The organism is Kosakonia beeri, assembly GCF_054165705.1.
On record NZ_CM135106.1, the window covers coordinates 4541366 to 4772051 of the forward strand.

General features: G+C 53.9%; 189 protein-coding genes, 15 tRNA genes, 9 rRNA genes and 3 riboswitches (2 of these 216 cut by a window edge). Of the genes, 61 read left to right on the plus strand and 152 right to left on the minus strand.

The features are described from left to right. The 4 genes in view from ACUY4S_RS21505 to ACUY4S_RS21520 are tightly spaced (at most 12 nt apart) and all read right to left on the minus strand, a layout consistent with a single transcriptional unit that may run on beyond the window. Nucleotides 1–1186, minus strand: partial view of an RHS repeat-associated core domain-containing protein gene (locus ACUY4S_RS21505; protein WP_458022785.1) — the start only. It extends 2885 nt beyond the left edge of the window; the window shows 1186 of its 4071 coding nt (coding positions 1–1186); it begins with the start codon at nt 1184–1186; its stop codon lies beyond the left edge, outside the window. 10 nt (nt 1187–1196) lie between these two features. Continuing rightward, nucleotides 1197–1325, minus strand: coding sequence for a hypothetical protein (locus ACUY4S_RS21510; RefSeq protein WP_312690386.1), 129 nt, complete (start codon nt 1323–1325; stop codon nt 1197–1199). Further along, nucleotides 1322–2875 carry a hypothetical protein gene (locus ACUY4S_RS21515; RefSeq protein WP_458022784.1) on the minus strand — a complete coding sequence of 518 codons (1554 nt, stop codon included), beginning with the start codon at nt 2873–2875 and terminating at the stop codon, nt 1322–1324. Before ACUY4S_RS21515 ends, ACUY4S_RS21510 begins: the two co-directional genes overlap by 4 nt. A 12-nt stretch (nt 2876–2887) precedes the next feature. Beyond that, a complete protein-coding gene (locus tag ACUY4S_RS21520) occupies nt 2888–5104 on the minus strand; it encodes a type VI secretion system Vgr family protein (protein WP_312690390.1) in 2217 nt (738 codons plus the stop codon). Nucleotides 5105–5783: 679 nt separating this feature from the next. Here ACUY4S_RS21520 and ACUY4S_RS21525 point away from each other — a divergent pair. Genes ACUY4S_RS21525 through ACUY4S_RS21535 form a run of 3 tightly spaced genes read left to right on the plus strand, consistent with a single transcriptional unit; the run spans nt 5784 to nt 8023 of the window. Further along, nucleotides 5784–6479: an amino acid ABC transporter permease gene (locus ACUY4S_RS21525; RefSeq protein ID WP_312690392.1), complete on the plus strand. Its 696-nt coding sequence runs from the start codon at nt 5784–5786 to the stop codon at nt 6477–6479. Continuing rightward, nucleotides 6457–7227: an amino acid ABC transporter ATP-binding protein gene (locus ACUY4S_RS21530; RefSeq protein ID WP_458022782.1), complete on the plus strand. Its 771-nt coding sequence runs from the start codon at nt 6457–6459 to the stop codon at nt 7225–7227. The genes ACUY4S_RS21525 and ACUY4S_RS21530 overlap by 23 nt, the downstream gene beginning before the upstream one ends. Nucleotides 7228–7249: 22 nt before the next feature. Continuing rightward, entirely contained in the window at nt 7250–8023 is a 774-nt protein-coding gene (locus ACUY4S_RS21535) for an amino acid ABC transporter substrate-binding protein (RefSeq protein ID WP_312690396.1), read from the plus strand. Between the two features lie 50 nt (nt 8024–8073). Here ACUY4S_RS21535 and ACUY4S_RS21540 read toward each other — a convergent pair whose 3' ends face one another. Beyond that, entirely contained in the window at nt 8074–8943 is an 870-nt protein-coding gene (locus tag ACUY4S_RS21540; protein WP_312690398.1) for a LysR substrate-binding domain-containing protein, read from the minus strand. A gap of 103 nt (nt 8944–9046) precedes the next feature. Between ACUY4S_RS21540 and ACUY4S_RS21545 the strand changes: the two genes are divergently transcribed. Next, nucleotides 9047–10231 (plus strand): MFS transporter, encoded by a 1185-nt coding sequence (locus ACUY4S_RS21545; RefSeq protein WP_458022780.1) that lies wholly within the window; start codon nt 9047–9049, stop codon nt 10229–10231. Nucleotides 10232–10314: 83 nt separating this feature from the next. Here the strand turns inward: ACUY4S_RS21545 and ssb1 are convergent, their stop codons facing one another. Then, nucleotides 10315–10839, minus strand: a complete 525-nt coding sequence (ssb1, locus tag ACUY4S_RS21550) for a single-stranded DNA-binding protein SSB1 (protein ID WP_017459456.1) — start codon at nt 10837–10839, stop codon at nt 10315–10317. A 257-nt stretch (nt 10840–11096) separates the two neighbouring features. Between ssb1 and uvrA the strand changes: the two genes are divergently transcribed. Beyond that, the gene (gene uvrA, locus ACUY4S_RS21555) at nt 11097–13922 is read left to right on the plus strand and encodes an excinuclease ABC subunit UvrA (RefSeq protein WP_312690406.1); all 2826 of its coding nucleotides are present in this window, start codon (nt 11097–11099) and stop codon (nt 13920–13922) included. On the opposite strand, the gene ACUY4S_RS21560 is transcribed toward uvrA, so the two are convergent. The 8 genes from ACUY4S_RS21560 to dnaB all read right to left on the minus strand — a co-directional run bounded on the left by ACUY4S_RS21560 (nt 13923) and on the right by dnaB (nt 21329). Continuing rightward, the gene (locus ACUY4S_RS21560) at nt 13923–14276 is read right to left on the minus strand and encodes an MmcQ/YjbR family DNA-binding protein (RefSeq protein ID WP_312690407.1); all 354 of its coding nucleotides are present in this window, start codon (nt 14274–14276) and stop codon (nt 13923–13925) included. It abuts the gene before it with no gap. A 226-nt stretch (nt 14277–14502) separates the two neighbouring features. Further along, on the minus strand, nt 14503–14919 hold the full coding sequence (locus ACUY4S_RS21565) for a secondary thiamine-phosphate synthase enzyme YjbQ (protein ID WP_458022779.1): 417 nt from the start codon (nt 14917–14919) through the stop codon (nt 14503–14505). Between the two features lie 68 nt (nt 14920–14987). Then, entirely contained in the window at nt 14988–15698 is a 711-nt protein-coding gene (gene aphA, locus ACUY4S_RS21570; RefSeq protein WP_458022777.1) for an acid phosphatase AphA, read from the minus strand. A 188-nt stretch (nt 15699–15886) separates the two neighbouring features. Then, nucleotides 15887–17080, minus strand: a complete 1194-nt coding sequence (gene tyrB / locus ACUY4S_RS21575; protein ID WP_312690413.1) for an aromatic amino acid transaminase — start codon at nt 17078–17080, stop codon at nt 15887–15889. Between the two features lie 100 nt (nt 17081–17180). After that, a complete protein-coding gene (locus tag ACUY4S_RS21580; RefSeq protein ID WP_312690415.1) occupies nt 17181–18185 on the minus strand; it encodes an AAA family ATPase in 1005 nt (334 codons plus the stop codon). Further along, nucleotides 18182–18739 carry a nicotinamide riboside transporter PnuC gene (gene pnuC, locus ACUY4S_RS21585; RefSeq protein WP_312690416.1) on the minus strand — a complete coding sequence of 186 codons (558 nt, stop codon included), beginning with the start codon at nt 18737–18739 and terminating at the stop codon, nt 18182–18184. The genes ACUY4S_RS21580 and pnuC overlap by 4 nt, the downstream gene beginning before the upstream one ends. Before the next feature lie 12 nt (nt 18740–18751). Beyond that, on the minus strand, nt 18752–19831 hold the full coding sequence (gene alr / locus ACUY4S_RS21590; RefSeq protein ID WP_312690418.1) for an alanine racemase: 1080 nt from the start codon (nt 19829–19831) through the stop codon (nt 18752–18754). Nucleotides 19832–19922: 91 nt separating this feature from the next. Next, on the minus strand, nt 19923–21329 hold the full coding sequence (dnaB, locus tag ACUY4S_RS21595; RefSeq protein ID WP_312690420.1) for a replicative DNA helicase: 1407 nt from the start codon (nt 21327–21329) through the stop codon (nt 19923–19925). Nucleotides 21330–21397: 68 nt separating this feature from the next. Here dnaB and ACUY4S_RS21600 point away from each other — a divergent pair, with 68 nt between their 5' ends. Then, the gene (locus ACUY4S_RS21600; protein WP_312690422.1) at nt 21398–22381 is read left to right on the plus strand and encodes a quinone oxidoreductase; all 984 of its coding nucleotides are present in this window, start codon (nt 21398–21400) and stop codon (nt 22379–22381) included. A 189-nt stretch (nt 22382–22570) separates the two neighbouring features. On the opposite strand, the gene pspG is transcribed toward ACUY4S_RS21600, so the two are convergent. From pspG to ACUY4S_RS21615, 3 genes are all read right to left on the minus strand, one after another. Further along, nucleotides 22571–22813, minus strand: a complete 243-nt coding sequence (gene pspG / locus ACUY4S_RS21605; RefSeq protein ID WP_312690423.1) for an envelope stress response protein PspG — start codon at nt 22811–22813, stop codon at nt 22571–22573. A 133-nt stretch (nt 22814–22946) separates the two neighbouring features. Then, on the minus strand, nt 22947–23945 hold the full coding sequence (dusA, locus tag ACUY4S_RS21610; protein ID WP_458022776.1) for a tRNA dihydrouridine(20/20a) synthase DusA: 999 nt from the start codon (nt 23943–23945) through the stop codon (nt 22947–22949). An 82-nt stretch (nt 23946–24027) separates the two neighbouring features. Next, nucleotides 24028–25344 carry a conjugal transfer protein TraF gene (locus ACUY4S_RS21615; protein WP_312690426.1) on the minus strand — a complete coding sequence of 439 codons (1317 nt, stop codon included), beginning with the start codon at nt 25342–25344 and terminating at the stop codon, nt 24028–24030. 285 nt (nt 25345–25629) lie between these two features. On the opposite strand from ACUY4S_RS21615, the gene zur reads away from it, so the two are divergent. Further along, entirely contained in the window at nt 25630–26145 is a 516-nt protein-coding gene (gene zur / locus ACUY4S_RS21620) for a zinc uptake transcriptional repressor Zur (protein WP_312690428.1), read from the plus strand. Nucleotides 26146–26275: 130 nt separating this feature from the next. Here zur and ACUY4S_RS21625 read toward each other — a convergent pair whose 3' ends face one another. From ACUY4S_RS21625 to ACUY4S_RS21640, 4 genes are all read right to left on the minus strand, one after another. Continuing rightward, nucleotides 26276–26485, minus strand: coding sequence for a CsbD family protein (locus ACUY4S_RS21625; RefSeq protein ID WP_312690516.1), 210 nt, complete (start codon nt 26483–26485; stop codon nt 26276–26278). A gap of 187 nt (nt 26486–26672) precedes the next feature. Beyond that, nucleotides 26673–28007 carry an MATE family efflux transporter DinF gene (gene dinF / locus ACUY4S_RS21630; protein ID WP_458022775.1) on the minus strand — a complete coding sequence of 445 codons (1335 nt, stop codon included), beginning with the start codon at nt 28005–28007 and terminating at the stop codon, nt 26673–26675. Between the two features lie 78 nt (nt 28008–28085). Continuing rightward, on the minus strand, nt 28086–28700 hold the full coding sequence (lexA, locus tag ACUY4S_RS21635; RefSeq protein ID WP_312690432.1) for a transcriptional repressor LexA: 615 nt from the start codon (nt 28698–28700) through the stop codon (nt 28086–28088). Between the two features lie 108 nt (nt 28701–28808). Further along, nucleotides 28809–29177, minus strand: coding sequence for a diacylglycerol kinase (locus ACUY4S_RS21640; protein WP_312690434.1), 369 nt, complete (start codon nt 29175–29177; stop codon nt 28809–28811). Between the two features lie 131 nt (nt 29178–29308). On the opposite strand from ACUY4S_RS21640, the gene plsB reads away from it, so the two are divergent. Continuing rightward, nucleotides 29309–31732: a glycerol-3-phosphate 1-O-acyltransferase PlsB gene (plsB, locus tag ACUY4S_RS21645; RefSeq protein WP_312690436.1), complete on the plus strand. Its 2424-nt coding sequence runs from the start codon at nt 29309–29311 to the stop codon at nt 31730–31732. Nucleotides 31733–31772: 40 nt separating this feature from the next. Here the strand turns inward: plsB and ubiA are convergent, their stop codons facing one another. From ubiA to malK, 5 genes are all read right to left on the minus strand, one after another. Then, nucleotides 31773–32642 carry a 4-hydroxybenzoate octaprenyltransferase gene (gene ubiA, locus ACUY4S_RS21650; protein ID WP_312690438.1) on the minus strand — a complete coding sequence of 290 codons (870 nt, stop codon included), beginning with the start codon at nt 32640–32642 and terminating at the stop codon, nt 31773–31775. A 13-nt stretch (nt 32643–32655) separates the two neighbouring features. Further along, nucleotides 32656–33153 (minus strand): chorismate lyase, encoded by a 498-nt coding sequence (gene ubiC / locus ACUY4S_RS21655; protein WP_312690440.1) that lies wholly within the window; start codon nt 33151–33153, stop codon nt 32656–32658. Between the two features lie 180 nt (nt 33154–33333). Continuing rightward, nucleotides 33334–34275: a maltose operon protein MalM gene (gene malM, locus ACUY4S_RS21660; protein ID WP_458022773.1), complete on the minus strand. Its 942-nt coding sequence runs from the start codon at nt 34273–34275 to the stop codon at nt 33334–33336. 105 nt (nt 34276–34380) lie between these two features. Then, nucleotides 34381–35727, minus strand: a complete 1347-nt coding sequence (locus ACUY4S_RS21665) for a maltoporin (RefSeq protein WP_312690444.1) — start codon at nt 35725–35727, stop codon at nt 34381–34383. A 110-nt stretch (nt 35728–35837) separates the two neighbouring features. Next, the gene (malK, locus tag ACUY4S_RS21670; protein WP_312690446.1) at nt 35838–36947 is read right to left on the minus strand and encodes a maltose/maltodextrin ABC transporter ATP-binding protein MalK; all 1110 of its coding nucleotides are present in this window, start codon (nt 36945–36947) and stop codon (nt 35838–35840) included. Between the two features lie 370 nt (nt 36948–37317). Here malK and malE point away from each other — a divergent pair, with 370 nt between their 5' ends. The 3 genes from malE to malG all read left to right on the plus strand — a co-directional run bounded on the left by malE (nt 37318) and on the right by malG (nt 41044). Then, a complete protein-coding gene (malE, locus tag ACUY4S_RS21675) occupies nt 37318–38508 on the plus strand; it encodes a maltose/maltodextrin ABC transporter substrate-binding protein MalE (protein WP_312690448.1) in 1191 nt (396 codons plus the stop codon). A gap of 86 nt (nt 38509–38594) precedes the next feature. Continuing rightward, a complete protein-coding gene (gene malF, locus ACUY4S_RS21680; protein ID WP_312690450.1) occupies nt 38595–40139 on the plus strand; it encodes a maltose ABC transporter permease MalF in 1545 nt (514 codons plus the stop codon). 14 nt (nt 40140–40153) lie between these two features. After that, nucleotides 40154–41044 carry a maltose ABC transporter permease MalG gene (gene malG / locus ACUY4S_RS21685; RefSeq protein WP_312690452.1) on the plus strand — a complete coding sequence of 297 codons (891 nt, stop codon included), beginning with the start codon at nt 40154–40156 and terminating at the stop codon, nt 41042–41044. A 213-nt stretch (nt 41045–41257) separates the two neighbouring features. Here the strand turns inward: malG and psiE are convergent, their stop codons facing one another. Then, nucleotides 41258–41668 (minus strand): phosphate-starvation-inducible protein PsiE, encoded by a 411-nt coding sequence (gene psiE / locus ACUY4S_RS21690; RefSeq protein WP_312690454.1) that lies wholly within the window; start codon nt 41666–41668, stop codon nt 41258–41260. A 136-nt stretch (nt 41669–41804) separates the two neighbouring features. On the opposite strand from psiE, the gene ACUY4S_RS21695 reads away from it, so the two are divergent. After that, a complete protein-coding gene (locus ACUY4S_RS21695; protein ID WP_312690456.1) occupies nt 41805–42314 on the plus strand; it encodes a GNAT family N-acetyltransferase in 510 nt (169 codons plus the stop codon). 9 nt (nt 42315–42323) lie between these two features. Continuing rightward, nucleotides 42324–42776: an acyltransferase gene (locus tag ACUY4S_RS21700; RefSeq protein WP_458022772.1), complete on the plus strand. Its 453-nt coding sequence runs from the start codon at nt 42324–42326 to the stop codon at nt 42774–42776. A 31-nt stretch (nt 42777–42807) separates the two neighbouring features. On the opposite strand, the gene ACUY4S_RS21705 is transcribed toward ACUY4S_RS21700, so the two are convergent. The 5 genes from ACUY4S_RS21705 to pgi all read right to left on the minus strand — a co-directional run bounded on the left by ACUY4S_RS21705 (nt 42808) and on the right by pgi (nt 48688). Next, nucleotides 42808–44904 carry a YjbH domain-containing protein gene (locus ACUY4S_RS21705; RefSeq protein ID WP_458022771.1) on the minus strand — a complete coding sequence of 699 codons (2097 nt, stop codon included), beginning with the start codon at nt 44902–44904 and terminating at the stop codon, nt 42808–42810. Between the two features lie 2 nt (nt 44905–44906). Next, nucleotides 44907–45644 carry a capsule biosynthesis GfcC family protein gene (locus tag ACUY4S_RS21710; protein ID WP_458022770.1) on the minus strand — a complete coding sequence of 246 codons (738 nt, stop codon included), beginning with the start codon at nt 45642–45644 and terminating at the stop codon, nt 44907–44909. After that, nucleotides 45644–46294 (minus strand): YjbF family lipoprotein, encoded by a 651-nt coding sequence (locus ACUY4S_RS21715; RefSeq protein WP_312690464.1) that lies wholly within the window; start codon nt 46292–46294, stop codon nt 45644–45646. The genes ACUY4S_RS21710 and ACUY4S_RS21715 overlap by 1 nt, the downstream gene beginning before the upstream one ends. A gap of 64 nt (nt 46295–46358) precedes the next feature. Next, entirely contained in the window at nt 46359–46601 is a 243-nt protein-coding gene (gene yjbE / locus ACUY4S_RS21720; protein ID WP_312690466.1) for an exopolysaccharide production protein YjbE, read from the minus strand. 437 nt (nt 46602–47038) lie between these two features. Continuing rightward, the gene (gene pgi, locus ACUY4S_RS21725) at nt 47039–48688 is read right to left on the minus strand and encodes a glucose-6-phosphate isomerase (protein ID WP_312690468.1); all 1650 of its coding nucleotides are present in this window, start codon (nt 48686–48688) and stop codon (nt 47039–47041) included. Nucleotides 48689–49355: 667 nt separating this feature from the next. Then, nucleotides 49356–49551: riboswitch (Lysine riboswitch) on the plus strand. Between the two features lie 92 nt (nt 49552–49643). Between pgi and lysC the strand changes: the two genes are divergently transcribed. Next, on the plus strand, nt 49644–50993 hold the full coding sequence (lysC, locus tag ACUY4S_RS21730; protein ID WP_312690469.1) for a lysine-sensitive aspartokinase 3: 1350 nt from the start codon (nt 49644–49646) through the stop codon (nt 50991–50993). Nucleotides 50994–51072: 79 nt separating this feature from the next. Here the strand turns inward: lysC and ACUY4S_RS21735 are convergent, their stop codons facing one another. Genes ACUY4S_RS21735 through ACUY4S_RS21745 form a run of 3 tightly spaced genes read right to left on the minus strand, consistent with a single transcriptional unit; the run spans nt 51073 to nt 54222 of the window. Next, on the minus strand, nt 51073–51858 hold the full coding sequence (locus tag ACUY4S_RS21735) for a nucleotidyltransferase domain-containing protein (protein WP_312690470.1): 786 nt from the start codon (nt 51856–51858) through the stop codon (nt 51073–51075). Nucleotides 51859–51863: 5 nt separating this feature from the next. Further along, nucleotides 51864–53090 carry an RtcB family protein gene (locus ACUY4S_RS21740; protein ID WP_312690518.1) on the minus strand — a complete coding sequence of 409 codons (1227 nt, stop codon included), beginning with the start codon at nt 53088–53090 and terminating at the stop codon, nt 51864–51866. Continuing rightward, entirely contained in the window at nt 53080–54222 is a 1143-nt protein-coding gene (locus tag ACUY4S_RS21745; RefSeq protein ID WP_312690472.1) for a slipin family protein, read from the minus strand. The genes ACUY4S_RS21740 and ACUY4S_RS21745 overlap by 11 nt, the downstream gene beginning before the upstream one ends. A gap of 472 nt (nt 54223–54694) precedes the next feature. Here ACUY4S_RS21745 and rtcR point away from each other — a divergent pair, with 472 nt between their 5' ends. The 6 genes from rtcR to ACUY4S_RS21775 all read left to right on the plus strand — a co-directional run bounded on the left by rtcR (nt 54695) and on the right by ACUY4S_RS21775 (nt 61525). Continuing rightward, nucleotides 54695–56284: an RNA repair transcriptional activator RtcR gene (rtcR, locus tag ACUY4S_RS21750; RefSeq protein WP_458023563.1), complete on the plus strand. Its 1590-nt coding sequence runs from the start codon at nt 54695–54697 to the stop codon at nt 56282–56284. 122 nt (nt 56285–56406) lie between these two features. Beyond that, nucleotides 56407–57348, plus strand: a complete 942-nt coding sequence (gene panS, locus ACUY4S_RS21755) for a ketopantoate/pantoate/pantothenate transporter PanS (protein ID WP_458023560.1) — start codon at nt 56407–56409, stop codon at nt 57346–57348. A gap of 156 nt (nt 57349–57504) precedes the next feature. Next, on the plus strand, nt 57505–58284 hold the full coding sequence (locus ACUY4S_RS21760) for a BPL-N domain-containing protein (RefSeq protein WP_458023559.1): 780 nt from the start codon (nt 57505–57507) through the stop codon (nt 58282–58284). A gap of 214 nt (nt 58285–58498) precedes the next feature. Further along, nucleotides 58499–59803 carry a methyl-accepting chemotaxis protein gene (locus ACUY4S_RS21765; protein WP_409429818.1) on the plus strand — a complete coding sequence of 435 codons (1305 nt, stop codon included), beginning with the start codon at nt 58499–58501 and terminating at the stop codon, nt 59801–59803. A 403-nt stretch (nt 59804–60206) separates the two neighbouring features. After that, entirely contained in the window at nt 60207–61106 is a 900-nt protein-coding gene (locus ACUY4S_RS21770) for a GNAT family N-acetyltransferase (RefSeq protein ID WP_312690480.1), read from the plus strand. Between the two features lie 146 nt (nt 61107–61252). After that, nucleotides 61253–61525, plus strand: coding sequence for a YjbD family protein (locus ACUY4S_RS21775; protein ID WP_458023558.1), 273 nt, complete (start codon nt 61253–61255; stop codon nt 61523–61525). Here the strand turns inward: ACUY4S_RS21775 and rluF are convergent, their stop codons facing one another. The 5 genes from rluF to metH all read right to left on the minus strand — a co-directional run bounded on the left by rluF (nt 61526) and on the right by metH (nt 69506). Then, the gene (gene rluF, locus ACUY4S_RS21780; RefSeq protein ID WP_312690483.1) at nt 61526–62392 is read right to left on the minus strand and encodes a 23S rRNA pseudouridine(2604) synthase RluF; all 867 of its coding nucleotides are present in this window, start codon (nt 62390–62392) and stop codon (nt 61526–61528) included. A 135-nt stretch (nt 62393–62527) separates the two neighbouring features. Beyond that, nucleotides 62528–64159 carry a Na/Pi cotransporter family protein gene (locus ACUY4S_RS21785; RefSeq protein ID WP_312690485.1) on the minus strand — a complete coding sequence of 544 codons (1632 nt, stop codon included), beginning with the start codon at nt 64157–64159 and terminating at the stop codon, nt 62528–62530. Between the two features lie 171 nt (nt 64160–64330). Next, the gene (locus ACUY4S_RS21790) at nt 64331–64798 is read right to left on the minus strand and encodes a hypothetical protein (protein WP_312690487.1); all 468 of its coding nucleotides are present in this window, start codon (nt 64796–64798) and stop codon (nt 64331–64333) included. Continuing rightward, complete coding sequence (locus ACUY4S_RS21795) at nt 64782–65558, minus strand: DUF8093 domain-containing protein (RefSeq protein WP_312690489.1); 777 nt, start codon at nt 65556–65558, stop codon at nt 64782–64784. The genes ACUY4S_RS21790 and ACUY4S_RS21795 overlap by 17 nt, the downstream gene beginning before the upstream one ends. A gap of 261 nt (nt 65559–65819) precedes the next feature. Continuing rightward, nucleotides 65820–69506, minus strand: a complete 3687-nt coding sequence (gene metH, locus ACUY4S_RS21800) for a methionine synthase (RefSeq protein ID WP_458023557.1) — start codon at nt 69504–69506, stop codon at nt 65820–65822. 193 nt (nt 69507–69699) lie between these two features. Here metH and iclR point away from each other — a divergent pair, with 193 nt between their 5' ends. Beyond that, entirely contained in the window at nt 69700–70524 is an 825-nt protein-coding gene (iclR, locus tag ACUY4S_RS21805; protein ID WP_086873880.1) for a glyoxylate bypass operon transcriptional repressor IclR, read from the plus strand. 210 nt (nt 70525–70734) lie between these two features. Here iclR and aceK read toward each other — a convergent pair whose 3' ends face one another. From aceK to ACUY4S_RS21850, 9 genes are all read right to left on the minus strand, one after another. Next, a complete protein-coding gene (aceK, locus tag ACUY4S_RS21810) occupies nt 70735–72483 on the minus strand; it encodes a bifunctional isocitrate dehydrogenase kinase/phosphatase (RefSeq protein WP_312690494.1) in 1749 nt (582 codons plus the stop codon). 75 nt (nt 72484–72558) lie between these two features. Then, on the minus strand, nt 72559–73863 hold the full coding sequence (gene aceA, locus ACUY4S_RS21815) for an isocitrate lyase (protein ID WP_458023562.1): 1305 nt from the start codon (nt 73861–73863) through the stop codon (nt 72559–72561). Between the two features lie 156 nt (nt 73864–74019). Then, nucleotides 74020–75621, minus strand: a complete 1602-nt coding sequence (gene aceB / locus ACUY4S_RS21820; protein WP_458023556.1) for a malate synthase A — start codon at nt 75619–75621, stop codon at nt 74020–74022. A gap of 246 nt (nt 75622–75867) precedes the next feature. Further along, nucleotides 75868–76797 carry a homoserine O-acetyltransferase MetA gene (gene metA, locus ACUY4S_RS21825; RefSeq protein ID WP_312690498.1) on the minus strand — a complete coding sequence of 310 codons (930 nt, stop codon included), beginning with the start codon at nt 76795–76797 and terminating at the stop codon, nt 75868–75870. Between the two features lie 145 nt (nt 76798–76942). Beyond that, the gene (locus ACUY4S_RS21830) at nt 76943–77344 is read right to left on the minus strand and encodes a YjaA family stress response protein (RefSeq protein WP_312690500.1); all 402 of its coding nucleotides are present in this window, start codon (nt 77342–77344) and stop codon (nt 76943–76945) included. 92 nt (nt 77345–77436) lie between these two features. After that, nucleotides 77437–77552, minus strand: a 5S ribosomal RNA gene (gene rrf / locus ACUY4S_RS21835). A 92-nt stretch (nt 77553–77644) separates the two neighbouring features. Next, nucleotides 77645–80550 (minus strand): 23S ribosomal RNA (locus ACUY4S_RS21840). Nucleotides 80551–80741: 191 nt separating this feature from the next. Next, nucleotides 80742–80817 (minus strand) — tRNA-Glu (locus tag ACUY4S_RS21845). An 85-nt stretch (nt 80818–80902) separates the two neighbouring features. Then, a 16S ribosomal RNA gene (locus tag ACUY4S_RS21850) occupies nt 80903–82442 on the minus strand. Together the 16S, 23S and 5S rRNA genes with 1 tRNA gene alongside form the textbook arrangement of a ribosomal RNA operon. A 575-nt stretch (nt 82443–83017) precedes the next feature. Between ACUY4S_RS21850 and purH the strand changes: the two genes are divergently transcribed. Further along, on the plus strand, nt 83018–84607 hold the full coding sequence (gene purH / locus ACUY4S_RS21855; protein ID WP_312692811.1) for a bifunctional phosphoribosylaminoimidazolecarboxamide formyltransferase/IMP cyclohydrolase: 1590 nt from the start codon (nt 83018–83020) through the stop codon (nt 84605–84607). A 15-nt stretch (nt 84608–84622) separates the two neighbouring features. Continuing rightward, the gene (gene purD / locus ACUY4S_RS21860; RefSeq protein WP_312692812.1) at nt 84623–85915 is read left to right on the plus strand and encodes a phosphoribosylamine--glycine ligase; all 1293 of its coding nucleotides are present in this window, start codon (nt 84623–84625) and stop codon (nt 85913–85915) included. A gap of 87 nt (nt 85916–86002) precedes the next feature. Here the strand turns inward: purD and ACUY4S_RS21865 are convergent, their stop codons facing one another. The 6 genes from ACUY4S_RS21865 to nudC form a co-directional block, all read right to left on the minus strand. Beyond that, nucleotides 86003–86695 (minus strand): DUF1481 domain-containing protein, encoded by a 693-nt coding sequence (locus ACUY4S_RS21865; protein ID WP_312692859.1) that lies wholly within the window; start codon nt 86693–86695, stop codon nt 86003–86005. A 12-nt stretch (nt 86696–86707) separates the two neighbouring features. After that, on the minus strand, nt 86708–86980 hold the full coding sequence (hupA, locus tag ACUY4S_RS21870) for a nucleoid-associated protein HU-alpha (RefSeq protein ID WP_035890328.1): 273 nt from the start codon (nt 86978–86980) through the stop codon (nt 86708–86710). A 186-nt stretch (nt 86981–87166) separates the two neighbouring features. Further along, nucleotides 87167–87757, minus strand: coding sequence for a YjaG family protein (locus tag ACUY4S_RS21875; protein ID WP_312692816.1), 591 nt, complete (start codon nt 87755–87757; stop codon nt 87167–87169). Nucleotides 87758–87790: 33 nt separating this feature from the next. Then, a complete protein-coding gene (gene nfi / locus ACUY4S_RS21880) occupies nt 87791–88471 on the minus strand; it encodes a deoxyribonuclease V (RefSeq protein WP_312692818.1) in 681 nt (226 codons plus the stop codon). A gap of 10 nt (nt 88472–88481) precedes the next feature. Next, on the minus strand, nt 88482–89546 hold the full coding sequence (hemE, locus tag ACUY4S_RS21885; RefSeq protein WP_458023527.1) for a uroporphyrinogen decarboxylase: 1065 nt from the start codon (nt 89544–89546) through the stop codon (nt 88482–88484). 39 nt (nt 89547–89585) lie between these two features. After that, nucleotides 89586–90359 carry an NAD(+) diphosphatase gene (gene nudC, locus ACUY4S_RS21890; protein WP_312692822.1) on the minus strand — a complete coding sequence of 258 codons (774 nt, stop codon included), beginning with the start codon at nt 90357–90359 and terminating at the stop codon, nt 89586–89588. Between the two features lie 91 nt (nt 90360–90450). Between nudC and rsd the strand changes: the two genes are divergently transcribed. The 11 genes from rsd to ACUY4S_RS21945 all read left to right on the plus strand — a co-directional run bounded on the left by rsd (nt 90451) and on the right by ACUY4S_RS21945 (nt 100446). After that, on the plus strand, nt 90451–90954 hold the full coding sequence (rsd, locus tag ACUY4S_RS21895; RefSeq protein WP_312692824.1) for a sigma D regulator: 504 nt from the start codon (nt 90451–90453) through the stop codon (nt 90952–90954). Nucleotides 90955–91008: 54 nt separating this feature from the next. Further along, a riboswitch (TPP riboswitch) is annotated at nt 91009–91162 on the plus strand. 84 nt (nt 91163–91246) lie between these two features. Beyond that, nucleotides 91247–93139 (plus strand): phosphomethylpyrimidine synthase ThiC, encoded by a 1893-nt coding sequence (gene thiC, locus ACUY4S_RS21900; protein ID WP_312692826.1) that lies wholly within the window; start codon nt 91247–91249, stop codon nt 93137–93139. Next, complete coding sequence (thiE, locus tag ACUY4S_RS21905; RefSeq protein ID WP_458023526.1) at nt 93139–93774, plus strand: thiamine phosphate synthase; 636 nt, start codon at nt 93139–93141, stop codon at nt 93772–93774. Before thiC ends, thiE begins: the two co-directional genes overlap by 1 nt. Beyond that, complete coding sequence (locus tag ACUY4S_RS21910; protein ID WP_312692829.1) at nt 93767–94525, plus strand: HesA/MoeB/ThiF family protein; 759 nt, start codon at nt 93767–93769, stop codon at nt 94523–94525. The genes thiE and ACUY4S_RS21910 overlap by 8 nt, the downstream gene beginning before the upstream one ends. Then, a complete protein-coding gene (gene thiS / locus ACUY4S_RS21915; RefSeq protein ID WP_312692831.1) occupies nt 94506–94706 on the plus strand; it encodes a sulfur carrier protein ThiS in 201 nt (66 codons plus the stop codon). Before ACUY4S_RS21910 ends, thiS begins: the two co-directional genes overlap by 20 nt. A gap of 1 nt (nt 94707) precedes the next feature. Continuing rightward, nucleotides 94708–95478 (plus strand): thiazole synthase, encoded by a 771-nt coding sequence (gene thiG / locus ACUY4S_RS21920; protein WP_312692833.1) that lies wholly within the window; start codon nt 94708–94710, stop codon nt 95476–95478. Continuing rightward, on the plus strand, nt 95475–96629 hold the full coding sequence (gene thiH / locus ACUY4S_RS21925) for a 2-iminoacetate synthase ThiH (protein WP_312692835.1): 1155 nt from the start codon (nt 95475–95477) through the stop codon (nt 96627–96629). The genes thiG and thiH overlap by 4 nt, the downstream gene beginning before the upstream one ends. A 351-nt stretch (nt 96630–96980) precedes the next feature. Continuing rightward, nucleotides 96981–98519 carry a sensor domain-containing diguanylate cyclase gene (locus tag ACUY4S_RS21930; RefSeq protein ID WP_312692837.1) on the plus strand — a complete coding sequence of 513 codons (1539 nt, stop codon included), beginning with the start codon at nt 96981–96983 and terminating at the stop codon, nt 98517–98519. Between the two features lie 147 nt (nt 98520–98666). Next, nucleotides 98667–98972 (plus strand): PTS sugar transporter subunit IIB, encoded by a 306-nt coding sequence (locus ACUY4S_RS21935; protein ID WP_035890299.1) that lies wholly within the window; start codon nt 98667–98669, stop codon nt 98970–98972. Nucleotides 98973–98976: 4 nt separating this feature from the next. Further along, entirely contained in the window at nt 98977–99294 is a 318-nt protein-coding gene (locus ACUY4S_RS21940; protein WP_312692839.1) for a PTS lactose/cellobiose transporter subunit IIA, read from the plus strand. A 12-nt stretch (nt 99295–99306) separates the two neighbouring features. Further along, nucleotides 99307–100446, plus strand: a complete 1140-nt coding sequence (locus tag ACUY4S_RS21945) for a helix-turn-helix domain-containing protein (protein ID WP_458023525.1) — start codon at nt 99307–99309, stop codon at nt 100444–100446. Here the strand turns inward: ACUY4S_RS21945 and ACUY4S_RS21950 are convergent. From ACUY4S_RS21950 to ACUY4S_RS22015, 14 genes are all read right to left on the minus strand, one after another. Next, on the minus strand, nt 100385–101446 hold the full coding sequence (locus ACUY4S_RS21950; protein WP_458023524.1) for an alpha/beta hydrolase family protein: 1062 nt from the start codon (nt 101444–101446) through the stop codon (nt 100385–100387). The two genes, ACUY4S_RS21945 and ACUY4S_RS21950, sit on opposite strands and share 62 nt — an antisense overlap. A gap of 165 nt (nt 101447–101611) precedes the next feature. Continuing rightward, a complete protein-coding gene (rpoC, locus tag ACUY4S_RS21955; protein WP_312692844.1) occupies nt 101612–105835 on the minus strand; it encodes a DNA-directed RNA polymerase subunit beta' in 4224 nt (1407 codons plus the stop codon). Between the two features lie 76 nt (nt 105836–105911). Beyond that, nucleotides 105912–109940 carry a DNA-directed RNA polymerase subunit beta gene (rpoB, locus tag ACUY4S_RS21960; protein WP_312692846.1) on the minus strand — a complete coding sequence of 1343 codons (4029 nt, stop codon included), beginning with the start codon at nt 109938–109940 and terminating at the stop codon, nt 105912–105914. 321 nt (nt 109941–110261) lie between these two features. Continuing rightward, nucleotides 110262–110630: a 50S ribosomal protein L7/L12 gene (gene rplL, locus ACUY4S_RS21965; protein WP_035890291.1), complete on the minus strand. Its 369-nt coding sequence runs from the start codon at nt 110628–110630 to the stop codon at nt 110262–110264. Nucleotides 110631–110696: 66 nt separating this feature from the next. Then, entirely contained in the window at nt 110697–111194 is a 498-nt protein-coding gene (gene rplJ / locus ACUY4S_RS21970; RefSeq protein ID WP_002438625.1) for a 50S ribosomal protein L10, read from the minus strand. 301 nt (nt 111195–111495) lie between these two features. Beyond that, nucleotides 111496–112200 carry a 50S ribosomal protein L1 gene (gene rplA / locus ACUY4S_RS21975; protein WP_312692851.1) on the minus strand — a complete coding sequence of 235 codons (705 nt, stop codon included), beginning with the start codon at nt 112198–112200 and terminating at the stop codon, nt 111496–111498. Between the two features lie 3 nt (nt 112201–112203). Continuing rightward, nucleotides 112204–112632: a 50S ribosomal protein L11 gene (rplK, locus tag ACUY4S_RS21980; protein WP_002438627.1), complete on the minus strand. Its 429-nt coding sequence runs from the start codon at nt 112630–112632 to the stop codon at nt 112204–112206. Nucleotides 112633–112772: 140 nt separating this feature from the next. Further along, nucleotides 112773–113318, minus strand: a complete 546-nt coding sequence (gene nusG, locus ACUY4S_RS21985; protein ID WP_007665882.1) for a transcription termination/antitermination protein NusG — start codon at nt 113316–113318, stop codon at nt 112773–112775. 1 nt (nt 113319) lies between these two features. After that, nucleotides 113320–113703 carry a preprotein translocase subunit SecE gene (gene secE, locus ACUY4S_RS21990; protein WP_458023523.1) on the minus strand — a complete coding sequence of 128 codons (384 nt, stop codon included), beginning with the start codon at nt 113701–113703 and terminating at the stop codon, nt 113320–113322. A 228-nt stretch (nt 113704–113931) separates the two neighbouring features. Next, complete coding sequence (gene tuf / locus ACUY4S_RS21995; RefSeq protein ID WP_312689577.1) at nt 113932–115116, minus strand: elongation factor Tu; 1185 nt, start codon at nt 115114–115116, stop codon at nt 113932–113934. A 114-nt stretch (nt 115117–115230) separates the two neighbouring features. Further along, nucleotides 115231–115306: transfer RNA gene (locus ACUY4S_RS22000), tRNA-Thr, on the minus strand. A gap of 5 nt (nt 115307–115311) precedes the next feature. Beyond that, nucleotides 115312–115386 (minus strand) — tRNA-Gly (locus ACUY4S_RS22005). A gap of 114 nt (nt 115387–115500) precedes the next feature. After that, nucleotides 115501–115585 (minus strand) — tRNA-Tyr (locus ACUY4S_RS22010). 8 nt (nt 115586–115593) lie between these two features. Beyond that, a tRNA-Thr gene (locus ACUY4S_RS22015) sits at nt 115594–115669 on the minus strand. A 340-nt stretch (nt 115670–116009) separates the two neighbouring features. On the opposite strand from ACUY4S_RS22015, the gene ACUY4S_RS22020 reads away from it, so the two are divergent. Together ACUY4S_RS22020 and coaA are read left to right on the plus strand one after the other, a co-directional pair. Next, nucleotides 116010–116558, plus strand: coding sequence for a GNAT family N-acetyltransferase (locus ACUY4S_RS22020; protein ID WP_312692854.1), 549 nt, complete (start codon nt 116010–116012; stop codon nt 116556–116558). 202 nt (nt 116559–116760) lie between these two features. After that, nucleotides 116761–117711 carry a type I pantothenate kinase gene (coaA, locus tag ACUY4S_RS22025; RefSeq protein ID WP_312692863.1) on the plus strand — a complete coding sequence of 317 codons (951 nt, stop codon included), beginning with the start codon at nt 116761–116763 and terminating at the stop codon, nt 117709–117711. Between the two features lie 33 nt (nt 117712–117744). On the opposite strand, the gene birA is transcribed toward coaA, so the two are convergent. The 11 genes from birA to pepQ form a co-directional block, all read right to left on the minus strand. Continuing rightward, nucleotides 117745–118707: a bifunctional biotin--[acetyl-CoA-carboxylase] ligase/biotin operon repressor BirA gene (birA, locus tag ACUY4S_RS22030; protein ID WP_458023607.1), complete on the minus strand. Its 963-nt coding sequence runs from the start codon at nt 118705–118707 to the stop codon at nt 117745–117747. Beyond that, the gene (gene murB, locus ACUY4S_RS22035; RefSeq protein ID WP_458023606.1) at nt 118704–119732 is read right to left on the minus strand and encodes a UDP-N-acetylmuramate dehydrogenase; all 1029 of its coding nucleotides are present in this window, start codon (nt 119730–119732) and stop codon (nt 118704–118706) included. Before murB ends, birA begins: the two co-directional genes overlap by 4 nt. 125 nt (nt 119733–119857) lie before the next feature. Further along, nucleotides 119858–119973, minus strand: a 5S ribosomal RNA gene (rrf, locus tag ACUY4S_RS22040). A gap of 93 nt (nt 119974–120066) precedes the next feature. Continuing rightward, nucleotides 120067–122972 (minus strand): 23S ribosomal RNA (locus tag ACUY4S_RS22045). Nucleotides 122973–123150: 178 nt separating this feature from the next. Next, nucleotides 123151–123226, minus strand: a tRNA-Ala gene (locus tag ACUY4S_RS22050). Between the two features lie 108 nt (nt 123227–123334). Continuing rightward, nucleotides 123335–123411, minus strand: a tRNA-Ile gene (locus ACUY4S_RS22055). A gap of 70 nt (nt 123412–123481) precedes the next feature. Next, nucleotides 123482–125021 (minus strand): 16S ribosomal RNA (locus tag ACUY4S_RS22060). 359 nt (nt 125022–125380) lie between these two features. After that, nucleotides 125381–125923, minus strand: a complete 543-nt coding sequence (hemG, locus tag ACUY4S_RS22065) for a menaquinone-dependent protoporphyrinogen IX dehydrogenase (protein ID WP_458023141.1) — start codon at nt 125921–125923, stop codon at nt 125381–125383. Between the two features lie 10 nt (nt 125924–125933). Then, entirely contained in the window at nt 125934–127385 is a 1452-nt protein-coding gene (trkH, locus tag ACUY4S_RS22070) for a Trk system potassium transporter TrkH (protein WP_458023142.1), read from the minus strand. Nucleotides 127386–127425: 40 nt separating this feature from the next. Then, a complete protein-coding gene (locus tag ACUY4S_RS22075; protein ID WP_458023143.1) occupies nt 127426–128040 on the minus strand; it encodes an IMPACT family protein in 615 nt (204 codons plus the stop codon). Next, the gene (gene pepQ, locus ACUY4S_RS22080) at nt 128040–129371 is read right to left on the minus strand and encodes a Xaa-Pro dipeptidase (protein ID WP_458023144.1); all 1332 of its coding nucleotides are present in this window, start codon (nt 129369–129371) and stop codon (nt 128040–128042) included. Before pepQ ends, ACUY4S_RS22075 begins: the two co-directional genes overlap by 1 nt. A 190-nt stretch (nt 129372–129561) precedes the next feature. Here pepQ and fadB point away from each other — a divergent pair, with 190 nt between their 5' ends. Together fadB and fadA are read left to right on the plus strand one after the other, a co-directional pair. Next, complete coding sequence (gene fadB, locus ACUY4S_RS22085) at nt 129562–131751, plus strand: fatty acid oxidation complex subunit alpha FadB (RefSeq protein WP_458023145.1); 2190 nt, start codon at nt 129562–129564, stop codon at nt 131749–131751. 9 nt (nt 131752–131760) lie between these two features. Further along, on the plus strand, nt 131761–132924 hold the full coding sequence (gene fadA / locus ACUY4S_RS22090; RefSeq protein WP_458023146.1) for an acetyl-CoA C-acyltransferase FadA: 1164 nt from the start codon (nt 131761–131763) through the stop codon (nt 132922–132924). 271 nt (nt 132925–133195) lie between these two features. Here the strand turns inward: fadA and fre are convergent, their stop codons facing one another. Together fre and ubiD are read right to left on the minus strand one after the other, a co-directional pair. Next, a complete protein-coding gene (gene fre, locus ACUY4S_RS22095; protein ID WP_458023147.1) occupies nt 133196–133897 on the minus strand; it encodes an NAD(P)H-flavin reductase in 702 nt (233 codons plus the stop codon). Nucleotides 133898–133994: 97 nt separating this feature from the next. Beyond that, nucleotides 133995–135479: a 4-hydroxy-3-polyprenylbenzoate decarboxylase gene (gene ubiD / locus ACUY4S_RS22100; protein ID WP_458023148.1), complete on the minus strand. Its 1485-nt coding sequence runs from the start codon at nt 135477–135479 to the stop codon at nt 133995–133997. Nucleotides 135480–135656: 177 nt separating this feature from the next. Here ubiD and rfaH point away from each other — a divergent pair, with 177 nt between their 5' ends. Next, nucleotides 135657–136145, plus strand: coding sequence for a transcription/translation regulatory transformer protein RfaH (gene rfaH / locus ACUY4S_RS22105; RefSeq protein WP_458023149.1), 489 nt, complete (start codon nt 135657–135659; stop codon nt 136143–136145). Nucleotides 136146–136153: 8 nt separating this feature from the next. On the opposite strand, the gene tatD is transcribed toward rfaH, so the two are convergent. The 9 genes from tatD to udp all read right to left on the minus strand — a co-directional run bounded on the left by tatD (nt 136154) and on the right by udp (nt 144058). Further along, the gene (gene tatD / locus ACUY4S_RS22110) at nt 136154–136936 is read right to left on the minus strand and encodes a 3'-5' ssDNA/RNA exonuclease TatD (protein WP_458023150.1); all 783 of its coding nucleotides are present in this window, start codon (nt 136934–136936) and stop codon (nt 136154–136156) included. 42 nt (nt 136937–136978) lie between these two features. Further along, a complete protein-coding gene (gene tatC, locus ACUY4S_RS22115; protein ID WP_458023151.1) occupies nt 136979–137737 on the minus strand; it encodes a Sec-independent protein translocase subunit TatC in 759 nt (252 codons plus the stop codon). A 2-nt stretch (nt 137738–137739) separates the two neighbouring features. Further along, a complete protein-coding gene (tatB, locus tag ACUY4S_RS22120) occupies nt 137740–138264 on the minus strand; it encodes a Sec-independent protein translocase protein TatB (RefSeq protein WP_458023152.1) in 525 nt (174 codons plus the stop codon). Between the two features lie 3 nt (nt 138265–138267). After that, the gene (tatA, locus tag ACUY4S_RS22125; protein ID WP_458023153.1) at nt 138268–138525 is read right to left on the minus strand and encodes a Sec-independent protein translocase subunit TatA; all 258 of its coding nucleotides are present in this window, start codon (nt 138523–138525) and stop codon (nt 138268–138270) included. A gap of 101 nt (nt 138526–138626) precedes the next feature. Beyond that, nucleotides 138627–140267, minus strand: coding sequence for a ubiquinone biosynthesis regulatory protein kinase UbiB (gene ubiB / locus ACUY4S_RS22130; RefSeq protein ID WP_458023154.1), 1641 nt, complete (start codon nt 140265–140267; stop codon nt 138627–138629). Next, nucleotides 140264–140869, minus strand: coding sequence for a ubiquinone biosynthesis protein UbiJ (gene ubiJ / locus ACUY4S_RS22135; protein ID WP_458023155.1), 606 nt, complete (start codon nt 140867–140869; stop codon nt 140264–140266). Before ubiJ ends, ubiB begins: the two co-directional genes overlap by 4 nt. A gap of 12 nt (nt 140870–140881) precedes the next feature. Further along, a complete protein-coding gene (gene ubiE / locus ACUY4S_RS22140; RefSeq protein ID WP_458023156.1) occupies nt 140882–141637 on the minus strand; it encodes a bifunctional demethylmenaquinone methyltransferase/2-methoxy-6-polyprenyl-1,4-benzoquinol methylase UbiE in 756 nt (251 codons plus the stop codon). Between the two features lie 66 nt (nt 141638–141703). Beyond that, nucleotides 141704–143161, minus strand: coding sequence for a DNA recombination protein RmuC (rmuC, locus tag ACUY4S_RS22145; RefSeq protein ID WP_458023157.1), 1458 nt, complete (start codon nt 143159–143161; stop codon nt 141704–141706). A 135-nt stretch (nt 143162–143296) separates the two neighbouring features. Continuing rightward, on the minus strand, nt 143297–144058 hold the full coding sequence (gene udp / locus ACUY4S_RS22150) for a uridine phosphorylase (protein ID WP_458023158.1): 762 nt from the start codon (nt 144056–144058) through the stop codon (nt 143297–143299). Between the two features lie 261 nt (nt 144059–144319). Here udp and ACUY4S_RS22155 point away from each other — a divergent pair, with 261 nt between their 5' ends. After that, entirely contained in the window at nt 144320–145126 is an 807-nt protein-coding gene (locus ACUY4S_RS22155; RefSeq protein WP_458023159.1) for a dienelactone hydrolase family protein, read from the plus strand. 71 nt (nt 145127–145197) lie between these two features. Here ACUY4S_RS22155 and ACUY4S_RS22160 read toward each other — a convergent pair whose 3' ends face one another. The 4 genes from ACUY4S_RS22160 to metE form a co-directional block, all read right to left on the minus strand. Then, on the minus strand, nt 145198–146217 hold the full coding sequence (locus ACUY4S_RS22160) for an ABC transporter ATP-binding protein (protein ID WP_458023160.1): 1020 nt from the start codon (nt 146215–146217) through the stop codon (nt 145198–145200). Then, nucleotides 146205–147914, minus strand: a complete 1710-nt coding sequence (locus ACUY4S_RS22165) for an ABC transporter permease (protein WP_458023161.1) — start codon at nt 147912–147914, stop codon at nt 146205–146207. The genes ACUY4S_RS22160 and ACUY4S_RS22165 overlap by 13 nt, the downstream gene beginning before the upstream one ends. A gap of 3 nt (nt 147915–147917) precedes the next feature. Further along, on the minus strand, nt 147918–148895 hold the full coding sequence (locus tag ACUY4S_RS22170) for an ABC transporter substrate-binding protein (protein WP_458023162.1): 978 nt from the start codon (nt 148893–148895) through the stop codon (nt 147918–147920). A gap of 130 nt (nt 148896–149025) precedes the next feature. Next, the gene (gene metE, locus ACUY4S_RS22175) at nt 149026–151287 is read right to left on the minus strand and encodes a 5-methyltetrahydropteroyltriglutamate--homocysteine S-methyltransferase (RefSeq protein ID WP_458023163.1); all 2262 of its coding nucleotides are present in this window, start codon (nt 151285–151287) and stop codon (nt 149026–149028) included. 233 nt (nt 151288–151520) lie between these two features. On the opposite strand from metE, the gene metR reads away from it, so the two are divergent. Further along, the gene (gene metR / locus ACUY4S_RS22180) at nt 151521–152474 is read left to right on the plus strand and encodes an HTH-type transcriptional regulator MetR (RefSeq protein WP_458023164.1); all 954 of its coding nucleotides are present in this window, start codon (nt 151521–151523) and stop codon (nt 152472–152474) included. Here the strand turns inward: metR and ACUY4S_RS22185 are convergent. The 3 genes from ACUY4S_RS22185 to pldB all read right to left on the minus strand — a co-directional run bounded on the left by ACUY4S_RS22185 (nt 152362) and on the right by pldB (nt 155184). Then, nucleotides 152362–153261: a carboxylate/amino acid/amine transporter gene (locus tag ACUY4S_RS22185; protein ID WP_458023165.1), complete on the minus strand. Its 900-nt coding sequence runs from the start codon at nt 153259–153261 to the stop codon at nt 152362–152364. The genes metR and ACUY4S_RS22185 overlap by 113 nt on opposite strands. A 104-nt stretch (nt 153262–153365) precedes the next feature. Next, nucleotides 153366–154166, minus strand: a complete 801-nt coding sequence (yigL, locus tag ACUY4S_RS22190) for a sugar/pyridoxal phosphate phosphatase YigL (RefSeq protein WP_458023166.1) — start codon at nt 154164–154166, stop codon at nt 153366–153368. A 25-nt stretch (nt 154167–154191) separates the two neighbouring features. Further along, nucleotides 154192–155184, minus strand: a complete 993-nt coding sequence (gene pldB, locus ACUY4S_RS22195) for a lysophospholipase L2 (protein ID WP_458023194.1) — start codon at nt 155182–155184, stop codon at nt 154192–154194. Between the two features lie 109 nt (nt 155185–155293). Between pldB and rhtB the strand changes: the two genes are divergently transcribed. Continuing rightward, complete coding sequence (gene rhtB / locus ACUY4S_RS22200) at nt 155294–155914, plus strand: homoserine/homoserine lactone efflux protein (RefSeq protein ID WP_458023167.1); 621 nt, start codon at nt 155294–155296, stop codon at nt 155912–155914. A 50-nt stretch (nt 155915–155964) separates the two neighbouring features. Here the strand turns inward: rhtB and rhtC are convergent, their stop codons facing one another. The 3 genes from rhtC to pldA form a co-directional block, all read right to left on the minus strand. Next, a complete protein-coding gene (rhtC, locus tag ACUY4S_RS22205; protein WP_458023168.1) occupies nt 155965–156585 on the minus strand; it encodes a threonine export protein RhtC in 621 nt (206 codons plus the stop codon). A gap of 60 nt (nt 156586–156645) precedes the next feature. Then, complete coding sequence (recQ, locus tag ACUY4S_RS22210; protein WP_458023169.1) at nt 156646–158472, minus strand: ATP-dependent DNA helicase RecQ; 1827 nt, start codon at nt 158470–158472, stop codon at nt 156646–156648. Nucleotides 158473–158540: 68 nt separating this feature from the next. Continuing rightward, nucleotides 158541–159410: a phospholipase A gene (gene pldA, locus ACUY4S_RS22215; RefSeq protein ID WP_458023170.1), complete on the minus strand. Its 870-nt coding sequence runs from the start codon at nt 159408–159410 to the stop codon at nt 158541–158543. A gap of 167 nt (nt 159411–159577) precedes the next feature. On the opposite strand from pldA, the gene yigI reads away from it, so the two are divergent. From yigI to ACUY4S_RS22235, 4 genes are all read left to right on the plus strand, one after another. After that, nucleotides 159578–160045, plus strand: a complete 468-nt coding sequence (gene yigI / locus ACUY4S_RS22220) for an acyl-CoA thioesterase YigI (RefSeq protein ID WP_458023171.1) — start codon at nt 159578–159580, stop codon at nt 160043–160045. A 55-nt stretch (nt 160046–160100) separates the two neighbouring features. After that, nucleotides 160101–160997, plus strand: coding sequence for an EamA family transporter RarD (gene rarD / locus ACUY4S_RS22225; protein ID WP_458023172.1), 897 nt, complete (start codon nt 160101–160103; stop codon nt 160995–160997). Between the two features lie 114 nt (nt 160998–161111). Beyond that, entirely contained in the window at nt 161112–161489 is a 378-nt protein-coding gene (locus tag ACUY4S_RS22230; protein ID WP_458023173.1) for a hypothetical protein, read from the plus strand. Nucleotides 161490–161524: 35 nt separating this feature from the next. After that, nucleotides 161525–161917 carry a DUF2628 domain-containing protein gene (locus ACUY4S_RS22235; RefSeq protein ID WP_458023174.1) on the plus strand — a complete coding sequence of 131 codons (393 nt, stop codon included), beginning with the start codon at nt 161525–161527 and terminating at the stop codon, nt 161915–161917. Between the two features lie 39 nt (nt 161918–161956). Here the strand turns inward: ACUY4S_RS22235 and corA are convergent, their stop codons facing one another. From corA to lptM, 8 genes are all read right to left on the minus strand, one after another. Next, nucleotides 161957–162907 carry a magnesium/cobalt transporter CorA gene (gene corA / locus ACUY4S_RS22240; protein WP_458023175.1) on the minus strand — a complete coding sequence of 317 codons (951 nt, stop codon included), beginning with the start codon at nt 162905–162907 and terminating at the stop codon, nt 161957–161959. Between the two features lie 150 nt (nt 162908–163057). Further along, nucleotides 163058–163114, minus strand: coding sequence for a YsgD/CorL family protein (gene ysgD, locus ACUY4S_RS22245; protein ID WP_369407361.1), 57 nt, complete (start codon nt 163112–163114; stop codon nt 163058–163060). 148 nt (nt 163115–163262) lie between these two features. Further along, the gene (gene uvrD / locus ACUY4S_RS22250; RefSeq protein ID WP_458023176.1) at nt 163263–165425 is read right to left on the minus strand and encodes a DNA helicase II; all 2163 of its coding nucleotides are present in this window, start codon (nt 165423–165425) and stop codon (nt 163263–163265) included. Nucleotides 165426–165473: 48 nt separating this feature from the next. Further along, nucleotides 165474–166190, minus strand: a complete 717-nt coding sequence (gene yigB / locus ACUY4S_RS22255) for a 5-amino-6-(5-phospho-D-ribitylamino)uracil phosphatase YigB (RefSeq protein ID WP_458023177.1) — start codon at nt 166188–166190, stop codon at nt 165474–165476. Next, nucleotides 166190–167092, minus strand: a complete 903-nt coding sequence (gene xerC / locus ACUY4S_RS22260) for a tyrosine recombinase XerC (RefSeq protein ID WP_458023178.1) — start codon at nt 167090–167092, stop codon at nt 166190–166192. The genes yigB and xerC overlap by 1 nt, the downstream gene beginning before the upstream one ends. Next, nucleotides 167089–167796, minus strand: coding sequence for a DUF484 domain-containing protein (locus ACUY4S_RS22265; RefSeq protein WP_458023179.1), 708 nt, complete (start codon nt 167794–167796; stop codon nt 167089–167091). The genes xerC and ACUY4S_RS22265 overlap by 4 nt, the downstream gene beginning before the upstream one ends. After that, nucleotides 167793–168617, minus strand: coding sequence for a diaminopimelate epimerase (gene dapF, locus ACUY4S_RS22270; RefSeq protein ID WP_458023195.1), 825 nt, complete (start codon nt 168615–168617; stop codon nt 167793–167795). Before dapF ends, ACUY4S_RS22265 begins: the two co-directional genes overlap by 4 nt. Nucleotides 168618–168653: 36 nt before the next feature. Then, nucleotides 168654–168857: an LPS translocon maturation chaperone LptM gene (lptM, locus tag ACUY4S_RS22275; RefSeq protein WP_458023180.1), complete on the minus strand. Its 204-nt coding sequence runs from the start codon at nt 168855–168857 to the stop codon at nt 168654–168656. Between the two features lie 137 nt (nt 168858–168994). Here lptM and cyaY point away from each other — a divergent pair, with 137 nt between their 5' ends. Next, nucleotides 168995–169315, plus strand: coding sequence for an iron donor protein CyaY (gene cyaY / locus ACUY4S_RS22280; RefSeq protein WP_458023181.1), 321 nt, complete (start codon nt 168995–168997; stop codon nt 169313–169315). Nucleotides 169316–169344: 29 nt separating this feature from the next. On the opposite strand, the gene cyaA is transcribed toward cyaY, so the two are convergent. Further along, nucleotides 169345–171888, minus strand: coding sequence for a class I adenylate cyclase (cyaA, locus tag ACUY4S_RS22285; RefSeq protein ID WP_458023182.1), 2544 nt, complete (start codon nt 171886–171888; stop codon nt 169345–169347). Between the two features lie 312 nt (nt 171889–172200). Here cyaA and hemC point away from each other — a divergent pair, with 312 nt between their 5' ends. From hemC to hemY, 4 genes are read left to right on the plus strand one after another with little or no spacing between them, the layout of a single operon-like run. After that, entirely contained in the window at nt 172201–173142 is a 942-nt protein-coding gene (hemC, locus tag ACUY4S_RS22290) for a hydroxymethylbilane synthase (RefSeq protein WP_458023183.1), read from the plus strand. Beyond that, the gene (gene hemD / locus ACUY4S_RS22295; protein WP_458023184.1) at nt 173139–173879 is read left to right on the plus strand and encodes a uroporphyrinogen-III synthase; all 741 of its coding nucleotides are present in this window, start codon (nt 173139–173141) and stop codon (nt 173877–173879) included. Before hemC ends, hemD begins: the two co-directional genes overlap by 4 nt. Before the next feature lie 21 nt (nt 173880–173900). Further along, nucleotides 173901–175061, plus strand: coding sequence for a uroporphyrinogen-III C-methyltransferase (gene hemX, locus ACUY4S_RS22300; RefSeq protein WP_458023196.1), 1161 nt, complete (start codon nt 173901–173903; stop codon nt 175059–175061). A 2-nt stretch (nt 175062–175063) separates the two neighbouring features. After that, complete coding sequence (hemY, locus tag ACUY4S_RS22305) at nt 175064–176260, plus strand: protoheme IX biogenesis protein HemY (RefSeq protein ID WP_458023185.1); 1197 nt, start codon at nt 175064–175066, stop codon at nt 176258–176260. A gap of 551 nt (nt 176261–176811) precedes the next feature. On the opposite strand, the gene ACUY4S_RS22310 is transcribed toward hemY, so the two are convergent. The 17 genes from ACUY4S_RS22310 to trxA form a co-directional block, all read right to left on the minus strand. Continuing rightward, nucleotides 176812–176888: transfer RNA gene (locus tag ACUY4S_RS22310), tRNA-Pro, on the minus strand. A gap of 38 nt (nt 176889–176926) precedes the next feature. Next, nucleotides 176927–177013, minus strand: a tRNA-Leu gene (locus ACUY4S_RS22315). A 28-nt stretch (nt 177014–177041) separates the two neighbouring features. Next, nucleotides 177042–177117: transfer RNA gene (locus tag ACUY4S_RS22320), tRNA-His, on the minus strand. A 69-nt stretch (nt 177118–177186) separates the two neighbouring features. Next, nucleotides 177187–177263: transfer RNA gene (locus ACUY4S_RS22325), tRNA-Arg, on the minus strand. A 102-nt stretch (nt 177264–177365) separates the two neighbouring features. Then, complete coding sequence (thrP, locus tag ACUY4S_RS22330) at nt 177366–178751, minus strand: bifunctional threonine/serine APC transporter ThrP (RefSeq protein WP_458023186.1); 1386 nt, start codon at nt 178749–178751, stop codon at nt 177366–177368. Nucleotides 178752–179008: 257 nt separating this feature from the next. Beyond that, nucleotides 179009–179749 carry a lipopolysaccharide N-acetylmannosaminouronosyltransferase gene (wecG, locus tag ACUY4S_RS22335; protein WP_312692936.1) on the minus strand — a complete coding sequence of 247 codons (741 nt, stop codon included), beginning with the start codon at nt 179747–179749 and terminating at the stop codon, nt 179009–179011. Nucleotides 179750–179758: 9 nt separating this feature from the next. Continuing rightward, on the minus strand, nt 179759–181111 hold the full coding sequence (gene wzyE / locus ACUY4S_RS22340) for an ECA oligosaccharide polymerase (protein WP_312692938.1): 1353 nt from the start codon (nt 181109–181111) through the stop codon (nt 179759–179761). Next, a complete protein-coding gene (locus ACUY4S_RS22345; RefSeq protein ID WP_458023187.1) occupies nt 181108–182187 on the minus strand; it encodes a TDP-N-acetylfucosamine:lipid II N-acetylfucosaminyltransferase in 1080 nt (359 codons plus the stop codon). The genes wzyE and ACUY4S_RS22345 overlap by 4 nt, the downstream gene beginning before the upstream one ends. Next, nucleotides 182184–183434, minus strand: coding sequence for a lipid III flippase WzxE (gene wzxE, locus ACUY4S_RS22350; RefSeq protein WP_458023188.1), 1251 nt, complete (start codon nt 183432–183434; stop codon nt 182184–182186). The genes ACUY4S_RS22345 and wzxE overlap by 4 nt, the downstream gene beginning before the upstream one ends. Nucleotide 183435: 1 nt before the next feature. Then, a complete protein-coding gene (rffA, locus tag ACUY4S_RS22355) occupies nt 183436–184566 on the minus strand; it encodes a dTDP-4-amino-4,6-dideoxygalactose transaminase (protein ID WP_312692944.1) in 1131 nt (376 codons plus the stop codon). A 4-nt stretch (nt 184567–184570) separates the two neighbouring features. Beyond that, nucleotides 184571–185248: a dTDP-4-amino-4,6-dideoxy-D-galactose acyltransferase gene (gene rffC / locus ACUY4S_RS22360; RefSeq protein ID WP_458023189.1), complete on the minus strand. Its 678-nt coding sequence runs from the start codon at nt 185246–185248 to the stop codon at nt 184571–184573. A gap of 17 nt (nt 185249–185265) precedes the next feature. Further along, on the minus strand, nt 185266–186528 hold the full coding sequence (gene wecC, locus ACUY4S_RS22365) for a UDP-N-acetyl-D-mannosamine dehydrogenase (RefSeq protein WP_312692948.1): 1263 nt from the start codon (nt 186526–186528) through the stop codon (nt 185266–185268). After that, the gene (gene wecB, locus ACUY4S_RS22370) at nt 186525–187655 is read right to left on the minus strand and encodes a non-hydrolyzing UDP-N-acetylglucosamine 2-epimerase (protein WP_312692950.1); all 1131 of its coding nucleotides are present in this window, start codon (nt 187653–187655) and stop codon (nt 186525–186527) included. Before wecB ends, wecC begins: the two co-directional genes overlap by 4 nt. Before the next feature lie 55 nt (nt 187656–187710). Continuing rightward, nucleotides 187711–188757, minus strand: coding sequence for an ECA polysaccharide chain length modulation protein (wzzE, locus tag ACUY4S_RS22375; RefSeq protein WP_458023190.1), 1047 nt, complete (start codon nt 188755–188757; stop codon nt 187711–187713). Nucleotides 188758–188770: 13 nt separating this feature from the next. Beyond that, nucleotides 188771–189874 (minus strand): UDP-N-acetylglucosamine--undecaprenyl-phosphate N-acetylglucosaminephosphotransferase, encoded by a 1104-nt coding sequence (gene wecA, locus ACUY4S_RS22380; RefSeq protein WP_312692954.1) that lies wholly within the window; start codon nt 189872–189874, stop codon nt 188771–188773. Nucleotides 189875–190118: 244 nt separating this feature from the next. Continuing rightward, entirely contained in the window at nt 190119–191378 is a 1260-nt protein-coding gene (gene rho / locus ACUY4S_RS22385; protein ID WP_004386383.1) for a transcription termination factor Rho, read from the minus strand. 341 nt (nt 191379–191719) lie between these two features. After that, nucleotides 191720–192049 carry a thioredoxin TrxA gene (gene trxA / locus ACUY4S_RS22390; RefSeq protein ID WP_312692957.1) on the minus strand — a complete coding sequence of 110 codons (330 nt, stop codon included), beginning with the start codon at nt 192047–192049 and terminating at the stop codon, nt 191720–191722. Between the two features lie 144 nt (nt 192050–192193). Between trxA and rhlB the strand changes: the two genes are divergently transcribed. Together rhlB and gppA are read left to right on the plus strand one after the other, a co-directional pair. Then, complete coding sequence (rhlB, locus tag ACUY4S_RS22395) at nt 192194–193462, plus strand: ATP-dependent RNA helicase RhlB (RefSeq protein ID WP_458023191.1); 1269 nt, start codon at nt 192194–192196, stop codon at nt 193460–193462. A 5-nt stretch (nt 193463–193467) separates the two neighbouring features. Then, nucleotides 193468–194952 (plus strand): guanosine-5'-triphosphate,3'-diphosphate diphosphatase, encoded by a 1485-nt coding sequence (gene gppA, locus ACUY4S_RS22400; protein WP_458023192.1) that lies wholly within the window; start codon nt 193468–193470, stop codon nt 194950–194952. Between the two features lie 30 nt (nt 194953–194982). On the opposite strand, the gene rep is transcribed toward gppA, so the two are convergent. Next, a complete protein-coding gene (gene rep / locus ACUY4S_RS22405) occupies nt 194983–197004 on the minus strand; it encodes a DNA helicase Rep (protein WP_312692963.1) in 2022 nt (673 codons plus the stop codon). A gap of 85 nt (nt 197005–197089) precedes the next feature. Between rep and ppiC the strand changes: the two genes are divergently transcribed. Next, on the plus strand, nt 197090–197371 hold the full coding sequence (gene ppiC / locus ACUY4S_RS22410; RefSeq protein ID WP_001140255.1) for a peptidylprolyl isomerase PpiC: 282 nt from the start codon (nt 197090–197092) through the stop codon (nt 197369–197371). A gap of 17 nt (nt 197372–197388) precedes the next feature. On the opposite strand, the gene ACUY4S_RS22415 is transcribed toward ppiC, so the two are convergent. Together ACUY4S_RS22415 and ilvC are read right to left on the minus strand one after the other, a co-directional pair. Beyond that, nucleotides 197389–197850, minus strand: a complete 462-nt coding sequence (locus ACUY4S_RS22415; RefSeq protein WP_312692965.1) for an Rrf2 family transcriptional regulator — start codon at nt 197848–197850, stop codon at nt 197389–197391. A 138-nt stretch (nt 197851–197988) separates the two neighbouring features. Further along, the gene (ilvC, locus tag ACUY4S_RS22420; RefSeq protein ID WP_312692967.1) at nt 197989–199464 is read right to left on the minus strand and encodes a ketol-acid reductoisomerase; all 1476 of its coding nucleotides are present in this window, start codon (nt 199462–199464) and stop codon (nt 197989–197991) included. A gap of 156 nt (nt 199465–199620) precedes the next feature. Between ilvC and ilvY the strand changes: the two genes are divergently transcribed. Then, entirely contained in the window at nt 199621–200511 is an 891-nt protein-coding gene (ilvY, locus tag ACUY4S_RS22425) for an HTH-type transcriptional activator IlvY (protein ID WP_312692969.1), read from the plus strand. Here the strand turns inward: ilvY and ilvA are convergent. The 6 genes from ilvA to ilvL all read right to left on the minus strand — a co-directional run bounded on the left by ilvA (nt 200508) and on the right by ilvL (nt 207176). Further along, nucleotides 200508–202052, minus strand: coding sequence for a threonine ammonia-lyase, biosynthetic (gene ilvA, locus ACUY4S_RS22430; protein WP_312692971.1), 1545 nt, complete (start codon nt 202050–202052; stop codon nt 200508–200510). The two genes, ilvY and ilvA, sit on opposite strands and share 4 nt — an antisense overlap. A 2-nt stretch (nt 202053–202054) precedes the next feature. Next, nucleotides 202055–203905 carry a dihydroxy-acid dehydratase gene (ilvD, locus tag ACUY4S_RS22435; RefSeq protein WP_458023193.1) on the minus strand — a complete coding sequence of 617 codons (1851 nt, stop codon included), beginning with the start codon at nt 203903–203905 and terminating at the stop codon, nt 202055–202057. Between the two features lie 173 nt (nt 203906–204078). Next, nucleotides 204079–205008, minus strand: coding sequence for a branched-chain-amino-acid transaminase (ilvE, locus tag ACUY4S_RS22440; RefSeq protein WP_312692975.1), 930 nt, complete (start codon nt 205006–205008; stop codon nt 204079–204081). A gap of 17 nt (nt 205009–205025) precedes the next feature. Beyond that, on the minus strand, nt 205026–205295 hold the full coding sequence (gene ilvM, locus ACUY4S_RS22445) for an acetolactate synthase 2 small subunit (protein ID WP_312692977.1): 270 nt from the start codon (nt 205293–205295) through the stop codon (nt 205026–205028). Further along, the gene (ilvG, locus tag ACUY4S_RS22450) at nt 205292–206938 is read right to left on the minus strand and encodes an acetolactate synthase 2 catalytic subunit (RefSeq protein WP_312692979.1); all 1647 of its coding nucleotides are present in this window, start codon (nt 206936–206938) and stop codon (nt 205292–205294) included. Before ilvG ends, ilvM begins: the two co-directional genes overlap by 4 nt. A 139-nt stretch (nt 206939–207077) precedes the next feature. Beyond that, nucleotides 207078–207176, minus strand: coding sequence for an ilv operon leader peptide (gene ilvL, locus ACUY4S_RS22455; protein ID WP_015966468.1), 99 nt, complete (start codon nt 207174–207176; stop codon nt 207078–207080). Nucleotides 207177–207515: 339 nt separating this feature from the next. On the opposite strand from ilvL, the gene ACUY4S_RS22460 reads away from it, so the two are divergent. Next, nucleotides 207516–209036, plus strand: a complete 1521-nt coding sequence (locus ACUY4S_RS22460; protein WP_312692984.1) for a YifB family Mg chelatase-like AAA ATPase — start codon at nt 207516–207518, stop codon at nt 209034–209036. 24 nt (nt 209037–209060) lie between these two features. Here ACUY4S_RS22460 and ACUY4S_RS22465 read toward each other — a convergent pair whose 3' ends face one another. Further along, nucleotides 209061–209399, minus strand: coding sequence for a MaoP family protein (locus ACUY4S_RS22465; protein ID WP_312692986.1), 339 nt, complete (start codon nt 209397–209399; stop codon nt 209061–209063). A 106-nt stretch (nt 209400–209505) separates the two neighbouring features. Between ACUY4S_RS22465 and hdfR the strand changes: the two genes are divergently transcribed. Next, a complete protein-coding gene (hdfR, locus tag ACUY4S_RS22470; RefSeq protein ID WP_312692988.1) occupies nt 209506–210339 on the plus strand; it encodes an HTH-type transcriptional regulator HdfR in 834 nt (277 codons plus the stop codon). Between the two features lie 95 nt (nt 210340–210434). On the opposite strand, the gene ACUY4S_RS22475 is transcribed toward hdfR, so the two are convergent. From ACUY4S_RS22475 to btuB, 9 genes are all read right to left on the minus strand, one after another. Continuing rightward, nucleotides 210435–210510 (minus strand) — tRNA-Trp (locus ACUY4S_RS22475). Between the two features lie 8 nt (nt 210511–210518). Beyond that, nucleotides 210519–210595: transfer RNA gene (locus ACUY4S_RS22480), tRNA-Asp, on the minus strand. A 55-nt stretch (nt 210596–210650) separates the two neighbouring features. Further along, nucleotides 210651–210766 (minus strand): 5S ribosomal RNA (gene rrf / locus ACUY4S_RS22485). A 93-nt stretch (nt 210767–210859) separates the two neighbouring features. Further along, nucleotides 210860–213765: ribosomal RNA gene (locus tag ACUY4S_RS22490) — 23S ribosomal RNA — on the minus strand. Between the two features lie 178 nt (nt 213766–213943). Further along, nucleotides 213944–214019 (minus strand) — tRNA-Ala (locus tag ACUY4S_RS22495). Nucleotides 214020–214127: 108 nt separating this feature from the next. Next, a tRNA-Ile gene (locus ACUY4S_RS22500) sits at nt 214128–214204 on the minus strand. A 70-nt stretch (nt 214205–214274) separates the two neighbouring features. Beyond that, nucleotides 214275–215814: ribosomal RNA gene (locus ACUY4S_RS22505) — 16S ribosomal RNA — on the minus strand. 358 nt (nt 215815–216172) lie between these two features. Next, nucleotides 216173–217024, minus strand: coding sequence for a glutamate racemase (murI, locus tag ACUY4S_RS22510; protein WP_312691564.1), 852 nt, complete (start codon nt 217022–217024; stop codon nt 216173–216175). Then, entirely contained in the window at nt 216969–218825 is a 1857-nt protein-coding gene (btuB, locus tag ACUY4S_RS22515; protein WP_458022963.1) for a TonB-dependent vitamin B12 receptor BtuB, read from the minus strand. Before btuB ends, murI begins: the two co-directional genes overlap by 56 nt. Nucleotides 218826–218890: 65 nt before the next feature. Further along, nucleotides 218891–219068: riboswitch (cobalamin riboswitch) on the minus strand. Nucleotides 219069–219185: 117 nt separating this feature from the next. On the opposite strand from btuB, the gene trmA reads away from it, so the two are divergent. Continuing rightward, nucleotides 219186–220286, plus strand: a complete 1101-nt coding sequence (gene trmA, locus ACUY4S_RS22520) for a tRNA (uridine(54)-C5)-methyltransferase TrmA (RefSeq protein ID WP_312691562.1) — start codon at nt 219186–219188, stop codon at nt 220284–220286. Between the two features lie 39 nt (nt 220287–220325). Here trmA and ACUY4S_RS22525 read toward each other — a convergent pair whose 3' ends face one another. Both ACUY4S_RS22525 and fabR read right to left on the minus strand, forming a co-directional pair. Further along, nucleotides 220326–220688, minus strand: a complete 363-nt coding sequence (locus ACUY4S_RS22525; protein WP_312691561.1) for a YijD family membrane protein — start codon at nt 220686–220688, stop codon at nt 220326–220328. A 10-nt stretch (nt 220689–220698) separates the two neighbouring features. Further along, nucleotides 220699–221337, minus strand: coding sequence for an HTH-type transcriptional repressor FabR (gene fabR / locus ACUY4S_RS22530; RefSeq protein ID WP_312691560.1), 639 nt, complete (start codon nt 221335–221337; stop codon nt 220699–220701). A gap of 196 nt (nt 221338–221533) precedes the next feature. Between fabR and sthA the strand changes: the two genes are divergently transcribed. Continuing rightward, the gene (gene sthA / locus ACUY4S_RS22535; protein ID WP_312691559.1) at nt 221534–222934 is read left to right on the plus strand and encodes a Si-specific NAD(P)(+) transhydrogenase; all 1401 of its coding nucleotides are present in this window, start codon (nt 221534–221536) and stop codon (nt 222932–222934) included. Here sthA and oxyR read toward each other — a convergent pair. The 4 genes from oxyR to argC all read right to left on the minus strand — a co-directional run bounded on the left by oxyR (nt 222917) and on the right by argC (nt 227363). Next, nucleotides 222917–223834: a DNA-binding transcriptional regulator OxyR gene (gene oxyR / locus ACUY4S_RS22540; RefSeq protein ID WP_312691558.1), complete on the minus strand. Its 918-nt coding sequence runs from the start codon at nt 223832–223834 to the stop codon at nt 222917–222919. The genes sthA and oxyR overlap by 18 nt on opposite strands. A 254-nt stretch (nt 223835–224088) precedes the next feature. Next, nucleotides 224089–225462 carry an argininosuccinate lyase gene (gene argH / locus ACUY4S_RS22545; protein ID WP_312691557.1) on the minus strand — a complete coding sequence of 458 codons (1374 nt, stop codon included), beginning with the start codon at nt 225460–225462 and terminating at the stop codon, nt 224089–224091. 106 nt (nt 225463–225568) lie between these two features. After that, nucleotides 225569–226345 carry an acetylglutamate kinase gene (gene argB / locus ACUY4S_RS22550; RefSeq protein ID WP_312691556.1) on the minus strand — a complete coding sequence of 259 codons (777 nt, stop codon included), beginning with the start codon at nt 226343–226345 and terminating at the stop codon, nt 225569–225571. Between the two features lie 13 nt (nt 226346–226358). Next, complete coding sequence (gene argC, locus ACUY4S_RS22555; protein ID WP_458022962.1) at nt 226359–227363, minus strand: N-acetyl-gamma-glutamyl-phosphate reductase; 1005 nt, start codon at nt 227361–227363, stop codon at nt 226359–226361. 169 nt (nt 227364–227532) lie between these two features. Here argC and argE point away from each other — a divergent pair, with 169 nt between their 5' ends. Then, on the plus strand, nt 227533–228684 hold the full coding sequence (gene argE, locus ACUY4S_RS22560) for an acetylornithine deacetylase (RefSeq protein WP_312691554.1): 1152 nt from the start codon (nt 227533–227535) through the stop codon (nt 228682–228684). Between the two features lie 261 nt (nt 228685–228945). Further along, nucleotides 228946–230686, plus strand: partial view of a phosphoenolpyruvate carboxylase gene (ppc, locus tag ACUY4S_RS22565; protein WP_458022961.1) — the 5' portion only. 911 nt of this gene lie beyond the right edge of the window; 1741 of the gene's 2652 nt are visible here — the first part of the coding sequence; the start codon lies at nt 228946–228948; its stop codon lies beyond the right edge, outside the window.

Sequence of the window (230686 nt, forward strand, 5' to 3'; positions counted from 1 at the left end):
CTTCACCCTCCAGCGCATTCCGCAGGCGCAGCGCGAGCAAGCGTTGGTTTTCCTGGGTAACGAGGATTTCACGGCCGGTCAATCCCTGGCAGGTAAATTCGCGAATTTGCAGCAGTTCGCTGCCGTTCCACTCAAAGCGCCAGCCATTACCGTTACGATCGACGAGTTGGCGGATCGGTAATGCCCCGTATTTGCCGCTAAACTGCAGTTGTGGGCCGCTCTCCTGTGCAACCTGCCACAGTACTTCACCATTGACGGTTTCCCGCCACAAACGGCTGCCGTCCGGCAGGCCGGAAATACCCTGCTCACGTCCGTCTGCCTGTGGCAGCCCGGCAAATAATGTTATGCCCTCCGGTTGCGTCAGTATGGCAATGCCATCCTCCGCCATTACCTGCAGACGGATATCCGCTGGCGTCGACCAGCCGTGGCCGCACATCCCCTCTTCGTGCAGGTCGGCTGAGGAGTAAGTGCGGGTCCATGCCAGTGGCAGGCGCCCCGGTAGCAAAAAGTCCTGTTGCTCCAGGCTGACACTGCCATCACGAATATCGACCGGTTCGGCGCGCAATACCCGGCATTTTAAGAAGCCGGGATCCATGTTGCGGAACAGTTTTTGGCGAAGTTTACGGAAACGGCGCATAAAGAGTCGCCATTGCGGCGTTTTCTTCAGCTTTTTAAAGCCCTTTCCCAGACCGCTTAACCCGGCGCGCAGCAGCAGCGCCATCAGGTTAATGGTTGGTGGCCCACCGACAATCACATTGTTGGGGATAGCCAGGTTAAAGGTCAGCGGCAATGTCAGGGAAAGCGGTTTCGGCCTGGCGGCGCGTTTCAGCCGAAACGGCGGGATCAGGCCGAGAATATTACAGCTCAGCACCGGCATGCCGATGCGGGAGAAAGGCTCACCGTCTACAGAAACGGTTTTACTGCCCATAAACAACTCATCTTCAATCTGCGGGCCGCCCGGCGCACGCAGCGGCGGGATCCACGCTCCCCCCACCGGAATATGCACCGCAATGCCACCGGTTCCCGCGCTGGCGCGTTTAATGCTATTGACATGCACCGTTGTACCCAGCAGCGGCAAATAATCGAACACGTCAAAAACAATGCCGATATGTGGCGTTGGCAGCGGCCACGGGTAGGTATGGATATCCAGCCCTAGCTGCGGATCGAAGTGAGCGCCGGAGTGCATCAGTCTCGCCTCAGAACATGGCACGCAACAAGGCGCGCAGGAAAGTGCGGATCTCGGTGGCGAGATCGCTATCGGAGATGCTCAAAAACAGCAGCGCGAGCAGCGTGACAACAACAATGATAATAATGCGGGTCTTCATAACGGGTTGCTTCCTGCATTTTCAGATAACGAGGTATCGGTGTCGCTCCACGCAGGCAGGCTTTGCCACTCACCTGGGGGCGCATCGAAGGGATGAGCGATATCCGGCAGACCATTCCAGTGCGGGTGCAATTTCTCCCGTGCCAGCCGGATAACGCGGCGAAAACTCTCATCTCCGCGGCGGATCAAGTTTTCACGCTCTTCGCGGATAACAGTAAAAGCAGCTTCAAGCTGCAATTGCAGGCGGCTCTCGACCTGTTTCACCTGCTCAATTCCAGGCCTCGGGGGCAAACATGCTTCCGCGTGTTGGACGAGGCGCTGTTTTTCGCTCTGCCAGCGCATGGCACAGGCTTCAATAGCCTCCGTGCGCCGTTTATCATGGATGCGCAACAAATCCTGCAACACCAGCGGTAAAGTCGTCTGCCCGCGTTCGGGGAGCGGCACTTTTTCCGCCGCCTTCACTGCGCGGGCGTACTCTTCCATCGCCGTGGGACGGTGGCCAGCCAGCCACAGGCAGAACCCGGACATGCGCCACCCTTCTGTCTCAAAGACCGGATGCGGGATCGCCTGCGCCTCCAGCGCCGCCTGACGATAGCTTTTTGCCGCCTGCAGATACGCTTTTTTCGCAAACCAGGCGCCGGCCTCGCCAAAGGTACTCTGCGTACGCAACTGCCCTTTCAGCACCGGGTCAGCTATCTCACCCGAGACGTTTTGCGCCTGCCGGTAGTGTTCTACCGCCTGCGCGTGGTCATGGCCTTTCAGCCAGCCGCCGGCGATCAGGTTATGCATCATCGCTTGCTGATCGGCCCAGCCGCGCCGCCGGGCCAGCGCCAGCGCCAGGCTTCCGCGCTCAGCCACCTGTGCAGCAGTGCCTTTTTCCAGCAGGAGCATGGCGTCTGCCAGGTAGCGGCGGAACAGTAAACGATCGCCATCCGGATCGGTTTGTTGCTGCGCGGTCTGGTGCATCACTTTCATGCCATCGATCTCATCGACAATCAGTTTCACCCGCTGCGGGTGCGCCTCGTATAAGGGCTGCCACACCGGTTGTTCAACGGTATCAATTAACAGCAGACGCGGCGCACTTTCTCCCTGCTCCAGCCAGCCGTTAAACCAGCGCATCAGGGCGCTTTCATCACTCACGCCGGAGGGTTTCAGCACCAGCACCAGATAGCGAAGATCATCGGCAAAGCTGTCGGTAAATCCTTGCAAAAGCTGGCTCAGTTGGCCGGGGGAATAACACGGCAGGTATGCGTCGGCATGCCAGGGCGCGGCACCTTCCGTCGCTTCGTAATGTTCGACAAATTCACGCCCCAGCGCCTCGCTGTAACCGAACCCCGTTTCGAAAGGCGTATGCAACCCGAGGAACAAATCCGGCAATGTGCGTCCTTGTGGATGCTGTTGCAGCGCGATAAAACCGTCCAGCAGGGACTCCCCCTGGGCCGGAACCCTCCAGATAAACAGCCGGGTTTGCGCCGCCTGCTCGCTGGCATCCAGCCAACTTAACTCCAGCTCTGCCATCACTTTTTCGGTTGGGTTTTTCGCTTTGCTCATCGGCATTCTCTGTCAGGCGTTAAGCTCAATTTTCTTGCCATTGACCATTACCCCGGCGGCATTGATCGTGATCGTCGATCCGCCTGCGGTGATTTCAACGCTGCCATTACCAATCAGAATGCCGCTTTCGCCCACATTAATGCGGAACGTATCGGTGGCGCTGTCCGCCACGCTGCCTTGGGTAAAACGGGTATCGCCGCCGGTAATACTCAGCGTACGCCCGGCACCAATGCTCACATCCTGCTTTTGCGTCACGGTGCGTACTTCGCTGCTGTGCACCGTTACATTGCGATTGCCGGTAACGTCAAGCGTCTGGTTACCCGTGACATTCACAGTCCGGTTCTGCTGAATGTTGACCGTTTCGTTCCCTTGCACGGTACGGGTACGATCCTGCACCACCGTTAACGTCTGGTTCCCCTGCACCGTGCCGGTATTGTTACTTTTCACCGTGGTGGTGTGATTACCGGTAATGGTTTCGTCGCGGTTTTGCTCCACGCTGAGAGTTTCATTGCCTTTCACGCTTTCGGTACGGTTTAACTGCACCGTGGTGGTTTCATTGCCATTAATGGTTTTGCTGCGATCCTGCCCCACGGTAACTGTCTCGTTGCCATCTACCGTGCGGGTGCGGTTCTGTTTGATATGGCTGGTTTCGTCTTTACCAACGGTTTTGGTGCGGTTGCTGCCCACATCATGCGTTTCGTCATTTTCGACTTCAGTGTCCATATTGCGCTCAGCGTGCAGCCACAATTGCTCTTCGCCGGGTTTATCTTCAAAACGCAGGGCGTTGGCATTATCCGGCGAGCCATCTTTCGAGCGGCTCATAAACCCCATTTGTGTAGCCGCGGCCGGTAGCGCCCAGGGCGGCATGCTGGCTTCGTTATATACCCGGCCAATAATGATTGGGCGGTCCGGCTCACCGTTAATAAAATCCACCACCACTTCATCACCCACACGTGGGATCTGCACCCCGCCATATCCCTGACCTGCCCACGCGCTGGAGACGCGTACCCAGCAAGAGCTATTCTCGTCCCCCTGGCTTTCGCGATCCCAGTGGAATTTCACCTTCACGCGACCGTATTTATCCGTCCAGATCGATTCCCCTTTCGGCCCGACAACCCGCGCCGTCTGCGGCCCATAAGTGCGTGGCCAGTCGGTGGACATTGCCGGGCGGAACGGCGTTGTCGCCGGGATCACGGTAAAATCGATACGGTGTTTCGCCGTGGCGGCATCGCCCGAGGCATACTGATTTTCTTCAAACTCATAGCGTGCGCCGACAACAAGCCACTTTGCGTTGTCGGCGGCGTTGGGAGACTGTGTCAACGTGAAGGTATGCCCTGGCGCAATCCCGGTGGCCGTCGCCGTTCCCTGCGTTTGCTGCTGCTCTGCCTGCCAGGACTGCTGGCGGATGCGTGCATACGATTCGCCGTCGCCATGTTCAACAAAGCGCCCTGGCCAGTCATAGACATCGATTTTCCCTGGTGTGGGGGAAACCGGGTTTTGTAGCGTTTGCAGCATCCAGGCATGGGGTTTGCGGAAGTCATAATCATCGGTGCTGTAAAGCCCCGGCGTCACGACATGCCGCGCCATCAACTGGCTGATGCCCTCTTCATTGACTGCGCCGCCGCTCGCTTGCGCATGCCAGGGAATCGTTTCATATCCGGGGAACGCTTCCGCCTGCGAGTAATCATCCATCAGCACCAGCGTGTGGCCGTCCTTACTGTGACGAAACACATAACTGATGCCTTCCAGTTCCAGCAGGCGGCTTATAAAGTGGAAACTGCTTTCCGCATACTGCACGCTGTAATCCCACTGCCGATAGCTGCGGGTGAGTTTGTCTTCAATCTTGACGTTGTACTCAGAAAACAGTTTCTTTGCGATATCCGGCACGCGCTGCTGCTGGAAGATACGAAAGTTACGGTCACGCATCATCGGCCAGAAATCCGGCTCGAGCGTCGTTTGATACACCGCGTAGCGTGTACCTTCCAGCGCTTCGGAACGCACTGAAACCGCCGTAATTTTGCCGGTGAGATAGCGTTCAGTGCCCAGCACACCGGGGATGACCACGGTCATGTCCTGGCCGAGCAACGCTTGCCGATCGAGGCTGAAGTCTTTGCTCAGCAAATCGACCTGAAAACGAAATGGCGTAGAGAGCTGCTCTTCTCCTTTAAACATCCAGAATAAGAGAGCATCACTCCCGGCGGATGACTGAACGGTTATCCGGTTAACCATACGAGTTCCTTTATAGCAGAGGCGAATAATCCGGGAGAAAACCAGTCTCCACACGTAAGCAGCGCAGGGTATTATGAAAAAGAAAAGTTAAATGCGGGGGTATTATTCCCGGGCGCTGATTTTTAAAAGTAATATTACCCGCATGGCATTGAAATCTGTACTTGATGATAGATGAGATTTATCTTATTTTCCTGGATAAATAATAACTTATTGCAAATCAAAGCGGTGATTATTACCACGCTCGTTTTATGGTTTCCAGGTTATTCGATTCAGCCGACATACTTTCAACGCATGATATATTCTGTGGTTTGTCGTTATATTTCGCCGAACAGTTAAATAATTACTCACGTTATTTTAGAAGCGATGAAGGGTTAGCATTATTTATTTGCCAAAAATAAACGTATATAAACAAGCGCAATGACTTGCCACTCCAACACTCATCCTCAGCGGTGGCCGGTGATATGCCGCTTTTCACCGCCCGGGTCATCACAACGTGTCGCTTGTAGCAAAAAAGTATTGCTTAGCGCATTTTAGTATATGGTTATTCAGATATATTCGTTTTCGCCCACGGTGCAGGGCATATAATCCGCACTAATGCGAGACCAGAATTATTAACTGGGCTTATAATGAACACTTTGCCAGCGACTTCTGGCAACACGCTCTGTTCGGAAGGTGTGCAGTGCCAACATGGTTACCCTTAGCGATTGATTCATTCTGGCCAATGCTTTCCGCTGGTCTGAAGTTCACCATTCCCCTCACCCTGATTTCGTTTGTCCTTGGCCTCACGCTCGGGTTTGTGGTGGCGCTGCTGCGCCTGTACGGGCCGGGTTTTTTAAAGCCGATCGTTCGGTTTTACGTTTGGCTGATCCGCGGTACGCCGCTGCTGGTGCAGTTGTTCCTGATTTTTTATGCCCTGCCCAGTGCCGGCATCACCATTGATGCTTTTCCGGCTGCGGTGATTGGTTTCACCGTCAACATCGGCGCTTATACCTCTGAAGTGATCAGGGCGACGCTGCTGGCCGTGCCTAAGGCGCAATGGGAAGCGGCGCACTCAATCAGCATGACCTGGGCACAATCTTTACGCCGTATCATCCTCCCGCAGGCCGCGCGTATTGCCGTTCCGCCACTCTCTAACACCTTTATCTCTTTGGTGAAAGATACCTCACTGGCATCCGTGATTACGGTACCGGAGATGTTCCTTTCCGCGCAGCAGATTGCCGCCGTCACCTATGAACCGTTGATCCTTTATAGCGAAGCCGCCGTCATCTATTTGTTCTTCAGTTCGGTGCTGTCTCATTTGCAAAACAAGCTTGAGCAGAAATTAGCGGGTACGACACCTAAAGGAGCCGTCAGTGATAACACTCTCCCACATTGAAAAAAGCTTTGACGGCCACCGTGTCCTGAAGGATATCAATTTGACCATTCAGGAAGGCACAGTGACCACGCTGATTGGGCCTTCCGGCAGCGGCAAAAGCACGCTTTTACGTTGCATTAATTTGCTGGAAATCCCGCAGTCTGGCGAGCTGACCATCGGTGCTGAACGCATCGCCTTTACGCCGAATGCGCGTATCAAAGGTCAGGATATTCGCCGTATCAGTCGTCAGACAGGTATGGTGTTTCAGAACTTCGCGCTGTTTCCGCATATGACCGTCCTCGACAATATTACGGAGGGGCTGATCACCGTGCACAAGTGGGAGCGAGAACGCGCGCGCCAGCGTGGCGAGGAGTTGCTGACCAAAGTGGATATGCTGCATAAACGTGACGCATTGCCCAATACCTTATCCGGCGGTCAACAACAACGCGTAGCCATCGCCCGCGCCCTTGCGCCTTCACCGGCGGTGCTGTTATGTGATGAACCCACCTCCGCGCTCGATCCGGAGTTATCCGGCGAAGTGGTGGCCGTTTTACGCCAGCTGGCGCAGGAAGGTACGACCATGATCATGGCGACCCACGATCTGCGCCTGGCGTCCAATATCGCCAGCCAAGTCGTGTTCCTGGAAGCCGGGGAAATTGTCGAATCCGGCACGGCCAACGATCTTTTTTCTCATGCGAAAAAGCCGCGTACCGCGGAATTTATCGCCTCTTTAAGCACAGCGCTCCCGGAAATCGGGGCCAACCAATAACAATCAATAGGGGTAGATTTAGATGAAAGCACTCGCAACACTCGTTATTGCCGGGGTTATGCAGCTTGGTTTTGCCCACGCGGCGCTGGCGCAGGACGATCTGGCAAAAATCCAGTCCGCCGGGGTTCTGAAAATAGGTACCGAAGGCACTTATCCTCCGTTCACCTTCCATAACGCGTCCGGCACGCTGGAAGGGTTTGACGTTGAAATCGGCCAGGAAGTGGCTAAGCGCCTGAAAGTGAAAGCCCAGTTTATTGAAGGCAAATGGGATGGACTGATTGCAGGTATTGACGCCAACCGTTATGACGCAGTGATTAACCAGGTCGGTATTACGGAAGCGCGCCAGAAAAAATATGACTTCTCCGAGCCGTACATTGCCTCCAAAGCCGTACTGATCGTCAACGACAAAAACAGCAGCATCAAGAGCTTTGACGATCTGAAAGGCAAAAAATCTGCCCATTCGCTGACCAGTAATTACGCGCAGATCGCCCGTAAATACGGCGCTGAAATTGTACCGACCGATGGTTTCAACCAGTCTATTGATCTGGTTGTCCAGGGGCGTGCTGACGCCACCATTAACGACAACCTCTCTTACCTGGACTTCAAAAAACACAAACCGTCAGCGCCAGTAAAAATCGTCGCGACGGAAGATAACGCGGAAAAATCCGGCGTGCTGATCCGTAAAAACAATCCGGAACTGAAAGCCGCTATCGATAAAGCGCTGGAAGAGATCAAGGCCGACGGCACCTACGAACGTATTTCTCAGAAATACTTCGGTGCGGATGTGTCGAAATAAACGCTGTGTCTTATCTTCTGCAAAACCCCGCCTGGCGGGGTTTTTTCGTTTTATTCGCCATAACAGGTCAGCCAGTCAATAAAGGTTCTGACCGTGTCATCGTCCCGCTCGCCGGGCAGCAGGAAATAATTGCCGGTTTTTATTTTTTGCTGCGGAAAAGGTGAAACCAGACGCCCTGCGGCAAGATGCCGGGCGCAAAACAGATGCGGGATCACGGCCAGGCCGAGGCCATCTTCCGCGGCCTGGATGGCAGCGAACGTTTGATCGAGCGTGATCGGCTGCACATCAGGATCGAGCCTTACCCGATGAGCGTCCAGCCAGTACTGCCACAAATCTTCCCGCGCCCGGATATGGATCATGGTATGCCCGCGAAGATCATCCGCTGCACGTACAGCGTGCTGTTGCAGATAAGCCTGGCTGCAAACCAGCACGCTGTGTTCCTGCAGAAAAGGGATCGCTTTCAGCCCGGTAAAATGAGCCGGATCGCGGCGGATCGCCACATCGAAAAGCGCGCTGCGGTTCACCGCGCCCATACCGGTTGTGACCTCCACCGAGATATCCGGATGTGCCTCATTAAACGCCGCCAGCCTGGGCATCAGCCAGTGCATGGCAAACGTTGGCAGGCTTTGCACTACCAGGATGTGCGAGCGGGCATGCGCTGTTACGGCCTGTTCCGCTGCCGCGAGCTCTTGCAAGAGACGCGACGCCACTCGGGAAAAGACCACGCCAGCTTGCGTCAACCGGACGTACCGGTGCCCGCGATAAAACAGCGCCACACCTAACTTCGCCTCCAGGCTACGAATGTGTCGGCTCACTGCGCCAGTGGTCAGGAACAGTTCTTCTGCCGCAGCACTGAAACTTTCCAGCCGCGCCGCCGCTTCGAATGACGGAAGATGGGGTAGAGAGAGTAATCTTTTCATTGGTTGATTTTAGCTCAACCAACCTTAAGAAAAATGATCGTTTGTCACGCCCCGGAAGCCGTTCTTACCATGTGCTATTCAGTGAGATCCGGTGTGGCCAAAAATGAAACCCTTTCACGCGTTATGTATCAGTCGAGTGGGTACCTGCCTTGGTACAATGGCTTTTGCCGGTGCATTGCCGGTTTTTAGCCGCGAGTGGCAACTGAATGCGACCGACGCCGGAAGCATACAGACAGTGTTCAGTCTTACTAACGCGGGCGCGTTATTGGTGACCTCCTGGTTGAGTGACACGCATGGCGCACGCAAAATTTACCTGCTTTTTTCATGGCTGGGCTGCATCGCATTATTGCTGTTTGCTCTTTTTGCCGACTCGTATGCCAGCGCCCTGTTGATGATGGCCTTTGTCGGCCTGACCCAGGGCGGTGCTTACACGCCCGCCATGCTGCTGGCAATAAAGATGAACCGCGCGCCAAAGCGCGGCTATGCGCTGGGCATGATCCTTGCCGCCGGGTCGCTGGGATACCTGCTTTCGGTGTTTCTCTCCGGCTGGAGCGCATTGCGCTGGGGAGCATCTGCAGTGTTTTACCTGTGCGCGGTAGGCGCATTTATCGGCGCGTTATCCGGCACGCTGGCGCTCGCCTCGTTCGATGCGCGAACCCCGGTTTTCGCACCATGTTATGTTCCAGCAAAAGGCTATGCACTCAAAGGTGGCGCATTTTTACTGCTCGTCGGTTACATCGCCCACTGCTGGGAATTACTGGGAAACTGGGCGTGGACGCCAGCCCTCCTAGTTCAGGTCTTACAACCTTTCTCTTTTTCGCCCCTCATCGCCGGGTTTATCGTGGCAGTGGTTGTGCATCTGGCGGGGATGTTTGCCACACTTATCGTTGGCACAATTTCAGACTATTTTGACCGTTCTATCATATTGATCTTTATCGGCGGGATCGGTGCAGTGTGCTCTTTGTTGCTGGGATGGTCAGTGAGTTGGGGGGTGGGCTGGACGCTGTGGCTGGCTTTTATAGCGAGCTTTTTTATTCTCGGCGATTCCGGCGTGCTCTCAGCGGCCATTGCCGACAATGTACCCGCTCCCGTGCTGGGGCGGATCATGGGGCTGCGTTCGTTGCTGGGGTTCGGTATTGGCTCGCTTGCCCCGCTCTCATTTGGCATGGCAATGGATGCCAGCCGCCGCTGGGATGTGGCATACAGTGTGCTGGCTGCCGGTGGCGCGACGGCGTTCATCTCTGCCCTGTTGCTACATTTTTATGGCCGGCAACGCACTGCATCGTGACAATCCATCCCTGCCTGTAAGGAATGTAGCAGCGACAATAAAAAACCCCGCATAGCGGGGTTTGTGTTGTCTGATGGATAAAATCAGAACGGAATGTCGTCGTCGAAATCCATCGGCGGTTCGTTAGACGGAGCCGGGGCAGATTGCTGCTGCGGGCGAGACTGCGCGCCGCCGCTGAACTGGTTGCCGCCCTGCGGCTGTTGAGGCTGGCCCCAGCCGCCCTGCTGCTGGCCGCCGCCTGCCGGTGCACCGCCGCCCTGGCGACCACCCAGCATTTGCATCGTACCGCCAACGTTAACCACCACTTCAGTGGTGTATTTTTCCTGACCGGATTGATCGGTCCATTTGCGGGTACGCAGCTGGCCTTCGATATATACCTGAGAACCTTTACGCAGGTATTCACCCGCGACTTCGGCCAGTTTGCCAAACAGCACAACACGGTGCCATTCAGTCTGCTCTTTGGTTTCACCGGTCTGCTTGTCACGCCAGGATTCGGAAGTAGCCAGCGTAATGTTGGCCACTGCGCCACCACTCGGCATATAGCGTACTTCCGGGTCCTGGCCCAGATTACCGACGAGAATCACCTTGTTTACGCCTCTGCTGGCCATGATCGTGTCTCCTGAAAACGTTTCTTAGTAGTGTAAACGCGCGAGTGTACCATTTCCATATGGCTTATTGATAGCTGCGAAGCTGGTTCCAGAGATCTCTCGCGGGGGGCATATTTTGACATACTTGCACGGAACATGCATGTGAATACTGTATATTCATTCAGGTTAAATTGTGTCATAATTAGCCGTTTCAGACCGCCGGTTGTCCTTCAAACACACCGGGCAAAAAGTGTTCCTCCGGGTAAAAGGTGAATGGATTGGATAAGATAGAAGTACGGGGCGCCCGCACCCATAATCTCAAAAACATCAACCTCGTCATCCCTCGCGACAAACTGATCGTTGTCACCGGGCTTTCGGGTTCTGGCAAGTCCTCGCTGGCTTTTGACACGCTTTATGCAGAAGGGCAGCGCCGTTATGTTGAGTCGCTTTCCGCATATGCACGCCAGTTTTTGTCGCTGATGGAAAAACCGGACGTCGACCACATTGAAGGCCTGTCGCCTGCTATCTCCATTGAGCAGAAGTCAACCTCGCATAACCCACGCTCGACCGTCGGTACCATTACAGAAATCCACGATTATCTGCGTCTGCTGTTCGCCCGTGTTGGTGAACCACGCTGCCCGGATCACGACGTGCCGCTGGCGGCGCAAACCGTCAGCCAGATGGTGGATAACGTCCTGTCACAACCGGAAGGCAAGCGCCTGATGCTGTTGGCGCCGGTGATCAAAGAACGTAAAGGCGAGCACACCAAAACGCTGGAAAACCTTGCCAGCCAGGGCTATATCCGCGCCCGTATCGACGGTGAAGTCTGCGATCTGTCCGATCCGCCGCAACTGGAACTGCAAAAGAAACACACTATCGAAGTAGTGATTGACCGCTTCAAGGTGCGTAGCGATCTGGCGCAGCGCCTGGCGGAATCGTTTGAAACTGCGCTGGAGCTTTCCGGCGGTACGGCCGTGGTTGCCGATATGGATGAGCCGACCGCAGAAGAATTGCTCTTTTCCGCCAACTTCGCCTGCCCGATTTGCGGCTACAGCATGCGTGAGCTTGAGCCGCGCCTGTTCTCATTTAATAACCCGGCGGGGGCATGCCCGACCTGTGATGGCCTGGGCGTACAGCAATATTTCGATCCTGACCGCGTTATCCAGAACCCGGAGTTATCCCTGGCTGGCGGTGCGATCCGCGGCTGGGATCGCCGCAACTTCTACTATTTCCAGATGCTCAAATCGCTCGCGGAGCACTACAAGTTCGACGTGGAAGCCTCGTGGGACAGCCTGAGCGCCAACGTACAGAAAGTTATACTGTTTGGTTCTGGTAAAGAGTCGATTGAATTCAAATACATGAACGATCGCGGGGACACCTCCGTGCGTCGACACCCGTTTGAAGGCGTGCTGCATAATATGGAGCGGCGCTATAAAGAGACGGAATCCAGTGCGGTGCGCGAAGAGCTGGCGAAGTTTATCAGCAACCGTCCATGCGCCTCGTGTGAAGGCACACGCCTGCGCCGCGAAGCACGCCATGTCTTTGTCGAAAATACCCCGCTGCCGGCCATCTCCGACATGAGTATTGGCCATGCGATGGACTTCTTCAACAACCTGAAACTTTCCGGCCAGCGGGCAAAAATCGCTGAAAAAGTACTGAAAGAGATTGGCGACCGTCTGAAGTTTCTTGTCAACGTCGGCCTGAATTACCTGACGCTGTCCCGCTCGGCGGAAACCCTTTCCGGCGGCGAGGCGCAGCGTATTCGTCTGGCGAGCCAGATTGGCGCAGGTCTGGTAGGAGTGATGTACGTGCTGGATGAGCCCTCCATCGGTCTGCACCAGCGCGATAATGAACGTCTGCTCGGCACGCTGGTTCACTTACGTAATCTCGGCAATACGGTCATCGTCGTTGAGCATGACGAAGACGCTATTCGCGCAGCGGATCATGTTATTGATATTGGGCCGGGCGCCGGTGTACATGGCGGCCAGGTTGTCGCAGAAGGCCCCCTGGACGCCATCATGGCCGTACCAGAATCGCTGACCGGCCAGTACATGAGCGGTAAGCGCAAAATTGAGGTGCCCAAACAGCGTGTGCCGGCCGATCCGGCAAAAGTCCTGAAACTGACCGGGGCGCGCGGCAATAACCTGAAAGACGTGACGCTGACGCTGCCTGTAGGCCTGTTTACCTGTATTACCGGGGTTTCTGGCTCCGGTAAATCAACGCTGATAAACGACACGCTGTTCCCCATCGCGCAGCGCCAGTTGAACGGCGCCACCATCGCCGAACCCGCGCCTTACCGCGATATTCAGGGGCTGGAACATTTCGACAAGGTAATCGATATTGACCAGAGCCCGATTGGTCGTACACCACGTTCCAACCCGGCAACCTACACGGGTGTGTTTACGCCCGTGCGCGAATTGTTTGCCGGTGTACCGGAGTCCCGTTCACGGGGTTATACACCGGGTCGCTTCAGCTTCAACGTCCGCGGGGGTCGCTGCGAAGCCTGCCAGGGTGATGGGGTCATCAAAGTGGAGATGCACTTCCTGCCGGATATCTACGTGCCGTGCGACCAGTGCAAAGGCAAACGCTATAACCGCGAAACGCTGGAGATCAAATACAAAGGCAAGACCATCCACGAAGTGCTGGATATGACCATCGAAGAAGCCCGTGAATTCTTCGATGCGGTTCCGGCTCTGGCGCGTAAACTGCAAACGTTGATGGATGTTGGCCTGACGTATATTCGTCTTGGGCAGTCCGCCACCACGCTTTCCGGCGGTGAAGCACAGCGCGTGAAACTGGCGCGCGAGTTATCGAAGCGCGGCACCGGGCAAACGCTCTATATCCTCGATGAACCGACAACCGGCCTGCACTTTGCCGACATTCAGCAATTGCTGGACGTGCTGCACCAGTTGCGGGATCAGGGCAACACCATTGTGGTGATTGAACATAACCTGGATGTAATCAAAACGGCGGACTGGATTGTCGATTTGGGGCCGGAAGGTGGTAGCGGCGGCGGAGAGATCCTTGTCTCAGGTACGCCGGAAACCGTCGCCGAATGCGAAGCCTCGCACACGGCGCGATTCCTCAAGCCGATGCTGAAGTAATCACACGGTATATTGCTGTCTGAGCGGTTCAGGCAGCAATTCCATCGCCTGCTGATAGGAAGCATCCACCAGATAGTAAATCTGCGAATCCGGTAACGATCCATCAAGATACACCGTGCTCCAGTGAGCCTTATTTAAATGGCGACTGGGGCGCACATCCGCATGCTGTTGGCGCAACAGTTCCGCTAATTCCGGGCTGGTTTTTAACGACACTGCCGGGCGACCTTCGATCTCCTTCACCATCGCGAAAAGCACATCAGCGACCTTGATCTGCGTCGCTTTCCAGTCACTGTGCACGCTCTGCTCAGCCCCGGCTTTCGCCATGCAATATTGGAGTAACTCCGAGATTGTCATCTTTTTTTCCTTGTCATGCCGCGGCCCGTTACCGCGAACGGCTGAAATGGTTATTTAAGCGTAGTGCATTGAAGAAAAAATCGACGATTGTTACAAATCCTGACACTCCGGGTGCCCTTACCGGACAGTAAACATAGCGGAACGGGCAAGAACAGCTGCATAAACGCGCTCGCGTTACGTTGCGATCGGGCAACAGAAGCGCGCCAGGAGAAAGTAAGACAGGTTTTTATTCCCCTTGCAGCGTCGCGATAATTTTCCGTGCCCCGCCGTGAATGCGATGCTCTCCCAGCCAAATCCCCTGCCATGTACCCAGTTGTACCTTCCCGTTTTGCACCGGCAACAACAGCGAGACGCCAAGCACCGAGGACTTAATATGCGATGGCATATCATCCGGCCCTTCGTAATCATGCTCGTAGTGCGCATTGTCCGGCACGGCTTTCAGGAAATGCTGTTCCATATCGTGGCGCACGGTGGGATCGCAGTTTTCATTAAGCGTGAGAGACGCCGACGTATGCTGAAGCAGCAGGTGTAATAAGCCAACGCGCACGTGGGAAACATCGCGGATTTGCCCCAGCACCTCCTCAGTGACCAGGTGAAAACCGCGCGACTTCGCACCAAGCGTAAGCGTTTGTTGGTACCACATAGGCAGTTCCTTAATCGACAGTGAAAACGCTTTAAGTGTGCAGCATCTCGCCAAAAGGTAAAGCCTGTTCAATAATCGGAATTAACGATCACCTCTTCACCCAGCGCACCGGCCTGCGGTAAAGGCCGATAAGTGGAGTTGGATGCGCGTAATACGCGGATTGGCCGGGCTTCGCTCTCGCGCGCAGCGGTGATGTCGCTGTCGGAATCGCCGTAGAAAATGCGGATCTGTTTGGCCTTCAGCCACTGGGTTTTATTGTTCTGCCCTGGCTGATCACCCGCAAAGATCACCGGGTTCATATTCGCTGCAGGAATGAGAAAATCATCCTGCAGTGTTTTTGTTACCGTTTCGGTTTTTGTCGCGCTGCGGCCGGTAATGAAATAAATGCTGTCGCCGCGCTTCACGTGCATGGCAATCAGTTGACGCGCGACCTCTTTCGGAATGCTGAATTCATCCCAGCCATTGTTCATCTTTTCCCAAAATGCCGGGTTATGTAGATATTCGTCGCTGTTGGGTGACCAGGTTTTTTTACCGCGCCAGAAGCCAGGACTGGAAAACAATACGGTGTCATCAATATCAAACCCGACCGCCATCGGCGGGCGCTCGACCAGCGAGCGTTCGATTTGGGCAACCGAGACCCAGTGAACAGGGGCTTGTTCAGCCAGTTTTGCGACAGTGGTGCCCTCGCTGGCAGGCGTTGGCGCTGAGGCATATGCCAGCGCGCCGCCGAAGCTAAACCACAGGCAGGCGGCGCTGAGAGCGAGTGTGAACTTTCGCATATTTATCCCTAATTTATCAGTTCGTTATATTTTATAAATGTTGCGAATGGTCAAAAGCCTTTCCGACCATAACCCCAGCGGCAGGTGAAACAAAGAATTTTCTGCGGATAAATACAGGAATGAGAGAGTACGGGAGGAAATTATCCCCTGCCGGGAGCAGGGGATCGGGCCTAAAAGTAAGTATTCACTTACATTACGGCGGCAAATGCCTGCGCAACGCGATGCACATTGCGGCCATTCAACCCGGCAACACAAATACGCCCGCTGGCGACCAGATAGACGCCAAACTCTTCGCGCAACCTTTCAACCTGGGCTGCGCTCAGGCCAGTGTAGCTGAACATACCGCGCTGCTTGAGCAGGTAGTCAAAATTGCCGCCCGGCACCGCCTCTTTCAGCACCTTCACCAGTTCCTGACGCATGGCCAGGATACGTGTACGCATGGCTTCCACTTCCGCCAGCCACGATGCTTTCAGACCGGCATCGCTCAGTACCATCGCCACCAGCTGCGCGCCAAAATTCGGCGGGCTGGAGTAGTTACGGCGCACCGTTGCTTTTAATTGACCAAGCACACGGTCCGCCGCCTCCGCGTCTTCGCAGACCACCGATAAACCGCCAACACGCTCGCCATAGAGAGAAAAAATCTTCGAGAAAGAGTTGCTCACCAGTGCAGGCAGCCCGGCACGGGCCATCGCGCGGATGGCATACGCATCGTCTTCCATGCCTGCGCCAAAACCCTGATAGGCAATATCGAGGAACGGGATCAGATTGCGCGCTTTTGCCACCGACACCACCTCATCCCATTGCGCGTGGGTCAAATCCGCGCCAGTAGGATTGTGGCAACAAGGGTGAAGCAGGACGATGCTTTGTTCCGGCAGCGTGTTCAGCTTTTCCAGGAACGCGTCGAAACGCACACCATTGGTGACTTCATCGTACCAAGGGTAAGTGCTCACTACGAACCCGGCGCCTTCAAAAATGGCGATGTGGTTCTCCCATGTTGGATCACTGACCCATACTGCGGAGTCCGGGAAGTAACGTTTCAGAAAATCTGCGCCCACTTTCAGTGCGCCGGAGCCTCCCAGCGTCTGCACGGTGGCGACGCGTTTTTGCGCCAGTACCGGATGATCCGCGCCGAACAGCAGCGGAGCGATAGCGTGGCGGTAGCTGTTCAGCCCTTCCATCGGCAGGTAAAGTGAAGCGCCATGCGGCTGTGCATTAAGGCGGGCTTCCGCTTCAGCCACGGCTTGTAAGCGCGGAATGATGCCATCTTCGTTGTAATACAGCCCGATGCTGAGGTTTACTTTGTCGCTACGCGGATCTTCTTTGAAACGCTCCATGAGCGAGAGGATCGGATCGCCAGCATAGGCGTCAACTTTCTGAAACACGCGTGTATTCTCCAGGTTTACAGTAGGCAGGAACCACCACAATAAACTGGAAGTTCAGCAAGGTCGAGAGGAGTGCTGGCGGCAACAAAAAATAAGCGCGTCAGCTGCCTGCCACGGCGAGAATTTGCGCTACGCGCTGGCTGACAGAACCCCGTACCCGCATAAAAGGTACGCCGCGCTGCGTCAGCTGTTCCACATACCAGGCCTGCTGGCGCTGGCGGAAGGTCTCATCCTGGCGCGTGCCATCCTGAACAAAGGGAAAATCATCCTCGCAAAGCACCACCAGATGATAGGACCGCTGCGCCAGCGTAAAGAGTGCATCAGGCGCTTTGCCGAACATCTCCAACGTATAAAATAACGTCGTCAGCGGCGAGGTATCGCACACCAGCCAGCGCACGGCATCGGCGTTGTCTTCACGGGCAACCTGGGTTTGCGCAATCGGCAGCATATCGTCATACGCCAGTTCACCGCCTTTTTCTTCCCAACGCTCACGTCCGTACTCCGCAACAAAAGCAGTGCCAAGCGCCTGGGCCAGTGCTGCGCTGAGCGTACTTTTACCGGTGGATTCCCCGCCAAGCAGGCAAATACGCTTTACAAAATCACGGTACACCACCGGCGACAACATCTGACGCCAGCGATGAACATCGCCGCGGATCAGCGTGCCGGACGGCGCGTGTGCGCCCTGCTCACGCTGCAAACGCACATGTGTTACAGGCTGTGCAAAACGCTCACTGAGTACCTGCGCAAACCCTTCACCATACGCTTCAGCCGTGAAGACTGCCTGCGGGCGGCAGCGCAGCACCTGCAAACAGAGATCGGCCATATAGTGCCGATGGAGGGAGTCTGGTGCGTCGTTATGCGGTAACGCGCCCAGTCCCCAGGACGTTACGCGCTCAGGCGTCAGCACGACAACCCCGCACTGCGGGAATCGCGCTTGCAGCCAGTGTTCGCGTTTGTCGGGTTCACAACCGGGCAGTTCTGGCTGCGAATAACTGATCAGCCAGACACGCTCACACTGCGCCAGCGCAGCATTGATTAGCCGCTCATGCCCACAATGCAAGGGCGCAAATTTACCGACCACCAGCCCGCTGGCGAAGCGCTTCATCGTGCCGCCAGCGCCTTACGCCACTGGTACAACCCATGCCAGGCATTACACCAGAACACAAGATACAACCCGGCGGTTAGCCACAAGTCGCGTGCGGCATAGAGCGGAACGGCGATAGTGTTGACCAGCAGCCAAAAGTACCAGCTCTCCAGCCGACGCCCCATCAGCATAAACTGCGCCAGTACGCTGAACACCATAATGGTGGAGTCCAGCCACGGCGACCACGCATTGGTAAAACGGTGCAACAACCAGGCATATCCTGCGGCCACCACCAGCGCACCAGCAAACATTGGCAACAGGTGACTGAAAGGCGTTTTGCGTACGGCCAGTTCATGGCCATGATTACCTTTCAGCCAGTTGATCCATCCGGCGATACTGCTGGCAATAAAGAACAGTTGCAGCGTGACGTCGGCATACAACTGCACGGAGTAAAACACCCAGCCATACAGCACACAACCGATGATCCCTGTCCACCAGGTGTGCATATTGTTGCGGGCGGCAAGCCATACAGAGAGGGCATACGCCAGGCAGGCGGCAATTTCCATCGGTGACACGCGGCGTTCCTTTTAATCGAGGTATTTCAGTGTCGCCCTGGTCGTCAGGCGAGTAATAAGTTCGTAAGCACTCACATTCGTGACGTCTGCGATGCGCTCAACGGGCAGCCCTTCTCCCCAGAGCATCACTTCATCCCCGGCGCGGTCCTGCGCCTGCGGCCCCAAATCAACGCAAATCATATCCATTGCCACACGCCCAACGATGGGCACTTCGCGACCATTTATCAGTACGGGCGTCCCCGAAGGTGCTGCCCGCGGGTAACCGTCGCCGTAACCCATGGCGACCACGCCCAGGCGGGTGTCTCGCGGGCTCTGCCACGTTCCCCCGTAGCCAACAGGATCGCCCGCTTTATGCTCGCGCACGGCAATCAGCTTTGACGTTAGCGTCATTACCGGCTGGAAACCAAAATCGGCCCCACGGGAGTGCCCCCCCAGCGGCGAAACACCGTAGAGGATAATGCCAGGACGAACCCAGTCGAAGTGCGATTGCGGAAACAGCAGCGTACCGCCGGAGGCCGCAATGCTGCGTAAACCGGGTTTACCGTCCGTAAAGGTCGTGAAGAGATCTAACTGGCGTTCTGTCGCACCACACTCCGGCTCATCAGCACGGGCAAAGTGGCTGGCAACATTCACCGGCAGGCGGACATTTTTGCATTGCGACAACCGGGTATAAAACGCGTCGGCTTCGTGGGGATGCACGCCCAGGCGATGCATGCCGGTATCAAGTTTCATCCATACCGTTACCGGTTCGCTGAGGGTGGCGCTTTCCAGTGCCGCCAGTTGTTCGACGCTGTGGATAATCGTCTGCAGGTGGTGGTCAGCCACCAGAGGCAAATCCTCCGCCGAGAAGAACCCCTCCAGCAATAGGATCGGCTGGGTGATCCCCCCCGCACGCAGTTCAAGGGCTTCTTCGAGACGGGAGACGCCAAAAGCGTCAGCATCAGGGAGCGTTCGCGCGGTCTCAACAAGACCGTGTCCATAGGCGTTCGCTTTCACGACCGCAACCAGTCGGCTGGCAGGAGCCAGTTCGCGTAGACGTTGCAGATTGTGTCGCAGAGCGCGGCGATTCACTACTACGGTTGCCGCTTGCATTTTTTTCCTTAATAACAGAATGTCCGGCAGCTATGAGGCCGGGGTGAGCTGGCGTAGTCAACGCCCCTGCGGCACAAAAGATGAAGAACCATTATTCGTCATCGTATTGCGGCCCCGCATAATTATCAAAACGCGACCATTGCCCGTTAAATGTCAGACGTACCGTCCCGATAGGGCCGTTACGCTGCTTACCAATAATGATTTCCGCAATGCCTTTTAAGTCACTGTTTTCGTGATAAACCTCATCACGGTAGATAAACATGATTAAGTCGGCATCCTGCTCAATGGAGCCGGATTCACGCAAGTCGGAGTTTACCGGTCGTTTGTCGGCGCGCTGTTCAAGTGAACGGTTAAGCTGCGACAGCGCAACGACGGGCACTTGCAACTCTTTCGCCAGCGCTTTCAACGATCGGGAGATTTCGGCGATTTCCAGTGTACGGTTGTCCGACAATGACGGAACGCGCATGAGCTGAAGGTAGTCGATCATAATAAGCCCAATGCCGCCATGTTCGCGGGCAATACGCCGCGCACGGGAGCGCACTTCCGTCGGCGTCAGGCCGGAGGAGTCATCAATATAGATATTGCGTTTTTCCAGCAGGATCCCCATGGTGCCGGAAATGCGCGCCCAGTCTTCATCATCCAGTTGGCCGGTACGAATACGCGTCTGATCGACACGCGACAGTGAAGCCAGAGAACGCATCATAATCTGTTCGGAGGGCATCTCAAGACTGAAGATCAGGACCGGTTTATCCTGCAACATGGCCGCGTTTTCGACGAGGTTCATGGCAAAGGTCGTTTTCCCCATCGATGGACGCGCGGCAACGATAATCAGATCCGACGGCTGCAAACCGGCTGTTTTTTTATTGAGATCATCGTACCCGGTGTTCACCCCGGTCACGCCATCGTGCGGTTGCTGAAAAAGTAGCTCAATACGCGCTACGGTCGCTTCCAGTACGTCAGCGATATTTTTCGGGCCTTCGTCTTTATTGGCGCGGCTTTCGGCGATTTTAAATACCCGAGACTCTGCCAGATCGAGCAAGTCTTCACTGGTACGCCCCTGCGGATCAAAGCCGGCGCTGGCGATTTCATTCGCCACAGCGATCATCTCACGGACAACCGCACGTTCGCGCACGATGTCAGCATAAGCGCTAATATTCGCTGCACTTGGCGTATTTTTGGACAGCTCCGCCAGGTAGGCAAAACCGCCCACAATGTCTAACTGCCCCTGTAGCTCCAAAGACTCCGCCAGGGTAATGAGGTCGATGGGTTTACCCATCTCCTGCAGGCGGTGCATCTCAGTAAAAATATGGCGGTGCGGGCGGGTATAAAAATCGTCGGCAACAACGCGCTCGGCGACATCGTCCCAACGTTCGTTGTCCAGCATTAAACCGCCCAACACCGACTGCTCCGCTTCGATGGAATGCGGAGGCACTTTCATCCCCTCGACCTGGAAATCACGGGGCTCAGTCTGTTTGTTGAAGGGTTTATTTCCTGCCATAGTGAATGGAGCTACCAAGGTAATGAATGGTTCGAAAGATTATCACAGCACTGAGTTCAGGAGGAAGCATGGCGACACGAATAGAATTTCACAAGCATGGCGGCCCCGATGTACTGAAAGCGGTAGAGTTTACCCCAGCGGATCCGGCGGAACACGAAATCCAGGTCGAAAACAAAGCCATTGGCATTAACTACATCGACACCTATATCCGTAGCGGTTTGTACCCGCCTCCGGCCTTACCGAGTGGCCTGGGCACCGAAGCGGCGGGCATTGTCAGCAAAGTGGGAAGTGCCGTCACACACATTAAAGCGGGCGATCGCGTGGTGTATGCGCAATCAGGGCTGGGTGCCTACAGTTCAGTGCACAACGTGGTTGCCGATAAAGCGGCAATCCTGCCTAATCCCATCTCGTTTGAGCAGGCTGCAGCCTCTTACCTGAAAGGATTAACGGTCTTTTATCTGTTGCGTAAAACCTGGGAAATCAAACCCGACGAAGTGTTTCTGTTCCATGCGGCGGCGGGCGGCGTCGGGCTTATCGCCTGCCAGTGGGCGAAAGCGCTGGGCGCAAAACTCATTGGTACCGTCGGCTCAGCGCATAAAGCGCAGCGCGCGTTGCAAGCTGGCGCCTGGCAGGTGATCAACTACAGCGAAGAAAATGTGGTAGAGCGCGTTAAGGAGATCACCGGCGGCAAAAAAGTGGGCGTGGTTTACGACTCCGTCGGCAAAGACACCTGGGAAACCTCCCTCGACTGCCTGCGCCGTCGTGGGCTGATGGTCAGTTTTGGCAATGCTTCCGGCCCGGTGACTGGCGTGAATATCGGTATTCTCAACCAGAAAGGCTCACTGTATGTGACCCGCCCGTCGTTGAATGGCTATATCACGACCCGCGAAGAGTTGCAGGAAGCCAGCAATGAGTTGTTTTCCCTGATTGCCAGCGGCGTGATTAAAGTGGATGTTGCAGAAAGCCAGAAGTTTGCGCTGGAGCATGCGCAGCGCGCACATGAGGTGCTGGAGAGCCGTGCAACTCAAGGTTCCAGCCTGTTGATCCCCTGAGCTATGTAGCAGAAAGAATTAGGGCTTCCCGCGGGAAGCCCTTTCTTTTTTTAGTTCGGCTGTAGTGTAGGGTACAGCGCGATGAATTCGTTAACGTCGCGATAGTGACAGATTTGATAAGTAAATCCTATGCGGTTCTAAGCGATGCGCCTGTAAATGTTTCAGGGATGTGACGCACCACTCAATACTTTAGTAACGCCAACGGTTATTGCGTTGATAACGTGGGAGCTTCGGCTCTTTAATCGCGCGGATCACCCAGACAACCGCAATCGCCAGCAACAACCATGGCAACATTTTGATCATCAGCGCAAAAAGCCCACCGAGAAACATCACTGCCGTCGCCACCAACAGCGCGACGATGATGCCCAGCAGCGAAACGCCGGTCACCAGTAACATGACAAAAAAGCCGATAATAAATAACAGTTCCAACATGGCGCTCTCCTGGAAATAGATCGTTTGCTTTGCTATTTCAAGAAACATGCCAAAACGAGTTAGTTGATTAATAAACAAAAAATCCCGCACAGCGGCGCGGGATGTGGTGAATTTGACGAGAATGTAGTGAATTTTATCGCTTTGAGGCGACCAGATTCAGTGCGTGCTCAACAACAGTAATGTCTGCTCCAGCTTTATGGGCGTTTTCACTCAGATAGCGTCGCCACTGGCGAGCACCCGGGATCCCCTGGAATAGCCCCAACATATGACGCGTGATATGACCGAGGTATGCCCCCTGGCTCAGTTCACGCTCAATATAAGGATACATAGCACGCACGACGGCAACCGGATCGGCATCGATCACGTCTGCACCGAAAATCTCGCGATCAACCGACGCCAGTATCCCCGGGTTTTGGTAGGCTTCGCGCCCTACCATTACCCCATCCATGTGTTGCAGATGCGTTTTAGCCTCTGCCAGAGATTTAATACCGCCGTTGATCGACATTGTCAGATGCGGAAAATCTCGCTTCAACTGGTATACGCGTGGGTAATCCAGCGGCGGAATTTCGCGGTTCTCCTTCGGACTCAGTCCGGAAAGCCAGGCTTTGCGCGCATGGATAATAAAGGAGGAGCACTCGCCTTTACCGGCAACCGTACCGATAAAGTCGCAGAGGAAGGCATAGCTGTCTTGATCGTCAATACCAATGCGTGTTTTTACGGTAACGGGAATAGACACCACGTCACGCATGGCTTTAATGCAGTCTGCCACCAGCTGCGCTTCGCCCATTAAGCAGGCACCAAAGCGCCCGTTTTGCACACGATCAGACGGGCAGCCAACGTTAAGGTTAACCTCATCATAGCCGCGCGCTTCAGCAAGTTTTGCACAATGCGCCAGCTGCGCCGGATCACTGCCGCCAAGCTGCAGGGCTACCGGATGCTCTTCTTCGCTGTACGCCAGATAGTCGCCTTTGCCATGAATTATCGCCCCGGTAGTCACCATTTCGGTGTACAGCAACGTCTGGCGCGACAGCAAACGCAGAAAGTAACGGCAATGTCTGTCCGTCCAGTCGAGCATCGGCGCAATAGAGAAGCGATGAGCAGGGAAAGTAGCGGACTGTTTTTCTGGCAACATGGCGAATAATTAAGCATCGAAGGAAAAAGGGGCGCTACTATAGCACAAGCAAAACCGGAGGCGCAGCGCCTCCGGTTATTCATCAGAATGTCAGGCTCAGCTGTGCGCCCGCACCCCAGGTTTTATCTTCGCCCACCAGCCCCATCAGATCGACATGGACACGGTTAAACGGAGCAAAGCCAACACCGCCAGTGAAGACGTTTTTGTCATCGCCTTTCACATCAGCACGATAACCGGCGCGTACTGCCAGCCAGCTCAGCGGGCGAACTTCACCACCTACGCCGACATACTGAGAGTCTTTCTCGCTCTTAAAGCCTTTGGTTTCGGTTAAGTCACCATCCGCACTCAGGGTCACGAGATCGTTATGCCAGGCCACACCCGCTGTTACTACCGGGCTGATCTGGTAGGTATCTTTGTAATTTACCGTATTGCCGGTTCTGCCATTACGGATCAGTACATCTTTGGTGTCGATATCACGGGAGATCAGGTTCGTGCCGGTTAACCCGACGGTAACGTTGTCGCCAAAGTCCGCTGCGGCACCCACATCGACGTTAAAGCCGCTGTCATCGGTACGGTAACGGCTGTTGCGCCACTCGCTGCTGCGATAGTCATAAATTGAGGTGGTGTAGTTCCAGACCCAGGTTTTTTGCAGCTTTGGCGTGACGCCGAGCGACAAAGGCACACCGGCGACTTCAAACTGACGCGCGATGGCAATCCCGTAATCAGAGACGATAGCCGCACGGCCTGACGCTGTGGAGTTGAGGTTTTTAGTGATTTCATCGCTGCCGTTCGGTGAAATCACCGCGTTTAACGCTTCGGTCGTAGCGGTAACCGTATTGTTCTGAATGCCGCGCAGATAGGTAATATCCTGCTGATCTACCGCCGTGCTCACGATCGCATGCGCGTAGGCTTTAGTGACAAACGCGACCGAGAGCACATCATTCGGGATACTCACCGCGATACCCGCTGCCGCTTTTGCCCGCGCCGTTTTCCCATCCAGGAAAGTCAGCTCGTCTGCCAGGTCTTTCGCGGCGCTCTGGAACTGGCCCACGGTACCGAGCGGGTTGGCAATGACCTGCGCCGCCGTCAGGTTATCAACGACATCACGATAGCCATCAATCTTGTCGCGGATATCATCGATCTCATCGCGCAGGTTATCTTTATCCGTGATCTGCGCCTGTACACTCGGCAGGATAACGGTGATGTCATCTTCCGGTTTTGCTTTTGCGAGCAATGCCGGGTTGATCAATACCCCACTGCCATAATTTGCGGAGGCAACACCCGTCCCCCCCATTGCATCGTTACGCGCTTCCGCCCAGGTATTGGCTGCTCCCGCCTGATTTGCCACAAAAAAGGAGACAGCTAAAGCGACCACCGAAAGTTTGAGATTTTTTTTCACAGTATGCGTCTCGTAGTCAGAATGAGTTTTTTTAAGCCTGATTAGTATTTGCTAAACAGGAATGCTCTATTGCTGCGAATAACAGAGGAAAAAGTAGCTAAATCTTCTGAATGTAAGAGAAACATGCAGAAGTTATTTTTGTGATTAACGACACTATTTATTTATAGAAGAAGGTAGAAGTTTCGTGAATATATTGGCGAAAAAGAGATCCCAGGTCGCGATCTCGGCGTTTACCGCCGAACATGGTAAAGTAGCGGTTTATTGTTTTACCAACTGAGAGCGCCTATGGACAACACCACTTCGCAAGAGATGTTAGTGCAGGCTGAAAAGCTGTGCGCGCAGCGCAACGTGCGCCTGACCCCTCAGCGCCTTGAAGTGCTGCGATTAATGAGCCTGCAACAGGGGGCGATCAGCGCTTACGATCTGCTCGATTTGCTGCGCGTGAACGAGCCGCAGGCTAAACCGCCGACGGTTTACCGGGCGCTGGATTTCCTGCTGGAGCAAGGGTTTGTTCATAAAGTCGAATCGACCAACAGCTATGTACTGTGCCATTTGTTCGATCAACCCACACATACGTCTGCTATGTTCATTTGCGATCGCTGCGGGTCTGTGAAAGAGGAACAGGCGGAGGGCGTTGAGGATATTATGCACGCACTGGCGGCAAAGATGGGCTTTGCACTGCGTCACAATGTTCTGGAAGCACATGGCTTATGTGCGGCCTGTGTGGAAGTAGAATCCTGCCGTCATCCCGATCATTGTCATCATGATCACAGCATAATGGTGAAGAGAAAACCACGCTAAGCGCGATCTTAGATTAATAACGGGATGATACTCTGAATGTTCTGAGTTCACCAAAAGCTGGGAGGTACATCCATGTACCGTTGGGCAGGAGCCGTCAGAGGGTTAACACATTGAGGGTCAGTGTTGTCGGCTACCAGCGATAATCGTTACGCGTTTCCCAGTCTTTCACTTCATTCTCGGCCTGGTCTTTCGCGTAACCGTAACGTTCCTGGATTTTCCCAACCAGTTGATCACGTTTACCTTCAATGACGGTCATATCGTCATCGGTAAGTTTGCCCCATTTCTCTTTAACAGTACCTTTAAACTGTTTCCAGTTACCGCCGACTTCGTCTTTATTCATCATTGACTCCTTATCGTTCGGTTAAAAGTTACGTTCTCGTTGTGTTGAACGTACTGATAATTGTAGTCAGGAATATCGACCTTCGGGATACATTCGGAATCTTTAACCATCCAGGGCATTCCGGACAGTGGAAACGAGGCGAGAGTCATTATTAAAAATCGAGGAGAATAAAGAGCGATAAGCGCTGTCAGGAATGCCTAGTGTCAGAAAACCAGCTGCCGTTGCGCCAGTGACGCCGCCACAGCCACGCCAGTGTTAGCCCACGTAGCGCCAGAAACACCGCCAGCGATAACCACAGAGCATGATTACCCAGCACGGGGAGGGTCAGCAGCGTCAGGGCAAACCCTGCGGCAGCAACAGCCATACTGTTTCGCATCTCCGCTCCTCGCGTCGCGCCGACAAACATGCCATCCAGCAGATAACACCACACGCCGACCACCGGCAGGATCACCTGCCAGAACAGATAGAGCCCGGCCAATTGTTGCAACGCGGGCAGCGAGGTCAGCAGTGCAATGAGGTGCTTCCCTGCCAGCGCATAGAACATCGCAAAAGCCAGCGCTACCAAACCGGCCTGACGGCAAGCCGCATGCCAGACATGCATTAACTGGCTACCGTCTCTGGCTCCGTACGCCTGCCCGGAATGGGCTTCTACTGCGTAAGCGAAGCCATCCAGCGCGTAGGCAGTGAAGGTCAAAAACATCATCAGCACGGCATTCGCCGCCACCGTCTCGGGCCCCAGCCGCGCACCAAAAACGGTAATGGAGCCAAAACAGAGCTGGAGCAGTAAAGAGCGCAGCATAATATCGCGATTTAGCGACAGTAACCGCCTGACACCACCACGCCAGGCCTGGCGCAGCATCGGAATCGTTATGCCATGCATAATCAGTACGCGCCGCGCCATAAGCAACCCAATGACAAATGTCGCATATTCCGCGACCGCGGTTGCCAGCGCTGCGCCCTGCACATTCATGTGCAGCCCCATCACCAGCCAGACATCAAGCACAATGTTCAGCGCATTGCCCACCACCAGCAATATCACCGGAGCACGAGCATACTGCACGCCTAACAACCACCCCAGCAGTACCAGATTACCCAGCGATGCCGGCGCGCTTAGCCACCGGATCTCCAGGAAGCGCCGCGCCTGTTCCAGTACAGCCTCACTGCCACCAGTGATGTGCAATGCAAGATCGATTAACGGCGTACGCAGCATGGCAATTAGCACACCGACGACCAGAGCCAGCAGCAGTGGCTGGATCAGTGCGCGGGCCAGTGCAGAAGTGTCACGGGCACCAAACGCCTGTGCTGTAAGGCCGGTCGTGCTCATGCGCAGAAACAACAGCAGCATAAACAGAAAACTGGTTGCCGTTGCGCCAATCGCCACACCGCCAAGATAGACAGGGCTGTCGAGATGACCGATCACTGCTGTATCCACCAGCCCCAACAGCGGGACAGTGATATTGGAGACGATCATCGGCAGCGCAAGTCGCCATAGCGCTTTATCGGAGGCACTTAACAATGACATAGCCGTGTAGGAATCAGTCGGGGAGAAAGGTTTTACGCTGCGGAGCGTATAACAGCACCGCAGCACATAAGCGGGGCGTTACAGCCACTGCCCATTGCGAATGACACCGACCGCCAGACCTTCAATGGTGAAGTTTTGATCGCGCAGGTCAACCACAATTGGGGTGAATTCGCTGTTTTCCGGTAACAATTCTACGGTGTTACCGTGTTTTTTGAGGCGTTTTACCGTGACTTCGTCTTCAATACGCGCCACCACAACCTGGCCGTTACGCACATCCTGCGTTTTATGCACGGCCAACAGGTCGCCATCCATAATGCCAATGTCTTTCATCGACATCCCGCTAACGCGCAACAAGAAGTCCGCATGCGGTTTAAAAAGTGAGGGATCAACCTGATAGTGACCTTCAATATGCTGCTGTGCCAGTAACGGTTCGCCCGCAGCAACACGCCCGACCAGCGGCAAACCTTGATCTTCTTCTTCTCCGAGCAGCAGGCGAAGACCGCGCGATGCGCCGGAAACTATTTCAATTACCCCTTTACGCGCAAGCGCTTTGAGGTGTTCTTCAGCCGCATTTGGGGAACGGAACCCCAATTGTTGTGCGATTTCCGCACGCGTCGGTGGCATACCGGTTTGATTGATGCGTTCGCGGATGAGATCGAACACCTCTTGCTGCCTGGCCGTTAAAGCTTTCATTCCGCCCCCTGGGTGTATATACAGTGATGCTGTGAGTATATACAGTTAAAGGCGATTTTGGAACCAAATTTAAGCAAAAAACCAGGCTCTTAACGAATTCCGGAAGCATTATCGAAAATATGACCAAAGCAACGAGATCCAGGTAAACAGCGCCAACAGGATAGACATCAGCACGGCGGCAGAGCCCATGTCCTTCGCACGCCCCGAAAGCTCATGGAATTCGGTACCAATTCGATCGACGACCGCTTCAATCGCACTATTCAGGATTTCCACAATCATCACCAGAGAAACCGAACCAATCAGTAACACGCGCGTGATCGCGTCAATATCAAGCCAGCAGGCGATAATAATGGCCAGCGTCACTGCAATCGCTTCCTGGCGAAACGCCGCTTCATTTACCCATGCAGCGCGCACCCCTTTCCAGGAATAACCGGCAGCTTTAATGATCCGGGTTAATCCAGTGGTATTATTAGCCATGAAAAAGAACCTTTTTATGTAATGAGCGTCAATGTCTATGTAAGCACGCAGCGGTACAACAGAAATTATGCGCGCTTTCTGATATTCTTTGCGGCGCAATGGCACTATTAACCAGAGGCTTTACATCCTTTATGTCCGGCTGGCCACGAATTTACTACAAATTACTGAATTTACCATTAAGCGTGCTGGTAAAAAGTAAATCGATCCCCGCAGAACCTGCACAGGAACTGGGTCTCGATACGTCACGCCCCATCATGTACGTGCTGCCTTACAACTCTAAGGCGGACTTACTGACACTCCGCGCACAATGCCTGGCACATGAGTTGCCAGACCCGCTGGAACCGCTGGAAATCGACGGCGCGCTCCTGCCGCGCTACGTGTTCATTCACGGCGGACCGCGTGTATTCACCTATTACACGCCGAAAGAAGAGTCCATCAAACTGTTTCACGACTATCTGGATTTACACCGCAGCCATCCAGACCTGGATGTGCAAATGGTGCCTGTGTCGGTGATGTTTGGCCGCTCGCCTGGGCGTGAAAAAGGTGAGGTGAATCCGCCGTTGCGCATGCTTAACGGCATTCAGAAATTCTTCGCTGTCTCCTGGCTGGGTCGCGACAGCTTTGTGCGCTTCTCGCCGCCAGTTTCCCTGCGTCGCATGGCGACTGAACACGGCACAGACAAAATTATCGCGCAGAAACTGGCACGTGTCGCCCGTATGCACTTTGCCCGCCAGCGTCTGGCCGCTGTAGGGCCGCGCCTGCCTGCCCGTCAGGATCTGTTTAATAAGCTGCTTTCATCCAAAGCGATTGCCAGGGCAGTTGAAGACGAAGCGCGCAGCAAGAAAATCTCACACGATAAAGCGCAGCAAAACGCGATAGCCCTGATGGAAGAGGTCGCGGCGAACTTCTCGTATGAGATGATCCGTCTGACAGACCGTATCCTCGGCTTTACCTGGAACCGCCTTTATCAGGGCATTAACGTGCACAACGCCGAGCGTGTGCGCCAGCTAGCTCATGATGGCCATGAAATTGTCTATGTACCCTGCCACCGAAGCCATATGGATTATTTGCTGCTGTCCTATGTGCTTTACCATCAGGGACTGGTGCCGCCGCACATTGCTGCAGGCATTAACCTGAATTTCTGGCCAGCCGGGCCGATTTTCCGTCGGCTGGGGGCGTTCTTTATTCGTCGTACCTTCAAGGGCAATAAGCTCTATTCCACCGTGTTCCGCGAATATCTGGGCGAGCTGTTCAGTCGTGGCTACTCCGTGGAGTACTTCGTGGAGGGCGGTCGTTCGCGTACCGGGCGTTTACTGGATCCGAAAACCGGTACACTGTCGATGACCATTCAGGCGATGCTGCGCGGCGGCACGCGCCCGATCACGCTGGTGCCAATCTATATCGGTTATGAGCATGTGATGGAAGTGGGCACCTACGCTAAAGAGCTGCGTGGTGCGACAAAAGAGAAAGAGAGCCTGGTGCAGATGGTGCGTGGACTGAGTAAGCTGCGCAACCTGGGCCAGGGTTATGTGAACTTCGGCGAGCCGATCCCGCTGATGAACTACCTGAACCATCATGTACCGGAGTGGCGCGAGTCTATTGATCCTATCGAAGCGATTCGTCCGGCATGGTTAACCCCGACGGTGAACAATATTGCGGCCGACTTAATGGTGCGTATTAACAACGCCGGCGCGGCTAACGCGATGAACCTGTGCTGCACGGCGTTATTGGCCTCTCGCCAGCGTTCATTAACACGTGAGCAACTGACCGAGCAATTGACCTGCTATCTCGATTTGCTGCGCAATGTACCTTATTCACCGGATTCAACAGCCCCTTCTGCCAGCGCCAGCGAGCTTATCGATCACGCGTTGCAGATGAACAAGTTCGAAGTCGAAAAAGACACCATCGGCGATATCATCATTCTGCCGCGCGAGCAGGCAGTCCTGATGACCTATTACCGCAACAACATCGCGCATATGTTGATGTTGCCGTCGCTGATGGCGGCGATTGTCACTCAGCATCGCGCAATTTCGCAAAGTGAGATTCTGCGCCATGTAGAGCAGCTTTATCCGATGTTGAAAGCGGAATTGTTCCTGCGTTGGGAGAAAGCCGAACTGGCGAGCGTTCTGGAGAATCTGACCCAGGAGCTGTTACGTCAGGGGCTGATCACGCTGAAAGAGGATCGTCTGAGTATCAACCCGGCACACTCACGCACGCTGCAGTTGCTGGCGGCAGGCGCCCGCGAAACGCTGCAACGCTACGCCATCACCTTCTGGTTGCTGAGCGCCAATCCGTCGATGAACCGCAGCACGCTGGAAAAAGAGAGCCGTACTCTGGCCCAGCGTTTGTCCGTGCTGCACGGCATTAACGCGCCGGAGTTCTTCGATAAGGCGGTGTTCAGTACGCTGGTGCTGACGCTGCGAGACGAAGGCTATATCAGTGATACCGGTGATGCGGAACCGGCACAGACGCTCAGCGTGTACCAGATGCTGGCGGAGCTGATTACATCGGATGTGCGTTTGACGATTGAGAGCGCAACACAGGCAGACGTGTAACGGTAAGATCCCCTCTCCCTGCCAGGGAGAGGGGAACAAATCAGAGCAGGTAGCTTAACGCCAGGCCTAAAAACAGCACCAGCCCAACGTAATTGTTGTTCAAAAACGCTTTAAAGCAGGCATCGCGATCGCGGTTCGCAATCAGTTTCTGCTGATACACAAACAATGCCCCCGCCACCCCTACCGATGCGTAGTAAATACCGCCCAACCCGTTTAGCCAGCCCACTGTCGCCATCAGCATCATCACCGCAACCTGTAAAATACCGATGATCAGCTTGTCATGACGGCCAAACAGGATCGCCGTCGACTTGATACCGATTTTCACATCGTCATCCCGATCGACCATCGCATACTGCGTGTCGTAAGCCACCGCCCACAAGATATTGGCAAGGAACATAATCCAGCAGCTCAGTGGTACCGACTCGCTGACAGCCGCAAATGCCATCGGTATCGACCAGCCAAACGCTGCCCCCAGCACCACCTGAGGCAGGTGCGTATAGCGCTTCATAAACGGATAGACCCAGGCCAGCGCCAGCGCGGCAACTGACAGCAGGATCGTCATCATATTCAGAGTCAGTACCAGCGCGAAAGCCAGCAATACCAGTACCACGAACAGCGTTCGTGCCTCATTCTCAGTAACATCACCGCTGGGTAAAGGGCGGTTAGCCGTCCGCTTTACGTGACCATCAAATTTACGGTCCGCATAATCATTTACCACACACCCTGCTGCGCGCATCAGCCAGACACCCGCAACAAACACCAGCAAAATCCACAGCGGCGGCAAGCCCGGCGTCGCAACCCATAACGCCCATAATGTTGGCCACAGCAGCAGCAACGCCCCAATCGGTTTGTCCGTACGCATCAGCCGGTGAAAGGCCAACAGCTTATTCTGCGTGAGACTCCACTCCATTTTCATTTTCCTCTCAGTACAACGGCGACGCAGGCAAAAACAGTTCGGTCAGTATGAGCGGTTTTCCGCCCAGACGCAGACGGGAACGACGTCCCCACAGCTGCTCATGACGACCGATTTCAATAAAGTCACGCGTAAGCGTAGAAGAGGTAAAGAGATATCGCCCAAGCGGCGTAGTGCCCAACTGTTGCAACGCCAGTTCCGGGCCGCTCAGGGTAGACTCTGGCACCACTGTGCGCCCGGCAAGCCAGGGTTCACCATCGGCACACAGCAAGATTTCCCGCAGCCAGTAACGGGGTTCGGCAGGCAACAAGCCATGCTCCTGCTCAATGTCAGCCGCGCTGACAAAGGCTTCCCGAATTAACGTAACGCTTACCGTTTTGCCCTGCTGCTCAAAACGTTTAGTCATGGAATCTTCCAGCAACAGCCAGTCCAGTTGTTGCGGTTCTAGCGCAGGAATAGCATCGAGATAGCGCAGCGCACGCAGTTGCGTTAGCGCGGGGTGTGACATGCCTTACTCTCCGGTACATAACGTAGCATTATTGTATCGCAGAACGGGACATGCAGGCGGGAAAGTTCATTCAGTTTTCATCAGCGCAACAGATACGCAACAGTGCGCTACTGTGCCGGAAAAAAAGGTGCGTCAGGCGACGCACCAGTTGCTGCAAATATCAACATTGTGGGGAGACTGTTACCCCTTGCCTTTTACACTGCTGATAAAAGTGGAACGGGCTGACTTCGACCCGAGGCGCTCTGCTTCATCTAACAACTTCAATGCCTTATCAACATCCCCCTTCGCAACAGCCTGCTTAATAGCCCGGTTAAAATAGCTCTCCGTATCATTAAGCATTGGCTCGCTTTTCGCCGCAGGCGCAGCAGCCGGGGTAGCAACAGGTGCCGGTTGCGCGTTGTAAACCGGTGCTGCGGTATTGCCGACAGTCACCGGGCCTGGGCCGGAGGAACCAAACAGTGGGCCAACCAGAATGCTGGAGCTGCTACTGTTTTTCACTTTCAGGTTCACCACCCCTTCCGCAATATGGCGCGCTATGGGATCCGGGATATCAGGGATCGCGTTGCCCACGCCTTTCGCATACGCTTTAGCGGGATCAAGCAGCGTGGTGGTTTTCTGCAAATCACTTTCGGTGGTGAACGCAAGGATATAGAGCTTCTGCTGGCCCAGCGCAGGCGTAAGGCGCATAACCCCTTCCAGTCGGTCTGCACTTAAGACTCCCGGTTCCTGGTAGGTAAAATAGCTACTCGGGAAATAGGCCGCAGGTGACATATTCTGATCAAAGACCAGCACGTTTGGCGCAAATACACCGGTATTTTTATTAACATCGCTTGAAAGCGTCAGCGAAAGTTCACCGATGTTGGCTGGCACGCTAAACGCCGCAACTGGCCCGGTAATCCCCGGAACATTCAGATGCTGACCGCCAGTGGCAAGCCGCACCGTCTGGCTTTTGGACGTGTCGACGGGCCTCCAGGTGAGTTGTTGCAGTGCTGATGTCGGAATCGACGGCGCTGCCGCTGTGTTCTGTGGCACGATATTCACATCAGCCAGCGCGACACCCGGTACCGCCGCCAGCAACCCCGCGGAGAGGCACAGGGCAATGAAGTTTTTTTTCATTTTCATTTTAATCACCTTCAGGATGCAAAACAGCGGTGGCCAGGCAATAGCGCGCTGTTTGTAAGAATCAGAGGGGCTTACGCCCCTCTTTTGTTTACGCGAGTGAAACCCTTACCACCAGATTTCCATCTGAGCACCGAAGCTCCATTCGTCACTGTCGCCACGGCCAAAGCTTGAACCGCCTGTACCATTGCGGGTTGCCAGACCATAGTTGGCGTTCGTGCCCGGATTACCGCTGGTGTTGTAACCCCATTTTTCGTCCCATTTCGCATAGGTTGCGAAGACGCGAATGGCCGGGCGAGACCAGATGCTGTCGCCTGCCTGCCACTGTTGTGCGAGGGTGATTTTGTACTGGTTGTTCGTGTCGTTGGTGCGCTGAGACTTCACGTTGTCATAGCCCACTTCCAGCAGGGTGCTCATGATCGGCGTCCATTTGAACATTGGGCGCACACCCACCGTCCACCATTTGGTGCCGTTGTTGTTATCCCAGTCGATGTCCTGATACATACCGACATACATCAAATCCCAACGGTCGCCGAGAGAGATGGCACCGTGGTCGAGGATACGCAGCAGGCTGCCGTTGTTATTAGTGCTGTAAGGCAGCTTACTGTCGCTTTCAATACCGATACCGGAGCCTTGCGATAACCCTTTGCCCTGCGATGTCAGCGCATCGGTCGCATATTGCACGACGAACTTGTTATAGCCTTTCAGCATGCTCTGAACGTGCTCAGCCGTGAACATCCAGCCGTCTTTCGTTTCGGTATTATCATATAAATGGTAGCCGTCACGGGTGTTAGCGCGGCCATAGTCAACGCCAAACTCCAACGTACCGCCCGGGTTGATGGCCATCTGCGCTAAACGCACGTCAAAAACATCGTTGGCGGTTTTTTCGGTGTAATCGTAAATGCTGTTGCTGGCGAAGGTAGAAGAGCCGCCAGCTTCTGTCGAACGGGTCGCAGCCAGAGAGAGTTTACCGAAGCCGAGATCGACGTTTTCCAGACCTGCGCCCGGGCCGGAAATATCCCAGTAGTAGAAGTCAATCATGTGCACGTCATGACGCTGGTAGAAACGTTTACCCGCCCAGATGGTCGAGCCTGGCAGCGCATCGATCAGGTTTTTACCCTGCACGTTAGCTTCACGGAATGCCGGGTCTGTTGCTTCCCAGTCATTTTGCTGGGCTACGGAATAAGCCACGTTAGTGTCGAAGTAGAAGCTTTTATCGCCCTCCTTCCACACTTCCTGGCCGAGTTTTAATTCAGCGTAGGTTTCACATTCGTTGCCGAGACGGTATTTAGAGCCTGCACCCGTCGCCTGGAAGCATTGCTGCTCGCCGCCGCTGCCTGTCCAGCCAATGCCGGAACGGGCATAACCTTTAAAGTCGACGGCGCCCGCCTGAGCAGACAAAATGCCTGCCGTAATGGCGAGAGCCAGTGGAAGTTTGCGCAGAGTAATCATCATTCTATCTCCTGAGATCATTGCTTTTCTTTTTACACATCCCCTTTTGCGCTATCTCTTGAGTGGCTGCAGCGAGATAGCGCGAATGGCTTTGTGTAAGTTTTTTGGAATGCTTAAACGCCAGGTTCTTTATGCAACCGGCGGCAGGCGGTGCCATCTTCACGGAACAGATGGCAACGCTCCGGCGGTAAACCGATGGCGAATGTGGCACCCTCTTCTACCAGCACCACGTCGGTCTGGCGGTAAACCAGGTTCTGACGTATTGCGGGGATCTGGATATGAATTTGTGTTTCGTGACCGAGCTGTTCTACGACCTGAACTTCACCCTCCAGCGTGACATCGGCGATGTCGCTGGGAAGCAAATGCTCCGGGCGAATGCCCAAAGACATGTTGGCGCCGACCTGCACATTGGCGCTGTCTACCGGCAGCCAGACTTGCTGGCGGTTAGGCAACTCAACCTGCACCTGCTCAATGGCAGTAGCCGTCACTTTTACCGGCAGGAAATTCATCTTCGGCGAACCGATAAACCCGGCGACAAAGCGGTCAGCCGGATAGTGATAAAGCTCCAGCGGTTTACCGACCTGCGCAACGCGGCCGGCATCCAGTACCACGATTTTGTCGGCCAGCGTCATCGCTTCGACCTGATCGTGGGTGACGTAAATCATCGTGCGGCCCAGTCGCTTATGCAGACGCGAAATCTCAATGCGCATCTGTACACGCAAGGCGGCATCAAGGTTGGAGAGGGGTTCATCAAGCAGGAAGACGCGGGGTTCGGCCACCAGCGTACGGCCAATCGCTACGCGCTGACGCTGACCACCGGAGAGTGCTTTCGGTTTGCGGTCCAGCAAATGCGCCAGTTGCAGGACTTCGGCAACCTGCGTGACACGCGTTTTGATGGTTTCTTTCTTCTCGCCCGCTAATTTCAGGCCAAAAGACATGTTTTCCGCGACCGATAAATGCGGATAGAGTGCGTAAGACTGAAATACCATACCAACGCCGCGTTCAGCGGGAGGAACCTCATTCATACGGGTATCGCCAATCAGCAAATCCCCGCTGGTAATGGTCTCCAGCCCGGCAATCATGCGCAGCAGCGTCGATTTACCACAGCCTGACGGGCCAACAAACACCACGAACTCACCTTCGTGGATCTCAAGGTTAATGTCTTTCGACACCACCACATCGCCCCAGGCTTTCGTTACATTACGCAGCTGTACGCTCGCCATGCCCTTCTCCCTTCGTTACAACCTGTCACCAACAGAAACATTCAACGTTGGCTGACTATGGGGCATCGGTACAGTGTGCGAATCCTCCACCCCCCCGGTTTTTTATGGGGGAGGAGATGGGAGGATGAGCAGGATGGCTCTGCCCCCCGGACGGGGGTGCTGCGGGCATTTTCGTGATGCGCTTTGCAAAAATCAGCGCTTTTTTGTGTGCGCTGAGACACATAACGAAAATTTATGCAGCACAGATCACACAAATCACCCCGGGGGCGTAGGTTTAAGGAGGATGAGAAGCGCTTGCCAAAAAAGGAGACTAATCCCGTCGAACCACCCTGAACGTATCCACGAGCACATCACCTAAAGGACGGGATATATGAAAATCAAAACAGGCGCACGCATCCTCGCATTGTCCGCAGTAGCGACGATGGTGTTTTCTGCCTCTGCCCTCGCCAAAATAGAAGAAGGCAAACTGGTTATCTGGATCAACGGCGATAAAGGCTATAACGGCCTTGCCGAAGTGGGTAAGAAATTTGAGAAAGACACCGGGATTAAAGTCACCGTCGAACACCCGGACAAACTGGAAGAGAAATTCCCACAGGTTGCCGCCACGGGCGATGGCCCGGACATTATTTTTTGGGCACACGACCGCTTTGGTGGCTATGCGCAATCTGGCCTGCTGGCGGAAGTCACTCCGGACAAAGCCTTCCAGGACAAGCTCTATCCCTTCACCTGGGACGCAGTGCGTTACAACGGCAAGCTGATCGCTTACCCGGTAGCCGTGGAATCCTTGTCGCTGATTTATAACAAAGACTTGCTGCCAAACCCGCCAAAAACCTGGGAAGAGATCCCGGCGCTCGATAAGACGCTGAAGGCGAAAGGCAAAAATGCCCTGATGTTTAACCTGCAAGAGCCATATTTCACCTGGCCGCTGATCGCTGCCGACGGCGGATACGCCTTCAAGTTTGAGAACGGCAAATATGACGTGAAAGACGTTGGCGTAGACAGCGCGGGTGCCAAAGCGGGCCTGAGCTTCCTGGTGAAACTGATTAAAGACAAGCACATGAACGCCGACACCGATTATTCAATTGCCGAAGCGGCGTTTAATAAAGGTGAAACCGCACTGACCATCAACGGTCCGTGGGCATGGGCCAATATTGAGAAGAGCAAAGTCAATTACGGCGTCGCCCCGCTGCCAACCTTTAATGGCAAACCGTCGAAACCGTTCGTCGGCGTCCTGAGCGCGGGCATCAATGCCGCCAGCCCGAATAAAGAACTGGCGAAAGAGTTCCTTGAAAACTACTTGCTGACCGATCAGGGTCTGGAAGAGGTGAACAAAGACAAACCGCTGGGTGCCGTGGCGCTGAAAACCTATCAGGATCAATTAGCAAAAGATCCGCGCATTGCCGCCACTATGGATAACGCGAAAACCGGTGAAATTATGCCGAATATCCCGCAAATGGCTGCCTTCTGGTACGCCACCCGGACTGCGGTTATCAATGCCGTGAGTGGCCGTCAGACCGTGGATGCTGCGTTGAAAGACGCGCAGGGTCGTATCACCAAGTAAGTCACAGGACAGGTGGCGCGGCGGGCAGGCCAGAGAAGCGCCGCGCCACCTGTCACTCGTTTTCATCGTTGTAAAAGGATGTTCCCATGGATGTTGTAAGAAAACGCCACTGGTGGCAAAGCCCGAAAATCGCCTGGGCCGCCATTACCCTTACCGGGCTTCTGGTGGCTTACCTTGTCGTCTTGATGTATGCCCAGGGGGAATACCTTTTTGCCATCACCACCTTGATCCTCAGTTCCGCAGGTCTGTATATCTTTGCAAACCGGAAGGCCTACGCCTGGCGTTATGTTTACCCAGGGGTAGCAGGCATGGGGCTGTTTGTGCTATTCCCGTTGATTTGCACCATCGCCATCGCCTTTACCAACTACAGCAGCACCAACCAGCTTACCCAGGAGCGCGCGCAACAGGTGTTGCTCGATCGTTCTTATCAGGCAGGGAAAGCCTACAATTTCGGCCTTTATGCGTCGGGTGACGCATGGCAACTGGCGCTGACCGATAGCGACACCGGCAAACACTACCTTTCCGACGCGTTCAAACCCGGTGGCGAGCAGAAAATCACCTTAAAAGAGGTGAATGCCCTGCCCGACGGTGAGCGCGCGAACCTGCGTGTCATCACTCAGAATCGCCAGGCACTCAACCAGCTGACGGCCATTCTGCCGGACGAAAGCAAAGTGATCATGAGTTCACTGCGCCAGTTCTCCGGCACCCGCCCCCTGTATCAATTGAGCGACGACGGGGTGCTGACCAACAACCAGAGCGGTGCGAAATACCGCGCAAATAACGCTATCGGCTTTTTCCAGGCGATCAATGCCGACGGAAGCTGGGGCAGCGAAAAACTCAGCCCCGGTTATACCGTGACCATCGGCTGGGACAACTTTACCCGTGTCTTTACCGATGACGGTATCCAGAAGCCGTTTATCGCCATCTTTGTCTGGACGGTGGTGTTCTCTGTGCTGACCGTGGTGCTGACTGTTGCCGTTGGCATGGTACTGGCGTGCCTCGTCCAGTGGGAATCGCTTAAAGGGAAAGCCATTTATCGTGTACTGCTGATCCTGCCCTATGCAGTGCCGTCGTTTATCTCGATTCTGATCTTCAAAGGGTTATTCAACCAGAGCTTCGGCGAGATCAACATGATGCTGAGCGCGCTGTTTGGCATTAAACCCGCATGGTTTAGCGATCCCACTACGGCGCGGACCATGATCGTGATCGTTAATACCTGGCTCGGTTATCCCTACATGATGATCCTCTGTATGGGGCTGTTAAAAGCGATCCCTGACGATCTGTATGAAGCCTCGGCAATGGACGGCGCCGGACCGTTGCAAAACTTTTTCCGCATCACCTTACCGCTGCTGATCAAACCGCTCACACCGTTGATGATCGCCAGCTTCGCCTTTAACTTTAATAACTTTGTGTTGATCCAGTTGCTGACTAACGGCGGCCCGGATCGCATTGGCACCACCACGCCTGCGGGCTATACCGATCTGCTGGTGAGCTACACCTACCGCATTGCCTTTGAAGGCGGCGGTGGTCAGGACTTTGGGCTTGCTGCCGCGATCGCCACGCTGATTTTCCTGCTGGTCGGTCTGCTGGCTATCGTCAACCTGAAAGCAACCCGCATGAAATTTGATTAAGGAGGACGACGCAAATGGCTATGGTGCAGGCGAAATCGCAAAAAGTGCGACTATTGGTTACTCACTTGTTATTGCTGGTATTTATTGCCGCCATTATGTTCCCGTTACTGATGGTGGTCGCTATTTCGCTGCGTGAAGGTAACTTTGCGACTGGCAGCCTGATTCCGGAAACTATTTCCTGGGAACACTGGCGTCTGGCGCTGGGCTTTAGCGTGGAGCACGCCGATGGCCGCGTTACCCCACCGCCGTTCCCGGTGCTGCTGTGGCTGTGGAACTCGGTGAAAATCGCCGGAATTACCGCCGTGGGGATTGTTGCGCTATCCACCACCTGCGCCTACGCTTTTGCGCGTATGCGTTTTGCCGGTAAAGCCACGCTGTTAAAGAGCATGCTGATTTTCCAGATGTTCCCGGCGGTGCTGTCGCTGGTGGCGTTATATGCGTTGTTTGATCGCCTCGGTCAGTACATTCCCTTTATCGGGTTGAATACGCATGGTGGGGTGATCTTTGCCTATCTAGGCGGGATCGCGCTGCATGTGTGGACGATCAAAGGCTATTTCGAAACCATCGACAACTCGCTGGAAGAGGCCGCCGCCCTGGATGGCGCAACCCCGTGGCAGGCCTTTCGCCTGGTGCTATTGCCGCTGTCGGTGCCAATCCTGGCGGTGGTGTTTATTTTGTCGTTTATTGCGGCCATTACCGAAGTTCCTGTCGCCTCGCTACTGCTGCGCGACGTCGACAGTTACACGCTGGCCGTGGGGATGCAGCAATATCTCAACCCGCAGAACTATCTGTGGGGAGATTTTGCAGCAGCGGCGGTGTTGTCCGCCATTCCGATTACCGTGGTCTTTTTACTTGCGCAGCGCTGGCTGGTTAATGGCCTGACAGCAGGCGGCGTGAAAGGTTAAGTTTCATCGTTGTTATTACGCCCTGAAGATGTCGGGTGAGAGCAAGGCGGCGACGGTATTAATCCCTGAAGCTGATTAACGTCAGTAGCGGGGTAAATAACGGGAGCCACCACCGCTGTCACCCGAACGATGACGGGCGATGCCACTGCACCCTCAACTTGTATGATCCTAACTTGTGACTGTTGTTTGGCGATCCCCCGGATCGCCGTTTTTTTATTCGCGCTTCAGCCGTTTTGAGTTGCACAACCACAAGGTGATCACCAGCAGCAGGATCGCTGCAGAGTAGATCAGCACATCCATCGGCGACTGGTGATCGACAATGATCAACCGTACGATCGCGGTTATACCGATGTAAATAAAATAGCGCAGCGGGAAGTGAAAGCCGGACTGAAAATACTTCACGATCAAGGCAATAAACTCGAAGTAAAGGAAGTAAACGACCAGCCCTTCTACCAGTTCATATTTACTGGTTTGTACCGGCGCAAACAATACGTCCGCCAGGTGCAGCGTCTCTTTGCCCAGAAAGACGATTAGGATCAGGCCCAGACTTAACAAACCAAGGTTCAGCACGGTTTGTAAAAGGGTCGATACAAACTCAGCGCGGGGGCGAGTGAGCGATGTCATAGCGGCACCTCATTCTGGAGTAAGACCCTTTGTATAACGTAAAAATGTGATCTTGATCTACATTATTTGCTTATATTTTGTGACACAGCGTGATGACATGTTGCATCGGTAAATTTCACGCAGGGAGCCTTAAACAGTGCTGACTATACGTAAAGCCCGCCCGGACGACGCCGCGTTATTGAGTGAGATGGGCTATGCCAGCTATACCCACCACTTTGCGCATCTGTGGCATGAACAACAGGAGCTGCAGGATTTTTTGCAGCAGGAATACTCCCTTAACGCTTTACAGCAGAGCCTGCAAAGCCAGGCCAGTGAGTGGTTTGTCGCACTGAGTACCGTGCCGGCAGGCTTTGCCAAAGTCTCCTGGCACTGTGCCATAGAGGGCGAAACCCAGGCGGGTACGCTGCTGCATAAGCTCTACCTGCTGCCGGGAGAAACCCGCAAAGGTTATGGAGAACAGATGATTGCCGAAATAGAACGCATGGCGAAAAGCCGGGGCGAAACCTTTCTCTGGCTGGAAGTGCTGGACGCCAACCCGCAGGCTTACCGTTTTTATCTTCGCCAGGGCTTTACGCACATCAAAGATACCGTCTTCAGCACCCCCTCTCAGCAAAGCACTTTGCATATTCTGGGCAAAGCCATTTAAGGAGCGAAAATGGATCTCCGCCAGACCGCCGTGCGCAATGTTACCTGCGGCGAAAATGTCGTTATTTATCAACCGGCAAATCTGTATGACTGCACCCTTGGCGATGATGTGTTCATTGGCCCTTTTGTTGAAATTCAGAGCCATACACACATTGGCAGCGGCAGTAAAATTCAGTCACACAGCTTTATCTGCGAATACGTCACCCTCGGCGAGCGCTGTTTTATCGGCCACGGTGTGATGTTCGCTAACGATATGTTCCGCGACGGCAAACCCAATCCCGACCGCAAAAGCTGGGGGCGCATTGTGATTGGCAATGATGTGTCGATTGGCAGCGGCGCCACGATCCTGGCGGTGACGATTTGCGACGGAGCCGTTATTGGCGCAGGCAGCGTCGTGACCAAATCGATTAGCGAAAAAGGGGTGTATGCCGGGAATCCTGCGCGGTTACTGCGCAGGCTCTAACCCCTCTCCCGTAAGGGAGAGGGGCCAGGTATCACTGGAAGTTCAGTGTCTTATCGGTGGTCATATTATAGAGTTCAAACTTACGACCCAGTTTCTGGCCGCCATCACGCGTTAGCGGCGTCCAGCCGATACCTGCACGGCTGCGGGTCGCGCCAGTACTGAAGAGATCCAACGGTACAGAGATATACACGCCTTTGGTGAAATCCCCTTCCCCATACTGTGCCGCCGACACGTTCGTCAGGGTCGCGTATGCACCCACTACGACGCCACTGTCGAAGTGTTTTGAGATATCCAGCGTGCCGCCTTTATCTCCCGCCAGATACTGCCCGACGCTGGCTTTCACCAGTACATCCTGGGCAAACCACGGCGTCCAGTAAGTGGTGAAATGGCCGGTCTTCACGCTGTAGTCGGTGAACTTCATCATGTCCTGCGCGCTACGCCAGTCACGCTGTTTCACGTAGTTGGCATCAATACCGAACGCCCAGTTACTGTCTACCGGACGCCACAGCAGTTCAGCCCCTGCGCCGCCGTACATGGTCTCCAGATAACCGGCATACACCTGGCCATAGATGTCATTACCCAGGTACTGGAAGTAGTTGGCCTGCATGTTGTTAACGTACACATCGTTCTGCACGTATTCACGCACGCGGGTACGAACGCGCGGCAACGCCGAGTCCCTTGGCGGGTTGGTATAGTTGAATTTGTCGTAGTTATTGGCAAGGTTGGCAAACAGACTGCCGGTGGTCAGCAGGTGATCGGTCAGCCACCAGTCCGCTGTCGCCATCACACCAATCTGGTACATATAGAAGCCTTCCGGCCCACCAAGAGACTGGTTAAGCACCGGATCGATGTGGAAACCAAAACTGGCCTTATCCATGTACCAGCCTTGCTCTGTATTTTCCGGAACAATCGGCGTCACACGTTTTTGCGCCAGCACGGTATCATGACCCAGCGTTTCGCCTTCAAGGTGGCCTTTCAGGCTGGCGACATCCGTTTCGGTCGTCACCTGCGGCAGGTTCAGGCGATTTTGCGTCACGCGAATGGTACGAATGCCATCCGGCAAGTCGTTCATAATAATGCGGTTCGCACGCTCTATCCCTTCCTGCGTATTACGGTATTTCACCTGCTCGCCCGTCACATACAACGTATCGCCCTGAACCTGAATCTTCGGATCCGCCAGACCGGCATTATATTTCAGCAACGTAAGCTGATTGGCCACCACCGAGTGCTGCAGAATCGCATCCTGCGGCTGCGGCTGATACCGTGGACGCGGGTTGTCCCGGTAGGTGGGGCGCAGATTGTTGAAGTTGTTACGCAGGGTAAACCCAAACATCCAGGTATTCCCACGCTCATAGCTTAAATTGATGTCAGCCCAGTCGGTCACACGGTAGATAGCGCCAACGTTAAAGTTACTGCGCTGCGGCAGCTTACCGGCATAATCCTGCTGATAGTTGTTGCCTTCATATTCCAGTTTCAGGCGCAGCGGGTGCCAGGGCGTTTGATATTCCACACCGCCGAACAGCGATGCCGGGCCGCGAAACATTTGCGAAGTGTCGGTGGAACCTGCGGCTTTGTTGCTGTTATCACGGGTACAGAATTTTGCGTCGTAGGTACATAGCGGGTTTTTAATATTGCCGCTGGTCCCCAGGTAGCCCCAGCCAATACCGAGGGAAAAATCGAGCGGCCCCCAGTTTTTATTCGCTACCAGATATTCGCCATCAAACAGGCCAGTACCCCCAACGTCACGCGCCCCCACAGCCACCTGCGGCAACCAGTAACTTTCTTCCCACAACCGCACTTTTAAATCGAAGGCTTTATCTTTGTAGGATTGATCGCCGGAGAAGGCTTCAACCGAGCTGTATTTTCGCGTACGCACGTCGGTATAACGCAGCGTGGTTTCCAGCCAGGGCAGAAGCTGCACCGAAGCCGAATAGAAACGGTATTGATCATTGTCGCGGTAGTTAAGGCTAAGCTCACCTTCTGGCGCTACACGCGCCGTCGGGGTTTGCAACAGACCCACGCCGCCAAAATCCGACTGAGACGGGCCAACCGGGTCCGGAAACGTTTCGGCGTGACAGGCCGCGCTGACTCCCAGCGCCAACAAGCTTATTACAAACGATTTTTTCATTATTATTCCGGTATCCGATGCGTCAGGGACTCAAGAATGTCAGCGTTGAGCTCGTCATAAACGTTGTTCCACAGACCCGGTGCAAAGCCCACAAAAATGACGCTGCCAGGCATCGGCTCGACATGGCGTCGGTTCCAGTAAGCAACAGGCACTTTCTGCGTCAGGCCTGTGGGATAAACCACCCACGCATAGCTACGTTCGGCACCGCTCAGCAAGCTCATCTCATCCAGATAACTCACCACGTCCCGCCCTGGCGTGAACGGCTTTTTACCCGGACTGCTAATCAACCCCACCACCGTAATCGTGGTGGGTTGCGGCCCAACCCACAGGGAGTATTCGCCCTGCAGCGGACGGTTTGAGAGACGATGCAGACGAATATAATCCGGATCGAGCGGCACAATCTGACGCCCGGTGATTTTCATATCCTCTAACTGACGACGCAGAGAGATGATTGCCGCAGCATCGTCACCGCCTTCGTCGGCGGCAACCGTACTTAAGCGAGCCAGCAATGCCTGGTGGCGCGCCTGCTGTTCGACAGTTGCCTGACGTTCGCTCACCACCGCACCGGGCCACCAACTGTTCGCCAGCCGGGGCTGCCCGACCAGGTCACTTAAGTGTTCGGCATTAGTGAGTTTTTTCGGGCTGGCGTCTCCGGACATGTAAACATCCACACTGCCGGCTGCCAGAGCCAACGGTGAAAAGAGCGTTAAAAGCAGCGGAAGCAAAATACGTGTTTTCATTATTTTGCCGCCTTAATCAGGGTCATTCTCACCGGGAACCAGCCAGCACCCAGATATTGCACCGACTGGCGAATAAGCCCGTCCTCATCCACCCAATAGCGGTTGCGCCAGCTTTTCTGATCCGTGGTGACGTCTTCATCCAGAATGCGTACCGTCGTAACATCGCTGGCCACTTTGACAGTGTCCGTGCCGTTCCAGCGGAACTCAGAACGCGCAGTGGCGTAGCGTACCTGGCTGTGTTCGGTCCAGCCCATGGTGCGCGTCCAGCTGGCACCGTCCACAATCTGATTCGGTTTGGCGAGCGGGTCGGAACCCAGGTTATTCACTTCAATTAAGTTATCGCCGCCGAGCTTATCGCCGCCCAGCTGCGTTTTTACAATCCGTGAGTGCTGTGTCACAACAACGGCCTGATCCTGTGTCACCCATTTCTGCTGCCCGTTTTCTGCGAAAGCGAGCACCACAAACAACTGCGGGCCATCGTTAATCTGCATGTACTGGCTGGCGTAAGGCATATTCAGCAGTTCGTCATCCGTCAGATGAACACCAGGGGTACCAAACACACTATTCCAAAGCGACGTTCCCAGGCCTTTAATCGGGCCAGAACATGCCTGAAGGAGCAGGCAAAGCAAAATGATTCCAGGTCGCTTCACGACTCTTCTCCGAAAGGGGCGAAATAACCACACCGAAGTGTGGTTATAGTTAATGTCCCCGTGATTAACGGGTACTGGTTGTTGTGGTGGTCGTGGTTCCGGTGTTGGAGCCATCACCGCCACCGACTGCCGCAAGAGCGACACCCGCCGCAGAGCCTACGGTGCTGACGCTCGTCGCTGCAGAACTGCCTGCAGAGATAGAGGTCGCCGCCGACCCTGCTGCTTCACCGATTTGCACCGGTGCCGCGAAGGCAGACGTAGCCGCAAGTGCGGATATGGCAAAAATGCCATACAGGACTTTTTTCATATCAATTTCCCTTCATTGAATGAATGGAGATTTACCTGAAAAAGCTCAGGCGAGATCGAGTATACACAACTAAAGCAGATGAATTACGCCTCGGGAAATAGGCGGATGCGTTTTAGGAAAATTGGTATCTGGTGAGGTTTAAGAAAAGAATTGAAGAATAAATGTGATATTTATCAAATAATTAAATTATCACAGAAACATGACGCAATGAGGCTAGTCCTAAAATTTATAGCAATGATTGATGGCCTTGCTGCCATTTTCAGATAAACCTGATCAACCATTTCGCCATGAACAAATCCGCTCGTTCTTTATCATTTATCCGTAATAAAAATATCAATATTGGCTTTGCTTATATATGTCAAAGACAACGCCGCCAATATTTCTGGCGGCGTTTAATATACGGCAAAAAAAGCGCCGCCGGAGCGACGCTTTACCGATTAACCGCGCCAGGACTTGTAGCGGTTAATCAGGCCATTGGTTGAACTGTCGTGGCTGGAAACGGCGCTGGTATCGCCCAACTCCGGCAGAATGCGGTTCGCCAGCTGTTTACCCAGTTCAACCCCCCACTGATCAAAGGTGAAGATGTTGAGGATTGCGCCCTGAGTGAAGATTTTGTGCTCATACAGCGCAATCAACGCACCGAGGCTAAACGGGGTGATTTCGCGCAACAGGATAGAGTTGGTCGGGCGGTTGCCTTCAAAGACTTTGAACGGCACGACGTGATTCAGCTGAGCCGGATCTTTACCCTGATCGCGATACTCCTGCTCTACCACGTCGCGGGATTTACCGAACGCCAGCGCTTCGGTCTGAGCAAAGAAGTTAGACAGCAGCTTCTGATGATGATCGGAAAGCGCGTTATGGGTTTTTGCCGGGGCGATAAAATCGCACGGCACCATTTTGGTCCCCTGATGGATCAACTGATAGAACGCGTGCTGACCATTGGTGCCCGGTTCACCCCAGATAATAGGACCAGTCTGGTAATCCACCGCGTTGCCATTACGGTCAACGTACTTGCCGTTGGACTCCATGTTGCCCTGCTGGAAGTAAGCTGCAAAGCGGTGCATATACTGGTCATACGGCAGGATAGCTTCGGTTTCGGCACCAAAGAAGTTGTTGTACCAGATACCAATCAGCGCCAGCAGTACCGGCAGGTTTTTCTCAAGCGGAGTGGTGGAGAAGTGCTTGTCCATCGCGTGCGCACCGGAGAGCAGCTCCACGAAGTTGTCATAGCCCACAGAGAGAATGATCGACAGACCAATAGCGGACCACAAAGAGTAACGACCGCCAACCCAGTCCCAAAATTCGAACATGTTTGCAGTGTCGATACCAAACTCGCCCACCGCTTTCGCGTTGGTAGAGAGTGCCGCAAAGTGTTTCGCCACATGTTTATTATCACCCGCGGTTTTCAGGAACCAGTCACGCGCACTGTGGGCGTTGGTCATGGTTTCCTGCGTGGTGAACGTCTTAGAAGCCACCAGGAACAGGGTAGTTTCCGGGTTCACTTTTTTCAGCACTTCGGCGATATGGGTGCCGTCGACGTTAGAAACAAAGTGCATATTCAGATGGTTTTTGTACGGACGCAGCGCTTCGGTCACCATAAACGGGCCAAGGTCAGAACCGCCGATACCGATGTTCACCACGTCGGTGATCGGCTTGCCGGTGTAACCTTTCCACGCACCGGAGATGATCGCTTCAGAGAAGGATTTCATCTTCTCCAGCACCGCGTTCACTTCTGGCATAACGTCTTTGCCATCAACCACAATCGGGGTATTGCTACGGTTACGCAGCGCAACGTGCAGCACCGCGCGATCTTCCGTGCGGTTGATTTTCTCACCAGAGAACATGGACTTGATGGCGCCAGCCAGTTCTGTCTCTTTTGCCAGCGCCAGTAAGGCGTTCAGCGTCTCTTCGGTAATGCGGTTTTTGGAAAAATCCACCAGCATTAAATCGTCGAACGTTGCGGAAAACTTCGTGAAGCGATCATTATCTTTCGCGAAAAGATCAGCGATCGTAACGTCCTTCATGTCAGCGTAATGTTTCTGTAATGCCTGCCAGGCAGAGGTCTGCGTTGGATTGATGTTTTTCATAGCAATACTCTTCTGATTTGAGAATTGTGACTGCGGTCGATTGTAGCGCCTGCCAGGGAAAATTGTGATGGTTTTTGTTTCGCACCCGGTGCGCAATGCGCAAAACGGCCGCAATAAGCGGGACATTTGCACACAACATAAGGCATTTTACTGATCCCCAAAGCACCATGAAAAATCCGCATAATCCCGTCGTTGACAGCGTACCCGCTGACGCTTTATTTATAACGGCACACTCCGCGCGTACGCGGCGTAAATTGAGTTGTATTACCGAGCCGTAAAAGGCAAAGGTACTTATTACCAGCGCATTTCGTCAGCAGCAAGGCGGCAACTGAGCGCATCTCCAGGAACTTACATCGGTAAGTGACTGGGGTAAGCGAAGGCAGCCAACACCGCTGCGGCGCGAAAGGCGAAGGTACTTATTACCAAAGCATTTCGTGTTGCAGCAAGGCGGCAACTGAGCGCATCTCCAGGAACTTACATCGGTAAGTGACTGGGGTAAGCGAAGGCAGCCAACACCGCTGCGGCGCGAAAGGCAAAGGTACTTATTACCAAAGCATTTCGCGTTGCAGCAAGGCGGCAACTGAGCGCATCTCCAGGAACTTACATCGGTAAGTGACTGGGGTAAGCGAAGGCAGCCAACACCGCTGCGGCGCGAAAGGCGAAGGTAATAGCCAGAAGAGGCGCGTTGCCCAGGTACACGGTGTTCGAAGTGCCAGACTAAAGACGACACCTGAGGGGGAGCAACGCCGAGATAACAACACGCCAGGCAGCGCTTGTTATCGGCTACAGAGGCTGAATCCTCTGGGTTGTCACCAGAAACGTTCCCAGTCGGGCGTTTCGCAAGGTGGAGCACTTCTGGGGAAAACGTAGTTGCTTTGATATCTGCGCCCACCCCGTTTTTCGCTCTTCCCTTGTGCCATGGCTGAAATAGTGGATCCCCTGACACGAGGTTGTTATGTCTAATTTAGTTGTCGCCAAATTCGGCGGCACCAGCGTTGCCAATTACGATGCCATGAACCGCAGTGCGGACGTGGTCCTGTCCGATTCACAGGTACGCCTGGTGGTGCTTTCTGCTTCCGCTGGCGTGACGAATCTGCTGGTCGCTCTGGCAGAAGGCCTGGAAGCCAGCGAGCGTTTCGTCAAGCTCGACGCCATTCGCAAAATTCAGTTTGATATCCTCGAACAGCTCTCGAACCCGGATGTGATCCGTGAAGAGATCGAACGCCTGCTGGAAAATATCACCACACTCGCCGAAGCGGCCTCTCTGGCAACCTCTACCGCGTTGACCGACGAACTGGTTAGCCACGGGGAGTTGATGTCGACCCTGCTGTTTGTTGAAGTGCTGCGCGAACGTAACGTGCAGGCACAGTGGTTTGACGTGCGCAAAGTGATGCGCACCAGCGATCGTTTCGGCCGTGCCGAGCCGGATGTTGCCGCACTGGCGGAACTGGCCTCTGCGCAACTGGCTCCACGCCTTAGCGACAGCCTGGTCGTGACACAAGGGTTTATTGGTAGCGAGGCCAAAGGGCGCACCACCACGCTGGGCCGCGGCGGTAGCGACTACACCGCCGCCCTGCTGGGTGAAGCGCTGCACGCCACGCGCGTGGATATCTGGACGGACGTGCCTGGCATCTACACCACCGATCCTCGCGTGGTGCCAGCGGCAAAACGCATTGATGAAATCGCCTTTGAAGAAGCAGCAGAGATGGCGACCTTTGGCGCGAAAGTGCTGCATCCTGCCACATTGTTGCCAGCTGTTCGCAGCGACATTCCGGTGTTTGTTGGCTCCAGTAAAGATCCTAAAGCGGGCGGCACACTGGTCTGCAATAAAACGACCAATCCACCGCTGTTCCGTGCCCTGGCGTTGCGCCGCAAACAGACGCTGCTGACGCTACACAGCCTCAATATGTTGCACTCCCGTGGTTTCCTGGCAGAGGTGTTCGGCATTCTGGCGCGGCACAATATCTCCGTTGACCTTATCACCACGTCCGAAGTCAGCGTCGCACTGACGCTGGATACCACCGGATCCACCTCAACGGGTGATACTTTGCTGACGCAGGCGCTGCTAACCGAGCTGTCGTCATTGTGCCGCGTGGAAGTGGAAGAGAACCTGGCGCTGGTTGCGCTGATCGGCAACGATTTGTCGAAAGCCTGCGGCGTGGGTAAAGAGGTCTTTGGGGTGCTGGATCCGTTTAATATCCGCATGATCTGCTACGGTGCCTCCAGCCATAACCTGTGCTTCCTTGTGCCGGGGGCAGAAGCCGAGCAGGTGGTGCAGAAGTTGCACCATAATCTGTTCGAGTAAGCCTTGCCGGATAATGGTTTTGCTTTATCTGGCCTGCGCAGACTGCAGGCCAGATAAGCTCAACACGCCATACCTTACGTCATGCCATTACCGTCTGATACAGCAACCGATCGAGTTCGCTTACCTTACCGCTACGGCTTTCCGGCAGCGTTTCCGGCTCTTCGCCTCGCGCCAGCTCATGCTGGATAAAGGCATGCAACAGTGGCCGACGCGCGCCATATTGCGCCTCTCCTGCCCGCTGTTTTATCGCTAACAGGTCGTCGATTTCCGCGCGTAATGGCATGCCCAAATCGCTACCGTCCAGCAAAGTGGCAAAACGCATCGGCGGCATGCCTTTTCCGGCTTCTATCCATCGCACGGCCAACAACGGGCGCAGCACGTAGAAGTATTTCTTGAGCCGTACCTGCTCATCCTGCAAATAGTCGCGAAAGTTTTTCTTTGCCATCGAATAGTAATGCCAGCGTGCTCTCACCGGGGAGAACCAGTGCGGCACCTGAGCACGCAGCGCGGCCAGCGTGGCGTCATCCTGCAGGTAAACAACCGGCGAATCCAGCCACTCTATCAGGGTCGGGTTGGCCCCCTTCAGCAACCCCAGCGCTTTTCGCCACTCCCAGCCGCACACGTCCAGTTCAGCGTCTATGGGCAGCTCTATCACATCACGTTGTGGTTCAACGCGCAGGTACCACTGCGGTTGATGCACATATAAAAAACGCACATCGTAGTCGCTGTCCGGGGAGGCAAAGCCCCACCCGCGACTGCCGGATTCGCAGGCATACAGCACTTTCACGCCATATTTCTGCTCAACCTCGTGTAAAACCTGCCGCACACGCTCGCGCATTGCGGCATCAACACTGTGAAACGCCATACCTTTTATCCTTTTACACACACCACCTGGCGCAGGGTATGCACCACTTCCACCAGCGAGGCTTGCGCCGTCATCACGGCATCAATATCTTTATAAGCCATGGGGATCTCATCGATCACATCGCTATCTTTGCGGCATTCCACATGCGCCGTTGCACGGATCTGGTCTTCTACGGTAAAGCGTTTCTTTGCTGCCGTACGGCTCATTGTTCGACCTGCGCCGTGGCTGCACGAACAGAAGCTCTCTTCATTTCCCAGACCGCGCACGATAAAGCTCTTTGCGCCCATCGAACCAGGAATAATACCCATCTGGCCTTTCTGAGCGGAAACCGCCCCTTTACGCGTCACCAGGATCTCTTCACCAAAGTGCGTCTCTTTTTGCACATAGTTATGGTGGCAATTGACGGCTTCCTGCTGCGTCATAAACGGTTTGCTGACAATGCGCGACAGCGCAGCAAGCACGCGCGACATCATCACTTCGCGGTTATGACGGGCAAAATCTTGCGCCCATTCCACCGCCTCCAGGTAGTCGTCGTAATGCTGACTCCCTTCCTGGAAGTAGGCCAGGTTTCGGTCCGGCAGGTTGGCGATATGCTGCTGCATATCCTGCTGGGCCAGCGTGATAAACACATTGCCAATGGCATTCCCCACGCCACGCGAACCGCTGTGCAACATCACCCATACCCGCTGTTGCTCATCCAGGCACACTTCAATGAAGTGGTTACCGGTACCCAATGTTCCCAGGTGCTGGTAGTTATTGGTTTTTACCAATCCGGGATATTTATCCGTCAATCGCTTAAAGCGCGGCGCCAGTTGCGCCCAGTGGTTATCCACTTCCTCTGGCGGTGTTTCCCACGCCCCTTTATCACGTTTCGATCGGTTAACTGAACGCCCGTGCGGCACCGCCTGCTCAATGGCGCTACGCAACCCGCTCAGGTTATCCGGCAGATCGTTTGCCAGCAGCGACGTGCGTACGGCAATCATTCCACAGCCAATATCCACGCCAACCGCCGCCGGGATAATCGCCCCTTTGGTCGGGATCACGCTGCCAATGGTCGAGCCTTTCCCGAGATGGACATCCGGCATTACCGCCAGATGTTTGAAGATAAATGGCATTTTGGCTGTATTCAGCAACTGGTCGCGCGCCTCCGGCTCCACCGGTACGCCGTGCGTCCACATTTTTACTGGCGCGGTATTGGCCTGCGCCAGCAGTTGATAATCGTTATGCTGCATCATGATTTCCTTTAATATTCACAAGGCCGTGCAATACCTGGTCCAGACCACCGAAGACCGAGATCTTATCGATGCGTTCCGCCACACGCTCCAGGGTTTCCATCTCTTTCAGTCGCAGGGCGACCGGGTTGCTTTCCATTACTTTCGCCGTGTTCAGCAAGGAACGAGTGGCGGCGGTCTCCTCCCGACGGCGGATCACGTTGGCCTGCGCCGTTTTTTCTGCTTCGACCAGGCGAGACAAAATGGCTTTCATCTCACCAGGCAGAATGATGTCTTTCACCCCCAGCGATGCCACTTCAATGCCAAACGCCGCCATGCGGTTCGCTACCTGCAGGCTCACCACATCATCAATAATCTGCTTGTCTTCCAACAGTTCATCCAGCGTGCGGGTACCCACCGCTTCACGCAGCGCAAATTGCAACTCGCGGTAGAGGTGATCCAGTGGTTTACTCAACTGCGCAAATGCGCTCAGCACGTCGGTATAACGCCAGTTCGCCGCCAGGTTCAGACGCAACGTGACTTTGTCTTTCGTCAGGATCTCCTGACCGCTCACTTCAAGTACCTGCAAACGCAGATCCACCACTTCGGCCTCAACCAGATGGTTCACTTTCCAGTAGCCGCTTAACCCAGCCGGTAACAGCGCCTGCGTGACGCCATCAACTTTCAGCACCCCGGCATGCCAGGCCGGCACCTGCACCGCCAGAATTGCGTCGCGCCCTTTTACCGTCGCGCCACGTTTTGGTTGTAACACTGCATTGAGGATCTCTGCGGGCACGCTCACATCACGGGTGCTCATGCGCACCAACTTCAGGGTGTCATCCGCTTTCCAGTACAGACGGCGCGTCGACGGCGGCAAAATCTCCTGCAGTGCGCCGTTCAGATACAGCGCGCCCGCTTCATCATCCTGCATATCCGCAACCAGGCAAAAACGGTCTACCCATTCCGGCTGAAAGCGGCGCAAATACTCCGCCAGCCCTTCGGCTACTTCGCTGCCGTCAATATTGACCACCAGCACCTGGGGTTTATTGAACCACGGCAGGCGGTGTTCTCCGGCTTCCAGCACCGCGTAGTAGTCGCCCTCTTTTGCCAGTAAACCTAACTGACCTTTACGTATTGTGATTTTATTGGTCATAACGCTTTCCTTAAATTGTTTTGCCTTAACGACCGCGGATGCAGGGGCGAAACCACAGGGGAAACACTGTTTTGCCTGCGGCCCGGCGCCGTTACCGGCGGTCGTCGGGGGTAGCCCTGAACAACGGGCTACCGGGTACTGCATCATGGTTATCTGCATAGATAATTGGTTGCGATTCGGGATTCGAACCCGAGAGAAAACCGACTTCTCGCATAGGTCTTTCCACTGACGGAACGCCCCTGCGGAAAACGACACTCGCCGTTCCCGGTGCGCCGGCGGGTAAACAACTCCCTGCTAACCAGTGTGCTGACAGGATAGTTATTGCCAGAAGCGTGCCAAAATAAAAAAAATGGTGCGTTATTTTTCTTAATTAATTGAATATTAATATTTTTATTTTTCTAACTGATTAACTGCATTGCAGCGGAAGACATTCTTTTTTATCCTTTATTATCGCTTTTTATCTTTTGGGATAATCATGAAACGTCGGGTAGTGATTGGTGTTCTCGGTACCGTGCTGGATAAGCGCGGTAAAAGACAGAATCGTTTTCGCAAATGGCGACCCACTGTCGGCCTGTGTCAACAACCGGACTTGCCGGTGGACCGGCTGGAGTTGCTGCACCAACCACGCGATGAAGGGCTGGCCCAGCAGACCGCGGATGACATCACACAACTCTCCCCGCAGACTCAAGTGCGTAAGCATGCAGTGATGATTAAAAATCCGTGGGATTTCGAGGAGGTGTATGCCGCATTCCTCGATTTTGCGACCCACTACCCTTTCGACACCGAGAATGAAGAGTACCTGGTGCATATCACCACCGGGACGCACGTCGCGCAGATCTGCTGGTTCCTGCTGACCGAAGCGCGCTACCTTCCCGCCAGCCTGTTACAAACCGGCCCGGCGGCAAAAGGTGCGTCTGACGAGGCCATTGCTGCCGGTGTCTGTTCGGTCATCGACCTGGATTTGAGCCGCTACGCGACGCTGACCAGCCGTTTTCAGCGTGAACAGCAGCAGTCGGTGTCGTTTCTGAAATCCGGCATTGATACCCGCAATGCCACCTTTAACCGGCTGATCGATCAAATCGAGCGCGTCGCACTGCGATCGACTGCGCCGATCCTGCTGACCGGGCCAACTGGCGCCGGAAAGTCGTTTCTCGCCAAACGCATCTTCCAGTTGCGCCAGTCCCGGCACCTCGTGCAAGGGCGACTGGTCGCGGTGAACTGCGCCACGCTGCGCGGCGATAACGCCATGTCAACGCTGTTTGGCCATGTGAAGGGAGCATTTACCGGCGCGCAGCAGGCGCGTACCGGTTTGCTGCGCGAAGCCGATGGCGGCGTACTGTTTCTGGATGAGATTGCCGAACTGGGGCTGGATGAACAGGCTATGCTGCTGAAAGCCATTGAAGAAAAGACTTTTTTCCCATTCGGTTCTGATAAAGAGGTCCACAGCGACTTTCAACTGATCGCCGGGACGCACCGCAATATGCAACAGTGGGTCGAGGAAGGTCGCTTCCGCGAAGATCTCTTTGCCCGTATTAATATGTGGACTTTCGCGCTACCGGGGCTGGCTGAGCGCCGGGAAGATATCGCCCCCAATATTGAGTACGAACTGCAACGCTTCTCCGCTGAGCAACAAACACAAATCCGTTTTGATAAAGGCGCGCGCGAGCGCTATTTGAGTTTTGCGTGTTCACCGCATGCCGCCTGGCGCGGCAACTTCCGTGAGCTCAGCACCTCCATTGCACGCATGGCCACGCTGGCTGAGCAGGGGCGCATTACGGATGCGCTGGTTGACGAGGAGATTCAGCGGCTGGAGCATCACTGGCGCGGCGTACCGGTATCGGGATCGTCTGCGCTGGATTTCAGCACGCTCGATCTGTTCGATCAACGCCAGTTAGAAACGGTGATAGAAGTGTGCCGTCGATGCCAGACGTTGTCGGAAGCCGGACGTGAACTGTTTGCCGTTTCCCGGCAGAAAAAAGCCAACCCGAACGATGCCGATCGCCTGCGTAAATACCTTGCCCGCTTTGGCCTGAGCTGGGAGAGCCTGCACAGCGCAACATAAAACATCTTCATCATAATTTGTTTGAATAATATTCCTTAGCACGATAAACAATAACTATGGTCGGGCTCGATCCCGGCCTGTTTATAACAAAACACAACACAACGATCGCAAGGAATATCCCCATGCTCGCAACTCTCACGCGGCTGTTCCCGTTATGGGCACTGCTGCTCTCCGTTCTCGCTTACTTTTTCCCATCCACCTTTGTTGCTATTGGCCCGTGGGTCACGACGCTGCTGATGCTGATTATGTTCGGCATGGGTGTGCATCTGAAAATCGATGATTTTAAACGGGTCTTATCCCGCCCGGCACCGGTAGCTGCGGGGATTTTCTTGCACTATTTGGTGATGCCGTTGGCCGCATGGCTGCTGGCGCTGATTTTCAAAATGCCGCCCGACCTCTCCGCCGGGATGGTGCTTGTTGGCAGCGTTGCCAGTGGCACGGCGTCCAATGTAATGATTTTTCTGGCAAAAGGGGATGTTGCGTTGTCGGTGACCATCTCCTCTGTGTCGACGCTGGTTGGCGTGGTGGCGACACCGCTGCTGACACGCCTGTACGTGGATGCGCATGTTCAGGTCGATGTGATGGGCATGCTATTAAGTATTTTACAGATCGTGGTGATCCCCATTGGCCTGGGGCTGATTGTGCACCACCTGTTCCCTCGCCTGGTGAAAGCCGTTGAACCGTGGCTGCCCGCCTTTTCGATGGTCTGTATTCTTGCCATTATCAGCGCCGTGGTAGCGGGCTCTGCAGCGTATATTACGTCGGTTGGCCTGGTGGTGATCGCCGCCGTGATCCTGCATAACAGCATTGGGCTGCTCGGGGGTTACTGGGGCGGGCGGCTGTTTGGCTTCGATGAATCCACCTGCCGTACGCTGGCGATTGAAGTAGGCATGCAAAATTCAGGTCTGGCTGCCGCACTGGGTAAGATCTACTTCTCTCCGCTTGCTGCGCTGCCTGGCGCGCTGTTCTCCGTCTGGCACAATCTTTCCGGCTCGCTGCTGGCGGGTTACTGGTCTGGTAAACCGGTCGATCAGCGCAACATCGAAGCAGTAAAAGCGCGTTAATTCACGTGGGTTAATGCCGGATAACCGTGCGTTATCCGGCACCGTCATCGTCGTTTATCCTCTGGCTCCCTCCCAATGAGAGAGCGCTTTCATTTGCAGTTTTTGCCTTTCCTGTAGACAGTCATATTGTCTTTTTAAAAATTTTGGGACTACGCAATGAAATCTGAAGCCACGCCTTACAGACGCCGCCTGAATATTTTTATGCTGACTTCTGTGCTGATTGTCACCGTTGCAGGATATACGCCGACAACACACGCTGCAGACAGTAAACCTGTGAATATAGCGGTTTACAGAGGAGAAGCCGGTTGTGAGGGCTGCTCAGAAATGGTGGTCAAATCACTCGCTAAAACAGGTTTAAAACTGTCCATTAGCTACATAGGCGAGAACGAAAAGCTCAAGTTGAACCGCCACAACCTGAAAAATTTTGATTTGTATATTCAGCCCGGAGGCGGGCAGGACATCCCTGCAGCTTACGATGCGATAGGTGATGACGGCGCTGAAGCTATCCGTGATTTTGTGCGTTCTGGTAAAGGGTACCTTGGGCTGTGTATGGGTGCGTACCTGGCTGACAGAAACTGGATAGGGCTTATTAATGCCCCCCTTGACTCAGAGGTTGGCAGACCAGGTGCCGATGCCCACAACGAAGGGGATTACACGCTGTCGGTAAAATGGGATGGTAAGAAAGAATCTTTTTACTATCAGGATGGCCCCTTTCTGAGTAACAGCACTGGGAGCCCTGGCTATACCCCCATCGCTTATTACAACAATGGAGACGTTGCAATGGCGGCCTATGCCTATGGAAAAGGGAACGTTGTGCTTACCGGGCCTCATCCTGAAGCGGATGAGAGCTGGATTGATGCCAGTAAACCCGGCTACATCCCCGCACAAAGTAAAATGACACGCCTGCTGAATTATTTAGCCATCGCGAAAGAGTAACCTCGCGCACCGGCGGCTTGAATACCAGGGATTCGACAAGCGGGTTCATATTGAGCAAACGCGTGTACTTATTCTGAATAACTGCCCGTCGCTAAGGCGTCAGGCCAATTTTGCACAAAATAATAATCTGCAGCTATCGCAGCAATACATAACGCTGGCGGCAAGACTGCCGATAACCGGATCAGTCTAACTTTTTCCGGTAAAACTGATGCGTATGCCCTCCCTTAAACACATTTTTTCTCTGAGCCGCCTGCGTTCGTCCGCTTCCTATAACGCGCTGTGCAAGAACAAGCCTGTCATTGAATTCAGCCCGGAGGGGATAATACATAAGGCCAGCCCACTTTTTCTTTCCACTATGGGATACCGTGCTGATGAAATCATCGGTCATCACCATCGGATATTTTGCCCGCCTTCGCTGGTTAACTCCCCGGACTACAGCCAGTTCTGGCAGCGTCTCGCCAGGGGAGAAAGCTTTAGCGGCAAGTATCTGCGGCTTGCCAGGGGAAATCGTCCTGTATGGCTTGAAGCCAGTTATATCCCCGTGACCGATCGACGTGGCCGGGTGACAAGGGTCATTAAAATAGCGGCCGATATTTCAGAACGCGTACATGTCGCGCTTGAGCAGGAAGCCATCGTCAATGCTATTGGCCGCTCGATGGCGATCATCGCCTTTAACCCGGAAGGGGTCGTGCTCGAGGCAAATGAAAACTTCCTGAAGACCACGGGGTATAAACGGGAAGACGTTGTCGGTAAACATCACCGGCTGTTCTGTTCAGAAACACTTTATAAAAGTGACGAATACCGGCAGTTTTGGGAAAAGCTGAATCAGGGCGAGTTTTTTTCCGGCGAGTTTCCACGCCTTAACCGTCGGGGAGAGCCTCTGTGGCTCCGTGCAACCTATAACCCGGTCTTTAATAGCGACGGGCAGCTTTACAAAATCGTGAAGTTTGCGACAGATGTAACGGCACAGGTTCTGCGTAATCAGAGAGAGCAGGAAGCGGCAGTGCATGCATGGGATATGGCCGTGCAGACCCGTGGAAGCGCGCAGGCAGGTGCCAGTGTTATCGAAAACAGCATCCGGATGATTGACAGGATCGCGCAGGGGATGGGGGCCGTGTCGACCGATGTATCACGGCTTAATGATCAGTCTGACAGTATTGACGGTATGGTTGAAACCATCCGAAGCTTTGCCATGCAGACAAGACTGATTGCCCTGAATGCCGCGATTGAAGCGGCAAGGGCGGGTACCTACGGAAGAAGTTTTGCTGTTGTTGCGGCAGAAGTGCGTACGCTCGCCGCGAGCGTCAGTAGCGCGACCGAAGAAATTGAGCGGGTTGTGGCGAGCAACAATCAGCTGGCTAAAGAGGTGCTTAATGGCATTGAAAACAGCCTGATGAACACCACTGAAGGCGCTGCTCTCATGCGTGAAGCGGGTGAAGTAATCGCCAGCATTCAGGAAAATGCAGAAGGCGTTGTGAGTGCGGTGAATGATGTCGCCCAGTCTGTGAAAGCCGGTTAACGACAAACCGGCTCCGACAACCGGAATTATGTGCCTCGGCACCCCGCTTCAGCCCTTCTCATCCCGATTGGTGCGCAGCGGGGAAATGCCAGCTTTTTGCAGATAACCGAATGAGGTAGTCGCCAGATCAACAACAACATGTCCTCGACCACTGACAAAAAACTTTTTTGAATAATTGCCTGGCAACCACCTTTCGATGAGGGCTGCGTACAGCGTTCACCCGATCCCTTATTTTTCCTGAGTCAGAAAGGCGGGGGCTTTCCTGTCAGGTCCTCTAATGTCACGCTTCTGCCAGCGTTGCAAGGTGCCAGAAGTGGACTCTGTCGTTCCGAAAGCGGCTTGCTGTTTGAGCGAAAGGTAGGGCAATCTGTGGAGCCTGAACTGATACAGGGAACTATGCCAGATGGATATGATGCTAAAATTCATGCTCTCTCAGTATGCTGAACTGCCCGTGCCTCAGGACATCCTCCATAGCTGGCTTGAAAAATGGATTTCTGAGCAGGAAAAATACTGTGTGGATAGTACCTTTTCATCACGGTTCCCGTGGAAAGAAACTGGCTTACCACAGGCGTATTTTCTACAGCGAAAACTCAATATTGATGGCCAGCAGTTTCTTACTGGTCCGCGTTACCGTGGGGGCGATATCAACAGCCCTTTCATTGATATCGTCGCTTCAGACTCCAGCATCAATTGTTCTGTACTTAAATCTGTCTGCCAGGAGTGGGCGCAGCTAAAGCCACAGTACATTCGTATTCTCACGCCCGGCCACGAAAAAGTTCACGGTATAACAGACCAACTCATCTATGCAGCCTGGCTGTCTGGTGCTGCAGAATATGAGGATGACACAGTAACCCTGAGACTGGCTGAATACGCCGATTTTGAATGGTGTCGACAGGCTCTGATAGATGCCTATCAGCATGCGTTGTTAGCTATCCCAGCCTTAAGAGGCAACCTGTGCTCTGTCGATGACGAAGAGCTTAGCGATCATATTTCAGAAGGCGATGCGCATATTGTTTACGAAGAGGGAATTCGTGTCGGACTGATAATTTGCGAAAAAGGAGACGTCGCTTTTTTACGTGGTTACCGAATTTCTGAAGAGGTTATCCTTCCTGCCTTTCGCGGACGCTCTTTGGCTTCCCGGGCTCAACGCCTGCTTTGTCACCCTCTTTACCACGCCAGTCGGGAACCCATCCTGGTGACAGGAACTATCCTGCCGGAAAATTTACCGTCAATAAAGACAGCTGAAAAAGCGGGAAGGGCATGTATTCTCAGATACGCGTTTTTACCTGCGATTTATTGTTGACTAACTTGCCTGCAAACTGATTGTGTTAACGTTCACGCGTGGTACAAAACTGCCGATACGAGCCGCTTTCCGACATTGTGCATCCCGTGCATGCATGCTACGCCGGTATCACGTACACTCGTTGCACTTCCTGAGGAGAGAGTCCTATGGCACTGACCCGATTGACGCAAAAAGAGATGACGGAGAATGAGCAGCGGGAGCTGAAAACGCTGCTCGATCGCGCCCGCATCGCACACGGACGCCCGCTGAGTAATTCTGAAGCGAACCACGTAAAAAAAGAGTATATCGATAAGCTGATGGCGCAGCGCGAAGCGACTGCAAAGAAAGCCCGCCAGGTGAAAAAACAGCAGGCTTATAAACCGGATGAGAATGCCAGCTTCTCCTGGTCTGCTAACACGTCCACGCGCGGCAGGCGCTGATCAGCGCCCTTTCTTTTTCCGCCCAGGCTGGGTAAAGCGTTTCCCTGCGGGTTTGGCCCGGCTTTTCTCTTCAGGCCGGGCAGCTTTGGCAACGGGCTTCTTCGCCGCCGACTGCGGTTTCGCTTTGGCTTTCGGCTTCGCTTCGGACGATGAGTTTTCAATCAGTTTAAACAACGCAATCAGTTCATCATCGGTAAGGTCACGCCATTCTCCCGGCGGCAAGCCAGTCAGACTCACGTTCATAATGCGGGTACGCTCCAGCTTCGTGACCTCATAACCGAAGTGTTCGCACATGCGGCGGATTTGGCGGTTGAGCCCCTGAACCAGCGTAATACGGAAGCTAAACGGCGCTTCTTTTTTCACCTTACATTTTTTGGTTACCGTGCCGAGGATCGGCACGCCTGCCCCCATGCCACGAATAAATTCATCGGTCACGGGTTTATTAACCGTCACCAGGTACTCTTTTTCGTGGTCATTGCCGGCACGCAGGATTTTATTCACCAGGTCGCCGTGGTTGGTCAGGAAAATCAGCCCCTGTGAATCTTTGTCCAGGCGGCCAATCGGAAAAATACGGCTGCTGTGGTTCACAAAATCAACGATATTGTCTTTTTCGCCGTCTTCGGTGGTGCTCACAATGCCAACGGGTTTATTCAAGGCGATAAACACCAGATCTTCTTCGTTTCGCGGTTCGATAAGTTGACCATTGACCTTAACAACGTCACCGGCGACCACCTGATCGCCAATGCCGGCGCGCTTGCCGTTGATAAAGACATTTCCTTGTTCAATATAACGGTCAGCCTCGCGGCGTGAACAAATCCCGCTTTCGCTAATGTACTTGTTTAAACGTGTTGATTGAGCTGGCAGCATAAATTCTCCTGTAAAAGCGGAATATAACTGTCTTCGGGAGGAGATAAAAACGGATTTTAACACCGCAAATTGTGATTTGTGCACTAACCCAATGAAAGTGGGCTTTTAGCGCCGTGCCCGCCGACACGGCAGTTTTTAGTAGTCGTCGCGCTCGTCATCTTCATCCGGCTGCTCCAGCACACTGTAGGCCACTGAGCAGAACAGCGAGTTCAGACGTTTCATATCACCCAACAGGCCAAGATGCAGCGAACTGGTTTCAATACTCTGCACGTTCTGTTGATGCAAGCGGTCCACATGCGCGTGAGCATAGCGGCGGTTCATAATACGAAAGCGATGTTTGCTGCGGCGCAGACGGCGCGCGCTGGTCACATCGCTGGAGAAAAACACCGACATGGCAAGTTTCAGGTTCCCGACCAGGCGTTCGTGCAGGGCATCCAGCTCTTGCAGCCCTTCAAGGGAGAACGCACGCCGCGCCGCCAGTGATTTATCGGCAATTTCACTGCCCATTCGTTCGACAATGTCCGATGCCTGCTCGAGATTCAGCGACATTTCGATGATCTCCGCCCAGCGTTTAGACTCCTCTTCAGCCAGCTCCTCTTTGGGCATCCGCGCCAGATAAAGTTTGATAGCCGTATAAAGCACGTTGATGTCATCGGCTTGTTTGCGGAGCTCTTTTTCCTGCCGCGGCTGGCCGTGCATGACTTTATGTAGCCCTTCAAGCATCAACTCCATCGCATCTCCCATACGCAGGGTTTCTCGCGCGGCGTTGGCCAGCGCCAGCGTTGGGGTATCCAGCGCGCTGCTGTCGAGATGCTTCGGTTTCAGGCGGGCATCCAGTTCCGGCTCTTCACGAATAATACGTTTACAGAACTGCGCCATCGGCCCGGCAAACGGTACCATCACCAGGCAACGGATCAGGTTGTAGAAAACGTGGAAATAGATAACCAGCTCGGCTTCCGGCAACGGCAGTTTGTGCATCGTTCGCGCCAGCACATGCACAAAAGGCAGAATCATCAGGCTGCCTACCAGTTTAAACAACAGACTGCCCAGTGCCACACGGCGGGCGGCGGCATTAGCGGCGCTGTTATTGATCATGGCCAGCAGCCCCGAACCGAGGTTTGCGCCAATCACCAGACATAACGCCACCGGGAAAGAGATAATGCCTGCCGTGGTGAGCGTGGCGGTCAGCAACACGGCCGCCAGGCTGGAGTAACTGACAATGGCAAACACCGCGCCGATTAGCGCATCGAGCATAATGTCGCCGGTCAGCGAGGCAAAAATTACCTGCACGCCATTAGCCTGCGTGATCGGCGTTACCGCCTGCACAATCAGCTCCAGTGCCAGCAGGATCAAGCCAAGCCCGATACTCACCCGCCCCAATTGCCCTTCGCGGGTTTGTTTACGGCCAAGGAAGAAGATTACGCCAATAAATATCAGTAGTGGCGAGAGCCAGGAGAGATCAAAGGTGAGGATACGCGCCATCAGCGCGGTCCCGACATCTGCGCCCAGCACAATAACCAGCGCCGGGGTGAGCGCCACCAGATCCTGCGCCACAAACGATGTCACCAGCATTGTGGTCGCATTACTGCTCTGCACCAGCGCGGTGACGCCGATACCAGCACAGAAGGCGAGCGGTTTTTTCTCTACGCTACGGCTCAGGACAGTGCGCAGACGCGCGCCGAAAACACGCATCACGCCAGTACGGACAATATGCGTGCCCCATACCAGTAAGGACACCGCAGAGAGCAAATGAAGCAACGTCAGCACGGATTGAGGTTCTCCTTATCGTTATGCGTTGTGTTTTCCCCACCGGGGGAAGATCAACATTATGCGTTAAGTATAAGGTGTTAAAGCGCGGAAAAGCGCAGAGCACCGATCTGGCGCCCTGTGAGTTGTAAGGAAAAATGACAGTTTTGTGACAGCGGTAAGCTTTCGCTGTTAGTCCATCGCTGCAGGTGCTGTGCCTGGGCGATCCTGCCGTTTAGCCCAAACAATGGAAGCTATCTTTATCGCTTCCGAGAAGATAAACAGCAGAATCGCCAGCCATGTTGCCCGCGAACCGGTGAGATGCATAAACAGCGGAATAATGGTCAGCGAGCATTTTAACGACACGACCCTGGCTATTTCCTGAACAATAAAGAGGCTGTTAGGTATATCTTTTTTTACCAGTAACCACCAGCCGGAAAAAACCAAAGAAACGATCATCAGGATATTGATGAAAAACATCACCTGAATAATCCCGCCCATCAGGCCACCGACGCCCATTTGCGCATAATTCGAGTAGAAGCCGTGAATGTCGGAATAAAAGGGAACTTTCCCGCTTTGCAGTGAAAAAAATAAATAGCTGACCAGAGCCAGCGCATCCATAATACCCCAAAAAACAAAAATCTTATTTTTTAAATTCATAATCCTCGTCCCTTACGCCTGGGATCCATTGCCATGATTTACCCGATTGCGCCCATGCATCATCACCCTCCAGATATTTCTGGTACACCACCCGCTTTTCCCCATAGCGGCGGATCACCGAACGAGTATAGAGGATTTCCCGCGTGTCCGGCGCGACGCTGTCCGGAATGGGCGTCCACAGCTGAACTTTATCCCGCGAGGTGTTCATATAGTCCTTGCCATCGGAGCCAAACACCCGCCCTTCATCCCCCATGCTGGTCGCACGGTTGAGCAGCATCATCGCCGCATTTTTAACACCATGATAATCATTTTCGCTTGTTTTCCAGTAGCCTGGACCATACTCCGCCGTCACGGGCACAAAACTGCTGCGAGTTGGTGCCGGGCGGCCATGTACGGCAACGCTGTCTTTAAAACCGTTCAGGATCGTTCTGATAAACACGGCGTTAAATGAAAGGCTTTGCACACAGAACAGATCCGCGTTTTCGGCAATAAAGAAGGGATAAGAGAACCGGCTGCGCGCGCTGACGTTGGGTCGCACCACCACCACCACGCCTTTATCCACCAGGCCATCGATATGCTTTTCTTTTTGATGCCCTAACGGATCATGCGGTAAACCATATTTAAAACCGTGATGCCGCTTAATGGTATAGCCATCAATACTGCCCAGAATATTATTCGGGCTATTTTCAATGAAATATTCCTTTTTGATAATATTCTTCGCAACATCCGGGGCCAGGATATTTTCATAATCCTTCGGCAATAGATTTCTTTTTCTTATATCATAAATATCCATTTCATAATACCTAAGTTAAATTTATGACAATTAAATGAAGCGCAAAAGAGTAAGCAACCTTGCCTTTTAGCCGAGCCACTATCATACGCATGAAGCGGAACAGGGGCCTAAGAGAATATATAAATTTAAGAATGTTCTTAGTTTAAATTTATATTATCTTTGCTTCACAATTGTTTCGCGAAAATGAAATGATGAAAAAAAGGGCATTTAAAAAATGCCCTTTGCTGATTAATCTGCGTCGTAACCGAGATTGGGTGCCAGCCAGCGCTCGACTTCGGCGACCGACATCCCTTTGCGTCGCGCATAGTCTTCAACCTGATCACGCTGAATTTGTGCGACGGCATAATACTTGCTGTCCGGGTGGCTGAAATACCAGCCGGAAACCGATGCGCCAGGCCACATAGCGAAAGATTCTGTCAGTTTCATTCCGGTGTGTTTTTCAACATCCAGCAATGCCCAGATTGTCCCTTTCTCAGTATGTTCCGGGCAGGCGGGGTAGCCCGGCGCCGGGCGAATGCCCTGGTAATTTTCGCGGATCAGTTCGTCATTGCTGAGATTTTCGTTCGGTGCATAGCCCCAGTAAACTTTGCGCACGCGCTCATGCAGGTACTCGGCAAAGGCTTCAGCCAGGCGGTCAGCCACTGCTTTGATCATGATTTTATTGTAATCATCATGCGCAGCATCGTACGCCTCTGCCAGTGCATCCTCTTCCAGCCCACCAGTTACCGCAAACGCGCCAATATAGTCCGCTTTGCCGCTCAGTTTCGGCGCGACAAAATCCGCGAGGCAATAGTTTGCGAAACCGACTTTCTCGGTTTGCTGGCGCAGATGGCAGGCAACACGTTGAATCTCTGTGCGGCTTTCATCGCGATAGATCTCAATGTCATCACCTACGCGGTTCGCCGGGAACAGCCCGACCACGCCGCGCGGATTCAGCAATTTTTCCGCGCTCAGCTTATCGAGCATTTCATTGGCATCAGCGAACAGACGCTTCGCCTCTTCGCCAACGACTTCATCCTCAAGAATGCGGGGATACTTCCCGGCCAGCGACCAGGTCATAAAAAACGGCGTCCAGTCAATATAGTTACGCAGCGTTTCGATGCTGGCCGTCACTTCCTGTACACCGAGACGATGCGCCACGGGCGGCGTATAACTTTCCCAGTCGAAAGCCAGATCATTTTCCCGCGCCGCCTGCAACGTTACGGGCGGCGTGCGTGGTTTTTTACGCGCATGCTGAATACGCACGGTTTCATACTCTTTGCGTGTACGGGCCACAAACTCATCATGTTGCGTATCTGAAAGCAGCGAAGCCACGACACCAACGGTACGTGACGCGTCCTGCACGTAGACCGTCGGCCCACTGTAATTCTGCTCGATTTTCACCGCTGTATGCGCTTTCGAGGTGGTTGCGCCGCCTATCAGCAGCGGAATAGTAAAGCCCTGGCGCTCCATCTCTTTCGCCACGTTGACCATCTCATCCAGCGAAGGGGTAATCAGCCCGGAAAGACCGATCAGATCGGCATTCACTTCGCGCGCGGTTTTTAAAATTTTATCGGCGGGCACCATCACACCAAGGTCGATGATCTCGTAGTTGTTACACTGCAGCACCACGCCAACAATATTCTTACCAATGTCGTGAACATCGCCTTTCACCGTGGCGATCACCATTTTTCCGTTGCTGCTGCCCTTCTCTTTGCTGGCCTCGATATAAGGTTCAAGGTACGCGACCGCCTGCTTCATTACGCGGGCGGACTTGACCACCTGCGGCAGAAACATTTTGCCCTCGCCGAACAGATCGCCAACCACGTTCATGCCGTCCATCAACGGCCCTTCTATCACTTCAATAGGACGCGTGGCCATCTGGCGGGCTTCTTCCGTATCCAGCTCGATAAATTCGGTAATGCCTTTCACCAACGAGTATTCGAGACGTTTTTTTACATCCCAACTGCGCCACTCCGCTTGCTGGGCATTTGCGCCATCGTCGGCAGCTTTGCTACCGCGGTATTTTTCCGCCAGTTCAAGCATCCGTTCGGTCGCGTCATCGCGGCGATTAAGGATCACATCCTCAACACCATCGCGCAGCTCGGCAGGCAAATCATCATAAATGGCCAGCTGACCAGCGTTAACAATCCCCATGTCCATACCGTTGCGGATGGCGTAATAGAGGAACACGGCATGGATGGCTTCACGTACCGGGTCATTGCCACGAAATGAGAATGACACGTTGGAGACGCCGCCGGAAATCAGCGCATGCGGCAGCTCGCGTTTAATGTCTTCACACGCGCCGATAAAGTCCTGCGCATAGTTGTTGTGCTCTTCAATACCGGTCGCTACGGCGAAGATATTCGGATCGAAGATAATGTCTTCCGGCGGGAACCCCACCTCTTCGGTGAGGATCTTATAGGCCCGGCGGCAAATTTCGATTTTGCGCGCGCGGGTATCCGCCTGGCCAACTTCGTCGAACGCCATCACCACCACGGCGGCGCCATAGCGGCGCACTTTTTTCGCGTGCTCGATAAAAGGTTCAATTCCCTCTTTCATCGAGATGGAGTTAACGATGCCTTTGCCCTGGATGCATTTCAGCCCTTTTTCGATCACCTCCCATTTGGAAGAGTCGATCATTATCGGCACACGGGCGATATCCGGCTCACCGGCAATCAGATTGAGGAAACGCACCATTGCCGCTTCGGCATCCAGCATCCCCTCATCCATGTTGATGTCGATAATTTGCGCGCCGCTCTCCACCTGCTGGCGGGCTACATCCAACGCTTCGCTGTATTTTTCTTCTTTAATCAGGCGCTTGAATTTAGCAGAACCGGTGACGTTGGTACGTTCGCCGACGTTTACAAACAGGCTGTCGTCGCCAATATTCAGTGGCTCAAGGCCCGACAAACGGCAGGCGACGGGAATGTCCGGTAACTGACGCGGCGGTAAATCTGCAACGGCGCGGCTCATGGCGGCGATATGCTCTGGCGTGGTGCCACAGCAGCCGCCAACGATATTCAGGAAGCCGGCTTCTGCCCATTCGCGGATTTGCGCGGCCATGGTGTCGGCATCCAGATCGTACTCGCCAAAGGCATTGGGCAGGCCAGCATTCGGGTGCGCAGTGACGTAGCATTCCGCGATGCGCGACAGTTCCTGCACATACTGACGCAGCTCATCCGGCCCTAATGCACAGTTCAGACCGAATGTCAGCGCATCGGCATGCCGAAGTGAGTTATAAAACGCTTCGGTGGTCTGCCCGGAAAGCGTACGCCCGGAGGCATCGGTAATGGTGCCGGAGATCATGATCGGCAAATCCACCCCTAACGCTTCAAATTCTTCTTTAACCGCGAAGATTGCGGCTTTGGCGTTGAGCGTATCAAATACGGTTTCGATCAGGATCAGATCTGAGCCCCCTTCCACCAGCGCTTTGGTGGACTCCCGGTAGGCTGTGACCAGTTGATCAAAGGTGATATTACGAAATGCCGGATCGTTCACATCCGGCGAGATCGAGGCGGTGCGGTTGGTCGGGCCAAGCACCCCGGCAACATAACGCGGTTTATCCGGCGTTTGCGCAGTCCACTTGTCGGCACTGTCGCGTGCCAGTTTCGCCGCGGCAAAGTTGATTTCCGCCGACAGGGATTCCATCTGGTAATCCGCCATGGCGATGGTCGTCGAGTTGAAGGTATTGGTTTCGATGATGTCTGCGCCCGCGGCAAAATAGGCGTCGTGGATCGCGCTGATCACCTCTGGCTTGCTAAGTACCAGTAAGTCGTTGTTACCTTTCAGATCGCAGGGCCAGTCGGCGAAACGCTCGCCGCGAAAATCCTGCTCGCTCAGACGGTAGCCCTGGATCATGGTGCCCATGCCCCCATCCAGAACCAGAATGCGTTCACTTAACTGCTGCTTCAGTTGCTCAACTTTGCTGCTCACACGTGCTCCCGACAACGCTCAATCAGGCCAAAAGGCCAGCAGAACATACTGGCATAAAGTAAGAGAACGGAAAAGCGACAGCGGGGTAACATGAGAGATGTTCAGCATCACTCATCCGATCAGTCTGCCGGGGAGTTGCGTTATACTCACTTAAAACGAAAATAATTTCCACGATACAGAAAAGGAGCCCGCCATGGCCACTTCCGTTCCCGCTAAACGAGGCAGAAAAGCTACAGCCCCGGCCGCTCCGGCGGGTGGGCAAGTCCAGTCATTGACCCGCGGTCTGAAACTGCTGGAATGGATTGCTGAGTCTCATGGCAGCGTCGCCCTTACCGAGCTGGCGCAACAGGCCGGTTTACCAAACTCCACCACCCATCGTTTACTCACCACCATGCAACAGCTGGGCTTTGTTCGCCAGGTCGGCGAGCTGGGCCACTGGTCGGTAGGCGCGCATGCATTTATTGTTGGCAGCAGTTTTTTGCAGAGCCGCAACCTGATGGCAATCGTGCATCCGATCCTGCGCAACTTAATGGAAGCGTCCGGCGAAACCGTGAATCTTGCGGTACTGGATAAGAGCGATCATCAGGCAATTATTATCGATCAGGTGCAATGTACCCAGTTGATGCGAATGTCCGCGCCGATTGGCGGCAAACTGCCGATGCATGCTTCCGGCGCAGGCAAAGCGTTTTTGTCGCGTCTGAGCGATGAGCAAGTTGGCAGCTTGCTGCACCGCCAGGGGCTGCATGCGTACACCCATGCCACGCTGGTATCGCCGGTGCACCTGAAAGAGGATCTCGCCCAGACGCGTAAACGCGGCTACTCCTTTGACGATGAAGAGCACGCGCTGGGGTTACGCTGCGTTGCAGCGTGTATTTTTGACGAACATGGCGAACCCTTTGCTGCGATCTCCATCTCCGGGCCTATCTCACGCATCACGGACGACCGCGTGACAGAACTGGGCGCAATGGTGATCCGTGGCGCTAAAGAAGTGACGCTGGCTTACGGTGGAATGCGTTAACATCCAAATGGTTACAGCGTGTTTACTCACCTTACGCCATCAGAAACGTTTACGCTCGGTTCCTCGGCAGTATGTGCCTATCTGCCGTTAACGCGATCGTGGCGTAAAGACTTTGGCACCATGCGTGAAGGGCGCATGATCGACAGGATTGATTCGCTCTGTTTTGCCGCGCCGGTGTTCTTTCATGTCGAGCGTAACGGCTTTACCTGCTTATCCAGCCTGGCGCAGGGCTCCTGCGCCGAAGCGCACGCTAAAACGCTGACGCCGACGATAGGCGTAAACATCTTCCACATGCCCGCTGCGAATACGCGCCTGCAGTCCGCGCCAGTAGTCGGCACACAATAAATCGGCGTGCATCTCCTCGAACAGCGGGCCAATCTCCGGGTCGGCGCACAACCAGTGGCGAAACTCTTCCGGGAAAACATCCCCCGGCGCCACGCTGTACCAGGGTTCGGCGCTCAGTTCATCTTCCGGGTAACGCGGCGCGGGAATATCACGGAAATTCACTTCCGTCATATAACAAATTTCATCGTAGTCGTAGAACACTACCCGTCCGTGGCGAGTGACGCCGAAGTTTTTAAACAACATGTCGCCGGGGAAAATGTTTGCCGCCGCCAGCTGGCGAATCGCGTTACCGTACTCTTCGACGGCATCACGCAACTGCTGGCCTTTGACCTGCTCAAACCACAGATTCAGCGGCACCATCCGGCGTTCAATATAGAGATGGCTGATGGCGATACGGTCACCAAGGTCGGTGATTTTGCCCGGTGCTTGCTCCAGTAATAGCGCCATTAATGCCGGAGAGATTTTGTGCTTCTCAAGAACAAAGTTTTCAAACTCTTGCGTGTCCGCCATGCGGCCAACACGGTCGTGCTCTTTTACCAGTTGATAACAGGCGCGAACGTGCGCGGCGCTCATCTCTTTTTGCGGCGGAAAAACATCTTTGATCACTTTAAAAACCCGGTCGAAGCCCGGCAACGTGAAGACCAGCATCACCATACCGCGGATGCCCGGCGCTTCAATAAATTGCTCCTGACTGGCATTGATGTAGTTCAGATATTCACGGTAGCTTTCAGTTTTGCCATGTTTCTGGCAGCCAATCGCCATATACAGCTCGGCGGTGGTTTTGCCGGGCAGGATCTCGCGCAACCACTCCACCGTCGCGGCAGGCAGCGGCGCATAGACCATAAAGTACGAGCGGGCAAAACCAAACACGATACTGGCTTCTGCAAAGGTGGTCAGGCAGGTATCAACGAACAGTTCGCCTTCATCGCTGCGGTGGACAGGCAACAGGAAAGGTAGCGTTGCTGTCGGGGTGATCAATTTCCCGACCAGCCAGGCAGCTTTGTTGCGGTAAAACAGTTCGTTTGCCACCTGCAGATGAGACTGCGCCAGCGTTTCATGACCGAAGACCTCGCTCAGATGGGCGATAATATAGCCAACATCACGCGCCTTATCCTGCCAGCTCAGACGCAGCGGTAAGTCAGAAAGCACTTTTGTCAGCAGCGACTCCCAGCCGCGATCCGGCCAGAAGGCTTTTGCCAACGGGCGCGGAATGGTGCGAAACCGCCGCTCCGGCTGTGAACTAAAGATAAACAGACGCTCAGGGGTGAGAGAGCGGTGATCGAACAGACGGCAATAGACGGAATTGAAGAAGCTTTCGGCAATTTCAAAACGCGGATAATCTGGCAGCAGTTGTGTGTAGTGCTCTTTTACCCGCAGCAGGAAAGCGGCATCCGGGCTTTGGCTGTCGGTAATGCAGCGCAATTGTTCCACCACCAAACCGACGTGATGGTCATAGAGATGAATACGTTGTTTCATCGCCTGCTGAACGGCGTGCCAGTCGGCCTGTTCGAAGCGCTGTTGCGCGCCAGACGTCACTTCCAGAAATCGCCCGTACTGAGCGTCAAAGCCCTGCAGGATGGTTTGTGCAATCAGCAGTTCCAGGCCACGCGACATTCTCACCCCCACCGTTCAGGCCACATAAGCGCAGCGCCATCCGTCCGGCATGGCGCTGCTACCAGACGCGTTTATTCAGAACTGCGCTTCTTCGGTCGAGCCGGTCAGTGCGGTCACGGAAGAGGCGCCACCCTGGATAATGGTGGTGACCTTATCGAAATAACCGGTGCCCACTTCCTGCTGGTGAGAAACAAAGGTGTAGCCCTCTTTGCTGGCGGCAAACTCTGGCTGCTGGACCTTCTCAACGTAGTGCCTCATTCCTTCACCCTGCGCATAGGCGTGGGCCAGGTCAAACATGTTGAACCACATGCTGTGAATGCCCGCCAGGGTAATAAACTGGAACTTATAGCCCATGTCTGACAGCGCCTGCTGGAAGCGCGCAATGGTGCTGTCGTCGAGGTTTTTCTTCCAGTTAAAGGATGGCGAGCAGTTGTAGGCCAACAGTTTGCCGGGGAATTTTGCATGGATAGCATCAGCAAAGCGGCGTGCCAGCTCAAGGTCCGGGGTGGAGGTTTCGCACCATACCAAATCCGCGTACGGCGCATAGGCCAGACCGCGGCTGATAGCCTGTTCAATCCCGGCATGCGTGCGGTAAAAACCTTCGCTGGTGCGTTCGCCGGTAATAAAGGCGCTGTCATACGGGTCGCAATCGGAAGTGACCAGGTCGGCAGCATCTGCATCGGTACGGGCAACCACCAGTGTTGGAACGCCAAGGACGTCTGCTGCCAGACGTGCGGCAACCAGTTTCTGCACCGCTTCCTGAGTGGGTACCAGCACTTTGCCGCCCATATGGCCGCATTTCTTCACTGATGCGAGCTGATCTTCGAAGTGAACCGCCGCTGCGCCGGCTTCTATCATCGATTTCATCAGTTCAAATGCATTGAGCACGCCGCCAAACCCGGCTTCGGCATCGGCAACAATCGGCAGGAAATAGTCGACAAAACGCGGATCACCCGGTTCGATACCGGCAGACCACTGGATCTGATCCGCGCGGCGAAAGGTGTTGTTGATGCGTTCTACCACTGAGGGAACCGAGTTCGCCGGATACAACGACTGGTCCGGATACATGCTGGAAGCCAGGTTGGCATCTGCTGCAACCTGCCACCCGGAAAGATAGATGGCTTCAATCCCTGCTTTAGCCTGCTGTAACGCCTGGCCACCCGTCAGCGCGCCGAGGCTGTTAACGTAACCTTTCTTAGATTCGCCATGCAGCAGCCGCCACATTTTGGCCGCGCCGAGCTGCGCGAGTGTACATTCGGGATTAACCGAACCGCGTAATTTCACCACATCCTCCGCGCTGTATGGGCGGCGGATGCCTTCCCAGCGCGGTTGTGTCCATTGTTGTTGTAATTCTTCGATTTGTTGGGTACGGGTTTTCATATGCAGATGCTCCATTTTTTCACTCCTGGCGGCCCAGGCGTTATTGGTGAAAGCAGTTTGGTTCCTGCCAGCGCACAAGAGCCGGAGCGTACAAGGTGTACGTGAGGATTTTGCGCGTTGTCAGGGGCCAAAATGGCAAACAAAATAGCCTGATAATTACGCCAGCAGGCGATAACCAGGTAGCGTCAGGAAGTCGATCAACTCATCAGAGGTGGTGATCTGCTCCATCAACCGGGCGGCATCCGTAAAACGGCCACTGCTGAAACGGTGTTCACCCAGCTCTTCCTGAATAACGAGCATCTCTTCAGCCAGCATCTGGCGGAACAATGCTTTGGTCACAGGTTTGCCGTTACTCAGCGTTTTTTCGTGATGGATCCACTGCCAGATGGATGTGCGGGAAATTTCCGCCGTGGCGGCATCCTCCATCAGGCCATAAATCGGTACGCACCCGTTACCTGAAATCCATGCTTCGATATACTGCACTGCTACGCGAATATTGGCGCGCATGCCTTCTTCGGTGCGCTCGCCTTCGCAAGGAGCCAGCAATTGCTCCGCGGTGATGGGTGCGTCTTCCTCACGGCTGACCGATAACTGGTTTTGCCTGTCGCCCAGCGCCGCGTTAAACACGCCCATCACTGTGTCGCCAAGTCCCGGATGGGCGATCCATGTTCCGTCGTGGCCGTTTTTGGCTTCAAGCTCTTTGTCGGCCCTGACTTTGTTCAATACCCAGTTATTGCGTTCGGTATCTTTGCTGGGAATAAAGGCCGCCATGCCGCCCATCGCGAATGCGCCGCGGCGATGACAGGTTTTGATCAGCAAACGGGAATAAGCGCTCAGGAACGGTTTGTCCATCGTCACGACCTGACGATCGGGCAACACGCGATCCGGGTAGTTTTTCAATGTTTTGATATAGCTGAAAATATAATCCCAGCGTCCACAGTTAAGCCCGACGATGTGGTCACGCAACGCGTGCAGGATCTCATCCATCTGGAATACAGCGGGCAGAGTTTCAATCAACAATGTGGCTTTGATGGTGCCGCGCGGCAGATTAAAACGATCCTCAGTAAAGCTGAAAACCTCGCTCCACCACGCCGCTTCCTGCCATGACTGAGTTTTCGGCAGGTAGAAATAAGGCCCGCTTCCTTTCGCCAGCAAACTCTTGTGATTGTGGAAAAAATAGAGGGCAAAATCGAACAGGCTGCCCGGGATCGCTTCGTCACGCCAGGTCACGTGTTTTTCCGGCAGGTGCAAACCACGCACGCGGCAGACCAGCACAGCCGGATTGGGTTTCAGCTGATAGATTTTTCCCGCTTCATTGGTATAGCTAATAGTGCCGTTGACCGCATCACGCAGATTGATCTGCCCATCGATCACTTTGTCCCAGTTGGGCGCCAGCGAGTCTTCGAAATCCGCCATAAACACTTTTACGTTTGCGTTAAGGGCGTTGATTACCATTTTGCGCTCAACCGGCCCGGTGATCTCGACACGACGATCCCGTAAGTCGTCCGGGATGCCGCGAATTGTCCACTCACTCTCTCTAATGGAAGCCGTTTCCGAAATAAAAGCAGGCAACGTACCGGCGTCAATTTGCTGCTGCTGTCGCACACGAGCGGCTAACAGTTGATTGCGTTTCGGCGTAAAGCGTGTGACCAGCTCGCTGAGAAATTCTACTGCTGCCGGGGTGAGGATCTGTTTTTCCTGCTCGCCGTGCGGCTGCGTAAAGGCCAGTTCGTCGGTTGTTGTTGCCTGTGGTGTCATGGTGCGGCTCCTCATTTTTGCATCGAAGACATTTCCCAATGAGAACGAAGATCGTGCGTACAGTTTTCGTTCAGCAAGAACAATCCTGGCTAAATCTTTTTCCAAAATCAAAAACAATTTCCATTTTTAATTTAAAATACAATTAACCCATTGATAACAATCAGGTTATAGTTTTATTGTGCTATGAAGTGTTTTTCGGAAATAAAAAAGACGCCCGAAGGCGCCTGGAATGGGAGGCTGAAACGCTTAATCCAGCGTCGGATTCATATGACGCAGATCGAATGGCGTGATCTGGTAGACGTAGTAGTTTAGCCAGTTGATAAACAGTAAATTGCCGTGGCTGCGCCATGAGGCGCGCGGTTTATTCTGCGGATCGTTCTGCGGGAAATAGTTGTGTGGCAGCTCCGGACTGAGCCCTGCTTCCGCGTCGCGAAAATATTCATTCGCCAGCGTATTGGCATCGTATTCCGGATGCCCGGTCACAAAGGCGATACGTTTATCTTTGCTGGCAAACAGGTAAGCATCCCCGTCCTCGGTTTGCGCCAGGATCTCAAGATCGGTGTAATCACGAATCAATGCTGCCGGAAAATCCGCATAGCGCGAGTGCGGTGCAAGAAAAACGTCGTCAAAGCCGCGGGTTAGCAAAGCATGGGGCTGGAGAATATGGTGTTCGTAGACGCCGGAGAGCTTTTCGTTGCGGGTTTGTTTCGGAATTCCGTAGAGGATATTCAGTGCGGCTTGTACCGCCCAACAGACGAACAGCGTTGAGGTGACATGATCTTTTGCCCATTCCAGCACCTGCTCGATCTGCGGCCAGTAGGCGACGTCGTTAAACTCAACCAGCCCCAGCGGGGCACCGGTGACAATCAGACCATCGTAGTTGTCGTGGCAGATTTCATCGAAATTGCAGTAAAAGGTGTTCAGGTGCTCCGCAGGCGTGTTGCGTGACTCGCGGGAATCAATACGTAATAAACGCACATCTACCTGCAAAGGTGAGTTAGACAGCAGGCGCAGGAATTGATTTTCCGTTTCGATTTTCTTCGGCATCAGGTTGAGGATAAGCACCTTCAGCGGACGGATTTCCTGCACTGTTGCGCGCGAGGTCGTCATGACAAAGACGTTCTCATCGCGTAAGAAGTTGACGGCTGGCAGCTCGTCCTGCACCCGAATCGGCATAACTTATACCCTCACAGCATACGTTTAAACGTTTAGACATCCAGATAGCCGAAGATACCCAGGAATGATCAAAATGTCGAGTCCGCAGGAGAAAGGTGAGAAAGTTTCACGTCCCGCCACGCTGGCTTTGCAAATAATGTTGCCGTTATCGCCTGGCTTTTTTAGCCTGACTCAGGGCCGCCAGTACCTGCTGATCGCTGAGGGGAGTTGGGCTGTCAATGACCTGCGGGTAGCGGCATCTGCCATGCGCTGCACCAAATGTCATTTCAAGGATAGCGCGCTCTTCAACGGCTGACAGCCCGCCTTCGTTCATTTCTAACGCGTGTGAGATGATTTCGAGGCGCCCCACGCCAGGAAGCACGCTCTGCCAGAAAGAACGGGGAGCCAGTTGTTGAATGAGATCGTGCAATACTTTTTCAGCGAGGAAGAAGTCGGCAATCAGGATCCGCTGATTACTGAACGTTTGCAGGCCGGAAACTTGTTGATGGGTATTAAGATTGCGAACAACCATGCGGTTTTTATAGATTTGGGCATACAGAACAGCCATGGCTACTTCCTTTAGCAGTTTTTAGCGTAAGTGCAGGCTAAACAATAGCAAAAAGGCCCGGTCTTGCGACCGGGCCTTCTGCTTTGTCTGATGCCTGGCAGTTCCCTACTCTCGCATGGGGAGACCCCACACTACCATCGGCGCTACGGCGTTTCACTTCTGAGTTCGGCATGGGGTCAGGTGGGACCACCGCGCTAGTGCCGCCAGGCAAATTCTGTTATCAACACACCTTCCGGTCTGTCAATCTAATCTGTATCAGCTGAAAATCATCTCTCACCGCCAAAACATCTTCGGCGTTGTAAGGTTAAGCCTCACGGTTCATTAGTACCGGTTAGCTCAACGCATCGCTGCGCTTACACACCCGGCCTATCAACGTCGTCGTCTTCAACGTTCCTTCAGGAGACTTAAAGTCTCAGGGAGAACTCATCTCGGGGCAAGTTTCGTGCTTAGATGCTTTCAGCACTTATCTCTTCCGCATTTAGCTACCGGGCAGTGCCATTGGCATGACAACCCGAACACCAGTGATGCGTCCACTCCGGTCCTCTCGTACTAGGAGCAGCCCCCCTCAATTCTCCAGCGCCCACGGCAGATAGGGACCGAACTGTCTCACGACGTTCTAAACCCAGCTCGCGTACCACTTTAAATGGCGAACAGCCATACCCTTGGGACCTACTTCAGCCCCAGGATGTGATGAGCCGACATCGAGGTGCCAAACACCGCCGTCGATATGAACTCTTGGGCGGTATCAGCCTGTTATCCCCGGAGTACCTTTTATCCGTTGAGCGATGGCCCTTCCATTCAGAACCACCGGATCACTATGACCTGCTTTCGCACCTGCTCGAGCCGTCACTCTCGCAGTCAAGCCAGCTTATGCCATTGCACTAACCTCCTGATGTCCGACCAGGATTAGCTGACCTTCGTGCTCCTCCGTTACGCTTTAGGAGGAGACCGCCCCAGTCAAACTACCCACCAGACACTGTCCGCAACCCGGTTTACGGGTCCACGTTAGAACATCAAACATTAAAGGGTGGTATTTCAAGGTTGGCTCCACGCAGACTGGCGTCCACGCTTCAAAGCCTCCCACCTATCCTACACATCAAGGCTCAATGTTCAGTGTCAAGCTATAGTAAAGGTTCACGGGGTCTTTCCGTCTTGCCGCGGGTACACTGCATCTTCACAGCGAGTTCAATTTCACTGAGTCTCGGGTGGAGACAGCCTGGCCATCATTACGCCATTCGTGCAGGTCGGAACTTACCCGACAAGGAATTTCGCTACCTTAGGACCGTTATAGTTACGGCCGCCGTTTACCGGGGCTTCGATCAAGAGCTTCTCCTTACGGATAACCCCATCAATTAACCTTCCGGCACCGGGCAGGCGTCACACCGTATACGTCCACTTTCGTGTTTGCACAGTGCTGTGTTTTTAATAAACAGTTGCAGCCAGCTGGTATCTTCGACTGGTTTCAGCTCCGTGAGCAAGTCACTTCACCTACGCACCAGCGTGCCTTCTCCCGAAGTTACGGCACCATTTTGCCTAGTTCCTTCACCCGAGTTCTCTCAAGCGCCTTGGTATTCTCTACCTGACCACCTGTGTCGGTTTGGGGTACGATTTGATGTTACCTGATGCTTAGAGGCTTTTCCTGGAAGCAGGGCATTTGTTGCTTCAGCACCGTAGTGCCTCGTCATCACGCCTCAGTGTTAAAGTGAACCGGATTTACCTGGAACACACACCTACACGCTTAAACCGGGACAACCGTCGCCCGGCCAACATAGCCTTCTCCGTCCCCCCTTCGCAGTAACACCAAGTACAGGAATATTAACCTGTTTCCCATCGACTACGCCTTTCGGCCTCGCCTTAGGGGTCGACTCACCCTGCCCCGATTAACGTTGGACAGGAACCCTTGGTCTTCCGGCGAGCGGGCTTTTCACCCGCTTTATCGTTACTTATGTCAGCATTCGCACTTCTGATACCTCCAGCATGCCTCACAGCACACCTTCGCAGGCTTACAGAACGCTCCCCTACCCAACAACACATAGTGTCGCTGCCGCAGCTTCGGTGCATGGTTTAGCCCCGTTACATCTTCCGCGCAGGCCGACTCGACCAGTGAGCTATTACGCTTTCTTTAAATGATGGCTGCTTCTAAGCCAACATCCTGGCTGTCTGGGCCTTCCCACATCGTTTCCCACTTAACCATGACTTTGGGACCTTAGCTGGCGGTCTGGGTTGTTTCCCTCTTCACGACGGACGTTAGCACCCGCCGTGTGTCTCCCGTGATAACATTCTCCGGTATTCGTAGTTTGCATCGGGTTGGTAAGCCGGGATGGCCCCCTAGCCGAAACAGTGCTCTACCCCCGGAGATGAATTCACGAGGCGCTACCTAAATAGCTTTCGGGGAGAACCAGCTATCTCCCGGTTTGATTGGCCTTTCACCCCCAGCCACAAGTCATCCGCTAATTTTTCAACATTAGTCGGTTCGGTCCTCCAGTTAGTGTTACCCAACCTTCAACCTGCCCATGGCTAGATCACCGGGTTTCGGGTCTATACCCTGCAACTTAACGCCCAGTTAAGACTCGGTTTCCCTTCGGCTCCCCTATTCGGTTAACCTTGCTACAGAATATAAGTCGCTGACCCATTATACAAAAGGTACGCAGTCACCCCATAAAGAGGCTCCCACTGCTTGTACGTACACGGTTTCAGGTTCTTTTTCACTCCCCTCGCCGGGGTTCTTTTCGCCTTTCCCTCACGGTACTGGTTCACTATCGGTCAGTCAGGAGTATTTAGCCTTGGAGGATGGTCCCCCCATATTCAGACAGGATACCACGTGTCCCGCCCTACTCTTCGAGCTCACAGCCTGTGTGCTTTTGTGTACGGGGCTGTCACCCTGTATCGCGCGACTTTCCAGACGCTTCCACTAACACACATGCTGATTCAGACTCTGGGCTGCTCCCCGTTCGCTCGCCGCTACTGGGGGAATCTCGGTTGATTTCTTTTCCTCGGGGTACTTAGATGTTTCAGTTCCCCCGGTTCGCCTCATTAACCTATGGATTCAGTTAATGATAGTGTGACGAGTCACACTGGGTTTCCCCATTCGGACATCGCCGGTTATAACGGTTCATATCACCTTACCGGCGCTTTTCGCAGATTAGCACGTCCTTCATCGCCTCTGACTGCCAGGGCATCCACCGTGTACGCTTAGTCGCTTAACCTCACAACCCGAAGATGTTTCGTAAAACATCATCAGTTGCGAAAATTTGAGAGACTCACAGAACAGTTCGCACTGTTCAGTGTTTCAATTTTCAGCTTGATCCAGATTTTTAAAGAGCAAATATCTCAAACATGACTCGCAAGCCAGTTTTGAGATATATCGGCAGGTGACTTTCACTCACAGACCAGCAAGTGGCGTCCCCTAGGGGATTCGAACCCCTGTTACCGCCGTGAAAGGGCGGTGTCCTGGGCCTCTAGACGAAGGGGACACTGAAGTCTCAATCGCAAGACGCCTTGCTTCTTACTTTTCATCAGACAATCTGTGTGAGCACTACAAAGGCAGGTTCTTTAAGGTAAGGAGGTGATCCAACCGCAGGTTCCCCTACGGTTACCTTGTTACGACTTCACCCCAGTCATGAATCACAAAGTGGTAAGCGCCCTCCCGAAGGTTAAGCTACCTACTTCTTTTGCAACCCACTCCCATGGTGTGACGGGCGGTGTGTACAAGGCCCGGGAACGTATTCACCGTAGCATTCTGATCTACGATTACTAGCGATTCCGACTTCATGGAGTCGAGTTGCAGACTCCAATCCGGACTACGACGCACTTTATGAGGTCCGCTTGCTCTCGCGAGGTCGCTTCTCTTTGTATGCGCCATTGTAGCACGTGTGTAGCCCTGGTCGTAAGGGCCATGATGACTTGACGTCATCCCCACCTTCCTCCAGTTTATCACTGGCAGTCTCCTTTGAGTTCCCGGCCGGACCGCTGGCAACAAAGGATAAGGGTTGCGCTCGTTGCGGGACTTAACCCAACATTTCACAACACGAGCTGACGACAGCCATGCAGCACCTGTCTCACAGTTCCCGAAGGCACCACTCCATCTCTGGAGTGTTCTGTGGATGTCAAGACCAGGTAAGGTTCTTCGCGTTGCATCGAATTAAACCACATGCTCCACCGCTTGTGCGGGCCCCCGTCAATTCATTTGAGTTTTAACCTTGCGGCCGTACTCCCCAGGCGGTCGACTTAACGCGTTAGCTCCGGAAGCCACGCCTCAAGGGCACAACCTCCAAGTCGACATCGTTTACGGCGTGGACTACCAGGGTATCTAATCCTGTTTGCTCCCCACGCTTTCGCACCTGAGCGTCAGTCTTCGTCCAGGAGGCCGCCTTCGCCACCGGTATTCCTCCAGATCTCTACGCATTTCACCGCTACACCTGGAATTCTACCTCCCTCTACGAGACTCTAGCCTGCCAGTTTCGAATGCAGTTCCCAGGTTGAGCCCGGGGATTTCACATCCGACTTGACAGACCGCCTGCGTGCGCTTTACGCCCAGTAATTCCGATTAACGCTTGCACCCTCCGTATTACCGCGGCTGCTGGCACGGAGTTAGCCGGTGCTTCTTCTGCGGGTAACGTCAATGAATAAGGTTATTAACCTTACTCCCTTCCTCCCCGCTGAAAGTACTTTACAACCCGAAGGCCTTCTTCATACACGCGGCATGGCTGCATCAGGCTTGCGCCCATTGTGCAATATTCCCCACTGCTGCCTCCCGTAGGAGTCTGGACCGTGTCTCAGTTCCAGTGTGGCTGGTCATCCTCTCAGACCAGCTAGGGATCGTCGCCTAGGTGAGCCGTTACCCCACCTACTAGCTAATCCCATCTGGGCACATCTGATGGCAAGAGGCCCGAAGGTCCCCCTCTTTGGTCTTGCGACGTTATGCGGTATTAGCTACCGTTTCCAGTAGTTATCCCCCTCCATCAGGCAGTTTCCCAGACATTACTCACCCGTCCGCCACTCGTCACCCGAGAGCAAGCTCTCTGTGCTACCGTTCGACTTGCATGTGTTAGGCCTGCCGCCAGCGTTCAATCTGAGCCATGATCAAACTCTTCAATTTAAAAGTTTGATGCTCATCGAATTAAACTTCGTAATGAATTACGTGTTCACTCGTGAGACTTGGTATTCATTTAGCGTCCGGAGACGTTAAGAATCCATGTCACTTTGAGTGCCCACACAGATTGTCTGATAAATTGTTAAAGAGCAGTTGCGACGCGCTTTAGCGCTCTGTCGCGAGGTGGCGTATATTACGCTTTCCTCTTTCAGAGTCAACCCTGATTTTCAGGATTTTTTCTCTTCAACCGAACCGGCTGTTTGTGTGAAGTGATTCACATCCGCCGTGTCGATGGAGGCGCATTATAGGGAGTTCTCGGCCCCCCGCAATAGAAAAATGACATAAAAATGACTGACTGCTGCATTCCACAGCAAAACCCGCCCTTATACCTATTTACACACAGACTTATCCACAATACGGCAAAAGGCTAAAAATTCGCGAGCGTTGCGCAAACGTTTTCGTTACAATGCCCGCGCAAAAATAACGCGTTCCAGAAGAGGTGTTAGATGAGTTTTCGGATCCTTTAGGATCATAAAATTCACCTAACGCTCTCTGTTCAAGTCAAATCCAGGGGATTTACCATGCAACAACGTCGTCCAGTCCGCCGCGCTTTGCTCAGTGTTTCTGACAAAGCGGGTATTGTCGAATTCGCACAGGCGCTCTCTCAGCGTGGCGTAGAACTGCTATCTACAGGCGGAACCGCGCGTCTGCTGGCAGATAAAGGCCTGCCAGTGACCGAAGTTTCCGACTACACCGGTTTTCCGGAAATGATGGATGGACGCGTTAAGACGCTGCACCCGAAAGTACATGGCGGGATCCTTGGTCGTCGTGATCAGGACGAGGCGATCATGGCTGAGCACGCGATCAAACCTATCGATATGGTCGTTGTTAACCTGTACCCGTTCGCACAGACCGTTGCCCGCGAAGGTTGCTCGCTGGAAGATGCCGTTGAGAATATTGATATTGGCGGCCCGACAATGGTGCGCTCCGCCGCGAAGAACCATAAAGATGTAGCGATCGTTGTGAAGAGCAGCGACTACGACGCCATTATTAATGAGATGGATGCGAACGATGGCTCACTGCTGCTCGCCACGCGTTTCGATCTGGCGATCAAAGCATTTGAACATACTGCCGCTTACGACAGCATGATCGCCAACTATTTTGGTAGCCTGGTACCGGCTTATCACGGCGAAAGCAAAGAACCTGCCGGCCGCTTCCCGCGCACGCTGAACCTGAACTTCATTAAAAAGCAGGATATGCGTTACGGCGAGAACAGCCACCAACAAGCCGCCTTCTATATAGAAGAAGAGATCAAAGAGGCATCCGTTGCTACCGCGCAGCAATTGCAGGGCAAAGCGCTCTCTTATAACAATATTGCCGACACCGATGCCGCGCTGGAATGCGTCAAAACATTCAGCGAAGCGGCATGCGTCATTGTAAAACACGCCAATCCGTGCGGCGTGGCAGTGGGTAACTCTATTCTGGATGCGTACGATCGTGCGTATAAAACCGACCCGACCTCGGCTTTCGGCGGCATTATCGCGTTTAACCGCGAACTGGATGCCCAAACTGCGCAGGCAATTATCTCCCGTCAGTTTGTTGAAGTGATCATTGCGCCATCCGCCACGGAAGAAGCATTAAAGATCACGGCAGCGAAACAGAATGTCCGCGTTCTGGTCTGTGGCCAATGGGAAAAACCTGTTGCCAGCCTTGATTTCAAACGCGTAAATGGCGGTTTACTGGTTCAGGATCGCGACCTGGGTATGGTCACCGAAAACGAACTGCGCGTCGTAACTCAACGCCAGCCTACTGCGCAGGAGCTGCGTGATGCGCTGTTCTGCTGGAAAGTAGCGAAGTTCGTGAAATCCAACGCCATTGTCTACGCAAAAGAGAACATGACTATCGGTATTGGCGCAGGCCAGATGAGCCGCGTCTACTCTGCAAAAATCGCCGGGATCAAAGCCGGTGACGAAGGGCTGGAAGTGAAAGGCTCTGCGATGGCGTCTGACGCCTTCTTCCCGTTCCGTGACGGTATTGACGCTGCGGCAGAGGTAGGTGTGACCTGCGTGATCCAGCCGGGTGGCTCTATCCGCGATGACGAAGTGATTGCCGCCGCTGATGAACATGGCATTGCGATGATCTTCACCGACATGCGCCACTTCCGCCATTAATCCACGGAGCAGACAATGAAAGTATTAGTGATCGGTAACGGCGGGCGCGAACACGCGCTGGCCTGGAAAGCAGCACAGTCGCCATTGGTTGATACCGTTTTCGTGGCACCGGGCAACGCAGGCACGGCGCTGGAGCCTACACTGCAAAATGTGCAGATTGCCGCAACGGATATTGCTGCCCTGTTGAGCTTTGCACAGAACGAAAAAATCGATTTAACCATCGTTGGTCCGGAAGCGCCGCTGGTCATTGGCGTCGTCGACGCATTCCGTGCAGCGGGACTGAAGATCTTTGGTCCAACGCAAGGCGCAGCCCAGCTTGAAGGCTCGAAAGCCTTTACCAAAGACTTCCTGGCGCGCCATAAGATCCCAACGGCGGAATATCAAAACTTTACCGATATCGAACCGGCGCTGGCTTACCTGCGGGAAAAAGGCGCGCCGATCGTGATAAAAGCCGACGGCCTGGCTGCGGGTAAAGGCGTTATTGTTGCCATGACGTTAGAAGAAGCAGAAGCCGCCGTCCACGATATGCTGGCAGGCAACGCCTTTGGCGACGCGGGCCACCGCATTGTGATTGAAGAGTTCCTGGATGGCGAAGAAGCCAGTTTCATCGTGATGGTTGACGGTGAGCATGTCCTGCCGATGGCGACCAGCCAGGATCACAAACGCGTGGGCAATGGCGACACCGGCCCGAATACCGGCGGCATGGGCGCTTACTCCCCTGCTCCGGTCGTGACCGATGAGGTTCACCAGCGCACTATGGAGCGCGTAATATGGCCGACCGTGCGCGGCATGGCGGCAGAAGGCAATACCTATACCGGCTTCCTGTATGCCGGTCTGATGATCGATAAACAAGGCAATCCAAAGGTTATCGAATTCAACTGCCGCTTTGGCGATCCGGAAACCCAGCCGATCATGTTGCGTATGCAATCAGACCTGGTGGAACTGTGTCTGGCGGCCTGTGAAGGCAAGCTGGATGAAAAGACCTCCGAGTGGGATCCGCGCGCTTCACTGGGTGTGGTCATGGCCGCTGGCGGCTATCCTGGCGATTACCGCACTGGTGACGAGATCCACGGTCTGCCGCTGGAAGAAGTCGCCGACGGCAAAGTGTTCCATGCGGGGACGAAACTCTCTGCTGACGATCGGGTATTGACCCAGGGTGGACGTGTTCTGTGCGTCACGGCGTTAGGTCATACCGTTGCCGAAGCACAACAGCGCGCATATGCATTAATGACTGATATTCAGTGGGATGACTGCTTTAGCCGCCAGGATATTGGTTACCGCGCGATTGCCCGCGAACAGGGCAAGTAAAAAGGTATTACATGTTGCCGGGTAGCAGGACAGTTACCCGGCCAACACGTTTCGCAGAACGTTTCAGCAGAGCACCACCAGGCGATATCAAAAACTCTTCTCTGTCGGTTGCCAGCGGCAGAAATCCTCATTAGCTACCAGCAAAATCTGTGCGCCTTCGGGTGCTTCCAGCCACGCCACGCTTACCGCCACCTTAGAATGGTTCTGACGTCGCTCAATACGTTCCAGCGCGTAGCTATCCAGCGCCGGCTTCACCGTTTGCCCTTCACAGGTTTGTATGGTGCGATTCGCCTGCCAGCGTCCCTGACGCAGCACCACCCGCCCCAGCCGCAGCGCATCGCTGGTCTGACGAATTTGCTCAGCACGGTAGCGGTATAACGCGACCTGATCGCCGGAGAGTTGCTGTTTCTGGCCGCCCACATCGCGTTGCATAAAGCTCAGCTCACCGCGGTCATCAAAACGGGCGCGGATATGCTCAGGGGGGGTACCGTAGACCGTGAGTTCGACGAGGGTCAACGCATCGCCTTGCCAGCGATACTCGCCCAGAGTGGTATTCCCGCGATGCCATGGGCTAAAAGCGGAAAGCAGATGCGTCTCTCCACCCGAATCTTTACGCCAGATACGCACCGCGCCTTGATCGCTGGCAAAACCGCTGGCGGTAAAGGGAGGGAGTGATGAATCATGGCTACAGCCCGCCAGCAACAGCATACCGGCCAGCGTTAACGGGCGACGCCAGAATGACAAAAGGGGCGAAACCGCCCCTTCGACAAAACTGTTCACTGCCACGCTGTCTTACTTAACAGAGTCTTTCAGTGCCTTACCAGAAACAAATGCCGGCACGTTAGCTGCGGCGATTTTGATTTCTTTACCGGTCTGCGGGTTGCGGCCAGTACGCTCAGCGCGGTGGTTCACTTTGAAGGTACCGAAACCAACCAGTTGTACAGCATCACCTTCTTTCAGAGACTCAGTAATAGCAGCCAGGGTGGATTCCAGTGCAGCTTTCGCCTGCGCTTTAGACAGATCAGCCTTGTCTGCAATTACATCAATCAGTTGAGTCTTGTTCATAAGTTATCCTTTCAATGTGTTTATCGCTTGCTAAGCATCGAGTGCGACGGAAATGCCTCAAAAGCACTCTCCTGCATACACGCACCGATAGCCACTTATTTTCGCCCCCCAAATGTAGACCAGACGGGGGTGTGATGGGAAGCCTTCAGGCATGACAAAACAGGCGTTAAATCACGTTTTGTTGTCTCATTGCTGCAAATTTATACCGATATTGCTGTCGCCAGCCTCACGCAGGTCTGCGCGCAGCCCTTTAATCAGCTCAATATCGCGTTCTTCGCAGTCAGCCAAAAGGCGGAAAATCTCCCACTGGATATCCCATTCCTGCTCTACCGCGGGGTTTAACTTCAACTCTTCGTCGCTCATTTCACGACCCGCTTGCGTCATTTCCAGCATCGCTACGGTGGTAATTGAGGCCTTACTCACTTCAATAGCATGTTCGAGCGTTTCGCCACTCAAACGCGAATGAATCAACTCACTGAGCGCCACACAGGCATCAATTGCCGGGTAGACGCCATACAGATCATAATCGTCAGCCGCAGGGATCGCTTCTTCCAGTTTCTCGAGCTGGCTATCGAAATTCACTTTGGCATCTTTCACCACTTGCGTTTCCCACACCAGGTCGAGAATACGCCGGTAAAGCTGAGCATCGCCAAACTCCGTCTGCTGACAGAACATTGCGTAATTGGGATACATGCGCTCGCACAGGCAGGCCATAAAAACAACGTGCTGCCAGCTTTCCAGCTTTTCCAGACGCAGGTGAATTGGGTTTTGTAACATGATCGCTTCTCAAAGTCGGTAATACGCGGCAGTTTACCTGATATCGTGCTGAATTGCCTGCCAACGCGTAAAAGCCGGACGACCAGATGCCACCGCGTCCGCCCAGCGTGTCGGCTCCGGCAGCCGGTAGCCTTTGATGCAACGCTGCACCCATGCAAGCGCGCTATCCTGGCTGACGCGGTGCCCGGTCGTCACAAACAAGGGATTACACCGCGCTTTACTGCGCCAGACCCATGCCAGCTTCTCGCCTTTGTCCATTAGCGGTGCGAGTGCGCCGGGCGTGTCGGCAAGCGGCTCAAATTTACCGCACAGGCGCTTTTTCGCCACGCCGATAGTGGGAACATCCACCAGCAGACCAAAGTGACTGGCAACGCCAAGGCGGCGTGGATGAGAGATGCCGTGCCCATCAACAAACAGCAAGTCCGGCTTTTGCGACAACTGTTCCCAGGCCGCCAGCAGAGCCGGGTATTCACGGAAAGAGAGGAAACCGGGGATATAAGGCATGGTGGTGGCTATCCTTGCCACCTGGTACTCAATCAGTTCCAGCGACGGATAAGAGAGCAGCACCATCGCCGCTCGCGTCACTTCGCCGCCCTGTTCGAAACCCACATCTGCTCCACCGATCACCGTCGGCGGATCCTTATCCAGGCGATCCTCATGGATCACTGATGAAGCCAGTTCACGTTGCTGAGCGCGTAAAGACGCGAGATCCATAATCCTCTCCTTACTGATGCCAGGAGGCCGACAGACGGTGCACCGCCTCGACAAAGACTCCTGCATGTTCCGGCGGAACATCCTGATGGATGCCGTGACCGAGGTTAAACACATGGCCTTCGCCCTTGCCAAAGCCTGCGAGAATAGTCGCTACTTCTTCTTCGATACGTGCCGGCGACGCATACAGCATGGACGGATCCATGTTGCCCTGCAGCGCGACTTTATCGCCTACACGGCGACGCGCATCGGCGATATCCGTTGTCCAGTCCAGACCGAGTGCATCACACCCCGTCTCTGCCATCGCTTCCAGCCACTGACCACCACCTTTGGTGAACAGTGTTACCGGTACACGGCGGCCTTCGTTTTCACGCAACAGGCCATCGACGATTTTATGCATGTAGTAGAGCGAGAACTGCTGATAGTCACGCCCGGTGAGCACCCCGCCCCAGGTATCGAAAATCATCACCGACTGCGCGCCCGCGCGGATCTGCGCATTCAAATACTGCGTGACGCTCTGCGCCAGCTTATCCAGCAGCAGATGCAGCGTTTGCGGTTCGGCGTACATCATCTTTTTGATAACGGTAAAAGCTTTGCTGCTGCCGCCTTCCACCATATACGTGGCCAGTGTCCACGGGCTGCCGGAGAAACCAATCAGCGGCACCTCCCCTTTCAGCTCGCGACGAATCGTCCGCACCGCATTCATAACATAGCCCAGTTCATTCTCCGGGTCCGGCACTGGCAGTTTATCCACATCCGACTTGCAGGTGATGGGCGAGGTAAAACGCGGCCCTTCCCCCGCTTCAAAATAGAGCCCAAGGCCCATGGCGTCCGGTATGGTCAGGATGTCCGAGAAGAGGATCGCCGCATCCAGTTTATAGCGGCGCAGAGGCTGTAACGTCACTTCACACGCCAGCTCAGCATTTTTGCACAGCGACATAAAGTCGCCGGCTTGCACGCGCGTCGCTTTATATTCCGGCAAATAGCGGCCCGCCTGGCGCATCATCCATACCGGCGTCATGTCTACTGGCTGGCGCTGAAGCGCGCGCAGGTAACGATCGTTTTTCAGTTCGGTCATTGTCAGTTCCTTAAGCGTCAGGCCGCCAGTATATACACCTTACTCGTACTCTGCCCGACACATCGCCACCGTGTCTTCGATCAGTCGGCGTGCAACGGTACCCGGCGGTGGCAACAAAGGAAGACTGTCGTAGCGATACCAGCCCGCATCCAACAGCTCTTTTGGGTCAATATTGATTTCGCCGCTGTCATATTCCGCCATAAACGCGGTCATCAGCGATTGTGGGAACGGCCATGGCTGGGAGGTTACGTAGCGCAGGTTTTTCACTTTGATGCCGCTCTCCTCCATCACTTCCCGCGCAACGGCCTGCTCCAGGGTTTCCCCCACCTCAACAAACCCGGCAAGTACGGTGTAGATCCCGTTACGATGGCGCGTATGCTGCGCCAACAGAAGGGTGTCATCACGTCGAATGGCAACAATAATGCACGGCGCGATCTGCGGATAATAACGTTCGCGGCAGTGATCGCAGAGCATGGCCCACTCTGTTTTGCTCGGGTGCATAGTGTGCCCGCAGTAACCGCAGAACTGATGAGAACGGTAGAACTCCGCCAGTTGCACACCACGCCCGGCCAGCTGGAACAACCCGGCATCCTGATCGATCACCTGACGTACAGAGCCCATATCCTGACGTCGATTCTGGCGGATCATCCATACCGTTTCGCCTTGCCATTCACCAATCTGCAGAGCGCGCTGCCCCACAAGATCGAAATTTCCTGCCTGCCCATGTGGTAATTCTCCACCGGGCAACCATAATTTTTGTTCATGGCTCACGATCCACCAGCCATGATCACATGCTTCAATAACACGAACCATTCGAGTACTACCTTAGCTTCACTGGCATTTTGTTAACATTATTATTACATTCGGATGAGCACTTTTTCACTGACATATTGCGGAGTCAATTATGCTAAACCAGTTAGAAAGCCTGACAGAGCGCGTTGGAGGAAGTAACACACTTGTCGACCATTGGCTACTTGTACGTAAGCAACTTCTCGTCTCTTACTACAATCTGGTTGGCATTAAGCCTGGCAAAGGATCGTACATGCAGCTGAACGAAAAAGCGCTGGACGATTTTTGTCACAATCTGGTGGAGTATCTCTCCGCAGGCCACTTCAGTATTTATGAACGCGTCATTAGCGAAATGGAAGGGAATAGCCCACTTTTAGTCGCTACCCAACTTTACCCTTTGCTTGAAGCGAACACCGTCGAAATCATGGATTATTATGATTCCAGCCTCGAAAATGCCATCGACGACGACAACTGCCTTGAATTCCAGCAAGCGCTTTCTGGCATCGGCGAGGCGCTTGCCGCTCGCTTTACGCTGGAAGACAAACTGATTGAGCTGGCCTTTGATTACGACCTCAATGAGAGCGCCAATGACGAAAGCGGCATGGCGCGTCCGGCTTGAATTCTTAAAAAGTAACGCGTAGTTTAAAAAGCAGTTCCCCGTCTGAGGACGGGGTTTTTCTTGTCGGAGTGCCTATCTCTCCACAACATGATTCGCCATGCCGCGAAGCGGCGCGAAAGATGAAGTGGAAAAGGCTGAGACCGTTAATTCGGGATCCGCGGAACCTGATCAGGTTAAAACCTGCGAAGGGAACAAGAGTAATCCATTCACATCAGCCACCCTTACGGGCGGTTTGCTGCCATTACTCCATCCGTCGTCTGACAAGCCATCTCCTTACTGTCTGGAATGAGCTATGTCTGCAAAACTTACACGCCGTGAACAACGCGCCCAGGCGCAACACTTTATCGACACGCTGGAAGGCACCGCGTTCCCCAACTCGCAACGCATTTATATCACCGGTTCCCAGCCGGATATTCGCGTGCCGATGCGCGAAATCCAGCTCAGCCCAACGCTGACTGGCGGCACGAAAGAACAACCACAGTTTGAAGAGAACGAAGCGGTACCGGTTTACGACACTTCCGGCCCGTATGGTGATCCGGCGATCGCCATCGATGTGCAGCAAGGCCTGGCGAAGCTACGCGCACCGTGGATAGCCGCGCGTGATGACAGCGAAACGCTCGACGCACGCAGTTCGGCCTATACCAACGCACGTCTGGCAGATGAAGGGCTTGATGAGCTGCGCTTCAGCGGGCTACTGACCCCACGCCGCGCCAAAAAAGGCCAGTGTGTGACTCAGTTGCACTATGCGCGCCAGGGGATCGTTACCCCGGAGATGGAATTTATTGCCATCCGCGAAAATATGGGGCGCGAACGCATTCGCAGTGAAGTGCTGCGCAGGCAGCATCCTGGTGAAGGTTTTGGTGCCCGCCTGCCAGACAATATCACGGCGGAATTTGTGCGCGACGAAGTTGCCGCAGGCCGCGCGATTATTCCTGCCAACATCAACCACCCGGAATCGGAACCGATGATCATCGGGCGCAACTTCCTGGTAAAAGTGAATGCCAATATCGGTAATTCAGCCGTTACTTCATCCATCGAAGAAGAGGTGGAAAAACTGGTGTGGTCGACCCGCTGGGGCGCAGACACGGTGATGGATCTGTCCACTGGCCGCTATATCCATGAAACCCGCGAATGGATCCTGCGCAACAGCCCGGTGCCAATCGGTACCGTACCGATCTATCAGGCGCTGGAAAAGGTCAATGGGATCGCCGAAGATCTGACCTGGCCGGCCTTCCGCGATACGCTGCTCGAACAGGCTGAACAAGGAGTGGACTATTTCACGATCCACGCAGGCGTCCTGTTACGTTATGTGCCGATGACCGCGCAACGCCTGACTGGCATTGTTTCACGCGGCGGATCGATTATGGCCAAGTGGTGCCTCTCCCACCATCAGGAGAATTTTCTCTATACCCACTTCCGCGAGATTTGCGAAATCTGCGCCGCCTATGACGTCTCGCTGTCACTCGGCGACGGGCTGCGCCCCGGCTCGATTCAGGATGCTAACGATGAAGCCCAGTTTGCCGAACTGCATACGCTGGGTGAGTTGACCAAAATCGCCTGGGAGTATGACGTACAGGTGATGATTGAAGGCCCGGGCCATGTTCCGATGCAGATGATCCGCCGCAACATGACCGAAGAGCTGGAACACTGCCACGAAGCACCGTTCTACACGCTGGGGCCATTGACCACCGATATAGCCCCAGGTTACGACCACTTCACTTCTGGCATTGGCGCCGCCATGATTGGCTGGTTTGGCTGCGCCATGCTCTGTTACGTCACGCCAAAAGAGCACCTCGGTCTGCCAAATAAAGAGGATGTGAAACAAGGGCTGATCACCTACAAAATTGCTGCCCATGCGGCCGATCTGGCAAAAGGCCACCCTGGCGCGCAAATCCGCGACAATGCCATGTCAAAAGCGCGCTTTGAGTTCCGCTGGGAAGACCAGTTCAACCTCGCGTTGGATCCGTTTACCGCCCGTGCTTACCATGATGAAACCCTGCCGCAGGAGTCCGGCAAAATTGCCCATTTCTGCTCCATGTGCGGCCCTAAATTCTGCTCCATGAAAATCTCTCAGGAAGTGCGCGATTACGCGGCAGCGCAGGCTATCGAAGTCGGAATGCATGATAAGTCGGCGGACTTTCGCGCCCGCGGCGGTGAAATCTACCTGAAGAAGGAGGAAGCCTGATGTACCAACCCGACTTTCCTCCGGTACCGTTCCGTCTCGGTCTCTACCCGGTGGTGAACAGCGTGGAGTGGATCGCACGGCTGCTGGAGGCTGGCGTACGTACGCTGCAATTACGCATCAAAGATCAGCGCGACGAAGAAGTCGAAGACGATGTCATGGCCGCAATCGCGCTGGGACGTCGTTACCACGCGCGGCTGTTTATTAATGATTACTGGCGACTGGCGATTAAGCACAACGCCTATGGTGTGCACCTCGGGCAGGAGGATCTGGAAACCACCGATTTAAGCGCCATACGCGCTGCGGGTTTGCGCCTGGGTGTTTCAACCCATGACGATATGGAAATTGACGTAGCGCTGGCGGCACGGCCCTCTTATATCGCGCTCGGTCACGTTTTCCCTACGCAAACCAAACAGATGCCCTCGGCACCGCAGGGGCTTGAACAACTGGCACGCCACATTGCGCGACTGCAAGATTACCCCACAGTGGCAATTGGCGGCATCACGCTTTCGCGGGCGCAGGATGTGCTGGCAACCGGTGTTGGCAGCATCGCTGTGGTTAGCGCCATCACGCAAGCCAGAGACTGGCGGCAGGCCACTCATCAGTTACTGGAACTGGCGGGGGTCGGTGATGAATGATCGCGATTTTATGCGTTACAGCCGCCAGATCCTGCTGGAGGACATCGCTATTGCGGGCCAGCAGAAGCTGCTTGCCAGCCGGGTGCTGATTATCGGTCTTGGTGGTCTTGGCGCTCCAGCGGCCGTCTATCTTGCCGGCGCGGGCATCGGAACCCTGGTGCTGGCGGATGATGACGCCATACATTTGAGCAACCTGCAGCGGCAGATCCTCTTTACTACCGACGATATCAACCAGCCGAAAACCCAGGTTACCGCCCAGCGTTTACGGCAGCTCAACCCCGATATCGAACTCGTTGCGTTACAACAGCGTTTAGGGGGCGAAGCATTGCTCCAGCAGGTCGCGCAGGCCGATGTGGTACTCGACTGCAGTGACAATATGCTCACACGGCAGGCTATTAACGCCGCATGTGTGGCGCTCGAAACCCCGCTGGTAACCGCTAGCGCGGTGGGCTTTGGCGGCCAGTTAATGGTGCTGACGCCGCCGTGGCAACAAGGGTGTTACCGCTGCCTGTGGCCGGACGAAAGCGAACCGGAACGCAACTGCCGCACGGCGGGCATTGTTGGCCCGGTAGTCGGCATTATGGGCGCGATGCAGGCGCTGGAAACCATCAAACTGTTAAGTGGAATGAACACCACCAGCGGTGAGCTGCGGCTGTTTGATGCCCGCACCAATCTCTGGCGCACGCTGGCATTGCACCGCGCCAGTAACTGCCCGGTCTGTGGGGGGCAACATGCACATACGCTTCAATGATGAGCCTATGCACTGTGCTGCAGGGCTTACTGTCTCCGCGCTGCTTAACCAACTCAACCAGTTAAAACCAGGTGTGGCGCTGGCATTAAACGAACAGATCCTGCCGCGCGAGCAGTGGGAAGACCATCTCGTGCAGGACGGCGATCGCATCCTGCTATTTCAGGTTATTGCAGGGGGCTGAAATGTTACGAATTGCAGATAAATCATTTACTTCACGCTTATTTACCGGCACCGGGAAATTTGCCTCGCCAGAGGTTATGGTCGAAGCAATCCATGCCTCCGGCAGTGAACTGGTGACGCTGGCAATGAAGCGCGTCGATCTCCGTCAGCATAATGACGGCATTTTGCAGCCGCTACGCGAAGCGGGCGTCACCTTGCTACCTAACACATCCGGGGCAAAAAATGCCGAAGAGGCGATATTCGCCGCCCAGCTGGCGCGGGAAGCACTGGGAACATCCTGGTTAAAGCTGGAAATCCACCCGGATGCGCGTTGGCTGCTGCCCGATCCGATTGAGACACTGCGCGCCGCAGAAAAACTGGTGAGGATGGGCTTTGTCGTGCTGCCTTACTGTGGTGCCGATCCGGTCTTATGCAAACGGCTCGAAGAGGTGGGCTGCGCAGCCGTTATGCCGCTGGGTGCGCCGATTGGCTCAAACCAGGGGCTGGAAACCCGGGCGATGCTGGAGATCATCATTGAGCAGGCTCACGTGCCGGTGGTGGTCGATGCCGGGATCGGTGCGCCCAGCCATGCCGCGCAGGCACTGGAGATGGGTGCCGATGCCGTGCTGGTGAATACCGCCATTGCGGTGGCTGACTCCCCAGTCATGATGGCACGCGCTTTTCGTCTGGCCATAGAAGCCGGTGCGCTGGCGCGTGAAGCCGTACCGGGAGCCCGCCAGCGCCATGCCGCCGCTACCAGCCCGCTGACGGGTTTCCTGGAGGCTTCGTTATGATGACCTTTACTGACCACTGGCGGCAGTTGAACTGGGACGACATTCGCCTGCGCATCCACAGTAAAACGGCAGCGGATGTTGAACGGGCGCTTCATGCCAGGCAACCGACGCGTGACGATTTGATGGCCCTGCTCTCGCCTGCCGCCAGCGCCTTTCTTGAACCAATGGCACAACGAGCGCAGCAGATGACGCGTCAGCGTTTTGGCAATACGGTAAGCTTCTATGTGCCGCTCTACCTTTCTAACCTGTGCGCCAATGACTGTACCTACTGCGGGTTCTCAATGAGCAACCGGCTGAAACGCAAAACGCTGGATGAAAGCGAAATAGCCCGTGAGTGTGCGGCAATACGTGAACTGGGGTTCGAACACCTGTTGCTGGTCACGGGTGAACACCAGGGGAAAGTGGGCATGGACTATTTCCGCCGTCACTTCCCGGCAATTCGCCGCCAGTTTGCTTCGCTACAGATGGAAGTCCAGCCCCTTTCGCAAGATGAGTATGCCGAGCTAAAAACGCTCGGTCTGGATGGCGTCATGGTCTATCAGGAGACATACCATGAAAGTACCTATGCCCGACACCATTTGCGCGGCCATAAACAGGATTTCTTCTGGCGTTTAGAAACACCGGACAGGCTGGGGCGTGCGGGTATCGATAAGATTGGACTCGGCGCGTTAATTGGCCTTGCCGACAGCTGGCGGGTGGACTGTTTTATAGTGGCGGAACATCTGTTGTGGTTGCAGCAGCACTACTGGCAGAGCCGTTATTCTATTTCTTTCCCCCGGCTGCGCCCTTGTGCGGGCGGTATTACGCCTGCGTCGATCATGGATGAGCGCCAGCTAGTGCAGACCATTTGCGCCTTTCGTCTGTTTGCCCCGGATGTGGAGTTGTCATTATCGACCCGTGAATCGCCGCACTTTCGCGATCATGTCATTCCCCTTGCGATCAATAATGTCAGTGCGTTTTCCAAAACACAGCCCGGCGGCTATGCGGATGACCATCCTGAGCTGGAACAATTCGCGCCTCACGACAGCCGTCGGCCGCAGGAGGTAGCTAACGCTCTGTTGGCACGAGGATTACAACCGGTATGGAAAGACTGGGACATCTGGTTGGGAAGAACACCCAAAAAAAATAGCAACGGACTGATAATGAATTAAAATTTCTCGATGTCGCTCGGAAAACCAGGATCATGTTGTCGCGTACAGACAGCCGGATGCTGCATTATTTCATTGTCAGTTATCTTACTGACAGGAGTTAACCACGATGAACCCCTCACGCATCATTTAACTCCGACCCACTGGCTGGCGTAAAAAACCAGCCAGTTTTCATTTGCATCCCCCCGTTACAGCCATAGAGCACAATATTTAGTCATCGCGTCCTCTCCAGGGGTTATAATTTTACGCATAATAATTTCCGGCACGGCGACGAGTCGGCTGCCTGATAAAACGACTTCTTTTCTCCAGCCCTTATACTTTTACCTGTCACTACTATGATGAATGCTCAAGGATATGAAAATTCACAGCCGACAACTCTCGTTCACGATGCCGATACTGGTGAGCTTCGCCGGGATTTTCGTCAGTTTTATCGTGATCGCCCTTCTGGTTACCTTCGGCCAGCGCAAAGAAATGCTGGAGGAATATCATGATATTAACCGTAACTTCACCCATAACCTGGCCGTCAACTACACGCAGTTGATCCTGCGGGAAAATGACTACATCCTGAATCGGGCGGCTCTATTTTTCGCCCAGGGCGATCGCGTAGAGGAAACTGTCAACAGTGATCGTGAGGGCGGGTTGCGCTTACTGATGCAACTGCTGGCATTAATGCCCACTGTGTCATCCATTTCTCTGGCGGATTCACATGGCATGTATTTACGCGCCCCACAAGTGATTGCCAGCGACGTCAGCGATCGCTTCGATGCCAGCTCGCGGCCGTGGTTTGTTCATCAGGCTGAGGCCAGCATGTTTAACCACTACACCAGCATCTACACGGATTACTTTACTCACAACCCCACGGTGAGTATCTACAAGCCCGTGATTGCACTTGATGGCAAGCTGAAAGGGACGCTGGCTTTTCATCTCGACCTGGCATCAATGGGCTTTACGCTACGCAGTATGCAAGCCCCCATGCCGGGAGAATTTTTGGTGGTCGATCGTGAAGGTAAAGCGATGCTGCACCCGGACACAGGAGCGCTGTTTAAAACCTTCGTCAGCCCGCAGCTGTTGTCGTTAATGACCAGCGGCGAAGGCGCGTTCTACGATAAAAAAACGGCGTCCTGGTATTACTACTACTCCTTTACCAACCCGGACTGGTTTGCCGTTTACAAGGTTTCCGAACACACGCTGGATAATCATGTGCGTCATACCAGCCTGATCGTGGGTTGGGGATTTGGAACGGCAGCGGTCGTGCTTATCTTGTTTGCGCTTTATTTGCGTCATGCTGCCCGCACGGTGCTTATCAACATTATCAATGCCATCAACACAGGCGATGTTAAACAAGCGCCAAAACTGGAAGCCATGCTGAGCAAAGCAATAAAGAGCAATAAAGAGCGCGAGCAGTCCTGGGTACGGCAGGCCACCATGGATGCGCTAACGAACTGCAAAAACCGACGCGCCTTTGATGGCGATATTGCGACGTTAATGAACGATCATCAGCCATTTGCCCTGGCGTTAGTGGATATCGACAATTTCAAATCGATCAACGACACCTGGGGGCATTTAAACGGTGACATCGTGCTGCGTAACGTCGCGCGCGAAGGCATCCAGGTGATGCAGCCACACAGCATTTCGGTTTATCGCTATGGCGGTGAAGAGTTTGCGGTCATTTTCCCGGAGCAGCACATCGCTAATGCGCTGGCGCTGCTGGAACAGTGGCGCATAAACGTATCGAATCGCAGCTGGCGTGAAGAGGGCCTGGTCGTTACGTTCAGTGCAGGTTTAGGCGAATGGCATATGGAACCGCTCGACCAACTCGTCACCCACGTTGATGAAGCACTCTATAAAGCGAAGCAACAAGGGAAGAACCGGATCCTGCAGACAAGCGCCTGACAATGTCTGTGAAGTTGCACCAGTTGTAACCGGTTTCAGGAAAAGCGGGATTCTTTGTGATGCTATACACACAATCACTGTAAAGCGGTTGTTGGATCCGGCGCTGCCGGATCATTATCAATTATCCCATCAACACCGAGGCTGACTATGAAAAACATCGTTTTATGCTGTGCGGCGGGTATGTCCACCAGCATGTTGGTGCAACGCATGAAAGACGCAGCGCAGAAAAAAGGCGTCGAGGTTTCTATCAAGGCAGTACCTGTTGCGGAATTTAAAGACGAAATTGCAACGGCAGATATCGTGTTGCTGGGGCCGCAGGTGAAATACGAACAGGCAAAATTGCAGGCTCAGGCGGAACCGCTGGGTAAAAAGGTGGCGGTAATAGACATGATGGATTACGGCATGATGAAAGGTGATGTCGTACTGGAGAAGGCCCTTAAGCTACTGGAGTGAGCGCGTGGAAGATTTAGAAAGCATTATTATGGAATTGCTGGTTAACGCCGGGGCAGCACGTAGCCAGGCGCTGACCGCGCTGCAACTGGCACGCAAAAATGATTTCGCGGGTGCCGAACAAGCGATGGAAGAGTCGCGCGAGTACGTTAAAGCGGCGCATAAAATCCAGACTCAGCTGATCGGGCTGGATGAAGGCACCGGTAAACTGCCGGTCAATTTGATCACTGTCCATTCGCAGGATCATCTGATGAACGCCATGGTTATTCAGGATCTGGCTGGCGATCTAATCGAGCTTTACCGCCGGTTGCCTCCGCACGACTGATCATCTCTCTTCATGAAAATGCCCGCGCTGCGGGCTTTTTTGTTGCTGCCAGAAGTGGTGACGTGTTTTACGCATAAATTTATGGCACAACATAGCATTCTCTTTGACACCAGCCCTGACAGGTCATCTATGCCCGCCGTGCCGTTTCCTTTTTATACCTGCACTCTTCTGCTGATTTTGCTGCTCAGGGTCTGCCTGCAACGCGCGGCTGGCTACCGTAGCGCGGCCACATTTATTGGCGGCTGCGTACTGCTGGTTTTCATGGCTGCACTACGCTGGCAGTACGATGCCGTCCTCCTGCGTCAGCTCCAGTCGATTATTGCCATTGCGTTGCCGCCGTTGGCCTGGCGCTGCTTTGCCCGTCTGACCTTACAAAACAGGCAACGAAAATTCCCCCGCTATCTGATTGCTCCGCTTATCGCACTGGTACTTAACCTCGCCGCCCCGACGATGACGGATGTCATACTGATGCTGCTGTACATGGGTTATGGTGCTGCGTTGATCAGAACCGCACGACAAGGAGCCGATGCCTTTGTCTTCACCCGCCTGCAGGATGCCGGAGCCGCCTCGTTAATGACGTTTATTGCAGGCTGTTTTCTCTGCTTTTCCGGCCTGACGGATTTAGCCATCGCGATAGATTACGGTGTTTATCAGGGGCAACAAGCCCCGCAACTGGTGGCGCTATCACAGGCAGTGTTGCTGCCTTTTATCTGCGTCGCCATCGTCTACAGTGGGAAGAAAGTACCGTCTGTTGGTACCGTCATGGCAGAACCGGCAGAGGTAATTCGCCCTGCCGGTGAAGATGCTGAACATCTCTGCCAGCGTATCGAAGCGCGCATTGATCATGAAAAGTGGTTCCTGCAAACCGATCTCACGCTTAATACACTGGCGAGAAAATTAGGGATCCCTGCCAGGCAAATCTCACAAGCTGTAAACCAGGCGCGCGGCTGCAACGTATCGCAATGGATCAATCGCTTTCGCATCCTGTATGCTCAGCGTTTACTGCTGGAGAGCACGGCGCCGGTCACCGATATCATGCTGGATGCCGGGTTTGCGACGAAATCCAATTTTAACCGTGAGTTCGCGCGTATTAGCGGGATGACGCCAACGGATTACCGGCGCGCGGCGGTTGGTATGCCAGCGCCTGATTAAGAAACTGGCTGATCTCCGCAAACAGATGTTGATGAATAGCGCTACGGCTGAGCGTACCGCCGTCTTCACAGACAACGCCATCGCCAGGCGTTTCTTGTTCAATCAGCGCTACCGCGCCAGGTTTACACATCTGCATAAAGCTAAAATGCGTCGCGCCGGCGACACGTCGATAGCGCTGGCGTTCAGCCGGAATATGCTCAACCAGATAACCTGACTCCAGCCGGGCGGGGAGTGCGTCACTGTCTGCCTGCGCAGCCATAATCAGTACGGGCACCATTATCTGATGCAGACTCTCCGGACGGAATCCTCGCGCCAGACCGAGATCCAGCGAAACCACAGCCTTAATTCGCGGCTCACGTGCATCCTCTGCCAGCTTTCTGGCGGCAAGAGGCTGGTCGATCCCCAGCGTCGCGGTCAGTTTACAACCCGACAGCTGCGCATGTTGCTGGCAATCCGTCATAAAGCGCTGTGCATCGAAGCGGGCTCCGGCCAGTTCCAACACCGTCCAGCCACCGAGCGAATGTCCAGTCGCCGCAATACGCTGGCGATCTACCTGTCCGGCAAGCTCGGGATTGCCGATCACTTTATCCAGTACGTGCTGAAGATCCTGCGGGCGTAGCCATAATTGCTGTGCATCCTGCGGATGTTGGTTACGCGTGGTTGTGCCTGGATGATCAACCGCCGCTACAATATATCCTTGCAAAGCCATCTGTTGCGCCAGCCAGTTAAGGTTACGCCAGTTGCCGCCATAACCGTGGGAAATCAGCAGTAAAGGATGATCGCCAGGCGCGGGTTTTGCCTCGCGTAGCGCCTGCGTGCCACGAAATACAATATTGTCCCCTATCGTTTGCGGCGCACCACGTTCCAGGGTGGGATACCAGAGCGCGACATCCAACGGCCGGGGATTATCTTCATTAATACGCAACTGACGGAAAGCGGTTTCGCCCCAGACGGTGCAGCTCATCAGAACAGTAAATAACAGAACGAAAAGACGTGACATATTTGAGTACCAGGTTAATTAACGCAGGCCTATTCTGGTCTCATATGCCGAAAGGACGCGTCCTGAAACGCGATCGAGGACGTTTTTGACGGTGATTTGATGGGGGACTGATAAAGTGCAGGCATAAAAAAACCCGCCGAAGCGGGTTTTTTAAGTGCGAGACAGTTACTCGTTGTCTGAGCCGCCCAGACCTGCGTTCAGCAGTTCTGCCAGGCTCGCGGTCGCATCTTCCGCAGTGACCTGCGGTGCTGCCGGCAGTTCGCCAGCTGCGCGACGACGCATACGATCCTGGTGGTACGCATAACCGGTACCGGCCGGGATCAGACGACCCACGATAACGTTCTCTTTCAGACCGCGCAGTTCGTCGCGTTTGCCCGCAACCGCTGCTTCGGTAAGCACACGAGTCGTCTCCTGGAACGATGCCGCGGAGATGAAGGACTCGGTAGCCAGAGACGCTTTGGTGATACCCAGCAGATCGCGTGCATAAGTTGCACCGATTTTGCCGTTCGCTTCCAGATCGCGGTTAGCAATCTTAACGCGAGAGTATTCAACCTGCTCACCTTCGAGGAACTCGGAGCTGCCCGCGTTCACGATGGTGGCTTTACGCAGCATCTGACGAACGATAACTTCGATGTGCTTATCGTTGATCTTAACGCCCTGCAGACGGTAAACGTCCTGTACTTCGTTGGTGATATAACGCGTTACCGCATGTACGCCACGAAGACGCAGAATGTCGTGCGGCGCTTCCGGACCGTCGGAAACTACGTCACCACGTTCTACACGTTCACCTTCAAACACGTTGAGCTGACGCCATTTCGGGATCATCTCTTCGTACGGATCGCTACCGTCAACCGGCGTGATCACCAGACGGCGTTTACCTTTGGTTTCTTTACCGAAGGAAATGATACCGCTGATTTCAGCCAGGATTGCCGGCTCTTTCGGACGACGTGCTTCGAACAGATCCGCAACGCGCGGCAGACCACCGGTAATATCCTTGGTACCGCCGGATTCCTGCGGAATACGCGCCAGGGTGTCACCAGAGCTGATCTGAACGCCATCTTCCAGCTGAACGATCGCTTTACCCGGCAGGAAGTACTGGGCAGGCATATCGGTGCCCGGGATCAGTACATCATTGCCATTGGCGTCAACGATTTTCAGCGCCGGACGCAGGTCTTTACCGCCAGAGGTACGCTCTGCGGAGTCCAGCACCACCAGCGAAGACAGACCGGTCAGTTCGTCGGTCTGACGAGTAATGGTCTGGCCGTCGATCATGTCAGTGAAGCGAATGAAACCCGCCACTTCAGTGATAACCGGCATGGTATGCGGATCCCAGTTTGCTACGGTTTCGCCGCCAGCAACCTGCTCACCATCACCTTTCGCCATTACCGCACCGTAAGGCACTTTATAGCTTTCTTTGGTACGACCGAATTCGTCGATCAATTTCAGCTCAGTGTTACGGGAGGTGACAACCAGTTTACCGCTGGAGTTCACAACCGACTTCGCATTGCTCAGACGGATGCTACCTTTGTTTTTCACCTGGATGCTGGATTCAGCAGCCGCACGAGATGCCGCACCACCGATGTGGAACGTACGCATCGTCAGCTGAGTACCCGGCTCACCGATGGACTGTGCCGCGATAACGCCGATGGCTTCACCTTTGTTGATGATGTGACCACGCGCCAGGTCACGACCGTAGCAGTGAGCACATACACCAAAGTCGGTGTCACAAGATACAACGGAACGCACTTTAACAGAGTCGACAGAGTTCGCTTCCAGCAGGTCACACCATTGCTCGTGCAGCAGCGTGTTACGCGGAACCAGAATATCTGCGGTACCCGGTTTCAGAATGTCTTCAGCAGTCACACGACCCAGAACGCGATCGCGCAGCGGCTCTTTAACATCGCCACCTTCGATAACCGGCGTCATGGTGATCCCTTCAAGGGTGCCACAATCGTCTTCGGTTACTACCAGGTCCTGCGCAACGTCTACCAGACGACGCGTCAGGTAACCGGAGTTCGCTGTTTTCAGTGCGGTATCCGCCAGACCTTTACGCGCACCGTGAGTAGAAATGAAGTACTGGAGTACGTTCAGACCTTCACGGAAGTTCGCGGTGATCGGCGTTTCGATGATGGAGCCATCCGGCTTCGCCATCAGACCACGCATACCCGCAAGCTGACGAATCTGGGCTGCAGAACCACGCGCACCGGAGTCGGCCATCATGTAGATGCTGTTAAAGGAAACCTGCTGCTCTTCAACGCCGTCACGGTTAATCACGGTTTCAGTCTGCAGGTTATCCATCATCGCTTTGGATACGCGATCGTTCGCCGCAGCCCAAATATCGATAACTTTGTTATAGCGTTCGCCAGCGGTTACCAGACCAGACTGGAACTGCTCCTGGATCTCAGCAACTTCCGCTTCCGCTTCGCTGATGATCTCGTGTTTTTTCGCCGGGATGACCATGTCATCGATACCAACAGATGCACCTGAACGCGCTGCATAAGCAAAGCCGGTGTACATGGTCTGGTCAGCAAAAATAACGGTCGGTTTCAGGCCCAGAATGCGGTAACAGGTGTTCAGCATTTTGGAGATCGCTTTCTTGCCCAGCGCCTGGTTGACGATGGAGAAAGGCAGACCTTTCGGCACGATCATCCACAGAATCGCACGGCCAACGGTCGTGTCTTTCAGGCTGGTTTTCGCAACGAATTCGCCATTTGCATCTTTTTCGTATTCAGTGATACGCACTTTAACGCGCGCATGCAGAGAGGCCAGGCCAGCGCGATAGATGCGCTCAGCTTCTTTCGGGCCAGTCAGCACCATGCCTTCGCCTTTGGCGTTAACACAGTCACGGGTCATGTAGTACAGACCCAGTACAACGTCCTGAGACGGAACGATGATAGGCTCGCCGTTCGCCGGAGACAGAATGTTGTTAGTAGACATCATCAGCGCACGCGCTTCGAGCTGGGCTTCCAGCGTCAGCGGTACGTGAACAGCCATCTGGTCACCATCGAAGTCGGCGTTATAGGCCGCACAAACCAGCGGGTGCAGCTGGATAGCTTTACCTTCGATCAGTACCGGTTCAAATGCCTGGATACCCAGACGGTGCAGTGTTGGTGCACGGTTCAGCAGTACCGGGTGTTCGCGGATCACTTCGTCCAGGATATCCCAAACGACAGCTTCTTCACGCTCAACCATTTTCTTCGCAGCTTTGATGGTGGTGGCCAGGCCACGCAGTTCCAGCTTGCCGTAAATGAACGGTTTGAACAGTTCCAGCGCCATTTTCTTCGGCAGACCGCACTGATGCAGACGCAGGTATGGACCTACGGTGATGACAGAACGGCCTGAGTAGTCAACACGCTTACCGAGCAGGTTCTGACGGAAACGACCCTGTTTACCTTTGATCATATCGGCCAAAGATTTCAGCGGACGCTTGTTAGAACCGGTGATCGCACGACCGCGACGGCCGTTATCCAGCAGGGCGTCAACCGCTTCCTGCAGCATACGTTTTTCGTTGCGTACGATGATGTCCGGCGCCGCCAGATCCAACAGACGTTTCAGACGGTTGTTACGGTTGATCACGCGACGATACAGATCGTTCAGATCCGACGTTGCGAAACGACCACCATCCAGCGGAACCAGCGGACGCAGATCCGGCGGCAGCACTGGCAGAACGGTCAGGATCATCCACTCCGGTTTGTTACCAGACTGTACGAACGCTTCCAGCAGTTTGATACGCTTGGTCAGCTTCTTACGTTTGGTTTCGGAGTTGGTTTCATTCAGCTCTTCACGAAGTTGTTCGCATTCCTGCTCCAGATCCATGCTTTTCAGCAGGGCCTGAATAGCTTCGGCGCCCATTTTCGCGTCGAATTCGTCACCGAACTCTTCCAGCGCGTCCAGGTATTGTTCTTCGGTCAGGATCTGGTTACGTTCCAGATTGGTCATACCGCCTTCGATAACCACATAGGATTCGAAGTACAGAACACGTTCGATATCGCGCAGCGGCATATCCAGCAGCAGGCCGATACGGGACGGCAGAGATTTCAGGAACCAAATGTGGGCGGTAGGAGACGCCAGCTCAATGTGGCCCATGCGCTCACGACGCACTTTAGTCTGGGTCACTTCAACGCCGCACTTCTCGCAAATCACACCACGGTGTTTCAGGCGCTTGTACTTACCGCACAGGCACTCGTAGTCTTTTACTGGCCCGAAAATACGCGCACAGAAAAGGCCGTCACGCTCAGGCTTGAACGTACGGTAGTTGATGGTTTCCGGCTTCTTAACTTCACCAAAAGACCATGAACGGATCATGTCTGGCGAGGCCAGAGCAATTTTGATCGCATCAAACTCTTCGGTTTTAGTTTGCGCTTTCAGAAACTTTAATAAGTCTTTCACGGATTTGCTCCCGTCGGAGTTAGCACATTCCGCTGCCGGGGATTAGCCCGACAGCGGTGACCTGTTTGAGCGAGAATTACTCGTCTTCCAGTTCGATGTTGATACCCAGCGAACGAATCTCTTTCAACAGTACGTTGAAGGACTCTGGCATACCCGGTTCCATCTGATGGTTGCCGTCCACGATGTTTTTATACATCTTGGTACGACCGTTCACGTCATCAGACTTAACGGTAAGCATTTCCTGCAGGGTGTATGCTGCGCCATAAGCTTCCAGCGCCCACACTTCCATCTCCCCGAAGCGCTGACCACCGAACTGCGCCTTACCACCCAGCGGCTGCTGAGTAACCAGGCTGTAAGAACCGGTGGAACGCGCATGCATTTTGTCATCAACCAGGTGGTTCAGTTTCAGCATGTACATGTAGCCAACGGTAACCTGGCGCTCGAATTGCTCACCGGTACGACCGTCGAACAGCGTGATCTGACCGGAAGTCGGCAGGCCACCCAGCTGTAACAGTTCCTTGATTTCAGACTCTTTCGCACCGTCGAAGACCGGCGTTGCGATCGGCATGCCTTTGCGCAGGTTTTCAGCCAGACGCAGAACCTCATCATCGCTGAAGGTGTTCAGGTCAACTTTCTGGCGAACGTCAGCACCCAGATCGTACGCACGCTGGATGAATTCGCGCAGTTTGGCGACTTCTTGCTGCTGTTTCAGCATGGCGTTGATTTTATCGCCGATACCTTTCGCAGCCATACCCAGGTGAGTTTCCAGGATCTGACCAATGTTCATACGAGACGGTACGCCCAGCGGGTTCAGTACGATGTCTACCGGCGTGCCGTTTTCATCGTAAGGCATATCTTCGATCGGGTTGATCTTAGAGATAACACCCTTGTTACCGTGACGACCTGCCATTTTATCACCCGGCTGAATCTGACGTTTAACGGCCAGATAAACCTTAACAATCTTCAGCACGCCCGGTGCCAGATCGTCGCCCTGAGTGATTTTACGGCGTTTCGCTTCGAGTTTTTTCTCGAACTCGTGTTTCAGTTCGTCATACTGCTCAGCCAGTTGTTCCAGCTGATTTTGTTTCTCTTCGTCGGTCAGGCCCAGTTCCAGCCAGCGGTCACGCGGCAGTTTGTCGAGCTTATCAGCTTCAACACCGCCCGAAACCAGCACGCTGTGGATACGGCTAAACAGGCCAGCTTCGAGGATCTGCAGTTCTTCAGACAGGTCTTTTTTGGCCTGTTTGAGCTGCATTTCTTCGATTTCCAGCGCACGTTTGTCTTTTTCCACGCCATCACGGGTAAAGACCTGAACGTCGATTACCGTACCGGAGACACCGTTTGGTACGCGCAGAGAAGAGTCTTTAACATCAGACGCTTTCTCACCGAAGATCGCGCGCAGCAGTTTCTCTTCTGGCGTCAGCTGAGTTTCACCTTTCGGCGTTACCTTACCAACCAGAATGTCGCCGCCGGTCACTTCCGCACCGATGTAAACGATACCGGATTCATCCAGTTTGGAGAGTGCAGCTTCACCCACGTTCGGGATGTCTGCAGTGATCTCTTCCGGCCCCAGCTTGGTGTCACGGGACACACACGCCAGTTCCTGAATGTGAATCGTCGTGAAGCGATCTTCCTGAACCACACGCTCGGAAACGAGGATGGAGTCTTCGAAGTTGTAACCGTTCCACGGCATGAACGCGACGCGCATGTTCTGGCCAAGCGCCAGTTCACCGAGGTCGGTGGACGGGCCGTCAGCCAGCACATCGCCACGTTCAATTGGCTCGCCCAGGGAAACACACGGCATCTGGTTGATACAGGTGTTCTGGTTAGAACGGGTGTACTTGGTCAGGTTATAAATGTCGATACCTGCTTCGCCCGGGTACATCTCGTCTTCGTTAACTTTGATAACGATACGGGACGCATCCACGTACTGAACAGTACCGCCACGTTTAGCAACTGCGGTAACACCGGAGTCAACGGCAACAGCACGTTCCATACCGGTACCAACCAGCGGCTTATCAGAGCGCAGAGTCGGAACCGCCTGACGTTGCATGTTCGCACCCATCAATGCACGGTTGGCGTCATCGTGTTCCAGGAACGGGATCAGGGACGCACCGACGGAAACTACCTGCTGGGTGGAAACGTCCATGTAGTCAACCTGGTCGGCGCTGAACAGGCTCGATTCACCTTTGCTGCGGCAGGTTACCAGGTCTTCAGCAAAACGACCTTCTTCCGTCAGGTTGGTGTTCGCCTGCGCGATGACGTAGTTACCTTCTTCAATTGCAGAAAGGTAATGGATCTCGTCGGTTACCACGCCGTCGGTCACTTTACGATACGGAGTCTCAAGGAAGCCGTATTCGTTAGTCTGTGCATAGACGGACAGGGAGTTGATCAGACCGATGTTCGGACCTTCAGGCGTTTCGATAGGACATACGCGACCGTAGTGAGTCGGGTGTACGTCTCGAACTTCAAAGCCTGCGCGTTCACGGGTCAGACCGCCTGGGCCGAGTGCAGAAATACGACGCTTGTGCGTGATCTCAGATAGCGGGTTGTTCTGGTCCATAAACTGAGACAGCTGGCTGGAACCAAAGAACTCTTTCACTGCGGCAGAGATCGGCTTCGCGTTAATCATATCCTGCGGCATCAGGGTATCCAGATCGCCGAGAGACAGACGCTCTTTCACCGCACGTTCTACACGTACCAGGCCAACGCGGAACTGGTTTTCCGCCATTTCGCCTACGGAACGGATACGACGGTTGCCAAGGTGGTCGATATCATCCACTTCACCGATACCGTTACGGATACCGATGAGTTTTTTCATCACTTCGATGATGTCGTCGTTGCTCAGAATACCGGAACCTTCGATGCTGTCGCGCAGCAGGGAACGGTTGAACTTCATGCGACCAACCGCAGACAGATCGTAGCGGTCTTCGGAGAAGAACAGGTTCTCGAACAGGCTTTCGGCAGCTTCGCGAGTCGGCGGCTCACCGGGGCGCATCATGCGGTAGATTTCTACCAGCGCGCTCAGACGATCGTTAGTCGGGTCGACGCGTACGGTTTCAGAAATGTACGGGCCGTGGTCCAGATCGTTGGTGAACAGTGTTTCGATACGTTTGTGGCCCGCCTGGCTCAGCTTCGCCAGCAGATCGAGCGACAGCTCCATGTTTGCCGGGCAGATCAGCTCGCCAGTAGACTCATCAATGTAATCTTTAGACGCAACTTTACCGGCAATGTATTCAACCGGTACTTCAATATGCTGAATTTCGTCTTTTTCGAGCTGACGAATATGGCGCGCAGTGATGCGACGGCCTTTTTCAACATACATTTTGCCGTTCGCTTCGATGTCAAAAGAAGCGGTCTCGCCACGCAGACGTTCCGGCACCAGTTCCATCTGCAGTTTGTTGTCGCGAATTTCAAAGACCACTTTTTCGAAGAACAGGTCAAGGATCTGTTCAGTGGTGTAATTCAGCGCGCGCAGAATGATGGTAGCCGGCAGCTTACGGCGACGGTCGATACGAACGAACAGGTTATCTTTCGGATCGAACTCAAAGTCCAGCCATGACCCACGGTAAGGAATGATACGTGCGTTATAGAGCACCTTACCAGATGAGTGGGTTTTACCCTTATCGCTGTCAAAGAAGACGCCAGGGCTACGGTGCAGCTGAGAAACGATAACACGCTCGGTACCGTTAATAACAAAGGTACCGTTATCGGTCATGAGCGGGATCTCGCCCATGTAAACTTCTTGCTCTTTAATGTCTTTAACAGTGCCTTCCGGCGCTTCGCGCTCGTAGATCACCAGACGCAGCTTAACGCGCAGCGGTGCAGAATATGTCACGCCACGGATCTGACATTCTTTAACATCAAAGACAGGCTCGCCAAGACGGTAGCTGACGTATTGCAGTTCCGAATTGCCGCTGTAGCTTTTAATCGGGAACACGGAGCGGAAAGCCGCTTCCAGACCGTACTGCCCTTCAGGATCTTGCTCGATAAACTTCTGGAACGAGTCAAGCTGGATAGAAAGGAGATATGGAACATCCAGAACTTGTGGACGTTTACCAAAATCCTTACGAATACGTTTTTTCTCGGTATAGGAGTAAACCATAGGGTTCCTCAGCTCGCTGACAAGTCGACCCACTCTGTCCGTCGGTAGGACAGTTTATGCAACACTATTTTGTTGGACCGGAAAGTGGAGCACTTTCCGCAATGCTTGTTGCTATCACGCTTAAATCATTTCATTGCGGTTTACACAGAAGATGGCTTCTGCCGCAGTATATTAAGTCGTCGATAGAAACAAGCATTGTAAAGGTTACTGGCAGTCAAACAGTGTGAAACGCTGCCGGCACCTTACAGCGCAAAAAGGCTGGTGACCAAAAAGTCACCAGCCATCAGCCTGATTTCTCAGGCTGCAACCGGAAGGGTTGGCTTATTTAACTTCAACTTCAGCGCCAGCTTCTTCCAGAGATTTTTTCAGAGCTTCAGCGTCATCTTTGCTCACGCCTTCTTTCAGAGCGGCCGGAGCAGATTCTACCAGGTCTTTAGCTTCTTTCAGACCCAGGCCAGTTGCGCCACGTACTGCTTTGATAACAGCAACTTTGTTAGCGCCAGCGGCTTTCAGAATTACGTCGAACTCAGTTTTCTCTTCAGCAGCTTCAGCAGCCGGGCCAGCAGCAACAGCTACAGCGGCAGCAGCAGAAACACCGAATTTTTCTTCCATTGCAGAGATCAGTTCTACAACGTCCATTACGGACATAGCGGCAACTGCTTCAATGATTTGATCTTTAGTGATAGACATTTAAATTGTTCCTGAATATCAGAATAAGTTTATACGTAAGCAAATGCTTTAAAAAGAATTCTGCTATTAAGCAGCTTCTTTCGCATCGCGTACAGCAGCCAGAGTGCGGACCAGTTTGCCAGCAGAGGCTTCTTTCATGGTCGCCATCAGGCGTGCAATTGCTTCTTCGTAGGTCGGCAGGGTTGCCAGGCGATCGATCTGGGACGCCGGGATCAACTCACCTTCAAAGGCAGCGGCTTTGACCTCAAATTTTGCATTCGCTTTCGCGAACTCTTTGAACAGACGAGCAGCAGCGCCCGGGTGTTCCATAGAGTATGCAATCAGGGTCGGACCAACGAACGCGTCTTTCAGGCACTCGAACTGAGTACCCTCAACAACACGGCGCAGCAGGGTGTTGCGAACAACACGCATGTAAACGCCGGCTTCGCGACCTGCTTTACGCAGTTCGGTCATTTTATCTACGGTAACGCCACGAGAATCCGCAACAACCGCAGACAGCGCGCCTTTGGCTACTTCGCTGACTTCAGCAACAATCGCTTGTTTGTCTTGAAGATTTAAAGCCATTAGCTTTGCTCCTGGATGTTTGCCAGGGCTTATGCCCTGGAACTCACTTCACTCTTCTCAAAGAAAAGAGCGTCTTAATACGGTGAGCAGAAACAAGCCAAAGAGTACTTTAAAAATATTCTTTAGGTTCTGTCACCGTCTACGCAGGGAATTAAGCTTCTTACGAAACACCTGCGGTCTTCGACGGAGGCCTGGATTAGGCCAGGCTCCAACGAACAAATCTTTTTTGTTTACTAACTCGCGTTAGTAAAACGTGGGGGTAAGATTGTAGACAAATCCACCACCCACGTAAAGGCGAATATTAGTTCGCCACTGCGCTCAGACCAGCCTGGTCTACCGCAACACCAGCACCCATGGTGGTGGAGATGCTAACTTTCTTGATGTACACGCCTTTCGCCTGAGTCGGTTTTGCTTTTTTCAGCGCAACCAGCAGGGCTTCCAGGTTTTCTTTCAGTTTGTCAGCGTCAAAATCCACTTTACCGATGGTGGTGTGGATGATGCCGTTTTTGTCGTTACGGTAACGGACCTGACCTGCTTTAGCGTTCTTAACAGCTTCAGCAACGTTCGGCGTTACAGTACCCACTTTCGGGTTCGGCATCAGACCACGCGGGCCCAGAACCTGGCCCAGCTGGCCAACAACGCGCATTGCATCCGGAGAAGCAATAACAACGTCAAAGTTCATTTCGCCTTTCTTGATCTGGTCAGCCAGATCTTCCATACCTACCAGCTCTGCGCCAGCTGCTTTAGCAGCTTCAGCGTTCGGGCCCTGGGTAAATACGGCTACGCGAACAGAACGGCCAGTACCGTGCGGCAGTACAGTTGCACCACGTACGTTCTGGTCAGATTTACGCGCGTCGATGCCGAGGTTAACAGCAACGTCTACGCTTTCTACGAATTTAGCGGTGGCCAGCTCTTTCAGCAGAGCGATGGCTTCGTTGATGTCGTACTGTTTGGTCGCATCAACTTTGTCACGGATCACGCGCATGCGCTTGGTCAGTTTAGCCATTTCTTAGTCCTCCACTACCAGGCCCATGGAACGAGCAGTACCTTCGATTGAGCGAGTCATCGCTTCAATGTCAGCACCGGTCATGTCCGCGGCTTTAGTCTGAGCAATTTCCTGCACCTGAGCGCGAGTCACTTTGCCCACTTTGTCTTTGTTCGGCTTGCCGGAACCAGACTTGATACCAGCCGCTTTCTTCAGCAGAACAGCTGCCGGAGGCGTTTTGGTAACGAAAGTGAAGGAACGGTCAGCGTAAACGGTAATAACTACCGGAATTGGCAGACCTTTTTCGATGGAATCAGTTTTGGCGTTGAACGCTTTACAGAATTCCATGATGTTAACACCCTGCTGACCCAGAGCCGGACCGACTGGCGGGCTCGGGTTTGCCATGCCAGCTGCAACCTGCAGCTTGACGTAGGCCTGGACTTTCTTAGCCATTGCAATTTCCTCGTTTGGGTATAACGCCCCGAAAGGCTCCCCGTGTTAAATACGTTTTACGGGTACATGACCCATAAAAACAAAAGGCGCGAAATTGTATGTCAATTTCGCGCCTTGTGCAACGTTTGATCGCCGAATATTTAGGCTTTTTCGACCTGACCGAAATCCAGTTCTACCGGGGTCGCACGACCAAAGATAGAAACGGAGACTTTCAGGCGGGACTTTTCGTAGTCCACTTCTTCAACCACGCCGTTAAAGTCAGCAAACGGACCATCGTTAACACGGACCATTTCACCCGGCTCAAACAGCGTTTTCGGACGCGGCTTATCACCCACCTGCTGCAGGCGGTTCATGATAGCATCCACTTCTTTATCGCTAATCGGCGCCGGACGATCGGAAGTACCACCGATGAAGCCCATAACGCGCGGAACGCTGCGCACCAGGTGCCAGCTGGCGTCATTCATCACCATCTGGACAAGTACGTAGCCGGGGAAGAATTTACGTTCGCTTTTACGACGCTGGCCGCCACGGATCTCAACCACTTCTTCGGTTGGAACCATAACTTCGCCAAACAACTCTTCCATATTGTGTAATTTGATATGCTCGCGCAGCGAGGTAGCTACGCGACCTTCAAAACCGGAAAACGCCTGAACGACGTACCAGCGCTTTTTAGGAGCTTCAGACATCTCAGAACCTCAGGCCAGTGATAAAGGAAACCAGACGAATCAGAATACCATCCAGTCCCCACAGGATCAGTGACATGACTGCGGTTACCGCAGCCACGATCAGTGTGGTGTGCAATGTTTCCTGACGAGTTGGCCAAATCACTTTACGTACTTCGGTTCTCGCTTCACGGGCAAACGCAACGGTCGCTTTACCCTTCGTCGTCAACAGCGCGACACCACCTGCTGCAGCAATCAAAATAACCACTGCCAGCGCGCGGAGCGGCAGCATCATGTCACGATAAAGATAGTTGCCAACGATAGCCACGATCAGCAGTACTGCAACAACAACCCACTTCATCGCTTCCAGGCCGCGCCCGCTCCCTTGAGCTTCGGTATTCGCACTCATAAACCAACCTGTCACAAGAATTCAGACAAACATTTTTGCCCCGCATAAGCGAGGCAACCAAACCGAAATGCTCTGGCGAGTTTCGGACTAACGCCCTCTTCAGAGCCTGTCTCAGCAATGATTATGACAAAAAAAATCACTGATGAGCCAGGTTCTGGTTCGAAAGCGTACAAAAAGGGCATCAAATGATGCCCTCTTCTTGCGCATTGCGTCAAATGTTATCAGCGATTAGCTAAGAACTTTTGCAACAACGCCCGCGCCAACGGTACGGCCGCCTTCACGGATTGCGAAACGCAGACCATCGTCCATCGCAATCGGGTGAATCAGGGTAACAACCATTTTGATGTTGTCGCCCGGCATTACCATCTCTACGCCTTCCGGCAGTTCGATGGTGCCAGTCACGTCAGTTGTACGGAAGTAGAACTGCGGACGGTAGCCTTTGAAGAACGGAGTATGACGGCCGCCTTCGTCTTTGGACAGGATATAAACTTCAGATTCGAATTTGGTGTGCGGCTTGATGGAACCCGGCTTAGCCAGTACCTGACCACGTTCGATTTCTTCACGTTTGATACCACGCAGCAGAACACCAACGTTCTCACCAGCACGGCCTTCGTCCAGCAGTTTGCGGAACATTTCTACGCCAGTACAGGTGGATTTCGCGGTGTCTTTGATACCCACGATTTCAACTTCTTCACCCACTTTGATGATACCGCGCTCTACACGACCGGTAACAACGGTACCACGACCGGAGATGGAGAATACGTCTTCAATCGGCAGCAGGAACGGCTTGTCAATCGCACGCTCTGGTTCCGGGATGTAAGAATCCAGGTGGCCAGCCAGTTCGATGATTTTCGCTTCCCACTCTGCGTCGCCTTCCAGCGCTTTCAGAGCAGAACCACGAACGATCGGGGTATCGTCGCCCGGGAAATCGTACTGAGACAGCAGTTCACGAACTTCCATCTCTACCAGTTCCAGCAGCTCTTCGTCATCAACCATGTCACATTTGTTCAGGAACACGATGATGTACGGAACGCCTACCTGACGACCCAGCAGGATGTGCTCACGGGTCTGCGGCATCGGGCCGTCAGTCGCAGCAACAACCAGGATCGCGCCATCCATCTGAGCAGCACCGGTGATCATGTTTTTAACATAGTCGGCGTGGCCCGGGCAGTCTACGTGTGCGTAGTGGCGAGTCGGGGTGTCATACTCAACGTGAGAAGTGTTGATGGTGATACCACGCGCTTTTTCTTCCGGCGCGTTATCGATCTGGTCGAATGCGCGAGCAGAACCACCGTAGGTTTTAGCCAGAACGGTAGTGATTGCAGCAGTCAGCGTTGTTTTACCATGGTCAACGTGGCCGATAGTACCGACGTTAACGTGCGGTTTTGTACGTTCAAACTTTTCTTTAGACATCGATTGTCCCTCTAAGACACGGATAAATCGGTGATATCACCACATCAACCAGGCAACATGCCCGACTTGTTGAATGCTTAACAACAGAAGAGAAACCAGGAAGGAGAAGTGAAGTGGTGCTGATACCCAGAGTCGAACTGGGGACCTCACCCTTACCAAGGGTGCGCTCTACCAACTGAGCCATATCAGCACATATGGAGCGGGCAGCGGGAATCGAACCCGCATCATCAGCTTGGAAGGCTGAGGTAATAGCCATTATACGATGCCCGCATCCTGAAACTCGGCTACCCAGTGCTTTCTGTATTATTGGGAGAAGAATACTCTCCCTTCGAGTTGATTCGCTTACTGACACCAACTCAGGTTACGTTTTATCGTAACCGAAAGTGGTGGTGGGGGAAGGATTCGAACCTTCGAAGTCTGTGACGGCAGATTTACAGTCTGCTCCCTTTGGCCGCTCGGGAACCCCACCGGACTTGATGGTGCCGACTACCGGAATCGAACTGGTGACCTACTGATTACAAGTCAGTTGCTCTACCTACTGAGCTAAGTCGGCATCAAGTAGCGCGCATTCTAGGGAGACAGAGGGATTGATGCAACTAAAAAATTGCACAAACCGTTCTATCGCTCACATTTTGCACGACCAACCCCAAAAATGCTGTTATTTCATGCAATACAGTGGAAAAATTCACCGTTTATAGTAGTTAAGCCGCGCTGATTTCTGCACTTTCACTTTCGTTTTCTCTCCCTGTTCAGGGCTTCCTCATGGTGCAAATGTGTTTCCGTAGTGCAAGCTGATGCCGTCTCTGGGTCGCTTTTCCATCGACGAACACAAAACCGTGAATTGGATCACTTATTGCATCTTTATAGATCTCACTCATTCTGGAGGAACAAAGATGAAAATTGTTCTGTTGAACGCGGCCACCTTACCCATCTATTGTCCGGAACTTGCCGACCTGTTGCTTGATGCGCAGCAAGGTGGCTCCCTGGTGGGGTATCAACGTGCAGCCAGCCGCCAGGATGCAGAGAGCAGGTTCTGGCGACTACGTGACGAGCTTCAGAAAGGGGAACGTTTAATCTGGATCGCCCGCGATGAACGAGGCGTAATGGGGTGCATTAGCCTGCAACTCGACATGCAACCTGAGGCGCTTAACCGCGGTACGATTAAACTTTTACTTGTGCACCGCCGTGGTCGACGAACCGGTATAGGTAAAAAGCTGCTGGCTGAACTGGAGAAAGGAGCATATGCCCATCAGCGTGGAGTATTGTCGCTAGAAGTACAGGCAGGTTCTGCAGCAGAAGCATTTTGTCGGGCTCACGGATATCGTTGCCTCGGACAAATGCCAGATTATCTGTGTTCAGCAGACGGTTATTACCACCCCGCCGCCATTTACTTTAAACGTTTATTTGCAGCAAATCAGTCGGTTCGCCCTATTGCCAGTTAATGCAAACAGCGTGATGCTTTCGTCGCAAAGCATCACGCGAGCGCGATTTTTCATATTATTCCCCGCCATCTGGTGTTAACCTCCTGCCCATTGATCCAACTTATTTCAATAACGTCGTGCCATCGCGTTACCTTAAGAGATGCTCTCTCGCAGCGTGCCGGAAGCATACGTGCGGGTGGTAATGTGGGCAGATAAAAAGCTTATGAGTAAAAAAGAGCAAACGTTAATGACGCCTTACTTACAGTTTAATCGCAGCCAGTGGGCTGCGCTTCGTGATTCCGTGCCAATGACCCTGACAGAGGGCGAAATTGCGAGATTAAAAGGCATTAATGAAGACCTTTCTCTGGAAGAAGTTGCCGAAATTTATCTTCCTCTTTCCCGCTTACTCAATTTCTACATCAGTTCAAATTTGCGCCGGCAGGCAGTACTTGAACAATTCCTTGGTACTAACGGTCAACGCATTCCCTATATCATTAGTATTGCAGGCAGCGTTGCGGTAGGGAAAAGCACCACTGCGCGCGTGTTGCAGGCATTATTAAGCCGCTGGCCAGAGCACCGTCGGGTTGAGTTGATCACCACCGACGGTTTTTTGCACCCTAACGAAGTGCTTAAAGAACGCGGCCTGATGAAGAAAAAAGGATTTCCGCAATCTTATGATATGCACCGCCTGGTGCAGTTCGTTTCGGATATTAAATCCGGGGTGACCGATGTTACTGCGCCAGTATATTCACATCTTATTTATGATGTGATTCCGGATGGCGATAAAACCGTTACGCAACCTGATATTCTGATTCTTGAAGGGTTGAATGTATTACAAAGTGGTATGGATTATCCTCACGATCCTCATCATGTATTTGTTTCTGACTTCGTCGATTTTTCTATTTATGTCGATGCGCCAGAAGACTTATTGCAGAGATGGTATATAAACCGCTTCCTGAAGTTCCGTGAAGGGGCCTTCACTAATCCTGATTCTTATTTCCATAACTATGCAAAGTTATCGGAACAAGAGGCGATCGAGATTGCGATGTCGCTCTGGAAGGAGATTAACGGCTTAAATCTTAAAGAAAACATTTTACCGACGCGTGAGCGCGCGAGTCTGATAATGACCAAAAGCGCAAACCATGCAGTGGAACAAGTCAGACTGCGTAAATAAATACAAGGGGAGTCAAGCGACTCTCCTTTATTATTACTCTGCGCTACGAAGTGATATTTCTCCGCCAACCCAGGGTTTAATCACACCATCCTGTTCCAGCAACAGCGCACCCTGTGCATCAATACCACGCGAAATACCGAAGATCTCTTTCTCGCCTATAATCAGTTTCACCGGGCGGTTAATAAAATTATCCAGTGCTTCCCAACGCGCGAGAAAAGGTGCAAGGCCTTCCTGTTCAAAACAGTGTAATGCCGTGCGCAGCTCGGTTATCAGTCGTGCTGCCAGCCTATTCCGGTCAATGCGCACGCCCGCTTCCTGCAGGTTGATCCAGCTTTGACTGATATCTTCAGCCTGAGCCTTTCGCATCACCAGATTGACTCCCGCCCCAATAACGATTTGAGCAGCATCGCCCGTTTTCCCCGTCAGTTCGACCAAAATACCGGCAAGTTTGCGATCGTTAAGATAGAGGTCGTTGGGCCATTTAACCCGCACTTGTTCGGCACCCAGATCGCGCAAAACTTCGGCCATGACGATACCGATGACCAGGCTTAACCCAATTGCCGCAGCCGGCCCCTGTTCCAGACGCCAGTACATGGAAATATAGAGATTTGCGCCAAATGGAGAAATCCATTTGCGCCCGCGACGACCTCGCCCGGCTTGCTGATACTCCGCCACGCAGGCATCACCGGAATCCAGTTCATGGAGACGATCCAGTAGGTACTGATTCGTTGAATCAATCACCGGTAAAACCGCGACTTTTCCCCGCGGTATCTCGCTACGGATAAACGTTTCATCTAGCAGTTGAATAGGTTCGGGCAGGCTATAGCCTTTACCCGGGACGGTGAAGACATCTACACCCCAGTCGCGAAGGGTATGGATATGTTTATTAATTGCTGCGCGGCTCATCCCCAGGCGTTCGCCAAGTTGTTCGCCAGAATGGAACTCACCGTCCGCCAGAATCGAAATCAGCGTTAATGGAATGGTATTATCCTTCACGCAATGGCCTCCACCGCATTCACCTCTCCGCTACGGCCGATAAATCGCACCTCAGGTTCCAACCAGACATCGAATTTTATGCCTACGCGCTGGCGCACTAAATGTGCCAGTTTAATAACATCCTGACTTGTTGCCTGCCCCGTATTAATCAGTACCAGCGCCTGCAAATGATGGATCGCGGCACCACCCACTGCAGTACCTTTTAACTGACACTGATCGATCAGCCAACCTGCGGCCAGTTTTACCGTGCTATCGGCTTGTGGATAATGGGGGGCGTTCGGGTATGCGGCTAACAGCGTTTTCGCTTGTTCTGCGGTTACAACCGGGTTTTTAAAGAAACTGCCGGCATTGCCATTCACTTTCGGATCCGGTAATTTGCTGATACGCATATGGCATACTGCATCGAAAACCTGCCGGGGCGTCACATTAGCGGGATCCAGGCGCGTCAAATCGCCGTATGTCAGCACCGGCTGCCAATTTTTCGCTAAACGTAATCCTACAGCAGTGATGGCATAGCGGTTCTGATACTCATGTTTGAAAATGCTGTCGCGATAGCCAAAACGACAAGCTTTAGCAGGCAAACGTTGATGTTCGCCGCTGCTTAGTTCCACACAGTCCACATAGTCGCAAACGTGCTGTAATTCGATGCCATATGCGCCAATATTTTGAATGGGCGAAGAGCCAGCACAGCCCGGGATCAACGCTAAATTTTCCAGTCCAGGCATACCGCGTTCGAGAGTAAATCGCACCAGGTTATGCCAGTTTTCACCGGCGCCGACGTGGAGATACCAGGCCTCAGCCTCTTCGCGGATATCAATGCCGGCGATGCGGTTGATAATGACAGTTCCGGAAAAATCCTCGAGAAACAGCACATTACTTCCTTCACCAAGAATCAGGACTGGCTGCAGATTTTGTACCGCATTTTGCCAGGCTTCCAGCAGTTGTTCCGGTGTTTCGGCACGAATAATGTGATGAGCATGGCGGTCAATACCGAAGGTGTTCCATGGCTTAAGGGAGTGGTTCATTAGCGCTATCCTGATGCAAAAACACGGCTAGTTTACCGTATCCAGAGGGTAAGCGCTTGTAGTGTTTGGAGCGGAAAATAGCAAAAAGGCCCGGTCTTGCGACCGGGCCTTCTGCTTTGTCTGATGCCTGGCAGTTCCCTACTCTCGCATGGGGAGACCCCACACTACCATCGGCGCTACGGCGTTTCACTTCTGAGTTCGGCATGGGGTCAGGTGGGACCACCGCGCTAGTGCCGCCAGGCAAATTCTGTCATCAACACACCTTCCGGTCTGTCAATCTAATCTGTATCAGCTGAAAATCATCTCTCATCCGCCAAAACATCTTCGGCGTTGTAAGGTTAAGCCTCACGGTTCATTAGTACCGGTTAGCTCAACGCATCGCTGCGCTTACACACCCGGCCTATCAACGTCGTCGTCTTCAACGTTCCTTCAGGAGACTTAAAGTCTCAGGGAGAACTCATCTCGGGGCAAGTTTCGTGCTTAGATGCTTTCAGCACTTATCTCTTCCGCATTTAGCTACCGGGCAGTGCCATTGGCATGACAACCCGAACACCAGTGATGCGTCCACTCCGGTCCTCTCGTACTAGGAGCAGCCCCCCTCAATTCTCCAGCGCCCACGGCAGATAGGGACCGAACTGTCTCACGACGTTCTAAACCCAGCTCGCGTACCACTTTAAATGGCGAACAGCCATACCCTTGGGACCTACTTCAGCCCCAGGATGTGATGAGCCGACATCGAGGTGCCAAACACCGCCGTCGATATGAACTCTTGGGCGGTATCAGCCTGTTATCCCCGGAGTACCTTTTATCCGTTGAGCGATGGCCCTTCCATTCAGAACCACCGGATCACTATGACCTGCTTTCGCACCTGCTCGAGCCGTCACTCTCGCAGTCAAGCCAGCTTATGCCATTGCACTAACCTCCTGATGTCCGACCAGGATTAGCTGACCTTCGTGCTCCTCCGTTACGCTTTAGGAGGAGACCGCCCCAGTCAAACTACCCACCAGACACTGTCCGCAACCCGGTTTACGGGTCCACGTTAGAACATCAAACATTAAAGGGTGGTATTTCAAGGTTGGCTCCACGCAGACTGGCGTCCACGCTTCAAAGCCTCCCACCTATCCTACACATCAAGGCTCAATGTTCAGTGTCAAGCTATAGTAAAGGTTCACGGGGTCTTTCCGTCTTGCCGCGGGTACACTGCATCTTCACAGCGAGTTCAATTTCACTGAGTCTCGGGTGGAGACAGCCTGGCCATCATTACGCCATTCGTGCAGGTCGGAACTTACCCGACAAGGAATTTCGCTACCTTAGGACCGTTATAGTTACGGCCGCCGTTTACCGGGGCTTCGATCAAGAGCTTCTCCTTACGGATAACCCCATCAATTAACCTTCCGGCACCGGGCAGGCGTCACACCGTATACGTCCACTTTCGTGTTTGCACAGTGCTGTGTTTTTAATAAACAGTTGCAGCCAGCTGGTATCTTCGACTGGTTTCAGCTCCGTGAGCAAGTCACTTCACCTACGCACCAGCGTGCCTTCTCCCGAAGTTACGGCACCATTTTGCCTAGTTCCTTCACCCGAGTTCTCTCAAGCGCCTTGGTATTCTCTACCTGACCACCTGTGTCGGTTTGGGGTACGATTTGATGTTACCTGATGCTTAGAGGCTTTTCCTGGAAGCAGGGCATTTGTTGCTTCAGCACCGTAGTGCCTCGTCATCACGCCTCAGTGTTAAAGTGAACCGGATTTACCTGGAACACACACCTACACGCTTAAACCGGGACAACCGTCGCCCGGCCAACATAGCCTTCTCCGTCCCCCCTTCGCAGTAACACCAAGTACAGGAATATTAACCTGTTTCCCATCGACTACGCCTTTCGGCCTCGCCTTAGGGGTCGACTCACCCTGCCCCGATTAACGTTGGACAGGAACCCTTGGTCTTCCGGCGAGCGGGCTTTTCACCCGCTTTATCGTTACTTATGTCAGCATTCGCACTTCTGATACCTCCAGCATGCCTCACAGCACACCTTCGCAGGCTTACAGAACGCTCCCCTACCCAACAACACATAGTGTCGCTGCCGCAGCTTCGGTGCATGGTTTAGCCCCGTTACATCTTCCGCGCAGGCCGACTCGACCAGTGAGCTATTACGCTTTCTTTAAATGATGGCTGCTTCTAAGCCAACATCCTGGCTGTCTGGGCCTTCCCACATCGTTTCCCACTTAACCATGACTTTGGGACCTTAGCTGGCGGTCTGGGTTGTTTCCCTCTTCACGACGGACGTTAGCACCCGCCGTGTGTCTCCCGTGATAACATTCTCCGGTATTCGTAGTTTGCATCGGGTTGGTAAGCCGGGATGGCCCCCTAGCCGAAACAGTGCTCTACCCCCGGAGATGAATTCACGAGGCGCTACCTAAATAGCTTTCGGGGAGAACCAGCTATCTCCCGGTTTGATTGGCCTTTCACCCCCAGCCACAAGTCATCCGCTAATTTTTCAACATTAGTCGGTTCGGTCCTCCAGTTAGTGTTACCCAACCTTCAACCTGCCCATGGCTAGATCACCGGGTTTCGGGTCTATACCCTGCAACTTAACGCCCAGTTAAGACTCGGTTTCCCTTCGGCTCCCCTATTCGGTTAACCTTGCTACAGAATATAAGTCGCTGACCCATTATACAAAAGGTACGCAGTCACCCCATAAAGAGGCTCCCACTGCTTGTACGTACACGGTTTCAGGTTCTTTTTCACTCCCCTCGCCGGGGTTCTTTTCGCCTTTCCCTCACGGTACTGGTTCACTATCGGTCAGTCAGGAGTATTTAGCCTTGGAGGATGGTCCCCCCATATTCAGACAGGATACCACGTGTCCCGCCCTACTCTTCGAGCTCACAGCCTGTGTGCTTTTGTGTACGGGGCTGTCACCCTGTATCGCGCGACTTTCCAGACGCTTCCACTAACACACATGCTGATTCAGACTCTGGGCTGCTCCCCGTTCGCTCGCCGCTACTGGGGGAATCTCGGTTGATTTCTTTTCCTCGGGGTACTTAGATGTTTCAGTTCCCCCGGTTCGCCTCATTAACCTATGGATTCAGTTAATGATAGTGTGACGAGTCACACTGGGTTTCCCCATTCGGACATCGCCGGTTATAACGGTTCATATCACCTTACCGGCGCTTTTCGCAGATTAGCACGTCCTTCATCGCCTCTGACTGCCAGGGCATCCACCGTGTACGCTTAGTCGCTTAACCTCACAACCCGAAGATGTTTCGTAAAACATCATCAGTTGCGAAAATTTGAGAGACTCACAGAACAGTTCGCACTGTTCAGTGTTTCAATTTTCAGCTTGATCCAGATTTTTAAAGAGCAAAACTTCGCAGCACACACAGAATGTGTACTCTGAAGTTTTCTTGTTTCAGACAGTAAAGATGGTGGAGCTATGCGGGATCGAACCGCAGACCTCCTGCGTGCAAAGCAGGCGCTCTCCCAGCTGAGCTATAGCCCCATCGTAGTTAATCTCGTTTACCCGTAATTTTTCCTGAGACAAGGCGTGAAATGGCGAAACATACTGACGTATGTGAGTCATTTTGCAACGCAGTATTCAGGGAAAATTTGGTAGGCCTGAGTGGACTTGAACCACCGACCTCACCCTTATCAGGGGTGCGCTCTAACCACCTGAGCTACAAGCCTGCAGAGATTTTTACTGCCCGTTTTTCATCAGACAATCTGTGTGAGCACTACAAAGGCAGGTTCTTTAAGGTAAGGAGGTGATCCAACCGCAGGTTCCCCTACGGTTACCTTGTTACGACTTCACCCCAGTCATGAATCACAAAGTGGTAAGCGCCCTCCCGAAGGTTAAGCTACCTACTTCTTTTGCAACCCACTCCCATGGTGTGACGGGCGGTGTGTACAAGGCCCGGGAACGTATTCACCGTAGCATTCTGATCTACGATTACTAGCGATTCCGACTTCATGGAGTCGAGTTGCAGACTCCAATCCGGACTACGACGCACTTTATGAGGTCCGCTTGCTCTCGCGAGGTCGCTTCTCTTTGTATGCGCCATTGTAGCACGTGTGTAGCCCTGGTCGTAAGGGCCATGATGACTTGACGTCATCCCCACCTTCCTCCAGTTTATCACTGGCAGTCTCCTTTGAGTTCCCGGCCGGACCGCTGGCAACAAAGGATAAGGGTTGCGCTCGTTGCGGGACTTAACCCAACATTTCACAACACGAGCTGACGACAGCCATGCAGCACCTGTCTCACAGTTCCCGAAGGCACCACTCCATCTCTGGAATGTTCTGTGGATGTCAAGACCAGGTAAGGTTCTTCGCGTTGCATCGAATTAAACCACATGCTCCACCGCTTGTGCGGGCCCCCGTCAATTCATTTGAGTTTTAACCTTGCGGCCGTACTCCCCAGGCGGTCGATTTAACGCGTTAGCTCCGGAAGCCACGCCTCAAGGGCACAACCTCCAAATCGACATCGTTTACGGCGTGGACTACCAGGGTATCTAATCCTGTTTGCTCCCCACGCTTTCGCACCTGAGCGTCAGTCTTCGTCCAGGAGGCCGCCTTCGCCACCGGTATTCCTCCAGATCTCTACGCATTTCACCGCTACACCTGGAATTCTACCTCCCTCTACGAGACTCTAGCCTGCCAGTTTCGAATGCAGTTCCCAGGTTGAGCCCGGGGATTTCACATCCGACTTGACAGACCGCCTGCGTGCGCTTTACGCCCAGTAATTCCGATTAACGCTTGCACCCTCCGTATTACCGCGGCTGCTGGCACGGAGTTAGCCGGTGCTTCTTCTGCGGGTAACGTCAATGAATAAGGTTATTAACCTTACTCCCTTCCTCCCCGCTGAAAGTACTTTACAACCCGAAGGCCTTCTTCATACACGCGGCATGGCTGCATCAGGCTTGCGCCCATTGTGCAATATTCCCCACTGCTGCCTCCCGTAGGAGTCTGGACCGTGTCTCAGTTCCAGTGTGGCTGGTCATCCTCTCAGACCAGCTAGGGATCGTCGCCTAGGTGAGCCGTTACCCCACCTACTAGCTAATCCCATCTGGGCACATCTGATGGCAAGAGGCCCGAAGGTCCCCCTCTTTGGTCTTGCGACGTTATGCGGTATTAGCTACCGTTTCCAGTAGTTATCCCCCTCCATCAGGCAGTTTCCCAGACATTACTCACCCGTCCGCCACTCGTCACCCGAGAGCAAGCTCTCTGTGCTACCGTTCGACTTGCATGTGTTAGGCCTGCCGCCAGCGTTCAATCTGAGCCATGATCAAACTCTTCAATTTAAAAGTTTGATGCTCATCGAATTAAACTTCGTAATGAATTACGTGTTCACTCGTGAGACTTGGTATTCATTTAGCGTCCGGAGACGTTAAGAATCCATGTCACTTTGAGTGCCCACACAGATTGTCTGATAAATTGTTAAAGAGCAGTGCCGCTGTGTTTTCGCTGCGGCGCGGGGTGTGCATATTACGCTTTCCCGCTGTGAAGTCAACTGAATATTTTCAGATTTCTTCACCTGACAGGCCGGTGTGTTTGCCGTTGTGCCGTGTCAGTGGAGGCGCATTATAGGGAGTTAATTCCGGCTGACAACCCCTAATTTAAAAAAAATGATCGTTCGCTTATTTTTCATTCGCAACGCCGGTTAAACGGACGATTTGCGTTTTAAATGCGCGATTTGTTGGGCAAAACTCGCCACATGTTGCCAGTCGGTGTAGACCACTTCTTTGGTTGGATTCGTCTCGCCGCCAGTCATCTTCATAATGAGCTGGATCATCAGACGGTCATACCAGCGATAATGTGGGTAGCGCAGCGCCCCCGCAAACACAGCGCACTCATCGGGTTGCCATGGCGAGTTGAGCAAAAACTTGCGGGTATAATTGTTGGTTTGCGGCGAACACTTCTCGGGTTTGCGGGCGACAAGGTTAACGGAGTAAAACGCACTTGGTAGCGTGTTGAGCATATCCTTATGTTTCTTCACAAAGCGTTCCAGAGCCGGATGAAAGTGCCCGTAACGAATCGAGGCGCCAATCACGACACGTTCATACTGCTGCCAGTTAACCTCTTCAGTGCGGTTAAGGTTCACCACGTCGCTCTCGATTCCCTGCTCTTTCAGCTCAGAAGCGATACAAGAGGCGATTTCCCGTGTTTGCCCATCCCGGGTTGAAAATAGAATCAGTGTTTTCATCTACAGTTCCTTACTCACGCCAGAATGTGGGGGTAAACAACACCAGCAGCGTGAAGACCTCCAGACGACCAAACAACATGTTTGCAATCAAGATCCACTTCGCCACCGGATTCATGCTGGCAAAGTTATCTGCAACAACGCCCAATCCTGGACCGAGGTTATTGAGGGTTGCGACCACCGAAGCAAACGCCGAAAAATCATCAACGCCGGTAGCGATGATCGCCAGCATGCTGACAATAAACACCAGCGCATAGGCAGAGAAAAAACCCCATACCGCTTCAAGGATGCGTTCCGGCAGCGCACGGTTGCCAAGCTTAATGCTATATACCGCATTCGGGTGGACCAGGCGCTTCAATTCACGGTTACCTTGCTTAAACAACAGCAAAATGCGGATCACCTTCAGCCCGCCGCCGGTCGAACCCGCGCACCCACCGATAAACGCAGAACAGAGCAGCAACACCGGCAGGAAGAGCGGCCAGCGCGCAATACTGTCTGTTGTGAATCCCGCCGTGGTGGCCATCGACACCACCTGAAAGAAAGCCTGGTTAAGGGTGGTGACAGCTGATGAGTAGACATCGTGGAACCACAGCACCACAGTGCAGATCACGACCAACGTCAACTGTACGCCGATAAACATACGAAATTCGGGATCGCGCCAGTAAACTTTCAGGCTGCGCCCGCTCAGTAAAGAGAAGTGCAAACCGTAGTTACAGCCGGAGATCAGCAAGAAGATAGCAATAATGGTGTTAATGGTCGGGCTGTTAAAATAGCCGACACTGGCGTCATGCGTAGAGAAGCCACCAATAGCAATGGTTGCGAAGCTATGCCCGATAGCGTCGAAAGCGGGCATTCCGGCAAACCACAAAGCCACCGCACATCCCACTGTTAGCAGGACATAAATAAGCCACAAGGTTTTTGCTGTTTCGGCAATACGTGGGCGCATCTTGTTATCCTTCAACGGCCCGGGCATTTCAGCGCGGTAGAGCTGCATCCCCCCCACGCCGAGAATGGGCAGTATCGCCACGGCAAGAACAATGATCCCCATCCCACCAAACCACTGCAGCATCTGGCGATAGAAAAGAATCGCATGCGGCAGTGAGTCCAGTCCCACCAGCGTGGTCGCACCGGTGGTCGTCAGGCCGGAAAAGGATTCAAAAAAAGCATCCGTCACGGTCAGACTAGGGCTTTCCGAAAAGATAAACGGCAACGCACCCACGCTCCCCAGCACCGTCCAGAACAGCACCACAATAAGAAAGCCTTCGCGGGATTTCAGTTCCCCTTTCTCGCGGCGGTTTGGCCACCACAACATAGAGCCAATCACCAGCGCAACAAGGAAAGTTTGGGTAAATGCCCGCCCCGCCCCATCACGGTAAATAAGGGCTACCAGTCCAGGTAAGATCATCGTCCCGGAAAAGAGGATGACCAGCAGTCCAACGATTCGGGTTATGGCGCGAAAATGCATCTCTGCCGCTTCCTTAGGTGTTCAGAAAATCAGGAGGGGATTATTCTTTAGTTTTTAACAATTGCAATGCGCCGCGACTAAAATCAGCAAGCCTTGCCGAAAATGCCTGCAGTCTGCTGTGAGGAAGCGCCACCCGCAGACACACAGAAGCCTGATACTCGCTCGCGACAATTTTCCCCTCAAATTGCCCCAGCAGCGTTTCGACTCCAGCAAGCTGTGCGTAATCACAACACAAAGTATATTCAGTTAATGGCATTTTGCGGGCAGTCGTCAGCTGGTTGAGCGCTTGCTGTACTCCACCGCCATACGCTTTGACCAGGCCGCCCGTTCCGAGCAACACACCGCCATAATAACGCACCACTACGGCCGTGATTTCACCTACACCGCTCCCCATCAACTGTGCGAGCATCGGTTTGCCCGCGGTTCCAGACGGCTCGCCATCGTCAGAGAAGCCTAACTGCTGCGAATCGTCTGGCTGCCCGGCCACCCATGCCACACAGTGGTGGCGGGCATCCGGATGTTCAGTACGCACAGCTTCAACAAACGCCTTTGCCGCCTCCACGCCATCGGTATGCGCCAACAGCGTGATAAAACGGCTTTTTTTGATCTCCTCGCTAAAGGTGACCGGCGCTGCCGGTATCAGCCAGCTCTCCATTACGCCAGCTTCAGATCCCGCGTCATGTTTTCAATACTGTTTTCGTGGACCACCACATTATCTTCAATGCGGATACCGCCAAACGGTTCCAGCGCATCGATTTTTTGCCAGTTGAAGTGCTTGCTGAGCGCGCCATCACGCCACGGCGCCAGAAGGGATTCAATAAAGTAGATCCCAGGCTCAATCGTCAGCACCATACGTGGTTGGATCACGCGGGTGCAACGCAAGTAAGGATATTTCGACGGCGCAGCGAGATGCGTACCGGTATCATCCTGCATAAAACCTGCAACATCATGCACCTGCAAGCCCAGCGGATGACCAATGCCATGCGGCATAAACGGCCCGGTGATATCCTGCTCCACCATCGCCTCTTCACTCATATCGGTGATAATTTGATGGCGGCGCAGCAGTTTAGCAATGCGCTGATGGAACTGGACATGATAGTCAACGTAGCTGACGCCCGCTTTCATTGTCGCAATCAGCGCCAGTTGTTCTTCATTCACATCTTTAACGAGCTGGGCATATTCGGTGTCGCTGTTCGCAGCCCAGGTGCGCGTCAGGTCGGCGGCGTAACCGTTGTACTCTGCACCCGCATCTAACAGGAAGCTACGCATCTCTGACGGCGCGCGGTGATCAAGTTTGGTGTAGTGCAATACGGAAGCGTGCTCATTCAACGCCACAATATTGCCATAAGGCACATCAATATCGCGATGGCCGGTTGCCGTCAGATACGCCAGATTAATGTCAAACTCGCTCATGCCCGACTGGAACGCTTCGTGCGCAGCACGGTGGCCGATCACAGCAGTTTTTTGTGCTTCGCGCATGCAGGCAAGTTCATAATCAGTTTTATAAGCGCGATAGTAGTGCAGATAATCAATGACCCCTTTCGGGTTGATATTGCTGGCTGCGATATCCATACCCAGCGCGCGCTCGGCGACCGGGCCAATATAGGCGATGTTGCCGCGGGCTGCTGGCAGCAAACTGCTGATGCCGTCTGCTTTCGGCAAAGCAATCACTTCCACCTCTTCGGTCCAGAAGGAGGTCGGCAGCGGTTCCACGTTGTGCCAGTAATCCACCGGCAGGTAAAACCACAATTTCGGTTTGTTCACGCCATCTACCAGCAGCCAGCAGTTCGGCACCTGGGTCACCGGAACCCAGGCTTTAAACTGCGGGTTCACTTTAAACGGGTAAGGATGGTCGTCAAGAAAGACGTTAAACAGCTCGCCGGAGTGAATAAGTAATGCGTCGAGCTTAAAGCGCGCCAGTACGTCGCGAGTACGTTCCTGCAACGTAACAATATGATTTTTATAAAGCGCAGCCAGTGAGTCCATCGTTTTTCCTTCTGTTTTTTATGACCTCAAGTGTTGGCATCTTAGCACACCTGCTTTTAAGCGGGCGATTTCCACCGAGCGTGATCACGCCAGCAATTATTTAATGAGTTATTTGCATTTCATTAACATAAAAACCACACTCCGTCTCATCTGGTATGACCAGATCCCTTGCTGGATTCAGGAGACTGACATGCTCTACAAAGGCAATAACCTTTATCTTAACTGGCTGGAAGATGGCATCGCCGAACTGGTGTTCGATGCGCCCGGCTCAGTGAACAAACTTGATACCGCCACCGTCGCCAGCCTTGGCGAAGCGCTGAGTGTGCTGGAAAACCAGGCAGATTTAAAAGGGCTGCTGCTGCGTTCTGAGAAAGCGGCTTTTATCGTCGGCGCGGATATTACCGAATTCCTCTCCCTGTTCCTTGTGCCGGAAGAACAACTGAGCCAGTGGCTGCATTTCGCCAATAGCGTATTTAACCGTCTGGAAGATCTGCCAGTGCCGACGTTATCGGCCGTAAATGGTTATGCGCTGGGCGGCGGGTGCGAATGTGTGCTGGCGACCGATTATCGCCTGGCGACCCCGGATCTGCGTATTGGCCTGCCGGAAACCAGGCTGGGCATTATGCCTGGTTTTGGCGGCTCGGTACGTATGCCCCGTCTGCTGGGCGCAGACAGCGCGCTGGAGATCATTGCCGCCGGTAAAGATGTCAGCGCAGAACAGGCCCTGAAAATTGGCCTGATCGATGGCATTGTCAAACCAGAGAAATTACGCGAAGGCGCAGTTGCCATCCTGCGGCAAGCCATCAATGGCGATCTCGACTGGAAAGCAAAACGCCAGCCCAAACTGGAACCGCTGAAGCTCAGCAAAATTGAAGCCACCATGAGCTTCACCATTGCGAAAGGCATGGTGATGCAAACGGCCGGTAAACATTATCCGGCCCCGATGACCGCGGTAAAAACCATTGAAGCCGCAGCTAAGTTCGGGCGCGATGAAGCACTGAAACTGGAAAACCAGAGCTTCGTGCCGCTGGCGCACACCAACGAAGCCCGTGCGCTGGTCGGTATTTTCCTGAATGACCAATATGTCAAAGGTCAGGCGAAAAAACTGACGAAAAATAGCGAAACGCCCAAACAGGCGGCGGTGCTCGGCGCTGGCATTATGGGGGGGGGTATTGCTTACCAGTCCGCGTGGAAAGGTGTGCCGGTACTGATGAAAGATATCAACGAGAAATCTCTCACCCTTGGGATGAACGAAGCGGGTAAGTTGCTGAATAAACAGCTGGAGCGCGGCAAGATTGACGGCCTGAAGCTGGCCAGTGTGATCGCCACTATCCAGCCCACGCTGGCTTATGCAGGTTTTGAACGCGCCGATGTGGTTGTTGAAGCGGTGGTCGAAAACCCGAAAGTGAAAAAAGCCGTGCTGGCAGAAACAGAAGATCACGTGCGCCCGGACACCGTGCTGGCCTCAAACACTTCAACCATTCCCATCAGCGAACTGGCCAGCGTGCTGAAACGCCCGGAGAACTTCTGCGGTATGCACTTCTTTAACCCTGTGCACCGCATGCCGCTGGTCGAAGTGATCCGCGGTGAGAAAACCTCTGAAGAAACCCTCGCCAAAGTGGTGGCGTGGGCGAGCAAAATGGGCAAAACGCCAATTGTGGTCAATGACTGCCCCGGCTTCTTTGTCAACCGCGTGCTGTTCCCCTACTTCGCCGGTTTCAGCCAGTTACTGCGCGATGGCGCCGACTTCCGCAAAGTCGACAAAGTGATGGAAAAACAGTTTGGCTGGCCGATGGGCCCGGCGTATCTGCTGGATGTGGTTGGGATTGATACAGCGCACCATGCGCAGGCCGTCATGGCAGCCGGGTTCCCGCAGCGTATGCAAAAAGATTACCGCGACGCCATTGATGCACTGTTTGACGCGAACCGCTTCGGGCAGAAAAACGGTGTCGGCTTCTGGCGCTATAAAGAAGACAACAAAGGTAAGCCGAAGAAAGAAGAAGATGCACAAGTGGATAACCTGCTGGCAGAGATCAGCAAGGCTAAACATGACTTTAGTGATGAAGAGATTATCGCCCGCATGATGATCCCGATGGTGAACGAAGTGGTGCGCTGTCTGGAAGAAGGCATCATCGCCAGCCCGGCCGAGGCCGACATGGCACTGGTGTATGGTCTGGGCTTCCCGCCGTTCCATGGCGGTGCATTCCGCTGGCTGGATACGCTTAGCAGTGCGAAGTATCTCGATATGGCGCAGCAGTACCAGCATCTCGGACCGCTGTATGAAGTCCCGGCGGGGCTGCGCGAGAAAGCGCGCCACAACGAGCCCTATTATCCCCCAGTTGAACCTGCGCGCCCGGTGGGCTTACAGAAGACGGCTTAAGGAGTCACAATGGAACAGGTTGTCATTGTTGATGCGATTCGAACCCCGATGGGGCGTTCAAAAGGCGGGGCATTCCGCCACGTGCGTGCAGAAGATCTCTCCGCCCACCTGATGCGCAGTCTGCTGGCGCGTAACCCGGCGCTGGATGCCACCGCCATCGACGATATTTACTGGGGCTGTGTGCAACAGACCCTGGAGCAGGGGTTTAATATTGCCCGCAACGCGGCATTGCTGGCAGAAATCCCGCACTCCGTTCCGGCGGTTACCGTTAACCGTCTGTGCGGCTCATCCATGCAGGCACTGCATGATGCCGCACGGATGATCATGACTGGCGATGCGCAGGTATGCCTGGTTGGTGGCGTTGAGCACATGGGCCACGTACCGATGAATCACGGTGTGGATTTCCACCCGGGTATGAGCCGTAACGTGGCGAAAGCGGCAGGCATGATGGGGCTGACAGCTGAAATGTTGTCGCGTATGCATGGCATCAGCCGTGAAATGCAGGACGCTTTCGCCGCACGCTCCCATGCCCGCGCCTGGGCGGCCACGCAATCCGGCGCGTTCAAAGCGGAGATTATCCCAACCGGCGGCCATGATGGCGATGGTGTGCTGAAACAGTTTAACTACGATGAAGTTATCCGTCCGGAAACCACAGTCGACACGCTGGCGACGTTACGTCCGGCGTTCGATCCGGTAAGCGGCACCGTCACTGCTGGCACCTCCTCAGCCCTGTCAGATGGCGCCTCGGCGATGTTGGTAATGAGCGAAAGCCGCGCCCGCGAACTGGGCCTTACCCCACGCGCTCGCATACGCTCTATGGCTGTGGTCGGCTGCGATCCGTCAATTATGGGTTACGGCCCGGTGCCCGCGTCAAAACTGGCGCTGAAAAAAGCCGGACTGAATACCAGCGATATCGACCTGTTTGAGATGAACGAAGCATTTGCGGCTCAGATCCTGCCATGCATTAAAGATCTGGGGCTGATGGAACAGATCGACGAGAAGATCAACCTGAATGGCGGTGCGATCGCGCTCGGCCATCCGCTGGGCTGTTCTGGTACACGTATCAGTACAACCCTGCTGAACCTGATGGAACGCAAAGACGCCCAGTTTGGTCTGGCGACCATGTGCATTGGTTTAGGCCAGGGCATCGCGACCGTTATTGAACGCGTTTAGCTGTCGATTGTAGGCCAGGAAAGCACAGCATCCCTGGCCTACAAAAACGCAAAAATCTCACTCAATGCCATTAATTCCAGAGCAAGGCGGCAGTAACGTGCATCCCCGGAGCATGGGCAGCGACGTGACCGTGGGTAAACAACATCAGCCAACACAGCAATGGTAAAGAAAGAGTTTAGTTGCCGTTCTTCCCGCCTGTCAGGGGCGGGTTTTTTATTACCAAAACCTGGCAAACAGCCAGCACGGGAATGCTGGCAAGGATGAAGACAGATCAGATAAAGGCAAACGCATCGCCAAACAGGCGATCTTCACGCGCACCACGCTCATTGCAGAACAGATCGCGGGCGATTTTCGCCATCTCAAACCGCCCGGCAATATAAATATCGTGGCCGGCAAGCGAACCAAAATCCTGCAGTACCGCAGCCAGCACCGTGCCTGAACGGCCGCGCCACGCTTCAGGCGGTTGCTCAACCACAGGCACCACGCGCAGATTCGGATGTTCTACCGTTAAAGCTTCCAGTTCTGCCAAATCATACAGGTGCTTCTCTTCACGCCCGCCCCAGTAAATGGTGATTTCACGGTTTGGATTTTGCGCAAGCGATGTCAGCAAAATGGAGCGAACATACGAGAACCCCGTGCCGCCGGCAATCAGCACCATCGGACGATCTTCATCTTCACGCAGCCAGGCATCGCCGTGAGGAATATCAATAACGATTTCCCGCTCCTGCAGAATACGGTCCATTACCGCCATGGCATAGAGATTCAGCTCTGAAGCGCCAATGTGCAGTTCGATAAAATCATGCTGATCCGGCGTAGAAGCCATTGAGAAAGGACGCTTATCTCGTTCGTCCATCACCACCATCAAATACTGGCCAGCGCGAAAAGAAAAAGCCGCTTCCGGCACTAAACGGACGCGATATACCGTGTCGGTGATGGCGTCTACCGAGGTCACTTTACAGCTTAAGGTTGTCATGCGCTCCCTCTGTCGGGTCTATACTCGTCACACTTCAAATTGCAGCGGCGCCGCAACCGGAATTACTCAGAGCCTGTCGGCAAAAAACGGTGGCGCATCAGGCGCCTTTCCCGTCATTCAGTATGGCCAGTTCGTCCCAGATGGCGTCGATACGCGCCGTCACCGCAGGATCTTTCTTGATCGGTCGCCCCCATTCACGCTGGGTTTCACCGGGCCATTTATTGGTGGCATCCAGCCCCATTTTTGAGCCAAGGCCGGAAACCGGCGAGGCAAAATCCAGGTAATCAATCGGCGTATTCTCTACCAGCACCGTATCCCGCGCGGGATCCATACGGGTAGTGATCGCCCAAATCACATCATTCCAGTCACGGGCATTCACATCGTCATCACACACAATCACAAACTTGGTGTACATAAACTGGCGCAGGAATGACCAGACGCCCATCATGACGCGTTTTGCGTGGCCCGCGTACTGCTTCTTCATTGTCACCACCGCGAGGCGGTACGAACATCCTTCCGGCGGCAGATAAAAATCAACAATTTCCGGGAACTGCTTTTGCAGAATCGGCACCAGCACTTCATTCAGTGCCACACCCAAAACTGCGGGTTCGTCTGGCGGACGCCCGGTATAAGTAGAGTGGTAAATGGCATCTTCACGCTGGGTAATATGCGTTACGGTAAAGACCGGGAAATTATCCACTTCATTGTAGTAACCGGTATGGTCGCCATACGGCCCTTCCGGCGCCAGTTCACCAGGCTCAATATAGCCTTCCAGCACAATTTCCGCACTGGCAGGGACTTCAAGATCGCTCGAAATACACTTCACAACTTCGGTTTTCGTGCCACGCAACAACCCGGCGAAAGCATATTCAGACAGCGTATCCGGCACCGGCGTCACCGCACCGAGAATTGTGGCCGGATCGGCACCCAATGCCACAGCCACCGGAAAACGTTCACCCGGATGTGCCGCACACCACTCCTGGAAATCAAGCGCACCACCGCGATGAGACAGCCAGCGCATAATCAGTTTGTTTTTACCGATCAACTGCTGGCGATAAATGCCCAGGTTCTGTCGTTCTTTATGCGGCCCACGCGTGACCGTCAGCCCCCAGGTGATCAGCGGTGCAGCATCTTCCGGCCAGCACTGCATAATCGGGATTTTGGTCAGATCGACACTCTCGCCCTGCAAGATTTTTTGCTGGCAAGGCGCACCACGCAGACGCTTAGTGGGCATGTTCAGCACTTGTTTGAACTGGGGAAGTTTATCGAAGAGGTCGCGAAACCCTTTTGGCGGCTCAGGCTCTTTCAGGAATGCCAGCAATTTGCCGACTTCCCGCAGGGCGCTGACATCTTCCTGCCCCATTCCCATCGCAACCCGTCGCGGCGTACCGAACAGATTGCACAACACCGGCATCGCATAACCTTTCGGGTTCTCAAACAACAAGGCCGGACCGCCGGCACGCAGCGTGCGGTCGGCAATCTCGGTCATTTCAAGATAAGGGTCAACGGGCAGCGTTATTCGCTTAAGTTCGCCCTGCTGCTCGAGCTGTGTCAGAAAATCGCGTAGATCGTTGTATTTCATGCGGTGTAATATCGCCTCCGGGTAAGCGCCTTATTATACGGTGTTCATCTTGCAGTTGCTGTATTTTTGTTAAATCCGCGTGAATTACAACGAGCGTTATGCCACAGGTTATAATCAACTTAGCCATCAGAACGCGGTTTTGGTATTCTTGCTCCGAAACTTAAGGAAAAGAATCTTATGCGATCCTGGTATTTACTTTATTGCAAACGAGGTCAGCTTCAGCGCGCCCAGGAACATCTTGAGCGCCAGGCGGTAAGCTGCCTGACGCCGATGATCGCGCTGGAAAAAATTGTTCGTGGCAAACGGACAACCGTTAATGAACCGCTATTCCCTAACTATTTGTTTGTGGAATTTGATCCGGAAGTCATTCACACCACGACCATCAATGCCACACGTGGCGTCAGTCACTTCGTCCGCTTTGGGATGAACCCGGCGAAAGTGCCCTCGACGGTGATCCACCAATTGTCTGTCTATCAACCTGAAGGGGTGACCGATCCGGATACGCCCTACCCCGGCGATGACGTGGTGATCACGGAAGGCGCGCTCGAAGGTTTACAGGCCATATTTAAAGAGCCGGACGGCGAGGCACGCTCCATGCTATTGCTGCACCTGTTAAATAAACAGGTGCTGCAGAGTGTCAAAAATACCGATTTCCGCAAAGCCTGACGCGCCACTCAAAAAGCCACGCCAAAGAGCCGTTGCACGTTGTTGTCCGTTACCGACGCCAGCCACTGCGCATCTTCCCCGCGCAGCCCGGCGACAGTGGTAAGAATATGCCCCAACAGCGCCGGTTCATTACGCCGCGATGCCGGTTTTAGCCTGAGATCGCGCGGTAACAGCCAGGGCGCATCCGTCTCGATCAACAACCGTTCGGCGGGGATCAGCGGCAGTACCTCCCGCAACGCCAGTCCGCGCCGCTCATCACACACCCAGCCGGTAATACCGAGGTAGAGACCGCGTTCGAGGCAATCCCGCGCTTCTTGTGCACTGCCGGTAAAACAGTGCAGCACTGCACCGGGTAACTTATCGAGCCAGGGATCCAGTAGTGTCAAAAAGCGGTGATGCGCATCACGACAATGCAAAAACACCGGCATGCTCAGCTCAGCGGCTAACGCCAACTGCGCAGTAAAAGCCTGTTCCTGCTCCTGCGGCGTTGAAAAATTGCGGTTGAAATCCAGCCCGCATTCACCAATGGCAACCACTTCGGGCATTGCCGCAAGCTCACGAATCGCGGCGGCGGCTTCCGTCGTCCAGCCGCTGCTGTCATGCGGGTGCACACCGGCAGTCGACCAGCAATGACGGTAGTGTCGCGCCAGTTGTTGTGCCAGCAGGCTTTCGTGCAGATTAGTGCCGGTGATCAACATCCCCGACACCCCCGCCTGCTGCGCACGAGCCATGACCTCATCCCGATCTTTAGCAAACTGCGAGCTGGTAAGATTCACGCCAATATCGAACATCTCTTTCCCCATACAACAACCGCCCTGATGGGCGGCTGAACATTACTCTTCGTGGGTTTCGCTTTCTTCTTCCGGCGCGTGACGTTTGCCCACATAGAAACGGGCGAAAAAGACCCCCACTTCAAACAGACAGTACATTGGGATCGCCAGCAGCGTTTGCGAGAACACATCAGGCGGGGTCAGCAACATACCGACCACAAAAGCACCAACCAGCACATACGGGCGCTTTTGCCGTAAATCAGCAGGTGTCGTCACTCCCAGCCAGCACAGCAGAACAATGGCGACCGGCACTTCAAACGACACGCCGAATGCCATAAACAGCGCCATGACAAAGCTGAGATAGCTGGCGATGTCCGTCGAGACCTGCACGCCCTCCGGCGCCGTATGCGTCAGGAAACCAAACGCCAGCGGAAAGACGACAAAATAGGCGAATGCCATGCCGATATAAAACAGCAGTGAGCTGGAAACCAGCAAGGGAACAATCAGCCGCCGTTCATGCTTGTACAACGCCGGGGCAACAAAAGCCCAAACCTGATACAGAATGACCGGGGCAGAAAGGATTAACGAAACCATAAAGGTCAGTTTAATCGGCGTAAAGAACGGTGAAGCCACATCGGTGGCGATCATCGTCGCGCCCATCGGCATCTGCTTGATTAGCGGTGCGGAAACCAGTTGATAGATATCGTTCGCGAAGTAAACCAGCGCGAGGAAAATCACAATAACGGCAATAATGCAGTTCAACAGGCGCTTACGCAGCTCAATAAGATGGGCTATCAGCGGTTGGGTATCATCTACAGCCATGTTCAGGATTTATCACTTGAAGAGGATGAGGAGTCAGAAACCGGCACGGCCTCTTTCACCACAGGCTTCGTGACCGGCGCTTTTTGCGCGTCCGGTACAGCGGGCGTTTGCTGCGGAGAACTGGCCTGGTTTTCAGCGCTGGCAGGCGTTACGCCTTCATGCTGCGCTTCATTATCTTTCACTACCGGATTATGAATAGTATGCGTTTCGTCGCTCGCTTTTTCCGGATCGTTGGCGCTATAGGTGCGCTTCATCGATTCCGCCGCCTGACGCAGTTCGTCCATTGACTGTTTTAACTCTGGCGTCAGGTTTTCCAGGCTCGCTTTCTCGACCTTTTTCAGACTGTCCTGGAACTCCTGCAGCTTCAGTTCCTGTGTCAGTTCATTCTGCACGGTGGTCGCCAGCGAGCGCAACGCGCGAACCCAGCCCGCAATGGTGCGTACCGCAACAGGCAACCTCTGCGGCCCCAGAACAACCAGACCGATGATAAAAACGAGTAACAGCTCGCCAAAACCTATATCGAACACGGGTTACACCTGCTCTTTATCGTGACGTTTTTCGTCTTTTTTAGCGTCGTCGGTTTTTTCAGAAAGGGATTTCGCCGTGAAATCTGCATCCTGCGCCGATTTCTCCTGCTTTTCCTCCTTCCCGTCGTCGCTCATGGCTTTTTTAAAACCTTTGATTGATGCACCCAGATCGGAACCAATCGAACCAAGCTTTTTTGTGCCGAACAGCAGTACGACAATGACCGCAATCACTACCAGCTGCCAGATACCGATGCTCCCCATAAACTGTTCTCCTTAAGCGATGAGGTTAAAAACAGGCCCCAGTATACACTTTATCCCCAGGGCTGCATGTCTATCCCCCAAGGGCGCGGGCGGCGTCAAACTCAACGCGTTCGGCGCCAGCCCACCAGCCATGCGACTGCGCCGCCAGCCATTAACCATAAAGGGTGAAGACCCCATTCTGGTCGGTTTATCAGCAATAACGTTCCGCTTAACAAAAGAGTGGCGCCAATACCAAACAGGTACCGCGACTGCCCCTGCCGCACGTGATGTGTTTCCAGTTCGCTGGCGATTTTATCAACGCTACGCTGCAATTGCCTGCCATGCTGCAAGCCGTAATACACCAGCTCAGGAAGCTCCGGCATTTTCTCGATCCAAAAGGGGCCTTTCTCTTTAAAGGCCCTGATGAGCGCAGGAATACCCACCTGGTCTTTGATCCAAGTTTCGAGAAAAGGTTTCGCCGTTTTCCACAAATCGAGTTGCGGATAAAGCTGACGCCCAACACCTTCGATATACAGCAGGGTTTTCTGTAACAGCACCAGTTGCGGCTGCACTTCCATATTGAAGCGGCGCGCAGTGTTGAACAGGTTAAGCAGAACGTGACCAAACGAAATTTCCGCCAGCGGTTTTTCAAAAATAGGCTCGCAGACGGTACGAATGGCGAATTCAAACTCTTCGACATTCGTATCTGGCGGCACCCAGCCGGAATCGACATGCAATTCCGCCACTTTGCGATAATCACGGTTGAAGAAAGCGATAAAGTTCTCTGCCAGATAACGCTTATCTTCTTTGTTTAGCGAGCCGACAATACCGCAGTCAATACCGATATATTGTGGATCTTCCGGATGTTCATAGCTGACGAAAATGTTACCGGGGTGCATATCGGCATGGAAGAAACTGTCGCGGAAAACCTGGGTGAAGAAGACCTGCACACCGCGTTCCGCCAGTAACTTCAGGTTGGTACCGTTTTTTTCCAACGCCGCGAGATCGGAAACCGGGATCCCGTAAATACGCTCCATCACCAGCATGTTCTGGCTGCAGTAGTCAGAGTAGATTTCCGGCACATAAAGCATGGGACTGTCTTCGAAGTTGCGTCGAAGCTGAATGGTATTCGCCGCCTCACGCAACAGATCCAGTTCGTCGATCAGCGTTTTTTCGTATTCGCGCACCACCTCGCGCGGGCGTAAACGGCGTCCGTCTGGCAACAAGCGCGGCACCCAAGCCGCGAGGCGATAGATCAATTTAAGATCGGCCCTGATCACTGGCAAAATGTCCGGGCGGATCACTTTGATCACTACCGCTTTCCCGTTCTCTTTTAGCCGTGCGGTGTGGACCTGGGCAATCGAGGCGGAAGCAAGCGGTACAATGTCAAAATCATCAAACCAGGTCTCAACCGGCACACCGCCCATAGACTCTTCTATCTGGCGTTTGGCGAGCTGACCGTCAAACGGTGCGACGCGATCCTGCAACATCGCCAGTTGGTCGGCGATAAGCGGCGGGAACAGGTCACGCCGGGTCGACAGCATTTGTCCGAATTTAATCCATACCGGCCCCAGTTCCTGCAGCGCCAGACGCAGCCGTTCACCAAGCGCTTTATCTTTATGCCGGTTCGGCATCCAGAACAGCGAACGCCGCCAGAGACGAAGCGGCAAGGTTATGCGCATTCTGGGGATTAACTCATCAAGCCCGTAACTTAAAAAGGTCTGGATGATGAAATAGAGGCGCCGTAATTCTCCTGGCGTCATTTGCCCTCCAGCTTTTCCAGACGTTTAGTTAACACATCCACCTCACGTTCGGTGGCGGATATCTCTTCTGCAAACCAGGCCACTTCCAGCGCACCCGGTGCGACACGCCACTCTTCCGTTAGCACTTCCGAAACATAGCGTTGTTGACGCTGGAAGCCCTGGCGCAGAAAACGTGCGCCGCCGCGCAGCATCTTACCGATACCTTCAGCAGCGATATCACCCGTCCAGGGCGCCAGCACTTCAGCGGGATCAAACTCAGCCAGATCCATTAGCGACACCAGGTTTTGTACCACCTGAATATCGCCCTGCACTTCCAGCTCGCCACTGCGGATGAGCGCTGTCAGTTGCTGGCGGTCGCGCAATTTCGGCAATACACGTAGCTGTGTAATTACGGAACAATCGGCTTCGCCTTCCCATTCGCCCAGCACGTCCACCTGCCGTTCACTGAACACCAGCACGAACGGGGAGGAAAACTCCTGCACGACAATGCGCAGAACCTTGCCATACAACCGCTCACGCGCAGATTTCAATGCACCCTGGCGGTATAAAAAGGTATTCAGCACGCGCTCAACGCCGGCAGACACCATTGGCTTAAAGGGCATACGCACCTCCTGTCAGAACTTGTAGCCCCGGTGCAGAGCAACGATCCCGGCGGTCATATTGTAATAATCGACGTTTTCGAAACCCGCGTCCTGCATCATCGCTTTCAGGGTTTCCTGATCGGGATGCATACGGATGGATTCCGCAAGATAACGGTAGCTTTCAGCATCACTGGCCACCAACTGACCAATACGCGGCAGAACATGGAAGGAGTAAGCGTCATAGGCTTTACTCAGCGGCTCAATAATCGGTTTGGAAAACTCCAGCACCAGCAGGCGGCCGCCCGGCTTGAGCACGCGGAACATGGAACGCAACGCGCGCTCTTTTTCCGTCACGTTACGCAGGCCAAACGAGATCGTAATGCAATCGAAGGTGTTGTCGGGGAACGGTAATGCTTCGGCGTTAGCCTGCACATACTCAACGTTGCCAATCACGCCAATATTGCGCAATTTTTCGCGCCCCATTTTCAACATGGAGTCGTTGATGTCCGCCAGCACAACCTGTCCGGATTCACCAACCAGACGAGAGAACTTTGCGGTCAGGTCACCTGTGCCACCGGCCAAATCGAGAACTTTTTGCCCACGCCGAACGCCGCTGCAATCAATGGTGAAACGCTTCCATAAACGGTGGATGCCCATCGACATCAAATCGTTCATCACGTCATATTTAGACGCGACCGAATGGAAAACGTGTGCCACCATCTCGGCTTTGTTTTCTTTAGCGACGGTCTGAAAACCAAAGTGCGTCGTTTCTTTTGAATCTTCCGCCATCTTAGTGCCTGCTATTGAAGAATTTGTTTGTGAAGTGTAACAGATTGGGCGCAATTGCCCTACGATTCAACCACCCGAGGATGCCCTTGCCGCTTGCTCCGCCCCCGGCGTGTTTGCGTCTAATTCATTGTCTTCGCTGCGATCGTTTTCATCATCCAGCCCTGCCCGCAAACGGAACTCTTCATCCTGGGCCTGTGCTTCTGCGGCTAATTCCGGATTAATCTCGCGCTTGATCTCTACACCTAACCCCCGAAATGCTTCCGCCTGCGCCAGAAGATTACCGCGCCCGGAGCTGAGCTTTTTCATGGCCTGCCGATAGTTATCCTGCGCTTTGTCGAGGCTGAGCCCGACAGAGGACATATCGTCAACGAAGAGGCGCATTTTGTCATACAGGCGGCTGGCGCGCTCTGCAATCTGCTGGGCATTACGGCTTTGGTGCTCATAACGCCACAAATTCGCGATCGTGCGCAGCGCAACCAACAGCGTAGTCGGACTGACCAGCATAATGTTATTTTTCAGCGCTTCGGTGATCAGTTCGGGCTGCCTGTCCAGCGCGATTAAAAAGGCCGGTTCGACCGGAATAAACATCAGCACGTAATCCAGACTGCGAAGACCAGGAAGCTGCTGGTAATCTTTACGGCCCAGCAAACGAATGTGGTTACGTACCGAAGCGATATGCTCCTGTAACGCCCCTTCACGCGTGAACTCATCATCAGCGTTAAAATAACGCTCATAGGCCACCAACGTCATTTTGGCGTCAATTACCACATCTTTACCTTGTGGCAAACGCACAATCACATCGGGCTGCATGCGGGCGCGGTTGTCATTCTCCATGCTGACCTGGGTTTGATATTCGTACCCTTCGCGCAGGCCAGACGCCTCCAGCACGCGGGTCAGCACCACTTCGCCCCAGTTTCCCTGGGTTTTGTTATCGCCTTTTAGTGCCCGGGTCAGGTTGATAGCTTCCTGCGCCATTTGCGCATTCAGCTGTTGCAGGTTGCGGATCTCATGCGCGAGCGTATGACGCTCACGCGCCTCCTGACCAAAGCTGTCCTGTACCTGGCGGCGAAAGCCGTCGAGCTGTTCACGCAGAGGTGTCAGCAGACTATTAAGGCTCTGGCGATTCTGCTCATCGACCCGTCGATTGCTCTGCTCAAAAATACGATTGGCAAGATTTTCAAACTGCTCACTCAGACGCTGCTCACTGCTGTGCATCTGACGCAGTTTCTCTTCTGCATGCAGTTGGGTGGATTCCAGCCGGGTGGTCACTTCGCGCAAGTCGGCTTCCAGCGAGCTGTTAATATGCTGCAAGCTGCGCAACTCGTTATTCAGCAGTTCGCACTCTTCCCGCCAGTGCTCACCCTGGGCTATCTGCTGCCGGGCGGCACTCAGTTCGCTAAAGACATCGCGCTGCTCTGCCAGCAGTTCCGCCTGCTGCTGCGCGCCACGCCAGCTGGCCGCCAGCCAGCCGACCAGTAAGCCCGCCAGCGCAACTGCCGCCATGACGATGATTGAAGTGTCCACCACGCCCCCTGATTACTAATCATTACTGTCGGGGATTGTGCTGTATAAACGTCCAGTTTGGAAGGGGTTTTCCTGCGAAGCGTTACGCAAAAAGAAAAGGCCGAACAGGTCGGCCTTAAAATCATCAGCGCACAGTTACAGGAGACGACGCGCGGCTTCCACAACGATTTTCACCGCATGGCTTTCTGTTTGCTTCATGGTTTCCGCATTCGGGATCTCTTGCTGAGTGCGGTTAACAATCACACCAGCGACCATCCCGGCACGTAACCCCTGGCTGGCACACATCGTCAGCAGCGTGGCGGATTCCATTTCGTAGTTCATCACGCCCATAGATTGCCACTCTTCCATGGATCCTTTGAAGCGGTTCACCACACGGCCAGAGAAGGTGTCGTAGCGCTCCTGGCCCGGGTAGAAGGTATCTGACGATGCCGTAACGCCGATATGTTTCGTTGCGCCAACGGCGTCTGCTGCGGCCACTAATGCGGTTGTACAGGCGAAATCGGCCACAGCCGGGTATTCCATCGGTGCAAAGTGCAGGCTGGCACCATCCAGGCGTACGGAGCCGGTCGTGATCAACACATCACCCACATTGATATGCGGCTGGATAGCGCCAGTAGTGCCTACACGCAAGAAAGTACGAATGCCAAGCTGCGCCAGCTCTTCCACTGCGATAGAGGTTGACGGGCCGCCGATGCCGGTAGAGCAAACAATAACCGGTTTGCCATCCAGTTCGGCACGCCAGCTGGTAAATTCGCGGTGCGATGCCAGTTTGACCGGCTTATCCATCAGCGCGGCGATCTTTTCCACACGCTCAGGATCGCCAGGGACGATAGCCAGCGTAGCCCCTTGTAAATCGTTTTTGGTGAGGCCGAGATGAAAAACATCAGACTTGGACATAACAGACTCCTCTGTGGTCAGTTTTATCGGGAGAGGCAAAAAGCCACTTTACAGAAGGCGCACGCCTAATTTCGTGACTGTCATCACCGCTATTGAAATTCATTGCATACGGTTTCCATTAAATAGTGACACTCATCACATTTTAATGCCACACCTCACGCCTCAGGAGCAAAGATAGTCTACCCCACGGTGATTTACCGCGCCCCTCAGGTCTTCCCGTCTATAGTTATTGAAGCGCTAATAAAGGGTATGGAGAATGCCATGACAACCGATAAACAGCCGGGCTTTGCACCTGCAGCATCACCTCTCGCTTCAACGATTGTACATACGCCGGAAGACGCCTTAATCGCAGGCGAAACGTCAATTCCGACCCAGGGCGACAATATGCCCGCGTTTCATGCCCGCCCAAAAACGGCCAGCGATCCACTGCCCATTGTCATTGTGGTGCAGGAAATTTTTGGTGTACATGAGCATATCCGCGATCTTTGCCGCCGCCTGGCACTGGAGGGCTACCTCGCCATCGCCCCGGAACTCTATTTCCGCCAGGGCGATCCGAATGATTTTGCGGATATCCCAACGCTGCTGAGCGGGCTGGTCAGCAAAGTACCGGATGCACAAGTTCTTGCCGATCTGGACCATGTTGCCAGCTGGGCTGCACGTAACGGCGGCAATGCCCATCAGTTACTGATCACCGGTTTTTGCTGGGGTGGGCGCATCGCCTGGCTATATGCTGCGCATAATCCACAGTTGAAAGCGGCTGTGGCGTGGTACGGCAAACTGGTGGGGGAAAAATCACTGAACTCGCCAAAACATCCGGTAGATATCGCCACGGAACTGACCGCGCCGGTGCTGGGTCTGTACGGCGCTCAGGATACCGGCATTCCGCTGGATACGGTTGAAACCATGCGCCATGCGCTGCGCGCAGCCAACGCTAAAGCCGACATTGTCGTTTATCCCGAAGCCGGGCATGCGTTCAATGCCGACTACCGTCCGAGTTATCATGAAGAGTCAGCGCAAGACGGCTGGCAGCGCATGCTGGCGTGGTTTGCCCAGTACAGCAAAAAATAATCCTGCACGCCGGGGCTCGCCCCGGCAACCTGTTCCTGGAGGTGATAACGGCACGGCGCACCGCCCCTTTCTCATGCCGCCTCCAGACGCCAGCCCTGCATCAAACGTACACAAACCGTTTGCCCTGGCGCGAATGGAGAGTGATGAAAAGCCGTCACCGTTTGCCCATCACGCAGGCGCATTTCCAGTAAGTAGCGCTCGCCCTGGTAGATACAGCTTTCGACCTGCACACTGAGCCCGTCGTCCGCTACCTGCACGTGCTCCGGGCGAACTAAAACGGCCTGCAGCGCGCCAGGCGCAAAACCGCTGTGCAACTGCGCGCCATTCAGCTGCTGAAGATGAGCGGGCGTGGCCAGCGACAGCACGCTGCCCTTACCAATAAAACGCGCCACCCAGGCGTTTTGCGGCTGTTGATACAGCGCCTGCGGTGCGCCCCACTGCATTAATTCCCCCTGGTGCATAACCGCAATGTGACTGGCGAGCGCCATCGCTTCTGCCTGATCATGCGTGACATAAACAAAGGTTGCCCCGGTGCGACGGTGAAAATCGCGGAAAGTCTGTTCCATCGTCGCACGTAGATGGCGATCAAGGTTGGCCAGTGGCTCATCCAGCAGTACCACCTGCGGTTCAGAAACCAGACAACGCGCCAGTGCTACCCGCTGACGCTGGCCGCCGCTCAGCTCGTGAGGGGAGCGCCCGGCATAAGCGCCCAGCTCTACCACATCCAGCGCGGCCATTACCTGTTTGTGCCGCGCCGCACGTTGTACTTTGCGCAGCTTTAGCGGGTAACCCACATTTTCCGCGACCGTCATATGCGGCCACAGGGCATAGGACTGGAAGACCATTCCCATATCGCGCTGCTCCGGTGGCGTATGCGTGGTTTGATCGGCCAGCAGGCGATCCCCTAAGAACAAACGCCCGGCGGTCAGTTGTTCCAGCCCGGCGAGAATGCGTAGCGTGGTCGTTTTCCCGCAGCCGCTTGGCCCCAATAACGCGGTAAACGCGCCTGATGGGATCGTCAGGTTAATATCCCGCACGACGGTCTGCTCGCCAAACATTTTGCTTAAGCCTTCCAGCCTCAGTTCTGCCATGGGATCACTCCTTTGGGCAAATAACGGCCAAGGGCGCTCAGCAACACCATCACCAGTGCCACCAGCGCCACCACCAGCACCGAAATGGCCGATGCCAGCACCTTGTTGCCGCTTTCATCAAGGTTAAAAATCACCACGCCGAGCGTCTCTTTCCCGGCACTCCACAACAACGCCGAAACGGTCAGTTCATTCACCGCGGTGAGAAAAACCAGCAATGCTCCGGCAAAAGCGGCCGGTGCAAGCAACGGCAGCACAATATGGCGTAGCCGCTGGGAAACATTTGCGCCCGCGAGGCTTGCTGCCTCCTCCATCGCCGGATCCAGTTGCAGCATGCTGCTGTGCACAGGCTTCAGGCATACCGTCAGAAAACGGGCGAGATAAGCAAAGAAAATAATCATCAGGGAACCGATAAGGCTGATATTCAGCAATGGCAACGGGTGAGCAAACAATAAAATGCAGGCAATGGCCAGCACCACGCCTGGTAGCGTATAGGGTATGTCGATAAGCGAGTGCAACGCGCGCAGCAGGCCGGTCGGATAGCGCACCAGCAGCCAGGCCAGCGGCAGACTCAACAGCATTAACACCCCTGCGGCAGAGACCGAGAGCAACACACTGTTGGTCAATGCCCGCCAGGTTGCGCTTTGCGCATCAAAAATAGCGCGCCATGCGGAAAAGGTCAGCGTGTCGCCATTCAGCGGAACCCCCAGCGTGGGCACCAGCGAGGTGGTGATCAGCGCCAGCAAAGGTGCCAGCAGAATGGCGCACAACACGGCTCCCAGCAGGATCTCTGTCGCCAGCCGCCATTTGCCCAGCGTAAAACTGACAGCCCGGCCGGCCATGCCAATTAGCGGTAAGGCATAACGCCGTTGCATGTACCCCTGCACAATAACGATCCCGATGGCCAACACCCCCATCAGCACCGATAATGCAGCCACGTCGCTGAGCATTGACGGGCCGAAACTGGCCAGCGTCTGGTAGATATGTACGGGCAATACAAAATAGGAGATCGGAATACCGAGCATCGCCGGGATGCCAAAATTTCCCAGCGCGGAGACAAACGCAATGGCCGCGCCGGCCCATAATGCCGGGCGACACAGTGGCAGGACGATATCGACGAAGACACGCCACAACGAGGCGCCCTGTAAACGCGCCGCTTCGATATGCTCCTGCGGCAGGCACTGAAGCTGAGTACGCAGCGCCAGGAACACCAGCGGCGCATGCTGAATGCCGAGCAGTAACGCAATGCCTTCCGGGGAGTACAACGGGTTGGCACTGCCGAACCTGGGCGCAATGCCAAGGCTATTAAGCAGAATGCTGCCTGGACCAAACAGCTGCAGCCAGCTTAACGCGGTCACCTGCGGCGGGATCATCATGGGCAACATAAACAGAAACACCCACACCTGTTTCATGCGCATGGACGTTAACGCCAGGCAAAAAGCGAACACACCGCCCAGCAACAAAGAAAGCAATGTCCCCAGCCCACTGGTATAGAGGCTGTGCCAGAGAGCAAGCCAGGTCGTTGGGTTGCTGAGCACTCGCCATAAACTGCTGTCGCTGCCCTGCCGCCAGTCGAGCAATGCCGAGAGAAGTAAACGCAGGCTCGGCAAGAGACTGAGCAGGGCCACCAAAAACAGCAGCAACCACAGCAGCCCTTTAGCCGGGCTGCCGGGATGCTGACGCAATGTCATACTGGCCATCGATCAACGGCTTCCGAACAGGTCGGCAAAGCGCTTTTTATTGGCGTCGGTATCGGCCAGGGCTTTTGCCGCATCGAAAGGCATCAGCTTAATGCTGTCACGCGGTGGAAAGCCGGCAGGCACTGGCAGCCTTGCATCTGCGGGCAGGTATCCCTGTTGCAATACCAGTTTCTGCCCCTCGTCAGACAGAACAAAGTCGATAAAATCATGCGCACCCTGGGGATTTTTCGCCGCTTTCATCATTGCCACAGGTTCAGTGACGATGCTGACACCCTCTTTCGGGAAGACAAACTCAATCGGCGCGCCTTTGGCCTTTTCGCGTATCGCCATGTAATCCACCAGCACACCATAGGCTTTGCTTCCGGCAGTGATGGCGCTCATTACGGCCCCATTGCCGCTTTGAGGCATCGCGCCATTGGCGTGCAGTTTTTCGTAGTATTGCCAGCCAAGCGCCGGATCGTTCATCAATGTTGCCTGGTGAATTTGTGCAGCTCCGGAGTAGAGCGGGCTTGGCAGAGTGGTCATATTTTTCAGCTCTGGCTTGAGCAGATCCTGCCATGAGGTGGGCTTGACCGGTGCTTTACTATGATAAGCGATGCCGGTGGTGATCAGTTTCGTCCCGTAGTAGTAGCCCGCTTTATCGTACAGTTGCGGGTCGAAGCGGGAGGCCTGCGGCGAAGGGTAAGCAGCCAGTAAATTCTGCTGTTTTAGCGATTCCATGGTAACGCTGTCGGCAATGAGCAGGACATCCGGGGCCGCGCCGCCAGCGGCTAATTCTGCCTGCAAGCGCGCGATCAGCTTGGTGGTTCCATCACGGATCCATTTCACTTCGACATCCGGGTGCGCTTTTTCAAAGGCGCTGACCGTCATCTGCGCATCTTCCGTGGGCTGGCTGGTATAAAGCGTTAGCGTGGATTTGGCAAATGCAGACGCACTCATGATGGCCAGCACAATGGCCGTCAGCGCATTTTTTTTACTCATGGTTCTTCCCCTTTGTTTTCGTTGCGACGATTAAAACAAGGGAATTTGACAGAAATGTTACTGAATGGAGGTTGCGATGTTACGAAAGGATACCGCGCCGCCCGTCAGACAACAGGCGGCGCGGTAGAGCTTACGCCTGGCGCAAGTTTTGCGCTGCTTTCACCATGTTAGCCAGTGCGCTACGAGTTTCCGGCCAGCCACGGGTCTTCAGGCCGCAATCCGGGTTCACCCACAGGCGCTCAGCCGGGATACGCTGGGCAGCTTTCTGCAACAGGGCTTCGATCCACTCCACGCTCGGGACGTTTGGCGAGTGAATATCGTACACACCCGGCCCGATTTCGTTCGGATACTCGAATTCTTCGAACGACTCCAGCAGTTCCATATCGGAGCGGGAGGTTTCGATGGTGATCACGTCGGCATCCAGCGCCGCGATCGCGTCCATGATGTCATTAAACTCGCAGTAACACATGTGGGTGTGGATCTGGGTTTCATCTTTCGCCACCGCCGCATTGATACGAAAAGCGTCTACACCCCAGGCCAGGTAGGCATCCCAGTCGCTGCGACGCAGAGGTAACCCTTCGCGCAGGGCCGGTTCATCAATCTGGATGATACCAATGCCTGCGGCTTCCAGATCCGCCACTTCGTCACGCAACGCCAGCGCAATCTGTTTAGCAATGGTTTCACGGCTCACATCTTCACGTGGGAACGACCAGCAAAGGATGGTAACCGGGCCAGTCAGCATGCCTTTTACCGGTTTGTCGGTCAGCGATTGTGCATATTTCGCCCACTCAACAGTAATGGCCTCCGGACGACTGACATCACCAATGACCACAGGCGGTTTTACACAACGCGAGCCGTAGCTCTGCACCCACCCGTTTTGCGTAAAGACGAAACCGTCCAGATTCTCACCGAAATATTCCACCATGTCGTTACGCTCGGCTTCGCCGTGAACCAGCACATCCAGTCCCAGACGCTCCTGCTCGACAATCGCCTGTTTAATATGCTCAGCGATACCGGTACGGTAGTTGCCCGCATCCAGATTGCCTTTTTTGAAGTCCAGGCGCAGGCCGCGAATCTCTGTGGTCTGCGGGAAAGAGCCGATAGTGGTGGTTGGCCACGCAGGCAGATTAAAACGTGCCCGTTGTGCTTTGGCGCGTTCAGCGTAAGGGCTGTTACGCTGGCTGTCCTGGGCTGTAATGGCGGCCAGGCGTTGCGCTACTGCACTGTTATGTACACGGGTTGAGTGGCGACGAGCCTGAATCGGCGCGCTCCAGGCCTGTAATTCTTCGGTGTTGCCGCTGTTCAGCGCATCACGCAGCAGTGCCAGCTCTTCACATTTTTGCAGCGCGAAGGCAAACCAGCTTTTCACTTCAGCATCGAGGCGGGTTTCTACACTCAGATCGATAGGGCTGTGCAACAGCGAGCAGGAAGAGGCCACCCACAGCGCACGTTTACCAACGATGTCTTTAATCTGGGCATATTTTTCCGTCAAATCAGCGCGCCAGACGTTACGGCCATTCACCAGACCAGCGGACAGCAGCCAGTCGGCTGGCAAGCGTTGGTGTAGTTCCGCCACGTTGTCCTTGCCGTGCACCAGATCAACATGCAGGCCCTGTACCGGCAGCGCAGCGATGATGTCGAGGTTCGGCGTCACGCCTTCGAAATAGGTGGTCAGCAACAGCTTCAGCTGGCCTGCCAGCGCCTCGTAAGCGGGTTTATAAGCATCCAGCCAGGCCTGCGGCAGCTCCAGCACCAGCGCTGGCTCATCAATTTGCACCCACTCAATACCGCGTTTCGCCAGCTCGCCAAGTACTTGCTGATATACCGGCAGAATGTCCTGCAACAAGCTTAAACGGTCAAACTGTTCGCCTTTCACTTTACCCAGCCACAGGTAAGTGACCGGGCCAAGCAGAACCGGTTTCACGTTGTGGCCAAGCGCCAGCGCTTCGTCGACTTCATCCAGCAACTGGGTCCAGGTCAGTTTGAACTGCTGGCCTTTGCTGAACTCTGGCACCATGTAGTGATAATTGGTGTTAAACCATTTGGTCATTTCCGCCGCTGCCGCCGGCTCGCCGGTCGGGGCGCGGCCACGGCCAATACGGAACAGGGTATCGATATCCACAGCGCCGTCGGTGTTCTGATGACGAGCCGGCACATTGCCTAACAGCAGGCTGGTGGTCAGAACATGGTCGTACCAGGCAAAGTCGCCGACCGGCAGCAGATCGATGCCAGCGGCGTGTTGCTGCGCCCAGTGGCGGGCGCGCAGCTCGCGGCCTGTCGCCAGTAATTCTTCACGGGTGGCTTTACCCGCCCAGTAGCTTTCTTGCGCTTTTTTCAACTCGCGACGCAGGCCAACGCGAGGGAAACCGAGGGTGTGATTAAGAATTGTCATTTTTAGCCTCTTCAATAGGTTAATCCAAAGGATTTCGGATTAAGGGAAGGCGGCAAACTCAGGGAGCCCCAGGAGCTTACTCAAGTAAGTGACTGGGGGACGTGAGTGAAGCCAACGCACCATTAATTCGAAAGACGAAGGATTTTGGACGTCCAGATGTTTACACATCCATATTGTGAAGGTACTGTATATTCCTCAAGCGCAAATTGTTCATGCCGGAGTGAAGGACTTTCATGATCGAGATTAAACACCTGAAAACGCTACAAGCGTTACGGAACAGCGGGTCTCTCGCGGCGGCGGCGGCAACGCTGCACCAGACACAATCCGCCCTTTCCCACCAGTTCAGCGATCTGGAACAACGCCTTGGCTTCCGTCTATTTGTGCGAAAAAGTCAGCCGCTGCGTTTTACCCCACAAGGGGAGATCCTGCTGCAACTGGCGAACCAGGTGCTGCCGCAAATCAGCCGTGCATTGCAATCCTGCAATGAACCACAGCAGACCACGTTGCGCATCGCCATTGAGTGTCATAGCTGTATCCAGTGGCTGACCCCGGCGCTGGAGAACTTCCGCCAGCACTGGCCGCAGGTGGAGATGGATTTCAAATCCGGCGTGACCTTTGATCCCCAGCCCGCACTGCAGCAAGGCGAGCTCGATCTGGTCATGACCTCCGATATTTTGCCGCGCAGTGGGTTGCACTACTCACCGATGTTCGACTTTGAAGTCCGCCTGGTGCTGGCGCCCGATCACCCGCTGTCAGCCAAAGCGCGTATCACACCGGATGACATTGCCAGCGAAACGCTGCTGATTTACCCGGTCCAGCGCAGCCGTCTTGATATCTGGCGCCACTTCCTGCAACCTGCCGGGATCAGCCCGTCGCTGAAAAGCGTTGATAACACTCTGCTCTTAATTCAGATGGTTGCCGCGAGGATGGGGATTGCGGCACTGCCGCACTGGGTGGTGGAAAGTTTTGAACGCCAGGGACTGGTAGTAACCAAAACCCTGGGAGAGGGATTGTGGAGCCGGCTGTACGCTGCCGTACGCGATGGCGAGCAGCGCCAGCCGATCACCGAGGCGTTTATTCGCTCAGCGCGGAATCACGCTTGCGATCATTTGCCGTTTGTACGGAGCGCGGAGCGACCCAACGCCGATGCACCCACAGCGAGGCCATTATCACCGCCCCACCAATAATAAAGCCCGGCCAGTGTGGCTGTTCCTGCCAGATAGCGAGGTTAACCAGTAACCCGGCAGGAACATGCACATTGTTCATAATGCCGAGCGTACCCGCGTCCACCTGCGTGGCGCCATAGTTCCACATAAAATAGCCCAACCCGGACGCCACCACACCCAGCCATACCAGTACGCTCCACTGTAACGTGGTGGTCGGCAGTTTTTGCGGATTGCCCAACAGGAACCAGGCCACAACAGCAACCACAAACGCGCCGAGATAGAACCAGGCAAAGGCATTATGCTGCGGCATGGGCCGCGTCTCCATCAACCGCTTATAGCCGACCATGCCAATAGCAAAACTGATGTTCGCCAGTTGCACCAGGATCAGGCCAATCCAGAAGTGATCGCTCACTTTGTCATAGCGAATAATGGCTGCGCCAATCACTGCCAGCCCGGCGCTAAGCGCATAGCTCCAGCGCGGCCCACGTTTGCTCAGCAGGTCGTAAATCAGCGTCACGTATAACGGCGTAAAGACGGTAAACAACAGGAATTCCGACACCGTCAGATAGAGATAGGCCTGGAAGCTGAACAAATACATGATGCCCAGCTGCATGGCGCCCACCAGCATATACAGGCCGATCGTCTTCAGGCTGTACCCGCGCGTACGCAGGAAGGGTAAAAACACCAGCGCCGCCAGTCCCACGCGCATCAGAACGGAGAAGTAGCTGTCGACATGGCCTGCGAGGTATTCGCCAATCAGGCTAAAAGAAAAGGCCCACAGAATTGTGGTAATGATCAGTAACGCCACAATGAATGTCTCTCAGAATAGTGAGCACTCATTGTAGCGAACTCAGTTGCGCAAAGTTTGAGTATTTGGTTGACAAGTGGTCACTTTAAAACCACTTATCAATGTCAGTCGAGAAAGAGTTTGCGCAGATAATTCGGCACCGCGTTATCGGCATTGGTGCCGATTACTTCCAGTTCGGGGTGCAATTCTTTAAGGCGCTGATGCGCATTACCCATAATGCAGCCTTTCCCGGCCATCGACAGCATTTCAGCGTCGTTCATACCATCGCCAAAGGCGATACACTCTTTCAGGCTGTAACCCAGCGCACCGGCCACGGCCTCCAGTGCATGGCCTTTCGACACGCCGCCAGCCATCACTTCCAGACAGGTCAGTGTTGAGAAGCTGACGTTAACACGATCGCCCCAGCGCGCATTGATTGCCTGTTCCAGCGGCAGCAGTTTTTCGTGGCTTTCGCAGGTAAAAAAGACTTTGCTGATGCCATCTGTCTCCAGCATACCGGGCTCATAGAGAGCGTACTGAAACACCGCTTCTTTGAAGAAACGCATCTCATCCGGGCGGTGGCGGTTCATAAACCACTCATCGTCGCGGTAGACGTTAGTGATAATGTCCGGCTCGTTATGCACCACGCCAAACAGATCAGCAGCAATATCGCGATCCAGGTTATGGGTGAAGACCAGACGGCCGTCTGTATCGTGTACGCGCGCGCCGTTAGAGGTGATCATATAGGCTTTGATGCCCAGGTTATCGCGGATTTGCCCGACATCCACATGGTGTCGTCCGGTTGCGAAAACAAAATTAACGCCGCGGGTGGTCAGTAGTTTTAACGTCTCTTTAGCGAAAGGTGACAGCGTGTGGTCGGGGGAAAGCAATGTGCCATCTAAATCAGATGCAACAACCTGGTACATAAGAAAATTTAACCTCAATAAGTCATCAGTTATGCCGGTCGAAGAAGTCGACGATGGCGTTGAGCGCGACCGAGCGCATGGCGTCCTTTTCGAAAAGGATCTCATGGTACGCGCCTTGTATGACAAGTGGCTTGCCCCCTTCACAGGGATGACCGGCCGCGGCGCGGATTTCGCAGAAGCGTTGCAGCATGCGGTTATCAACCACGTGCTCTTCTTCTGCCTGAATAATTAATGTTGGCGTAGCATCGTTTGCCGCGCCTGCCAGCGCCTGTTCCCCCGCCTGGATCCCTTCACGTACCCAGTGCCAGGTCGGCCCGCCAACGCGGAGTTTTGGTTCGTCAGCATAAAAGCGCAGATTACGTCGGTAACGCTCGCGGCTGTGGGTCAGCACGTTAATGGCAAACGGCAAGGCGCGCCAGCTTCCGGTGCCAATGGCATAGCCGTCGCGGATCGTCGGATAGCTTTCCGCCCAATCCAGCAACGGGCGCACCATCCATTCTGGCAGGCGGATGATAATGCCAAACATCGGCGCACAGAGGGCAATCGCGTCACAGGCTTGTGGGCAGCGTTGCAAAAAAAGCTCAGAGATTGCACCGCCCATCGAGTGAGCCAGAATGTAACGTTTTTTCCACGGCCCGCTGGCCACTTCCTGTTCCCAAAAGGCGGCCAAATCGTCCACGTAATCGCTAAAGTTGACCACATGCCCGCGGTGCGTGTCCGGCAGCATACGCCCGGAACGCCCCTGACCGCGATGGTCGATGATCAGCACATCAAAACCGAGGTGGAACAGGTCATACGCCAGTTCGGCGTATTTCACATAGCTCTCAATACGACCAGGGCAAATCACAATGACACGATGGTTACCGCTCGCCCGGAATCGCACAAAGCGGACCGGGATATTATCCACACCGGTAAATTCGGCCTCTTCACGCGCATGCCAGAAATCCATTAGCGGCCCCATGGTAAAAGCCGCAAACGCTTTTTCTCTGGTTTCCCATGTCTTTTTTTGCCGAAACATTGGGATTTCGCCTCGTTTAGCCATGTAAAATCGTTTTTTTGTGATCCATAACAAATTCCGCTGACAATAGCGTATTGTGGCATAAAAACAGACATCCAGGGAGTTTCTCATGACCTTCGAATGGTGGTTCGCCTACCTGCTGACATCTATCATTTTGAGCCTCTCCCCCGGCTCCGGCGCAATCAACACGATGACGACCTCCATCAGCCACGGTTATCGCGGTGCCGCAGCATCCATTGCCGGGCTGCAAACCGGTTTGGGCATTCATATCGTGCTGGTGGGCGTGGGTCTGGGAACGCTTTTCTCACGTTCAGTGCTGGCCTTTGAAGTATTGAAATGGGCGGGCGCAGCTTATCTGATTTGGCTTGGGATCCAGCAATGGCGCGCCGCAGGTGCTATCGATCTCAACACGCTGGCGCAAACCCAGTCACGCGGGCGGCTGTTTAAGCGGGCAGTATTTGTGAACCTGACTAACCCGAAAAGCATCGTGTTTCTCGCCGCACTGTTTCCGCAGTTTATCGTGCCAAATCAGCCCCAGGTGATGCAGTATGTGGTGCTGGGCGTGACGACCATTGTGGTGGATATCATCGTGATGATTGGTTACGCGACACTGGCGCAGCGTATTGCCGGGTGGATCAAAGGCCCGCACCAGATGAAGGCATTAAACAAGGTGTTTGGTTCGTTATTTATGCTAGTTGGCGCCTTGCTGGCATCAGCAAGACACGCCTGAGGCAAAAACGTGTTTGCCCGGCAGGCGCAGCGCCACCGGGCCAAGCGGGCTTAGCGAGAAATGATCAAATGAATGCCGAAACCGGCAAACAGCGCCCCCGCAACACCGTCGATCCATTTTGCCAGGCGTTGATAACCCCGGCGGATTTTCGGTAAAGCAAACAGGCTGGCAACGATGGTAAACCAGGCAAATGTTTCCAGCGCAATCAGCAGAAAAATACCCCAGCGCGCACCTGCGCCCACGCTGTCGCCAACAAAAAGTGAAAACACCGAGCCAAAATAGATAATCGCTTTCGGGTTAGCGAGATTGGTCAGCAAGCCCTTCATAAAACTGCGACCGCTGGCCGCCAGTTCAACATGCGGCGCCTCACCGCTATTCTGCTCTTTCTTCAGTGCGCCGCGCAGCATCTGGTAGCCCATCCAGCACAAATAAAGCCCGCCGCCAATCATAATAATATTATGCAGCCAGGCCATTTTTTCGAGGATCAGGTTCAGCCCGAGCAGCGCTACGCCTGCCCACACCATGACGCCACAAGTAATACCGAGCACGCCCATCATCGCGTCTTTGCGTGAACGGCTTACGGCAGTTTGTGAAACAAAAAAGAAATCCGGACCGGGGCTCATCAGTGCAACGATGTGTACGACAGCGACGGTGAAAAATAACGTCAGCATAATGACTCGCAGGAAAACAGTTCAGTGAGTCACTATCCTCGCACTTTTACCGCAGACTGACTACTCATCTTCACCGTCGACGTGGGCGCGGATGAGTGCCATAAACTCCTGGCCGAAACGCTCAAGTTTGCGCGTTCCCACACCATTGACGCTCAGCATCTCGCCTGGCGATAGCGGAGTTTGCTCGGCCATTTCAATCAGCGTCGCGTCGTTAAAGACGACATAAGGCGGGATATTCTCTTCATCGGCAATGGCCTTACGTAGCTTGCGCAGTTTGGCAAACAGTTTGCGATCGTAATTACCGACCGCCGCTTTCTGCATCACTTTTGCTTTTAACGCGACCATACGCGGCACGGCCAGCATCAGCGGTACCTCCGCACGCAGGATCGGACGCGCCGCTTCGGTCAGTTGCAATGCCGAATGCTGAGCGATGTTCTGCGTGGCAAAACCTAAGTGGATCAGCTGGCGGATGACGCTGACCCAATGTTCATGGCTGTTCTCGCGGCCAATCCCGTACACCGGCAGTTTGTCATGGCCCATGTCGCGAATGCGCTGGTTATTCGCACCGCGCAGGACTTCCACGACATACCCCATCCCAAAGCGCTGATTAACGCGGTAGATCGCCGACAACGCTTTTTGCGCGTCCTGCAAACCATCGTACTGGCGCGGCGGGTCCAGGCAGATATCGCAGTTGCCGCACGGCTCCTGCCGCCCTTCGCCAAAGTAGTTGAGCAGCACCAGACGACGGCAAGTTTGCGCTTCGGCAAACGCGCCCATGGCATTCAACTTATGCCGTTCTATATCCTGCAACGGCCCGGCGGGCTTCTCTTCCAGGCAGCGCCGTAGCCATGCCATATCTGCCGGATCGTAAAACAGCATCGCCTCCGCCGGCAGGCCATCACGCCCGGCACGACCGGTTTCCTGGTAGTAAGATTCAATATTGCGTGGGATGTCGAAGTGCACCACAAAACGCACGTTGGGCTTGTTAATACCCATACCAAAAGCAACAGTCGCCACCACGATTTGTAAATCATCGCGCTGGAACTGCTCCTGCACCCGTGCGCGCAGGTCGTTTTCCAGACCCGCATGATACGCGGCAGCGCTGAAGCCACGGCTTTGCAACCGCGCGGCAGTGTCTTCCACTTTCGCGCGGCTGTTGCAGTAAATAATGCCGGACTTGCCGCGTTGTTCCTGCACGTAACGCAGTAGCTGATCGAGGGGTTTAAATTTTTCCATCAGCATATAGCGGATGTTTGGGCGGTCGAAACTGCTGACCTGAATCAGTGGGTCGTTAAGACCCAACAGGCTGACAATATCGCGGCGGGTTGTGTCGTCAGCGGTGGCGGTCAGCGCCATAAACGGCACCGCGGGAAGCATCTGGCGTAACTGGCCCAGCGCGGCATATTCCGGACGGAAATCATGCCCCCACTGAGAAATACAATGCGCTTCGTCCACCGCCAGCAGTACCGGATTCCACTGCCGCAGTTGATCGAGGAAGTTGTCGAGCATCAGGCGCTCGGGCGCAATATACAACAGGCGGATCTGCCCGTTACGACAACCGTTAAGCACTTCAAATTGCTGCTCGCGGGTTTGGGTTGAATTCAGGCACGCCACCGCCACGCCGTTCGCCAGCAACTGATCGACCTGATCTTTCATCAGGGAGATCAGCGGCGAAACCACCACCGTCAGACCATTCAGCACCAGCGCGGGGATCTGATAACACAGCGATTTTCCCCCACCGGTCGGCATGACGACCAGACAATCACGGCCACTGAGCACCGTATCGATGATGTCCTGCTGGCCCGGGCGGAACTGCTGGTAGCCGAAGGTTTCTTGCAAAACCTGTTTAGCCAGCGATTCCTGATTCAATACTTCCGCCTGCGCCACAATGACCCCATATGCCTGAAATAAAAACAGGCGCTATTTTCAGCGCCTGCGACAGAAACTGCAATGCTTTAAAAAAGATCGTTCAGCATCACGCCTACGCCAACACGCGTTTGATTGAAGTTGTAGTCAATCAGCGATTCACCGTAGCCGCTATACACCTGAGTATAGAAACGGACATGCCGGGTAATAGGATAGCTTAACCCAATTTCCGCGCCGCCGTAGCCCGTGTTCCAGTTATATTGCCCTTTTGCGCTGAGTATCGCATCGCCTAACTGGTAGCCGATTTTCAGCTGGTAATAACCCATATATTTGGTGATGTCAGGATTATCATCCGTCGATCCCAACACATACCACGGCTTCACTTCTACCAGCCAGTTACCGTTTTGCGCCATCAAACGCGTATAGAGGCGGTTCCAGCTGCGGGATGTCGGATCGGAGCGGCCATTAGAGTCGTGGTTGAACCCGAACTCCACGTCACGCAGTGTCCAGCCCGCCAGCTCATAGTCCGTCGCAAAACCAAGGAACAGTTGCGGTTCGTAGTTTGTTTCGCGAAACGGTGAAGACTCCGAACTGTTCGACAGCTGCCACCAGGATTTTTGCGTATAGGACGCGCCGAACACCGAGTTTGGCCCAATAATGCCGCGCCAGAACGGGAACGCCAGACTGAGCTGGAATTTCACCTCATCTTTACGGGCATTTTTCGACCAGTTGTAGGTACTGATCGCCTCTTTGTTCAGATCGCTGGTATCCGTGTAGATAACGTAGTTACTGTCGTACGGATAAAGGGTAAAAGGATTGTCATGCTCCTGTAATAAATTGGCAATGACACTGCCGCGCACGGCGGGCGCATCGTGAACTTCTTTTACCGTCGCTTCCTGCGCGTATGCCATCAACGGCAGTGCAAGCACTGCGAAAAGCCAACCCAGAGAGGTCCGCATCGGTCTGCTGCTCCAAATCATATTGTTAAATTGATGAGGTGATGAATTTCCCCATGAGCATTCTACATATTTATTATTTCACTGCTCAGGTATCGGCTCCGAAAGTGGAAATCAACAAAAGATAAGCATAAAATCAACATTTCATTAACTCATCGGATCAGGTAGCTATGTCAGTCGTCCTCACTGCGGATGAAGTGTTGAAAATGGTAGGCGAAATCTTTGTTTATCACATGCCATTTAACCGTGCATTAGGGCTGGAGCTGGAGCGTTATGAGAAAGATTACGCGCAGCTAAGCTTTACTAACCAGCCGATGATGGTGGGTAACTGGGCGCAGAGCATTTTGCACGGCGGCGTGATCGCCTCGGCGCTGGATGTCGCCGCAGGGCTGGTGTGCGTCGGCAGCACCCTGACTCGCCATGAAACCATCAGCGAAGAGGAACTGCGTCAACGTTTATCGCGCATGGGCACCATCGATTTACGTGTAGATTACCTCCGGCCCGGACGCGGCAACCGCTTTACCGCCAGCAGTAGCTTGCTGCGAGCGGGTAATAAGGTCGCCGTTGCCCGTGTGGAATTACATAACGAAGAGCAGGTCTATATTGCCAGTGCAACCGCCACCTATATGGTGGGATGAGACAGTCCTGAAAATCAGGTAACATTAAGATACTTTTCTGCAAAGAGTTTCCCTGATGGATGCAAAACAGACGCGGCTGGGCGTGTTACTCGCTCTGGCCGCTTATTTTATTTGGGGTGTTGCCCCGGCCTACTTCAAAGTGATCTGGTATGTTCCAGCTGACGAAATCCTGACGCATCGCGTTATCTGGTCTTTTTTCTTCATGCTCGCGCTGATCAGCATTAGCAAGCAGTGGAATAGTGTAAAAGCGCTGCTGCAAACGCCGAAAAAGATCCTGCTGCTGGCACTCTCTGCTGTCCTGATCGGCGGCAACTGGCTGCTGTTTATCTGGTCGGTTAACCACAACCATATGCTTGAAGCCAGCCTCGGCTATTTTATTAACCCGCTGGTGAATATTCTGCTGGGCATGCTGTTTTTAGGTGAGCGTTTTCGCCGTATGCAATGGTTAGCAGTGATCCTCGCCGCAACTGGCGTACTGGTACAACTGTGGACCTTTGGCTCGCTGCCGATTATTGCGCTGGGCCTGGCGTTCAGTTTTGCGTTTTACGGCCTGCTTCGCAAAAAAATCGCCGTCGATGCACAAACCGGTATGCTGATCGAAACGCTGTGGCTGTTACCCGTGGCGGCAGTGTGGTTATTCGGCATCACCGACAGCCCGACCAGTCATATGGGCCAAAACAGCCTGTCACTGAATCTGCTGTTGATGGCCGCAGGGGTAGTGACAACCATCCCGCTGCTGTGCTTTACCGGTGCCGCTACCCGCTTGCGCCTGTCGACGCTGGGGTTCTTCCAGTATATTGGCCCGACGCTGATGTTCCTGCTGGCAGTGATGTTCTACGGCGAGCATCCTGGCATGGATAAGATGGTCACATTTGGCTTTATCTGGCTGGCACTGGCGATATTTGTTATGGATGCAATTTATACCCAGCGCGGTTTGCGTAAAAAGGCGTGATCATCTCCAGTACCCTACAAAAATTTAGGGTATAGATTTTACTCAGTCGCAAAATTAGCAATGGAATGCTATGTTTGCCGCTTCGTCATTTATGTTATTCAGGATGAATTGGAAATGATCCGCAGCATTTTTTTGCCTTCAGGTAATACCTGCCTGACGCGTGGACCGTATATCCTAACCTTTATCCTTCTGCATATTATCTATCTCACTATCGCGCTCAATCTGGACGAGTGGCCGATCGTCTTGCTCATATGCATGCTGGTATATACCTGGGTGAAGGTGAATATTAACGCGCAGCGTTCCAGAGATAGCGGCGCTAAAGCGCGCTACGTGGTCACCGCGTCGATCGTGGTTTATCTTGTCTCAGCGGTGCTTGGCTATTTCTTCGGCGCGGACTGCGCAAGTCTTGCGTACAAACTTAATATTGGCTTTGATTTGCTGGTCTTTCTTATCTTTACTCTCGCGCCTACGCAGTTAAAAACAACAAACTAATCCGTTAGACAGGATATCTATTTCAGGAGAGGAAAATGAGTACCGCTAACAATTATGACTATCAGAATGACCACTCACTGAGTGAAAAATGGAAGTATCGTTTTGCATTCTATGACAAAAATGGTCTGCCATCTTTCTGGGGCCAAAGCCCTGCGTGGAAAGAAGCCTATAAAGAAATGACTTTTGGGCAGAAAATTAAAGTATCGATGAACTTCTTCGCTTACTTTTTCTCGATCATTTACCTGTTGATCCTGGGCTTGTGGAAAAAAGCGATTTTAGTGTTGCTGCTCAACATTGTCGTGATCGCCATCATTCTTATCACTGACATGAACTTCCTGGGCTACGTCGTCAATATTTTTACCGCCATGCGGGCAAATATCTGGTATTACGAGCTAAAAGTGAAGGGCGTCCAGACCTGGAACTTATAAAAAAAAAGGTTCAGCCTGCGGGCTGAACCTTTTTTTATCTTAAAGCCAGTTACGCCGTTTAAAGTAGAGATACGGCGCCAGCCCGGCAAGGATCATAAAGATAATCGCCCCAGGGTAGCCGAAGCTCCAGTGCAGTTCCGGCATAAATTCGAAGTTCATGCCATAGCTTGAGGCCACCAGCGTCGGCGGCAGAAACACGACGGAAACCACCGAGAAGATTTTAATAATGCGGTTCTGTTCGATGTTGATAAAACCCATCGCCGCTTGCATCAGGAAGTTAACTTTCTGGAACAGCGATTCGTTATGTGGCAACAGCGATTCGATATCGCGCAGGATCTCACGCGCCTGCTCAAGCTGACCGGCCGGTAAACGCGCCTTGCGCACCAGGAAGTTCAGCGCGCGCTGGGTATCCATCAGACACAGGCGAACCTTCCAGCCGATATCTTCCTGTTCCGCCAGCGTCGAGAGAGCCTCGTCATACTCGTCACCCTGCTGGCCTTCCATGATTACGCGGCTCAGCTTTTCCAGATCGCTGTAAATATTTTCAATTTCGTCTGCCAGCTGTTCAATTTTGGTTTCGAACAGATCCAACAGCAGTTCATAGGCATTGCCGTCGACCATTTCCTGGCTGCGGGCGCGCATACGATAGAGGCGGAAAGCAGGCAATTCTCGCTCACGCAGAGTGAACAGGCGGCCTTCACGGATGGTAAATGCTACCGTTGAGTTACCTGCATGATCTTCAGCGTCTTCAAAAAAGAAGAAGGAGTGGATATGCAGGCCGTCTTCGTCTTCAAAAAAACGCGCCGACGCCTCGATGTCTTCCAGTTCAGGTCGGGTGGCCAGATTCTGACCCAATTCCGTTTGCACACGGGTACGTTCTTCATCGTCCGGCTCGACTAAATCAACCCAAACGGAGCTGGCGAGATGTTTGATTTCGTCAGACTCAAGGCGGGTTAAACGATTATTTTCAAGTTGAAATGCGCTCAGCATGGCCGGGACTCCCAATGCAAAAAATATCGGACAGTTCGGTGGGCACAAAGAAACGATTGGGTTTCAGACCATTAAACAGCCTGACTCAGCGCGACGGGGATAAAGCAGGTCGCTGACAACCTCTAAGGCTATCAGCATGAGGAGATAGCCTTAGGAGTTGTTCCTGAAAAACAGGAAATTGAGCCAGTATCTACTGGGTGTGTCCAAGGCGAATGTCCTCTTAGCGTGATCGTGCGCGCATGTTACGCCAGCAAAAATGCAGCGTCAACACGCAACGAAACGCGAAAGAGCAATATTTGCCCTTCAGCGTATAAGGCTAGCAGATTATTACAAAATAATGATATTTTTCTGAAAGTTACACGGTTTCGAGCTTCGCATACGCGGCGACCAGCCATTTAATGCCCTGCCCCTGGAAAGCCACCTGCAAACGGCTATGTTCACCGCTGCCTTCCATATTAACCACCGTGCCTTCGCCAAACTTCTCATGCCGCACGCGCTGGCCCAGTTTGTAACCCGTGTCGCTCTGGGCGATCGGCGTCCCCATGCGTTGATGGCTCACTGGACGACTGATGCTGGCACGCAGCCGCACCTCTTCCACGCACTCTTCAGGCAGTTCGCCGATAAAACGTGACGGCCGGTGATAAACCTCTTTGCCGTAAAGGCGGCGCGTTTCTGCATACGTCAGTGTCAACTTTTGCATGGCGCGAGTGACCCCAACATAAGCCAGCCGGCGCTCCTCTTCCAGACGACCACCTTCATCCAGCGACATCTGGCTTGGGAACATGCCCTCTTCCATGCCGACAATAAACACCTGCGGAAACTCCAGACCTTTTGCCGAGTGCAGCGTCATCAGTTGCACCGCATCCTGCCAGGTATCTGCCTGCCCTTCGCCCGCTTCCAGCGCAGCATGAGAAAGGAAGGCCTGTAACGGCATCAAATCTTCGTCTTCATCGTTGTAGCTGAACTGGCGCGTTGCCGTCACCAGTTCCTCTAAGTTCTCGATACGCGTCTGACCCTTCTCGCCTTTTTCCTGCTCGTACATCGCACGCAGACCGGAATCTTTTACCACGCGGTCCGTTTGCACATGCAGCGGCATGTCTGCCGTTTCCTGCGCCAGCGCATCAATAAGTTCGAGGAAACGTTGCAACGCGCTGGCTGCACGCCCTGCCAGTGCCTTTTCCTGTAATAGCTCTCGTGTTGCCTGCCATAGCGTCAACTGGCGATCGCGGGAAGCCTGACGCACCACATCCAGCGTACGATCGCCAATGCCGCGCGTCGGCGTGTTCACCACACGTTCAAACGCAGCATCATCATTGCGGTTAGCTATTAAACGCAGATAGGAGAGCGCATCTTTGATCTCCTGGCGTTCGAAGAAGCGCATGCCACCATAAATGCGGTACGGCATACTCGCCTGTAGCAGCGCCTCTTCCAGCACACGGGACTGGGCATTACTGCGATAGAGAATGGCGCATTTTTCCAGCGCCCCGCCGTTATCCTGCCAGGTCTTGATCCGGTTGACGACGAAGCGGGCTTCATCCAGTTCGTTGAAAGCGCAATAGAGAGAAATCGGCTCACCGTCCACGCCATCGGTCCACAGCTTTTTGCCCAGACGCCCATTGTTATTTTCAATCAGAGCGTTAGCGGCGCTGAGAATATTGCTGGTTGAACGGTAGTTTTGTTCCAGTCGGATGGTTTCCGCGCCGGGGAAATCTTTCAGGAAACGTTGTATGTTCTCAACCTGTGCGCCACGCCAGCCGTAGATCGACTGATCATCGTCGCCGACGATCATCACTTTGCCCGTGTCCCCCGCCAACAGGCGGATCCAGGCGTACTGAATGTTGTTGGTATCCTGGAATTCGTCCACCAGGATGTTAGTAAAACGTTCGCGGTAGTGCTGCAAAATGTGCGGCTTATTCAGCCACAGCTCATGGGCGCGCAGCAGCAGTTCGGCAAAATCCACCAGCCCGGCGCGATCGCAGGCTTCCTGATAAGCCTGGTACACTTTCTGCCAGGTCTGCTCCACCGGGTTGCCAAAACTTTGGATATGGTGCGGGCGGATGCCTTCATCTTTCTGACCATTGATGTACCACATGGCCTGGCGCGGCGGCCACTGCTTCTCATCAAGGTTCATCGCCTTGATCAGGCGCTTCAACAGGCGCAGTTGATCTTCGCTGTCGAGGATCTGAAAATCCTGCGGCAGTCGGGCATCCATATGGTGCGCACGCAGCAGGCGGTGCGCCAGCCCGTGGAAAGTACCGACCCACATGCCGCCCTGAGAGGTGCCCATCAGTTGGCCGATACGGTGGCGCATTTCCGCCGCTGCTTTGTTGGTGAAGGTCACCGCCATAATTGAGTACGGCGAACAGTTCTCCACGGTCATCAACCAGGCGATGCGGTGCACCAGCACCCGCGTTTTACCGCTCCCCGCGCCCGCCAGCACCAGCATATTGCTGCGCGTCGCGGCTACCGCGTCGCGTTGTTTGTCATTAAGGCTGTCGAGCAGATAAGAAACGTCCATGGGCACCGTCGCGAGAATTACTGGAAATTTATACAGAGCTGTTGGTGATTATATCAGCGTCGTGAGGGATGCCAACCGCGAAATTTCGACATGCGGCAACAAGCGGCTATCCGCAGCTTGTAACAGATCCGCGCCTTCCGGCTTGATCCAGCACGCCTGCATACCGCATCGGATCGCCCCGGCAACGTCTGTCGTCAGGTCATCGCCAACGTGCAAAATGTCACCCACCGCCAGACCCAGGCGCTCGGCAGCCAGATGATACATATCGCTGAATGGCTTGGCGCGCCCGTGCGGACCCGCGCGCAACACGAATTTAAAATAGTCGTTCAGACCAAAAAGCTCCGGCTGCGCATTCCCGTTGGTGATCGCCACCAGCGGCCATTTACTTGCCAGTTTCGCCAGTGTGTCGTGCGTCTCTTGCGGCACGTCAATACGGCTGCGCCATTTGGCGAAATTGACCATTGAGGCATTCGCGCCTGCGGCAGCTTCCTCCTCCGTCAGGCCGGCATTCAGCATGGCCTGTTCAACCGCGCGCCGCCGCCATTCGGTAACGTCATGGTAAATATCGGGTTCGGTTTCACGTAGCGACTGGCGCAGGCGCTGAAATTCTTTATTTTCCAGAGCGCTTAGCGCCGGGTGGTAACGCTGTACAAAAGCCAGCGCTTCCTGCTCGGTTCGTTGGATCACCAGCCGGTTGTCATAAAGAGTGTCGTCCAGGTCGAAGGTGATCGCGGAGATCTGACCCAATGGGCGGTAAAAACGCATTATTTCCCCCGTTTGGCGCGCGGATGCGCGGCGTCGTACACCGATGCAAGGTGTTGAAAATCAAGATGGGTATAAATTTGTGTGGTGGACAAATTGGCATGGCCAAGCAGTTCCTGCACGCCGCGCAAATCCCCGCTCGACTCGAGCATATGGGTGGCAAAAGAGTGCCGCAGTTTATGCGGATGCACATGGCTGTTCAGGCCCTGGCGGATCCCCCACTCGGAAAACCGTTTTTGCACGTTCCGCGCCGAAATGCGTTTGCCCAGCTTCGACAGGAATAGCGCATCTTCCTGAGCGCCAAAGAGGCCGCGTAAATCAAGCCAGTGTTCGATCCAGATAACCGCGTTGCGACCGATAGGTAAGCGCCGCTCTTTGCTACCTTTACCCACCACCCACACTTCGCCGCTTTCCAGATCCAGATGCTTAATATCCAGATTAACCAGTTCAGATAAACGCAGACCTGCGCCGTACATCAGTTCCAGCATCGCCCGATCGCGCACCGCCAATGGATCGTTGACGTCAATGTCCAGCAGACGGTTGACGTCATCGACGTCGATATTTTTTGGCAGATGCCGTGGCGCTTTCGGGGCTGAAACACCTTTTGCCGGGTTTGCCGCGAGTTCGCCCTGGCTCACCAGCCAGTCAAAGAAGCTGCGAAGCGCGGAGAGACGCAATGCCAGACTTGCCGCGCCTAACCCGCTACGCCGACTTCGCACCGCAATCGCTCGCACCAGTGCTGCATCACAGTGCTGCCAGCTCTTCAGACCGATTTCAGGTGCCAAAGCTATAATGGCATCCAGCTGTCGCTGGTAATTCAACAACGTCATGGGGCTGAGCTGGCGCTCAACGCCAAGGTAGCGCAAAAAGCGGGTTACAGCCGGGAACAGCGGGGAGTCGTTCATGCGCGCTCGATCCAGCGCGTCAGGAGATCCGGCAGCATCTGCGCGATTTCCTGCAATAGCTGCGTGCCCTGCCCTTGCTGATAATGGTGAACATCACGGCTGCTGAACAGCACCACTCCCAGATCGCCGTCCTGACCCATCAGCGACATAGCGACCGAGCCAATGGCTTTGGCGTCGGGCAACAGCAGTAACAATTCCGGTCCGTTTAATGGCCCAAGGTAATGGTGCTGCTGGCCAAGACGCTGAATGCGCAGCGGTTCAAAGGCCTGCCGGGAAAGGGCAAGATGCGTAAAACCCGACGGGGCACCGAGACGCCAGCGATCGGGAAACAGACGGATCGTCGAGCCTGCCAGCCCTAAATCGCGCGCCCAGCGGTGAAATCGGTTAAGCATCTCTTGCAGACTGGAGGCCGATGCCAGCCGACTCTGCAAACGCAGCAGCCGATAGAACAAACCTTCGTTAGCGCTGGCTTGCTCCATCAGCAAGGTCATATTTTCTTCCAGCACATTGATGTGATTGCGCGACCGCGCCATGTGCCATTCGACCAGCGAAACGGTATCGCGTACTGCATGCGGTACGCGCATTTGTTCCACCAGCTTCGCATTGCGGATAAAGAAATCAGGATGACGCAGCAAATACGCCACAACCGCCTGCTCTTCCAGGTCAGTGAGCGTCTCCTGCAGTTCTTCCCCTGGTTGCTTCATAGATGAATAAACCCGTCATAAACATGTGCCGCCGGGCCAGTCATAAACAAGGGTTGGCCCGGGCCTTTCCATGCGATATCCAGTCGACCGCCAGGTAACTCGACGCGCACTTCTTCCGCCAGCACGCCTTGCAAAATACCGACAGCCACAGCTGCACAGGCTCCGCTTCCACAGGCCTGCGTTTCACCGGCGCCGCGTTCATAGACGCGCAGACGAATATGCTCGGGTTTTACCACCTGCATAAAGCCGATGTTGGCGCGTTCAGGAAAGCGCTCGTGACTCTCCATGATCGGCCCCAGTACGTCTACCGGTGCAGTCTCTACGTCATCAACCTGGATCACGCAGTGTGGATTGCCCATTGATACGACGCCGCACAATACTGTTTGCTCCGCCGCCCGCATAATATAGGTCTTTTCCGCTTTGTTAGCGCGAAACGGTACCTGCGACGGCTCGAAGTTAGGCTCGCCCATATTCACGCGCACCAGATCATCGTCCGTTACGCTCAATATCATGCGACCGTTCGCCGTACTGACGCGGATGTCACGTTTATTCGTCAGGCCTTTCAGACGCACAAAACGGGCAAAACAGCGGGCGCCATTGCCACACTGTGAGACTTCGCTGCCGTCAGCGTTGAAAATACGGTAGTGGAAATCCAGTTCGGGATCGTAAGGCGGTTCAACCACCAGCAGTTGATCGAACCCCACGCCGAGATGGCGATCCGCCAGGCGACGGATCAATTCAGGGGAGAAAAAGACATTCTGCGTCACCGCGTCGACGACCATAAAATCGTTGCCAAGGCCATGCATTTTTGAGAACTGCATCATCTACTCCATTTACGCGGATACAGCACGGTAGCGTCAGTAATTCACCTGAGTCGGAGAACCGCTGTCACCGCGATCGTTACGATCCGGCGTCGTTGACTGGATCGTGCTTGACTGCGTTTTGGTTGGCGGCGGGGCGGTCTTATCTGCAGGCGGGAAGTAGAGCGGCCCTTTCAGACCACAGCCCGTCAAGCTGAACAAAGTCAGCAGCACGGCGAGCGTGCGAAACACATCTTTCATTATTGGTTGCCTGTAAGTTCATCCTTTCTGCTTTCTATCATCGCAGGAGAAGACACAAAAGCAAGAGTTTGCGCGTTTAGGGCAACGGGAAATGTTTCGCGTTATACTGCTGCCATCATAAAAAACAGGAAAACAGCATGAACGACAGTGAATTTCATCGCCTCGCCGACGGCCTGTGGCTGACCATTGAAGAACGTCTTGATGACTGGGACGGTGACAGCGATATCGACTGCGAGATCAATGGCGGCGTATTAACCATCAGTTTTGAAAACGGCAGCAAAATTATCATCAATCGCCAGGAACCACTGCACCAGGTGTGGCTGGCCACCAAACAGGGCGGCTACCACTTCGATCTGAAAGGCGATGTGTGGGTTTGCGATCGCAGCGGCGAAACATTCTGGGATCTGCTGGAGCAGGCAGCAAGTCAGCAGGCGGGTGAAACAGTGAGTTTCCGCTGAGTTTATTGCCCGGTTGCCGGGCAATGTCCTTACGAGAAGTACTGCTGCAATAGCGGCGTGTCGTTATCCTGATTCGCCGGGATAGCAGTACTGATCGTCTGATTACGGAACGGAATCACCTGCGCGCGCCCTTCCACGTTCACGATCTGGTAGAACTGAGGCAGGTTGAAGTTGATAAAGCTTGAACCGTAAGTGAAGCGGTCATGGGACGATGAATAGAAACGGCTCACGTCGCGCACCAGTTCCTCTTTGCTACCTTCGCAGTGATGATAGACTTCAGCGCGGTTGCTCTCATCCAGAATATAGATGTTAAAGCCGTCTTCGCCCGTCTCTTCAAAGAAGAACTGAATGATGCCTTCGCTGGCAAAACCATCCACCACCGCTGGAAGCTGAACCTGATTGGTTTCGACCTGCACAGACAGCCCGTGCAGCTTGTTGTGCGAAATCGCGCCGTAAAATTCAATGGCGTTTTCCAGTTTCTGCACCGACACGTTCAAACGCTCGAAGAACAGGCCCCACGTCTGACCCGCGACGCGCAACGCTTTAAAACGCCCGGTCTCCTGGCGGGTACTGGAGAGACGCAGTTCAATGCATTCAGACACCAGCTGCTGCACGCGCGTACGAATCAAACCGCGCAAATGCTGGCTATAGCAGAACACTTCTACACTATCCGGTGGTGCGGCATCCTGGTGCATTTTTCCAAGAATGGTTTTCAGCGCTTCAATCATTGCCTGTTCGCCGTTGAAGTGCAGCGTACGGACTTCATTCCACGAGTTGCGATACAGCAGATCAACACTGCCTACCAGGCAGTTTTGCTGTTCACCGAAACTGAAGACATCCAGCTTACGAAAATCAAAATGCACGACCTGGTTACGGAACGCCGCTGTCGGGTCGTATTCCAGGTTGACAATAATGGCCAGATGGCGGATTTCACACGGGCTATAAAGCGCTTTCGGCGTCGGCGCAGGTAAGCGCAGCGGGAAGTGATGCGACACATCCGCCACCATTTCCTGCAGCTTCGCCAGATCAACAATGCCATTGCCTTTAATAAACAGGTGCGTACGCGAGGTCAACAACCCGTTGAACCAGGCCCAGGCCACCAGCTTATTCAGATAGCGGTTATATTCCAGCGGCTGATGGCTAACGATGGAGTCCATGTTCGGCGCACGGTTGTATAAATACCAACCTGAACGGTTTGCGCGCCCCGGCGGAACATGAATAAAGGTTAAATTCGGTTCGGAGAGATCCGGCGAGATTTGCGGATTCACCAGCGTGACTTTACCCGGCAGTGCCTCAAAGGCAGCGTACAGCTTACGGGTTAACACCCCGATATCCTGCGGACTGGCGGAAACACTCAGGTTATTACGGCGGGCAAAGCGGATCAGGTTACGGTAGCTCTGCATCATTGCATCAAGCAATTCGTTGTGCGCCTCGCGCACCTGATCGATTTTCCAGTTTGCGCGGTTATCCAGCATCGCGACCCGCGCATCGTCCCAGCCCCACTCTTTGACCAACTGCGTAATCACTTCACGACGCCAGCCCACGCAGGCGCGTTCACGGCTCAGTTTCTCGCACACTTTTAAGTAGAAACATCGACGCGCAAGATCAAGGCGGGTTGGGTCGTCTACCGCCGTCAGGTACTGGGTAACGCGCTCGAGCATCATGCAATAGTGATCGAGCCCAAAGGAGACGATTTCACCATCGTGCAGACGCTGTTTAATGTCTTTCGCCAACAAGCGGGTATTGGGATATTCCCAAGAGTAAGCTTCAAGCAGCAGTGTTTTCAAAACGGCTTTGTACGGCGAGTCGATACTTTTATATAGCTGCCACAGGCTCGCGCCGAAATACTCTTCCGCAGACAGTGTGCTTAAGCCGCCAAGGTCAAGCCACTCGTTCGGGGTTAATACCCCCTGCGCGTAAAGCGTCATCACGTAATCGTCGTAATGCTCTTCTTCATCGCCCGGCACCATATTCCACAGAATACGCTTACCCGCCAGGCGCACTGCCGTACGATAAAACTCATCCAACAACAAGATATGCTGCGTTGAACCGCAATCTTCACCACCCAGGCTACCGCTTTCGTTATGACGGAAACGGTTTTCGTCGATCAGGAAGAAGCTCACTTCCACGCCCAGCGATGCGGCCCAGCTTTCCAGCAGGCTACATTTACGCTGCAGCAGTTGACGCTCTTCGTTATCGAGCCAGGATTGGTGGCAGACCCAGATGTCCAGGTCAGAGGAGCAGCTTTGCCCGACCGAAGAAGTACTGCCCATGGAGTAGATACCCGTAATGGGCAGCTCGCCTTTCGGCGATTCCTGCGGCGGGAACCCACGATGCAGTTCAAGTTCGTTCAGGTAATGAAGTTGATTTTCATCAGGCGTGTAAAGGCAAATGCCCTGGGGAACGTTACCGTCGAGGTAACCCGGCATCAGCGGATGGTGGTAATGCAGCAATGTCGGCAGCAGACTGTATACCTGCTGAAAAGCAGGGCCCATGGCAGCAAGCGCGCGATCCACACGCAGTTGATTGATGGCATCCAGTCTCTGTTTCAGAGTCTCAATATAGAGGTACAAGACATATCGCCTGATGTTTACAGAAAATCCAAAATAGCCGTTACCGATTTTTCGCCCTTATCGCTCTCGGGGGCACAGACGAAAAAATGGTCTAAAACGTGATCAATTTAACACCTTGCTCATTGACCGTAAAGAAAGATGCGCTACATACCAGTGTAGCACCAAACGCTATCTGTAAATTCCTAATTACGGCCTGCACTGCGCCTGTATGGCGGGGCAATGCCTTTCTCTCTGCACCGATCATCCGCGAACACTGACACCCTAAGGCAACAATGTTAGGATGGTCAACGGACGATAACGACGGTAACAAGCATGTTAGACAATGTTTTAAGAATTGCCACACGACAGAGTCCCCTTGCGCTCTGGCAGGCACAATACGTTAAGGAACGCCTTGAGGCGAACCACCCCGGACTCACAGTAGAACTGGTGCCCATGGTCACACGTGGCGACGTGATCCTCGACACTCCACTTGCCAAAGTCGGCGGCAAAGGTCTGTTTGTGAAAGAACTTGAGCTGGCACTGCTTGAAAACCGCGCCGATATCGCCGTGCATTCGATGAAAGATGTGCCGGTCGACTTTCCGCAAGGGCTGGGCTTGGTGACCATTTGCGAGCGTGACGACCCCCGCGACGCCTTTGTCTCCAACCGGTATAACTCGCTGGACGATCTCCCGGTTGGCAGCGTTGTTGGTACGTCAAGTTTACGCCGTCAATGTCAGTTGGCAGCGCGACGTCCGGATCTGCAAATTCGCTCCCTGCGCGGTAATGTGGGAACACGTCTGAGCAAGCTGGATAATGGCGAGTACGATGCCATTATCCTCGCTGTTGCCGGTCTCAACCGTCTTGGACTCGCGTCCCGCATACGTGTGGCGTTACCGCCGGAAACCTCCCTGCCGGCAGTCGGTCAGGGTGCGGTCGGAATTGAGTGCCGGCTGGATGATGCACGTACGCGCGCGCTGTTGCAGCCGCTGAATCATGCCGACACGGCGGCGCGCGTTAAAGCCGAACGCGCCATGAATACCCGTCTTGAAGGCGGGTGCCAAGTGCCGATTGGCAGCTATGCTGAACTGATTGAGGGTGAAATCTGGCTGCGTGCGCTGGTGGGTGCACCGGACGGCTCCCGGATGGTACGCGGCGAGCGCCGCGGTAACCCGGCGGACGCCGAACAGTTAGGTGTCTCGCTGGCGGAAGAACTTTTGAACAATGGCGCCCGCGCCATTCTGACCGACGTCTACAACGGAGAAGCCCCCGAATGAGTATTCTGGTCACTCGCCCATCCCCCGCAGGGGAAGAATTAGTGAGCCGCTTGCGCGCACTGGGGCAGGTGGCCTGGAGCTTTCCACTTATTGAGTTTACGCCTGGTCGGGAACTCGTCTCTTTACCTAAACGACTGGCAGCCTTAACCGCCGACGACATGGTATTTGCACTGTCGCAGCAGGCGGTGACGTTTGCCCATGCGCACCTGCAGCAAGCGGGCACGCGCTTTCCTTCGCTACCGCGTTATTTCGCCATCGGGCGCAGCACCGCACTGGCGCTGCATACTGTTAGCGGGCTTGATGTGCGGTACCCTCTTGATCGGGAAACCAGCGAAGTGTTACTACAATTACCTGAATTGCAAAGTGTTCAGGGCAAGCATGCGCTAATCTTACGGGGTAACGGCGGGCGCGAAATGTTGGCAGAAACGCTGCGCGCACGGGGTGCGAAGGTGGAATTCTGCGAATGTTATCAACGCAGTGCAAAATTCTATGACGGCGCAGAAGAAGCGATGCGCTGGCATACGCGTGGGGTGACAACGCTGGTCGTCACCAGCGGCGAAATGATGCAACAGCTGTTTTCGCTTATCCCTCCCTGGTATCGGGAAAATTGGTTACTTCGCTGCCGCCTGTTGGTGGTCAGTGAACGTCTGGCGCACCTCGCCCGGGAACTGGGCTGGCAGGATATTCAGGTCGCTGACAATGCAGACAACGATGCGCTGCTTCGCGCATTACAATAACTCTCATAATGGGAAGCCATGATGACGGAACAACAACACTCCTCCGCCGCGGTTGAAGAAACCAAAACGGTCGACGGCGCAACGCCGCCGCCGCAAAAAGCAGAGAAGAGCAACGGCACAAACCGGACCAGCCTTGTACTCAGCGCCATCGCTATTGCCATTGCGCTGGCATCCGGTGCCGGGCTTTATGGTTGGGTTAAACAACAAGTTTCGACTCTGCACAGCAACAATGGCGAGATAGCCAACCAGGTTATCGCGTTGCAACAGGTGCAGGATAAACAGCGCGCTGAACTGGAAGGCATCATTAAACAGCAGGCCAGCCAGCTTGAAGATGCCAAACATCATCAGGATGCGCTCGCCAGAGAACTCGATGAAGTCCAGCGGAAAGTGGCGACCATTTCAGGTTCTGACGCAAAAACCTGGCAGCTGGCGCAGGCAGATTTCCTGGTTAAGCTTGCCGGGCGTAAGCTGTGGAGCGATCAGGATGTCACCACAGCGGCAGCGCTGTTGAAGAGTGCAGACGCAAGCCTCGCAGATATGAATGATCCCAGCCTGATCACTGCCCGCCGTGCGATTACCGTCGACATCGCCAGCCTTTCGGCCATCACCCAAGTGGATTACGACGGCGCAATCCTTAAACTGAATCAACTTTCCAACCAAATTGATAATCTACGTCTGGCGGATAACAACGATGACGACTCCCCGATGGATGCCGACAGCGGCGAGCTGTCCAGTTCCATCAGCGAATGGCGCGTAAACCTGCAGAAAAGCTGGCAGAACTTTATGGACAGCTTTATCACCATCCGCCGCCGTGATGAAACCGCCGTACCGTTATTAGCACCGAATCAGGATATCTACCTGCGCGAGAATATTCGCTCACGCCTGCTTGTCGCTGCACAGGCCGTGCCGCGTCATCAGGAAGAGACTTACAAACAAGCGCTGGATAATGTGTCTACCTGGGTACGCGCTTACTACGATACCGACGACGCCACTACCAAAGCTTTTCTGGAAGAAGTGGATAAGTTGAGCCAGCAAACCATCGCAATGGACTTGCCGGAATCACTACAAAGCCAGCCCATCCTGGAAAAACTGATGCAGACGCGCGTGCGTAATCTGTTGGCGCAACCCGCCGCTCCGTCCGATCAGGCGCCTGCCGCCGATGCTGCTGCGCAGGGAGAATAAGCATGCTGAAGGTACTGTTACTGTTTGCACTGCTGCTGGCGGGGATCGTGCTGGGTCCCATACTTGCTGGCCATCAGGGCTATGTGCTGATCCAGACGGATAATTACAACATTGAAACCAGCGTGACCGGGCTGGTGATTATTTTGGTGCTGGCATTGCTGGTTATGTTCGCGCTTGAATGGCTGCTGCGGCGGATTTTTCGCACTGGCGCACATACCCGGGGCTGGTTTGTCGGCCGTAAACGCCGCCGTGCGCGTAAACAGACCGAACTGGCGTTGCTGAAACTGGCGGAAGGCGATTATCAGCAAGTAGAGAAGCTGATGTCGAAAAATGCCGATCATGCTGAACATCCGGTGGTCAATTACCTGCTGGCAGCAGAAGCAGCCCAACAGCGTGGGGACGAAACCCGAGCGAACCAACATCTGGAGCGAGCGGCAGAACTGGCGGATAAGGATCCGATCCCGGTAGAGATTACCCGTGTTCGTCTGCAACTGGCGCGCAACGAGAATCATGCCGCACGCCACGGTGTCGATAAACTACTGGAGATCACACCGCGTCATCCCGAAGTGTTGCGTCTGGCTGAGCAGGCTTATATTCGTACCGGCGCCTGGACATCTCTGCTGGATATCATCCCTTCTATGGCTAAAGCGAATGTCGGTGATGAAGAGCATCGCGACGTGCTGCAACAGCAAGCATGGATTGGCATAATGGACCAGGCGCGCGCCGATCAGGGTAGTGAAGGCTTGCGAAACTGGTGGAAGAACCAGAGCCGCAAAACCCGCCAACAAGTCGCTTTGCAGGTCGCCATGGCCGATCATTTAATTGAATGTGACGATCATGACACGGCGCAAGCGATCATTCTTGAGGGGCTGAAACGCCAGTATGATGATCGTCTGGTGCTGGTGATCCCGCGTCTGAGAACCAACAATCCGCAGCAAATCGAGAAGGTTCTGCGTCAGCAGATCAAAACGCAGGGCGATCGCCCGCTGTTGTGGAGTACGCTCGGCCAGTCTTTGATGAAGCATGGCGAGTGGCAGGAAGCGACGCTGGCCTTCCGCGCGGCGCTGAAACAGCGTCCGGATGCGTTTGACTACGCCTGGCTGGCTGATTGCCTCGATCGTTTGCATCAACCAGAGGAAGCCGCCACTATGCGTCGTGATGGCCTGCTACTGACCCTGCAAAACAACCCACCGCAATAAACCCGCCCATAAAAAAACGCCAGTCCGGTATCCGGGCTGGCGTTAAAACAGGTCTGTTTGACAACAAATGGGTGCTTCACTCAACGTTATGTCCATGGTGTTTGATGAGGCCGAAGCGACATCTGTCTGTGGACGATAAGCACCGTAAACGGCTCTGCATCATTCCTGAGTTTATGAAGCCAGAAGGCGAGCATAAGAGATGGAATGAGCATCTACCCAGATATTATTGCACATAGCGTGCCAGATCTGCATTAATAAATGTTAACCCGCGCAATCTTTTAAATAATCAGCCATTTTGCCCACCTTACTTATCCGCAGACATTACCGAAGAACAAAATTCAGCGTCTAGACAGCCTGAACTGTCGCTCAGTCACGACAGTTGCCGCATCATTCATGCAATTTAATGATTATCAATGGGTTAAATGTCGCTTTTCAACGACGCAGAGGGGGCCGATTGTCGCTTATCAGCAACAGCCGAAAGAAAACAGTGAGAAAGGGGATTATCAGGAAATCAGAAAACAAAAAACCCCGCTAAAAGCGGGGTTCAAAAGTGGTCGGCGAGAGAGGATTCGAACCTCCGACCCACTGGTCCCAAACCAGTTGCGCTACCAAGCTGCGCTACTCGCCGATGTACTGCTTTTTGAATTTTTTGTTCAATCTAAGTTGTGGTGCGAGGGGGGGGACTTGAACCCCCACGTCCGTAAGGACACTAACACCTGAAGCTAGCGCGTCTACCAATTCCGCCACCTTCGCATTCCACGAAACTTTTACTGCTAAATAATGGGGTGGCTAATGGGACTCGAACCCACGACAACTGGAATCACAATCCAGGGCTCTACCAACTGAGCTATAGCCACCACTGTAAATCTTTTCACGCGGTACCGTGATATTTCACGAACCACCGCAGCTCAAGCGCCGGGTTTAAATGGCGCGCCCGACAGGATTCGAACCTGAGACCTCTGCCTCCGGAGGGCAGCGCTCTATCCAGCTGAGCTACGGGCGCGTAGCGCCGTTGCGGGGGTGGATAGTACGGACTTCGGGCGCGGCTGTCTAGTGCTTTTTTGAAGAAAATGCGCGTTTGGTTATGCTTTGCGCATTTTGCCTCTTATTCACTCACTCCTTGCGTTACAGCATGTCGATTAAGACGAAATACCTTATAGGCCATCGTCACAGCAGCAAGGAAGATAACACCTACAAACAGCGACATACGCGTGTCATCGTTAAAGCCCATCCCAATCAATACGCACACCAGGAACGCCATGGTGAGCCAGTTCGCCCATGGGAACAGCATTGAGCGGAACGGATGGCTGGCAATCGCCTCTTTGTGCGCCTTACGAAAACGCAACTGGCTAATCAGAATCACAAACCACGGCACCATACCCGGCAGCACGCTGGCGCTATAGACATAAACGAAGACGCGCTGCGGATTCGGAATGATGTAGTTCAGACAGGAGCCGATCAGCAGGATAACGATAGAAATCGTCACGCCTACCGCCGGAACACCGCTTTTAGAGACTCTCGCCACGGCAGCAGGCAGTTGGCGGTTTTTCGCCAGCGCATACAGCATACGACCACAGCTATACATCCCGCTGTTACAGCCGGACAGCGCCGCCGTCAGCACCACAAAGTTAATGATTCCTGCCGCAGCCGTAATGCCAATCTTCGCAAAGGTCAGCACAAAGGGGCTACCATTGGTGCCAATTTCATTCCATGGAAAGATGGTGACGATCACGAAAATCGCACCCACGTAGAAAATCAGGATGCGCCACAATACCTTGCTGACTGCGCTACGCAACGTGACTTGCGGATTTTTCGCTTCACCGGCAGTGATACCAATCAGTTCAACGCCCTGATAGGACGCAACCACAATACAGAGCGCGGTTAAGAAGCCTTTCCAGCCGCCTGCAAAAAAGCCGCCATGCTCGGTCAGATTACTAAAACCAATTGAATGCCCGCCGTTGCCAAATCCAAAGAAGATCACGCCCAGCCCCACCACAATCATCACAATGATGGTGGTCACTTTGATCATCGCAAACCAGAATTCGATTTCGCCGTACAGGCGCACCGCAGCAAGATTGGCCAGCGCCACCAGCGCCACCGCAATAAGCGCGGGTATCCATTGGGCAAGATCCGGGAACCAGAACTGGACATACACGCCAATGGCGGTAATTTCCGAAATGCCGACAGCCATCCACATAAACCAGTAGGACCACGCCGTCAGATAACCAAAAAACGGGCTCATATAGCGGTGCGCATAAACAGCGAAAGAACCGGCTACCGGCTCAAGGAATAGCATTTCGCCCATCGAGCGCATGATAAAGAAGACGAAAAGACCGGCAATAATGTATGCCAGCAATACTGACGGACCTGCCCATTTCAGCGTACTGGCCGCGCCCATAAAAAGGCCCACGCCGATAGTGCCGCCAAGGGCAATTAATTCGATATGTCGAGACTCCAGCCCGCGCTGAAGCTCTGGTTTGTTGTCAGCCATAAATCCTCTGTTGTGTTTGCTTCTTTCTTTACCCGCTTTGCGGGTTATTGTTATGAGTTTTCTCTCAGTTCATAACAGACCATGCGGCACCGACCAGAAACGGGTTGGCGCAAAAAACACCACGGCACTGCAATGAGTGAGCGAATGGTTTCTTAAAACGGAGGAAATGGCAAATGATGTATAAAAAAAATCAATGTAATGCGCAATAAAACAGCAGAAGAAAATAAAAAGGCAGCGCATTGCGCCGCCCGGGTTAATTAGAGTTTTCCGCTGTAGTGCCAGCGTAAATAGCGCAACAACCGCAACTGCCGCTCCAGGCGCGTCGGCTGAGACAACAACCGGTACAACCACTCGAGGCCCAGCTTCTGCCAGATCTTCGGCGCGCGTTTAACATGGCCTGTAAAGACGTCATACGTCCCGCCAACGCCCATATACAGGGCATCAGGATAAACCACACGGCAATCACGCATCAGGATCTCCTGTTTTGGCGACCCCATGGCCACGGTGACAATTTTTGCCCCACTGTCGCGGATACGCTCAAACAAAGCCTGCCGTTGTGACGGTTCGAAGTAACCACTCTGGCTACCGACAATGTTCACTTGCCATTGCGCACGCAGTTTCTGCTCAGTCTGCGCTAACACGTCCGGTTTACCACCCACCAGAAACACCGGTGTCGCATTCTCGCCTGCACGCTGCATCAGTTTTTCCCACAGATCGGCGCCCGCAACCCGCGACACGCGCGCCTGAGGAAACTTCTTGCGCAGGGAACGTACCACGCTGATACCGTCGGCATATTTAAACTCTGCCGCCTCAATCAGGGCGCGGACCTGGGCATCATCTTCCAGCGTCAGCATCTTTTCGGCGTTAATGGCGACCAGCGTACCCTGTTTTATGTCGCCATCCGCATAGAGATAATCCAGCGCGTGTTGCATATCGCGCCAGCCAATCAGTTTCAGACCACGCAGGTCATACAGCGGCGCTGCCGTCTTGTCCGTCATGTTTATCCTTTACACCTGGGAGAGAGGTTTGGCCGCGCTATCGCCGCGTTTATGTATCAGACCGGCGCTATCAAACAACCAGTACAGTAACTTCGCCAGCAGCAGACAGAAGCCAAAGATGACGAGGAAGAACACAACGCGAGAAACAAAAGAGTCCAGCCCTTCACGCGCCAGCACAATCATGTTGAAAATGGCCCCAAAGCAGAAGCTGTGCAGAATAGCGGCTTTATAGCGATTCGTTTCCTGGTTGCCCAACATGTACAACCAGTCGAACCATTTAATAATAAGCCCGACCACAACTGCACCGAGCGGAATGAATGACGCACCGCCCATCACTACCAGCGACCCGATCAGCGTGGGCGAGATCGCCAGGCCAGAGTGGTTATTGAGCACTTCCCAGGTAAAATAATTCGCCGTGTTCAGGACAATACTCGGGCGCGATGGCCACAACCAGCTCGGGATAAAGACATAAAAATCGCGCACAATCGGTGCCAGCCCCTGAAAGGCAATCTTGTCGTAGTTTTGCAGCAGCAGCGATAAGTTCTCCCATGGCGAGAAGGTATCGCGCGTCAGGTACAGGAAGGTATAAAACGCTTCATCGCCGCTGACATTAAGGCCATAGCGCTTAATTGCCAGCCAGAACATCCCTACGATGCCAAACACCCCCGCCGCCGCCAGCATCCATAGTGAAATCCAGCCACGAATAATGCCGATAAACAAAAATATTGCGAAGGCGATAATGATATTTGCGCGGGTACCCCCAACGATCATGTACGTCAGCAGGCCAAACGCAACCGTGCTGACGAGGAAGAAAATCCACGCCTGCGCGCTCTGGCGCAGAAAATAGATCACCAGCATCGCAGGAATAAAGAAGTAGAAGAAGCGCTTAAGTGCCACCCCGGAAACTTCGCTGGAAAAGATCTGGCTGTACGATTGCAGGCGGAACAACAGAAAACCGTTGTGCATAAAGAAAATGGTCACGCTTACCAGCGCGATAGCCATCAGCATGACCCACGTCAGGTTGGCTTCCACCCGATTGATGGTGAACAGCGGACGCCGGATACCCTGCTCCGCTCGCTTACGCAGCCGCGTTTTGTACGTGACATAGTAGATGGCATAGAAGCAGGTCGCGGCCAGAAGTGACTGCATCATCACGCCTGGCGGCGCAACGCCTACATTGAAACGGAAAACCAACACACTGGTCAGCGGGAAACCGAAGAAAAACGTCAGCAAAAAGAGCAACGAAAAAAAGACATTAAAATTAAAGCGCACCCGACGAAACTCGAACCAAGTCAACGTGGCGATAAACAGCGCCCCCAATAGCCAGATGACAAACAGACCGCAAAACTCCAGTGGGCTCATTCGGCATTCCCCGCAGCAATACGCAGCGCTTTATGCCACGGTGCAATAAAGTTCGGGCTGAAGAACGTAATGGCATTTTTATCTACCGCCACGAGCTGCCGCCGGGCTTCACGCACTACCGATACGTTCAGCGTATCCGTGGTAAAGAGCACCGGAATATCCTCGGCCACCATATCCCGCCAGAAAGGATTTTCCCGGTTCAGTACGCAGGGCACGCCAGCCTGAATCAGTAAGCAAAGCGTGCCGATCCCCTGCTGGCGGGCAAAGATAAAATATCCCAGGTCGCACTGCGCCAGCAGATCGAGGTAGTCATCAAACGCCATTTTCTCACTGAGAATGCGCAAATTATCAGCGCTGAAAAGCGCCAGCCCGGCACTACGCACCGCCTCAATATAGTTGCGGTTATTCGCCGGATACCCCATCGGTACAATAATATTGACGGTATCGCCAAACTGACGGTGAATAGCCTGCAACGCCGCAATATGGTCGTTACTGGGATCGCCGGAGTTGCCGACGAGGATCGTCAGCTTGCCCTCGCGGTGCAGTTCATGCGCCATGGTGTTGAGCGCCGGATCCATACGGGTCGGGAAATAGAGCAACTCGCCACGCACCGACGGGTTACGCTTGCCAAACCACGCCAAATCGCCACGGGTGGCAAAAATGCAACCAACGCGACGCTGAGCCAGCCGACGCAGCGGGTAAAAGAGACGGAACTTGACGCTACGTGACACTTCGTACAGATCGGCACCCCAGGCATGCCAGTAAAACTGATCGGGCCTGATAGCGCCCGTCAGCAGCGCCAGCCATATACCAAAATTGAATTGCCCGTGGAAAAAGAAACGCTGTTGGCGTTGTGCTTTCGCTTTAGCGATAACAGCCTGCGCCAACGCTTTTTTGCCCGGATAAAAATGCAGGCTCAGTGCCGGATATTCCGCGCTTTGCCCGTTGTCACGCCCGACAATCATAAACTCGCGAGCGTGCACGCTCGTGGCTGCCAGCGTGTCGTTAAAGAACCGCAGCACAGTCTGATTATGGTGTGGGATATCCGATCCCAGTACGTGAATGAGTGTAGTCATGCCTTCTTACGCCAAATCCAAAACACGCCACAACAGAGGGCGAAATAAATAACATACGTGGCCATATAGGCCTGCGCCGCACCGGCAGCGCCATGCGCAGGAATTAACCAGCGCGAGAAGAGTATCAGCAACGTAAACTGGCTGATTTCCGCCAGGATATAAAAACGTAACGAGGCTTTCGCGACAACCAGGTAACCAAATACGTAAGCGCCCACTTTCAATACATCGCCGACCAGCTGCCAGGCAAAAAGGTCGCGCATGGCGATAAACTGGCTGGAAAACAGTAACCAAATGGCAACGTCGCGCAGTAACCACACCGCCAGACTGACTGCCGCCACCGCCGGCAACACAAAGCGCAGCGATTTTACGATTTCGCGGGAGATCTCCTGCTTTGTCGCCAGCCTCGATAAAGTAGGCAGCAAATAAACGCTAAACGAAGCCGTAATAAATTGTAGATACGCATCGGAGATGCTGCTTACCCCCTGCCATATCCCCACGTCATTCCAGCTATAGTGCGCTGCCAGCTGGTTTCGCATTAACACGTACGCCAGCGGCATCGTAAACGAGGTAATCAGCGCCATCAGCGTAAATTTGCTCAGTTGCCCCGCCAGCAGCTTATCCCACTGTGGTTTAAAAAACCGCAGCGGCACCGTGCCGCGCCGCAGAAGCATCGCTAACGCCGGGATCACCACCAGTGCCGGAACCAACGCAAGGCCGAGCAGCGCGCCCTGATAGCCCCCGAGCCTGAAGCACAGATACCACGCCAGCACGCCAATTACGCTACCGATGATTAATGACAACGCATTACTCACCGCATCGCGAAAGCCTTTCATCACCGCCAGCAGCAAGTTCGCCCAGGCAATGCCCATCTGCACCAGTGCAACCAGACGAACCAGTCCCTGATAATGCGTATGGCCAAATAACCCCTGACTTATAGGCGCTGCGGCAAAGACAAACACCAGCGCCAGCAGCGTAGAGAACGCGAGCACCATAGCTGATGAGGTGCCAACCACAACCCGTAACCGGTCTGGATCGTCGTGATGCTGGGCAACGAACTTCGTCACACCGTTAAAAATGCCGGCGCCCGCCAGCACACCCAGAACCGTAATCAACTGGCGGAAATTGCCCGCCTGCCCGACGCCCGATGGCCCAAAGGCCACGGCCAGCAGTTTGACCACCAGCAAGCCCGCGCCAATTTTGACTAACGTGCTTGCGGCAGTCCATACCGATGCTTTTGCCAGTGACATATCAGCTGAAATAACTCAGCAGTGTGCTGATTACCGTGCGCTGATTAACCGGCGACAGGTTGTAGAACAGGGGCAAGCGAAGCAAACGCTCACTTTCCTGTGTGGTGTAGCGATCTTCACCACGGAATTCGCCGAACTGCTCGCCCGCCGGGGAAGCATGGAGCGGGATATAGTGGAACACAGCAAGAATTTCGGCCTCTTTCAGGAACGCAATCAGCTTGCTGCGATCGGCTTCGTCGCGCAGTTTGATATAGAACATGTGCGCATTGTGGGCGCAGTCTGCTGGCACAGAAGGTAATTCAATACGCCCGGCACGCGCCAGCGGCTTCAGCGCATCATAATAGGTTTGCCACAACGACAGACGTTGCTGATTAATGCGATCCGCCGCTTCCAGTTGCGCCCACAGATACGCAGCCTGCAGATCCGCCATCAGGTAACTCGAGCCGATATCGCGCCAGGTGTATTTATCCACCTGGCCACGGAAGAACTGGCTGCGATTGGTCCCTTTCTCGCGGATAATTTCCGCACGTTCCACCAGGGCACGATCGTTAATCAGTGTCGCGCCACCTTCACCGCCAGCGGTGTAGTTTTTGGTTTCATGAAAACTAAAGCATCCAATATGCCCGATAGTACCGAGCGCGCGGCCTTTGTAGGTCGACATAACGCCCTGCGCGGCATCTTCAACGACATACAAATTGTGGCGTTTTGCTATCGCCATGATGGTGTCCATTTCGCAGGCCACCCCGGCGTAATGCACGGGCACAATCACCTTTGTCTTCGCAGTAATTGCGGCTTCAATGCAGTTTTCATCAATGTTCAGGGTATCCGGGCGGATATCAACAAAGACGATTTTCGCACCACGCAGCACAAAAGCATTCGCCGTGGAGACAAAGGTGTAACTCGGCATAATCACTTCATCGCCGGGCTGGATGTCGAGAAGCAGTGCAGCCATCTCAAGCGAGGCGGTACAGGAAGGTGTCAATAACACTTTGGCGCTGTGAAAACGCTGCTCCATCCACTGCTGGCAACGACGGGTAAAACCGCCATCGCCGCATAGCTTGCCGCTACCCATCGCCGACTGCATGTAGTCGAGTTCCGTTCCTACCACCGGTGGTGCGTTGAAGGGGATCATAAAGTTACCTGTATAACCACAGCGCGGTGCTTTCCACATTCGCGCCGCTTTGAATGTATCGTTTAAGCGCAGCGGTATTGCCAAGCTGGGTTGCTACCCGCACCCGGATTAATTGCCGCTGCCGCGCCCACTGGCAAGCCGCCAGCATTAATGCCTCGCCCATCCCGCGCCCGGCCAGCAGGCCGATACGCGCCTCCTGCTCGTTCAACTGACGTAGCGAGACAAAGCCTGTAATGTCGCCATGCGCGTCTCGCAACAGCAGACATTGATGATCAAACACGCCTTTCACGGCATTTTCTATCCATTGAGCGTAGAAACGCCCGCTGGCATCGGAAGGGTACCAGGGTGCACGAAAACGGCTCTGCACAAACGTGCCTGCCGCCTGCTCGCGCAGCAGTGGAATATCATCCTCGCTCGCCACATCGGCATGGGGATCCTCTCCCTGAGCAGGCACGCTGAGCGCAAGATCGATTTCGCCTTCTACCAGTTGAAAGCCTAGCTGCTGTAGCGCGTCGAGCGATGCCGTTTGCGTCGCCGGCAACTTGACCTGCACACGCGCCCAGGGCGAAAAATCCGCTACCGATAACGCCGGAGCTGAAGGCTGTAAGCGCACGATTGCGCTGCGTATACCAAAAAAAGCGCTTTCCCACGCCAGTTCTTCTACGGTGCCGTGAAGAGCCATATCGTTTCCTTAACGCATTAGCGCCAGACGCCTTTGGTATCCACAATGTAATCCTGCGCGATGCTATCACCCGCCAGCGCTTTAAATTCTTTATGATCGACAAGCATGACCAGCACATCTGCCTGCGCCAGCGCATCGTGCGTGTTTACCAGCGTACTGATGCCGGTAAGCGAAGGTGGAAGTTGATGGATGTTGGGTTCAACGACCAGCGTTTCGCCGCTGTGCCACTGGGCGATACTGCGGGCGATCTCCATCGCCGGGCTTTCGCGCAGATCGTCAATATTGGGTTTAAAAGCCAGCCCGAAGCAGGCAATTTTAAGCTCGCTGGCACGTTTGTCGTTTGCTGCAAGGCAATCGGCAACGGTCGCTTTCACCTGATCCATCACCCAATGCGGTTTATGGTCGTTCACCTCGCGCGCGGTTCGAATGAGCCGCGCCTGTTGCGGGTTCTGCGCCACGATAAACCACGGGTCGACGGCGATGCAGTGACCGCCCACGCCTGGCCCCGGTTGCAGGATATTGACGCGCGGGTGGCGATTCGCCAGACGGATCAGTTCCCAAACGTTAATCTGCTGTTCGGCGCAAATCAGCGACAATTCATTAGCAAAGGCAATATTGACGTCGCGGAAGCTGTTTTCGGTCAGCTTGCACATTTCTGCCGTGCGGGAGTTCGTCACCACACATTCGCCTTCGAGGAAAATTTTGTATAGCTCGCTGGCGCGCGAGGAACATAGCGGCGTCATGCCGCCGATAACACGATCATTCTTAATCAGTTCAACCATCACCTGACCGGGCAAAACGCGCTCCGGGCAATAGGCAATGTTAATATCTGCAGCCTCGCCCACCTGTTGCGGGAAGGTAAGATCCGGACGCGCTTCGGCAAGCCAGGCGGCCATTTGTTCGGTCGCGCCAACGGGTGAAGTAGATTCGAGGATCACCAGCGCGCCTTTGTGTAACACCGGCGCGATCGATTTGGCCGCCGCTTCGACATACACCATATCTGGCTCGTGATCGCCCTTGAAAGGCGTCGGCACCGCAATCAGGTAGGCATCTGCAGCAACCGGGGTTGTGCTGGCGCGCAGAAAGCCGCCTTCCACCGCCGCTTTGACGACGCTGCCCAGCTCCGGTTCGACAATATGGATTTCACCGCGATTAATGGTTTCCACTGCGCGTGCATTGATATCAATCCCGATGACCTTCTTTTGCCGGGAGGCAAATGCAGCGGCGGTCGGAAGGCCGATATAACCCAGGCCAATGACGGAAATGGTTGAAAAGCTCATAGTGTTACCCGATTGTTTTTAAGTGCGTGCAAAATGCGACCACAAGCCTGCCCGTCGCCGTACGGATTGTGCGCACGGCTCATCGCCTGCCAGGCCTCGTTGTCATGCAGCAGACGCGCCACTTCTTCGACAATGCGTTGGCGATCCGTGCCGACCAGTTTTACCGTCCCGGCATCGACCGCTTCCGGCCGTTCAGTGGTGTCTCGCATGACGAGCACCGGTTTGCCGAGGGATGGCGCTTCTTCCTGGATCCCACCCGAGTCGGTGAGGATCAACCAGGCGTGGTTCATTAACCACAGGAACGGCAGGTAATCCTGCGGTTCAATTAATGTCACGTTTTCAACATGGCTGAGGATGCGTTTTACCGGCTCGCTAACGTTCGGGTTGAGATGTACCGGATAAACAATCTGGACATCATCGTTCTGCGCCGCAATGTCTGCCAGCGCATAACAGATTTGTTCAAATCCCCGGCCAAAACTCTCACGGCGATGCCCGGTCACCAGGATCAGCTTCTTGTTCTTATCCAGGAAGGGGTAACGGGCCGCTAATTCTCCATGCAGCGAGGTATCATTCAGCACGCTGTCGCGAACCCAGAACAGCGCATCAATCACCGTATTGCCGGTAACGAAAATGCCTTTTTCCGCGATGTTTTCCCGCAGCAGGTTGTTGCGTGAGTTCTCTGTCGGCGCAAAATGGTACATCGCCAGGTGGCCCGTCAACGTGCGGTTGGCTTCTTCCGGCCACGGCGAAGAGAGATCGCCGGTTCGCAGCCCCGCTTCCACATGCCCAACGGGAATACGCTGATAAAATGCAGCCAGACTTGCGGCAATCGTGGTGGTGGTATCCCCGTGTACCAGAACAACGTCCGGGCGGAAAGATTCAAGAATAGGTTTAAGGCCTTCGAGAATACCGCAAGTGATCTCTGTCAGCCCCTGGCCGGGGCGCATGATATTCAGGTCGTAGTCCGGGACTATTGAGAAGAGGTTTAGCACCTGATCGAGCATCTCCCGATGCTGCGCAGTGACGCAAACTCTCGCCTCAAAGTCAGGATCTTTTGCCAGCGCATGTACCAGCGGAGCCATTTTAATGGCTTCTGGTCGTGTGCCAAATACGGTCAGTACTTTCACAACGATTCTCTTCGATTGGAAAGTGAAGGCGCAACGCCTTCACCTCAGACGCGGTTTAGTTCAAACGGCGTCGCGTTAGTGCAATCCCGGCGCCGATTAATGCGCCGACAATTCCCCACATGATCATCAGGAAGGCACGGCGCGGACTGTCGCGCTTAACCGGCTCTTCTGGTGTACGTAAATAACGGTACGTCTGGAAACGCGGATCCAGTGTGGGGCCGACGTTAAGCGTATTCAGCATGGCCCGATTCTGATCATAGTCCAGATCGAACTGCGGCCCTACCGCTTGCAGGTTTTCAAGACGTGCCTGCAGCATCGGACGACCAAGCATAAACAGTTCAGAATCGGGTAACTCATCTGGCGGAACATCGGTTTCGTTGCGGGAAATATTATGCTGCTCTGCCACTTTCAGCGCCTGCTCAACGTTGCGCAGGCGTCGGTTATAAATCGCTTTGGCGACCTCTTCCTGCCGTTTGACCTGTGCTTTCATCTGGATTGTGCGGGCGGCCCAGGCGCCTTTCAGTTCATCATTTAAATGACTGGCGGCACGCTGGCTGGCAAAGGCAACATACTGACGCAGCAAATTATTGGCATCCGGTGCCGTCTCTGCAATCAGCTTAACGCTATCGTTGATATTTCGTGCGACATCCCCAGGGGTATATTGAATATTATTAATTAGCTCATCGAGCATGGCGGCGTCGGCCTTGCTGTTGCCAACCTGGCGCTGCTTGTAATAATCGGTTTGTAACCAGAAATCGCGACGCGTGTCCCAGGAGGCAAGCTGCATAATGAACTCTTTGTAAGCTTCATCCATAACCGATGGCTGCTCTAGCGGTGCCAGGTTTGCTTTGACATCCAGGTTGCGTAAAAACTGCTGTTGCGAATAGTAACCGCCCAGCATATTTACTGTCGGTCGGTCAGCAATCGCGGTTGCGCTCCACTCCTGGCGCGCAAAGAAGGTCCAGGCTAACGCGAGCAAGACAAACAGCAGCGCCACGCCTCCAATCCATAGTTTTCCTGCCCAAAGGGTACGGAATAAGCCCCGGATATCCAGTTCATTCTCCGTGCCTGCTAAAGGTGCTCCTGACGCTGGTTGAATCATCGCTTTCCCGATTTTACTTGGTTAGTGTTGATTTTTGGTCTCTGCTACGGCGTATTCTGCGTTTTACACGTTTCATAAAACGCGCCACTTTCCACGCCCGTTTAATACAGTAGCCATACAGAAAGAAGGATAGCAAAAATAATGCCAACATCACCCATTCAGGGATGAAATGAAGGTATTCGGTCACCACCCCGACGCTTGCCAGAAGCGCTGCTGCGAGGGTGATTAACACAAACGCCTGACGGGAAGTAAAACCCGCCCGCATGATCAGGTGATGAATGTGCTGACGATCCGGCGAAAAAGGACTCATGCCTTTACGCAGGCGACGGTAGGTGATCGCCACCATATCCATCAACGGAATGGCGATTATCCACAAGGCGGTGACAGGGCTGATGGGGTGCGTTTTACCCTGGGTCGTTTCCAGCAAAATCCAGATCACCGTAAAACCAATCAACGTGCTGCCAGCATCGCCCATAAAGACTTTATAACGCCGCCCAAGCACGCCGAGATTCAACAGGATGTAAGGGATGATGGCGGCGATCATGGCGAAACACCAAATGGCCAGGCTGTACTGGCCGTCGAACCATAAAATGATACCGATGGCCGCGAACGAGACGCAGGAGAGGCCACCCAGCAAACCGTCAATGCCATCAACCATATTAAAGGCGTTGATCGACGTCCAGATGGCAAACAGAGTGAGGAGGTAACCGAAAGGCCCGAGAACCATCTCCCAGGAACCGAAGATATAGCCAAGACTGCTTAAATGCAGTTTGCCGAAAACCATCACCACTACAGCGATTGCTGCCTGGATAGCCGCCCGGATTTTGACGCTAATATCAAAGCGATCGTCCAGCGCGCCGACAAAAACTAATACCCCCGCGCAAGCAAGGTAGAGCCAGCCGTGAGGGATGTATTCATCGGTAATAGCGAAGGTAAAGCAGACCCCGGCGTAAACTGAAATCCCCCCAACTAACGGGATCAGTCCATGATGCCGCTTTCGATAGTTAGGTCTGTCCACCAGACCTACATGTTTCGCCATTTTTCTGGCGAAGAACAGGAAAGCCGTGGTGAACAAGAAAATACTGAATAATTCAGTAAACGCAGTGAGTAAATTCACAATGCATGATCTCAGCGAATGTTGATCCTGGCAGTATAACGACGATGCCACGCTCCATAAAAGGAGAAAGCAGGTCATTCACAGACATTATTGTTTGCTTTTCAACCAAATAGGATTTTTCTATGTGAGATTAATCCTAATGGCGCGGTCTGTGTCGGACAATGCCTGTCCCGGTGCCTATAGCGTATAGCTCATAAATGAAAAACGCCACGTAAAAACGTGGCGTGTCTGAGGTTTATTTGTATTAAGAGCGCTTCATCATGTCGAAGAACTCATCGTTAGTCTTCGTCATCGCCAGTTTGTTAATGAGGAATTCCATTGCGTCGATCTCACCCATCGGATGGATGATTTTGCGCAGGATCCACATTTTTTGCAGTTCTTCCTGGGTGGTAAGCAGCTCTTCTTTACGCGTACCGGAACGGTTGTAATCAATCGCCGGGAAGACGCGTTTTTCTGCAATCTTACGAGAGAGGTGCAGCTCCATGTTACCGGTGCCTTTAAACTCTTCGTAAATCACTTCATCCATCTTCGAACCGGTATCGATCAGCGCAGTCGCAATGATGGTCAGGCTGCCGCCCTCTTCCACGTTACGCGCAGCACCGAAGAAACGCTTCGGACGATGCAGGGCGTTAGCATCCACACCACCGGTTAACACTTTACCGGAAGCCGGCACCACGGTGTTGTAGGCTCGCGCCAGGCGGGTAATAGAGTCCAGCAGGATGATAACGTCTTTCTTGTGCTCGACCAGACGTTTGGCTTTCTCAATGACCATCTCAGCAACCTGCACGTGGCGGGAAGCCGGTTCATCAAAGGTAGACGCGACAACTTCGCCTTTCACCAGACGCTGCATCTCAGTCACTTCTTCAGGACGTTCGTCGATCAGCAGCACCATCAACACACAGTCAGGATGGTTGTAAGCGATGCTTTGCGCAATGTTCTGCAGCAGCATCGTCTTACCGGCTTTCGGCGGAGCGACGATCAGGCCACGCTGACCGCGACCGATCGGCGAGGCCAAATCCAGCACGCGGGCAGTCAAGTCTTCGGTTGAGCCATTACCACGCTCCATACGCAGACGAGAGTTAGCATGCAGCGGCGTCAAGTTCTCGAACAGGATCTTGTTGCGCGCATTCTCCGGCTTATCGAAGTTCACCTCGTTAACTTTCAGCAGAGCAAAGTAACGTTCACCTTCTTTAGGCGGGCGAATCTTACCTGAAATGGTGTCACCAGTACGGAGGTTAAAGCGGCGGATTTGGCTGGGAGAAACGTAGATATCGTCAGGACCGGCGAGGTAGGAGCTGTCTGCGGAGCGGAGGAAACCAAATCCATCCTGCAGAATCTCCAGCACACCGTCGCCAAAGATATCCTCGCCACTCTTCGCGTGCTGCTTCAGGATGGCGAAAATGATGTCCTGTTTGCGCATACGGGCCAGGTTTTCCAGCCCCATATTTTCGCCGAGAGTGATCAGCTCAGAAACCGGCGTATTCTTTAATTCGGTAAGATTCATAATGGTGTGGGTTCTTAAACTCGGGGTAAATCTCGAACTTAATGTTGTGAATGGTATGGCAGGGTCATCCATGCCTGTTAACGGCCATCAACTCATGTCTGATCGGTGCCTGGTCACAGGAAAGTACGCAGAACTGAAACGATAAGACGGAATGAGTGACAAGCCCGGAATCTGTCTACTTCTCTCGCGGCACGTTGCTCAGCGGGAAGTATCGGGGTAATGCAAGATTCAAACTACTAAGGTATGTTCAAAACGAAGTCAAAACTAAATTAGCACGGCTGAAGCCGGGCGTCCAGCGATCCACATAAAATAGGATGACTGGCGCGCCGGCTGTGCCAGGATTACGCCAGGTTGGCGTCCAGGAACTCTTTCAGTTGGCCTTTGGACAGTGCGCCAACTTTCGTTGCTTTCACTTCACCGTTTTGGAACAGCAACAGAGTAGGGATGCCACGGATACCGTATTTCGGCGCAGTGGCCGGATTCTGGTCGATGTTCAGCTTGGCAATCGTCAGTTTGCCTTCGTACTCAGTAGCGACTTCATCCAGAATCGGGGCGATCATTTTGCACGGACCGCACCACTCTGCCCAGAAATCGACGAGAACAAGTCCATCCGCTTTGAGTACATCCGTGTCAAAACTATCGTCAGTCAGGTGAATAATTTTATCGCTCATATATAACTCCACAGGAATAAGCCTGGCGTGTTGGTGTAGCATAAAACAGCAACGTGTTGATGCCACAATAACCAACTAAAGGTTGACTTTATTTCACCGGATACGCTTTCGTAAAGCAATAGTAAGCTGATATTCTACCACACTATGAGCAAAAGACATTTAACAGAACAGAAGTTTTCCGACTTCGCCCTGCACCCAAAGGTGATCGAAGCCCTTGAAAATAAAGGGTTTCATAATTGCACGCCTATTCAGGCTCTGGCTCTTCCGCTGACGCTGGCGGGCCGTGACGTTGCAGGTCAGGCGCAAACCGGTACCGGCAAAACGATGGCGTTTTTAACGTCAACGTTCCATTATCTTCTCTCTCACCCGACGATCGAAGACCGTAAAGTGAACCAGCCGCGTGCCATTATCATGGCGCCGACGCGTGAGCTCGCGGTACAGATTCACGCCGATGCAGAGCCTCTTGCGCAGGCAACTGGCCTGAAATTAGGTCTGGCTTATGGCGGTGATGGCTACGACAAACAGCTTAAAGTGCTGGAAAGCGGCGTCGATATTCTCATCGGCACCACGGGCCGTCTTATTGACTACACCAAACAGAACCACATTAACCTGGGCGCGATTCAGGTCGTGGTGCTGGACGAAGCCGATCGTATGTACGATTTGGGCTTTATTAAAGATATCCGCTGGCTGTTCCGCCGGATGCCCCCCACCACTTCTCGTCTGAATATGCTGTTCTCCGCGACCCTCTCTTACCGGGTACGTGAACTGGCATTTGAGCAAATGAACAACGCTGAGTACGTAGAAGTTGAACCGGAACAAAAAACCGGCCACCGTATCAAAGAAGAATTGTTCTATCCCTCCAACGAAGAAAAAATGCGTTTGCTGCAAACGCTGATCGAAGAAGAGTGGCCGGATCGCGCCATTATCTTCGCCAACACCAAGCATCGTTGTGAAGACATCTGGGGCCACCTGGCAGCAGACGGTCACCGCGTAGGTTTGCTAACGGGCGATGTGGCGCAGAAAAAACGTCTGCGTATTCTCGATGAATTCACCCGTGGCGATCTTGATATCCTGGTCGCAACAGACGTTGCGGCGCGCGGTCTGCACATTCCTGCCGTCACGCACGTCTTTAACTACGATCTGCCGGACGATTGCGAAGATTACGTGCACCGCATTGGCCGTACCGGTCGTGCTGGCGCCAGCGGCAACTCTATCAGCCTGGCCTGTGAAGAATATGCGCTGAATCTGCCGGCGATTGAAACCTATATTGGGCACTCCATTCCGGTGAGCAAATACAATCCGGATGCACTGCTCAGCGAATTGCCGCCGCCAAAACGCCTGACGCGTTCGCGCTCCGGCAATGGTCCGCGTCGCAGCGGTGGCGCGCCTCGTAATCGTCGTCGTTCAGGTTAAAAAATATGCTCGGTTCCGCCTCGCTCTATGCAGCCATTGATCTGGGTTCCAACAGTTTTCATATGCTGGTTGTGCGCGAGGTGGCGGGCAGTATCCAAACGCTGTCCCGCATCAAGCGTAAGGTTCGCCTGGCCGCAGGCCTGAGCAGTGAGAATTACCTCTCTCAGGAAGCGATGGAGCGCGGCTGGCAATGCCTGCGGCTGTTCTCCGAGCGTTTGCAGGATATTCCTCAAGAGCAAATCCGCGTGGTGGCGACCGCCACACTGCGCCTGGCCACAAATGCCCAGACCTTCATCGACAAAGCCCAGGAAATACTCGGTTGCCCGGTGCAGGTCATCAGTGGCCAGGAAGAAGCACGTCTGATTTACCAGGGCGTGGCGCACACCACCGGTGGTGCCGACCAGCGCCTGGTGGTGGACATTGGCGGTGCCAGCACCGAACTGGTGACCGGTACCGGCGCGCAAACAACGTCTCTGTTTAGCCTGTCGATGGGCTGCGTGACCTGGCTTGAACGTTTTTTTACCGACCGTAATCTTGGGCAGGAGAACTTCGCCGCCGCGGAGCTGGCGGCGCGTGAAGTATTGCGCCCTGTCGCCGATGAGCTGCGTCGCCATGGCTGGAAAGTGTGTGTCGGTGCGTCCGGCACCGTTCAGGCTCTGCAAGAGATCATGATGGCGCAGGGCATGGACGAACGCATCACCCTTGCCAAACTTCAGCAGCTAAAACAGCGAGCAATCCAGTGCGGCCGCCTGGAAGAGCTGGAAATTGAAGGCCTGACGCTGGAGCGAGCGCTGGTCTTCCCGAGTGGGCTGGCCATTCTTATCGCTATCTTTACCGAGATGAATATTGAGAGCATGACACTGGCTGGTGGCGCGCTGCGTGAAGGTCTGGTCTACGGCATGCTGCATCTGGGGGTCGACCAGGATATTCGCAGCCGTACACTACGCAATATCCAGCGTCGTTTTATCGTTGATACCGATCAGTCACGGCGCGTTTCCACGCTCGCAGGGCGTTTTGCAAGCGGTGTGGCAAAAACGTGGGACTTAGACAACTACAGCCTCGAAATCCTCAATGTTGCCTGCGAACTTCACGAAATCGGTCTCAGTATTGAGTTCAAGCAAGCACCGTTGCATGCGGCATGGCTGGTACGCAACCTTGATTTGCCAGGCTTTACGCCCGCGCAGAAAAAACTGCTGGCGACACTGCTGCTGAACCAGACCAATGCGGTCGATCTCTCTTCTTTGCATCAACAAAATGCGGTGCCGCCACGCGTTGCGGAACACCTGTGCCGCCTGCTGCGTCTGGCGATCATTTTTGCCAATCGTCGACGGGACGATTTGCTGCCAGACATCACCGTCAGCGCCAGTGGCGAAAAACTGACATTGCAACTGCCGCAGGGCTGGCTGGCCAGTCACCCGCTAGGGGCGGAATTGATCGAGCAGGAGAGCCAGTGGCAAAGTTATGTCCACTGGCCACTGGCGATCCAATAACCCCGAACAGGCCCGGTCATTCCGGGCTTTTTATTTCCCTTTCGCTTTCGCCAGCATCGCGCGGATATTAGCGACATTCGCCTGACCTTTATGCATCCGCTCTTCAGCGCTGACTACTTTGCGCTCCTGCTCCCAAATGAGATCATCTTGCGGTAACTCAAGCAGGAAGCGGCTCGGTTCCGGGCGTACCAGCTCGCCATACTGGCGACGCTCTTTGCACAGCGTGAAAATCAGCTCTTTTTGTGCCCGGGTAATACCGACATACGCCAGGCGGCGCTCTTCATCAACATTATCCTCATCGATACTGCTTTGATGCGGGAGTAAACCCTCCTCCATACCCACCAGGAAGACATACGGGAACTCAAGGCCTTTAGACGCATGGAGCGTCATCAACTGAACCTGGTCGGATTCATCGTCACTTTCACCACGCTCCATCATGTCGCGCAGCGTAAAGCGTGTGACGACCTGATCCAGCGTCATGGGCTCATCCAGTTCATTCCCCTCCAGCATCTCTGTCATCCATCCAAATAGTGTGTTGACGTTCTTCATCCGCATTTCTGCCGCCTTTGGACTGGCGGAGGTTTCAAAAAGCCAGGATTCGTAATCAATGCCGTGGATCAGGTCCCGCACGGCAGCAACCGGTTCGCGCTCCGATAAACGCTGCACTTCGCCAAGCCACTGGGTAAAGCGCGTCAACGACTCGTACCCGCGCCCGGTCAACGTCTGATTGAGCCCCACATCAAAACTGGCGGCGAACAGGCTTTTATTACGCACCATCGCCCACTCTCCCAGCTTTTGCAGCGTGGCAGAGCCGATTTCACGCTTCGGCGTATTCACAATGCGTAAAAAAGCGCTGTCATCATCGGGGTTGGTCAGCACCCGCAAATAGGCCAGCAAGTCTTTGATTTCCGGGCGTGAGAAGAAAGAAGTACCGCCAGAAATTTTGTAAGGAATGCGGTTTTGCATCAGGAATTTTTCAAACACGCGCGACTGGTGGTTGCCGCGATAAAGGATGGCATAATCTTTATATTGTGTTTTATTCACAAAATGATGGGCAATCAGTTCGCCAGTAACACGTTCCGCTTCGTGCTCCTCATGGTTGGCGCTCAGGACTTTTAACTCCGTTCCATAACCCAGCTCCGAAAACAGGCGTTTTTCGAAAACATGCGGGTTATTGGCAATCAGGATGTTGGCCGCTTTCAGAATACGCCCCGAAGAGCGATAGTTTTGCTCCAGTTTGATCACCTGCAATGCCGGGAAATCCTGGCTAAGCAGCACCAGGTTTTGTGGCCGGGCGCCACGCCAGGAATAAATCGACTGGTCATCGTCCCCCACCACGGTAAAGCGCGCGCGCTGACCCACCAGCAGCTTTACCAATTCGTACTGGCTGGTGTTGGTATCCTGATATTCATCTACCAGCAGGTAGCGGATCTTATTCTGCCAGCGCTCACGCACCTCTTCATTTCGCTGCAACAACAGCGTCGGCAGCAGGATCAAGTCGTCAAAATCGAGGACGTTGCATGCCTTCATATGGGTGGTGTAAAGGCTATAGCAGTGAGCGAAAATACGATCCCGCTCCCCAACAGCACGCGCGGCCGCCTGCTCAGGCGTTAACAGATCGTTTTTCCAGTTAGAGATCGTCGAGATCAGCTGTTGCAGTACCACTTTGTCATCGTCGATCAGCCCTTCGGTCAGATCCTTAAGCAACGCGACTTGATCGGTGTCGTCAAATAACGAGAAGTTAGATTTCATACCCAACGCCACATACTCACGCTTGATGATGTCCAGCCCCAGCGTATGGAAAGTGGAAATCATCAAACCGCGCGCTTCTTTACGCCCCAACGTCTGGGCAACACGCTCTTTCATCTCGCGGGCAGCTTTATTGGTAAAAGTGACCGCTGCAATGTGTCGCGCCTGATAGCCGCAACCGCGGATTAAGTGCGCGATTTTATTGGTGATCACGCGTGTTTTACCGGATCCCGCTCCCGCCAGCACCAGGCAAGGTCCGGTGACAAATTCGACGGCTTGTTGTTGTCCGGGGTTTAAACGCATAAAAAGATCACTCAATGAAAAGTCGGGAGGGAAGAAATCGCGTGGTAGTATAGCCAGCCTCAACAACCTCACTCAAGGCACGATCATGGCAAAAACCGCAGCAGCACTGCATATCCTTGTTAAAGAAGAGAAACTGGCGTTGGATCTTCTGGAACAGATCAAAAACGGCGGCGATTTTGAGAAGCTGGCGAAGAAACACTCTATTTGCCCGTCAGGCAAAAAAGGTGGCCACCTTGGCGAATTCCGCCAGGGTCAAATGGTCCCTGCATTCGATAAAGTCGTGTTCTCCTGCCCGGTACTGGAACCGACTGGCCCGCTGCACACGCAGTTCGGTTACCACATCATTAAGGTGCTGTACCGTAACTAATACTGTGAGCCCCTCTGTTAACGGGGGGTTTTGCATTTATCATGACCATGATCTTTGTCGCTAAAGTGGTGGATAAATTCCGCCCCCACGTCCAGCAGCGTCAGGCTTTTAAAACGGGTCAGAATAAGCGATTGTGCGTCGGTAAGGGTGGATGACATTACCCGATTGACCCCTTGCTCCACCAGACACGCAGGCTGCTCATTGCGATTACCCAACGCAAACAAGGCTGGCGACCCTAGCGCAATATAGATGTCATACAGCGTGATGTCGCTGGCAGGACGGCAAAGCCGCCAGCCGCCGTGGTGGCCTTTGGTGGCAACCACAATCTTTTTTTCACGCAGTCCCGCAAGCAGCTTACGGATAAACGCCGGATTACCGTCGATATACGATGCCATCTGTTCCGAGGTCATGGGTTTTTCCGCCTGTTCCATATGCAGCAGGATATGCAGCGTGGCGGAGAAGGAGTTATTCATTTTCATGGCGTTGACACTATTACATTAAAAAACGCCTAACAAGATGCCTGAAACAAAAAGCCCGGCAGCGCTAACGCCCCCGGGCCTCTCTTTTACTCCGGTCTTCCCTGTCGCTTTCGCCTCACGGCCAAAACGACGAGAACGTTAGCCGGCGACCGCGATACGCTTCATATCCGTCATATAACCGCGCAGCTTGTGGCCGACTTTCTCGATGGCATGGCTGCGAATTGCTTCGTTAACATCACGCAGTTGCGCATTATCCACTGCGCCTTCTGCAATCGCCTGGCCCAGGTCGCCGGTTTGCAGCGTGGTCATAAACTCTTTCAGCAGCGGCACACACGCATAAGAGAACAGATAGTTACCGTACTCCGCTGTATCAGAGATAACCACGTTCATCTCATACAGGCGCTTACGGGCGATGGTGTTTGCAATCAGCGGCAGTTCATGCAGCGATTCGTAGTAAGCCGACTCTTCGATGATGCCAGAAGCCACCATGGTTTCGAATGCCAGCTCAACGCCCGCTTTCACCATGGCGATCATCAGTACGCCTTTATCGAAGTACTCCTGCTCGCTGATTTTACCTTCATACTGCGGTGCGGTTTCGAACGCGGTTTTACCGGTTTCTTCACGCCAGGTCAGCAGTTTTTTATCATCGTTTGCCCAGTCAGCCATCATGCCGGAAGAGAACTCACCGGAGATGATGTCATCCATATGTTTCTGGAACAGCGGCGCCATAATGCCTTTCAGTTGCTCAGACAGCGCATAAGCACGCAGTTTCGCCGGGTTAGACAGGCGGTCCATCATCAGCGTGATACCGCCCTGTTTCAGGGCTTCGGTTACGGTTTCCCAACCGAACTGGATCAGTTTTTCTGCGTACGCCGGGTCGGTACCTTCAGCCACCAGCTTGTCGAAGCACAGCAGAGAGCCGGCCTGCAACATGCCACACAGAATGGTCTGTTCGCCCATTAAGTCAGATTTCACTTCTGCAACGAAGGAAGATTCCAGAACGCCCGCACGGTGACCGCCGGTTGCAGCTGCCCAGGCTTTAGCAATCGCCATACCTTCACCTTTCGGATCGTTTTCCGGGTGAACAGCAATCAGGGTTGGAACGCCGAAACCACGTTTGTACTCTTCACGCACTTCAGTTCCCGGGCATTTCGGTGCAACCATTACGACGGTGATGTCTTTACGGATCTGCTCGCCCACTTCTACGATGTTAAAACCGTGCGAGTAACCCAGCGCGGCACCGTCTTTCATCAGCGGTTGTACGGAACGCACAACGTCAGAGTGCTGTTTGTCCGGCGTCAGGTTCACCACCAGGTCCGCCTGCGGGATCAGCTCTTCATAAGTGCCAACTTTAAAACCGTTTTCGGTGGCTTTACGCCATGAGGCGCGTTTCTCCGCAATGGCTTCTTTGCGCAGCGCATAGGAGATGTCCAGACCAGAGTCGCGCATGTTCAGGCCCTGGTTGAGGCCCTGGGCGCCGCAACCGACGATGACCACTTTTTTACCCTGAAGGTAGCTTGCGCCATCGGCAAATTCTTCACGCGCCATAAAGCGACATTTGCCCAGCTGCGCCAGCTGCTGGCGCAGGTTCAGTGTATTAAAGTAGTTAGCCATGGTGAAACCTCATGATGTTGTGTTGTTGTGCTTATTGTTCGGTTCGCTGTTTCGCGACATTGAACCCACTATATGACAGGAAATGCGTTGCTTAAATTGATATATTAACAATGTGACATTGCAATTTTTGCAATACAAATTTGTGGAGCCTGTCTCATGGATTTACGCGATCTGAAAACCTTCCTGCACCTCGCGGAAAGTCGTCATTTTGGCCGCAGCGCGCGGGCCATGCATGTCAGCCCTTCCACACTTTCACGTCAGATCCAGCGGCTGGAAGAGGATCTCGGCCAGCCACTGTTCGTGCGCGATAACCGCACCGTCACGTTGACCGATGCAGGAGAAGAACTTCGCGTTTTCGCTCAACAAACTTTATTGCAGTATCAGCAACTCCGCCACACCATCGACCAACAAGGCCCTTCACTCTCTGGCGAGCTACATCTCTTCTGCTCGGTTACCGCAGCATATAGCCACTTGCCGCCCATTCTCGATCGCTTCCGCGCGGAGCATCCTTCGGTGGAAATTAAACTCACCACTGGCGATGCCGCCGATGCGATGGAAAAGGTGGTCACTGGCGAAGCGGATCTGGCTATTGCGGGTAAACCGGAGATGCTACCAGGGGCGGTGGCGTTCTCCATGCTGGAGAACCTGGCAGTGGTGTTGATTGCCCCGGCACTTCCCTGCCCGGTGCGTAGCCAGGTTTCTGTCACGGAACCCGACTGGTCCACAATCCCGTTTATCATGGCCGATCAAGGGCCAGTGCGCAGACGCATTGAGTTGTGGTTCCGCCGACATAAAATTAGCAATCCCTCGATTTACGCCACCGTTGGCGGCCACGAAGCAATGGTATCCATGGTGGCGCTGGGTTGCGGCGTCGCACTCATCCCGGAAATCGTGCTGGAGAACAGCCCGGAACCGGTGCGTAACCGCGTGATGATCCTCGAACGCAGTGATGAGAAAACACCGTTTGAGTTGGGTGTCTGCGCACAAAAAAAGCGGCTGCATGAGCCGCTTATCAGTGCTTTCTGGCAAATTCTGCCTGACCACTAGCCCGCGAGGAAAAACCGGAAAGCCGGGTTATGCGTTTCTTCGTGGCAATCATAGCCCAGTTCATTGAGCCGGGTTTCGAAATCCGGTTCATGATCGCCCAGTTCAAACGCTGCCAGCACGCGGCCATAGTCGGTGCCGTGGCTACGATAGTGGAATAGCGAGATATTCCAGTGGGTGCCGAGCGTGTGCAAAAATTTTAGCAACGCGCCAGGTGATTCCGGGAATTCAAAACTATAAAGGCGTTCTTGCAACGGTTTCGAAGGCCGGCCGCCAACCATATAGCGCACATGCAGCTTCGCCATCTCATCGTCGGAGAGATCCACCACGCTATAGCCACCCTGATGCAGCAGATCGAGGATCTCTTTGCGCTCATCCAGCCCGCGGCTTAAACGCACCCCGACAAAAATGCAGGCGTCTTTGGCATCGGCAAAACGGTAATTAAACTCAGTGACGGAACGTCCCCCCAGCAACTGGCAGAACTTCAGGAAACTGCCTTTCCCTTCAGGAATGGTTACCGCCAACAGAGCTTCACGCTGTTCGCCCAATTCGCAACGCTCGGAGACATAGCGCAGACCATGGAAATTGACGTTCGCGCCAGAAAGCACGTGCGCCAGCCGTTCGCCACGAATGTTGTGTCTGGCGACGTATTTCTTCATGCCTGCCAGCGCCAGCGCACCAGATGGCTCCGCCACTGCACGAACATCTTCAAACAGATCTTTCATCGCCGCGCAAATCGCATCGCTATCGACCGTGATGATATCGTCGAGATACTCCTGACACAGGCGGAACGTTTCATCCCCAATACGTTTTACCGCCACGCCTTCGGCAAACAGCCCCACGCGGGGTAAATCCACCGGGTGACCGGCATCCAACGCAGCTTTCAGGCAGGCTGAATCTTCTGCTTCCACAGCAATGACTTTAATTTGCGGCATCAGTTGCTTGATCAGTACCGCCACACCCGCCGCCAGACCGCCGCCGCCAACCGGCACAAAAACGCGATCGATATGCGCGTCCTGTTGCAGCAACTCCAGCGCCAGCGTGCCCTGCCCGGCAATCACCATCGGATGATCAAACGGCGGTACGAAGGTAAACCCTTGCTGTTGTGAAAGCGCAATGGCTTTGGCTTTCGCTTCATCAAAGTTGGCCCCGTGCAGCAACACCTCGCCGCCAAAGCCGCGAACAGCATCCACTTTGATATCGGCGGTAGCAACCGGCATGACAATCAGCGACTTGATGCCCAGCCGTGTGGACGACATCGCTACACCCTGCGCATGATTACCCGCAGACGCGGTGATCACACCTTGTGCTTTTTGCTCCGCCGTCAGGCCAGCAATCATTGCGTAAGCACCGCGCAATTTAAAACTGTGTACTGGCTGCCGGTCTTCGCGTTTCACCAGGATCACATTGTCGAGGCGCGAAGAGAGCTTTTCCATTTTTTGTAACGGCGTTACCTGTGCCACTTCATACACTGGCGCACGTAGCACCGCTCTCAGATATTCCGCCCCCTCAGGGGCGGCAGAGAGGGGTTGGGACTCGGCCATACTTAACCCCCAAGTTTTGATTTATCGCGGACGGCACCCTTGTCTGCACTGGTCGCCAGGCTGGCATAAGCGCGGAGCGCGAAGGAAACCTGACGTTCACGATCAACAGGTGTCCAGGCTTTATCGCCACGGGCTTCCTGTGCTTCACGACGGGCAGCCAGTTCACTCTCGCTCAGCTGCAGCTGAATGCCGCGGCTCGGGATATCAATCGCAATAATATCGCCATCTTCAATCAGGCCGATATTGCCGCCACTGGCCGCCTCCGGGGAAACGTGACCGATGGACAAACCGGACGTGCCGCCGGAGAAACGGCCATCGGTGATCAAAGCACAGGCTTTGCCCAGCCCCATTGATTTCAGGAAGCTGGTTGGATAGAGCATCTCTTGCATCCCCGGGCCACCTTTAGGGCCTTCGTAGCGGATCACCACCACATCGCCAGCAACTACTTTGCCGCCAAGAATAGCTTCAACTGCCGCATCCTGGCTTTCGTACACCTTTGCCGGCCCAGTAAATGTCAGGTTGCTGTCGTCAACGCCAGCGGTTTTTACGATACAGCCGTTTTCAGCAAAGTTGCCGTACAGCACGGCCAGGCCACCATCTTTGCTGTAAGCATGCTCCAGCGAACGGATGCAACCTTCGGCGCGATCGTCATCCAGGGTGTCCCAACGGCAACTCTGCGAGAATGCCTGCGTGGTACGAATACCCGCCGGACCTGCGCGGAACATGTTTTTTACCGCCTCGTCTTTGGTCAGCATCACATCGTATTGTTCCAGCGTTTGCGGCAGCGTCAGGCCCAGCACGTTCTTCACATCGCGGTTCAACAGATTTGCGCGGTCAAGCTCACCCAGAATGCCCAACACGCCACCGGCACGGTGCACATCTTCCATATGGTATTTCTGTGTGCTTGGTGCGACCTTACACAGCTGCGGCACCTTACGGGAAAGCTTGTCGATATCACTCATGGTGAAATCAATTTCAGCTTCCTGGGCCGCTGCCAGCAGGTGCAGCACGGTGTTGGTCGAGCCGCCCATGGCAATGTCCAGCGTCATGGCGTTTTCAAACGCCGCTTTGCTTGCGATATTACGCGGCAACGCACTGGCATCGTCCTGCTCGTAATAACGTTTAGTCAGTTCAACAATGCGTTTACCGGCATTGATAAACAGATCCTTGCGATCGGCATGGGTAGCGAGCAGTGAACCATTGCCCGGCTGCGAGAGGCCCAGCGCTTCGGTCAGGCAGTTCATTGAGTTGGCGGTAAACATGCCTGAACAGGAACCGCAGGTTGGACAGGCGGAACGCTCAACCTGCTCGCTCTGGTCATCAGAGACTTTCGGGTCGGCGCCCTGAATCATTGCGTCTACCAGATCAAGTTTGATGATCTGGTTGGAGAGTTTGGTTTTCCCGGCTTCCATGGGGCCGCCGGAAACGAAAATCACCGGAATGTTCAGACGCAGGGAGGCCATTAACATCCCCGGCGTGATTTTGTCGCAGTTGGAAATACACACCATTGCATCAGCGCAGTGGGCATTCACCATGTATTCAACGGAATCTGCAATCAGTTCGCGGGAGGGCAGTGAGTAAAGCATGCCGCCGTGCCCCATGGCGATACCATCATCCACAGCAATGGTATTGAACTCTTTCGCCACGCCGCCGGCAGCTTCAATCTGCTCCGCAACCAGCTTACCAAGATCGCGCAGGTGGACGTGACCCGGCACGAACTGGGTAAACGAGTTCACGACAGCAATAATCGGTTTGCCGAAATCAGCATCGGTCATCCCGGTTGCGCGCCACAGCGCGCGGGCACCCGCCATATTGCGCCCATGGGTGGTAGTGGCGGAACGGTACTTAGGCATGCTTAAACTCCCAGTCTATCCTGTAGATGGGATGGTGCGTGCCACCCCATATTTCTCTGTATACCCTGAATAATTCTGGTTGCAGGAGGGCGGCAAGCCGGTGAGTCCCAGAACCCTGCATAGGGACGAACGCGTGCAGCCAACGCACCTACAACCTGAAGTATGACGGGTATTTATTGGTTAACTTGATCCAACCAGCCCCATTTATCTTCCGTTTCACCGGTGAAGAGGCCAAAGAATGCTTGCTGAATACGTTTGGTAACCGGGCCGCATCGCCCTTCACCTACCTGAATACCATCCACGCTGCGTACCGGCGTAATCTCTGCTGCGGTACCCGACATAAAGACTTCATCAGCCAGGTACAGGGATTCGCGAGACAGCACCTGCTCACGCACTTCAATGTTCAGCTCTTTCGCCAGTTTAATGATGGCGTCACGGGTGATGCCCGGCAGTGCGGAGGAGGTAAACGGCGGTGTGAACAAAATGCCATCTTTCACTTCAAACAGGTTTTCGCCCGCGCCTTCAGAGATATAACCGTGCACATCCAGCGCAATCCCTTCCTGGTAGCCGTGGCGGCGCGCTTCGCTACCCACCAACAGTGAAGAAAGGTAGTTCCCACCGGCTTTTGCCGCCGTTGGAATGGTGTTCGGTGCAACGCGGTTCCACGAGGAAACCATGGCGTCGATCCCTTGATCCAATGCTTCAGCGCCCAGGTAAGCGCCCCACGGGAACGCAGCGATGATGACATCTGTGGTGTAACCGGCTGGCGGGTTCACGCCCATACCGACATCGCCGACAAACACTAGCGGACGGATATAAGCGCTGGTCAGATTGTTTTTACGAATTACTTCACGGCACGCTTCCATCAGCTCGTCTGTGCTTTGGGAAACCGGGAAACGATAAATTTTGGCGGAGTCCTGCAGGCGCTGCATATGTTCACGATGGCGGAAGACAACCGGACCTTTATGAGAGTCGTAGCAACGGATACCTTCAAACACAGACGTACCATAGTGCAGCGCGTGGGACATCACGTGGACTTTCGCGTCCTCCCAACGAACCATCTCGCCATTGAACCAAATGTAGTCTGCTTTTTTCGTCGTCATTGTTCTTCCTATTGCGCTTACGCGCGGATCTGTTGTGATTGTGATGATGTGGCGCGCTGTCGGATATCAACCCTGGCAACGTCGACAAGTTTGCTCAACTGGCTAAACAGTAATTCGACAGGCCGAGGGCTGGCAACGGTCAATTCAATATTTATGTGGCGCGCATCGCTGTCGGTTTCCATGTTCATGGCGCACACCTGAAAGCCACGGTGGCGCACCACACGTAATACGCGTTCTAACGTTTCCGGATTTAAGCGGGCCTCTACGGCGACCTGATGTTGCATCATGATAATTTCTCCAGCATTTGTGCATTACTGGCGCCCGGCGGCACCAACGGCCAGACATTCTCAAGCTCGTCGATTGAGACATGAAGCAAATATGGCCCCTGGCACGAAAACAGGGTGTCGAGTGCCGCTTCAACCTGGTCTTTACGGGTGATGTGCTGACCGGGGATGCCAAAGGCGCTGGCCAGCATGAGGAAATCGGGGTTATCAGTCAGGGTGGTTTCGCTATAACGCTCATTGAAAAATAACTGCTGCCACTGTCGAACCATCCCTAACCGCTGGTTATCCAGTAAAACAATCTTCAGTGGTAACTGTTTTCGTTTAACGGTGCCCAGTTCCTGAACATTCATCATGAATGAGCCGTCACCAGAAATACAGATAACGGTATCATCGGGGCGGGCAACCTGCGCGCCAACTGCCGCAGGCAAACCGAACCCCATGGTTCCCAGGCCGCTGGAAGTGATGAAATTTTCCGGGCGAGTAATGCTCAGATGCTGGGCAGCCCACATCTGATGTTGGCCGACATCCGTGGTCACCACGCTGTTTGCCGGTTTACGCTCGGAGAGCTGCTTTAATAACAGCGGTGCATAGATGGCGTCGCCAGGGTGATCGTAACGCCAGGCGTGTTCACGACGCAGGTCGGCATTGTATTGACGCCATGCGTCAATGGCCAGCGGCTGCTGCAAAGCGGGTAACAGCGCGTTTAAATCGCCCTGTAACGCAACATGCGCCTGACGCAATTTACTCATTTCAGCCGGGTCGATATCCAGATGGATGACTTTAGCGTGCGGAGCGAAAGTGTTTAGTTTGCCGGTTACACGATCGTCAAAACGCGCGCCAACTGCGACCAGTAAGTCGCACTCCTGCACCGCAAAGTTCGCCGCTTTTGTGCCATGCATACCCAGCATACCGAGGTAATAAGCGTATTCCGTTTCTACCGCGCCCAACCCTTTCAGCGTGCAGGCCACCGGCATTTGGGTCACCGTGAGGAACTCACGCAACGCTGGAACAGCCTGCGCCAGGCCAACACCACCGCCGACATATAGCATCGGTTTTTTAGCATGAGAGAGCATCAGGCGAGCCTGTACTACCTGCTCCTGTGGAAAAGAGACATCATCGTCAACGGTGGAAAAATAGGGCTCCAGATCGCCAACGGCGAGCTGGATGTCTTTCGGAATATCAACCAGTACAGGGCCGGGGCGACCGGAACTGGCAATATGGAAGGCTTCAGCCATCACCCGGGGTAACTCTTCCAGCGACTCCACCAGGAAGCTGTGCTTCGTACAAGCCAGTGATAATCCCAGCACGTCAACTTCCTGAAATGCATCGGTGCCAATAAACGGCGCGGCAACCTGACCGGTAATTGCGACGACCGGAACGGAGTCTAACAACGCATCGGCAAGCCCGGTGATGAGGTTGGTGGCACCGGGGCCAGAAGTGGCAATACAGACACCCGTTTTACCCGTTGAACGGGCATAGCCAATGGCAGCCATTGCCGCGCCCTGCTCGTGCCGGCACAGTAGGTGTTCCACGCCGCCGTCATACAGAGCATCATAAACCGGCATAATTGCGCCACCCGGATAACCGAAAACCGTATCCACTTTTTGTGCCCGCAACGCATGTACAACCCACTGTGCCCCATTCATAGTTAGTTCCCCGCCGGATATCGGGAGAAACAGAATTTTATGCTACAACTCATTGTCTGCTCCTCGTTTATATTTTTAGGTCATAAAAAAACCCCCGGACCTTTCGGTGCGGGGGTCTTAGTTCGTTAAGGCTTGTTTTTTAAGCCTTTCCTCGTCCAAGTGCAGCCCCGCACGGTGGGATAATAATCACCACCACGCTAATCACGACCAGGCTAATCACTCGTAGAAGGGCTTTCATTTGTGTTCGTTCTTGCTTCATGTTCGAAGGAATACCTAAAGAGGTATCACAGATTTGCGACAAGACACAAGAAATATTTATGACAAACGCTACGCCCTGCCAGGACGGCTGTTGAAAAACCTTTGATTTACATCACAAAAAATCACAGTGAAAAAATTTCATTTATTCTTCAATCACACCAGGGATTGCCTCTCTTCATGACAATTTTAGGACCGCTATTCCAGCCCGGAGCAAATTCGCATGATTTACATCGAAAAGTCAGAAAGCATCACATGCTTTTTACCAAAAGGCAGAGAAAAAGCAAAATCAGGCGGCGATAATGCGACAAAAGGAGAGACTATGGCATTATCGGTTATTTACACACGCGCGGCGCTTGGCGTCGCGGCACCACTCGTGACGGTGGAAGTCCATATCAGCAACGGGCTCCCCGGGCTGACGATTGTTGGCCTGCCAGAAGCTACTGTTAAAGAAGCACGTGACCGGGTCCGCAGCGCCATCATCAACAGCGGTTATGATTTTCCGGCAAAACGCATCACCATCAACCTCGCGCCGGCAGATCTTCCAAAGGAGGGCGGTCGTTACGATTTGCCCATCGCTATTGCGCTTCTCGCTGCGTCTGAGCAACTTAAAACGCCCCAGTTAAGCGATTATGAGTTTGTTGGAGAACTGGCGCTTACAGGCGCATTACGCGGAGTCCCCGGGGCTATCTCCTGTGTCATGGAAGCGGTTAAAGCGAAAAGAAAAATTATCCTCGCCCAGGAGAACGAATCCGAAGCCAGCCTGGCTCAGACATGCGATTGCCTGATTGCCAGCCATTTGCAACAAGTCTGCGCTTTTCTGGAAGAAAAGCATACGTTACCGCCCCCCACGCCATATCACAGTGCTCAGGAAGCATATAGTGAAGATATAAGTGATGTGATCGGGCAGGAACAAGGAAAGCGTGCGCTGGAAATCACAGCCGCTGGTGGGCACAATTTGCTGCTTATTGGCCCTCCCGGAACGGGGAAAACAATGCTGGCGAGCCGTCTGGGTGGACTGTTGCCCATACTCAGTAACCAGGAGGCGCTGGAGAGCGCCGCAGTGATGAGTGTGGTTAATACCTCTGCTATTACGCGTAACTGGCGCCGCCGCCCTTTTCGGGCACCTCACCACAGCGCATCACTAACAGCAATGGTGGGGGGAGGGGCAATGCCCGGTCCGGGTGAAATATCGTTAGCGCATAACGGCGTGTTATTTCTTGATGAATTACCGGAATTTGAAAGACGGGTGCTGGATGCACTGCGTGAGCCTATCGAGTCAGGGCAAATACACATTTCAAGAACCAGGGCCAAGGTCACATATCCTGCACGCTTTCAATTGATCGCCGCCATGAATCCCAGCCCAACCGGGCACTATCAGGGTAACCATAACCGTTGTACACCGGAACAAACGCTACGCTATCTGGGAAGGCTTTCCGGGCCGTTTCTCGATCGCTTTGACCTCTCCCTTGAGATCCCTTTGCCTGTCGCTGGGATAATGAGCCAGGCCCAAGTTCGGGGAGAAAGTAGTGAGGTAGTACGCGCCCGCGTTATTGCGGCACAGACGCAGCAATTTGAACGGCAGAAGAAACTGAACGCGCGGCTGGAAGGAAATGAAACCCGCCAGTTTTGCGCACTGACGAAAGAGGATGGAGGCTGGCTAGAAGAGACACTAATACGTCTGGGCCTTTCTATCAGGGCATGGCAGCGTCTGCTTAAGGTAGCCAGAACCATCGCCGATCTTGAGCAACAAGAGAGGATACAGCGTGTACATTTACAAGAAGCGCTAAGCTACCGGGCTATCGACAGGTTACTCATTCATCTGCAAAAAATGCTGACATAAAAAAAGGGGCCGTAGCCCCTTTTTTCAATCTTCGGAATCCGTGTAGTCTTCCGCGCCTTCTGTCTGAGGTTTACCGCCAGACAAAGTATGAAAACGCTTCGGACGTTTGATACGTGCCATATACTTGATCCAGACACGTTCTGCTTCAGTGCTGGGTTCACGCTCTCCACGGCAAACTGCGATAAATTGAGTTTCCTCTTCGGTCATCGGTTCGCGCTTACCGAGCTCCAGCTCGTTAAAAGCATAACCATGACGCTCAAGCAGTTGAGCCTCTTTGATGGTGAAATCACCGTGGCGAGAGAACCCGCGTGGATAATTTTTATTGTCGAAAAAACGATTCGTCGTCGTAAAGCTTTCCGCCATCCTGCACGCTCCTAATTCTTTGGCCGAGCTATTTATGGCGCGGAGTATTAGTTACGCTTGACAGAGTGTAAAACAAAACATTTAAATCATTACGACAAATTTTTTTGTGGAGAAAGCCGTGGATACGGAATTATTAAAAACTTTCCTGGAAGTAAGCAGGACGCGTCACTTTGGGCGTGCAGCCGAGGCCCTTTATCTGACGCAATCTGCGGTGAGTTTTCGTATTCGGCAGTTGGAGAACCAGCTCGGGGTTAATCTTTTTACACGTCATCGTAATAACATCCGCCTCACTGCTGCCGGAGAGAAGCTCCTGCCCTATGCAGAAACATTAATGAGCACATGGCAGGCAGCGAGAAAAGAGGTCGCCCATACTTCGCGACACCACCAATTTTCTATTGGCGCGAGTGCATCGCTGTGGGAATGCATGCTTAGCGACTGGTTGAGTCGGCTATACGATCTGGAAGCCAACCTGCAGTTTGAAGCGCGAATTGCGCAACGGCAGTCGCTGGTTAAGCAATTACATGAACGCCAGTTAGATCTGCTGATCACCACAGAAACACCGAAGATGGACGAGTTTAGCAGCCAGTTGCTGGGCCATTTCACGCTGGCACTGTATTGCGCCGCACCTGAAAAGAATAAATCCGAACTCAATTATCTTCGTCTTGAATGGGGTCCGGATTTTCAGCAGCATGAAGCAGAATTGATTGCCAGTGATGATGTTCCGACATTAACGACCAGTTCTGCTGAGGTTGCACATCAGCAATTACCGCAATTGAATGGCTGTACATGGTTGCCCGTTACGTGGGCAGCGCAAAAGGAGGGATTGCATCCGGTTGCAGATGCAGCAACGCTTTCCCGCCCACTTTATGCAATCTGGCTGCAAAACAGTGATAAACAGAACCAGATCAAAGACCTGTTAAAGATCAAAGTAATTGACTGAATCTGTGTTAAGGGTGCTGCTGCAAGGCATCCTGCTTTACAAAGATGAAAAAAAGCAAAAAAAAATCCTTAGCAGTAACTGCTAAGGATTGTTTCTGGCAGGGGCGGAGAGACTCGAACTCCCAACACCCGGTTTTGGAGACCGGTGCTCTACCAATTGAACTACGCCCCTAAATAGGGTGGCGGAACGGACGGGACTCGAACCCGCGACCCCCTGCGTGACAGGCAGGTATTCTAACCGACTGAACTACCGCTCCACCGAATTTTTCTACTGCCACCGGTTTGTTGCCCCGGTTTACTGCTAAATTTGATGCCTGGCAGTTCCCTACTCTCGCATGGGGAGACCCCACACTACCATCGGCGCTACGGCGTTTCACTTCTGAGTTCGGCATGGGGTCAGGTGGGACCACCGCGCTAGTGCCGCCAGGCAAATTCTGTCATCAACACACCTTCCGGTCTGTCAATCTAATCTGTATCAGCTGAAAATCATCTCTCATCCGCCAAAACATCTTCGGCGTTGTAAGGTTAAGCCTCACGGTTCATTAGTACCGGTTAGCTCAACGCATCGCTGCGCTTACACACCCGGCCTATCAACGTCGTCGTCTTCAACGTTCCTTCAGGAGACTTAAAGTCTCAGGGAGAACTCATCTCGGGGCAAGTTTCGTGCTTAGATGCTTTCAGCACTTATCTCTTCCGCATTTAGCTACCGGGCAGTGCCATTGGCATGACAACCCGAACACCAGTGATGCGTCCACTCCGGTCCTCTCGTACTAGGAGCAGCCCCCCTCAATTCTCCAGCGCCCACGGCAGATAGGGACCGAACTGTCTCACGACGTTCTAAACCCAGCTCGCGTACCACTTTAAATGGCGAACAGCCATACCCTTGGGACCTACTTCAGCCCCAGGATGTGATGAGCCGACATCGAGGTGCCAAACACCGCCGTCGATATGAACTCTTGGGCGGTATCAGCCTGTTATCCCCGGAGTACCTTTTATCCGTTGAGCGATGGCCCTTCCATTCAGAACCACCGGATCACTATGACCTGCTTTCGCACCTGCTCGAGCCGTCACTCTCGCAGTCAAGCCAGCTTATGCCATTGCACTAACCTCCTGATGTCCGACCAGGATTAGCTGACCTTCGTGCTCCTCCGTTACGCTTTAGGAGGAGACCGCCCCAGTCAAACTACCCACCAGACACTGTCCGCAACCCGGTTTACGGGTCCACGTTAGAACATCAAACATTAAAGGGTGGTATTTCAAGGTTGGCTCCACGCAGACTGGCGTCCACGCTTCAAAGCCTCCCACCTATCCTACACATCAAGGCTCAATGTTCAGTGTCAAGCTATAGTAAAGGTTCACGGGGTCTTTCCGTCTTGCCGCGGGTACACTGCATCTTCACAGCGAGTTCAATTTCACTGAGTCTCGGGTGGAGACAGCCTGGCCATCATTACGCCATTCGTGCAGGTCGGAACTTACCCGACAAGGAATTTCGCTACCTTAGGACCGTTATAGTTACGGCCGCCGTTTACCGGGGCTTCGATCAAGAGCTTCTCCTTACGGATAACCCCATCAATTAACCTTCCGGCACCGGGCAGGCGTCACACCGTATACGTCCACTTTCGTGTTTGCACAGTGCTGTGTTTTTAATAAACAGTTGCAGCCAGCTGGTATCTTCGACTGGTTTCAGCTCCGTGAGCAAGTCACTTCACCTACGCACCAGCGTGCCTTCTCCCGAAGTTACGGCACCATTTTGCCTAGTTCCTTCACCCGAGTTCTCTCAAGCGCCTTGGTATTCTCTACCTGACCACCTGTGTCGGTTTGGGGTACGATTTGATGTTACCTGATGCTTAGAGGCTTTTCCTGGAAGCAGGGCATTTGTTGCTTCAGCACCGTAGTGCCTCGTCATCACGCCTCAGTGTTAAAGTGAACCGGATTTACCTGGAACACACACCTACACGCTTAAACCGGGACAACCGTCGCCCGGCCAACATAGCCTTCTCCGTCCCCCCTTCGCAGTAACACCAAGTACAGGAATATTAACCTGTTTCCCATCGACTACGCCTTTCGGCCTCGCCTTAGGGGTCGACTCACCCTGCCCCGATTAACGTTGGACAGGAACCCTTGGTCTTCCGGCGAGCGGGCTTTTCACCCGCTTTATCGTTACTTATGTCAGCATTCGCACTTCTGATACCTCCAGCATGCCTCACAGCACACCTTCGCAGGCTTACAGAACGCTCCCCTACCCAACAACACATAGTGTCGCTGCCGCAGCTTCGGTGCATGGTTTAGCCCCGTTACATCTTCCGCGCAGGCCGACTCGACCAGTGAGCTATTACGCTTTCTTTAAATGATGGCTGCTTCTAAGCCAACATCCTGGCTGTCTGGGCCTTCCCACATCGTTTCCCACTTAACCATGACTTTGGGACCTTAGCTGGCGGTCTGGGTTGTTTCCCTCTTCACGACGGACGTTAGCACCCGCCGTGTGTCTCCCGTGATAACATTCTCCGGTATTCGTAGTTTGCATCGGGTTGGTAAGCCGGGATGGCCCCCTAGCCGAAACAGTGCTCTACCCCCGGAGATGAATTCACGAGGCGCTACCTAAATAGCTTTCGGGGAGAACCAGCTATCTCCCGGTTTGATTGGCCTTTCACCCCCAGCCACAAGTCATCCGCTAATTTTTCAACATTAGTCGGTTCGGTCCTCCAGTTAGTGTTACCCAACCTTCAACCTGCCCATGGCTAGATCACCGGGTTTCGGGTCTATACCCTGCAACTTAACGCCCAGTTAAGACTCGGTTTCCCTTCGGCTCCCCTATTCGGTTAACCTTGCTACAGAATATAAGTCGCTGACCCATTATACAAAAGGTACGCAGTCACCCCATAAAGAGGCTCCCACTGCTTGTACGTACACGGTTTCAGGTTCTTTTTCACTCCCCTCGCCGGGGTTCTTTTCGCCTTTCCCTCACGGTACTGGTTCACTATCGGTCAGTCAGGAGTATTTAGCCTTGGAGGATGGTCCCCCCATATTCAGACAGGATACCACGTGTCCCGCCCTACTCTTCGAGCTCACAGCCTGTGTGCTTTTGTGTACGGGGCTGTCACCCTGTATCGCGCGACTTTCCAGACGCTTCCACTAACACACATGCTGATTCAGACTCTGGGCTGCTCCCCGTTCGCTCGCCGCTACTGGGGGAATCTCGGTTGATTTCTTTTCCTCGGGGTACTTAGATGTTTCAGTTCCCCCGGTTCGCCTCATTAACCTATGGATTCAGTTAATGATAGTGTGACGAGTCACACTGGGTTTCCCCATTCGGACATCGCCGGTTATAACGGTTCATATCACCTTACCGGCGCTTTTCGCAGATTAGCACGTCCTTCATCGCCTCTGACTGCCAGGGCATCCACCGTGTACGCTTAGTCGCTTAACCTCACAACCCGAAGATGTTTCGTAAAACATCATCAGTTGCGAAAATTTGAGAGACTCACAGAACAGTTCGCACTGTTCAGTGTTTCAATTTTCAGCTTGATCCAGATTTTTAAAGAGCAAAACTTCGCAGCACACACAGAATGTGTACTCTGAAGTTTTCTTGTTTCAGACAGTAAAGATGGTGGAGCTATGCGGGATCGAACCGCAGACCTCCTGCGTGCAAAGCAGGCGCTCTCCCAGCTGAGCTATAGCCCCATCGTAGTTAATCTCGTTTACCCGTAATTTTTCCTGAGACAAGGCGTGAAATGGCGAAACATACTGACGTATGTGAGTCATTTTGCAACGCAGTATTCAGGGAAAATTTGGTAGGCCTGAGTGGACTTGAACCACCGACCTCACCCTTATCAGGGGTGCGCTCTAACCACCTGAGCTACAAGCCTGCAGAGATTTTTACTGCCCGTTTTTCATCAGACAATCTGTGTGAGCACTACAAAGGCAGGTTCTTTAAGGTAAGGAGGTGATCCAACCGCAGGTTCCCCTACGGTTACCTTGTTACGACTTCACCCCAGTCATGAATCACAAAGTGGTAAGCGCCCTCCCGAAGGTTAAGCTACCTACTTCTTTTGCAACCCACTCCCATGGTGTGACGGGCGGTGTGTACAAGGCCCGGGAACGTATTCACCGTAGCATTCTGATCTACGATTACTAGCGATTCCGACTTCATGGAGTCGAGTTGCAGACTCCAATCCGGACTACGACGCACTTTATGAGGTCCGCTTGCTCTCGCGAGGTCGCTTCTCTTTGTATGCGCCATTGTAGCACGTGTGTAGCCCTGGTCGTAAGGGCCATGATGACTTGACGTCATCCCCACCTTCCTCCAGTTTATCACTGGCAGTCTCCTTTGAGTTCCCGGCCGGACCGCTGGCAACAAAGGATAAGGGTTGCGCTCGTTGCGGGACTTAACCCAACATTTCACAACACGAGCTGACGACAGCCATGCAGCACCTGTCTCACAGTTCCCGAAGGCACCACTCCATCTCTGGAATGTTCTGTGGATGTCAAGACCAGGTAAGGTTCTTCGCGTTGCATCGAATTAAACCACATGCTCCACCGCTTGTGCGGGCCCCCGTCAATTCATTTGAGTTTTAACCTTGCGGCCGTACTCCCCAGGCGGTCGATTTAACGCGTTAGCTCCGGAAGCCACGCCTCAAGGGCACAACCTCCAAATCGACATCGTTTACGGCGTGGACTACCAGGGTATCTAATCCTGTTTGCTCCCCACGCTTTCGCACCTGAGCGTCAGTCTTCGTCCAGGAGGCCGCCTTCGCCACCGGTATTCCTCCAGATCTCTACGCATTTCACCGCTACACCTGGAATTCTACCTCCCTCTACGAGACTCTAGCCTGCCAGTTTCGAATGCAGTTCCCAGGTTGAGCCCGGGGATTTCACATCCGACTTGACAGACCGCCTGCGTGCGCTTTACGCCCAGTAATTCCGATTAACGCTTGCACCCTCCGTATTACCGCGGCTGCTGGCACGGAGTTAGCCGGTGCTTCTTCTGCGGGTAACGTCAATGAATAAGGTTATTAACCTTACTCCCTTCCTCCCCGCTGAAAGTACTTTACAACCCGAAGGCCTTCTTCATACACGCGGCATGGCTGCATCAGGCTTGCGCCCATTGTGCAATATTCCCCACTGCTGCCTCCCGTAGGAGTCTGGACCGTGTCTCAGTTCCAGTGTGGCTGGTCATCCTCTCAGACCAGCTAGGGATCGTCGCCTAGGTGAGCCGTTACCCCACCTACTAGCTAATCCCATCTGGGCACATCTGATGGCAAGAGGCCCGAAGGTCCCCCTCTTTGGTCTTGCGACGTTATGCGGTATTAGCTACCGTTTCCAGTAGTTATCCCCCTCCATCAGGCAGTTTCCCAGACATTACTCACCCGTCCGCCACTCGTCACCCGAGAGCAAGCTCTCTGTGCTACCGTTCGACTTGCATGTGTTAGGCCTGCCGCCAGCGTTCAATCTGAGCCATGATCAAACTCTTCAATTTAAAAGTTTGATGCTCATCGAATTAAACTTCGTAATGAATTACGTGTTCACTCGTGAGACTTGGTATTCATTTAGCGTCCGGAGACGTTAAGAATCCATGTCACTTTGAGTGCCCACACAGATTGTCTGATAAATTGTTAAAGAGCAGTGCCGCTGTGTTTTCGCTGCGGCGCGGGGTGTGCATATTACGCTTTCCCGCTGTGAAGTCAACTGAATATTTTCAGATTTCTTCACCTGACAGGCCGGTGTGTTTGCCGTTGTGCCGTGTCAGTGGAGGCGCATTATAGGGAGTTAATTCCGGCTGACAACCCCTAATTTAAAAAAAGTTATCAACCGTCTCTTTTTTGTGCAAACCAACCCTAAAGCGCCAGTTTTTCGAGCGATTTAAAGCCGTAGCGCTGCAAAACGGGCAATAATTGTGCAGTCTCCGGGGTTAACGCCATACAGTACGCAATATTATCGTCCGTCGATTTGGCATCCGGCGCTTCATGCTCAAGCAACCAGGCGGTACGGCGAGCGATAGCTGCTCCCGAATCCACCAGCCGGGTTCCTTCTGGTAACACCTGCATCAACTCTTCCTGCAATAACGGGAAGTGCGTACACCCCAGCACCACCGTGTCTGGCGGCTCACTCATACGCAACCAGGGACGCAGGATACGACGCAACTCCTCCAGCGGTACAGGCTCACCATGCAGTTTCCCCTCAGCCAGCACCACTAGCTCTGCCGAACCCAACATCTCAATGCGGCACGTATTCGCAAAGCGTGAGATCAGCTCGTGAGTGTAAGGGCGTTTTACCGTTCCACGGGTCGCCAGCAGCCCTACTACACCGTTTGCCGTTAAGCGCGCAGCAGGTTTGATGGCCGGAACCACACCCACAACCGGGAAAGTGAATTTCTCGCGCAGCGCGGGCAAAGAGACGGTACTCGCGGTATTGCAGGCGATTACTGCAAGCGCCAGGGGATATTGTGCCTGTACGGCGGTAACGATTTCGACAACGCGCTCCACGATAAACGCTTCACTTTTTTCCCCATAAGGAAACGCGACATTGTCAAAAACATAGATGAAATGCAGATCCGGCAGGAGATGCCGGATCTCATCATAAACGGATAGCCCACCGACGCCGGAGTCAAACACCAGGACGGTGGGACGTGCGTCAGAAGGTGTAGCTGCCAGACAAGGTATATTCTCGTCCTGCAGTGCGATAGCCATAAACTGTCTCGTAATCTTTATCGAACAGGTTAGCTATTTTACCACGAACTGTGAGGTTTGAGGTCACAGGATATGAAGCAGAGAGATCAACCAGGCTGTAAGACGACATACGGCGCTGCGTGTCCGCAAACTGGTTGGTATTGTTATTGTAGCTCTTACCGAAGTATTGCCACGCGGCATCCATATCCAGTCCGAACATTGTCCAGTCCAGTTGATATTTGAATTGCTGACGTGAGCGGTGAGCCAGCACTTCATTGTCACTGTCGCGGCGCGGATCAAGATAACCCAGCGTAATACGATGGCTGATCACTCCTGTGTCAAAGCTACCTGTTAACTCAACGCCTTTGATGGTCGCAGATTGAATATTGTAATAGCTGCCAAGGAAGGTATCTTCATCGTAGTAGTAATCGATCAGGTTCTTGATTTTGTTTTGATAAGCAGACAGACGCCAGTTAACCGGCCCGGTCAGACCTTCCAGTCCAACTTCAACCTGACGGGATTTCTCGGCACTCAAGTCCGGGTTAGCAACAATAAAAAGACGCTCCTGCCCGTAAAGTTGCCCCAAAGTCGGTGCCTGGAAACCGGTACCATAAGAAACCGTAATACGATAATCCGGCACAAATTCCCAGCCTGCCGCTGCCTGCCAGGTGCCATTCCAGCCAAACTGATCGTTATCATCGCCACGGACAGAACCTTCAAGCGTTACGCTATCGAGCTGCTGTTGCGTCGTCAAATAATAGCCGGTGTTATCCCGTTTATATTTGTTACTGTAATAGTTATCTGCTGAGGTCAGTTTCTGCTGCTGCCAGTCGATACCTGCGCTGACTGTGCCCGCGCCCAGCGCCAGGCTGTTACCCCATTGCAGGTTGCGTTGGGTCATATCATCCAGCGAGGTGCCGTCGTTATACAGTCCTAACGTGCCCGCATAGTTATAGTCTTTATAGCGCTGATAACTGCCGGTCAGTTGAGAGGAGAAGATCTCGCCGCTGTAAGTCAGCCCGGTTTCATAGGTGTGGTTATAGACCTGGCGCTCATCACCGCCATCGGTATAGCCCGCATCATAGCCCGTTTTGTTGCTGTAGCCGTAGCCACGCACAAACCCCGAAATTTCCTGACTGAACTGATGATTCAGGCCTGCCCAGAAGGTTTTATTGCGAAAACCGTCGCGATCGCTATCCACAGAGTAAGTCGATTGTGGGCGAATGTTATAGCCGCGCGTATCGCTGAAGGAGCCAGCAACGGTTGCCAGAGTATCCTCGCCCAGTTTCTGGCGAACTGTCGCATCATATTTCTGGTAGTGATTAGAACCGATGCCAGCCTCGATTTTTCCACCTGGCGTCGCGTTCTGGGTGATGATGTTGATCACACCGCCAATGGCATCTGCGCCATACACGGCAGAACGTGGCCCTCGGATCATCTCGATTCGTTCAATGAGTGATACGGGGATCTGGCTGAAGTCGGCGATACCGGTAATACCGGACTTCGCCAGCGGAATACCATCGATCAATACCAGCGTGTGGCGCGCTTCTGCGCCACGGATATAGATATAGCTTGTTTGCCCCATGCCACCGTTTTCCGCCACATCGACACCCGGCAAACGGCGCATCACATCCGTTAACGTTCGGGCCTGCCAGCGATCGATATCTTCACGCGTCACGACTTCCGTCGGTGCCAGTACCGTATTGACAGGTTGTTGAAAACGGTTTGCTGTCACCACCAGGTTGTCTGAACTGCTATCTTGCGCCCAGCCGGAAAAAGCTGTGACGGAGAGCGCCGTCAACAGCGAAGCTTTTTTAATCATTGTGAGAGCATCCACAAAGTAAAAGGATGCCGCAGGCTCCATCAATAGCACGCGATGATGTGAACCAAATGCGACGTATTCCGGCAGGTCTTCGGGCTTGGGGGTATTACGAGACGGCGACTTCCCACCATTGGCAGTGTCTGCTTGCGCGACCATCTCACCTTATCCTTACCGCTGCGCGTCAGCCCCAGATTCACACTGGGTTCCCTTTTAACTCACAGGACCGGAACAGGGATGCTACATTCTGTTACATATGGATGTCCAGACTGCTAAGCGGGTATTTAGAAAACATCCGGTACTGGACATCCCGTGAGCAACCCCTACAATCCCCGCGTTATTCTTAATCTCTCAGGAAACATCATGACTCCCGAACACCTGCCGACAGAACAATACGAAGCCCAACTGGCCGAAAAAGTCGTGCGTCTGCAATCAATGATGACGCCCTTTTCCGCGCCACTGCCGGAGGTGTTCCGCTCACCGGTTAGCCACTACCGCATGCGCGCTGAGTTCCGCATCTGGCATGACGGTGACGACCTTTATCACATCATTTTTGATCAACAGACGAAATCACGGATCCGCGTGGACAGCTTCCCCGCTGCCAGCGAACTGATTAACCAGTTAATGACCGTGATGCTGGAAGCCGTGCGTAAGAATAAAGTACTGCGCCATAAACTGTTCCAGATTGATTACCTGAGTACCGTCAGTAACCAGGCTATCGTCAGTCTGCTGTATCACAAGAAACTGGATGAGGAATGGCGGGCAGAAGCGACCCGTTTGCGGGATGCTCTGCGTGCGCAAAACCTGAACGTGCAGCTGATTGGCCGGGCCACTAAAACCAAAATCGAACTCGACAGAGATTATGTCGACGAGCGACTACCGGTCGGCGGAAGAGAGATGATTTACCGCCAGGTAGAAAACAGCTTCACACAGCCGAACGCGGCTATGAATATTCAGATGCTGGAATGGGCGCTGGACGTGACCCGCGGTTCTACCGGCGATCTGCTGGAATTATACTGCGGCAACGGGAATTTCTCGCTGGCACTGGCGCGTAATTTCAACCGTGTGCTGGCCACCGAGATTGCTAAACCGTCAGTCGCTGCGGCCCAGTACAATATTGCGGCGAATCATATTGATAATGTGCAGATTATCCGCATGGCGGCTGAAGAATTTACACAAGCGATGAATGGCGTGCGGGCGTTTAACCGTCTGCAGGGTATCGATTTGAAAAGCTACCAGTGTGAGACTATTTTCGTCGATCCACCGCGTAGCGGGCTGGATGCAGAAACCGAGAAAATGGTGCAGGCCTACCCGCGTATCCTCTATATTTCCTGCAACCCCGAAACGCTGTGTAAGAACCTGGAAACGCTGAGCCAGACACATAACATCTCGCGTCTGGCCCTGTTTGATCAGTTTCCCTACACACATCATATGGAATGCGGTGTGCTGCTTACCCGCAAATAAGACTCCACGCTGTTCCCCTCAACGCATGAGGGGAAAGCCTCATTCAGAGGCTTCGTCGTGTTTACGGTTGCGCAGACGAAAGCCGATCCAGAATACGAGGATCACTGACAGTACCGCAGGCAGGAAGTTGGAGCCAATCGCCGGATACTCTGCGCGTACAACGGTGCTGTACAGCAGCACGCCAAGGATAAAGCAGGCGGCGGCAAGGCCCGGCAAGCCAACAGGCATAGTGCGGTTTTGATAACGCTGATGCAGGCAGTAAACCGTCAGCACCAGCGAGATAATCGGAAAAACAGAAAACGGTACAATGGAGCTAAAAATGGCGGCAAACGTTCCATTGATCGACAAGCCAGCGAGTAGCGCCAGCAGCAACGTACCTTTATCTTGACCTGACTGTTTCATTACTCATCCTTTACTCATCAATTTGATGCGCTATTTTTTCTTGCTCGCGGCGATACCAGTAATATGCGCCTTTGGAAATCATCCGCAGTTGCAGCACCAGTCGCTCTTCTAATTGCCGGCGTTGTTCAGCACCGACATCTAACGCTTCTGCGCCAGCGCTGAACACAATAGTCACCATCGCTTCAGCCTGTGCTTCAGTGAAAGCGCGCGGCATGTGGTTTTCGAGTTCGAGATAGTCGGCAAGTTCCGCAATAAAATGCTGGATCTCGCGCGCAACCGCCGCACGAAAAGCGGAAGACGTACCGGAGCGCTCTCGCAGCAGAAGCCTGAATGCGTTGGGGTTATTACCGATAAACTCCATAAATGTAGACACGGAGGTACGGATCACGCTACCCCCTTTGGCGATTCGCTGGCGCGCCTGGCGCATCAGCTGGCGGAGCATTAACCCGCTTTCATCCACCATCGTCAGGCCAAGTTCATCTACATCGCGAAAATGCCGGTAAAATGACGTCGGTGCGATCCCCGCCTCGCGGGCAACCTCGCGCAGACTCAGACTGGCAAAGCTACGCTCAGCACTCAGTTGGCTAAATGCGGCTTCTACCAGCGAACGCCGGGTTTTTTCTTTTTGCTGCGCTCTTACACCCATCACGATGTTTGAATCCTTCCAAAGGCCAGCTGGCACTATACCAGAGAATAAATCTAATCCGATTGTACTGGATTGTGACTGATTGTTTACGCGCTGTTTCTTCTCTTACGCTTGAAAAAAGCACAACGATAATTGGGTTATCAGGGCAATGATGTTACTATTATGTTGTTTTTATGTATAAGAACAGGTAAGCCTTACCATGCCACATTCCTACGATTATGATGCAATAGTAATAGGCTCCGGTCCCGGCGGCGAAGGCGCTGCTATGGGCCTGGTTAAAAACGGAGCACGGGTAGCGGTGATAGAACGCTACCATAACGTCGGCGGCGGCTGTACGCACTGGGGCACCATACCATCCAAAGCGTTGCGCCACGCAGTCAGCCGTATTATTGAGTTCAATCAGAACCCCCTCTACAGCGACCACTCCCGCCTTCTTCGTTCTTCTTTCGCCGATATCCTGAACCATGCTGAAAGCGTAATAAATCAGCAAACGCGCATGCGTCAGGGCTTTTATGAGCGCAACCGCTGTGAAATTTTAGAAGGTAGCGCGCATTTTATTGATGACCACACACTGGCGCTGGAGTGTCACGACGGTACCGTCGAAACCCTCACCGCCGAAAAATTTGTTATTGCCTGCGGCTCGCGCCCTTACCACCCTACTGATGTCGATTTTAACCACCCACGGGTGTACGACAGCGACTCGATTCTGGATATGCACCATGAACCCCGTCATGTGATCATTTATGGCGCGGGGGTGATCGGTTGCGAATATGCTTCGATCTTCCGCGGAATGAACGTCAAAGTGGATCTGATTAACACACGGGATCGTCTGCTGGCGTTTCTCGATCAGGAGATGTCAGATTCGCTCTCGTATCACTTCTGGAACAGCGGCGTCGTGATCCGTCATAACGAAGAGTACGAGCGCATAGAACCGCTGGACGATGGTGTGATCATGCATCTTAAGTCTGGTAAGAAGCTGAAAGCAGACTGTTTACTCTATGCAAACGGGCGTACCGGCAACACCGACAGTCTGCAACTGGGCAATATTGGCCTGGAAGCGGACGGTCGCGGCCAGTTGAAGGTCAACAGCATGTACCAGACTGCATTGCCGCATGTGTATGCAGTCGGTGATGTGATCGGTTACCCAAGCCTGGCATCAGCGGCTTACGATCAAGGACGCATTGCCGCACAGGCAATGATCAAAGGTGAAGCAACCGCACATCTGATTGAAGATATTCCGACTGGCATCTATACCATTCCGGAAATCAGCTCAGTGGGCAAAACCGAGCAACAGCTTACTGCCATGAAAGTGCCGTATGAGGTGGGTCGCGCGCAGTTTAAGCACCTGGCGCGGGCGCAAATTGTCGGTATGAATGTGGGTACGTTGAAGATCCTGTTCCATCGCGAAACCAAAGAGATTTTGGGTATTCACTGCTTTGGCGAGCGCGCGGCCGAAATTATTCATATCGGCCAGGCCATCATGGAACAGAAAGGCGGTGGTAACACCATTGAGTACTTCGTTAACACCACCTTTAACTACCCGACAATGGCAGAAGCTTACCGGGTAGCGGCGCTAAACGGTTTAAACCGCCTGTTTTAACGCACTATCAAAATGGCCATCCATCGAACTACGGATGGCCTCTGCCAACTGCTCATAGCGGCTGCGCAGCGGTGATCCCGGGCGGTAAACAAGCCCAACGGTACGTTTCGGCTCGGGCTTAATGCACGGCAGATAAACCACGCCATCGCGTTTGCGCTCACGCGGCACGGCCAACGAAGGCAACAGCGTGATGCCACTCCCGGCAGCGACCATATTACGCAGCGTTTCCAGACTGGTTGCGCGGAAGTGGGTATCTTCATCGGCGCCTGCTTCAAAACAGAAACCCATCGCCTGATCGCGCAGGCAGTGCCCATCCTCCAGCATCAGCAGTTTTTCACCCGCCAGATCGGCCATCGGCACGCAATCGCGGTTCGCCCAGGGATGGTCTTCATAAATCGCCAGCATCATCGGTTCATCGAACAGCGGAACTTCGATAAAAGCTTCACTCTCCTTCACCAGCGCCAGAATGGCGCAATCAAGCTTACCGCTGTCCAGCTGTGCCAGTAGCTGGTGCGTCTGAGCTTCATGCAGATACATTTCCAGTTTCGGGAAAGTCTGGTGCAACATCGGAATAATTTGCGGCAACAGATAAGGCCCAACGGTGGGGATCAGACCAATATGCAGCGGGCCGGACATGGTTTCCCCCTGCTGGCTTGCCATTTCCTTCAGCACTTTGACCTCGCGCAGTACAGTGCGCGCCTGATCCACCAGCAGCAACCCCGCCTGGGTAAACAGCACTTTGCGGCTGGTGCGTTCCAGCAGCATCACGCCAAGTTCATCTTCCAGTTTACGGATCTGCCCACTCAGCGTCGGTTGGCTGACATGGCAGGAATCGGCTGCCCGGCGAAAATGGCGGTGTTCAGCTAACGCCACCAGGTATTCAAGATCACGAATATTCATTATTCATCCTCCGTCGCCACGATAGTTCATGGCGATAGATAGCATAGCAACGAACGATTATCCCTATCAAGCATTCTGTTTAATAATTGACTCCAGAAACGAAGCGGAACGTCAACTGACCCTTGATAAGACTGCTTACCCTCAAGTTTCTCTGAACAACTAAAGCCAACGTGAACTTTTGCGGACCCCGTGTCCGCTTTTTTTTTGCATAAAAAAGCCCGGCACAGGCCAGGCTCTCTTTCGATAAAGGCGGGTTACACCAGCCGCGTCTTCGCATCGGCAATTGCCTGCGCCACCTGCACCGGCGACACGCCGCCTTTTGCTGCACGTTTATCAAGGCAGGATTGCAATGACAGAATCGGATACACATCATCACCGATCACCGCGCTGAATTGCTGCAGGTCGGCAAGTGCCAACGCTTCCAGCGGTTTTCCCTGACGGATGGCTTCGACCACCGCTTCACCCACAATATGGTGCGCTTCACGGAACGGCACGCCTTTCGCGACCAGGTAGTCCGCCAGTTCCGTCGCGTTTGCATAGCCCTGTTGCGCCGCTTCCTGGCAACGTGGGCGTTTCACCTGAATTCCATCCAGCACCAGCGCCGCCATATGCAGGCAGTCGAGCCAGGTATCCAGCGCGTCGAACAGCCCTTCTTTGTCTTCCTGCATATCTTTGTTGTAGGCCAGCGGCAGACCTTTCAGCGTCATCATCATGCCGGTCAGCGCCCCCTGAACACGGCCGCATTTTCCGCGGATCAGCTCCAGCGCATCCGGGTTTTTCTTCTGCGGCATTAATGATGAGCCAGAGGTGACACGGTCAGACAACTCAACGAAGCCCGCTTCACCGGAGTTAAAGAAAATCAGATCTTCAGCGAAACGCGACAGATGCACCATACCAATCGAAGCATCCGACAGCAGTTCCAGCACATGATCACGATCGGAAACGCTGTCCAGACTGTTGCGCGTTGCCGAAGCAAAGCCCAGCCAGCCCGCCAGTTGCTCACGATCGATCTCGTAAGCGGTTCCTGCCAGCGCGCCGCAGCCCAACGGGCTTACATCCAGGCGCTTTAACGTGTCCTGCAGGCGGCTTTCATCACGGGCTAACATTTCTACGTAAGCTAACGCCCAGTGTGCAAACGTCACCGGTTGGGCACGCTGCAGATGGGTATAACCGGGCATGACGGCATCCTGATTATTTTCCGCCGTCACCACCAGCGCATTTTGCAACTGGCGGTTGGCAATCAGCAGTTCGCTTACGGTGTCTTTACACCATAACTTAAGATCGGTAGCGACCTGATCGTTACGGCTGCGCCCGGTATGCAATTTTTTACCCAGTTGCCCCACTTTGGCGATCAGTTTGCCTTCTACCCAGCTGTGGATGTCTTCTGCATCACTTTCGAGGATCTGTTGCGGATTGGCCTGTACTTCTTCCAGCAAAACGTGCAACGCTTCTTCCAGTTGCTGTTGTTCAGCCTGCGTTAACACGCCCACCGTCACCAGCGCTTTAGACCAGGCCACAGAGCCAACGATATCCTGCTCCGCCAGGCGGTAATCAAAGCGCAAAGAGTCGTTGAACTGTTTGAACCGTTGATCTGCAGCCTGAGTAAAACGCCCGCCCCAAAGTGCCATAATATGCTTCCTTAATTTCTTGAGTTTCACAGCCGGATGGCGTTGCGCTTCCGGCATGGAGGTTAATTCGCCACGGCGCGATTATGCCACCGGGCGTTTTCATCTATTACGCCAGGATACGCGTACCAATCGGCGTGCCGTTAAACAGCGCTGGCAGCTGCTCAGCATGACGCCAGGAGGCAATATCGACCGGGCGGCCCAGTGTGCGCGCTGCATCCAGCGCCGCATTCACTTTTACGATCATGCCATCGGTAATAATGCCCTGAGCAATCAGTTGCTCTGCTTTAGCCGCAGTCATTTCGGCAATACGCTGCCCTTTACCATCGAGAATGCCGCTGACATCTGAGAGCAGGATCAGGTCCGCGCCGAGCGTTGCCGCCAGAGCGGTCGCAGCCTGGTCTGCATTAACGTTCATGAGATCGCCCTCATCGGTCACACCGATAGAGCTGATCACCGGCAGGAAGCCGCCCTCCAGCAATGCATTAATCAGTTTCGGAGAACCCGGCTGCGCCAGGCCAACATGACCCAGTTCTTCGTCAAGCTGTGTCACTTTCACGCTGTCGCCATCCCCAAGGAACAGACCGACAGACGCAATATGATGCTTCTTCGCCCAGGCCAGCAGCGTTTTGTTGGCGGTACCGGCCAGCGCACCGGTAATAATGTCAATCTGATCGGCGGGAGTCACACGCAAACCGTTTTTCTTTTTCACCGGCAGGTTGAGCTGTTTCATCAACTCATCCACCACACACCCACCACCGTGGACGATAACCAACGGGCGCTGATGAGATTCGCGGTATTGCACCAGTGCGGTAAACAAACGTTCCAGCGCTTCCTCGCTATCCAGCAGTACGCCACCGAGCTTAATAATTAATGGATTCATCATCACGCCTGTTCAATTAAATAAGTGACTGGGTTTCAGCATAGCCGAAACGAATGTTTGCACACTGCATTGCCTGCGCCGCCGCGCCCTTCAGGAGGTTATCTTCCGTGGCGACGACAATCAAATGTTCCCCCTGCACGGCAAAGCCGATGTCGCAAAAAGGCAGGCCAACAACATTTTTCAGCGCCGGAACACCTTTCTCATACAGACGCACCAGCGGTTTCTTCCCGTAAGCCTGGTTAAACACGTCGGCAATCTGCGCGTGGGTCACACCCGTCTGCAAACGGCAGGTGATCGTTTCCAGAATACCGCGCGGGAAGCTGGCCAGATGTGGGGTAAAAATCACATCAGTACCGAGATGTGTAGCGATCTCCGGCTGATGACGATGATTAAAAATACCGTAGGGCTGCAGGCTCACTTCACAGAAACTGTTGGAAAGCGCTGCCTTACGTCCTGCACCGCTCACGCCACTGGTGGCGTTGATCACTGGCCACTGGTTGAGATCCAGTAGCCCGGCGTCGATCAGCGGTTTTAATGACAACTGCGCCGCCGTCGGGTAGCAGCCCGGTACGGCAATCAGTTGTGCATTTTTCAGTTGATCGTGGTTCCACTCCGCCAGCCCATACACGGCCTGCGCAAGCAGATCGGCATGCTGATGGGTAAAACCGTAGAATTTTTCGTAGAACGCGGGGTCGTTAACGCGAAACGCACCGGAGAGATCAAACACGACACAACCCGCCGCCAGACACGCTGGCGCGAGATCGTGGCTCACTTCGTGCGCCGTCGCCAGAAAGACGACATCCACACCTTCCAGAAACTCCCCAATGTCGGACATCGGCTGCAACGGAAGATCAACAATGCCTTTCAACTGCGGATGTAAATCGGAGATACATTTTCCAGCATCATTACTTTGCGCAGAAACCGTCAAAGCGGTTATGTTCATATGAGGATGGCGATTTACATAGGTCACTAGCTCTGCGCCGGCGTAACCGCTGGCGCCCACAATTAATGTGTTCAACATTGGGGCGGTTTACCTTCTTACGTCATGTGTGTCAGGGAGAGACTCGGCATCAATCCCGCGTCGCTGAGCAAAGTCGCCGGATGGGTTCCCTTACGCTCAACATTAATGTATTTTTATTCACATTTAGTGCATGAATATTGATACTATCACGAACTCAGGTATGTCAACAATGAAAATGAATTTGCCGCCATTTATCGAGATTTACCGCGCCCTGATTGCCACGCCGTCGATCAGCGCAACGGAAGAAGCGCTGGATCAAAGCAATGCGTCTTTAATCAATTTGCTGGCTGGCTGGTTTGGCGATCTCGGCTTCAATGTTGAAGTGCAACCGGTGCCTGGCACACGCAATAAATTCAACATGCTGGCCAGTGCCGGTACTGGCGCTGGCGGATTGCTATTAACAGGCCACACCGACACCGTTCCCTTTGATGACGGACGCTGGACGCGCGATCCCTTTACGCTGACGGAACACGATAACAAGCTCTACGGCCTCGGCACGGCCGATATGAAGGGCTTTTTTGCCTTTATTCTCGATGCGTTGCGTGACGTCGATGTGACAAAACTTAGCAAGCCGCTTTACGTGCTGGCAACCGCCGATGAAGAAACCAGTATGGCGGGCGCACGTTACTTTTCTGAGCACACAACCTTGCGCCCAGACTGCGCCATCATTGGTGAGCCGACCTCTTTACAACCGGTACGGGCACACAAAGGCCATATCTCGAATGCCGTTCGTATTCTGGGTCAGTCCGGCCACTCAAGCGATCCGGCGCGAGGTGTGAATGCGATTGAACTGATGCATGAAGCTATTGGCCATATTTTGCAACTGCGCGACAGCCTGAAAGCGCGTTATCACTACGATGCCTTTACCGTGCCATATCCAACGCTGAATCTTGGACATATTCACGGTGGTGATGCAGCGAACCGTATTTGCGCCTGTTGCGAATTGCATATGGATATCCGTCCGCTGCCAGGCATGACGCTGAATGATTTAAACGGCCTGCTGAACGATGCGCTGGAACCCGTCAGTTCCCGCTGGCCTGGCCGCCTGACGGTCTCCGAGCTGCACCCGCCAATTCCGGGCTACGAGTGCCCGCCGGACCATAAACTGGTGGAAGTCGTGGAGAAGTTGCTCGGCGTTCAAACCGAGGTAGTGAACTACTGTACCGAAGCGCCCTTTATTCAGACGCTGTGTCCAACGCTGGTACTGGGCCCAGGTTCCATTAACCAGGCTCATCAGCCTGATGAATATTTAGAAACGCGTTTTATCAAACCCACCCGTGAACTGATCACCCAGGTTGTCCATCATTTCTGTTGGCATTAAACCCGTCTCGCCTTTCGCCCCCTCGCATGAGGGGGTTTTTGATGAGCTTCCCGACGTGACAACTGTCACGTTTTCATAAGCGAAACTTATCTGACAGAATGCGAATTAAATTTCGTAAATTGTCGACATTTATTCGTTTGCTGAAGCGATTTCGCAACAATTGACGTGGTGGGTTTTACGTGGCTTTATAAAAGGCGGTGTCTTATATCTGCTCAACGGCAGATATAACAAAATAAAATGAGATGGGGTGTCTGGGGTAACATGAACGAACAATATTCCGCGTTGCGTAGTAATGTCAGTATGCTCGGCAAACTGCTGGGAGATACCATCAAAGATGCACTGGGTGAGAACATTCTCGACCGTGTAGAAACAATCCGTAAGCTGTCTAAATCTTCTCGTGCCGGCAACGAAGCCAATCGTCAGGAACTGCTCAACACCTTGCAGAACCTGTCTACTGACGAGCTGCTACCCGTAGCGCGTGCGTTCAGCCAGTTTTTGAATCTGGCTAACACCGCTGAGCAATACCACAGCATCTCCGCAAAGGGCGAAGCCGCCAATAACCCGGAAGTGATTGCCCGCACCCTCAGAAAACTGAAAGACCAACCGAATCTCAACGAAGCCACAATCACCAAAGCCGTGGAGTCTCTGTCGCTGGAACTGGTGCTCACCGCCCACCCGACCGAGATCACCCGCCGCACGCTTATTCACAAAATGGTGGAAGTGAATGCCTGCTTAAAACAGCTGGATAACACCGATCTGGCCGATTACGAGCGCCACCAGTTAATGCGCCGTCTGCGTCAGTTGATTGCCCAATCCTGGCATACTGATGAGATCCGCAGCTATCGCCCGAGCCCCATCGACGAAGCCAAATGGGGCTTTGCCGTGGTAGAAAACAGCCTGTGGGAAGGGGTGCCAAACTACCTGCGCGAGCTGAACGAACAACTGGAAGATAACCTCAATTACAAGCTGCCGGTGGACTTTGTACCGGTGCGCTTTACCTCCTGGATGGGTGGCGACCGCGACGGTAACCCGAACGTCACGGCGGATATTACCCGTCACGCGCTACTGCTGAGCCGCTGGAAAGCGACCGATCTGTTCCTGAAAGATATTCAGTTGCTGATCTCTGAACTGTCGATGGTTGAATGCACCGACGAGCTGCGCGAGCTGGCAGGCGCCGAAGGCGCACGCGAGCCGTACCGCTATCTGATGAAAAAGCTGCGTAGCGATTTGATGGCAACGCAAGCCTGGCTGGAAGCGCGCCTGAAAGGTCAGAAGCTGCCAAAACCGGCCGGGTTGCTTACGCAAAATGAGCAACTGTGGGAACCGCTGTACGCCTGTTATAAATCGCTACAAGCCTGCGGGATGGGCATTATCGCGAATGGCGAGCTACTCGATACTCTGCGCCGCGTGAAGTGCTTCGGCGTTCCGCTGGTACGAATCGATATTCGTCAGGAAAGCACCCGTCATACCGAAGCGCTGGGCGAACTGACCCGCTACCTCGGCATTGGCGATTATGAAAGCTGGTCTGAAGCCGACAAGCAGGCTTTCCTGATCCGCGAACTGAATTCCAAGCGTCCGTTGCTGCCACGTCAGTGGGAGCCAAGTGACGAAACCCGTGAAGTGCTGGAAACCTGCCGGGTGATCGCCGAAGCGCCGCGCGGATCTATCGCCGCGTATGTGATCTCCATGGCGAAAACACCGTCTGATGTGCTGGCGGTACACCTGCTGCTCAAAGAGGCCGGGATTGGTTTTGCGCTCCCGGTCGCACCGCTGTTTGAAACGCTGGATGACCTGAACAATGCCGATGACGTCATGACCCAGTTGTTAAACATCGACTGGTATCGCGGCTTTATTCAGGGCAAACAGATGGTGATGATTGGCTATTCCGACTCGGCAAAAGACGCGGGCGTAATGGCGGCAAGCTGGGCGCAATACCAGGCACAAGACGCACTGATCAAAACCTGCGAAAAAGCCGGTATCGAACTGACGCTGTTCCACGGTC

Excerpts from the sequence above, each read along its gene's own strand:
- ACUY4S_RS21510 (WP_312690386.1), bottom strand. The coding sequence starts at position 1,325 with ATGAAGACCCGCATTATTATCATTGTTGTTGTCACGCTGCTCGCGCTG.
- ACUY4S_RS21515 (WP_458022784.1), bottom strand. The coding sequence starts at position 2,875 with ATGAGCAAAGCGAAAAACCCAACCGAAAAAGTGATGGCAGAGCTGGAG.
- ACUY4S_RS21520 (WP_312690390.1), bottom strand. The coding sequence starts at position 5,104 with ATGGTTAACCGGATAACCGTTCAGTCATCCGCCGGGAGTGATGCTCTC.
- ACUY4S_RS21535 (WP_312690396.1), top strand. The coding sequence starts at position 7,250 with ATGAAAGCACTCGCAACACTCGTTATTGCCGGGGTTATGCAGCTTGGT.
- ACUY4S_RS21540 (WP_312690398.1), bottom strand. The coding sequence starts at position 8,943 with ATGAAAAGATTACTCTCTCTACCCCATCTTCCGTCATTCGAAGCGGCG.
- ACUY4S_RS21545 (WP_458022780.1), top strand. The coding sequence starts at position 9,047 with ATGAAACCCTTTCACGCGTTATGTATCAGTCGAGTGGGTACCTGCCTT.
- ssb1 (WP_017459456.1), bottom strand. The coding sequence starts at position 10,839 with ATGGCCAGCAGAGGCGTAAACAAGGTGATTCTCGTCGGTAATCTGGGC.
- ACUY4S_RS21560 (WP_312690407.1), bottom strand. The coding sequence starts at position 14,276 with ATGACAATCTCGGAGTTACTCCAATATTGCATGGCGAAAGCCGGGGCT.
- ACUY4S_RS21565 (WP_458022779.1), bottom strand. The coding sequence starts at position 14,919 with ATGTGGTACCAACAAACGCTTACGCTTGGTGCGAAGTCGCGCGGTTTT.
- aphA (WP_458022777.1), bottom strand. The coding sequence starts at position 15,698 with ATGCGAAAGTTCACACTCGCTCTCAGCGCCGCCTGCCTGTGGTTTAGC.
- ACUY4S_RS21580 (WP_312690415.1), bottom strand. The coding sequence starts at position 18,185 with ATGAAGCGCTTCGCCAGCGGGCTGGTGGTCGGTAAATTTGCGCCCTTG.
- alr (WP_312690418.1), bottom strand. The coding sequence starts at position 19,831 with ATGCAAGCGGCAACCGTAGTAGTGAATCGCCGCGCTCTGCGACACAAT.
- dnaB (WP_312690420.1), bottom strand. The coding sequence starts at position 21,329 with ATGGCAGGAAATAAACCCTTCAACAAACAGACTGAGCCCCGTGATTTC.
- ACUY4S_RS21600 (WP_312690422.1), top strand. The coding sequence starts at position 21,398 with ATGGCGACACGAATAGAATTTCACAAGCATGGCGGCCCCGATGTACTG.
- pspG (WP_312690423.1), bottom strand. The coding sequence starts at position 22,813 with ATGTTGGAACTGTTATTTATTATCGGCTTTTTTGTCATGTTACTGGTG.
- dusA (WP_458022776.1), bottom strand. The coding sequence starts at position 23,945 with ATGTTGCCAGAAAAACAGTCCGCTACTTTCCCTGCTCATCGCTTCTCT.
- zur (WP_312690428.1), top strand. The coding sequence starts at position 25,630 with ATGGACAACACCACTTCGCAAGAGATGTTAGTGCAGGCTGAAAAGCTG.
- ACUY4S_RS21625 (WP_312690516.1), bottom strand. The coding sequence starts at position 26,485 with ATGAATAAAGACGAAGTCGGCGGTAACTGGAAACAGTTTAAAGGTACT.
- dinF (WP_458022775.1), bottom strand. The coding sequence starts at position 28,007 with ATGTCATTGTTAAGTGCCTCCGATAAAGCGCTATGGCGACTTGCGCTG.
- lexA (WP_312690432.1), bottom strand. The coding sequence starts at position 28,700 with ATGAAAGCTTTAACGGCCAGGCAGCAAGAGGTGTTCGATCTCATCCGC.
- ACUY4S_RS21640 (WP_312690434.1), bottom strand. The coding sequence starts at position 29,177 with ATGGCTAATAATACCACTGGATTAACCCGGATCATTAAAGCTGCCGGT.
- plsB (WP_312690436.1), top strand. The coding sequence starts at position 29,309 with ATGTCCGGCTGGCCACGAATTTACTACAAATTACTGAATTTACCATTA.
- ubiA (WP_312690438.1), bottom strand. The coding sequence starts at position 32,642 with ATGGAGTGGAGTCTCACGCAGAATAAGCTGTTGGCCTTTCACCGGCTG.
- ubiC (WP_312690440.1), bottom strand. The coding sequence starts at position 33,153 with ATGTCACACCCCGCGCTAACGCAACTGCGTGCGCTGCGCTATCTCGAT.
- malM (WP_458022773.1), bottom strand. The coding sequence starts at position 34,275 with ATGAAAATGAAAAAAAACTTCATTGCCCTGTGCCTCTCCGCGGGGTTG.
- ACUY4S_RS21665 (WP_312690444.1), bottom strand. The coding sequence starts at position 35,727 with ATGATGATTACTCTGCGCAAACTTCCACTGGCTCTCGCCATTACGGCA.
- malK (WP_312690446.1), bottom strand. The coding sequence starts at position 36,947 with ATGGCGAGCGTACAGCTGCGTAATGTAACGAAAGCCTGGGGCGATGTG.
- malE (WP_312690448.1), top strand. The coding sequence starts at position 37,318 with ATGAAAATCAAAACAGGCGCACGCATCCTCGCATTGTCCGCAGTAGCG.
- malF (WP_312690450.1), top strand. The coding sequence starts at position 38,595 with ATGGATGTTGTAAGAAAACGCCACTGGTGGCAAAGCCCGAAAATCGCC.
- malG (WP_312690452.1), top strand. The coding sequence starts at position 40,154 with ATGGCTATGGTGCAGGCGAAATCGCAAAAAGTGCGACTATTGGTTACT.
- psiE (WP_312690454.1), bottom strand. The coding sequence starts at position 41,668 with ATGACATCGCTCACTCGCCCCCGCGCTGAGTTTGTATCGACCCTTTTA.
- ACUY4S_RS21700 (WP_458022772.1), top strand. The coding sequence starts at position 42,324 with ATGGATCTCCGCCAGACCGCCGTGCGCAATGTTACCTGCGGCGAAAAT.
- ACUY4S_RS21705 (WP_458022771.1), bottom strand. The coding sequence starts at position 44,904 with ATGAAAAAATCGTTTGTAATAAGCTTGTTGGCGCTGGGAGTCAGCGCG.
- ACUY4S_RS21710 (WP_458022770.1), bottom strand. The coding sequence starts at position 45,644 with ATGAAAACACGTATTTTGCTTCCGCTGCTTTTAACGCTCTTTTCACCG.
- yjbE (WP_312690466.1), bottom strand. The coding sequence starts at position 46,601 with ATGAAAAAAGTCCTGTATGGCATTTTTGCCATATCCGCACTTGCGGCT.
- pgi (WP_312690468.1), bottom strand. The coding sequence starts at position 48,688 with ATGAAAAACATCAATCCAACGCAGACCTCTGCCTGGCAGGCATTACAG.
- lysC (WP_312690469.1), top strand. The coding sequence starts at position 49,644 with ATGTCTAATTTAGTTGTCGCCAAATTCGGCGGCACCAGCGTTGCCAAT.
- ACUY4S_RS21735 (WP_312690470.1), bottom strand. The coding sequence starts at position 51,858 with ATGGCGTTTCACAGTGTTGATGCCGCAATGCGCGAGCGTGTGCGGCAG.
- ACUY4S_RS21740 (WP_312690518.1), bottom strand. The coding sequence starts at position 53,090 with ATGCAGCATAACGATTATCAACTGCTGGCGCAGGCCAATACCGCGCCA.
- ACUY4S_RS21745 (WP_312690472.1), bottom strand. The coding sequence starts at position 54,222 with ATGACCAATAAAATCACAATACGTAAAGGTCAGTTAGGTTTACTGGCA.
- panS (WP_458023560.1), top strand. The coding sequence starts at position 56,407 with ATGCTCGCAACTCTCACGCGGCTGTTCCCGTTATGGGCACTGCTGCTC.
- ACUY4S_RS21760 (WP_458023559.1), top strand. The coding sequence starts at position 57,505 with ATGAAATCTGAAGCCACGCCTTACAGACGCCGCCTGAATATTTTTATG.
- ACUY4S_RS21765 (WP_409429818.1), top strand. The coding sequence starts at position 58,499 with ATGCCCTCCCTTAAACACATTTTTTCTCTGAGCCGCCTGCGTTCGTCC.
- ACUY4S_RS21770 (WP_312690480.1), top strand. The coding sequence starts at position 60,207 with ATGGATATGATGCTAAAATTCATGCTCTCTCAGTATGCTGAACTGCCC.
- ACUY4S_RS21775 (WP_458023558.1), top strand. The coding sequence starts at position 61,253 with ATGGCACTGACCCGATTGACGCAAAAAGAGATGACGGAGAATGAGCAG.
- rluF (WP_312690483.1), bottom strand. The coding sequence starts at position 62,392 with ATGCTGCCAGCTCAATCAACACGTTTAAACAAGTACATTAGCGAAAGC.
- ACUY4S_RS21790 (WP_312690487.1), bottom strand. The coding sequence starts at position 64,798 with ATGAATTTAAAAAATAAGATTTTTGTTTTTTGGGGTATTATGGATGCG.
- iclR (WP_086873880.1), top strand. The coding sequence starts at position 69,700 with ATGGCCACTTCCGTTCCCGCTAAACGAGGCAGAAAAGCTACAGCCCCG.
- aceK (WP_312690494.1), bottom strand. The coding sequence starts at position 72,483 with ATGTCGCGTGGCCTGGAACTGCTGATTGCACAAACCATCCTGCAGGGC.
- aceA (WP_458023562.1), bottom strand. The coding sequence starts at position 73,863 with ATGAAAACCCGTACCCAACAAATCGAAGAATTACAACAACAATGGACA.
- aceB (WP_458023556.1), bottom strand. The coding sequence starts at position 75,621 with ATGACACCACAGGCAACAACAACCGACGAACTGGCCTTTACGCAGCCG.
- metA (WP_312690498.1), bottom strand. The coding sequence starts at position 76,797 with ATGCCGATTCGGGTGCAGGACGAGCTGCCAGCCGTCAACTTCTTACGC.
- ACUY4S_RS21830 (WP_312690500.1), bottom strand. The coding sequence starts at position 77,344 with ATGGCTGTTCTGTATGCCCAAATCTATAAAAACCGCATGGTTGTTCGC.
- purH (WP_312692811.1), top strand. The coding sequence starts at position 83,018 with ATGCAACAACGTCGTCCAGTCCGCCGCGCTTTGCTCAGTGTTTCTGAC.
- purD (WP_312692812.1), top strand. The coding sequence starts at position 84,623 with ATGAAAGTATTAGTGATCGGTAACGGCGGGCGCGAACACGCGCTGGCC.
- hupA (WP_035890328.1), bottom strand. The coding sequence starts at position 86,980 with ATGAACAAGACTCAACTGATTGATGTAATTGCAGACAAGGCTGATCTG.
- ACUY4S_RS21875 (WP_312692816.1), bottom strand. The coding sequence starts at position 87,757 with ATGTTACAAAACCCAATTCACCTGCGTCTGGAAAAGCTGGAAAGCTGG.
- nfi (WP_312692818.1), bottom strand. The coding sequence starts at position 88,471 with ATGGATCTCGCGTCTTTACGCGCTCAGCAACGTGAACTGGCTTCATCA.
- hemE (WP_458023527.1), bottom strand. The coding sequence starts at position 89,546 with ATGACCGAACTGAAAAACGATCGTTACCTGCGCGCGCTTCAGCGCCAG.
- nudC (WP_312692822.1), bottom strand. The coding sequence starts at position 90,359 with ATGGTTCGTGTTATTGAAGCATGTGATCATGGCTGGTGGATCGTGAGC.
- rsd (WP_312692824.1), top strand. The coding sequence starts at position 90,451 with ATGCTAAACCAGTTAGAAAGCCTGACAGAGCGCGTTGGAGGAAGTAAC.
- thiC (WP_312692826.1), top strand. The coding sequence starts at position 91,247 with ATGTCTGCAAAACTTACACGCCGTGAACAACGCGCCCAGGCGCAACAC.
- thiE (WP_458023526.1), top strand. The coding sequence starts at position 93,139 with ATGTACCAACCCGACTTTCCTCCGGTACCGTTCCGTCTCGGTCTCTAC.
- ACUY4S_RS21910 (WP_312692829.1), top strand. The coding sequence starts at position 93,767 with ATGAATGATCGCGATTTTATGCGTTACAGCCGCCAGATCCTGCTGGAG.
- thiS (WP_312692831.1), top strand. The coding sequence starts at position 94,506 with ATGCACATACGCTTCAATGATGAGCCTATGCACTGTGCTGCAGGGCTT.
- thiG (WP_312692833.1), top strand. The coding sequence starts at position 94,708 with ATGTTACGAATTGCAGATAAATCATTTACTTCACGCTTATTTACCGGC.
- thiH (WP_312692835.1), top strand. The coding sequence starts at position 95,475 with ATGATGACCTTTACTGACCACTGGCGGCAGTTGAACTGGGACGACATT.
- ACUY4S_RS21930 (WP_312692837.1), top strand. The coding sequence starts at position 96,981 with ATGAAAATTCACAGCCGACAACTCTCGTTCACGATGCCGATACTGGTG.
- ACUY4S_RS21935 (WP_035890299.1), top strand. The coding sequence starts at position 98,667 with ATGAAAAACATCGTTTTATGCTGTGCGGCGGGTATGTCCACCAGCATG.
- ACUY4S_RS21945 (WP_458023525.1), top strand. The coding sequence starts at position 99,307 with ATGAAAATGCCCGCGCTGCGGGCTTTTTTGTTGCTGCCAGAAGTGGTG.
- ACUY4S_RS21950 (WP_458023524.1), bottom strand. The coding sequence starts at position 101,446 with ATGTCACGTCTTTTCGTTCTGTTATTTACTGTTCTGATGAGCTGCACC.
- rpoB (WP_312692846.1), bottom strand. The coding sequence starts at position 109,940 with ATGGTTTACTCCTATACCGAGAAAAAACGTATTCGTAAGGATTTTGGT.
- rplL (WP_035890291.1), bottom strand. The coding sequence starts at position 110,630 with ATGTCTATCACTAAAGATCAAATCATTGAAGCAGTTGCCGCTATGTCC.
- rplJ (WP_002438625.1), bottom strand. The coding sequence starts at position 111,194 with ATGGCTTTAAATCTTCAAGACAAACAAGCGATTGTTGCTGAAGTCAGC.
- rplA (WP_312692851.1), bottom strand. The coding sequence starts at position 112,200 with ATGGCTAAACTGACCAAGCGCATGCGCGTGATCCGTGACAAAGTTGAT.
- rplK (WP_002438627.1), bottom strand. The coding sequence starts at position 112,632 with ATGGCTAAGAAAGTCCAGGCCTACGTCAAGCTGCAGGTTGCAGCTGGC.
- nusG (WP_007665882.1), bottom strand. The coding sequence starts at position 113,318 with ATGTCTGAAGCTCCTAAAAAGCGCTGGTACGTCGTTCAGGCGTTTTCC.
- secE (WP_458023523.1), bottom strand. The coding sequence starts at position 113,703 with ATGAGTGCGAATACCGAAGCTCAAGGGAGCGGGCGCGGCCTGGAAGCG.
- tuf (WP_312689577.1), bottom strand. The coding sequence starts at position 115,116 with ATGTCTAAAGAAAAGTTTGAACGTACAAAACCGCACGTTAACGTCGGT.
- ACUY4S_RS22020 (WP_312692854.1), top strand. The coding sequence starts at position 116,010 with ATGAAAATTGTTCTGTTGAACGCGGCCACCTTACCCATCTATTGTCCG.
- coaA (WP_312692863.1), top strand. The coding sequence starts at position 116,761 with ATGAGTAAAAAAGAGCAAACGTTAATGACGCCTTACTTACAGTTTAAT.
- murB (WP_458023606.1), bottom strand. The coding sequence starts at position 119,732 with ATGAACCACTCCCTTAAGCCATGGAACACCTTCGGTATTGACCGCCAT.
- hemG (WP_458023141.1), bottom strand. The coding sequence starts at position 125,923 with ATGAAAACACTGATTCTATTTTCAACCCGGGATGGGCAAACACGGGAA.
- trkH (WP_458023142.1), bottom strand. The coding sequence starts at position 127,385 with ATGCATTTTCGCGCCATAACCCGAATCGTTGGACTGCTGGTCATCCTC.
- ACUY4S_RS22075 (WP_458023143.1), bottom strand. The coding sequence starts at position 128,040 with ATGGAGAGCTGGCTGATACCGGCAGCGCCGGTCACCTTTAGCGAGGAG.
- pepQ (WP_458023144.1), bottom strand. The coding sequence starts at position 129,371 with ATGGACTCACTGGCTGCGCTTTATAAAAATCATATTGTTACGTTGCAG.
- fadB (WP_458023145.1), top strand. The coding sequence starts at position 129,562 with ATGCTCTACAAAGGCAATAACCTTTATCTTAACTGGCTGGAAGATGGC.
- fadA (WP_458023146.1), top strand. The coding sequence starts at position 131,761 with ATGGAACAGGTTGTCATTGTTGATGCGATTCGAACCCCGATGGGGCGT.
- fre (WP_458023147.1), bottom strand. The coding sequence starts at position 133,897 with ATGACAACCTTAAGCTGTAAAGTGACCTCGGTAGACGCCATCACCGAC.
- ubiD (WP_458023148.1), bottom strand. The coding sequence starts at position 135,479 with ATGAAATACAACGATCTACGCGATTTTCTGACACAGCTCGAGCAGCAG.
- rfaH (WP_458023149.1), top strand. The coding sequence starts at position 135,657 with ATGCGATCCTGGTATTTACTTTATTGCAAACGAGGTCAGCTTCAGCGC.
- tatD (WP_458023150.1), bottom strand. The coding sequence starts at position 136,936 with ATGTTCGATATTGGCGTGAATCTTACCAGCTCGCAGTTTGCTAAAGAT.
- tatC (WP_458023151.1), bottom strand. The coding sequence starts at position 137,737 with ATGGCTGTAGATGATACCCAACCGCTGATAGCCCATCTTATTGAGCTG.
- tatA (WP_458023153.1), bottom strand. The coding sequence starts at position 138,525 with ATGGGGAGCATCGGTATCTGGCAGCTGGTAGTGATTGCGGTCATTGTC.
- ubiB (WP_458023154.1), bottom strand. The coding sequence starts at position 140,267 with ATGACGCCAGGAGAATTACGGCGCCTCTATTTCATCATCCAGACCTTT.
- ubiJ (WP_458023155.1), bottom strand. The coding sequence starts at position 140,869 with ATGCCCTTTAAGCCAATGGTGTCTGCCGGCGTTGAGCGCGTGCTGAAT.
- ubiE (WP_458023156.1), bottom strand. The coding sequence starts at position 141,637 with ATGGCGGAAGATTCAAAAGAAACGACGCACTTTGGTTTTCAGACCGTC.
- udp (WP_458023158.1), bottom strand. The coding sequence starts at position 144,058 with ATGTCCAAGTCTGATGTTTTTCATCTCGGCCTCACCAAAAACGATTTA.
- ACUY4S_RS22155 (WP_458023159.1), top strand. The coding sequence starts at position 144,320 with ATGACAACCGATAAACAGCCGGGCTTTGCACCTGCAGCATCACCTCTC.
- ACUY4S_RS22160 (WP_458023160.1), bottom strand. The coding sequence starts at position 146,217 with ATGGCAGAACTGAGGCTGGAAGGCTTAAGCAAAATGTTTGGCGAGCAG.
- ACUY4S_RS22165 (WP_458023161.1), bottom strand. The coding sequence starts at position 147,914 with ATGGCCAGTATGACATTGCGTCAGCATCCCGGCAGCCCGGCTAAAGGG.
- ACUY4S_RS22170 (WP_458023162.1), bottom strand. The coding sequence starts at position 148,895 with ATGAGTAAAAAAAATGCGCTGACGGCCATTGTGCTGGCCATCATGAGT.
- metE (WP_458023163.1), bottom strand. The coding sequence starts at position 151,287 with ATGACAATTCTTAATCACACCCTCGGTTTCCCTCGCGTTGGCCTGCGT.
- metR (WP_458023164.1), top strand. The coding sequence starts at position 151,521 with ATGATCGAGATTAAACACCTGAAAACGCTACAAGCGTTACGGAACAGC.
- yigL (WP_458023166.1), bottom strand. The coding sequence starts at position 154,166 with ATGTACCAGGTTGTTGCATCTGATTTAGATGGCACATTGCTTTCCCCC.
- pldB (WP_458023194.1), bottom strand. The coding sequence starts at position 155,184 with ATGTTTCGGCAAAAAAAGACATGGGAAACCAGAGAAAAAGCGTTTGCG.
- rhtB (WP_458023167.1), top strand. The coding sequence starts at position 155,294 with ATGACCTTCGAATGGTGGTTCGCCTACCTGCTGACATCTATCATTTTG.
- rhtC (WP_458023168.1), bottom strand. The coding sequence starts at position 156,585 with ATGCTGACGTTATTTTTCACCGTCGCTGTCGTACACATCGTTGCACTG.
- pldA (WP_458023170.1), bottom strand. The coding sequence starts at position 159,410 with ATGCGGACCTCTCTGGGTTGGCTTTTCGCAGTGCTTGCACTGCCGTTG.
- yigI (WP_458023171.1), top strand. The coding sequence starts at position 159,578 with ATGTCAGTCGTCCTCACTGCGGATGAAGTGTTGAAAATGGTAGGCGAA.
- rarD (WP_458023172.1), top strand. The coding sequence starts at position 160,101 with ATGGATGCAAAACAGACGCGGCTGGGCGTGTTACTCGCTCTGGCCGCT.
- ACUY4S_RS22230 (WP_458023173.1), top strand. The coding sequence starts at position 161,112 with ATGATCCGCAGCATTTTTTTGCCTTCAGGTAATACCTGCCTGACGCGT.
- ACUY4S_RS22235 (WP_458023174.1), top strand. The coding sequence starts at position 161,525 with ATGAGTACCGCTAACAATTATGACTATCAGAATGACCACTCACTGAGT.
- corA (WP_458023175.1), bottom strand. The coding sequence starts at position 162,907 with ATGCTGAGCGCATTTCAACTTGAAAATAATCGTTTAACCCGCCTTGAG.
- uvrD (WP_458023176.1), bottom strand. The coding sequence starts at position 165,425 with ATGGACGTTTCTTATCTGCTCGACAGCCTTAATGACAAACAACGCGAC.
- yigB (WP_458023177.1), bottom strand. The coding sequence starts at position 166,190 with ATGCGTTTTTACCGCCCATTGGGTCAGATCTCCGCGATCACCTTCGAC.
- xerC (WP_458023178.1), bottom strand. The coding sequence starts at position 167,092 with ATGAACGACTCCCCGCTGTTCCCGGCTGTAACCCGCTTTTTGCGCTAC.
- ACUY4S_RS22265 (WP_458023179.1), bottom strand. The coding sequence starts at position 167,796 with ATGAAGCAACCAGGGGAAGAACTGCAGGAGACGCTCACTGACCTGGAA.
- dapF (WP_458023195.1), bottom strand. The coding sequence starts at position 168,617 with ATGCAGTTCTCAAAAATGCATGGCCTTGGCAACGATTTTATGGTCGTC.
- lptM (WP_458023180.1), bottom strand. The coding sequence starts at position 168,857 with ATGAAAGATGTGTTTCGCACGCTCGCCGTGCTGCTGACTTTGTTCAGC.
- cyaY (WP_458023181.1), top strand. The coding sequence starts at position 168,995 with ATGAACGACAGTGAATTTCATCGCCTCGCCGACGGCCTGTGGCTGACC.
- hemC (WP_458023183.1), top strand. The coding sequence starts at position 172,201 with ATGTTAGACAATGTTTTAAGAATTGCCACACGACAGAGTCCCCTTGCG.
- hemD (WP_458023184.1), top strand. The coding sequence starts at position 173,139 with ATGAGTATTCTGGTCACTCGCCCATCCCCCGCAGGGGAAGAATTAGTG.
- hemX (WP_458023196.1), top strand. The coding sequence starts at position 173,901 with ATGACGGAACAACAACACTCCTCCGCCGCGGTTGAAGAAACCAAAACG.
- hemY (WP_458023185.1), top strand. The coding sequence starts at position 175,064 with ATGCTGAAGGTACTGTTACTGTTTGCACTGCTGCTGGCGGGGATCGTG.
- thrP (WP_458023186.1), bottom strand. The coding sequence starts at position 178,751 with ATGGCTGACAACAAACCAGAGCTTCAGCGCGGGCTGGAGTCTCGACAT.
- wecG (WP_312692936.1), bottom strand. The coding sequence starts at position 179,749 with ATGACGGACAAGACGGCAGCGCCGCTGTATGACCTGCGTGGTCTGAAA.
- wzyE (WP_312692938.1), bottom strand. The coding sequence starts at position 181,111 with ATGAGCCCACTGGAGTTTTGCGGTCTGTTTGTCATCTGGCTATTGGGG.
- ACUY4S_RS22345 (WP_458023187.1), bottom strand. The coding sequence starts at position 182,187 with ATGACTACACTCATTCACGTACTGGGATCGGATATCCCACACCATAAT.
- wzxE (WP_458023188.1), bottom strand. The coding sequence starts at position 183,434 with ATGTCACTGGCAAAAGCATCGGTATGGACTGCCGCAAGCACGTTAGTC.
- rffA (WP_312692944.1), bottom strand. The coding sequence starts at position 184,566 with ATGATCCCCTTCAACGCACCACCGGTGGTAGGAACGGAACTCGACTAC.
- rffC (WP_458023189.1), bottom strand. The coding sequence starts at position 185,248 with ATGGCTCTTCACGGCACCGTAGAAGAACTGGCGTGGGAAAGCGCTTTT.
- wecC (WP_312692948.1), bottom strand. The coding sequence starts at position 186,528 with ATGAGCTTTTCAACCATTTCCGTCATTGGCCTGGGTTATATCGGCCTT.
- wzzE (WP_458023190.1), bottom strand. The coding sequence starts at position 188,757 with ATGATTCAACCAGCGTCAGGAGCACCTTTAGCAGGCACGGAGAATGAA.
- rho (WP_004386383.1), bottom strand. The coding sequence starts at position 191,378 with ATGAATCTTACCGAATTAAAGAATACGCCGGTTTCTGAGCTGATCACT.
- trxA (WP_312692957.1), bottom strand. The coding sequence starts at position 192,049 with ATGAGCGATAAAATTATTCACCTGACTGACGATAGTTTTGACACGGAT.
- rhlB (WP_458023191.1), top strand. The coding sequence starts at position 192,194 with ATGAGCAAAAGACATTTAACAGAACAGAAGTTTTCCGACTTCGCCCTG.
- gppA (WP_458023192.1), top strand. The coding sequence starts at position 193,468 with ATGCTCGGTTCCGCCTCGCTCTATGCAGCCATTGATCTGGGTTCCAAC.
- rep (WP_312692963.1), bottom strand. The coding sequence starts at position 197,004 with ATGCGTTTAAACCCCGGACAACAACAAGCCGTCGAATTTGTCACCGGA.
- ppiC (WP_001140255.1), top strand. The coding sequence starts at position 197,090 with ATGGCAAAAACCGCAGCAGCACTGCATATCCTTGTTAAAGAAGAGAAA.
- ACUY4S_RS22415 (WP_312692965.1), bottom strand. The coding sequence starts at position 197,850 with ATGAAAATGAATAACTCCTTCTCCGCCACGCTGCATATCCTGCTGCAT.
- ilvC (WP_312692967.1), bottom strand. The coding sequence starts at position 199,464 with ATGGCTAACTACTTTAATACACTGAACCTGCGCCAGCAGCTGGCGCAG.
- ilvY (WP_312692969.1), top strand. The coding sequence starts at position 199,621 with ATGGATTTACGCGATCTGAAAACCTTCCTGCACCTCGCGGAAAGTCGT.
- ilvA (WP_312692971.1), bottom strand. The coding sequence starts at position 202,052 with ATGGCCGAGTCCCAACCCCTCTCTGCCGCCCCTGAGGGGGCGGAATAT.
- ilvD (WP_458023193.1), bottom strand. The coding sequence starts at position 203,905 with ATGCCTAAGTACCGTTCCGCCACTACCACCCATGGGCGCAATATGGCG.
- ilvE (WP_312692975.1), bottom strand. The coding sequence starts at position 205,008 with ATGACGACGAAAAAAGCAGACTACATTTGGTTCAATGGCGAGATGGTT.
- ilvM (WP_312692977.1), bottom strand. The coding sequence starts at position 205,295 with ATGATGCAACATCAGGTCGCCGTAGAGGCCCGCTTAAATCCGGAAACG.
- ilvG (WP_312692979.1), bottom strand. The coding sequence starts at position 206,938 with ATGAATGGGGCACAGTGGGTTGTACATGCGTTGCGGGCACAAAAAGTG.
- ilvL (WP_015966468.1), bottom strand. The coding sequence starts at position 207,176 with ATGAAAGCCCTTCTACGAGTGATTAGCCTGGTCGTGATTAGCGTGGTG.
- ACUY4S_RS22460 (WP_312692984.1), top strand. The coding sequence starts at position 207,516 with ATGGCATTATCGGTTATTTACACACGCGCGGCGCTTGGCGTCGCGGCA.
- ACUY4S_RS22465 (WP_312692986.1), bottom strand. The coding sequence starts at position 209,399 with ATGGCGGAAAGCTTTACGACGACGAATCGTTTTTTCGACAATAAAAAT.
- murI (WP_312691564.1), bottom strand. The coding sequence starts at position 217,024 with ATGGCTATCGCACTGCAGGACGAGAATATACCTTGTCTGGCAGCTACA.
- btuB (WP_458022963.1), bottom strand. The coding sequence starts at position 218,825 with ATGATTAAAAAAGCTTCGCTGTTGACGGCGCTCTCCGTCACAGCTTTT.
- trmA (WP_312691562.1), top strand. The coding sequence starts at position 219,186 with ATGACTCCCGAACACCTGCCGACAGAACAATACGAAGCCCAACTGGCC.
- ACUY4S_RS22525 (WP_312691561.1), bottom strand. The coding sequence starts at position 220,688 with ATGAAACAGTCAGGTCAAGATAAAGGTACGTTGCTGCTGGCGCTACTC.
- sthA (WP_312691559.1), top strand. The coding sequence starts at position 221,534 with ATGCCACATTCCTACGATTATGATGCAATAGTAATAGGCTCCGGTCCC.
- oxyR (WP_312691558.1), bottom strand. The coding sequence starts at position 223,834 with ATGAATATTCGTGATCTTGAATACCTGGTGGCGTTAGCTGAACACCGC.
- argH (WP_312691557.1), bottom strand. The coding sequence starts at position 225,462 with ATGGCACTTTGGGGCGGGCGTTTTACTCAGGCTGCAGATCAACGGTTC.
- argB (WP_312691556.1), bottom strand. The coding sequence starts at position 226,345 with ATGATGAATCCATTAATTATTAAGCTCGGTGGCGTACTGCTGGATAGC.
- argC (WP_458022962.1), bottom strand. The coding sequence starts at position 227,363 with ATGTTGAACACATTAATTGTGGGCGCCAGCGGTTACGCCGGCGCAGAG.
- argE (WP_312691554.1), top strand. The coding sequence starts at position 227,533 with ATGAAAATGAATTTGCCGCCATTTATCGAGATTTACCGCGCCCTGATT.